This is a genomic window from Phreatobacter sp., from assembly GCF_022843985.1.
GTDB lineage: Bacteria > Pseudomonadota > Alphaproteobacteria > Rhizobiales > Phreatobacteraceae > Phreatobacter.
This window is the reverse complement of the sequence record NZ_JALHMP010000007.1, coordinates 1-189,960: the sequence shown is the minus strand read 5'-3', so window position 1 is coordinate 189,960 and position 189,960 is coordinate 1. Positions and strand designations below refer to the sequence as shown.

The 189,960-nt window shown below is 67.7% G+C and carries 168 protein-coding genes, 1 tRNA gene and 2 pseudogenes; 88 read left to right on the top strand and 83 right to left on the bottom strand.

The annotated features are described in order from the left end of the window. Positions 1 to 345 precede the first annotated feature (345 nt). The gene (locus tag Q0C57_RS07335; protein ID WP_296574255.1) at positions 346 to 2,970 is read left to right on the top strand and encodes an HAD-IC family P-type ATPase; all 2,625 of its coding nucleotides are present in this window, start codon (positions 346 to 348) and stop codon (positions 2,968 to 2,970) included. A gap of 59 nt (positions 2,971 to 3,029) precedes the next feature. On the opposite strand, the gene bchJ is transcribed toward Q0C57_RS07335, so the two are convergent. From bchJ to Q0C57_RS07305, 6 genes are all read right to left on the bottom strand, one after another. Beyond that, complete coding sequence (gene bchJ / locus Q0C57_RS07330) at positions 3,030 to 3,626, bottom strand: bacteriochlorophyll 4-vinyl reductase (protein WP_296574253.1); 597 nt, start codon at positions 3,624 to 3,626, stop codon at positions 3,030 to 3,032. Positions 3,627 to 3,643: 17 nt separating this feature from the next. Beyond that, positions 3,644 to 5,266, bottom strand: a complete 1,623-nt coding sequence (gene bchE, locus Q0C57_RS07325; protein ID WP_296574248.1) for a magnesium-protoporphyrin IX monomethyl ester anaerobic oxidative cyclase — start codon at positions 5,264 to 5,266, stop codon at positions 3,644 to 3,646. A 103-nt stretch (positions 5,267 to 5,369) separates the two neighbouring features. Further along, positions 5,370 to 5,954, bottom strand: a complete 585-nt coding sequence (locus tag Q0C57_RS07320; protein ID WP_296574245.1) for a sarcosine oxidase subunit gamma — start codon at positions 5,952 to 5,954, stop codon at positions 5,370 to 5,372. Next, positions 5,947 to 8,907, bottom strand: a complete 2,961-nt coding sequence (locus Q0C57_RS07315) for a sarcosine oxidase subunit alpha family protein (protein WP_296574242.1) — start codon at positions 8,905 to 8,907, stop codon at positions 5,947 to 5,949. Before Q0C57_RS07315 ends, Q0C57_RS07320 begins: the two co-directional genes overlap by 8 nt. After that, entirely contained in the window at positions 8,904 to 9,167 is a 264-nt protein-coding gene (locus Q0C57_RS07310) for a sarcosine oxidase subunit delta (protein WP_296574239.1), read from the bottom strand. Before Q0C57_RS07310 ends, Q0C57_RS07315 begins: the two co-directional genes overlap by 4 nt. A gap of 6 nt (positions 9,168 to 9,173) precedes the next feature. Further along, the gene (locus tag Q0C57_RS07305) at positions 9,174 to 10,424 is read right to left on the bottom strand and encodes a sarcosine oxidase subunit beta family protein (protein ID WP_296574236.1); all 1,251 of its coding nucleotides are present in this window, start codon (positions 10,422 to 10,424) and stop codon (positions 9,174 to 9,176) included. Between the two features lie 230 nt (positions 10,425 to 10,654). Between Q0C57_RS07305 and Q0C57_RS07300 the strand changes: the two genes are divergently transcribed. From Q0C57_RS07300 to Q0C57_RS07265, 8 genes are all read left to right on the top strand, one after another. Then, positions 10,655 to 11,878 carry a cytochrome P450 gene (locus tag Q0C57_RS07300; RefSeq protein WP_296574233.1) on the top strand — a complete coding sequence of 408 codons (1,224 nt, stop codon included), beginning with the start codon at positions 10,655 to 10,657 and terminating at the stop codon, positions 11,876 to 11,878. A 174-nt stretch (positions 11,879 to 12,052) separates the two neighbouring features. Beyond that, a complete protein-coding gene (locus Q0C57_RS07295; RefSeq protein WP_296574230.1) occupies positions 12,053 to 13,309 on the top strand; it encodes an FAD-dependent oxidoreductase in 1,257 nt (418 codons plus the stop codon). 193 nt (positions 13,310 to 13,502) lie between these two features. After that, entirely contained in the window at positions 13,503 to 14,279 is a 777-nt protein-coding gene (locus Q0C57_RS07290; RefSeq protein WP_296574227.1) for an IclR family transcriptional regulator, read from the top strand. Positions 14,280 to 14,531: 252 nt separating this feature from the next. Then, entirely contained in the window at positions 14,532 to 15,308 is a 777-nt protein-coding gene (locus Q0C57_RS07285; protein ID WP_296574224.1) for a glucose 1-dehydrogenase, read from the top strand. Next, positions 15,301 to 16,056, top strand: coding sequence for an SDR family NAD(P)-dependent oxidoreductase (locus tag Q0C57_RS07280; protein WP_296574222.1), 756 nt, complete (start codon positions 15,301 to 15,303; stop codon positions 16,054 to 16,056). Before Q0C57_RS07285 ends, Q0C57_RS07280 begins: the two co-directional genes overlap by 8 nt. Before the next feature lie 33 nt (positions 16,057 to 16,089). Next, complete coding sequence (locus Q0C57_RS07275; RefSeq protein ID WP_296574219.1) at positions 16,090 to 16,908, top strand: polysaccharide deacetylase; 819 nt, start codon at positions 16,090 to 16,092, stop codon at positions 16,906 to 16,908. 242 nt (positions 16,909 to 17,150) lie between these two features. After that, positions 17,151 to 18,881 (top strand): thiamine pyrophosphate-binding protein, encoded by a 1,731-nt coding sequence (locus Q0C57_RS07270; protein ID WP_296574216.1) that lies wholly within the window; start codon positions 17,151 to 17,153, stop codon positions 18,879 to 18,881. A gap of 87 nt (positions 18,882 to 18,968) precedes the next feature. After that, positions 18,969 to 20,030, top strand: a complete 1,062-nt coding sequence (locus Q0C57_RS07265; RefSeq protein ID WP_296574213.1) for a DUF808 domain-containing protein — start codon at positions 18,969 to 18,971, stop codon at positions 20,028 to 20,030. A gap of 100 nt (positions 20,031 to 20,130) precedes the next feature. Here Q0C57_RS07265 and Q0C57_RS07260 read toward each other — a convergent pair whose 3' ends face one another. Next, positions 20,131 to 21,261, bottom strand: a complete 1,131-nt coding sequence (locus Q0C57_RS07260) for an S-(hydroxymethyl)glutathione dehydrogenase/class III alcohol dehydrogenase (protein ID WP_296574211.1) — start codon at positions 21,259 to 21,261, stop codon at positions 20,131 to 20,133. A 166-nt stretch (positions 21,262 to 21,427) separates the two neighbouring features. Between Q0C57_RS07260 and Q0C57_RS07255 the strand changes: the two genes are divergently transcribed. The 4 genes from Q0C57_RS07255 (at position 21,428) to Q0C57_RS07240 (ending at position 24,822) form a co-directional block, all read left to right on the top strand. After that, positions 21,428 to 22,240: an SDR family NAD(P)-dependent oxidoreductase gene (locus Q0C57_RS07255; RefSeq protein ID WP_296574208.1), complete on the top strand. Its 813-nt coding sequence runs from the start codon at positions 21,428 to 21,430 to the stop codon at positions 22,238 to 22,240. 4 nt (positions 22,241 to 22,244) lie between these two features. After that, positions 22,245 to 22,880, top strand: a complete 636-nt coding sequence (locus Q0C57_RS07250) for a TetR/AcrR family transcriptional regulator (protein ID WP_296574204.1) — start codon at positions 22,245 to 22,247, stop codon at positions 22,878 to 22,880. Next, positions 22,877 to 23,677: a hypothetical protein gene (locus Q0C57_RS07245; protein WP_296574201.1), complete on the top strand. Its 801-nt coding sequence runs from the start codon at positions 22,877 to 22,879 to the stop codon at positions 23,675 to 23,677. The genes Q0C57_RS07250 and Q0C57_RS07245 overlap by 4 nt, the downstream gene beginning before the upstream one ends. 110 nt (positions 23,678 to 23,787) lie before the next feature. Then, on the top strand, positions 23,788 to 24,822 hold the full coding sequence (locus Q0C57_RS07240; RefSeq protein WP_296574198.1) for an L-idonate 5-dehydrogenase: 1,035 nt from the start codon (positions 23,788 to 23,790) through the stop codon (positions 24,820 to 24,822). 63 nt (positions 24,823 to 24,885) lie between these two features. On the opposite strand, the gene Q0C57_RS07235 is transcribed toward Q0C57_RS07240, so the two are convergent. Then, a complete protein-coding gene (locus Q0C57_RS07235) occupies positions 24,886 to 26,262 on the bottom strand; it encodes an aspartate aminotransferase family protein (RefSeq protein WP_296574195.1) in 1,377 nt (458 codons plus the stop codon). A 249-nt stretch (positions 26,263 to 26,511) separates the two neighbouring features. Then, positions 26,512 to 27,285, bottom strand: coding sequence for a L,D-transpeptidase (locus Q0C57_RS07230; RefSeq protein WP_296574192.1), 774 nt, complete (start codon positions 27,283 to 27,285; stop codon positions 26,512 to 26,514). A gap of 353 nt (positions 27,286 to 27,638) precedes the next feature. Here Q0C57_RS07230 and Q0C57_RS07225 point away from each other — a divergent pair, with 353 nt between their 5' ends. Further along, a complete protein-coding gene (locus Q0C57_RS07225; RefSeq protein WP_296574189.1) occupies positions 27,639 to 28,358 on the top strand; it encodes a protein phosphatase CheZ in 720 nt (239 codons plus the stop codon). A gap of 28 nt (positions 28,359 to 28,386) precedes the next feature. Here Q0C57_RS07225 and Q0C57_RS07220 read toward each other — a convergent pair whose 3' ends face one another. The 6 genes from Q0C57_RS07220 to tsaD form a co-directional block, all read right to left on the bottom strand. Next, the gene (locus tag Q0C57_RS07220; protein ID WP_296574186.1) at positions 28,387 to 29,598 is read right to left on the bottom strand and encodes a CaiB/BaiF CoA-transferase family protein; all 1,212 of its coding nucleotides are present in this window, start codon (positions 29,596 to 29,598) and stop codon (positions 28,387 to 28,389) included. Positions 29,599 to 29,714: 116 nt separating this feature from the next. Then, positions 29,715 to 30,332 carry a trans-aconitate 2-methyltransferase gene (locus Q0C57_RS07215; RefSeq protein ID WP_296574183.1) on the bottom strand — a complete coding sequence of 206 codons (618 nt, stop codon included), beginning with the start codon at positions 30,330 to 30,332 and terminating at the stop codon, positions 29,715 to 29,717. Between the two features lie 24 nt (positions 30,333 to 30,356). Then, on the bottom strand, positions 30,357 to 30,779 hold the full coding sequence (locus Q0C57_RS07210; RefSeq protein WP_296574181.1) for an EVE domain-containing protein: 423 nt from the start codon (positions 30,777 to 30,779) through the stop codon (positions 30,357 to 30,359). Next, the gene (locus tag Q0C57_RS07205) at positions 30,780 to 31,070 is read right to left on the bottom strand and encodes a hypothetical protein (protein WP_296574177.1); all 291 of its coding nucleotides are present in this window, start codon (positions 31,068 to 31,070) and stop codon (positions 30,780 to 30,782) included. It lies immediately after the preceding gene. A gap of 37 nt (positions 31,071 to 31,107) precedes the next feature. After that, positions 31,108 to 32,100, bottom strand: a complete 993-nt coding sequence (locus tag Q0C57_RS07200) for an NAD(P)H-dependent glycerol-3-phosphate dehydrogenase (RefSeq protein ID WP_296574172.1) — start codon at positions 32,098 to 32,100, stop codon at positions 31,108 to 31,110. A 22-nt stretch (positions 32,101 to 32,122) separates the two neighbouring features. Continuing rightward, positions 32,123 to 33,205: a tRNA (adenosine(37)-N6)-threonylcarbamoyltransferase complex transferase subunit TsaD gene (gene tsaD, locus Q0C57_RS07195; RefSeq protein ID WP_296574169.1), complete on the bottom strand. Its 1,083-nt coding sequence runs from the start codon at positions 33,203 to 33,205 to the stop codon at positions 32,123 to 32,125. A gap of 94 nt (positions 33,206 to 33,299) precedes the next feature. On the opposite strand from tsaD, the gene hemC reads away from it, so the two are divergent. From hemC to Q0C57_RS07090, 21 genes are all read left to right on the top strand, one after another. Next, positions 33,300 to 34,229 carry a hydroxymethylbilane synthase gene (gene hemC, locus Q0C57_RS07190; protein WP_296574166.1) on the top strand — a complete coding sequence of 310 codons (930 nt, stop codon included), beginning with the start codon at positions 33,300 to 33,302 and terminating at the stop codon, positions 34,227 to 34,229. Beyond that, complete coding sequence (locus Q0C57_RS07185; protein WP_296574163.1) at positions 34,229 to 34,927, top strand: uroporphyrinogen-III synthase; 699 nt, start codon at positions 34,229 to 34,231, stop codon at positions 34,925 to 34,927. The genes hemC and Q0C57_RS07185 overlap by 1 nt, the downstream gene beginning before the upstream one ends. Positions 34,928 to 34,996: 69 nt before the next feature. Beyond that, positions 34,997 to 36,586, top strand: coding sequence for a mitofilin family membrane protein (locus tag Q0C57_RS07180; protein ID WP_296574160.1), 1,590 nt, complete (start codon positions 34,997 to 34,999; stop codon positions 36,584 to 36,586). Positions 36,587 to 36,595: 9 nt separating this feature from the next. Then, complete coding sequence (locus tag Q0C57_RS07175; RefSeq protein WP_296574157.1) at positions 36,596 to 38,293, top strand: heme biosynthesis HemY N-terminal domain-containing protein; 1,698 nt, start codon at positions 36,596 to 36,598, stop codon at positions 38,291 to 38,293. 65 nt (positions 38,294 to 38,358) lie between these two features. Next, positions 38,359 to 38,435, top strand: a tRNA-Arg gene (locus tag Q0C57_RS07170). A gap of 340 nt (positions 38,436 to 38,775) precedes the next feature. Then, positions 38,776 to 39,684, top strand: coding sequence for a LysR family transcriptional regulator (locus tag Q0C57_RS07165; protein WP_296574155.1), 909 nt, complete (start codon positions 38,776 to 38,778; stop codon positions 39,682 to 39,684). 105 nt (positions 39,685 to 39,789) lie between these two features. After that, positions 39,790 to 40,596: a carbon-nitrogen hydrolase family protein gene (locus Q0C57_RS07160; RefSeq protein ID WP_296574152.1), complete on the top strand. Its 807-nt coding sequence runs from the start codon at positions 39,790 to 39,792 to the stop codon at positions 40,594 to 40,596. A gap of 43 nt (positions 40,597 to 40,639) precedes the next feature. Then, positions 40,640 to 41,305: an RraA family protein gene (locus Q0C57_RS07155; RefSeq protein ID WP_296574149.1), complete on the top strand. Its 666-nt coding sequence runs from the start codon at positions 40,640 to 40,642 to the stop codon at positions 41,303 to 41,305. Between the two features lie 60 nt (positions 41,306 to 41,365). Continuing rightward, entirely contained in the window at positions 41,366 to 42,418 is a 1,053-nt protein-coding gene (locus Q0C57_RS07150) for an extracellular solute-binding protein (protein ID WP_296574147.1), read from the top strand. A 39-nt stretch (positions 42,419 to 42,457) separates the two neighbouring features. Next, positions 42,458 to 43,546, top strand: coding sequence for an ABC transporter ATP-binding protein (locus Q0C57_RS07145; protein ID WP_296574145.1), 1,089 nt, complete (start codon positions 42,458 to 42,460; stop codon positions 43,544 to 43,546). After that, positions 43,543 to 44,421, top strand: coding sequence for an ABC transporter permease (locus Q0C57_RS07140; protein WP_296574143.1), 879 nt, complete (start codon positions 43,543 to 43,545; stop codon positions 44,419 to 44,421). Before Q0C57_RS07145 ends, Q0C57_RS07140 begins: the two co-directional genes overlap by 4 nt. A gap of 6 nt (positions 44,422 to 44,427) precedes the next feature. Continuing rightward, positions 44,428 to 45,222, top strand: coding sequence for an ABC transporter permease (locus Q0C57_RS07135; RefSeq protein WP_296574141.1), 795 nt, complete (start codon positions 44,428 to 44,430; stop codon positions 45,220 to 45,222). Positions 45,223 to 45,268: 46 nt separating this feature from the next. Continuing rightward, the gene (locus Q0C57_RS07130; protein WP_296574140.1) at positions 45,269 to 47,308 is read left to right on the top strand and encodes a hydantoinase/oxoprolinase family protein; all 2,040 of its coding nucleotides are present in this window, start codon (positions 45,269 to 45,271) and stop codon (positions 47,306 to 47,308) included. Beyond that, positions 47,305 to 48,966 carry a hydantoinase B/oxoprolinase family protein gene (locus tag Q0C57_RS07125; protein WP_366937810.1) on the top strand — a complete coding sequence of 554 codons (1,662 nt, stop codon included), beginning with the start codon at positions 47,305 to 47,307 and terminating at the stop codon, positions 48,964 to 48,966. The genes Q0C57_RS07130 and Q0C57_RS07125 overlap by 4 nt, the downstream gene beginning before the upstream one ends. Before the next feature lie 26 nt (positions 48,967 to 48,992). Continuing rightward, a complete protein-coding gene (locus Q0C57_RS07120; RefSeq protein WP_366937812.1) occupies positions 48,993 to 49,691 on the top strand; it encodes a tyrosine-type recombinase/integrase in 699 nt (232 codons plus the stop codon). Positions 49,692 to 50,062: 371 nt separating this feature from the next. Next, positions 50,063 to 50,152 carry a K(+)-transporting ATPase subunit F gene (gene kdpF / locus Q0C57_RS07115; RefSeq protein WP_296574136.1) on the top strand — a complete coding sequence of 30 codons (90 nt, stop codon included), beginning with the start codon at positions 50,063 to 50,065 and terminating at the stop codon, positions 50,150 to 50,152. Positions 50,153 to 50,162: 10 nt separating this feature from the next. Further along, a complete protein-coding gene (gene kdpA, locus Q0C57_RS07110) occupies positions 50,163 to 51,854 on the top strand; it encodes a potassium-transporting ATPase subunit KdpA (protein WP_296574133.1) in 1,692 nt (563 codons plus the stop codon). Between the two features lie 11 nt (positions 51,855 to 51,865). Further along, complete coding sequence (gene kdpB, locus Q0C57_RS07105) at positions 51,866 to 53,908, top strand: potassium-transporting ATPase subunit KdpB (RefSeq protein ID WP_296574131.1); 2,043 nt, start codon at positions 51,866 to 51,868, stop codon at positions 53,906 to 53,908. Positions 53,909 to 53,920: 12 nt separating this feature from the next. Beyond that, entirely contained in the window at positions 53,921 to 54,511 is a 591-nt protein-coding gene (gene kdpC, locus Q0C57_RS07100) for a potassium-transporting ATPase subunit KdpC (RefSeq protein ID WP_296574129.1), read from the top strand. 4 nt (positions 54,512 to 54,515) lie between these two features. Further along, positions 54,516 to 57,218, top strand: a complete 2,703-nt coding sequence (locus tag Q0C57_RS07095) for a sensor histidine kinase KdpD (RefSeq protein ID WP_296574127.1) — start codon at positions 54,516 to 54,518, stop codon at positions 57,216 to 57,218. Further along, a complete protein-coding gene (locus Q0C57_RS07090) occupies positions 57,215 to 57,907 on the top strand; it encodes a response regulator (protein WP_296574124.1) in 693 nt (230 codons plus the stop codon). Before Q0C57_RS07095 ends, Q0C57_RS07090 begins: the two co-directional genes overlap by 4 nt. 245 nt (positions 57,908 to 58,152) lie before the next feature. Here the strand turns inward: Q0C57_RS07090 and Q0C57_RS07085 are convergent, their stop codons facing one another. Next, positions 58,153 to 59,472: a S8 family serine peptidase gene (locus tag Q0C57_RS07085; RefSeq protein WP_296574120.1), complete on the bottom strand. Its 1,320-nt coding sequence runs from the start codon at positions 59,470 to 59,472 to the stop codon at positions 58,153 to 58,155. A gap of 125 nt (positions 59,473 to 59,597) precedes the next feature. Here Q0C57_RS07085 and Q0C57_RS07080 point away from each other — a divergent pair, with 125 nt between their 5' ends. Then, positions 59,598 to 60,119 (top strand): RNA polymerase sigma factor, encoded by a 522-nt coding sequence (locus Q0C57_RS07080; RefSeq protein ID WP_296574117.1) that lies wholly within the window; start codon positions 59,598 to 59,600, stop codon positions 60,117 to 60,119. Between the two features lie 73 nt (positions 60,120 to 60,192). Beyond that, positions 60,193 to 60,852, top strand: coding sequence for a hypothetical protein (locus Q0C57_RS07075; RefSeq protein ID WP_296574115.1), 660 nt, complete (start codon positions 60,193 to 60,195; stop codon positions 60,850 to 60,852). Here Q0C57_RS07075 and Q0C57_RS07070 read toward each other — a convergent pair whose 3' ends face one another. After that, positions 60,853 to 62,217, bottom strand: a complete 1,365-nt coding sequence (locus tag Q0C57_RS07070) for an SLC13 family permease (RefSeq protein ID WP_296574112.1) — start codon at positions 62,215 to 62,217, stop codon at positions 60,853 to 60,855. Then, on the bottom strand, positions 62,214 to 63,416 hold the full coding sequence (locus Q0C57_RS07065; RefSeq protein WP_296574109.1) for a glycerate kinase: 1,203 nt from the start codon (positions 63,414 to 63,416) through the stop codon (positions 62,214 to 62,216). Before Q0C57_RS07065 ends, Q0C57_RS07070 begins: the two co-directional genes overlap by 4 nt. Positions 63,417 to 63,655: 239 nt before the next feature. On the opposite strand from Q0C57_RS07065, the pseudogene Q0C57_RS07060 reads away from it, so the two are divergent. Continuing rightward, positions 63,656 to 63,880: pseudogene (locus Q0C57_RS07060) on the top strand (FAD-dependent oxidoreductase); the annotation flags it as partial. Between the two features lie 757 nt (positions 63,881 to 64,637). On the opposite strand, the gene Q0C57_RS07055 reads toward Q0C57_RS07060, so the two are convergent. Next, the gene (locus Q0C57_RS07055) at positions 64,638 to 65,627 is read right to left on the bottom strand and encodes a tripartite tricarboxylate transporter substrate binding protein (protein ID WP_296574106.1); all 990 of its coding nucleotides are present in this window, start codon (positions 65,625 to 65,627) and stop codon (positions 64,638 to 64,640) included. An 83-nt stretch (positions 65,628 to 65,710) separates the two neighbouring features. Here Q0C57_RS07055 and Q0C57_RS21120 point away from each other — a divergent pair, with 83 nt between their 5' ends. After that, entirely contained in the window at positions 65,711 to 66,241 is a 531-nt protein-coding gene (locus tag Q0C57_RS21120; protein WP_366937809.1) for a tripartite tricarboxylate transporter TctB family protein, read from the top strand. 1 nt (position 66,242) lies between these two features. After that, on the top strand, positions 66,243 to 67,700 hold the full coding sequence (locus Q0C57_RS07050; RefSeq protein ID WP_296574103.1) for a tripartite tricarboxylate transporter permease: 1,458 nt from the start codon (positions 66,243 to 66,245) through the stop codon (positions 67,698 to 67,700). Here the strand turns inward: Q0C57_RS07050 and Q0C57_RS07045 are convergent. Continuing rightward, positions 67,669 to 67,959, bottom strand: a complete 291-nt coding sequence (locus Q0C57_RS07045; protein ID WP_296574101.1) for a hypothetical protein — start codon at positions 67,957 to 67,959, stop codon at positions 67,669 to 67,671. The two genes, Q0C57_RS07050 and Q0C57_RS07045, sit on opposite strands and share 32 nt — an antisense overlap. Before the next feature lie 165 nt (positions 67,960 to 68,124). After that, positions 68,125 to 69,075: an AraC family transcriptional regulator gene (locus tag Q0C57_RS07040; protein ID WP_296574098.1), complete on the bottom strand. Its 951-nt coding sequence runs from the start codon at positions 69,073 to 69,075 to the stop codon at positions 68,125 to 68,127. Positions 69,076 to 69,235: 160 nt separating this feature from the next. On the opposite strand from Q0C57_RS07040, the gene Q0C57_RS07035 reads away from it, so the two are divergent. The 3 genes from Q0C57_RS07035 to Q0C57_RS07025 all read left to right on the top strand — a co-directional run bounded on the left by Q0C57_RS07035 (position 69,236) and on the right by Q0C57_RS07025 (position 71,430). Beyond that, positions 69,236 to 69,478 (top strand): hypothetical protein, encoded by a 243-nt coding sequence (locus Q0C57_RS07035; protein ID WP_296574095.1) that lies wholly within the window; start codon positions 69,236 to 69,238, stop codon positions 69,476 to 69,478. Positions 69,479 to 69,504: 26 nt separating this feature from the next. Further along, positions 69,505 to 70,380, top strand: a complete 876-nt coding sequence (locus Q0C57_RS07030; protein ID WP_296574092.1) for a MerR family transcriptional regulator — start codon at positions 69,505 to 69,507, stop codon at positions 70,378 to 70,380. A 684-nt stretch (positions 70,381 to 71,064) separates the two neighbouring features. Then, positions 71,065 to 71,430: a hypothetical protein gene (locus Q0C57_RS07025; protein WP_296574089.1), complete on the top strand. Its 366-nt coding sequence runs from the start codon at positions 71,065 to 71,067 to the stop codon at positions 71,428 to 71,430. 83 nt (positions 71,431 to 71,513) lie between these two features. Here Q0C57_RS07025 and Q0C57_RS07020 read toward each other — a convergent pair whose 3' ends face one another. The 13 genes from Q0C57_RS07020 to otsB form a co-directional block, all read right to left on the bottom strand. Continuing rightward, entirely contained in the window at positions 71,514 to 72,311 is a 798-nt protein-coding gene (locus Q0C57_RS07020; protein ID WP_296574084.1) for a response regulator, read from the bottom strand. Positions 72,312 to 72,415: 104 nt separating this feature from the next. Beyond that, entirely contained in the window at positions 72,416 to 73,306 is an 891-nt protein-coding gene (locus Q0C57_RS07015; protein WP_296574081.1) for a PhoH family protein, read from the bottom strand. A 106-nt stretch (positions 73,307 to 73,412) separates the two neighbouring features. After that, positions 73,413 to 75,122: a Cache 3/Cache 2 fusion domain-containing protein gene (locus tag Q0C57_RS07010; RefSeq protein ID WP_296574078.1), complete on the bottom strand. Its 1,710-nt coding sequence runs from the start codon at positions 75,120 to 75,122 to the stop codon at positions 73,413 to 73,415. An 85-nt stretch (positions 75,123 to 75,207) separates the two neighbouring features. Beyond that, on the bottom strand, positions 75,208 to 76,419 hold the full coding sequence (locus Q0C57_RS07005; protein WP_296574076.1) for a Tad domain-containing protein: 1,212 nt from the start codon (positions 76,417 to 76,419) through the stop codon (positions 75,208 to 75,210). 456 nt (positions 76,420 to 76,875) lie between these two features. Continuing rightward, entirely contained in the window at positions 76,876 to 77,559 is a 684-nt protein-coding gene (locus Q0C57_RS07000) for an ABC transporter ATP-binding protein (RefSeq protein WP_296574073.1), read from the bottom strand. A 1-nt stretch (position 77,560) separates the two neighbouring features. After that, entirely contained in the window at positions 77,561 to 78,694 is a 1,134-nt protein-coding gene (locus Q0C57_RS06995; RefSeq protein WP_296574071.1) for an FtsX-like permease family protein, read from the bottom strand. Continuing rightward, positions 78,691 to 79,845, bottom strand: coding sequence for an efflux RND transporter periplasmic adaptor subunit (locus tag Q0C57_RS06990; RefSeq protein ID WP_296574068.1), 1,155 nt, complete (start codon positions 79,843 to 79,845; stop codon positions 78,691 to 78,693). Before Q0C57_RS06990 ends, Q0C57_RS06995 begins: the two co-directional genes overlap by 4 nt. A 429-nt stretch (positions 79,846 to 80,274) precedes the next feature. After that, positions 80,275 to 81,372, bottom strand: coding sequence for an alkene reductase (locus Q0C57_RS06985; RefSeq protein ID WP_296574065.1), 1,098 nt, complete (start codon positions 81,370 to 81,372; stop codon positions 80,275 to 80,277). Between the two features lie 121 nt (positions 81,373 to 81,493). Next, positions 81,494 to 82,309: an IclR family transcriptional regulator gene (locus Q0C57_RS06980; protein ID WP_296574062.1), complete on the bottom strand. Its 816-nt coding sequence runs from the start codon at positions 82,307 to 82,309 to the stop codon at positions 81,494 to 81,496. A gap of 119 nt (positions 82,310 to 82,428) precedes the next feature. After that, on the bottom strand, positions 82,429 to 83,883 hold the full coding sequence (locus tag Q0C57_RS06975; protein WP_296574058.1) for an MFS transporter: 1,455 nt from the start codon (positions 83,881 to 83,883) through the stop codon (positions 82,429 to 82,431). Positions 83,884 to 83,941: 58 nt separating this feature from the next. Continuing rightward, a complete protein-coding gene (locus tag Q0C57_RS06970) occupies positions 83,942 to 86,179 on the bottom strand; it encodes a trehalose-6-phosphate synthase (protein WP_296574055.1) in 2,238 nt (745 codons plus the stop codon). A gap of 130 nt (positions 86,180 to 86,309) precedes the next feature. Next, entirely contained in the window at positions 86,310 to 88,115 is a 1,806-nt protein-coding gene (locus Q0C57_RS06965; protein WP_296574052.1) for a glycoside hydrolase family 15 protein, read from the bottom strand. Positions 88,116 to 88,131: 16 nt separating this feature from the next. Then, positions 88,132 to 88,911, bottom strand: a complete 780-nt coding sequence (gene otsB, locus Q0C57_RS06960) for a trehalose-phosphatase (RefSeq protein WP_296574049.1) — start codon at positions 88,909 to 88,911, stop codon at positions 88,132 to 88,134. Positions 88,912 to 89,132: 221 nt separating this feature from the next. On the opposite strand from otsB, the gene Q0C57_RS06955 reads away from it, so the two are divergent. Continuing rightward, positions 89,133 to 90,221 (top strand): ROK family protein, encoded by a 1,089-nt coding sequence (locus tag Q0C57_RS06955; protein ID WP_296574046.1) that lies wholly within the window; start codon positions 89,133 to 89,135, stop codon positions 90,219 to 90,221. Positions 90,222 to 90,233: 12 nt separating this feature from the next. Here Q0C57_RS06955 and Q0C57_RS06950 read toward each other — a convergent pair whose 3' ends face one another. Beyond that, positions 90,234 to 90,911: a YggS family pyridoxal phosphate-dependent enzyme gene (locus Q0C57_RS06950; protein ID WP_296574042.1), complete on the bottom strand. Its 678-nt coding sequence runs from the start codon at positions 90,909 to 90,911 to the stop codon at positions 90,234 to 90,236. A 151-nt stretch (positions 90,912 to 91,062) separates the two neighbouring features. On the opposite strand from Q0C57_RS06950, the gene leuS reads away from it, so the two are divergent. The 3 genes from leuS to holA are packed head-to-tail and all read left to right on the top strand — an operon-like array spanning position 91,063 to position 95,252. After that, positions 91,063 to 93,684 (top strand): leucine--tRNA ligase, encoded by a 2,622-nt coding sequence (gene leuS / locus Q0C57_RS06945; RefSeq protein WP_296574040.1) that lies wholly within the window; start codon positions 91,063 to 91,065, stop codon positions 93,682 to 93,684. Further along, positions 93,671 to 94,213 (top strand): hypothetical protein, encoded by a 543-nt coding sequence (locus tag Q0C57_RS06940; RefSeq protein ID WP_296574037.1) that lies wholly within the window; start codon positions 93,671 to 93,673, stop codon positions 94,211 to 94,213. The genes leuS and Q0C57_RS06940 overlap by 14 nt, the downstream gene beginning before the upstream one ends. A gap of 4 nt (positions 94,214 to 94,217) precedes the next feature. Further along, entirely contained in the window at positions 94,218 to 95,252 is a 1,035-nt protein-coding gene (holA, locus tag Q0C57_RS06935; protein ID WP_296574034.1) for a DNA polymerase III subunit delta, read from the top strand. Positions 95,253 to 95,270: 18 nt separating this feature from the next. Here holA and Q0C57_RS06930 read toward each other — a convergent pair whose 3' ends face one another. The 8 genes from Q0C57_RS06930 to hemE all read right to left on the bottom strand — a co-directional run bounded on the left by Q0C57_RS06930 (position 95,271) and on the right by hemE (position 104,175). Next, entirely contained in the window at positions 95,271 to 96,146 is an 876-nt protein-coding gene (locus Q0C57_RS06930; protein ID WP_296574031.1) for a ParB/RepB/Spo0J family partition protein, read from the bottom strand. Positions 96,147 to 96,220: 74 nt separating this feature from the next. Next, the gene (locus tag Q0C57_RS06925) at positions 96,221 to 97,033 is read right to left on the bottom strand and encodes a ParA family protein (protein WP_296574028.1); all 813 of its coding nucleotides are present in this window, start codon (positions 97,031 to 97,033) and stop codon (positions 96,221 to 96,223) included. Positions 97,034 to 97,056: 23 nt separating this feature from the next. Continuing rightward, entirely contained in the window at positions 97,057 to 97,695 is a 639-nt protein-coding gene (gene rsmG / locus Q0C57_RS06920; RefSeq protein WP_296574267.1) for a 16S rRNA (guanine(527)-N(7))-methyltransferase RsmG, read from the bottom strand. Between the two features lie 5 nt (positions 97,696 to 97,700). Then, complete coding sequence (mnmG, locus tag Q0C57_RS06915) at positions 97,701 to 99,566, bottom strand: tRNA uridine-5-carboxymethylaminomethyl(34) synthesis enzyme MnmG (RefSeq protein WP_296574025.1); 1,866 nt, start codon at positions 99,564 to 99,566, stop codon at positions 97,701 to 97,703. 120 nt (positions 99,567 to 99,686) lie between these two features. Continuing rightward, entirely contained in the window at positions 99,687 to 101,000 is a 1,314-nt protein-coding gene (mnmE, locus tag Q0C57_RS06910; RefSeq protein WP_296574021.1) for a tRNA uridine-5-carboxymethylaminomethyl(34) synthesis GTPase MnmE, read from the bottom strand. Between the two features lie 64 nt (positions 101,001 to 101,064). Beyond that, on the bottom strand, positions 101,065 to 102,330 hold the full coding sequence (gene rho, locus Q0C57_RS06905) for a transcription termination factor Rho (protein WP_296574018.1): 1,266 nt from the start codon (positions 102,328 to 102,330) through the stop codon (positions 101,065 to 101,067). 259 nt (positions 102,331 to 102,589) lie between these two features. Continuing rightward, positions 102,590 to 103,105 carry a protoporphyrinogen oxidase HemJ gene (gene hemJ, locus Q0C57_RS06900; RefSeq protein WP_296574015.1) on the bottom strand — a complete coding sequence of 172 codons (516 nt, stop codon included), beginning with the start codon at positions 103,103 to 103,105 and terminating at the stop codon, positions 102,590 to 102,592. Between the two features lie 32 nt (positions 103,106 to 103,137). Further along, positions 103,138 to 104,175 (bottom strand): uroporphyrinogen decarboxylase, encoded by a 1,038-nt coding sequence (gene hemE / locus Q0C57_RS06895; RefSeq protein WP_296574012.1) that lies wholly within the window; start codon positions 104,173 to 104,175, stop codon positions 103,138 to 103,140. 378 nt (positions 104,176 to 104,553) lie between these two features. Between hemE and Q0C57_RS06890 the strand changes: the two genes are divergently transcribed. The 6 genes from Q0C57_RS06890 to Q0C57_RS06865 all read left to right on the top strand — a co-directional run bounded on the left by Q0C57_RS06890 (position 104,554) and on the right by Q0C57_RS06865 (position 108,831). Continuing rightward, on the top strand, positions 104,554 to 105,405 hold the full coding sequence (locus Q0C57_RS06890; RefSeq protein WP_296574009.1) for a pyruvate, water dikinase regulatory protein: 852 nt from the start codon (positions 104,554 to 104,556) through the stop codon (positions 105,403 to 105,405). After that, positions 105,402 to 105,998, top strand: a complete 597-nt coding sequence (locus Q0C57_RS06885; protein WP_296574006.1) for a Maf family protein — start codon at positions 105,402 to 105,404, stop codon at positions 105,996 to 105,998. The genes Q0C57_RS06890 and Q0C57_RS06885 overlap by 4 nt, the downstream gene beginning before the upstream one ends. After that, positions 105,995 to 106,825 carry a shikimate dehydrogenase gene (locus Q0C57_RS06880; RefSeq protein ID WP_296574003.1) on the top strand — a complete coding sequence of 277 codons (831 nt, stop codon included), beginning with the start codon at positions 105,995 to 105,997 and terminating at the stop codon, positions 106,823 to 106,825. The genes Q0C57_RS06885 and Q0C57_RS06880 overlap by 4 nt, the downstream gene beginning before the upstream one ends. Before the next feature lies 1 nt (position 106,826). After that, positions 106,827 to 107,423, top strand: coding sequence for a dephospho-CoA kinase (gene coaE, locus Q0C57_RS06875; protein WP_296574000.1), 597 nt, complete (start codon positions 106,827 to 106,829; stop codon positions 107,421 to 107,423). Beyond that, positions 107,423 to 108,139, top strand: coding sequence for a DNA polymerase III subunit epsilon (gene dnaQ, locus Q0C57_RS06870; RefSeq protein ID WP_296573998.1), 717 nt, complete (start codon positions 107,423 to 107,425; stop codon positions 108,137 to 108,139). The genes coaE and dnaQ overlap by 1 nt, the downstream gene beginning before the upstream one ends. A 95-nt stretch (positions 108,140 to 108,234) precedes the next feature. Next, the gene (locus Q0C57_RS06865) at positions 108,235 to 108,831 is read left to right on the top strand and encodes a methyltransferase domain-containing protein (protein ID WP_296573996.1); all 597 of its coding nucleotides are present in this window, start codon (positions 108,235 to 108,237) and stop codon (positions 108,829 to 108,831) included. Positions 108,832 to 108,835: 4 nt separating this feature from the next. Here Q0C57_RS06865 and pdeM read toward each other — a convergent pair whose 3' ends face one another. Genes pdeM through radC form a run of 4 tightly spaced genes read right to left on the bottom strand, consistent with a single transcriptional unit; the run spans position 108,836 to position 113,291 of the window. After that, positions 108,836 to 109,519, bottom strand: a complete 684-nt coding sequence (gene pdeM, locus Q0C57_RS06860) for a ligase-associated DNA damage response endonuclease PdeM (RefSeq protein WP_296573994.1) — start codon at positions 109,517 to 109,519, stop codon at positions 108,836 to 108,838. Between the two features lie 22 nt (positions 109,520 to 109,541). Next, on the bottom strand, positions 109,542 to 112,124 hold the full coding sequence (locus Q0C57_RS06855; protein ID WP_296573991.1) for a ligase-associated DNA damage response DEXH box helicase: 2,583 nt from the start codon (positions 112,122 to 112,124) through the stop codon (positions 109,542 to 109,544). A 51-nt stretch (positions 112,125 to 112,175) separates the two neighbouring features. Beyond that, complete coding sequence (locus tag Q0C57_RS06850) at positions 112,176 to 112,514, bottom strand: hypothetical protein (protein WP_296573989.1); 339 nt, start codon at positions 112,512 to 112,514, stop codon at positions 112,176 to 112,178. A gap of 48 nt (positions 112,515 to 112,562) precedes the next feature. Further along, positions 112,563 to 113,291 (bottom strand): DNA repair protein RadC, encoded by a 729-nt coding sequence (gene radC, locus Q0C57_RS06845; RefSeq protein WP_296573986.1) that lies wholly within the window; start codon positions 113,289 to 113,291, stop codon positions 112,563 to 112,565. Between the two features lie 157 nt (positions 113,292 to 113,448). Here radC and Q0C57_RS06840 point away from each other — a divergent pair, with 157 nt between their 5' ends. The 5 genes from Q0C57_RS06840 to Q0C57_RS06820 all read left to right on the top strand — a co-directional run bounded on the left by Q0C57_RS06840 (position 113,449) and on the right by Q0C57_RS06820 (position 117,762). Next, a complete protein-coding gene (locus tag Q0C57_RS06840) occupies positions 113,449 to 114,435 on the top strand; it encodes an MDR family oxidoreductase (RefSeq protein WP_296573983.1) in 987 nt (328 codons plus the stop codon). 59 nt (positions 114,436 to 114,494) lie between these two features. Next, entirely contained in the window at positions 114,495 to 114,962 is a 468-nt protein-coding gene (locus Q0C57_RS06835; RefSeq protein ID WP_296573981.1) for a hypothetical protein, read from the top strand. Positions 114,963 to 115,058: 96 nt separating this feature from the next. Beyond that, positions 115,059 to 116,417, top strand: a complete 1,359-nt coding sequence (locus Q0C57_RS06830) for a TAXI family TRAP transporter solute-binding subunit (RefSeq protein WP_296573978.1) — start codon at positions 115,059 to 115,061, stop codon at positions 116,415 to 116,417. Positions 116,418 to 116,483: 66 nt separating this feature from the next. Beyond that, entirely contained in the window at positions 116,484 to 116,909 is a 426-nt protein-coding gene (locus Q0C57_RS06825; protein ID WP_296574264.1) for a Fur family transcriptional regulator, read from the top strand. Next, positions 116,896 to 117,762 carry a 1-acyl-sn-glycerol-3-phosphate acyltransferase gene (locus Q0C57_RS06820; RefSeq protein WP_296573975.1) on the top strand — a complete coding sequence of 289 codons (867 nt, stop codon included), beginning with the start codon at positions 116,896 to 116,898 and terminating at the stop codon, positions 117,760 to 117,762. Before Q0C57_RS06825 ends, Q0C57_RS06820 begins: the two co-directional genes overlap by 14 nt. Positions 117,763 to 117,777: 15 nt before the next feature. Here the strand turns inward: Q0C57_RS06820 and addA are convergent, their stop codons facing one another. The 3 genes from addA to Q0C57_RS06805 are packed head-to-tail and all read right to left on the bottom strand — an operon-like array spanning position 117,778 to position 125,242. Further along, positions 117,778 to 121,212: a double-strand break repair helicase AddA gene (addA, locus tag Q0C57_RS06815; RefSeq protein ID WP_296573971.1), complete on the bottom strand. Its 3,435-nt coding sequence runs from the start codon at positions 121,210 to 121,212 to the stop codon at positions 117,778 to 117,780. After that, on the bottom strand, positions 121,209 to 124,274 hold the full coding sequence (gene addB / locus Q0C57_RS06810) for a double-strand break repair protein AddB (RefSeq protein ID WP_296573968.1): 3,066 nt from the start codon (positions 124,272 to 124,274) through the stop codon (positions 121,209 to 121,211). Before addB ends, addA begins: the two co-directional genes overlap by 4 nt. A 56-nt stretch (positions 124,275 to 124,330) precedes the next feature. Then, positions 124,331 to 125,242: an NAD(P)-dependent oxidoreductase gene (locus Q0C57_RS06805; protein ID WP_296573963.1), complete on the bottom strand. Its 912-nt coding sequence runs from the start codon at positions 125,240 to 125,242 to the stop codon at positions 124,331 to 124,333. A gap of 88 nt (positions 125,243 to 125,330) precedes the next feature. Here Q0C57_RS06805 and Q0C57_RS06800 point away from each other — a divergent pair, with 88 nt between their 5' ends. The 3 genes from Q0C57_RS06800 to moeB are packed head-to-tail and all read left to right on the top strand — an operon-like array spanning position 125,331 to position 127,239. Further along, entirely contained in the window at positions 125,331 to 125,879 is a 549-nt protein-coding gene (locus Q0C57_RS06800; RefSeq protein ID WP_296573960.1) for a phosphonopyruvate decarboxylase, read from the top strand. Further along, complete coding sequence (locus Q0C57_RS06795; protein ID WP_296573957.1) at positions 125,876 to 126,466, top strand: thiamine pyrophosphate-dependent enzyme; 591 nt, start codon at positions 125,876 to 125,878, stop codon at positions 126,464 to 126,466. Before Q0C57_RS06800 ends, Q0C57_RS06795 begins: the two co-directional genes overlap by 4 nt. Beyond that, entirely contained in the window at positions 126,466 to 127,239 is a 774-nt protein-coding gene (gene moeB, locus Q0C57_RS06790) for a molybdopterin-synthase adenylyltransferase MoeB (protein WP_296573953.1), read from the top strand. The genes Q0C57_RS06795 and moeB overlap by 1 nt, the downstream gene beginning before the upstream one ends. A 24-nt stretch (positions 127,240 to 127,263) precedes the next feature. On the opposite strand, the gene Q0C57_RS06785 is transcribed toward moeB, so the two are convergent. Then, the gene (locus tag Q0C57_RS06785; protein ID WP_296573950.1) at positions 127,264 to 127,656 is read right to left on the bottom strand and encodes a VOC family protein; all 393 of its coding nucleotides are present in this window, start codon (positions 127,654 to 127,656) and stop codon (positions 127,264 to 127,266) included. Between the two features lie 6 nt (positions 127,657 to 127,662). Beyond that, a complete protein-coding gene (locus Q0C57_RS06780; protein WP_296573947.1) occupies positions 127,663 to 128,661 on the bottom strand; it encodes a D-glycerate dehydrogenase in 999 nt (332 codons plus the stop codon). A gap of 240 nt (positions 128,662 to 128,901) precedes the next feature. Here Q0C57_RS06780 and Q0C57_RS06775 point away from each other — a divergent pair, with 240 nt between their 5' ends. Both Q0C57_RS06775 and uraD read left to right on the top strand, forming a co-directional pair. Beyond that, the gene (locus Q0C57_RS06775) at positions 128,902 to 129,414 is read left to right on the top strand and encodes an SH3 domain-containing protein (protein WP_296573944.1); all 513 of its coding nucleotides are present in this window, start codon (positions 128,902 to 128,904) and stop codon (positions 129,412 to 129,414) included. A 59-nt stretch (positions 129,415 to 129,473) separates the two neighbouring features. Beyond that, positions 129,474 to 129,974 (top strand): annotated as a pseudogene (uraD, locus tag Q0C57_RS06770) (2-oxo-4-hydroxy-4-carboxy-5-ureidoimidazoline decarboxylase); the annotation flags it as partial. Between the two features lie 48 nt (positions 129,975 to 130,022). Here the strand turns inward: uraD and Q0C57_RS06765 are convergent. Then, on the bottom strand, positions 130,023 to 131,384 hold the full coding sequence (locus Q0C57_RS06765; protein WP_296573941.1) for a formimidoylglutamate deiminase: 1,362 nt from the start codon (positions 131,382 to 131,384) through the stop codon (positions 130,023 to 130,025). Between the two features lie 70 nt (positions 131,385 to 131,454). Here Q0C57_RS06765 and hutI point away from each other — a divergent pair, with 70 nt between their 5' ends. From hutI to hutU, 4 genes are read left to right on the top strand one after another with little or no spacing between them, the layout of a single operon-like run. Beyond that, positions 131,455 to 132,660, top strand: a complete 1,206-nt coding sequence (gene hutI, locus Q0C57_RS06760) for an imidazolonepropionase (RefSeq protein WP_296573938.1) — start codon at positions 131,455 to 131,457, stop codon at positions 132,658 to 132,660. Next, positions 132,660 to 134,198, top strand: a complete 1,539-nt coding sequence (gene hutH, locus Q0C57_RS06755) for a histidine ammonia-lyase (protein WP_296573935.1) — start codon at positions 132,660 to 132,662, stop codon at positions 134,196 to 134,198. The genes hutI and hutH overlap by 1 nt, the downstream gene beginning before the upstream one ends. Continuing rightward, positions 134,195 to 135,001, top strand: coding sequence for an N-formylglutamate deformylase (gene hutG / locus Q0C57_RS06750; RefSeq protein ID WP_296573933.1), 807 nt, complete (start codon positions 134,195 to 134,197; stop codon positions 134,999 to 135,001). Before hutH ends, hutG begins: the two co-directional genes overlap by 4 nt. Then, positions 134,998 to 136,671, top strand: coding sequence for a urocanate hydratase (gene hutU / locus Q0C57_RS06745; protein WP_296573932.1), 1,674 nt, complete (start codon positions 134,998 to 135,000; stop codon positions 136,669 to 136,671). Before hutG ends, hutU begins: the two co-directional genes overlap by 4 nt. A 188-nt stretch (positions 136,672 to 136,859) precedes the next feature. Here hutU and Q0C57_RS06740 read toward each other — a convergent pair whose 3' ends face one another. The 3 genes from Q0C57_RS06740 to Q0C57_RS06730 all read right to left on the bottom strand — a co-directional run bounded on the left by Q0C57_RS06740 (position 136,860) and on the right by Q0C57_RS06730 (position 140,533). Then, positions 136,860 to 138,065, bottom strand: a complete 1,206-nt coding sequence (locus tag Q0C57_RS06740) for an acetyl-CoA acetyltransferase (RefSeq protein ID WP_296573929.1) — start codon at positions 138,063 to 138,065, stop codon at positions 136,860 to 136,862. A gap of 3 nt (positions 138,066 to 138,068) precedes the next feature. After that, positions 138,069 to 139,529 (bottom strand): 3-oxoacyl-[acyl-carrier-protein] synthase III C-terminal domain-containing protein, encoded by a 1,461-nt coding sequence (locus Q0C57_RS06735; RefSeq protein WP_296573926.1) that lies wholly within the window; start codon positions 139,527 to 139,529, stop codon positions 138,069 to 138,071. An 83-nt stretch (positions 139,530 to 139,612) separates the two neighbouring features. After that, positions 139,613 to 140,533 carry an SDR family NAD(P)-dependent oxidoreductase gene (locus Q0C57_RS06730; protein WP_296573923.1) on the bottom strand — a complete coding sequence of 307 codons (921 nt, stop codon included), beginning with the start codon at positions 140,531 to 140,533 and terminating at the stop codon, positions 139,613 to 139,615. A 170-nt stretch (positions 140,534 to 140,703) separates the two neighbouring features. Here Q0C57_RS06730 and Q0C57_RS06725 point away from each other — a divergent pair, with 170 nt between their 5' ends. Both Q0C57_RS06725 and Q0C57_RS06720 read left to right on the top strand, forming a co-directional pair. Beyond that, positions 140,704 to 141,843: an acyl-CoA dehydrogenase family protein gene (locus tag Q0C57_RS06725; protein ID WP_296573919.1), complete on the top strand. Its 1,140-nt coding sequence runs from the start codon at positions 140,704 to 140,706 to the stop codon at positions 141,841 to 141,843. 59 nt (positions 141,844 to 141,902) lie between these two features. Then, positions 141,903 to 142,760: a MaoC/PaaZ C-terminal domain-containing protein gene (locus Q0C57_RS06720; protein ID WP_296573916.1), complete on the top strand. Its 858-nt coding sequence runs from the start codon at positions 141,903 to 141,905 to the stop codon at positions 142,758 to 142,760. A 32-nt stretch (positions 142,761 to 142,792) separates the two neighbouring features. Here Q0C57_RS06720 and Q0C57_RS06715 read toward each other — a convergent pair whose 3' ends face one another. From Q0C57_RS06715 to Q0C57_RS06685, 7 genes are all read right to left on the bottom strand, one after another. Next, on the bottom strand, positions 142,793 to 143,782 hold the full coding sequence (locus Q0C57_RS06715; RefSeq protein ID WP_296573913.1) for a tripartite tricarboxylate transporter substrate binding protein: 990 nt from the start codon (positions 143,780 to 143,782) through the stop codon (positions 142,793 to 142,795). Between the two features lie 116 nt (positions 143,783 to 143,898). Then, positions 143,899 to 144,888: a tripartite tricarboxylate transporter substrate binding protein gene (locus Q0C57_RS06710; protein WP_296573911.1), complete on the bottom strand. Its 990-nt coding sequence runs from the start codon at positions 144,886 to 144,888 to the stop codon at positions 143,899 to 143,901. A 194-nt stretch (positions 144,889 to 145,082) separates the two neighbouring features. Next, positions 145,083 to 145,904 (bottom strand): IclR family transcriptional regulator C-terminal domain-containing protein, encoded by an 822-nt coding sequence (locus tag Q0C57_RS06705; protein WP_296573909.1) that lies wholly within the window; start codon positions 145,902 to 145,904, stop codon positions 145,083 to 145,085. A gap of 112 nt (positions 145,905 to 146,016) precedes the next feature. Then, a complete protein-coding gene (locus tag Q0C57_RS06700) occupies positions 146,017 to 146,895 on the bottom strand; it encodes an SDR family oxidoreductase (protein ID WP_296574261.1) in 879 nt (292 codons plus the stop codon). Between the two features lie 29 nt (positions 146,896 to 146,924). After that, positions 146,925 to 147,716, bottom strand: a complete 792-nt coding sequence (locus tag Q0C57_RS06695) for an enoyl-CoA hydratase-related protein (protein WP_296573905.1) — start codon at positions 147,714 to 147,716, stop codon at positions 146,925 to 146,927. Between the two features lie 108 nt (positions 147,717 to 147,824). Beyond that, on the bottom strand, positions 147,825 to 148,538 hold the full coding sequence (locus tag Q0C57_RS06690; RefSeq protein ID WP_296573902.1) for an AprI/Inh family metalloprotease inhibitor: 714 nt from the start codon (positions 148,536 to 148,538) through the stop codon (positions 147,825 to 147,827). 50 nt (positions 148,539 to 148,588) lie between these two features. Continuing rightward, entirely contained in the window at positions 148,589 to 149,269 is a 681-nt protein-coding gene (locus Q0C57_RS06685; RefSeq protein ID WP_296573899.1) for a transglycosylase domain-containing protein, read from the bottom strand. Between Q0C57_RS06685 and Q0C57_RS06680 the strand changes: the two genes are divergently transcribed. From Q0C57_RS06680 to Q0C57_RS06670, 3 genes are all read left to right on the top strand, one after another. Next, on the top strand, positions 149,268 to 150,014 hold the full coding sequence (locus Q0C57_RS06680) for a DUF429 domain-containing protein (protein ID WP_296573896.1): 747 nt from the start codon (positions 149,268 to 149,270) through the stop codon (positions 150,012 to 150,014). The two genes, Q0C57_RS06685 and Q0C57_RS06680, sit on opposite strands and share 2 nt — an antisense overlap. 48 nt (positions 150,015 to 150,062) lie before the next feature. Next, complete coding sequence (locus Q0C57_RS06675; protein WP_296573893.1) at positions 150,063 to 151,007, top strand: threonine/serine dehydratase; 945 nt, start codon at positions 150,063 to 150,065, stop codon at positions 151,005 to 151,007. 114 nt (positions 151,008 to 151,121) lie between these two features. Further along, entirely contained in the window at positions 151,122 to 153,830 is a 2,709-nt protein-coding gene (locus Q0C57_RS06670) for a TIGR02302 family protein (RefSeq protein WP_296573890.1), read from the top strand. A gap of 3 nt (positions 153,831 to 153,833) precedes the next feature. Here the strand turns inward: Q0C57_RS06670 and Q0C57_RS06665 are convergent, their stop codons facing one another. Genes Q0C57_RS06665 through pgsA form a run of 3 tightly spaced genes read right to left on the bottom strand, consistent with a single transcriptional unit; the run spans position 153,834 to position 155,820 of the window. Next, entirely contained in the window at positions 153,834 to 154,940 is a 1,107-nt protein-coding gene (locus tag Q0C57_RS06665) for an MBL fold metallo-hydrolase (RefSeq protein WP_296573887.1), read from the bottom strand. 8 nt (positions 154,941 to 154,948) lie between these two features. Further along, positions 154,949 to 155,200: a molybdopterin converting factor subunit 1 gene (gene moaD, locus Q0C57_RS06660; protein ID WP_296573884.1), complete on the bottom strand. Its 252-nt coding sequence runs from the start codon at positions 155,198 to 155,200 to the stop codon at positions 154,949 to 154,951. Then, positions 155,197 to 155,820, bottom strand: coding sequence for a CDP-diacylglycerol--glycerol-3-phosphate 3-phosphatidyltransferase (gene pgsA, locus Q0C57_RS06655; protein ID WP_296573882.1), 624 nt, complete (start codon positions 155,818 to 155,820; stop codon positions 155,197 to 155,199). The genes moaD and pgsA overlap by 4 nt, the downstream gene beginning before the upstream one ends. Before the next feature lie 99 nt (positions 155,821 to 155,919). Between pgsA and Q0C57_RS06650 the strand changes: the two genes are divergently transcribed. After that, complete coding sequence (locus tag Q0C57_RS06650) at positions 155,920 to 156,456, top strand: disulfide bond formation protein B (RefSeq protein ID WP_296573879.1); 537 nt, start codon at positions 155,920 to 155,922, stop codon at positions 156,454 to 156,456. Between the two features lie 4 nt (positions 156,457 to 156,460). On the opposite strand, the gene Q0C57_RS06645 is transcribed toward Q0C57_RS06650, so the two are convergent. After that, positions 156,461 to 157,024 carry an HNH endonuclease gene (locus tag Q0C57_RS06645; RefSeq protein WP_296574258.1) on the bottom strand — a complete coding sequence of 188 codons (564 nt, stop codon included), beginning with the start codon at positions 157,022 to 157,024 and terminating at the stop codon, positions 156,461 to 156,463. A gap of 136 nt (positions 157,025 to 157,160) precedes the next feature. Further along, complete coding sequence (locus tag Q0C57_RS06640; RefSeq protein ID WP_296573876.1) at positions 157,161 to 157,817, bottom strand: DNA-3-methyladenine glycosylase 2 family protein; 657 nt, start codon at positions 157,815 to 157,817, stop codon at positions 157,161 to 157,163. 38 nt (positions 157,818 to 157,855) lie between these two features. On the opposite strand from Q0C57_RS06640, the gene gluQRS reads away from it, so the two are divergent. Then, complete coding sequence (gene gluQRS / locus Q0C57_RS06635) at positions 157,856 to 158,755, top strand: tRNA glutamyl-Q(34) synthetase GluQRS (protein WP_296573873.1); 900 nt, start codon at positions 157,856 to 157,858, stop codon at positions 158,753 to 158,755. Between the two features lie 18 nt (positions 158,756 to 158,773). Here the strand turns inward: gluQRS and Q0C57_RS06630 are convergent, their stop codons facing one another. The 8 genes from Q0C57_RS06630 to Q0C57_RS06595 form a co-directional block, all read right to left on the bottom strand. Beyond that, complete coding sequence (locus Q0C57_RS06630; protein ID WP_296573870.1) at positions 158,774 to 160,321, bottom strand: acyl-CoA synthetase; 1,548 nt, start codon at positions 160,319 to 160,321, stop codon at positions 158,774 to 158,776. A 29-nt stretch (positions 160,322 to 160,350) separates the two neighbouring features. After that, complete coding sequence (locus tag Q0C57_RS06625; RefSeq protein WP_296573867.1) at positions 160,351 to 161,913, bottom strand: long-chain-fatty-acid--CoA ligase; 1,563 nt, start codon at positions 161,911 to 161,913, stop codon at positions 160,351 to 160,353. 173 nt (positions 161,914 to 162,086) lie between these two features. Next, the gene (gene cysE, locus Q0C57_RS06620) at positions 162,087 to 162,941 is read right to left on the bottom strand and encodes a serine O-acetyltransferase (RefSeq protein ID WP_296573864.1); all 855 of its coding nucleotides are present in this window, start codon (positions 162,939 to 162,941) and stop codon (positions 162,087 to 162,089) included. Positions 162,942 to 163,142: 201 nt separating this feature from the next. Further along, positions 163,143 to 164,675, bottom strand: a complete 1,533-nt coding sequence (rpoN, locus tag Q0C57_RS06615; RefSeq protein WP_296573862.1) for an RNA polymerase factor sigma-54 — start codon at positions 164,673 to 164,675, stop codon at positions 163,143 to 163,145. Positions 164,676 to 164,803: 128 nt separating this feature from the next. After that, positions 164,804 to 165,694 carry an LPS export ABC transporter ATP-binding protein gene (gene lptB, locus Q0C57_RS06610; RefSeq protein ID WP_296573860.1) on the bottom strand — a complete coding sequence of 297 codons (891 nt, stop codon included), beginning with the start codon at positions 165,692 to 165,694 and terminating at the stop codon, positions 164,804 to 164,806. Between the two features lie 7 nt (positions 165,695 to 165,701). Then, a complete protein-coding gene (locus Q0C57_RS06605) occupies positions 165,702 to 166,376 on the bottom strand; it encodes an LptA/OstA family protein (RefSeq protein ID WP_296573857.1) in 675 nt (224 codons plus the stop codon). A gap of 2 nt (positions 166,377 to 166,378) precedes the next feature. Beyond that, positions 166,379 to 167,110, bottom strand: a complete 732-nt coding sequence (gene lptC / locus Q0C57_RS06600; RefSeq protein ID WP_296573853.1) for an LPS export ABC transporter periplasmic protein LptC — start codon at positions 167,108 to 167,110, stop codon at positions 166,379 to 166,381. Between the two features lie 126 nt (positions 167,111 to 167,236). Beyond that, the gene (locus Q0C57_RS06595) at positions 167,237 to 167,854 is read right to left on the bottom strand and encodes a ribonuclease H-like domain-containing protein (RefSeq protein ID WP_296573850.1); all 618 of its coding nucleotides are present in this window, start codon (positions 167,852 to 167,854) and stop codon (positions 167,237 to 167,239) included. 113 nt (positions 167,855 to 167,967) lie between these two features. Here Q0C57_RS06595 and Q0C57_RS06590 point away from each other — a divergent pair, with 113 nt between their 5' ends. Beyond that, positions 167,968 to 168,399 (top strand): DUF2948 family protein, encoded by a 432-nt coding sequence (locus Q0C57_RS06590; protein WP_296573847.1) that lies wholly within the window; start codon positions 167,968 to 167,970, stop codon positions 168,397 to 168,399. A 7-nt stretch (positions 168,400 to 168,406) separates the two neighbouring features. On the opposite strand, the gene Q0C57_RS06585 is transcribed toward Q0C57_RS06590, so the two are convergent. Beyond that, positions 168,407 to 169,297: a LysR family transcriptional regulator gene (locus Q0C57_RS06585; protein WP_296573844.1), complete on the bottom strand. Its 891-nt coding sequence runs from the start codon at positions 169,295 to 169,297 to the stop codon at positions 168,407 to 168,409. Positions 169,298 to 169,414: 117 nt separating this feature from the next. Between Q0C57_RS06585 and Q0C57_RS06580 the strand changes: the two genes are divergently transcribed. The 7 genes from Q0C57_RS06580 to Q0C57_RS06550 all read left to right on the top strand — a co-directional run bounded on the left by Q0C57_RS06580 (position 169,415) and on the right by Q0C57_RS06550 (position 178,378). Continuing rightward, complete coding sequence (locus tag Q0C57_RS06580; protein WP_296573842.1) at positions 169,415 to 170,230, top strand: putative hydro-lyase; 816 nt, start codon at positions 169,415 to 169,417, stop codon at positions 170,228 to 170,230. Further along, the gene (locus Q0C57_RS06575) at positions 170,227 to 170,643 is read left to right on the top strand and encodes a cupin domain-containing protein (protein WP_296573840.1); all 417 of its coding nucleotides are present in this window, start codon (positions 170,227 to 170,229) and stop codon (positions 170,641 to 170,643) included. The genes Q0C57_RS06580 and Q0C57_RS06575 overlap by 4 nt, the downstream gene beginning before the upstream one ends. Positions 170,644 to 170,714: 71 nt before the next feature. Beyond that, the gene (locus Q0C57_RS06570) at positions 170,715 to 171,791 is read left to right on the top strand and encodes a TRAP transporter substrate-binding protein (RefSeq protein ID WP_296573837.1); all 1,077 of its coding nucleotides are present in this window, start codon (positions 170,715 to 170,717) and stop codon (positions 171,789 to 171,791) included. Positions 171,792 to 171,914: 123 nt separating this feature from the next. Continuing rightward, the gene (locus Q0C57_RS06565) at positions 171,915 to 172,568 is read left to right on the top strand and encodes a TRAP transporter small permease subunit (RefSeq protein ID WP_296573834.1); all 654 of its coding nucleotides are present in this window, start codon (positions 171,915 to 171,917) and stop codon (positions 172,566 to 172,568) included. Next, complete coding sequence (locus Q0C57_RS06560) at positions 172,565 to 173,941, top strand: TRAP transporter large permease (RefSeq protein ID WP_296573831.1); 1,377 nt, start codon at positions 172,565 to 172,567, stop codon at positions 173,939 to 173,941. Before Q0C57_RS06565 ends, Q0C57_RS06560 begins: the two co-directional genes overlap by 4 nt. A 244-nt stretch (positions 173,942 to 174,185) precedes the next feature. Continuing rightward, a complete protein-coding gene (locus tag Q0C57_RS06555; RefSeq protein WP_296573828.1) occupies positions 174,186 to 176,348 on the top strand; it encodes an FAD-dependent oxidoreductase in 2,163 nt (720 codons plus the stop codon). A 188-nt stretch (positions 176,349 to 176,536) separates the two neighbouring features. Beyond that, on the top strand, positions 176,537 to 178,378 hold the full coding sequence (locus Q0C57_RS06550; protein ID WP_296573825.1) for an ABC transporter ATP-binding protein: 1,842 nt from the start codon (positions 176,537 to 176,539) through the stop codon (positions 178,376 to 178,378). A 38-nt stretch (positions 178,379 to 178,416) separates the two neighbouring features. On the opposite strand, the gene fabI is transcribed toward Q0C57_RS06550, so the two are convergent. The 3 genes from fabI to Q0C57_RS06535 form a co-directional block, all read right to left on the bottom strand. Beyond that, positions 178,417 to 179,220 (bottom strand): enoyl-ACP reductase FabI, encoded by an 804-nt coding sequence (gene fabI / locus Q0C57_RS06545; RefSeq protein WP_296573822.1) that lies wholly within the window; start codon positions 179,218 to 179,220, stop codon positions 178,417 to 178,419. A gap of 83 nt (positions 179,221 to 179,303) precedes the next feature. After that, positions 179,304 to 180,326 carry a DnaJ C-terminal domain-containing protein gene (locus tag Q0C57_RS06540; protein WP_296573819.1) on the bottom strand — a complete coding sequence of 341 codons (1,023 nt, stop codon included), beginning with the start codon at positions 180,324 to 180,326 and terminating at the stop codon, positions 179,304 to 179,306. 106 nt (positions 180,327 to 180,432) lie between these two features. Continuing rightward, complete coding sequence (locus Q0C57_RS06535) at positions 180,433 to 180,906, bottom strand: RT0821/Lpp0805 family surface protein (protein ID WP_296573816.1); 474 nt, start codon at positions 180,904 to 180,906, stop codon at positions 180,433 to 180,435. 166 nt (positions 180,907 to 181,072) lie between these two features. Here Q0C57_RS06535 and pdxH point away from each other — a divergent pair, with 166 nt between their 5' ends. Both pdxH and Q0C57_RS06525 read left to right on the top strand, forming a co-directional pair. Further along, positions 181,073 to 181,690, top strand: a complete 618-nt coding sequence (gene pdxH, locus Q0C57_RS06530) for a pyridoxamine 5'-phosphate oxidase (protein ID WP_296573813.1) — start codon at positions 181,073 to 181,075, stop codon at positions 181,688 to 181,690. Between the two features lie 90 nt (positions 181,691 to 181,780). Next, on the top strand, positions 181,781 to 182,518 hold the full coding sequence (locus Q0C57_RS06525; protein WP_296573810.1) for an SDR family oxidoreductase: 738 nt from the start codon (positions 181,781 to 181,783) through the stop codon (positions 182,516 to 182,518). 57 nt (positions 182,519 to 182,575) lie between these two features. Here Q0C57_RS06525 and Q0C57_RS06520 read toward each other — a convergent pair whose 3' ends face one another. Further along, complete coding sequence (locus Q0C57_RS06520; protein WP_296573806.1) at positions 182,576 to 183,397, bottom strand: helix-turn-helix transcriptional regulator; 822 nt, start codon at positions 183,395 to 183,397, stop codon at positions 182,576 to 182,578. Positions 183,398 to 183,531: 134 nt separating this feature from the next. On the opposite strand from Q0C57_RS06520, the gene Q0C57_RS06515 reads away from it, so the two are divergent. Then, positions 183,532 to 183,948 carry a hypothetical protein gene (locus Q0C57_RS06515; protein WP_296573801.1) on the top strand — a complete coding sequence of 139 codons (417 nt, stop codon included), beginning with the start codon at positions 183,532 to 183,534 and terminating at the stop codon, positions 183,946 to 183,948. A 25-nt stretch (positions 183,949 to 183,973) separates the two neighbouring features. Here the strand turns inward: Q0C57_RS06515 and corA are convergent, their stop codons facing one another. Continuing rightward, the gene (corA, locus tag Q0C57_RS06510; protein ID WP_296573798.1) at positions 183,974 to 184,942 is read right to left on the bottom strand and encodes a magnesium/cobalt transporter CorA; all 969 of its coding nucleotides are present in this window, start codon (positions 184,940 to 184,942) and stop codon (positions 183,974 to 183,976) included. A 158-nt stretch (positions 184,943 to 185,100) separates the two neighbouring features. Between corA and Q0C57_RS06505 the strand changes: the two genes are divergently transcribed. Beyond that, positions 185,101 to 185,730: a LysE/ArgO family amino acid transporter gene (locus Q0C57_RS06505; protein ID WP_296573795.1), complete on the top strand. Its 630-nt coding sequence runs from the start codon at positions 185,101 to 185,103 to the stop codon at positions 185,728 to 185,730. 582 nt (positions 185,731 to 186,312) lie between these two features. After that, positions 186,313 to 186,897: a L,D-transpeptidase gene (locus Q0C57_RS06500; RefSeq protein ID WP_296573792.1), complete on the top strand. Its 585-nt coding sequence runs from the start codon at positions 186,313 to 186,315 to the stop codon at positions 186,895 to 186,897. Between the two features lie 105 nt (positions 186,898 to 187,002). Here Q0C57_RS06500 and Q0C57_RS06495 read toward each other — a convergent pair whose 3' ends face one another. Further along, positions 187,003 to 187,125: a hypothetical protein gene (locus Q0C57_RS06495; protein WP_296573789.1), complete on the bottom strand. Its 123-nt coding sequence runs from the start codon at positions 187,123 to 187,125 to the stop codon at positions 187,003 to 187,005. 277 nt (positions 187,126 to 187,402) lie between these two features. Between Q0C57_RS06495 and Q0C57_RS06490 the strand changes: the two genes are divergently transcribed. Then, the coding region (locus Q0C57_RS06490) for a chromosome segregation SMC family protein (protein WP_296573786.1) at positions 187,403 to 189,960 on the top strand (2,558 nt) is incomplete at its 3' end.

Genomic DNA, 189,960 nt, shown 5'->3' with positions numbered 1-189,960 from the left:
CTTCGAGAGAACCATCGAAAGCGCCACCGCCTGGCTCTTCATCGCCTCCGTCCAGCTCCTCGCCAGGCGCATCGCAAGCCATTGATCCCAAAGCAGATATTTATGAGTCAGACTCTCAGATCTGGCTGGGGGAAAATTGACGTGGAACAAGCGCCCTCCGCGACATTTCACCGCGAGCGCCCTCTCTCGGGCCGTCGCAGCCGGCTCTTTGACGCGGAACAAGGACGCGGGGCTGCGGGCCCTTGAGGGTCGCCGCCGACAGACAACCCGCGGTCGTGGTCCGGATCGCATGTCGGCGGGCATGGAGCCGGACGCGTGGCATCAGTGCAGGGAGAACAGGTTGCGATGGCCAAGCGGGACAACGACAGGGCTGCGACCGGTCCTCACGCCCGTTCGGTCGCCGACTGCCTCGCAGCGCTGCGAACGGCGCCGGGCGGCCTTGCCATGGCCGAGGCCGCCCGGCGGCTCGCGACCCATGGTCCCAACCGCCTGCCCGAGGCCGCGCATCACGGCCCGCTGTGGCGTCTGCTGGCCCAGTTCAACAATGTGCTGATCTACGTCCTGCTGGGCGCTGCCGTGGTGACCGCGGGCCTCCAGCACTGGGTCGATACGGCGGTGATCCTCGCGGTGGTGGTGGCCAATGCGCTGATCGGCTTCGTCCAGGAGGGCAAGGCCGAGCAGGCCATGGCAGCCATCCGCCAGATGCTCGCCCCCCGGGCCGCGGTGCTGCGGGAGGGGGCGCGGATCACCATTGATGGCGCCGACCTCGTGCCCGGCGACATCGTCCTCCTCGAGGCTGGCGACAAGGTACCCGCTGACCTCCGGGTGATCGAGGCCAGGGGCCTCGCGGCGCAGGAGGCGATCCTGACGGGTGAATCCGTGCCCGTGGAGAAGACCGACGAACCCGTCGCCGCCGATGCCGCGCTCGGGGACCGGCGGTCGATGCTGTGGTCGGGCACCCTGGTGACCCAGGGCACGGCGCGCGCGGTGGTGGTGGCGACAGGAGCCGGCACCGAGATCGGCCGGATCGGCGGATTGCTGGCCGGTGTCGAGCCGTTGAAGACCCCGCTCGTCGCGCAGATGGATCATTTCGCCCGCTGGCTCTCGGCGCTGATCCTGCTGGTTTCGGCGCTGCTGCTCGCCTATGGCCACTTCGTCGGGCACCGGGATTTTGCGGAGATGTTCATGGCCGTCGTGGGCATGGCGGTCGCCGCCATCCCCGAGGGCCTGCCTGCGGTCATGACCATCACGCTGGCGATCGGCGTCCAGGCCATGGCGCGGCGCCATGCCATCGTCCGCCGCCTGCCCGCGATCGAGGCGATCGGTTCGGTCTCGGTGATCTGCACCGACAAGACCGGCACGCTCACCCGCAACGAGATGGTGGTCGCAGCCGCCGAAACACCTGTGGGGGCCTTCACGGTTGCCGGTGAGGGCTACGCCCCGGACGGAGCCGTGACGCCGGCGGGTGACCTGTCGTCGCTCGCGCGCGCCGCGGCTGCGTGCAACGACGCGGCGCTCTACGCGAGAGATGGCGACTGGGTGGTCGAGGGTGATCCCATGGAGGGCGCCTTGCTGGCCTTTGCCGGCAAGGCTGGCGGGAACCGCCCTGAGCGACGGCTGGATGCCATCCCCTTCGACAGCCGCCACCGCTTCATGGCCGTGCTGACCGAAGACGCCGCCGGACGCTTCGTGCATGTCAAGGGCGCACCGGAACGGGTCCTGCGCATGTGCCGCGGCATCGATCAGCAGCACTGGCACGACCGGGCCGAGGCACTGGCGCGGCGCGGCCTGCGGGTTCTGGCACTGGGCGAGCGGGCCGAAACGGCGGATCGTATCGAGACCGGTGCGCTTGAGGGGAGCCTGACCTTTCTCGGGCTGGTCGGCCTGATCGATCCGCCGCGCCCGGAAGCCGTGGCCGCCGTGGCCGAATGCCGCGCGGCCGGCATCCGCGTGAAGATGATCACCGGCGACCATGCCGGCACCGCCGGCGCCATCGCCCGCCAGATCGGTCTCGAGAATCCCGACCGTGTGCTGACAGGTGCCGATCTGGATGCCCTCGACGACGGCCGGCTTGCCGAAGAGGTCAAAGGCGTCGATGTCTTTGCCCGCACCTCACCCGAACACAAGCTGCGGCTCGTGACCGCCCTGCAGGCCAATGGCCTGTCGGTGGCGATGACCGGCGACGGCGTGAACGATGCCCCCGCCCTGAAGCGCGCCGATGCCGGCATCGCCATGGGCCTGAAGGGCTCGGAGGCGGCCAAGGAAGCGGCGGACCTCGTGTTGGCCGACGACAATTTTGCCTCCATCGCCGCTGCGGTGCGCGAGGGCCGCACGGTTTGGGACAACCTGAAGAAGGTTGTCAGCTGGACGCTGCCCACCAATGCCGGCGAGTCGATGACCGTCATCCTCGCCTTGTTGCTGGGTCTGGCCCTGCCGGTCACGGCCGTACAGATCCTCTGGGTCAACCTGATCACCGGCATCACCCTCGGGATCGCGCTGGCCTTCGAGCCGACGGAGGCGGGTACCATGGCGCGTCCGCCGCGTCCGCGCGCGGCACCGATCCTGTCGGGCGCACTCGTCTGGCATGTCGTGCTGGTGGCGGCGCTTTTCGTGGCCGCGGTCTTCGGCATGTTCACCTATGCCATCGACCGCGGCTATTCCCTTGCGCTGGCCCAGACCATGGCGATGAACATGCTGGTCGTGCTGGAGATCTTCCACCTCTTCTTCATCCGCAACATCCACGGCGCCTCGCTCACCTGGTCCGCAGTCCGGGGAACGAAAGTCGTCTGGACAGTGGTCATCGTGATCACCGGGGCGCAGTTCGCGGTGACCTATGCGCCGCCGCTGCAGGCGGTGCTCGGCACCGAGGCTGTGCCCTTCGCCGAGGGACTGTTGATCGTCGCCATCGGCGCCGCCTTTTTCGCTATCATCGAGATCGAGAAGCAGATCAGGCTCGGCCTGAGGCGCTGACGCCTAGGCAGACAGCACGCTTGGCCGGGCTTGCGGAAGCCATGCCGGCCGGGCTCTGCTCAGGCCTCTCCGCGGCGGATGACGAAGCGACAGGTGCCAGAACCCTGGGCGGCGCAGGTCTCCTCCGCGCAGCGGCAATCGCGTGCGACCAGCGTCGCATAGAGCCGCTCGAACACCGCCGCATGCCAGATGCAGAGCGGCACCGGGCTGTGCTCGCCGCGGATCAGCGGATTGTCGGTGATCTCGAAGGTCCAGGAATCCCGGCAGCGGAACCGGCCCGAGCCGACGAAGGTCCACGCGTGCCGCGTGATGGCGCGGGCGAGCAGCGGCGCGGCCAGCCCTGCAGGGAGGGCCTTGAGCACCTGCTGCACGATTCGCGGAATCCGGTGGGCGAGGATGTAGTCCGCCGTCGCCCGGCCGGCGTCACGCGCCATCCGGACGGCGGCGTCCGGCTCCTCCCTGCGCAAGGTCCGGTGCAGGCGCGCGGCGTCCTCCTCGGCGATCATCCGGCTGCCGTCCGGGAGGACGGCAAGGCCGGCGCGCTCGAGAATGACGGCAAGGCGCCGGGGTCCGAACTCCCGCGAGATCACCGGCAGCAGCTGGAGCACGGCATTGGGACCGATCAGCGCCGCCCGACCTTGATGGCCCTCGGCCATGGCGCCGCTCCCTCTGCTCAGGCGTGGGTATGCGAGGGGCCGCCGCCGCAGGCCCGGACCTCGGCGCGCTCCTTCATCTGGGCGCGCACCGCATCGCGCCTTTCCGCCGCCTTGGCGGCCCGATCGGCGGAGGCTTCCCAGTCCTCGAGCTGCGCCTCGGCGATGGTGCGGGTCTCGTCAAAATGGAAATCGACCGTCTTCTTGGTCTGCGGACCCCAGTAACCGGCCTTGCCGAGGTCGTAGAAGGTGCGCTTGAAGCCGGCGCGCAGGAAGGCGTAGAGGCAGCCGAGCAGGTAGCGGCGACGGAAGCCGGTGCCGCGCCAGGGATAGTGGAACAGCGCCTTCTGCATGTAGAAGCGCCGGTAATTGTTCATCACGCCGTCGAGCAGCTCGCCGCGCTCCATCGCCGCCGGTTTCATGATCGGTGTGACGAAATTGTATTTGGAGAAGTCGAAGATCTCGACCTGGTCCCGGATCTCCTGGTAGAGCGGCGTGAAGGGCCAGGGGGTGTACATGCACCAGTTGGCGAGGTCGGGCTGCCAGTCCCAGGCCATCCGGTAGGTCTCTTCCAGGGTCTCCGGCGTCTCGTTATCGAGACCGACGATGAACTGTGCCTCGACGAAGATGTCGGCCTCGCGCAGGAGGCGGATCGCCGTCTTGTTCTCCTCGACCCTGGTCTCCTTGTTGAACTGGTCGAGCTTCAGCTGCGCCGCCGCCTCGGTGCCAAGGCTGACATGGACGAGGCCGGCCTTGCGGTAGAAGGCGAGATCGTCACGGTCGCGATAGATGTCGGTCACGCGGGTGTTGATGCCCCATTTGACCTTGTCCGGCAGGCCGCGGGCGATGAGCTCCTCGCAGAAGGCGACGAACTTCTTCTTGTTGATGGTGGGTTCCTCGTCGGCGAGGATGAAGAATCCGACGCCGTGATTGACCACGAGATCCTCGATCTCGTCGACGACGTCTTTCGGGTCGCGCACCCGGTAGTCACGCCAGAATTTCCACTGCGAACAAAAGGAGCAGGTAAAGGGGCAACCACGTGCGAGGTTCGGAATGGCGACGCGGGTGCCGAGCGGAAGGTAGATGTATTTGCGCCAGTCCAGGATCGACCAGTCGGGCTTGATAGTCGACATGTCCTTGACGGTCGGCGCGGCCGCCGTGGCGACGATCTCGTCGCCGTCGCGGAAGGCGAGGCCCTTGATGCTGCGGCGGGTGGCGGGCCAAAGCCTGTCGCGGATGGCGCTCATCAGGGCGGTGCAGATCTCCTCGCCTTCGCCGCGCACGATCACGTCGACCCAGGGCGCCTCGCTCAGCACCTGCTTGTACATGAAGGTGGCGTGGACTCCGCCGAGGACGCGCACCGCTTCGGGCACGACCTCGGAGGCGATCTTCAGCACCTCCTCCGCCTTGTAGATCGACGGGGTGATCGCCGTGACGCCCACGGCGTCGGGTTTCAGCTCCGCCATGCGACGGGCGAGATCCGCGTCGGAGACATCCTCCGTCATGGCGTCGATGAAATGGATGTCGTCGAAGCCGGCGCGGCGCAGGTGGCCGGTGAGATAGGCGACCCAGGAGGGCGACCACGTGCCGGCGATCTCGGCGCCGCCGGAATGATAGTTCGGGTGGACGAACAGGATCCGCATGGCTTGCCTCCTTGTGTCAATCAAAATTGACACAAGATTCCGTCATCTCCAATTGACGCACATCAAGCGCGGTGCGGCACCTGGCCGGGCCCGACGGCCCCTCTCAGTCCGACACCACCGCGAGGCCGGCAGGTCCCGCCGAGGCCTCGAGCCAATGCCGGAAGCTGCCCGCGTAGCTGCGCGGAAGGGCGACCGCGAAGGTCGGCGCCGCGTCGATCTTCCACAGCGTGACGCCGATATGGGCGATAGAGGTGACGGCGACGTCCTCGGGCGTGAAGCGCGCGGGATCGAGGTCGATCCTGACGCCCTTTTCCAGGGCCTCCGGCAGCCGCGCCCCGCTCAGGTGAAGCACGGCCTGGCCATCGGACTGGTCGATGACTGCGGCAAGGCCCGCCAGCGCGGCAGCGAGACCTGCGACGAACCCCGGATCCTCCCCGCCGAAGACGAGCCAGGTGCCGGGCCCGGTACCGAGGACGGTCGCGGCCGGGGAAACCGCGCGCTTGGCCGCATCCGCCACGGCGAGACCGAGATGGCCACCGAGCCGGGCCGCGGCAGCCTCCGCCTTGCCGCGGCGGGCGATGACCGTGGCGGCGGCAAGCCCCGCCTGCTCGACGGCGACAACGCCGTCGCCTGATCCGACCCGCCGGCCGAGGCCGGCATAGCCGCCGCGATGGACGAGATCAGCCATGGACGCGGTTTCCTTCCGGGTCGATGAAGACGGGGTTCACCACCTCGACGACGGCGTCGCCGCCGCGGATCGGGTCATAGGCGCGGATCTGCTCGCCGATACGTTCCGGCCCGCGCGCCAGCAGCCCGAGGCCGATCCAGTGGCCGAGGGAGGGGCTGAAGGCCGTCGAGGTCATGTAGCCCTGGTCATTCTCGGCGCTGGCCGCCGCCCCGATGGGCAGGAAATGCGCACCGGCGCGCAGACGCACGCCCGGGACGGTCGGCTTCAGCCCGACCAGTGTCGGCCGGTCGGGGTCGTTCAGCGCCGCGCGCTCGGCCATCAGGCGGCCGATATAGTCCTTCTTTGTCGACATCATCCGGCCGAGCCCCAGGTCGCGCGCCACGGTCTGGCCGTTCAGTTCGGCCCCGGCGACATGCCCCTTCTCGATCCGCATGACGGCGAGGGCCTCGGTGCCGTAGGGAGTGACGCCAAGGTCGCGCCCTCCCGCCATCAGGGCGCGGACCAGGGCGTCGCCATAGCCGGCGGGAACAGCGATCTCATAGGCGCGCTCACCCGAGAAGGAGATGCGGAAGAGCCGCGCCATGGTCGGCCCGAGCGGGAAGGCGCCGCAGGCGAGATAGGGGAAAGCCGCGTCGGAGAGGTCGACAGCGGAACCGAACACCTGCTGCAGCAGCGCGCGGGACTGCGGGCCAGCCACGGCGAACTGCGCCCATTGCTCGGTGACCGACACCATCTGCACGTCGAGCTCGGGCCACAGAACCTGATGGCAGAAGGCGAGATGCTGCATGACCTTGCCGGCATTCACCGTGGTCGTGGAGAGGAGATAGTCCTCCGCGCCGAACCGCGCCGTCGTGCCGTCGTCCATGACAAAGCCGTCCTCGCGCAGCATCAGCCCGTAGCGTGCCTTGCCGACAGGCAGGGTCGAGAAGGTGTTGCAATAGACCCGGTCGAGGAAGACGCCGACATCCGGTCCCGCCAGGGCGATCTTGCCGAGGGTCGACACATCGCAGATGCCGACGCCGGAGCGCACGGCCTGAACCTCGCGCGTGACGCTCTCCAGCCAGTCCGTCTCGCCCGGGCGCGGGAACCACTGGGCCCGGAGCCATTGCCCCGTCTCGACGAAGACGGCGCCCTGCTCCTCCGCCCAGCCATGCCCGGCGGTCAGCCGGGTCGGCTTGAAATGCGGCCCCGTGTGAAGGCCGGCAAAGGCGCCGATGGCGACCGGGCCGTGCGGCGGCCGCGCCCGCGTCGAGCCGGTTTCGGGAATGGTCCGGCCGGTGAGGCGCGCGAGGATGGCGAGGCCGTTGACGTTCGACGTCCGGCCCTGATCGGTGGCCATGCCGAGCGTGGTGTAGCGCTTGAGATGCTCGACCGAGACGAAACCCTCGTGCACCGACTGGGCGACGTCCTTGTCGGTGACGTCGTTCTGCAGGTCGACGAAGGCCTTGCCGCGTCCGCCCTCGACATGGAACAGCGGCCCGACGGCGAAGGTCTCGTCGCTGGCCCGCCAGGCCGGCGGCGCGGCCGCGGGCTTGCCGGCCATGCCGGCCGCCGCGGCGCCGAGACGGGCACCGTCCGCCAGGGCCTCGGCCAGGGTGAAGCGGCCGGCAGCCGCGCCCGCCACAACGAGATGGGCCGGCAGCGCATCAGGCAGGAAGGCGAGACTGGTCTCCGACCAGCGCGGCTTGTGACCGAGATGGGTCGTCATCGCCAGATCGGGGTTGAAGCCGCCGGAGACGGCGAGGCCGTCAACGGCGATGCGGCGGCGACCGTGATCTCCGATCACCTCGATCGCCGACAGGGATTGCCCGCCGATGGCATCGAGCACCCGGGCGCCGAGGAAGACCGGTACGTCGCCGGCGAGCGCCCTGACCGATGCGACGATATCGCGCCGCGAATCGATCACCGCGGCGACCGGCGCGCCGGCCCTCGCGAAGGCTTCGGCCGTTCGCCAGCCGTCATCTGTGGCGGTGAAGACCGCGACGCTCCGGCCCGGCAGGGCAGCAAAGCGTTGGATGTAGCTGCGCATGGCCGAGGCCAGCATGATCCCGGGCCGATCATTGCCGCCGAAGACGATCGGCCTTTCGACGGCACCGGCGGCGAGCACCGTCTGCGCCGCGACCAGCGTCCACAGACGTTGGCGCGGCATGCACGCCGGCGTCACAGCGAGATGGTCGGTGAGGCGCTCGACCGCGCCGACCTCGCCGTCATAGAGGCCGAAGGCGGCGGTGCGGCTGAGAATGCGCACATTGGCGAGCGTCGCCAACTCGGCCTCCACCTCGCGGGCCCAGACCGCGCCCGGCATGCCGTCGATCTCGCACCTCTCCGCCAGCAGCCGGCCGCCGAGGGCGAAGTCCTGCTCCAGCAGGATGACCCGTGCCCCGGCCCTACCCGCCGTCAGGGCGGCAGCGAGGCCAGCGGGACCTGCACCGATCACCAGGAGGTCGCAGAAGGCATAGGCTTTCTCGTAAAAGTCCGGGTCAGGCGCGCCCGACAGGCTGCCGAGACCGGCAGCGCGGCGGATGGCCGGCTCGTATAGGCGCTCCCAGAGGGCGGCCGGCCACATGAAGGTCTTGTAGTAGAAGCCGGCAGCGAGCAGCGGCGAGGCCAGCTGGCCGATCGCCTGGACGTCGAACCTGAGTGAGGGCCAGCGGTTCTGGCTGGCGACGTCGAGGCCGGGATAGAGCTCGACCGTGGTCGCGCGCGTGTTGGGCTCGCGATAGGCGCCGCGGCCCTTCTCCACCAGGGCGTTGGGCTCCTCCGGGCCGGCCGAGACGATGCCGCGGGGGCGGTGATATTTGAACGAGCGGCCAACGAGCCGGATGCCGTTGGCGACGAGCGCCGAGGCTAGCGTATCCCCGGCCAGCCCCGTCAGGGGACGGCCGTCGAAGCTGAAGCCGATAGGTGTTTGCCGATCGACGAGGCCACCGGTGCCGAGACGATGGCTGCTCATGCCGAGGCCTCGCGGCCGGCGGCGAGCCGCGCGCCGGTGACGGCGTGGTCGCGGGTGTCGCGGCGCACGACCAGCCAGGCGCGGCAGCCATAGGCGTGGTACCAGAGTTCCTCCATCGGGCCGGCCGGGTTGTCCCTGAGATAGACATAGGTCGCCATGGCGGCGGCATCGCCATCAGCCGGCCGGCGCGGCGCGGCATCGCCGAGATAGGCGAATTCCGAACTGTCGCGCGGGCCGCAATAGGGGCAGGGAATGCGCATCGGTCCTCAGTGCAGGTTCGGTTGGGCGCCCTGGCCCTTTTCGTCGATGACACGGCCCTGGGCGAAACGGTCCAGGGTCAGGGCCGTCGCCGCCGGATGAGGCTCCTCGCGGGCGAGGAGATGGGCAAAGACGGCGCCGGAGCCCGGTGTCGCCTTGAAGCCGCCGTAGCACCAGCCGGCATTGAGATAGAGGCCGTCGAGCGGCGTGCGGTCGATGATCGGCGAACCGTCCATCGACATGTCCATGATGCCGCCCCAGCTGCGCAGCAGGCGGGCCCGGCCGATGGCCGGCATCAGCGCCATCCCGCCTTCGCAGACATCCTCGACGACCGGGAGATTGCCGCGCTGGGCATAGGAATTGTAGCCGTCGATATCGCCGCCGAAGACCAGGCCGCCCTTGTCGGACTGACTGATGTAAAAATGGCCGGCGCCGAAGGTGATGACGCCGGGAATGATCGGCTTCAGCCCCTCCGACACGAAGGCCTGCAGAACATGGCTCTCGATCGGCAGACGCAGGCCCGCCATGGCGGCCACCTCGGACGAATGACCGGCCACCGCCATCGCCACCTTCTTCGCCCGGATCGTGCCGCGGGTCGTCTCCACGCCCGTGATGCGATCGCCCTCGCGCAGGAAGCCGGTCACGGCGCAGTTCTGGACAATGTCGACACCGCGGTCGCTGGCAGCGCGGGCATAGCCCCAGGCGACGGCATCGTGGCGCACCGTGCCGCCGCGACGCTGCAGGAGGCCGCCCTGGATGGGAAAGCGCGCCTGGTCGAAATTGAGGAACGGATAGAGCCGGCGCACGCCCTCCCTGTCGAGCAGTTCCGCGTCGATCCCGTGCAGGCGCATGGCGTTGCCGCGGCGGGCATAGGCGTCGCGCTGGCCGTCGGAATGGTAGAGATTCAGAACGCCGCGCTGGCTGACCATGGCGTTGTAGTTGATGTCCCGCTCGAGACCCTCCCAGAGCTGCATGGAGAGCTCGTAGAGCGGGATATTGCCCGGCAGCAGGTAGTTCGAGCGCACGATCGTCGTGTTGCGGCCGACATTGCCGCCGCCGATCCAGCCGCGCTCCAGCACAGCGACATTGGCGATGCCGTAATCGCGCGCGAGGTAATAGGCTGTCGCCAGCCCGTGGCCGCCACCGCCGATGACGATGACGTCGTAGCGCGGCTGTGGCGCCGCGTCCCGCCAGGCGGGCTTCCAGTCCCTGTTGCCGCCCAGGGCGTGGCTGACGAGCGAGAGCAGGGAATAGCGCATGGGCGGCGGGCGATCCGGCGGGAATCCTGACCCATTGTCGCCGCTCTGCCGCGGGCGCGCCAGTCTTCCGCGCGCGGATCGCGCGCCCATCGCCGGGAAAGAGCCATGCATGCCGGGAAGACCGGGATGATTGACAGGCGCCCCTTCGGCTCGACAGACTTCGTCGATACTGCCGTATTTTCTGGCAATACGCATCGGGTCCCGGCCCGGCCGCCCGACGGAGACTTGCCATGTCCGATATCGCCCCCGATCCGCAGCATGGCCGGTCAGCGCCCGTTCTCGACCTCGACCCCTATGCGGACGCCGTGCTGGCCGACCCAAGGGCCATGCATGCCGCCGTGAGGGATGCAGGTCCCGTGGTTTTCCTGCAGCGCTACGGCGTCCATGCCATGGGCCGGCACCGCGACATCCTGCCATTGCTGAAGGACTGGGAGACCTTCTCATCCACCGGCGGCTCGGGGCTCGGCGACATCCGCAAGCCCGGGGCCTGGCGGCCGGCGAGCCCCATCGTCGAGGTGGATCCGCCGCAGCACACCCATGTCCGGACGGTGCTTCAGCGAATTCTCTCGCCGGCCGTCATCCGCCGCTGGCGCACGGATTTCGAGACGGCAGCCGAGCGCCTGGTGGCCGAACTCGTGGAGCAGGGTACCTTCTGCGGCGTCCATGACCTGGCCGAGACCTATGTCGCCAACACCTTCCCGGAGGCGCTCGGCTTGCGCGACTCGCCGCAGCGGCGCGACAATCTGTTTCTGCTCGGCGCCCTCAATTTCGACGGCCAGGGGCCGAAGAACGCGCGTTACGAGGCGACCCAGCGCAGGGCCGACGTCATCTGGGACTGGTTTCTGGACAGCATGAAGCGCGAGGCCATGGTGCCCGGCGGCTTCGGCGAGGCGATCTTCGCAGCCGCCGATCGCGGCGAGATCGATCACGCGACGGCACCGCTTCTGGTGCGCTCCTTCCTGCGCGGCGGGCTCGACACCACGTCGAGCATGATCTCGGCGGCGCTCTGGTACCTGGCGATGGATGCTGGGCAATGGGCGCTGCTGCGCGAGGATCCCGCCCGCATCCGCCCGGCCCTTGACGAAGCCATGCGGCTGGAAACGCCGATCCAGAATGTCTGCCGGCAGACCATGCGGGAGGTGGTCATCGACGGCGTGACGGTGCCGCATGACAGCAAGATCCTGGTCATGCTGGGCGCCGCCAACCGGGATCCCGACCAGTGGGAGCATCCCGACGCCTTCGATGTCAGGCGCCAGACCCTGGGCCATCTCGCCCTGGGCACCGGCGTCCACATGTGCATTGGCCAGATGATCGCCCGGCTCGAGGGCGAAGCGGTGTTAAAGGCCATGGTGGCGCAGGTGAGGAGCCTCGACCTCGCCGGCGCCCCGACCCGCACCCTCAACAACAACCTGCGCAGCCTGAAGACGCTGCCGCTGCGCGTCACGGCAGCCTGACCGGCCGCAGCCGACCCTGCGCCTTCCAGGAGGGATGTGGTGACGATCGATGCGATGTCGCCGGCTGTCCTGCCCGTTTCTGCTGACTGACGCGCTGGACGGCCGCGTGGTATCGGTGTCGGGCGCGCCGATCTGACGCCGCTGGGGCGTCCGCGTACAGACCTTGTGGCCTTGATGACGCAGCCATTTTCTACCCATGCCGACGTCGTCATCCTCGGCGCGGGACAGGCTGGCCTCCAGGCCGCCCTGTCGCTGCGCGAGGATGGCTTCGCCGGAACCATCCAGATGATCGGCGACGAGCCGGTCCTGCCCTACCAGCGTCCACCGCTGTCGAAGGGCTATCTCCTCGGCTCCATCAGCGAGGATGGACTGGCGCTGCGGCCCCAGGCCATGCTCGACAAGCTCGACATCCGGATGCTCATGGGCACACGGGCAACCCGGATCGATCGTCCGTCCCATCGGCTCGAACTCGCCGATGGCGGGTCCTGCACCTATGGCCATCTGGTGATCGCCACCGGCTCGCGCGTGCGGAGCTGGAGCGGCGCTGGCGCCGATCTCGACGGCGTCGCCTCTCTGCGCACCCTCGCCGATGCCCGGGCGCTCGGCACGCGGATGGAGGCGGCGGCCGACGTCGTGGTGATCGGGGCCGGCTTCATCGGTCTGGAATTCGCCGCGGTCGCGGCGAAGCGCGGCAGGTCGGTCCGTGTGGTGGAAGCCGCCGACCGGGCCATGGCGCGGGCGGTGACCCCGGCGATCTCCGCCTTCTTCCGCGAGCGGCACGAAATCGCCGGCGTTCAGTTCCGCTTCGGTGCGGGGGTCGAGGCGATCCTCGGGACAGGCGGCAAGGTCACGGGTGTCGGGCTCGTCGGCGGCGAGAGGCTCGCAGCCGACCTCGTTCTGGTCGGTATCGGCGGCATCGCCAATGCCGAGATCGCGGCGGAGGCCGGCCTCGCGGTCCAGAACGGCATCGTCGTCGACGACCACCTGCTGACAGCCGACCCCGCTGTTTCGGCCATCGGCGACTGTTGCAACCACCCCAATCCCTTCGCAGGCGGTCCGATGCGGCTGGAATCGGTGCAGAACGCCATCGACCAGGGGCGCGTCGTCGCAGCCCGTCTCGCGGGCAGGCCGCAGCCCTATCGCGCCGTCCCGTGGTTCTGGTCCGACCAGGGCGATCTCAAGCTGCAGATGGCCGGCCTGACGACCGGTTTCGACAGACAGGTGACCATCGGAGATCCGGCCGAGGGGCGATTCTCCCTGGTTGCGTTCCGAGCCGGCATCCTGATCGGGGTCGAATCGGTCAACCGCCCGGGCGACAACATGCTGGCCCGCCGGATCCTGGCGCTGCCCGCGCCCGTCACACTGGCGGCGGCGGAGGCCGTCGGCTATGATCTGAAGGCCCTGGCGACGGGCGGACCCGCCAAGTCCTGAGGCCGGTCGTACGGGAGGTCCGGCGAGCCGGTATTGGCGCCCGATACGATCGTGTTGCATTTCCGCGCCTGCGACGGCATAGCAATCGCCAAGGTTGAACATGCAGCCCCTGACAGACCGGGCAAGTTGCACGGTCTGGCGAGGATGGCCTGCGCCAGGGAGGATGGGCCAAACGCTCGTCCCGCGGACTTCGATGACCAAGACTGCCGGCGTCAACGCCGTCGACGAGCGCCTTTTCCTGCAATCGGTCGCACGCGCCCTTGATGTACTTGAGGCCTTCGCGCAGAGCCCGCGGCCGAAATCGCTCGGCGAGATCGCCGCCGCCACCGGCATCAACAAGAGCGCCGCCCAGCGGATCGGGCAGACCCTCTTGGCCCGCGGCTATCTGGAGCGGGCCGACAGCGGCGGGCTGATGCTCGGCCGCAAGCTGCTCGACCGTTCGTTCGACTACCTGCGCTCCAATCCGCTGATCGAGCGGGCGACGCCGGTGCTGATGGAGTTGCGCAAGCTCGCCGGCGAGCGCGTCGACCTCAGCCTCTTCGACGACACGTCAACGATCTATGCCATTCGCCTGCAGAGCAAGCGCGAGACGTTCTACGCGACCTTGCCAGGGCGCCGGATTCCGACCTTCCTCTCGTCCGGTGGCCGGGCCTGCATGGCCCACATGGCGGATGACGCGGTCGGCGATCTGCTGATGCGGTCGAACCGCCGCGCCCTGACGCCGAAGTCGCGGACCGACCTTGAGCAGATCTGGGACAAGGTCAACGAAGCGCGCATCGAAGGTTATTCCTGGGCGGCGGAAGAGGCGCTGATCGGCGAGGTCGTGCTCGCCGCAGCCGTGCTCGACAGCGACCGCCGGCCGATCGGGGCGGTCCATATCGCGGGTTCCCTCAGCGAATGGGGGATCCCCGACTTCCGCCGGAGGTTCTCGCCCCTGGCCATCGAGGCTGCCCGCGCCCTCAGCGTCTGAACCGCTCCGGTCCCGCTCGCCAGTAATCGCCCCGGCGCCGGACACCGCGTCCTGCGTTTCGAACAGGCCACCCATGCCGGCGATTCGCCCCGTTCAGACCCTTGCCGGGGTTTGACAGCGCGCAACCCCGCGTACCAAGCTAACAATATAGACGTATTGCATAACGATACGATGTGATGGGGCCCGCGCCGTGACGCGGCTTTCCCCGGTCATCGGCCGGCGGCGACAGGAACAGCGCAAGGGAGGTCGGGCATGAGCGCGGCGAGGCCAGCACGTTTCGAGGGCCGGGTGGCAGCGGTGACGGGAGCTGCGGGCGCGCTCGGGCGGGCGAGCGCCGTGGCCCTCGCGCGCGAGGGCGCGCGCCTGGCGCTGTTCGATCGCGATCCCACCGGCCTTGCCGAGACTGCCGCGCTCTGCCCCGGCGCGGCCACCGTGACCGGCGACGCCCGCTCCGCCGCCGATATGCAACGCTTCGCTGACACGGCCAAAGGCACTTTCGGCCCGGTGGAACTGCTGGTCGCCGCCGCCGGAATCATCGGCCCCTCCAAGATGGCCGTCGACGTGACCGAGGATGAGTTCGACCTCGTCTTCGCCATCAATGTGAAGGGTTCCTGGCTCGCCGCGAAATGCTTCATCCCCCAGATGCGCACCCTCGGCCGCGGCTCCGTCGTTCTGTTCTCGTCAACCGCCGGACTGCAGGGCTCACCGGTCTATTCGGTCTATTCGGCATCCAAGGGCGCGGTGACGCTGCTGACCAAGAGCCTCGCCCTCAACCACGCCACCGAGAACATCCGGGTCAACTGCGTCTGCCCCGGCACGATCGACAGCCCCATGCACCGCCAGGGCATGGCGGCCATCGCCGATCCCGTGCTGCGCGCCGAGCGCGAGGCCTTCCAGAAGACGAAACATCCGATGAACCGCTTCGGCCAGCCGGAGGAAGTGGCGGCCGGCGTGCTCTACCTGCTCAGCGACGATGCCTCTTACGTCACCGGTCATGCGCTGCCCGTCGACGGAGGCCGTCTTGCCTGATCCGACGCGCTTCGCCGGCAAGGTCGTCATCGTCACCGGCGCCGCCCGCGGCATCGGCGAGGGGATCGCCGGGCGGTTTGCGGCGGAGGGCGCGCAGGTTCTCCTGGTCGACGTGATCCCGGAGGTCGGCGAGACCGCCGCCCGCCTCGGCCAGAGCGCGCTCATCCAGGACGTCACCGACCGCAACGCCGGCGAGGCCATGGCGAAGGCTGCGCTCGCCGCCTTCGGCCGCATCGACATCCTCGTCAACAATGCCGGCATCGGTGGCTCGAAGCGGCTGATGGAGAGCGATGACGCCCTCATCGATCGATTCCTCGACACCAACCTCGCCGCCGTCCTGCGCGTCACCCGTGCGGTGGTTCCGCATCTGCCGCGGCCGGGCGGCCGCATCGTCAACATCTCCTCGATCTTCGGCATCACCGGCTATCCCGGCACCACAGCCTATGCGGTGGCCAAGGCCGGCGTCGCGCAATTCACCCGCCAACTCGCCGGCGAACTCGCGCCGGAAGGCATTCTCGTCAACGCCGTGGCGCCGGGCCTCATCGCGACGCCGATGACCACGGGCCACCGGCAGAACCCGCTCTACACCAGGCTCATCGTCGAGGGGACGCCGGTGGAGCGGATGGGAACCCCCGCTGACATCGCCGGACCGGTGGCCTTCCTCTGTTCGGAGGATGCCGCCTTCGTCACCGGCGCGGTCTTGCCGGTCGACGGCGGCTTCCTCGCCGCGCGGCACGGAAAAATCTGAGTCCAGACCAAGGGAGACGAGACGATGCACGACATGAGCGTCAAATGGCCGAACGGCGCCCGCTGCGCCGTGATGCTGACCTTCGACTTCGACGCAGAGACCCTCTGGACCTCGCGCGACCCGGACAATGTCCGCCGCCCGGGCGTACTCAGCCAGGGCCGTTACGGGGCCAAGGTCGGTGTCCCGAAAATCCTCGATACGCTGCGCGACGAGGGCATCAGGTCGACCTTCTTCGTGCCCGGATGGACGGCGGAGAACCACACCGACCGGGTCGAGATGATCCTGAAGGACGGCCACGAGGTCGCCCACCACTCCTATTCCCATAAATGGGTCAGCGACGATCCCCAGGCCGAGGTGGAAGAGATGGAGAAGGGCCTCGAGGCCCTGAAGCGCACCGTCGGCGTCGTCCCCAAGGGCTATCGGTCACCAGCCGGCGAGGTCTCGGAAGGGCTGTTCAAGCTGCTGAAACAGCACAACTTTCTCTACGATTCCTCGCTGATGGACGACATCAACCCCTATCGGCACATCATGCCGGACGGCTCCAAGGGCGTCATCGAACTGCCCTGGCACTGGTCGCTGGACGATGCACCCTTCGCCCTGTTCTCGGTGAAGACGCCGCGCCCGATCTTCACCAACGAGCACATGCTCTCGGTCTACAAGGAGGAGTTCCGCGAGATCTACAAGTGGGGCGGCCTGTTCGACATGATCTTCCATCCGCAGGTCGGCGGTCGCCCCAGCCGCATCGCCCTGATCCGTGAACTCATCGCCTTCATCCGCACCTTCCCCGGCGTCTGGTTCGCCACCGGCGCAGAGGTGGCCGAGGCCTGGTCGCAGGCCCACGAGACGGCCTGACCCCGATAGGCGGGCCGGCGACATTGCTGGCCTGCCCATCGCCTGCGTTGACAGGTCCCGGGGGCCTCCCTAACCGTTGCGGCCAAGTTGCAAGGCGCCGGTCAACGGCGCGGGACAGGGCGGGGAGGGTGCCCGGAAGGCAGGACCTGAGCGCCGGCGAGATCCGCCGCGGCGCGCAGCGTCGGTTTCCGACCTTCGCCGACCCGATTGATGCGGCCGACGCCGCGGGTGGAGACAGGTCGATGAGCGACAATGAAATGACCGGCGGCGAAGCCCTGGCGCGGATGATCCTCGCCTTCGACGGCGGCCCCATGTTCGGGATGGGGGGCTTCCAGCTGCTGCCCTTCTATGACGCCGCACGCCGCCTCGGCCTCAAGCACCACCTGATCAACGACGAGCGCGCCGGTGTCTTCGCCGCCGACGCCTATGCCAAGATCACCGGCCGCGTCGGGCTCGTCGACGCGACGCTCGGACCCGGCGCCACCAACCTCGTCACCGGCCTGGTCGAGGCGCTGAATGCCGGCACGCCGATGGTCGCCATCGTCGGTGACACCCACCGCGACCATTCCTGGAAGAACATGACCCAGGAGAGCCGACAGCTCGACATCCTCAGGCCCTGCGCCAAGGAGGTGATCCGGGTCGAGGCGATCCATCGCATCCCCGAGCTGATGCGTCGCGCCTTCGCCGTCGCCACCACCGGCCGGCCGGGCCCCGTCATCGTCGACGTCCCCGAGGACATCTGCCACGGCACCCACGGCTTCACCGACGACGATTTCCGCGTCGATCCCGCCCATGGCGGCGCCCCCGCCCTGCGCTGCCGCCCCGATGGCGCGGCTCTGGCGAAGGCCGCCGGCCTGCTGGCCGACGCCAGCCGGCCGATCGTGCTCGCCGGCGGCGGCGTGCACCTGTCCGGTGCGGCCGAGACGTTGCAGCGCTTCGCCGAGACCTTCTCCATCCCCGTCGCCCACACCATGACGGGCAAGGGCGCCATCGCCTGCACAAGCCCGCTCTCGGCCGGCCTGTTCGGCCGCTACGACCGCATCGCCAACACGCTGATCGAGGAGAGCGACCTCATCCTCGTCATCGGCTGCAAGCTCGGCGAGATTGCCACCAAGCGCTTCACCGTACCGCCACGGGGAAAACGCATCATCCACCTCGACATCGTCGCCGAGGAGTTCGGCCGCACGGTGCAGCCGGAGGTGACGCTCTGGGGCGACGCGAAACTCGGCATCGAGGACCTCGCAAGCGCCCTCGCCCCGGAGGCCGAAGCGATCCGCGCGCGGCTCTCCGCCTATGCGGCCGACGTTCCGAAGCGGATGGCCGCCTGGCGTGCCGACGTCAACGAGAAGCTGACCTCCGACGAGGTGCCCGTGAGCATGGGTCGGCTGATGACCGAGATCAACCATGTGCTGCCCGCCGACGGCTATCTCGTCGCCGACGGCGGCTTTGCCGCCCATTGGGGCGGCCTGCTGTTCGACACCAAGAAGCCGGGCCGCTGCTTCGTCCCCGACCGCGGTTTCGCCTCCATCGGCTACGGCCTGCCGGGCGCCATGGGCTGCGCCATGGGCGCGCCGGGCAAGGCCGTGATCGGGCTGACCGGCGATGGCGGTTTCAACATGATGCTGGGCGAGATCGAGACCGCCCGACGCATGGGCCTCGACATCACCATCGTCGTCGTCAACAACGCCGCCTCGGGCTATGTGAAGGCGCTGCAGCATCTGGTCTATGGCCCCGGCGCCTATCATGCCTCGGACCTCGCCGAGACCAACTATGCCGATGCGGCGAAGGCGCTGGGTTGCCATGGCATCCGCGTCGAGCACCCCTCGACCCTTCGGGCCGCGCTCGCAGAGGCGCTCGCCACGAAGGGGCCTTCCGTCGTCGACGTCGTCGTCACCCGCGATCCCGCCAAGATGCTGCCGGGCGTCGACAACCGCGCTGCCGCCAAGCTGAAGAAGGGCGACCGGCCGGCCTGACGACGACCGCTCGACAATCGGCGGGTGCTTGTCATCCTCCAGCAGGCATGCCCGGCTATCGGTCGAGGCTCTGCTGGAGGATCCCCCGTGAGCACTGGTCTGATCGCGCTTCTCGACGACATTGCCGCCCTGGCGAAAGTGGCCGCCGTCACGCTGGACGACGCGGCCGCCCAGGCAACCAAGGCGGGCGCCAAGGCCGCCGGCATCGTCATCGACGACGCGGCGGTGACACCGCGCTACGCGGTGGGCTTCGCGGCGGCCCGCGAATTGCCGATCGTGGCCAAGATCGCCTGGGGCTCGCTGAAGAACAAGATGCTGTTCCTGCTGCCCGGCGCCCTGCTGTTCAGCGCCTTCGCCCCCTGGGCGATCACGCCGCTGCTCATGATCGGCGGCCTTTATCTCTGCTACGAGGGCTTCGAGAAGGTGCTCGAAATGGTGGTGCCCCACGGCGACGACGCGCCGGCGCCCGACCCCCTTGCCGCCTCTCCCGCCGATGCCGCGGCGCTGGAGAGCCTGCGCGTCGCTGGGGCCATCCGGACCGACTTCATCCTCTCGGCCGAGATCATGGCCATCGCCCTCTCGACCATTACGGCGCCGAGCATCTGGACCCAGGCCCTGATCCTGGCCGTCGTCGGGATCGGTATCACGGCTCTGGTCTACGGCGCCGTCGCTCTCATCGTGAAAGCGGATGATGTCGGCCTCGCCCTTGCCCAGAGCAGCCGGCCGGTGACCGGTTTGGGGCATGTCATGCGCGGCCGTCCGACGGAACTGGAACTTCGCGAACCTGCCGCCATCGACCGTGTGGTCAGCCGGCTGACCCAACCGATCGGGCGCGGCCTGGTGTTCGGCATGCCCTATTTCCTCAAGGTCCTTAGCCTCGTCGGCACCCTCGCCATGCTATGGGTCGGCGGCGGCATCGTCGTCCACGGTCTCGCCGGCTACGGCCTTGCCGGCATCGAGCACGCGATTCATGCCGCAGCGGTCGCGATCGCGGCCCTGGTCCCACCGGTCAAGGCCGCGACCGAATGGCTCGCGACGGCCCTCGCCTCGGGCGTGGTCGGCCTGGCGCTGGGCGGCGCCGTGTTCCTTGTCATGCACTATGGCGTGGAGCCGATCCTGAACCGCGGCGGCGCGGCCAGGGGTCACTGACCCCCGAAAAGGATACCCGACCAAGGGGCCAGGGAAGGCCGCGCAGGACGACGGCGGCATTCCCCGGCGACCCGCGTCGGCTGCAGGCCAGAACCGCTGGTCAGAACGTCACGACGGAACGGATCGACTTGCCCTCGTGCATGAGATCGAAGGCGGTGTTGATCTCGTCGAGCGGCATGGTGTGGGTGATCAGGCTGTCGATATCGATCTTGCCGTCCATGTACCAGTCGACGATCTTCGGCACGTCGGTGCGGCCACGGGCGCCGCCGAAGGCGGAGCCCTTCCAGACGCGGCCGGTGACCAGCTGGAACGGGCGGGTGGTGATTTCGGTGCCCGAGGGCGCCACCCCGATGATGATGCTTTCGCCCCAGCCACGATGGCAGCATTCCAGCGCCTGACGCATGGTATGGATGTTGCCGATGCATTCGAATGAGAAGTCGGCACCGCCGCCGGTCAGATCGACGATGGCCTGAACCACCTTGTCGCGGCCGACCTCGTCCGGGTTGACGAAATGGGTCATGCCGAATTTCTTCGCCATCTCAACCTTGGCCGGGTTGAGATCGACGCCGATGATCTTGTCGGCGCCGACCATGCGGGCGCCCTGGATGACGTTGAGGCCGATGCCGCCGAGACCGAAGACGACGACATTGGCGCCGGGCCAGACCTTCGCCGTGTAGATCACGGCGCCGATGCCGGTGGTGACGCCGCAGCCGATGTAGCAGATCTTGTCGAAGGGCGCGTCCTCGCGCACTTTCGCCAGGGCGATCTCCGGCAGGACCGTGAAGTTCGAGAAGGTCGAACAGCCCATATAATGGAACACCTCGTTGCGGCCGCGGCCGCCGACCGGTTCGCAGGAGAAGCGCGAGGTGGCGTCCGGCATCAGGCCCTGACCCTGGGTGCCGCGGATGGCGGTGCACAGGTTCGAGCGCTGCGACAGGCAGGTTTTGCAGGCGCGGCATTCCGGCGTGTAGAGCGGGATGACGTGATCGCCGACCTTCACCGAGTTCACCCCGGCGCCGATCTCGCGGACGATTCCCGCGCCCTCATGGCCGAGGATCGCCGGGAACTTTCCCTCGGAGTCGAGGCCGGACAGCGTGTAGGCGTCGGTATGGCAGACGCCGGTCGCCATGATCTCGACCAGGACCTCACCTGCCTTCGGCCCCTCGATGTCGATGGTCTCGATCGTCAGGGGTTTGTTGGCTTCCCAGGCGACGGCGGCACGCGATTTCATGAAGGGCTCCGGAGGATCCGTGGCAGCACGTGGCCGCCGATGTGATGAAGGCGTGGGAATGAACCACGCCGCGTCACGCACCGCAATCACGGAAATCCCCTGAAGTTGACGCTGTCAACATGGCCTGGTAGACACCGTCAACGTCCCGCTAAGTCGAGGTTGTCCCATGTCCGTCTTCGACCACCCCCCTTCACCCCAGCCGCGCGGTCGCCTCGCCCCCTACGGCCCCTGGGCCGTTGTGACCGGAGCCTCCGACGGGATCGGCCGCGCCTTCGCTCTGGAGCTCGCCGCCAGCGGCTTCGGCGTGGTTCTGGCGGCCAGGCGCAAGGGCAGGCTGGAGGCCCTCGCCGCGCAGATCGCCGCGGACGGCTGTTTCGCGCCACTGGTGGTCGCCGGCGATCTCGCCACCGACGACGGCATCGCCGCCCTCTGCGCCGCGACGGCGGATCTGGATGTCGGCCTGCTCGTCTGCGCCGCCGGGTTCGGGACGTCGGGCCCCTTTGCCGAGGCCGACGAGGCGAACGAACGCGACATGCTCCGCCTCAACTGCGAGAGCCTCATGCTGACCACCCATCGCTTCGCCGGCCGGCTTGCGGCGCGCGGCAAGGGCGGCATCGTCCTGATGAGCTCTCTGGTAGCGTTCCAGGGGGTTCCGCGGACCGCCCACTATGCCGCCACCAAGGCCTATGTGCAGACCCTTGCAGAGGGGCTCCAGCGCGAACTCGTGCCCCGCGGCGTCGATGTCGTCGCCTCCGCCCCGGGACCAGTCTCCTCGGGCTTCGCCGCCCGGGCCGCTATGACCATGGGCAAGGCCGAGAAGCCGGAGGTCGTCGCCCGCCAGACCCTCGCCGCGCTGGGTCGGAAAACGACTGTGCGGCCTGGACTTCTCGCCAAGGTTCTCGAAGCCTCGCTCGCGCCATTGCCGCGCCGTGGGCGGGTCCGCATCATGGAACTGGTGATGCGAGGGATGACGGGATAGGGACATGGCCAAGAGACCAGCCGGCGCGGCTGACCTGCGCGAGGCCTGCCTGCGGGAAGCCCTGGCGGTGATCGAACGCGCGGGCGTCGAGTCCCTCAGCCTGCGCGAGGTCGCCCGCGGCCTCGGCGTCTCGCACCAGGCGCCCTACAAGCACTTCGCCAGCCGCGACCACCTTCTCGCCGAGGTCATCAGGCGGATCTATGACGGCTTTGCCCGCCACCTCGACGATCGGCCCCGGCACGACGACCCCCATGCCGATCTCGGCGCCATCGGCGAGGCCTATCTCGCCTATGCCGCAGCCCATCCCCTGCAGTACCGGCTGATGTTCGCGACACCGCTCCCCGATCCCGCCGCCCATCCCGCCATGATGGCGAGCGCCCGCCACGCCTTCGCCATCCTCAACATGGCCATCGACCGGGTGCATGGGCGGCCCGCTGCCGCGAGCCCGGCCGGCCGGGCGGTACCGCTCGACGCGCTCTATGTCTGGGCGACCGTCCATGGCCTCGCCAGCATCATGCAGGCAAGCGCCATGCGGACGCTGGCCCTGCCGGCCTCGGTCCTCGATGCCATGAAGCCCCATGCCATGGGGCGCCTCCATGCGGCGATGACCGCGCCATTGCCGAAGGACGAACAGCCATGATCGACGGACGCCCCGGCACAGCCGAGATGATCCTGTGGACCGCCACTCTCGTCATGGTCCTCATGCTGGCCCTCGCCGCCGTCATATGGACGGTCGACAAGCGGCTGATCAACGAGGTCAGCGTCTGGGCCAAGCCGATGAAATTCGCCGTGTCGCTGGCCATCCACATGGCGACGCTGGCTCTGATCGTCGGCCTGCTCGGCGCCGGCTGGCGGACGGGCACCCTGCTCGCCATCGTCGCCGCCGCCTGCGCCCTGGCCTCGCTTGGGGAGATGATCTACATCATCGTCCAGGCCGCACGGCAACAGGCCTCGCATTTCAACCTGGCGACCCCCTTCACCCGCGCCATGTACAACGCGATGGCGACGGGCGCGGTCGTCATCACGCTCAGCGCCGCGGTGGTGGGAACCGCCGCCTTTGCGGACCGCGATGCGGCCATCGCGCCGGCGCTGCGCCTCGCGCTCCTGCTCGGTCTGGTCGGCGGCGCCGTGCTGACCCTCGTCACCGCCTTCACCATCGGCAGCCGCCTCAGCCCGCATGTCGGCCTTCACCCGGCCGGCGGGGCGCGCATGGCGGTGACGGGCTGGTCTCTGGTGGTCGGGGATCTGCGCGTCGCTCATTTCCTCGCCACCCACATGATCCAGGCGGTGCCTCTTGTCGGGCTCATCGCCGCCCGCCGCCTGCCGCCGGCCGTGGCCATGACGACGGTCTGGCTTGCGGCGATCGCCTGGACCGGCCTTGTCCTGGCAAGCTACCAGCAGGCGCTGACCGGCCGTCCGCTGCCACGGCTGTTCTGAGGCCAGATTGCCAGCCTTCCACCGGCGCTGCGGCCTGCTAGGCTGCGGCGAAGCCTGCCGCCGCCCTCGGCAATGAGTGCGGCCCAAGATCAGGCGACCGGGAGGATCCCATGAAGGCACTCGTCATCCACGCTCCTCACGACCTCCGGCTGGAGGAGCATGCCGTCGCGCCGCTCGGGCCGCGCGAGATTGCGGTGAAGATCGGGGCCGGCGGCATCTGCGGATCGGACCTGCACTACTTCCATCATGGCGGCTTCGGCGCCGTCAGGCTGAAAGAGCCGATGATCCTCGGCCACGAGATCGCCGGGACGGTGGAGCGTGTCGGGGCCGATGTTGCGTCCCTTGTCCCCGGCGACCGGGTGGCGGTGAGCCCCTCCAGACCCTGCGGCCAGTGCCGCTATTGTCTCGACGGCATGCCCAACCATTGCCTCAACATGCGCTTCTACGGCTCAGCCATGCCCTTCCCGCATATCCAGGGGGCCTTTCGCGAGGTGCTCGTCTGCGACGTGGTCCAGGCCCACAAGGTGGCGGACGGGATCAGCCTCGGGGAGGCCGCCTTCTGCGAGCCGCTGGCGGTGTGTCTCCACGCGGCGCGGCGGGCAGGACCCCTGCTCGGCAAGCGCGTGCTCGTCACCGGCTGCGGCCCGATCGGTGCGCTGTGCATCCTCGCGGCACGGGCAGCGGGGGCGGCCGAGATCGTCGCCACCGACGTCGCCGAGGCGACGCTGGCGGTGGTGAGGGGCATGGGCATCGCCACGACGCTGAACACCGCCACAGACCCGGAGGCCTTGCGGCCCTATGAGGCGGACAAGGGAGCCTTCGACGTGCTGTTCGAGGCCTCCGGCGCCATGAAGGCGCTGACGGGGGCCTTCGCCGCCCTGAAGCCCGGTGCCGTCATCGTCCAGGTCGGCACGGGCGGCGACTTCACCCTGCCGATCTCGGTCCTGGTGGCGAAGGAGCTGGAGCTGCGCGGGACGTTCCGCTTCCATCACGAGTTCGCCACCGCCGTGGCGATGATCGGGGAGCGGCGCATCGACGTGCGCCCACTGCTCACCGCCACGCTGCCGATGGAGCGGGCGGTGGAGGCCTTTCACCTCGCCTCGGACCGGTCGAAGGCGATGAAGGTGCAGATCGCTTTCGGATGAGGCCCCGGACAGCAAAAGGCCCGGCGCGGGCCGGGCCTTTCGCTTCGTACGGGGTCAGGCGCGTCAGGACGGATTGACCGTCGCGTCGATGACGTTCGACAGCTTGTCGGCGATCTGGGCGATGTCGTCCTCGGTGACGATGAAGGGCGGGGTCACCACCAGGCAGTCGCCGGAGGTGCGGACCATCATGCCCTCGTCGTGGAAGGCCTTGTCCATGGCGACGAAGGCGCGCTTGCCCGGCGCGTCCTTCCAGCCCTCGAAATCGACGGCGGCGGTGAGGCCGACCTGGCGGATGTCGAGGACGCCCGGCTTGCCCTTCAGCTTCGAGAAGATGGCGTCGGCCCAGACCGGCTCCAGCGCCTTGGAGCGCTCGAACAGGCCCTCATCGCGGTAGAGGTCGAGCGTGGCGAGGCCGGCGGCGCAGGCCAAAGGATGGGCCGAGTAGGTGTAGCCGTGGAACAGTTCCACCACATGCTCGGGACCGGTCATGAAGGCGTCGTGGACGTGCTTGCGGGCGACGACGCCGCCCATCGGAGCGGCAGCGTTGGTGACGCCCTTGGCGAAGGTCATGAGATCGGGGATGACGCCGTAGCGCTCCGAGGCGAAGGGCGCGCCGAGACGGCCGAAGCCGGTGATGACCTCGTCGAAGATGAGCAGGATGTCGTGCTTGTCGCAGAGTTCGCGCAGGCGCTTCAGATAGCCTTGCGGCGGCGGCAGCACGCCGGTGGAACCGGCCATCGGCTCGACCATGACGGCGGCGATGGTGGAGGCGTCGTGCAGGGCGACGATGCGCTCCAGCTCGTCGGCAAGGTGGGCGCCCCACTCGGGCTCGCCCTTGGAGAAGGCCTGCTTCTCGCGGTTATAGGTGTGCGGCAGGTGGTCGGCACCCGCCAGCATGGAGCCGTAGACGCGGCGGTTGGCGACGATGCCGCCGACCGTGATGCCGCCGAAACCGACGCCGTGATACCCGCGCTCGCGGCCGATGAGGCGGGTCTTCGAGGCCTTGCCGCGGGCATGCCAATAGGCGATCGCCATCTTCAGCGCGGTGTCGGCGGCTTCCGAGCCGGAATTGCAGAAGAAGACATGGTCGAGGTCGCCGGGGGCCAGCGCCGCGATGCGGCTCGCCAGTTCGAAGGCCTTGGGATGACCGAACTGGAAGGTCGGGGCGAAGTCGAGCTCCGCCGCCTGCTTCTGGATCGCCTCGACGATGGGCTCGCGCGAATGGCCGGCGCTGGAGCACCACAGGCCCGCCGTGGCGTCGATCACCTGCTTGCCCTCGGGGGTGTAGTAGTAGAGCCCCTTGGCGCGGGCGACCATGCGCGGGCGCGCCTTGAACGAGCGGTTGGCCGTGAACGGCATCCAGAAGGCCTGGAGGTCGTTCGGGATGGCGGTGGCAGAGGCATCGTCGCCGACCACACGCAGCGCGCTCGTCTTGGACATGGAAAAAATCTCCGGAAGGGGCTGGATCGCGAACGATCCTATCAGCGGGCCGCGGTCCCGCAAGGCACGGCGGCGAAGGGGAGGGATGCGGGGCGCGCGTCAAGCGGCCTGAAGCCCCAACAGAAAGGCCGCCCCGTCGTGAGACGGAGCGGCCCCTCCTGTCCGCTCGTTCGAGCGCCGCGGCGGGACGCTGTTGCGCTTGCCCGCCGCAAGGACAGCCGCAGGGCCCGTGAGGCCCGGCGGCGAAGCTCACATCACCACCACCCGGGTGCCGACACGCACGCGGTTGTAGAGGTCGATGACATCCTCGTTGCGCATGCGGAAACAGCCCGAGGAGACCGCCTGGCCGATGGTCCAGGGCTCGTTGGAGCCGTGGATGCGGTAAAGCGAGGAGCCGAGATAGAGGGCCCGGGCACCGAGCGGATTGGCCGGTCCGCCCGCCATGAAGCGCGGCAGGTCCGGACGGCGGCGCAGCATCTGGGCCGGCGGGCGCCAGTCCGGCCACTCGGCCTTGCGGGTGATGGTCTTGGTCCCGGTCCAGCCGAAGCCCGGGCGGCCGATGCCGATGCCGTAGCGCATGGCGGTGCCACCGGCCTGGACAAGATAGAGGTGCCGCTCGGCGGTGTTGATCACGATCGTGCCGGGGCGATGGCTGCTCTGGAAGGTCACCTGCTGCGGCAGGAACCGCGGATCGATGCCGCGGGCCGGGGCGGAACGCGGCGCGGCCTCGCGCTGCAGCCGCGGCTCCGCCGGCCGGGGCAGCAGCGGGCGCACCGGCTCGAGATCGGGAGCGACCGTGTGCGAGGCCCTGAGATGGGCCGGCGAGGTCGGCATGCTGCGCGGCGGCGCGCCGGCGCGGTGGGCGCCGGCGATGGGACCTGTCGGCTGGCCGCCATGATAGAGGAACTCGATGAAACCGCCGCCGAGATCGCGGCGGACCCCCGCGATCTGCGCGGAGGCCTGGAAGGTCGTGCCGAAGAGGCAGAGGGCCGCAAGGGCGGCCGTCAGACGGGAAAGGGACATCGCCGAACTCTGATACGCAACACAGGGCGAGGGGTGGAACAGCCCATCATCTCGGGAGGCTTCAGCAAAGCGCCCAAAGCCGCCAGCGAATGGTAAACGCCGCGGCCGGAAACATCCTTTTCGAAGCGTCAACAGCGACAGCGTTTCATTACGGTTAAGCCCACGTAAATGAGTGCTGGATACTTGATTAAGACACCAGTTTTTTGAATAAACATATTATTAACATTAATTGTTTTTGCAGTGGACCTTGATTTTTTGGGTGAATGCGGCGGAACCGCCTCTTAACTCCCTGCCGGTACCTTTATGCAAACCGGTCGCTTTCGGCCGGAGGTTACGTCTTGCCCGGATCGTCCATGCGCGCCCAGAAAAGAGCCTTTCGCATCGAAGTGATCTCCCAGCCGGAGACTTCACCGCATTCCAAGGGAGCGCCCGCCAGCGGCGGCCATCAGGAGATCCTCTCCGAGATCAAGCAGCTGCGCGCCCTGATCCGCCCGCCGGAAGAGGTCTCGAAGCAGATGATCGAGGCCTATCGGGCGGAGATGCAGGAGGCGATGAAACTGAAGGCCGAGCTCGACCAGATCTGGCAGGCCATCGACCAGACCAAGCACGAGATCGCGACGCTGCACGTCACCGGCTTCAAGGGCAAGCAGATGACCCGCGTGACGCATGAGCTCGACGCCATCGTCACCGGCACGCAGGAGGCGACCGAGGGCATCCTTACCGCCGCCGAGGGCATTGACCAGATCGCCAGCCAGCTCGCCGCCAAGCTCAAGAGCACCCAGGATCAGGCGGCGATCGACGACATCCAGCAGAAGATCATCACCGTCTTCGAGCACTGCAACTTCCAGGACCTCACGGGACAGCGCATCACCAAGGTGGTCAATACGCTGAAGTTCATCGAGGACCGGATCGTGCGGATGATGGAGATCTGGGGAGGTCTCGACAGCTTCAAGGACATCGCGGTGGAGGGCATCAGCGAGGCGACTGGCGACGCCGCCCTGCTCAACGGTCCCAAGCTCTCCGAGGATGCCGGCCACGCCAGCCAGGACGACATCGACGCGCTCTTCAACTGAGCGCAGCGGGGCGCCGGGGCACCGACGCCTATTCCGCCGCCTTCGGCAGCGAGACACCCGCCTCGCGCAGCACCTCGGCCGTGTCCTGCCCGAGCCTGGGCGGCGCCATCCGCGTCGAGGCCGGGGTCGTCGCATAGTTCACCGGGTGCTTCATGTCGACCCAGACATAGCCGTCGGGATGGGCGTGCTTGCGGAAGAAGCCCACCGCCTTGAGATGCGGGTCCTCCATCAGATCGCCGAACCGGTTGATCGGCGCGAAGGGGATCGCCTTCTCGGTCAGGACCTTGGCCCAGTCGGCATTGGTCCGCGTCGAGACCATGGCATCCATCATGGAATAGAGTTCCTTGATGTTCACCATCCGCGCCCGGTAGGTCGAGAATTTCGGGTCGCTGTTGAGTTCCGGCCGCCCGGCCAGCACGAAGAAGTCGGTCCAGTTTCGGTCGGTATAGGGCAGGATCCCGATCCAGCCATCCTGCGACTTGTAGGGCCGCCGGTCGGGATTGTGGATGCGCCCGTAGCCGAAGCCGGTTCCCGGCGGCGGCGGATCGTAGACATGGCCGTAGAGGTTCTCGTGCATGACGTAATGTGTGTAGCACTCGAACATCGGCACCTCGACGAACTGCCCTTCACCGGTCCGCTGCTTGTGGAACAGGGCGGCCAGCACCGCCTGCACCATGAACAGCCCAACCGTCTTGTCCGCGGCCAGAGTCGGCAGGTAGCGCGGTGCCGGATTGCCGTCGACGCGGGGGAGAATGTCGGCCCCACCTGAAATCCCCTGGATGAGGTCGTCATAGGCCGGCCGGCCGGCATAGGGCCCATCCGCGCCGAAACCCGCAGCATGGATGTAGATCATGTTGGGCATGTGCGCCCTGAGGCTGTCATAGTCCATGGTCAGGCGGGCGGCCGTGTCCATCCGCATGTTGGAACAGACGACGTCGCAGGTCCGCGCCAGCGCGACGCAGGCGTCCTGGTCCTCGCGGCGCTTCAGGTCGAGCGCCACCGACTTCTTGTTCTTGTTGTACATCATGAAGAGCGGGCCCATCCCGGGGCCGGCCTCCTCCGGTCCGGCGCCCGGCCAGCGCATGATGTCCCCGCCGCCCTCGCCCGGGCTCTCCACCTTGATGATCTCGGCGCCCATGTCGCCAAGCAGCATGGTCGCATAGGGACCGAGAATGACCGAGGTGAGGTCGAGGATGCGGATGCCGGCAAGTGGTCCGCGCGGCGCGGGGGATTCGGTCATGGACAAAGCCTTCGGGAAAAGCCTTCAACGAAACGACGTTTCGACCATGATAGCTGGCAAGTCCGGTCTTGCGAAGCCGGCGTGGCAGAGACCGTGATCGGCGGCGGCAGCAGGCCTCAGATGCGGCGGAACAGGCTGAACTGGAACGATTGCGGCGCGCCCCAGGGAGTCACGTGGCCATGCGCCAGCGTCTCCAGCCGCTCGAAATCATCCCCAAGGACCGCGCCGAGGCGCGCGCCGTCATAGCGCATCACAGGCAGGCCGCTACAGCGCGCGGGGCCATCCAGGGCGAACGTCGCGATGACCGCATGGCCGCCGGGCGGCAAGGCCGCCTTCAGCGCCGCGACATAGGCCGCCCGGTCGGCGGCCTCGGTGAGGAAATGAAAGGCGGCGCGGTCATGCCAGACATCGTAGCGACGGCGCGGCTGCCAGGTCGTGACATCCGCCACCATGCCCTGGAACCCGCCGCTGGCCGGCCCCAGGCGCCGGCGCACGGTCGCCAGGGCGGCGGCCGAGAGGTCGAGAACCGACAGGTCGCGATGGCCCCGCGCCAGCAGCGCGTCGACCAGCCGCGAGGCACCACCACCGATGTCGATGATCGGCGAGGCCGCCGTCGCGCCGGCCGATGCGATCAAGGCGAGCGAGGTGGCAGGATCCTCCTGGTACCAGCTGACGTCAGATTCGCCCTTGGTCGAATAAACGGCCTCCCAGTGGCCGCCGCGGTCCCCGTCCATGCCGGCTTCCCTATCCGTAATGCTTCAGGGATCGATCCCGCCCATCGCGCAGACGATAGCCCATTCCCTGTCCGTCACCGGCTGGACCGAGAGCCGCGACAGCCTGAGGAGCGCCATGTCGGCAAGGTCGGGCGCATGTTTCACCGCTTCGAGGCTGACCGGGACCTGCAGCGGTTTCACCGCCTTGATATCGACCACCACCCAGGGCTCACCCGCCGCAGCGGTCGGGTCCGGATAGGCCTCGCGGATCACCTCGACGACGCCGACGATCTCCTTGCCCTCGTTGGAATGGTAGAAGAAGCCGCGGTCACCGGCTTTCATGCGCATCAGGTTGAGCTTGGCGGCATGATTGCGCACGCCGTCCCAGAACGTGCCCTTGTCGGCCGCCGCAACCTGCTGGTCCCAAGACCACTTGAAGGGCTCGGACTTGTAGAGCCAGTACGCCATTCACGCGCCCTCGATCTTCGGGCCGGTGGCGACGGAGGGGATGAGCTTACGGAAGGCGTCGAGCTCGGTGACGAACCGGTCGAACTCCGCCAGCGTCATGGTCGTCTTGCCGTCGGAGAGCTCGATCACCACGATCGGCTCGCCGCCCGTGCGCCGCTTCATCAACTTGGCGACGGGGAAGACCACCGAATGGCTAAGGTCGAAGGGATGGGTCTCGGCCACCAGATCGGAGCCCATGGCCTTGGTCGCGGCCTCGACCCCGCGGGCCAGCTTGTCGAAGAAATTGGTCATCGGCTGCTCCATCGCCTCCCGTTGGTCACCTGAACACTCACTCGGCCCGCTGCGGCCGCGCCATCAGCTGCACGATCGCCTGGTCGACGTCGATGATGCCGCCGAGCACGGCATCGACGGCTTCGGCGATCGGCATGTCGATGCCGGCCTCGCGGGCCTTCTCCACCAATATCTCTGCGGTGAGCGCGCCTTCCGCAAGCGCCCCCTTGCCGGAAAGAAGATCGAGTCCCTTGCCTTCGCCCAGCGCGTGGCCAAGGGCGAAGTTGCGCGACTGGACGCTTGCACAGCTGAGGATCAGGTCGCCGAGACCCGAGAGGCCCATCATTGTCTGGGCCTTGGCGCCGAAATGCGTGCCGAACCGCGTCATTTCGGCGAAGCCCCGGGCGGTGATCGCCGCCGTCGCGCTGGCACCGAGCCGGCGGCCGGCGACAATACCGGCGGCGATGGCGAGGACGTTCTTGGTTGCACCGCCGATCTCGACGCCGCGCACATCGGTGGAGTGATAGAGGCGGAAGGCCGGCGAACCGAGCGCGGCGGCGAGGCGGCGGGCGACCGCCCCCTCGGCGGCGGCGACGGTCACGGCCGTCGGCAGGCCGCGGTCGATATCGGCGGCGAAACTCGGTCCGGACAGCACGGCGGGCACGCAGGCCGGGGCGACCTCGCCGACGATGTCCGACAGGAAGCGGCCCGTGGTGCGCTCAATACCTTTGGCGCAGACGACCAGCGGCGTGCCGGGCGGGACATGCGGCACGCAGGCTGAAAGAACCGCCCGCAGCGCCTGGGCGGGGACGACCATCAGAACGATATCGGCGGCGAGCGCTTGCTCGAGCGCCGCCGTCGCGGTCACCTGGTCATGGATCTGCGCGCCCGGCAGCCGGGAAAGATTGGTGCGGCGGCCGTTGATCTCGGCCACCGTCGCCGCTTCCCGGGCCCAGAGCGAGACACGGCAGCCGGCCCGCGCCGCCACATTGGCCAGCGCCGTTCCGAAGGCTCCGGCGCCGAGAACCGCAACCCGCGTCCTGTCCGTCATCCCACCGCTCCCTTTCCGCCGCTCATGCCTTGGCCCCCAGCCGGCCCGACCCGATGGTGGTGGCGCCGGCATCGAGCGGCCAGCGCGCCCGCGGCGCCACGCCGAGCGGATCGCTGAGGCCGAGCCTCAGCCTCTCGGCGCCGGCCCAGGCGATCATCGCGCCATTGTCGGTGCACAGCTTCGGCGGCGGGACCACCAGCTGCAAGCGGGCCTCGTCCGCGGTCTTCTGCAGGACGGCCTTGAGGGTCTGGTTGGCGCCGACACCCCCGGCGACCACCAGGGCCGTGGGTTCGCCATGGCGCGCCCGGAACAGCCGGATCGCTTGCCTGCAGCGGTCGGCCACCATGTCGGCGACCGCCGCCTGGAACGAGGCGCAGAGATCGGCAACGTCCTGTGCGCAGAGCGTCCCCGACGCCGCGCGCAGGTCCTCCGCCGCCATGCGGACGGCGGTTTTCAGGCCCGACAGCGAGAAGTCCGGTTCGGGGCGGCCGTGAAGCGGCCGCGGGAAGGCGAAGCGGCGGGGATCGCCGGTCGTCGCCCGGCGCTCCACCTCAGGCCCCCCCGGATAGGGCAGGCCGAGAAGCTTGGCGACCTTGTCGAAGGCCTCGCCGATGGCGTCGTCGATCGTCGTGCCGAGCTTGGCATAGTCGCCGACACCCCTGACCGCGAGAAGCTGGGTATGGCCGCCAGAGACGAGCAGCAGCAGGAAGGGGAAGGCGACATCGTCGGTGAGCCGCGCCGTCAGGGCATGGGCCTCCAGGTGGTTGACCGCCACCAGTTGCTTGCCCAGCACCAGGGCCATGGCCTTGGCGGTGGTGAGCCCGACGAGGACGCCGCCGACGAGGCCAGGTCCCCCCGCCGCCGCCACGGCGTCGAGGTCGCCGGCGCTCACCCCGGCCACCCGCAGCGCCTCGGCCGTCACACGGTCGGCGATTTCCACATGGGCGCGCGCGGCGATCTCCGGCACCACGCCGCCATAGGGCGCATGATCCGCGATCTGGGTCCGCACGATATTCGACAGGATCGTGCCGCGCCCATCGGCGCCCACGCGCACGACCGCCGCCGCCGTCTCGTCGCAGGTGGTCTCGATTCCGAGAACCAGCATGAAGCCTCAACCTCCGCCACAGGCGGTTCGACGGGTCTTCCTGTCCGCCGATCCCTCGCTATGATCTGGGTCCCGCGTATCACCGGACCTTCCCATGGCGCAATCGCCCTTCCTCCGCATCGGCACCCGAGGCTCCGCCCTGGCGCTCGCCCAGGCCCACCTGGTCCGACGCCTCCTGTCGCAAGCCCACGGCGTTGCGGAAGACGAGATCGCCGTCGAGATCATCAAGACCACCGGTGACGCCATCCTCGACCGGCCCCTGTCGGAAGCCGGCGGCAAGGGGCTCTTCACCAAGGAGATCGAGGAGCAGCTGCTCGATGGCCGCATCGATCTCGCCGTCCATTCCTCCAAGGACATGCCGACCACCCTGCCCGAGGGCCTCGGCCTCGTCTGCTTCCTCGCGCGCGAGGATGTGCGCGACGGATTCATCGGCCGCGCCGCGACCACGCTCGCCGGCCTGCCGAAGGGCGCGGTGGTGGGCTCCTCCTCGCTGCGCCGGCAGGCGCAGATACGGCGGGAGCGGCCGGACCTTGAGGTGATCACCTTCCGCGGCAACGTCCAGACCAGGCTCGCCAAGCTCAATGCCGGCGACGTCGCGGGCACCATGCTCGCCATGGCCGGTCTGAACCGCCTCGGGATCGCCCACGAGGTCACCGAAATCGTCGCGACGGAGCGCTTCCTGCCCGCCGTCGGCCAGGGCGCCATCGGCATCGAGACCCGGCTCGACGACACCCGGACGCGCGACCTGCTCGCCCCGCTCGACCATCCGCCGACCGCCCTCGCCCTCGCTGCCGAGCGGGCCTTCCTCGCCATTCTCGACGGCTCCTGCCGCACGCCCATCGCAGGCCTTGCGCGCCTCGAAGGGGACGCCCTGTCCTTTACCGGCGAGATCCTCCGGCCCGACGGCAGCGAGAGCCACGTGGCGGCGCGCTCCGGAACCTCGGGCGACGCCGTCGCCCTCGGGCGCGACGCTGGCGCCGAACTCAAGGGGCGCGCCGGCGCCGGATTCTTCGGAACCCACTGATGCGCGTCCTCGTGACGCGGCCCGAACCGGAGGCCTCCCGGACGGCCGGGGCCCTGGCGAGGCGCGGCCACGAGGCGGTGGTGGCGCCGCTCTTCGTCGCCGAGCCGGTCGCGGCGGAGATCGATGGGCCCTTTGCCGCGCTGGCCGTCACCAGCCCCCGCACGATCGCCATGATGCCCGCGGACAGGCGCGGCGCGCTGGCAGGGCTTCCCGCCTTTGCCGTTGGTGACCGCACGGCCGGGGCGCTGGCCGCGGCCGGCTTCAGCGACATCCGCTCCGCGGCGGGGGACCTGCGTGCCCTGGCGACGCTCATTGCGGCTGCCGGTCTTCCCCGCGGCGCCCGAGTTCTCCATCCTGGCGGCGAGGACCGGGCCGGCGACCTCGCCAAGGCCCTTGCTCCGTCCGGGCTCGCCGTCGTCGCTGCCGTCATCTACCGGATGACGCCGGCAGCCGCGTGGCCGGAGGCTGCGGCGGAAAACCTGGCGGGTGGAACCCTCGACGCCGTGCTACACTTTTCGCCGCGCGCCTCAGAGGTCTTCTGCGACCTGTGCCTTACCCGGGGATGGGCTGCCGAGGCCCGCCGCCTCCGTCATCTCTGCCTGTCACCGGCAGTGGCGGCGATGCTGGAACCTCTCGCCGCCTCATGCGTCATGAGCGCTCAGCGGCCCGACGAGACCGCCCTCCTCGACGCCCTTTGACCTGACTCGGGTTGCGGCGGGGTCCGCCAGCGCGCTAAACCATCCCGAGGGGCAAGCGGGAGACAGCGGATGGCCAGTAACGACCGCCCGAGCGACGATCCGAAGCTCAAGCGTCGCGGCAAGGCCCCGACGATCACTCTTGAGGCGCAGGAAGTGGTGCCGGCGGCGACCGTCGCGCCGGCTCACGCCGCGACGGCCGAGACAGCCCCCGAAGCGGCTCCGGACAGCATGCCGGTGCCTGAAGCGGTGGCCGCAGACGTCGCGGTGAGCAACGCTCCTGCCGCAACGGCAACGCCAGCCGACGCCCCGGTCGCGACCCAGGAGCCGGCCACGGCACCGACCGCTGCGGGTGCCGTCCCGGAGGAACCTACGCCCCAATCCGCTGGGCAAGCCGATCGCGCTCCGTCGATGGCCTCTGACCGGGATGCGCCGCGCGAGCCATCGCCGCCCGACCATCACGCGGCGGTCGCCCCACCGGAAGCGCCGGCCCCGGCTGGTCCCGGTTTCGGCCAGCTCGCCGCCGCCGGCCTGATCGGAGCCCTTCTGACCGGCGGCCTCGCCGTCGGCGCCCAGATGGCCGGCTACTGGCCAGCCGGTGCCGCCCGCCAGGACAACGCGGCCCTCGAACAGCGCCTCGCCGCGCTTGACGGCCAGGTCCGCCAGATCGTGGCGCGCCCGGCGGCACCCGCTTCCGGCCCTGCCGCCGCACCAGTCGACCTCGCGCCTGTCACCCGCCGCATCGAGGCCCTCGACACGGCGCGCGCCAGTCTGGACTCCCGCCTCGCCGCACTCGAACAGCGGCAGGCCCCAACAGGCGGCGGATCGGCCGCAACCGCCGCGGCGCCGGTCGTCGATCTGGCGCCCCTGAGGACCGAGATCGACGCCCTCAAGACCGCCGTCGAGGCTGTTGCCGCGGCCCAGCGCGCCACGCCGCCCGCGCCGTCGACCGCCCCTTCCATCGACATGGCGCGCGTTGAGGCGCGGATCGCCGCGCTGACCGCGCCGCAGTCCGGCCGTATCGCCGAGATCGGCAGCGCCCTCCAGCTGCTCGAGGCCGAGGTGAAGGCGACAGCGGCCTCTGGCGCCGCCCTCACGGAGAAGGTCGCGGCACTCGAAGCGGGACGGGCGCAGGCGGGCGATTCCAGCCGGCGTGCCGCCCTTGTCGTGGGGCTTGGCGCGCTGCGTGCCGCCGTCGACCGCGGCCAGCCCTTTGTCGCGGAACTGCGGATGGCGGGCGCCCTCGGCCTGCCCGCCGAGGCCGTGGGCGCCCTGCAACCCCATGCGGAACGCGGCCTCGCTGCGACGGGCGCCCTTGCCCAGCGCTTCGCTGCACTGGCGCCGGCACTGCTGCGCGCCGCACCCGGCCCCGCAGCCGACGGCACGATGCTCGAACGCCTGACGGCAAGCGCGCAGAACCTCGTCCGTATCCGCCCGGTGGGCGAGGCGGCCGGCGACGACGTGCCGTCTGCGGTCGCCCGCATCGAGGCGAAACTCCGCCGCGCCGACCTTGCCGGAGCGTTGGCCGATTTCGACCGGCTGCCGGAACCGGTCCGGGCTCTGGGGGCCGACTGGGCCGCCGAAGCCCGCGCCCGTGCCGCCGCCGAATCCGCTCTGCGCCGCCTGTCGACCGATGCCGCCAGCGCCCTGAGCGGAGGCTGAGGAGAGATCATGATCCGCCTAGTCCTCTTCCTCGTCCTTCTCGGCGCGCTTGGCTTCGGCGCCGCCTGGATGGCCGATCAGCCCGGCACCGTCTCCATCCTCTGGCTCGGCCGCCAGATCGAATTCGAGGTTCTCACAGGCTTGATCGCCCTGGTGGTGGCCGCCGCCCTGGTGATGGCCGTGATCGGCCTCACCCGCTGGCTGATCGCCAGCCCGGCGCTCGCCGCCCGCGCACTGCGCCGCAGGCGCCGACGCAAGGGCACCGAGGCGATCAGCCGGGGCATCATCGCCATCGGCGCCGGCGACCGGCGCAGTGCCGAGCGCCACGCCGCCGAGGCCGCAAAATATGCGCCCGACCAGCCGCTGACCCTGCTGCTCAAGGCGCAGACGGCCCAACTCGCCGGCGACCGCGGTGGCGCCGAACAGGCGTTCCGCGCCATGCTCGGCGCGCCCGAGACCAGGCTTCTTGGGCTGCGCGGGCTCTATGTGGAAGCGCAGCGCCGATCCGACACGGTCGCCGCGCGCGCCATCGCCGACGAGGCAATCCGGGAATCGGCCTCGGCCGGATGGGCCGCCCAGGCGATCCTGGAGAGCCAGACGCTGAGCGGCGACTGGGACGGCGCACTGACCAGCATCGAGAAGCACTATGCGGCCCGGGTCATCGACAAGGACCAGGCCAGGCGTCGCCGCGCCGTTCTGCTCACCGCCAAGGCCATCGCCCTTGAGGACCGCGACCCCGTCGCCGCCAAGGCCCTGGCGATCGAGGCGCACGGGCTGGCGCCGACCCTCGTCCCGGCAGCCGTGGTGGCCGGCCGCCTTCTCGCCGCCGACGGCGATGCGCGCAAAGCCTCACGGGTGATCGAGGCGGCCTGGAAGGCAACGCCGCATCCGGACCTCGCCGAGGTCTATTGCCATGCCCGACGGGGCGATGCGCGCCTCGACGAACTGAAGCGCGTCGAATATCTCGCCCGCCTCGTCCCCTCCCATCCCGAGGGCCTGATGGCCATCGCCCGCGCCGCCATCGATGCGGGCGAGTTCGCCGTCGCCCGGCGCGCCCTTGACGACATCGCCGCCACGGCGACACCGACCCAGCGGGCTTGCCTGCTGCAGGCCGAGATCAGCGCCAAGGAACACGGCGATCACGGGCGCGCCCGCGAATGGATGGCCCGGGCGCTGCGCGCCGCGCGCGATCCGGTCTGGACCGCCGACGGCCAGGCGAGCGACGTCTGGCTGCCGGCCTCGCTGGTGACCGGCCGCCTCGACGCCTTTGAGTGGAAGGTTCCCGTCGCCGAGATCGGTGGACCAGTGCTGCAGGTCGACGATGTCCTCGCCGATCATCACGAGGCGGAACAGCCGGCACCGCCGGTCCTGGCGCCCGTCATCGAGCTGGCCCCGGTGGCGGTCGAACCGGTGACGGCGCCTAAGGCGGCGAATGAGCCGGAGGTTCAGCCTGCACCGGTCGCACTGCCGCCTGAGCCGGTGGTGACGGCCGAGGAGGAGAGGCAGGCCGCGCCCGCATCGAAGAGGGTGGAGGCGGCCGCCCAGCCTCCGGCCGAGCCGGCCAACGACCCGGCGCCTGCGGCCGCGAGCCGCCCGAAGATCGTTCCAACCGAAACCGTCTTCCCGATGGCCCGCCCGCCGGATGATCCAGGTCCCGAGCAGCCGGCGCCCGCGCCGCCAAAGCGGAGCTCCTTCTTCGGCGCCTGATCGGGGCTGTCAGGTGCTTTCACGGCTTGCCGCCCGGCCGGCCGGCGTGAGATAGAAGGCGCGCCGGTCCCGTAGCTCAGCAGGATAGAGCAGCGGTTTCCTAAACCGAAGGTCAGGGGTTCGAATCCCTTCGGGACCGCCAATGCCTATTGATCTTGCTGAGAAAAATCGGCTGTATCGCGACTTGCTCTAACGCTTACCCCAATTGCGTTTCGGCATGGGTTTCGGCTCGCCGTCGCAAAGCCGGCCCCCCGTGCGGGCGTTGGCCTGCCTCAGCGGGCCATCGCGCGCAGACCAGGCCTGATGGTAAGTCGGCTTTCGGGCTCATTGCGAACATCCGGAATGTCCGTTTTCGGCTCCGGCAGATTATTGGAGAATTTTGCACGTGTAGCGCGGCCTCGGGGGTAGAGGCACAGCGCCTTCGGGGCGCTGCTGACGGGCGCGCATTGCAAGGCGAGCGAATGTGACGGACAGTTCGCGCCATGAACCTGCGTTTTCTCGAGACCTTCCTGATGGTCGCCCGCCTCAAGAGTTTTTCCGCGGCAGGCGAACGGATGAATACGACGCAAGCGGCCGTCTCCAGCCGCATCGCCACCCTGGAGCGCCAATTGGGCGTACGCCTGTTCGAACGCGACATGCGGTCGGTGGTCCTGACGCCTCACGGATTGAGTGCGCTCGCGCGGGCCGAGGAGATCGTCAAACTGGTGGCCGAATTCCGCACCGGGATCGGATCGCCGGCGACCCTCAGCGGGACCATCGCGATCGGCACGGTCGACACGATCGTCTACACGTGGCTTCCCCGCTTGCTCGACCAGATGAAGGCGACATACCCCCATGTCAGCCTCGACCTGACGGTCGACACGAGCCGCAACATAGCCGAACTCATCCGCGACGGGAGCGTCGACCTCGGGATCCTGATGGGCCCCGTCATGGATGAAACCTTGCAGAGCATCGAAGTCTGCAGCTTCGAATGCGCTTGGTTTGCGTCAGCCAAGCTCGGCCTGCCAGCGCGGCTCGAACTGTCCGATGTCATCCTTCATCCCCTGTTCGCCTATTCGAAGGGATCGCAGCCGCATCAGGCCATCCTGCGCCTTCTGGAACAGCATGGCGTCCCGTCAAACCAGGCGCGCATCTACAATTCCAACTCGATCGCCACGATGATCCGGCTCCTCTGCGACAGCGGCGGCATCGCCGCCCTGCCCGCGCCCATGGTCGAGGATCATCCCGACGTGGCGCGACTTGCACGCATCAACGTCAATGTTGTCCTGCCGCCGATGCGGTTCCATGTGGTCTATGGAGAGAGCGCGGCGAACCCCATCCCGGCGACGATCGCGCGAATGGCCCAGCGCATCGCCGCCGAATTCGACGCGCAACGATGTGCAGGTCCCTGACGCTTGGGCAGCTATCGATTTTTCTTGTAGCTCCGGACAAGTTTTTCAGTGTTGCCGACCCTCGGACCCCATGGTTAGCTTCATGACGCACCCGGGGGATCGGCCATGAAAGTTGGCGTCGTTCAGATGAATTCGCAGGATGACAAGGCGGAAAATATCGCCGTGGCATCCAGTTTGGTGGCAAAATGCGCCGAAGACGGCGCGCGGCTCATCGTGCTGCCGGAGTACTTCGCCTATTTGGGATCGAGCCCCGACAGTGCGCGGGCGAGCGCCGAGACGCCGCCGCATGGCGATGCTTATGCGGCGATGAAAGCGCTGGCGGCCAAGCACAAGGTGACCTTGCATGCCGGCTCGATCGTCGAGCAGGACGGCAACCAGTTCTACAACACCTCGCTGGTCTTCGGCCCTGACGGCGAGGAGAAGGCGCGCTATCGCAAGATCCATCTCTTTGATGTCGACGTCCCCGGCGGCGCCCGATACCGGGAGTCGGACATGGTCGGCCGGGGCGACAAGATCGTTACCTATGACGCGGACGATGTCACGGTGGGCTGCACGATCTGCTACGATCTGCGCTTCGCCGAGCTCTTCCGCGCCCTACGGGACAAGGGTGCCAAGGTGATTGTGCTGCCGGCTGCCTTCACCTTGATGACCGGCAAGGACCATTGGGAAGTGCTGCTGCGCGCCCGTGCCATCGAGACGCAGTGCTGGATCATCGCCTCGGCCCAGATCTTCAACCACGCTGATGGCAAGAAGGCCTGCTACGGTCATTCCATGATCATCGACCCCTGGGGCCATGTCACCGCGATGGTTCCCGACCAGGTCGGCGCGACGACAGCCGTACTCGACTTCGACCGTCAGGATTCGATCCGCGCCAATCTGCCGGTCGCCCACCACCACGTGCTGCCGCTCTGAATCCGCGACTTCCGCAACCCGCACCGACACAGGGCTGGCCTTCATGTTCGTGATCAAACCGATGCCGGACCAGATTCCGGACGATCTCGTCACCCTGCTGGAGCAGGTCGAGACGGCAACGGTCGGCCACGTGCTTCACTCCGGCTTCGTCGACCGCCAGATTCGGGCGGTGCTGCCGAACAAGCGTGTTGCCGGAACGGCTGTCACCATCCGAATTCCGCATGCGGACTCGGCGCTGCTCCATTGGCTGACGGCCCATGTTCGCCCCGGTGACATCGTCCTCGTCGACCGCTGTGGAGATGATCGTCATGCGTGCTGGGGTGGCGTGATCACCAATTGCATGAAGATGGCGGGCGTCAAGGCCGGCGTGGTCGACGGGCCGGCAACCGATTTTTCCGAGTTCACGCGTGTCGACATGCCGATGTGGTGCCGCGGACCGTCTGCGATCACCACGAAGCTTCTGGGGTCGGAGGGGGCGGTCAATGTGCCGATCAGTGTCGGCGGTCAGGTGGTCAACCCCGGTGATGCGATCCTCTGCGACGAGAGCGGGGTGATCGTGCTCGATCCCCTGCAGGCACGGGCCATCGCCGAAAAGGCGATCGCCATGCAGAAGAATGAACTGGTTCTGCTTGAGAGGTTGCGGAAGGGCGAAAAGCTTCCCGATATTTCCGGCGCACGAGCCATGGTCGAAGCGAAACTCGCACCCTGATTCAGCCGAACGCCACTTCACCCGGGGTCATCACCCGATCATCGCACGAGGGGACTGAACATGAAACGCAGAACATTCGTCGCCGCCACGACATCGCTGATCGTTGCCCCTTGGATCAACCGGGCATCGGCACAACAGCCGGTCACCATCAACGTCATGGCCTATACGGGCCTGTTCCAGGATCGCTACACCGCGGCGGTCGTCGAGCCTTTCATGCGGGCCAATCCGGGCATCCGGGTCAACTATTCGCCGCTGCCGAACTCGGCGGCCATGATCGGCCAGTTGCGCGCCCAGCGCGCGGCGCCGCAGGTCGATGTGGTCATCCTCGACGTCACGGTGGCCAAGGTCGGCACGGACGAGGGCATTTTCTCCCGTCTTGACGCCACGGCGATCCCGGAGATCAACGAGCTCTATCCCAATGCCCGGTTTCCGAATGTCGGCGGCGTTGCCGTGACATTTGATAATCTCGTCATGATCTACAACACCGACGCCGTGAAGCCGCCGCCGACCTCGCTCCTCGACATGGCGACCGCGGCCATGCGTGGCCGTGTGGCGATCCCCGGTCTTCCCGACATTCAGGGCATGTCGCTGGTCATGATCCTCGACAAGCTCAATGGCGGCCCGGGCGTGGAAGGGCGTTTCGCCAAGGGCATCGAAGCCATGGCGCCGATCGCCCCCAATGTGCAGACCTGGGAACCGCGCCCGGATGTCTATGCGCCGATCATCAACGGCCAGGCAGCGATCGGCATCGGCTGGAATGCCCGCGCCCAGGTCAATGCCGACACGTCGAACGGCAAGCTCGCCGCGCTGATCCCGAAAGAGGGAACCGTCTTCCAGATCAACGTGATCAACCAGGTCCAGGGAGCCCCGCAGGCACAGGCTGCACAGCGGTTCATCTCCTATGCCCTGTCCGCACCGGCACAGAAGGCCTTCACCGAATCGATGTTCTACGCGCCGACCAATGCCAAGGCGGAGATTGCGCCGAGCGCGATCGACCGGACGGCCGTCAAATTCCTCGACCGCGTCGTTCCCGTCGATTGGATCGCGGTCGCAGGTGTGCGCGACCAGATCATGGACCAGTGGCGCAGGCGGGTGATCCCGCTCTCGCGCTGATCCTCGCCCAGCATGCCCGTAAAGGATCTTGGAAATCTCGTGACGATACAGAATGGGGACGAAGCGGCGGCACCCGACCGCTTCCTGTCGCTCCAGGCACTGACCAAGCGTTACGGCGATACTGCCGCCGTTGACGCCGTCGACCTCGATGTGCGGAAGGGCGAGTTTCTTGCCATGCTCGGCCCCTCGGGCTGTGGCAAGACAACGACGCTGCGGATGATCGCCGGGCTGGTGCCGACGACGGCCGGTCAGATCGTCGTCGCCGGGCGCGATCTGACCAACGTGCCCCCCTACCAACGGGACATGGGGCTGGTGTTCCAGAGCTATGCCCTGTTTCCGCACATGAGTGTCGCCGCCAACGTCGCCTTCGGGCTGGAGATGCGCGGGATGGCCAAGGCCGATATCCGCGCGCGGGTGGCTGAAGCGCTCCAGCTGGTCCGGCTGACCGGCTACGAGGACCGTCGGCCGGGTCAGTTGTCGGGTGGCCAGCAACAGCGCGTCGCCCTGGCAAGGGCGCTGGTCATTCGTCCCTTGATCCTCTTGCTCGACGAACCTCTATCGAACCTCGACGCGAAGCTGCGCGAGGAAATGCGCAATGAGATCCGGGACATCCAGCGGCGGCTCGGCACGACGGCGCTGTTCGTGACCCACGACCAGGACGAGGCCCTGACCATGGCGGACCGGGTGGTCGTCATGAACAAGGGGCGTATCGAGCAGACCGGGACGCCCGAAGATCTTTACGAGCGGCCGCGCACCGCCTTTGTCGCGGCGTTCGTCGGACGGACCAACCGGTTCCCCGGAACCGGGGCAGGCGACGTCGTGCATGTCGGGGGTGTCACGATGCGCTGCGCGCGCCCTGTGACCGGCCCCGTCGAAGTCATGATCCGTCCGCATCGAATCCATCTCGATGGTGCCGGCGACAGGCGCGCCGACGACAACCATGCGGCAGGAACCATCATCCGGACGACCTATGCCGGCAATGTCGTGCAGTATGACGTCCAGGCAGGCGATACCGTCTTCAATGTCGAGCAGTCGACAGATGCGACCGGAGCGATCGTCGGCGTCGGCACGGCCGTGACATTGTCCTGGTCGGTCGCCAACACCCTGGTGTTCGAGGCCGCCCCATGAGCGCGGCGGCAACCGCCCAGGGCCCTGATCAAAGCCGGCGCGGCACGACCTTCGCCGCTACGACCTTGCTGGTGCCGATCCTCCTGATCAATGCGATCGGCTTCATGCTGCCGGTCGCCAACCTCGCGGTCATCTCCGTCTCCGAAATCCGTTCGAGCGGCGCGATGACCGGCGGATGGTCGATCGCCAAATGGACGACGGTGGCCACGGACCCCTTTTACTGGGAGCTTCTGGCCAACACGGTCAGAACCAGCCTGATTGTCACCATCCTGACCCTGATCGTCTCCTATCCGATCGCACTGTGCCTCCACCGGATGAGCGGGGCCTGGAAAAGCATTCTGCTGGTTTTGGTAATCTCGCCGCTGCTGTTGTCGTCGGTCGTGCGCACTTACGGATGGATCGCCATCCTGTCCGACCGAGGACTGGTGAATTCGGCGCTCGCCGCACTGGGGGCGCAGGAGCCGCTGCGGCTGATGTTCAACCAGAACGGCGTGATCATCGGTCTGACCGAGATCCTCATGCCCTATATGATCCTTGCCCTGCTGGCCGGCTTCGGCCGCCTCGATCCGCGGGTGGAAGAAGCGGCCGCGACGCTCGGCGCCCCGCCCTACCGCGTGTTCTGGCGGGTCGTGCTGCCCCTGTCGCTTCCAGGTGTGGCCCTCGGCTCGCTCCTGACCTTCGTCCTGGCGATTTCCTCCTTCATCACACCGAAGCTTCTGGGAGGGGGCCGCGTTTTTCTCCTGGCGACCGAGGTCTATGATCAGGCGATCGTCACACTCGACTGGCCGCTCGCAGCGACCTTGTCGATCATCGTACTGGTGGTGTTCGGCCTCGCCCTGGCCGTGTACACCCGCATTCTCCGTCAGATCGGGTGAGCTGCCGTGGATGAACGCCCGATATCCCGTGTCCTGATCTGGCTGGCGAGCGCGTCGTTCCTGTTTCTGCTCGCGCCGGTCCTGATCGTCATTCCCCTGTCGTTCTCCGGCGACGTGTTCATGTCGTTCCCGCCGAGCAGCTGGAGCCTGCGCTGGTATGCGTCGATCGGCCAGCACCCGAAGATGATCGATGCCTTCTTCTTCAGCCTCCAGCTCGCCGGCGCCGTCACGGCTGTGAACCTGGTTATCGCTGTGCCGGCGGCCTATGCGCTGGTACGGCTGGCGCCCCCCGGTGCTGCGACGCTGATGAGCGTGCTGACGGCGCCATTACTCCTGCCGACCATCGTGCTGGCGTTGGCCATGCTCATCGTCGCGGCGCGGGCCGGCCTGCTCGCGACCCCCCAGGGCCTGTTCCTTGCCCACCTGGTGGTGACCCTGCCCTATGCCCTTAGGATCATCTCAACCGCGCTGGCAACGGTGCCGGTTGCCGTTGAGGAGGCCGCAGCTACCCTCGGCGCGACGCCCCTGACCGTGTTTCGCCGGGTGACGCTGCCGCTGATCATCCCCGGCCTCGTCGCCGCCGGTGCCCTGTCGTTCCTCGTATCGTTCGACGAGGTGGTGTTGTCGCTGTTCATGTCCGGGCCGCGCCTGTCGACGCTGCCGGTCGAGATGTATCACCACGTCGAGTCGCGCGCCGATCCGCTTGTCGCGGCGATATCGGTGCTGCTCGTCCTGTTCACGCTCCTGATCGTGATCGTCGTCGATCGTTCGCTCGGGCTTGCCAGAACCTTCGTCCGATAGGTCCGAAAAGCCACCACGCCTGTCGTGCCCGAAATGAGTGGGTTCAATGACCACATCTGTTCGCATAGCCGTCGATATCGGCGGCACGTTCACTGACATCGAAGTCCTCGATGGCGCGACCGGTCTCGTGCATCAGTTCAAGACGCCGAGCACCCCGCGCGATCCCTCGGTCGGCCTGATCGAAGGCATCCGGCAGGCCTCACGCAAGTTCGGGTTCGACACGGCCCATATTGAACAGATCCTGCATGGCACGACCATCGCCACCAACGCCGTGCTCGAACGCAAGCTGCCGGATGGCGCCGTTCTGACCACCGCGGGTTTCGAGGATGTCCTGGCGATCGGACGTCATGGCCGCCGCGATGTCTATGCCATCACGCTGTCTCCGCCGCCGCCGCTGGTCCCGCGGCGCCATGCATTCGGCGTCATCGAACGGATGCGGGCGGATGGCAGCGTCGAAACCGCACTGGACGAGGCAAGCGTCCGCGCGGCGGCAGTCCGCATCAGGCAGGCGGGAGCTTCCGCGGTTGCCGTCTGTTTCCTCCATGCCTACGCGAACCCGGCGCACGAACGACGCGCCGGCGCGATTCTGGCAGAGGAACTTCCCGGCGTGGCGATCTCCCTGTCATCCGACATCAGTCTCGAAATCCGGGAATATGAGCGACTGTCGACCACCGTGCTGAACGCGCTGCTGATGCCGGTCGTCTCGGTCTATGCGGCGAGCCTGGAAAGCCGGCTGCGCGAGGCGAGCCTGACCCGGCAGATCTATCTGGTCCAGTCGAATGGTGGCGTCAGCGGGCTGGCCAAGGCGGCCCGGGAGCCGGCGCGCCTCCTCCTGTCGGGTCCGAGCGGCGGCGCCGCCGCCGCCCGGCGCCTGGCGGCCGCCCTCAACGAACCCAACCTGATCGCCGTCGACATGGGCGGCACCTCCTTCGACATTTCGGTCGTCCATCAGGGGGCTGTGGCAACCGTGAATGAGGGAGAGATCGACGGCTTGCCGGTCCGCTTGCCCATGGTCGAGATGCGGACCATCGGAGCCGGGGGTGGTTCGATCGCCTGGGTCGACAACGGCGGGCGGCTGCGGATCGGTCCTCATTCGGCAGGAGCCGTGCCTGGGCCGGCCTGCTACGGGCGGGGCGGTCTTGAGCTGACCGTGACGGATGCCAACCTCATTCTCGGCCGGCTGGACGCACAGGCCTTCATGGGGGGCGCCATGACCCTCGACCGCGACAAGGCGGTCACGGCGGCCACTCCCCTCGCGCAAGCACTCGGCCTGTCCGTCGAGGAGATCGCGGCGGGCGTCATTGCCGTCATCAATTCCAACCTGTCGACGGCGATCCGGCTGTCACTCTTCGAAAAAGGCCTCGACCCCGATGATTTCGCCCTCCTCTCCTTCGGCGGCGCCGGAGGCGTTCACGCCTGCGAAGTCGCGGAAGATCTGGGCGTCAATCGGGTCATTTTCCCTGAACACGCCTCGACGTTGTCGGCCTGGGGCATCCTGTGGTCGGACATCACCCACGATCTCACGACGACCGATATCGGCCCGCTCGAAGGGGCCGGCGAAAAGCTTGCCCGCCATGCCGCCCGGATGACGGTGGAAGCCGAACGTCTGTTTGCCGAGGATGGCACGCCGGAGGCTGCACGCGAGCTGCGCTTCAGTCTCGACCTGCGCTATGCTGGTCAGGCTTTCGACCTGCCGGTACCGGTCGAGGGTGCGGACTTCTCGCCGCTGGCGCTGGCCGAAATCGCGCGCCGTTTCCATGCCGTGCATCATCAGCGCTTCTCCTATGACGAACCGCAAATCGCTGTCGAAATGGTCGCGCTTCGGCTTGCGGCGATCGGCAGACTGCCGAAGCCCGTCCCGCCGCAGGGCACCGATCGCCCGGCACGGACGGCGCCTGGGATGAGGCCGGTCCATGTCGACGGACGGATTCAGGATGTCGCCGTCTTCGAGCGAGGCGGGATGGCCGACCAGGTGGCCCGCGGCCCAGCCATCGTGTCGGAAACCTACACCTCGTCCTACATTCCGCCCGGTTGGAGTGCCGCTATTGGAAGCAGCGGCGCCTTGATCGCGCGGCGCCTCGCATGATCGTTCCGGGAGAGCCTTTCATGGAAACCATCGGTCCCGTTCGTGTCGAGGTCATCCGCAATGCGCTTGTCGCCGCTGCCGAGGAAATGAGCCTGACCATCTGGCGAACCAGTCGCTCGACGGTCGTCCGAGAAATCCTTGACTACTCGACCGCCGTCTTCGACTCCAGGGGGCAGAACATTGCTCAATCCGCCCGGATTCCGGTCCATCTCAATTCGATGTCCGCATGTCTCGAGACGCTGCTCTCCGCTCATTTTCCGCTCGACGGCTGGCAGGACGGCGACATCGTCATCACCAATGACCCCTATTCCGGTGGGCAGCACTTGCCGGATATCATGACCTTCCGGCCGGTTTTCGCTGGCGAGACGCGGATCGGCTTCGTCGGCACGCTTTGTCACCATGTTGACGTCGGTGGTGGCGCCGCCGGGAGCTACTATGCCGGCGCCCGCGAAATCTTCCAGGAAGGCATTCGCATTCCGCCCCTGAAGCTTGCCGAGCGCGGGGTGGTCAACGAAGCCATCCTCAAGATGGTGCTGGCCAACGTACGCCAGCCCGATGAAACCGGCGGAGACCTGCAGGCCCAGATCGCCGCGCTGGGGATCGGCGTCGCGGCCGTGCAGCGGATCATCCACCGCTACGGTACCGCTGACCTCATGCAGGCCATGCAGGCCATCCTCGAGGGTTCCGAGCGCATGATGCGGGCCGCAATTGCGACCTTGCCGGACCAGACCGCCCATTTCGTGGAACTCGTCGATGATGACGGACAGACCGAGGGTCCGATCAGACTGTCGGTCCAGATCGCGCGGCAAGGCGACGGCATCGTCATCAATTTCGACGGGTCGAGCCCGCAGGTGCAGGGGCCGGTGAACAACACCCGGGCGATGACCTGCTCGGCCGTCTATTATGCGGTTCTGGCAGCACTTGGCGCGGAAATTCCAGCCAATTCCGGATGTTACAGACCGATCACTGTGCGGGTTCCACCCGGCAGCGTGGTCGATGCGCAGTTCCCGGCGCCGGTCACCGGTCGCATGGTCGTTAATCACCGGATCGCCACGGCCGTTTTCGGCGCGCTGGCGCAGCTCATCCCGGCGCGCATCCCGGCCGCCTACTATGCGATCTCCTATGTCTATGCCCTGGCGACGGTCGAAGCGAGCGGACGACGCCGGGTCTATTTCGACATCGAGGTCGGCGGCTGGGGCGGTCACGCCGGCGGCGATGGCGCAAGTGCCCTCTCCTGCGGCCTCCACAACAATACGAATGCCCCCATCGAGATGGTGGAGGCCCGCTATCCCGTGACCTTCACCCATTACGGGCTCATTCCGGATTCCGGCGGGGACGGACAGCACCGCGGTGGCCTCGGTCTTACGCGCGCCTTCCGTCTCGATGCGGACAACGGTTCGCTGAGCACGAATTTCGAACGGTTCCGCCATCCGCCCTATGGGCTCGCTGGCGGAAAGCCCGGCTCCCTCAGCAGGACCACCATCACGCGAGTCGACGGCACCTGCGTATCGCTCGCCTCGAAGGTCTCGGGGATCGCGATGCAACGCGGCGACGTGCTCACCATTGAAACATCCGGCGGAGGCGGTTGGGGGGATCCGGCGGAACGCGCGGAAGCAGCCCGCTCACGCGACTTGGCCGAGGGATATGTCACGCGCTGACGGCCGAATGACCGTCGACCAGGAGCATCGAGCAGGTCGATCGCAGGAGCCTCGATCTCGGCATCGTCGCCGCGCCGGCCAGCGACCTGCGGATGGTGCAGACGGCCCTGGTGACAGACCCGTTCCGGATGATCGCCTCACGTCACCACCGCCATGCCGCGATGCCCCGCCGATCGCTGGACTTGCTCGATGCGGAGCCCCTTGTCACCTTTCCACGGGTTTTCGCGCTCCGCGACGCGCTGTTCAACCTCGCTGTCGACAGCAAGCTGCGCGGTTGCGATTTGGTGCATCTCGCCGTCACCGACGTGGTTCTGGCGGGCAACGTCCGCCCGCGGGCGTCCGTCATGCAAAGCAAGACCGGCCGACCGGTCGTCTTCGAGCTGACCGATGCGTCGCGCGAGTCTGTGTTGGGGTGGCTGCGGCTTCGCCCTCACCGGAATGGCGATTGGCTCTTCCCTAGCCGAAACAGGTCGGGACAGCCCATGACCACCCGACAATACGCGCGGCTGTTGAACGATTGGCTGGGTCTCGCCGGGCTTGATCACTCGCTCTACGGCACGCACAGCCTGCGCCGGACCAAAGTCGCACTGATCTACAAGAGGACCGGCAATCTTCGCCCCTGCCAGCTCCTACTCGGGTACACCACGCCAGGGGACACGACCGTTCGCTACCCGGGAGTGGAGCTCGACGACGCCCTGGAACTGTCTGAACAGGTCGACCTCTGAGGGTCCAACGGCGCGGCCTTACAATGCAGCGCTACAATCGAGCATAGGGGGCCCGAAACCAAATTGCGGAGGTCCGCTTTCGGGCAGTCACTATCAGCGCAGTTGCGAAGGGTGGATCCGGGTCGCTACGGGTCTTTTGCCGGAGGGCTTCGGCCAACCTCTAATGCCACCCGGGTACACGGTTTTACGCTCCCGTTACGCGCTCGCAGTGTATTTCGCCTCGTCCCTTTATGCTTGCCAAGCCTAGCCTCCGGTCGATCGTCAACCGGAGGCTCCCATGTGGGTCGATCTTGTCTATCTGGCCGGCGGCCTTGCCGCCTTTGCCCTGATCGCAGCCGCCGTCACCGGCGCCGAGCGCGTGTGAGGCCGCGATGACCATCGACCTCATCCTCGGCCTCGCCTTCGCGCTCTTCGCCCTCGGCTATCTCCTGGTCGCCCTCCTGCGGCCCGAGCGCTTCTGAAGGCACTTCGATGACCACCGATCTGATCCAGGCCGCCGTCTATGCGGCCCTTCTCATCGCCCTGGCGGTCCCGCTGGGCCTCTATATGGCGCGGGTCTTTGCCGGTGAGGTGACCTTCCTCGCGCCCGTCGAACGCGCGGTTCTGGCGACCGCCGGCATCAGGCAAGACGAGGGGCAGCATTGGACACGCTATGCCCTCTCGCTGATCGCCTTCAACGCGGCGGGCTTCGCGCTCCTGTTTCTCATCCTGCGCTTTCAGCACCTGCTGCCGCTCAACCCGCAGGGTTTCGACGGCGTGCCGGCGCATCTTGCCTTCAACACAGCCATCTCCTTCGTAACCAACACGAACTGGCAATCCTATGGCGGTGAGACGACGCTCTCCCACTTCAGCCAGATGCTGGGCCTGACCACGCAGAACTTCGTCTCGGCAGCTTCGGGCATGGCCGTCGCGGCGGCGGTGGCGCGGGGTTTCGCCGGTCGGCAGACCCGTACGATCGGCAATTTCTGGAACGACCTCGTTCGTGCCGTCCTCTACATCCTGCTTCCGATCGCGATCCTGCTCGCCGTCGTCTTCGTCATGCTCGGCATGCCGCAGACGCTCGCCGCCTCGATCACGGCGACGACGCTGGAGGGCGGCCAGCAGACCCTCGCCCTCGGCCCCGTCGCCAGCCAGGCCGCCATCAAGCAACTCGGCACCAATGGCGGCGGGTTCTTCAACGTCAATTCGGCCCATCCTTTCGAGAACCCGACGGCCATTTCCAATCTTCTCTCCATGCTGGCGATCCTCGCCATTCCTGTCGGCTTCTGCTTCGCTTATGGGCGCATGGTGGGCGACCGGCGGCAGGGCACCGCACTGTTCGCCGCGATGGGCGTGATGCTCGTCATCGCCTTCATCGCCCTCTATGCGGCGGAGCGCGCCGGCAATCCGCTCCATGCCGGGCTCGTCAGTCCCACGGCGGGCAATATGGAGGGCAAGGAGGTCCGTTTCGGCCTCGTCGGTTCGGTGCTCTGGGCCGTCACCACGACCGCCGCGTCCAACGGCTCGGTCAATGCCATGCATGACAGCCTCACACCGCTCGGCGGCCTCGTCGCCATGCTCAACATCCAGCTCGGCGAGATCGTCTACGGCGGCGTCGGCGTCGGCCTCACCGGCATGCTGCTCTTCGTCGTGCTGACCGTCTTCCTCGCCGGGCTCATGGTCGGCCGCACCCCGGAATATCTTGGCAAGAAGATCGAGGCCCGCGAGGTCAAGCTCGCCGCCCTGACATTGCTGGTGATGCCGATCGGCGTCCTGGCGTTCTCCGCGCTCGCCGTCGCCTTCGGCGCCGCGCAGGCCTCGGTCCAGGACGCCGGTCCGCACGGCCTGTCGGAGCTCCTCTACGCCTATTCCTCTGCGACCGGGAACAACGGTTCGGCCTTTGCCGGTTTCAACGCCAATGTGCCGTACCACAACACGTTTCTCGGCATCGCCATGCTGCTGGGACGCTTCGGCTACATCATTCCGATCCTCGCCATCGCCGGGTCGCTGGCGACGAAACGGGCGGCGCCGCCTTCGGCCGGCACCTTCCCGACCCACGGCACGGTCTTCGTGGTGCTGCTGGTCGTCACGATCCTCATCGTCGGCGCCCTCACCTTCCTGCCCGTCCTCGCCCTGGGGCCGATCGCCGAGCAGGTCTCCGCGCTGGCCGGCCGGACTTTCTGAAAGCTGATCCCATGAGCAAATCGTCGACCGCCGAGATGTCTCTGTTCGAGCCGAAGATCCTGCAGGCCGCGATCCTGCAGGCCTTCGCCAAGCTCGACCCCCGCAGCCTCGTGCGCAATCCTGTGATGTTCGTCACGGCACTGGTATCGGTGCTCGCCACCATTCTCGCTGCGCGCGAGAGCGCGACCGGCGGCCCCAATGCCTTCATCGCCATCCAGATCGCGCTGTGGCTGTGGTTCACCGTGCTTTTCGCCAATTTCGCAGAAGCGGTGGCCGAGGGTCGCGGCAAGGCCCGCGCCGACGCCTTCCGAGCCACCAAAACGAGTGCCCGCGCCAAGCTCCTCGTCGAGGCGGCGCGCCGCGACCTCTGGCAGTACAAGGACATCAACGGGGTCGCCGTCGACGACCTGATCCTTGTCGAGGCCGGCGACACCATCCCGATCGACGGCGAGGTGATCGAGGGCGTTGCCTCGGTCGACGAGAGCGCCATCACCGGCGAGAGCGCGCCGGTCATCCGCGAATCCGGCGGTGACCGCTCCTCCGTCACCGGCGGCACGCGCCTCGTCTCCGACTGGCTGGTGCTGCGCGTGACGGCAAGCCAGGGCGAGACCTTCCTCGACCGCATGATTGCCCTCGTCGAAGGCGCCAAGCGGCAGAAGACCCCCAACGAAATCGCCCTCGACATCCTGCTCGCCGGCCTGACGCTGGTCTTCCTCGTGGTCGTCGTGACCCTGCCAGCCTTCGCCTCCTGGTCGGGCACGGAAATCCCGGTCATCTATCTCGCCGCGCTCTTCGTCACGCTGATCCCGACCACCATCGGCGGGCTCCTCTCCGCCATCGGCATCGCCGGCATGGACCGTCTGGTGAAGGCCAATGTGGTGGCAAAATCCGGCCGTGCGGTGGAGGCCGCCGGCGACATCGACGTGCTGCTGCTCGACAAGACCGGGACCATCACCTTCGGCAACCGCATGGCCGATGCCTTCGAGCCCGTTCCCGGGGTCGGGGAGCGCGCACTGGCCGAAGCCGCACTCCTGGCATCCCTCGCCGACGACACCCCGGAAGGCAAATCGATCGTCGATCTCGCCGGTCGCAAGTTCGGCCTGGCGCAGACGGACCGCGACGGCATGACCTTCGTGCCGTTCACGGCGCAGACCCGCATGTCGGGTGTCGATCTCGCGGATGGGACGTCGATCCGCAAGGGTGCCTCTGACGCCATCATCCGCCTCGCCGGCGCGGGTGCTGATCCAGCGCTGGACGCCATCATCCGCAAGATCGCCATGTCTGGCGGCACCCCGCTGGTCGTGGCGCGCGACGGGAGCATTCTCGGCGTCGTCCACCTGAAGGACATCATCAAGCCGGGCATCCGCGAGCGCTTCGCCGAATTGCGCCGCATGGGCATCCGCACGGTGATGATTACCGGCGACAATCCGCTCACCGCCGCCGCCATCGCCGCGGAAGCCGGCGTGGACGATTTCCTCGCCGAGGCCACCCCCGAAAGAAAGCTCGAACTGATCCGCAAGGAGCAGGCGGAGGGCCGCCTCGTCGCCATGTGCGGCGATGGCTCCAACGATGCGCCGGCCCTCGCCCAGGCCGATGTCGGTGTCGCGATGAACTCGGGAACCGCGGCCGCCAAGGAGGCGGGGAACCTCATCGACCTCGACAGTGACCCGACCAAGCTCATCGAGATCGTCCTTGTCGGCAAGCAGCTCCTCATCTCGCGCGGCGCGCTGACCACCTTCTCCATCGCCAATGACGTCGCCAAGTACTTCGCCATCCTGCCGGCCCTCTTCGTCACCGCCTATCCCGGTCTCGCCGTGCTCGACATCATGGGACTCGGCACTCCGCAATCGGCCATTCTGTCCGCCATCATCTTCAACGCACTCGTCATCGTTGCGCTGATCCCCATCGCGCTGAAAGGCGTCGCTTACATTCCGACATCGGCATCGGCCCTCTTATCGCGCAACCTCGCGATCTATGGCCTCGGCGGCCTCATCGTACCCTTCATCGGCATCAAGGTGATCGACCTCGTCGTCGATCTCCTGCGCCTCGCCTGAGGAGGCAAGCCCATGCTCGTACTCCTGCGTCCCGCACTCGTCCTCACCGTCATCTTCATGCTGCTGACGGGCCTCGCCTACCCGCTGGCGATCACCGGGTTCGCCCAGGGGCTCCTGCCGCATCAGGCCAATGGATCCCTGGTGATCCGCAACGGCCGTCTTCTCGGATCGGAACTGGTCGGCCAGGCCTTTACCGGTCCACGTTATTTCCACGGTCGCCCCTCGGCGACATCCGCGCCGGACCCGTCCGATCCCGCGAAGACGGTTGGTGTGCCCTACAATGCGGCGTCATCGTCGGGCTCCAATCTCGGTCCGACGTCGAAGGTGCTGGCGGAAGCCGTCCTCACCCGCGCCGCCGCGCTCGGCGACCGACCTGCCCCTGCCGATCTCGTGACGGCATCTGGCTCCGGCCTCGACCCGCATGTGTCACCGGCCGGGGCCCTCGCCCAGGTGGCTCGCATCGCGGCAGCGCGTGGGGTGGCTCCGGCGCGTGTCGAAGGTCTGGTGCAACGACTCATGGAAGGGCGTAGTTTCGGATTTCTCGGCGAGCCCCGCGTCAATGTCCTGGCGCTGAACCTCGCGCTCGACGCTGAAATACCCTGAACGGATGCCGACCGCCGACGCCGATCGTCCCGTCCCCGAAGCCCTGCTCGGCGAGCATCGCCGGGCGGGGCGCGGACGCCTCAAGGTCTTCCTCGGCGCCTCTCCGGGGGTCGGGAAGACCTTCGCGATGCTGGAGGAAGCCCGCCAGCGTCAGCGCGCCGGCCGCGACGTGGTGGCGGCGCTGGTTGAAACCCACGGCCGGGCCGAGACGGCGGGGCTCCTGACGACCCTCGAAATCCTCCCACGCCACGCCGTTGTTTATCGTGGCCAGATGCTGGAGGAACTCGACCTCGACGGACTGCTCGCCCGCCGCCCGCAACTCGCACTGATCGACGAGCTCGCCCATACAAACGTTCCCGGATCACGCCATCCCAAGCGCTGGCAGGATGTGCTCGAGGTGCTCGACGCGGGGATCGACGTCACCACCACCCTCAACGTTCAGCACATCGAGAGCCTGAACGACGTGGTCGCCAGCATCACCGGCGTCCGCGTGCAGGAGACCGTACCGGACGAGGTGCTGCGCCAGGCGGACGAGATCGAACTCATCGATCTGCCGCCGGAGGAACTGATCAACCGTTTGCGCGAGGGCAAGGTCTATGTGCCCCAGCAGGTCGGTAGGGCGCTGGAGAACTTCTTCACCAAGGGCAATCTGACGGCCCTGCGCGAACTCGCCCTGCGCACGGCGGCAAGCCGTGTCGACGCCGACATGCTCACCTTCATGCAGGCCAATGCGGTCAAGGGGCCCTGGCCGACTCAGGAACGCATCCTCGTCTGTGTCAACGAAGCGCCGATCGCCAAGGCCCTGGTCCGCGCGGGCAAGCGTATGGCGGACCGCGGGCGGCTGCCGTGGCTCGTTGTCACGGTCGTGACTCCGCGGCACGAGGCGCTTGGACAGGAAGCACGCAGCGCCACCGCCGATGCACTTCGCCTGGCGGAGACACTCGGCGCCGAGATCGTGACGCTGCGGACGGAATCCGACGTCGGCTCCGAACTGCTGGCCTTCGCGCGCGCGCGAAACGCCTCGCGCCTTGTCCTCGGTCGCCCACGCCGGCGCTGGCCGTTCGGTTACCTGCGTGAGCCGGTCGTCGATCGCATCCTTGATCGCGCTACGGATTTCGAGGTCACCATCGTTGCTCAGCACGCGCGGATCGCCCGCCGCCGGATCATGGCGGCCGAACGCCTGCCTCGCTGGCGCGAATGGGGACCGATCATCGGTGAAACGCTCGCGGCGATGGCGACGGCGACAGTTTTCGCCTTGCCCATCTCGGCGCACGTCCCGGTCGCCTCGATCGCCGTCGTCTATCTGCTCGCCGTCTCGTTCGTCGCTTTCCGGCGAGGCCTCGCTGCCGCCCTGCTGGCGAGCGGAATCGGCTTCACGACATACAATTTCTTCTACACGACGCCCTACTACTCCCTTGCCGTCGAGCAATACGAATCCATCGTCGCGCTCTTTGTCTTCCTCATCAGCGCCATCTTCACAGGCACGCTGGCAAGCCGGCTGAAGGCGCAGGTGGAGTCGATGCGCGCGGCGCAGAAGCGGACGGAGACGCTCTACGAATTCGCGCGCAAGATCGCCTCGGCGACCAAGGCCGACGACGTCATGTGGGCCGGCGCCGCCCATATCGCCGCGACGCTCAACTGCCGGTCGCTGATCCTCATGCCTGATGCCGGAGGCGTCCTGCAGCAGGTCCAAGGCCACCCAGCCATCGACGAACTCGACGCCCGCGCCGAGGGGGCGGCCCGCTGGGCTTTCGAGAAGAACCAGCCGGCCGGAGCCGGCACGACGACGCTGCCGATATCGCAATGGCTCTTCGTGCCGCTGGCGACGGCCCGCACCACCCTCGGTGTCATCGGTGTACAGTTCCGCGAGGGCACGAGCGGGCTCGACCCCGAGACCAAGAGGCTGCTGTTTGCGGTGGAGGATCAGGTTGCGGTCGCGCTGGAGCGTTTCACTATGGCGGCCGATCTTGAGAACGCGCGTGTGACGGCTGAGGGGGAAAAGCTTCGGGCCGCCTTGCTCAACTCGGTCAGCCACGATCTCAGAACACCGCTGGTGACCGTGATAGGGGCGATAACGGTGCTGGCAGGATCCGAAAGTCGCCTCAGTGCCGAACATCGCGCGGAACTGATCGGTACGGCACTCGACGAGGCGCGCCGGCTCGACCGCTACGTGCAGAACCTTCTCGACATGACGCGCCTCGGGCATGGCGCGCTGGCGCCGAAGCGGGCAAGCGTCGACCTGCGCGAGATCGTCGGGCGGGTGCGCGCCGATCTGGCCCGGATCGTGGACGGACATGTCGTCATGGTGGACATGCCGCGCGACCTGCCGCGCGTCCTCGTCGATCCGGTGCTCATCGGCCAGGCCCTCTCCAACGTGGTCGAGAACGCGGCGAAATATGCCCCGCCCGGCAGCCCGATCACTATCGCCGCCACCGCCGATGCGACGATGGTGCGCCTGACGGTCTCGGACGAGGGTCCGGGTATCGACCCGGCCGAACGCGAGAAGGTCTTTGACCTGTTTTACCGTGCATCGCGAGGTGACGGCGCTCCCGTCGGAACGGGCCTAGGCCTTGCCATTGTACGCGGCTTCGTCGAAGCCCATGGCGGCACGGTCACCATCGGCGCCGGACCGTCCGGGAAAGGGACATCTGTTGCGATGACCCTGCCGCGCGCTGCCGATGCCGATGTTCCGGACGATGCCCTATGACCGAGACCTTGCCCGACACGCGCATCCTGGTCATCGAGGACGAAGCCGCAATCCGCCGTTTCCTGACGATCATCCTCGGCAGCGCAGGCTTTGCGGTCGAGGAGGCGGCGCGCGGGCGCGAGGGCATCGCGCGGGCGGCGACCTCAGCCCCAGACGTCATCGTTCTGGACCTCGGCCTTCCGGATCTGGATGGCAAGGCCGTTGTCGCGGCTATCCGCGAATGGTCACAGGTGCCCATCCTGATCCTCTCGGTCCGCGATGCCGAGGCCGAGAAGATCGAGTCGCTCGACGCCGGCGCCGACGACTATGTCACCAAGCCCTTTTCCTCCGGCGAACTCCTCGCCCGCCTGCGCGCCCTGCTGCGCAGCCGCCGGCCAAGCGAGACGGAGAAGCCCGTTACGGCGGTCGGACCGCTGGTCATCGACCTCGCCCGGCGGCTGGTCACGCTGGACGGGGCCGAGGTCAAGCTGACGCGGAAGGAATATGACGTTCTTGCCCTGTTGTCGCGCCACCAGGGGCGTCTCGTCACCCATCGACAGCTTCTGACGACCGTCTGGGGACCTGCCCATATCGAGGACACCCACTACCTGCGCATCGCCATCGGCCATGTTCGCGACAAGCTCGGCGACGACGCCGCCGACCCGCGCTTCATCCTCACCGAGCCGGGAGTGGGTTACCGGCTGAAGTGAAGCATCCGCCCGCCGGGGAAATAGTAGCCTTTGTTTTTTCGGTGATTGAGTTCAATCGAATGCCCGCTTCCGGGCCTGGGTTGAAGATCCGCAATGGCAGCGCGGAGCTGGTGTGGGCCCGTATCTGCCACTACGCTTCCTTCCATGCCGTCGAAGAGCCGCATCAACAAACCGTGGGAGCAAACACCTGGTCGACCCTCGACATCCCCTGGACATCGCAAAGCGCCTGTGGCGTTTACGACAATTCAGGACGTGCACGCCGCCGGTCGCCTGATCAACCCCCAGCCCGTGAGGGGATCCCGGCCAGGTGCGCCGATATCCGTGGCAGCTTTCCGCAGGGCATCAACGACCGCATCGACACCGGCAGCGCCGGACCTGGTGACGAGCGAGGCCGCCGCGGTGACGAAGGGCGCAGCGAACGACGTTCCCGACTGGGGACGCGCACGCCCGCGCGTCTCTGCCAGCACGAGATTCACGCCAGGGGCCGCAAAGGCGATATGATTGCCGCGATTGGCACGGCGGAAGACCCGGCCGTCGCGGTCGACGGCGGTCACTGCAATGACGCCGGCATAGGCGGCAGGGTAGAGAGGGCGGGCCGCCGGACCCTCGTTTCCGGCTGCGGCAACGAGCACCATTCCCCTGCCGATCGCCGCCTCGACCGCTTCCCGCAGCAGCGGACTGTCCGGTCCGGAGAGGCTGAGATTGGCAATGCGGATGCCGCGGGCCATCAGGGCGTCGAGGCCGCCGACGAGATCGAAGGTATCAGTCACGTCGCGACCGTCGCCACCACGGTGGAAAACATCCACGGATACCAGGCGTGCCCGTGGCAGGAGGCCGGGATGCTCGCTATCGGCCTGGCCCACCAGCAGCGCAGCTACGGCAGTCCCATGGCGGTCCGAAGACGGCCCGCGATCGGGCGCCCTGACAGTGAGCACCTCGACGGCGCCTTGACGGAAAGCCGGATGCGCGGCGTCGACGGCCGTATCGATCATGCCAATGGTCGCTTCGACCGGACAGGTTGTCGGCGGGTTCGGCCAGTCGATCATGGCGAAGGCGCCACATCCGGCTGCCGAACAATCGAAGCGTGACGGGCGATAGATGCGGTTGCGGTCGGCCAGTCCGACCGGCGTTATCGCGCGCAGCCGCCGCAAGGCCGCCTCGGTGCTCTCCCGGCGGATGCTGCGGAGCCTCACCAGGTCGCGCCCCAGTGCCCCGACGGCGCGGCGCCCGGTAATGACGAAACCCGCCTGTTGAAGGATGACAGGGCTGGTGCCGGTCGGCAGATAGGCGACGAATTCCAAGGCGGTCCTTGCGGGCCGGCGCGCCTCGCGGCGGGGCGTGACAGGCTGCTGGCGTTGTTCGATGATCACGCGGCGACGCGGCCGATCATCGTCATCGTCATCGTCATCGTCGGCCCAGGCCTGGTGGGACCCGGTGGCGAGGATCGCGACCGGCAGCGCGATCTGGACGAAGGCGAGGGCGACAACCATGGCCGGCACCCTGAAGGGCGCGGCAGCCGCCGACAGAAGGCGCGGGAAGACGGATCGCAGCATGGTGACAAGCATCGCATTTCCCGCCAGATGGACAAATGACAACGACAACGTGACACAGCGGGAATAATTCCCGCGATACGCCGTTGTCGACGATATAGGGCGCGGCGCCGCGCGGACAGGTCGCCTCAGGGACGATGATGAACGTCGACATAAGGCTGCAGGTGGTCACGATGCTGCCCAGACTGAGGCGCTTCGCCCTGTCGCTGACAGGATCCCGCGACAGGGCCGACGACCTGGTTCAGGCCACATGCGAGCGAGCGCTGAGATCAGCAGGCAACTGGGAACCTGGGACACGACTGGACTCGTGGCTCTATCGCATCATGCAGAACCTCTGGATCGACGAAATTCGGAAGGCCAAGCCGCGGGGAACCGAAGTGCCGGTCGACGAGGTCCACGATCTCGCCGGCGAGGACGGAGAACGGTCCGCGCTCGCCCGATTGTCGATGCAGCAAATCCTGCGGGCGCTGGAGCAACTCCCATCAGAGCAGCGCAGCGTGGTCTCACTCGTCTGCATCGAGGACATGAGCTACCGCGAGGTCGCCGACATCTTGGCGATCCCGATGGGAACAGTGATGAGCCGCCTGTCGCGGGCGCGGACGGCTCTCGGAGCGCTGCTACAGCCGGCAGGCGGCGCAGCAGACGGCAGATTGGGAGGTTGAGATGGCGACCCTTCACCCTTCGGACGAAGAGCTTGTCGCCTATGTCGATGGCGAGCTGGATCTGGCCAAGGCCATGTCGATCACCGAGGCCCTCGCCGATGATCCGCATCTCGCGGCCCGTGTGGATTTGTTCAGGACGACGCGCGCCCGGCTCAAGGATGCGTTCTCACCGGTCATGGCGGAACCCGTGCCGCCATCATTGACGCGCTTTGTCATGTCTGGCGGCGGCCTGGAACCGGCGCCGTCGATCACGGCCACCGCGGTCGCACGGCCTGGGCGTCGGACCGTTCCCATGGCCGCGGCCCTGGGCGGCCTCATCCTGGGTGCTTCGGCCACATGGTTGGCACTGCGGCCGATGTCGCCTCCGTCGTGGACGCCGACGTCGCTCGCAGCAGCCCTCGAGACGCCCCTCGCCACGCTCGCCGATGGCAGCAGCGGAGCCCCTGCCCCGGCAGCCACCGTCGCCCTTCGCCACACGGTGAGGACGCGGGCGGGCCTTTGCCGCAGCTTCACCCTGACAACGAGCGGCGCCCGCCCTTATGACGGCCTCGCCTGCCGCATCGCCGGGGCGTGGCAGGTCCAGGTGATGGCGGCCGCGCCGGAAGGCGACACCTTTGTGCCCGCAGGTGCGATCCGGCCCGTGGACGCCTTTCTCGACGCCGCCGAGGCCAGCGACCCGCTGCCTGCCGATGAGGTGAAGCGGTTGATCGAACGGCGCTGGGCCGGCGACTGATCACCCCTGGATCAGTCCGGTCCAACGCCACCAGGTCGCCGAGAAGGCAAGGATCAGCCCGAGGTGCACCATCGCGAGCACGAGGCTCGCGCGCAGGAGAAGCCCGCGGTCGAAGCCGCCCGGGCCGGTATGATAGATCATCAGGGCCTTGGAACTGACGGGAAGGGTCATGCAGAAATTCATGCCGACCGTGGCGATGAACACGGCCGCAGTCGGGTGAAGTCCAAGCGCCGGCGCTGTGACGATCACCGCCGGCACAAGGATGGCGGCGCGCGCGGTATGGGAGGTGATCAGCAGGTGCGAGCCGAGCGTGACCAGCGCCAAGCCACCGATGGCAGCCGGTAGCCCCAGGGTCCCGAGGCCTTCCAGCCAGGGACGGATACCCGCCGTCAGGCCCGCCGCCGCGCCGGTCTCGATCAGCGCCGTCGCCAGCAGCAGCGCAGCCGCCATGAAGGCAACGAGGTCCCAAGCGATCGCGGCCATTGCCCGTCGCCAGGCAAGGATGCGCAGCGGCCAGACGATGAGAACCGCGCCCGCCGTGGCGCCGAGCCCCATCGGCAGGTGATGCCAGGGCGATGTGAACCAGAAGGCGAGGATCATGAGCCAAACTGCCGCCACGCGACGCTCGGCGGCTGTCCAGGGCAAGGGAACGCTGCGGTCCTCAGCGAGGGGAGCCTTTCGCTCTGGCCGGGTCAGGCCGAGCTGCATGACCACGAAACATGTCGCAGCGCCGGCCATTGCCGCAAAGGGCAGCCCATGAACGATCCAGGCGCCATAGCCGACAGGTGCGAAGCCCATCGTGGTCAGAAGATCATTGGCGACAAGATGGGATGCCGCACCGGTCAGGGCCGCGATGGTGGTCGCCAGAACGACGCAAGGTATCAGCAGGCCCAGGGCGCGCGCCGCCGCCGGGTCCAGCCGTGCCGACAGGTTGCGGTGGAGAGGCAAAGCCACGGCGGCGCGTGCCGAGGTCGATGGAATCAGAAAGGTGACCGGCAGCAGGACGAGGGTGACGAGCCAGAACAGCTGGTCGGCGCGGCGCGTTCTGCGGCTGCCCCAGGCGGCGATGCGCCCCGCGAGCCCGACGGCAACGGCCGCTTCGCCCATGACGAAGGCGCCGATCACCAGCCACAGCGCGTCGGATCGCAGGACCGCAAGCGCGGCGGCCTCCGGCAAGACGCCCTTGACGACGAGGACCATCGTCGCCGCGAGGCCGACGCCCCAGGCTGGCAGGGCTGTACCGGCCCAGAACAGGGACGCCGTTCCGAAGACGAGCACCGCCATCATGGCGGGGGACAGGGGTACGGCGAGGAGTCCCGCCAGCACGGCAGCGCCGGTGGAAGCCGCCAGGACGCCTGGTGTCATGGTGACCCGATGGAGGTCAGCGCGGATCGGCGCGCCATGGCGGCCATGGCCACCTGCATGGACATGACGAAGGTGCGCATGATGTTCTCGGCACAACGCGCGAGATCGCCATCGGCGGCGGCCATGGCCTCGGCGAGGTCGCAGGGGGCCGGAACGGTGGAGAAATAGGCGCCGATGCCATGGTTGCGCAGTATGTCGGCCTCCTCACCGATCGTGCCGGCCAGCGCCACAACCGGGATACCGAGGCGTTGGGCACGCCGGCCGACCTCGGCCGGAATCTTGCCGCGCAGGCTCTGACCATCAAGACCACCTTCGGCGGTGAAGATCAGGTCGGCCTCGGCCAGATGAGCGTCAAGATCAATGAACCGCGCGAGCACATCGTAGCGCGGGCACAGACGGGCACCGAGAAGGGCAGCCAGCCCCGCGCCGAGCCCGCCCGAGGCCCCGGCCCCGGGCAGGAGACTGACATCGATACCCGTCGCCTGCTCCACCCGGGCTGCGAAGTTGTGCAGACCTTCTTCGAGGAAGCGGACGGCCGCGGGCGATGCGCCCTTTTGCGGGCCGAACACGCGTGCGACCCCACCCGGCCCGAGCAACAGGTTCTCGATGTTGCAGGCCACCTCGATCGTCGTCGATGCGAGGCGCGGGTCGGCCCCCGCCATGTCGATATCGACGAGGTCGAGAAGCCCGGCGCCCCCGGGTCGGATCACGCGGCGGTTGCGGTCGAGAAGCCTGATGCCGAGCGCCTCCGCCATGCCACTGCCCGCGTCGTTGGTTCCGGAATCGCCGCAGCCGATCAGGATGGTGCGCGCGCCGGCATCAAGCGCAGCACGGATGAGCTGGCCGACGCCATAGGTGCTCGTCGCCAGCGGATCGCGGCGGTTCCTCGGCACAAGGCGGAGACCGGCAGCCGACGCCATGTCGATGACGGCGGTGGCCGTGTTCGGCGCCCCCAGGAACCCCCAAGCGGCCTCGACCGGCTCGCCGAGGGGGCCCCGAACGGAGGACAGGCGATGAACGCCGCCGGTGAGCGTCACGAGAGCACTGGCAAATCCCTCGCCGCCGTCAACGAGCGGCAGTTCGACAACCCGGGCATCTGGCGCGGCGGCACGGACACCCCGCGCGATCGCCCGTGCGACGGCCTCGGCCGGCAGACATTCCTTGAAGCCCGAGGGGGCCACGACGATACGGAGCGGCATCACGGTGCAAGTCCTCGCTTGAGCGAACTGCACCGACAACGAAGGGCGCAGGTGGTCTATTCCGCGGGCGACCAGAAATGTTTGTCGACAGGCGGCGCAACGACAGACGACCGGCGGTCGGTCCTTGTTCGGCTGACGGGCCGCCGCGTGCGGGAGGAGACCCGTGTTGCCCACTTCAGACACGATCAACGTCGCCGTCATCGGCGGCGGCAGGACCGGTGTGACCACCGCCTACAGCCCCGCTCATCACCTGGTGCCGGCGCCACTTTCCCGGCATGAGCACGCGGCAGGCGGTGCCTTGGGCCGGCCTGCGCCCGATGATGCCGGATATGATGCCGCGGGTAACGAGAGGGCGAGATCCGCGCGTCCTCTACAATACGGGCCACGGGCATCCGGGGTGGACATTGTCGACCGCAACGGCGGAGGCCGTCAGCGCGCTGGCGACGGCCAGGCCCAACGCCTGATCCATGGCACCGGTACTGAGGAGCCGGCCGCTGGTGTGGCAGCTGGCCCTCGACATCGTTCCCCTGGACCGATGCAGCGGCGGGGGAAATCAGGGCCGGTCATGCGCCATGGGGGCTGACTGCGGTGGTCGCGCGGCATGGTGGTAGCCGGGTTGCAGTTTCCAGGGTAGCAAGCGTGCCGGCTGCCCCGGACTATCTCACTACATCGCTTCGATGACGATTTCCTCAGCCAACGGAGGTCAGAGCCTCGAAGTCACGTTGGGAGCGGAACGCATAGATCTCACGATCTTCGCGGACGAATTCGAAGCCGTCCTTGATCGTTCAAGTCCCGCGGACGGCACAGAGGAGATCCGCCCCTTCGCCAATAGCGCGCGCTTGCCGCTCTCCAAGCATGCGCGGCGGCCGACCTCGGAAGTGCCAGGCGCGCAGTAAGCTGAGCTTCGAACGCGGCGGCAGGCCATGTTTCGCAATCTGCCCTCACACTGACCGCAACGGCGTCTTGTCATAGGCACGTGGGCGAATCCTCGGGGAGCATTCATCCTGCGCGGGCTTTATGGCGTCTGAGGGGGCCCGAAGCGCGGAGGCCCAGCTACGCCGGGCTTCCGGTTGCGTGCAGGTCCCAGAGGCTCGCAGGGTCTGCTCTCGGACGGGCTTTGCGCCTCGAACGATGTCTCCGGGGAGAACGCGGTCCCAGGACGTTCGGCCGCGACTTCGCGGTGCGGACAAAATCGCCCGCGCCGCGAATGGCCGCTGTCCGTTACCTCCTGCCGATCGCCTCCCGGACGACGGGAATCCACTTGGTCCGCTCGCTTGCATAAAATGCGTCGACCTCGGAGGGCTTCCAGGCGGGGAAATAGGTCGACGCCAGGGCATCAAGCCGCTGGCGAACAACCGGCATCGCCAGCACTGAGGCGACCTCGGCATTGATGCGCTCGGCAACGGCCTGGGGCAAACCAGCCGGAGCAGCGATCGAATTCCACGTTTGAGCCTCGAAACCGGGCAGTCCAGCCTCGGCGACCGTGGGGATATCGGGCGCAGCTGCGCTGCGTTCCCTGGATGTGATCGCAAGGCCGCGCACCGCGCCGGACTTCAGCTGCGGAATCGCGGTGACGGCCACGTCGAACATGTGGCCGAGGCGGCCGGCAATGACGTCCTTCATAGCATCCGAGCCAGCATTATAAGGGACATGCTCGACCACGATTCCGGCCGCGCGAGCCCAGAGCATGCCGGTGACATGCGTGGTGGTACCAAGCGGACCGGAGCCATACTGCACTTTGCCGGGGTTGGCCTTCAGATAGGCAATGTAGTCCTGCATGGTTCTGGCCGGATGGTCCGCCTTGACGGTCAGGATCATCGGCACCGCGTTCATCATGGCAATGCCGCGCAGCGTTCGCGGCAGGTCGACCGGCATCGGATCGAACGTCGCCATGTTGAAGACGAGCTGCGATGACGTGCCGACAAGTAGGGTATAGCCGTCCGGTGCCGCGCCGGAGACCATTTCCGTGGCGCGCATGCCCGAATTCTGCGGAACAGCCTCCAGGAGGATTCGCTGGCCGAGCCGCTTCTCGAGTTCGGCGGCAATGACCTGCGCAACGATATAGGCATTGCCGGACGCAGCCGAGGCTGTAATCAGCCGGAGTGGTTTGTCTGGCCAGGCCGCCTGCGCGCGCGTGGGGAGCATGGCGAGCGAAGCCATGCCGGCCATGATAAAATTACGACGGTCCAGATACGGCCTGATCGACGCCATTCGCTTCCCCTTTGTTGGACAATATGATCTGAAGAACAACAAAGACGAGAACGTCAAGCGAAAAGCGCACTCTAGAATGAGGTTTGAATTTGATAAATTCTAAAGAAGGCGCAAAGACAGTCGTTCGCTCTGCGCAAGACCGCGGTGTTTTGGTTGTTGTTGTTGTAACCTGCGCAGTCTTCTCTGCGATCATCCTTGCAAGCGCGGTTCATTTGCCGGCGCCGCTATCGGGTCGTCTGCATCCCGCGCTGGTACCAACCGCTCTCGCCGTGCTTGTTCTTGCTAGTGCCGCTGCTGTGGCCGCGGCTGTTGCGACCAGGGGTCGACGGGCCCCTGTTCTCCACGAAGCTGCGTCCCATGCGCCCACTTCGTTCCGTTCGATCGCTTCAGCGCTCCTGTCGCTCGCCATCCTCGCTTTGGGTGTGCGCGCGGCAGGGCTTGTCCCGTCGGTGATCGCGGCCGGGACGGTGGCGGCGCTCGGCGTGTCCGGGGTCGGCGTCGTGCGGGCGTTGGCCATCGGGGCCGGGCTGTCGGTCGTCACGGCACTGATCTTCGTTGTCGCACTGCGACAGCCGCTGCCGCTTTGGCCGGCGCATTCCGCGTTTGGTTTCTGACATGGAAGCGATGCTTGCCGGTGTGGCCGCCAGCTTTGCCCCCGTCAATCTTTTCTATGCCGCCCTCGGCGCGCTGATCGGCACGATCGTCGGCGTGCTGCCGGGGCTCGGACCCGTCGCGACCATTGCACTGCTTTTGCCGGTCAGTTTCCAGATGAGCCCTGCGGGGGCGATGATCCTGCTCGCGGGCGTTTATTACGGGGCGCAGTACGGCTCCTCGACCACGGCGATCCTGATCAATGTACCCGGAGAGGCTTCTGGGGCGATTACGGCGCTGGAAGGACATCGCCTCTCCCGCGCCGGCAAGGCCCCCGAGGCCCTTGCAGTGGCAGCCCTTGCCTCCCTCGTGGCCGGCTTGCTGTCGGCGCTCGTGCTGGCAATCGCGACTCCGCCTCTTGCCGCGCTTGCCCTGGGCATCGGACCTGCCGACACAGCCGCCCTGCTGATGGGCGGAGCCGTGCTGGCGGTGCTGGTCGGAGGCGCCAGCGCCGCCAAGGGACTGTTGATGCTGGGGGTCGGGGGATTGCTCGGACTCATAGGGACGGCGGGGGGCGACGGGCAGCCGCGCTTCACCATGGGCCTTGCTGACCTGCGCGACGGGATCGACTTCACGCCCTTGGTGGTCGGCTTGTTCGGCTTCTCTGAGATTCTCGCCCTAATGGCCCGCGGGCGAGATGTGCAGCCGGTGCATCCGACCCGGTGGTGGCCCGGCTGGTCCGCCATTCGCGGGTGGTTTGCCCCTTCCATCCGCGGGGCGGGCATCGGTTCTCTGGTCGGTTTGTTGCCTGGCGCCACCACCCTGTTCGCGGCTTTTTGTGCCTATGCACTGGAACTCCGGCTGAAAAACGTTGGACGAGAGATTCCAACGCTCCATGGTGTCGCCGCCCCGGAAGCCGCCAACAATGCGGCCGCCCAATCCAGTTTTGTCATGCTGTTCGGACTGGGCCTTCCCGCCAACGCGGCGACAGCCGTTCTGATCGGCGCCATGATGATCCACGGGCTGCCGCCGGGCCCAGCACTGTTCACGACGCATCCGTCCCTATTCTGGACATTTATCGGCAGCCTGATCGTCGCGAACATTGTGCTGGTCGCGCTCAATCTGCCGCTGATTGGTCTGTGGGCACGGTTGGTCACGATCCCGCCGGCGGTGCTTGCGCCCGCCATTCTCGTCGTGTCCGGCCTCGGGGTGCTGGCATCGACTGGCAAGCCCTTCGATGTTCTCTCTCTGGGCGTGTTCGGGTTGTTTGGCTATGCAGCGCGGCGCGCCGGTTTTCCGCTATTGCCTTTGCTGATGGGCTACGTCATCGCTGCGCCCTTCGAGGATCACCTTCGTCGGGCCATCACCCATGCGCGTGGCGATTGGCTGGCACTGGCCGCACAGCCCGGCGTCATCGGTCTTGTTGTCGCCATCGGGACGGCGATGATTTTCATCGGGTGGCGGCTGAAGCGTGGTCGCTAGATCGTGCGGCCAAACCCGATCCGGCATGGATCATTGTGGGTTGCACAAGCCAGAGCAGGCTGGACGCGCTCTTGTCGTAGCCGGTCGCCACGCGGCGTGAGTTGTCGATCTTGCTGAAGAAGCGCTCGCTGGGGTCGCGCATCGCGTAGGCCGTCCTCTCGATCGTGAGCCGGACCTTTCGGTCGGGCCTTGTCGGGATCCCCGGATCGATGGCGCGCCGTTCGAGATCGGGGCCGATGGAGTCGCTGGAGGCAGACATCGGCGGATTTGGGAATCCTGTTTGCCCCATCCCGCGGGTCGTGGGCGTTCAGCAGGTGCTGCCGCCCGTCGCGGACCCTTCAGATGTCGGTCGGCGACCGGCCACGTCCACCAGAGACGGGGAAGGGCCGCCGGAGAGAACGGCCTGACCGGCAAAGGGGCACAGTCACGGATCACGGCCGAATTCGTTCCGAAAATAGATCTTGAACAGGCGCCAATGCGCGAAGCCCCACCGCATGGCGATGCGTTTCACATTGGCCTGCGGACCGATCGCCGCCAATTCGTCCTGCACTTTCCGCAGTCTCAACCGCCGCAGATACTGCATCGGGGTGCAATCGAACCTGTCCCTGAACGCCAACTGGAGGGAACGGACGCTGACCCCGACCGCATTTGCGATATCTTCGACAACGATAGGGTCCTGCAGATGGGCGGCGATGAAGTCGGTTGCCCGCATCAGTTTCGAGGCTTCGGCGGACGAGGCGGCGGAGTGCATGCTGTCGGAGTAGTTGTGCTGCAGGAAGTTCACGACGTACTGCATGATGGCATCGGCCGTGCTCGATAGAGCCAGCGGACTGGCGCCGAAGTCCGGCGACCGCATGGTCGTCTCGAAAAGGCTTAGCAGGTATGACGCGAAGAAGCTGTGACGCGGGTCCGCCAGTGAGAAAACGGGTTCGAAAGCGATGCGCTTCTTGGGCTGATAGCCTAGGTTCCGCGCCACTGCGCGTTCGACATTAGGATACGGCATGGAGAGCTGGATATCCGACCAGCCGCCGCTCGTATGACCCCGCGTCACCTGACGCATGTCGACCACCGTTCCGAAGCCGAGGCGACAATGGTAAGTGTCGTGCCCCGCACGCGTCAGGGAATGGCAGTCCGAACGGGGAATAATGATCTGCATGTTCTGGGACGGTACCTGGGCCGTGAACCCGTATCCTCCATCGGATCGAGCACTAAGGAGCGTCAGGTCGGCGAAGTGATAGAAATCCGCGTGCCAGAATGACAGGTTCTCCTGGCTGGTCAGGCGATAGACCTGCCCCCATTGGTGAGCGAAGAAATCTTCCACTGCGCTGACCGAATCGCAGCGCGCGCTGTAGGCGACAACAGGGATATCGATCATTCTTTCCGATCCCAGATCCCGACAGGAGCCACGGTAAGTGGCGGACCCTTCGCATTCAACAGAATAAATGCGAATTTCTACGAATATTAGCGCATCGCCGCATCCGCGATAAATTTACGATGTCAACAGATAATAACGTCAATGTATATGAGGGCATCCAATGATCGTACCCTTTCGCGACGCGCGCCAATTGAAATCTTATCCAGCTCGTCATCTCATCAATGCTGCAAGTGAATTGCTTAATTTTGCACAGCAGATGGAAAGGGACTGCGAGGAAGAAGAGGACCGCGTTCAATTTCTGCTGAAAAGCCAAGACATCATCAAACGAATCGAGATCATGGCGACCGACCTCTTGTCCTACAAGGCCGCGCGAACCTTCGAAAACCTGGGCCGCAGGCGGTAGCCGACTCTCCGGCAGGAGACACCGCAATGGCTTATGACATCTCTGCCATGGCCCGGCAGGCGAGCGTTTCCGTCTCGACGATCCGTGCCTGGGAACAGAGATATGAATTGGTTCGCCCGGCAAGATCCGCCAGCGGCCATCGCCTCTACAGCGACAGCGATGCCGAGCGCGTCGTCCTGTTCAAGGAACTCACCGACCTTGGTCACCGTCCCCGGGACCTTGCTTGTCTCCCCACCCACGAGCTCGCGCGAATGCGCGTGGCGGCTCCGGCCGAGTCGCTGATTTTCGGGCAGTTGGTCTCCGCCCTGGAAACGGCCATGCGGCAGCGGGATCGTGCCAGTTTCCAGCGGCACCTGGTCGCCGCTTTCACACTCCTGACACCGGTCGAGGCGACCGGCCTCTATTCCCTGTGCCTGCAACGAATCGGCACGCTTTGGGAGGACGGCACGTTTTCTGTCGCCGACGAGCACATCTTCTCCTTCACGGCCCGGAACGTGATCATCGCGGCCACCCAGACCCGGCCGACGTTCATCGATGCGGCCCCCATTGGCTTTGCCACTCTCGAGGGGGAGCAGCACGAGCACGGTCTGCTCGCGGGTGCCTTCCTCGCCTCGTGTGCCGGCATGCAGACTGTCTATTTCGGCACGTCCGTTCCCCTCGGCGACCTCGCCGAGGCCGTCCGCCGGAACGCGTTGAAGGCCCTCCTGATCAGCGTGGTTCACGTCGACGACATCGATGGCCTTGGCAGCAAGGTCGTTGAACTCGCCCGGTTGCTTGCCGATGGGACGCAACTGTGGCTGGCCTGCGCGACACGCTTCAGAGCAAACTTCACGGACATCAAGGGCATCGCGTTGCTCCACAGCCATGCCGAACTGCGGGCGAAGCTCGCCCCGATCCGCTAAGTGCCCTCGGCCCATCGGCGCGGCCTGCCTTCCGGTCCCTGCCCGGCAACCGCAGGAGACGAACGGCCCGTTGTCGCCAGAAGCAGGATCGTGACGGTCGCTCCGCCGCGCAGCGGATGCTTCAACCTTCCGGTTCAGCGGCCAGGCCGGGCTGCAACGATTGCGGGACGGGGATCCGCATCACCCAGATCTTTGTAAAGCCACTGTAAAAGCCGCAGCTCTACACGACTTATACAACAAACAATGACCGCTACGATTCACAACACACACTATAAAAACGTCATATGACGAAGACGTGTGAATTAATGTCTCGTCAATGCATGGCCCTCACAATCATGAAAGCACTACTTACTCTACGTCACACTAAGGATAAACACGATGCTCCCCGCTGGTCCCGCGTCCAGAATGGCCGCCCTGGAACAATCGCAGGCGTTCATCGGGTCTCGCTCCGACGGGACGATCCTCACGGCGACGGCCCTGGTTATGCCAACGCTCGCCTCTGACCTGAAGAAGAGCGTCGGAAAGAATCTGGTGAAGTTCCCGACCTCCACCGGTCGTGGATCCGACGCCACCTTGCGCTTCCGGAACGAACTGCGCGCTGGGCGATCTCATGTCGCCGCGTTCAGGCGGATCCCGTGCGTCCGCGCAGCCTCCATTGATCTTGCCTAAGAGGGAAATGAACCGATGTCGGTCAAACAAAAAATGCGGACTGCCGCGCTCATTGATCAGTCGAAGACCAACCTTCACGCCTTTGCAACTCTCATCGAACGTGTGAATGACCTGAGGAAGTCGACGCTGCATGACGACATGCCGGACGACGAGCTGGTGGCGCTCGCAGCCAATTTCACCGCCGCGATGGAACATCTCCTTTTGGCCAATCTGCAATATGCGACATGGACGATCCGCGAGGTCAGGGATTCCGGCGATCTGGTCGCGGTAGGGCCCACCCAGCAGATCGAACTGGGGCCATGCTTCTCGGACGCCAACAGTCCATGCAGGACCATCAGCTTCACCGCCGCTCTGGCACGGCGGCAAAAGCCTCTCAACTGAGTTCGGTATCGCGCCCTGCTGCGCGAAGGTCCGGTCTCGGCAACACTGCCCCTGGTTCGACTGGCAAGCCGGACCAGGGCCGTCTACATGAGGGCCGGATGGGGCAGACCCTTGAGGTCATGCAGCATAGCATCGAGCTGCCGCGCGTAGAAGGGCTTCTTGAGAGTCGCGAACCGACTGTCCTCGGCAAGACCCGACAGAGCCGCCGAAACGATCACGATCTTCGTGTCCGGGTTCACAGCCCGGATGATCCGGGCCGTCGCCAGACCGTCCAGTCCGCCCATATGCAGGTCGATGAAGACGAAGTCGGTGGGAGCCCGGGCAAAAAGCTCTATGCCTTCGACACCATCGGCGGCCTCGACCACGTCCACCCGGAAGATCGAGCGGTCGAAGATCCGCTTCATCAGCCGGCGGGCGGTGCCGCTATCATCGATGAGCAAAGCGGTCGAACGTGCCCTCACCTTCTGAAAGGCATCAAGCGCGCGATGGACGTCCAGCGTCGAGACGGGCTTGCCGATGAAATCATAGGCACCGAGGGCGCGCGCCTCGCTGCGATCGAGCGCAGTCCGGCTGCCGGACACCACGACGACAAAGGTTCCCATGCCCTGCTCGCGGGCCGCTCGCACCGCGTCGAGACCTGACGACGTCCCGAGCGCGATGTCGACAAAGGCGAGATCGTAAGCGTTCGTCGCCAGCTCCCGCAGGAGATCCTCGCCACGGGCGACGATCCGGACCTCGGTGGGATAGGAATAATCCGCCAGGGCCGCCTCGAGACGGGCCCGGCACCCCGGATTGTCCTCGGCGATCAAGATCGACCAGGAACCGTCGACGAAGACAATGTCCGACGCCTCGGTAGGGACCGCTTGTTCATCCGGTGTCATGGTCAATCCGAGCTTCCTGTGGCAGTCCGACCAGGGCTGCCGCCGATGACATTGGGTGCCCGAAACAGCTCGCGTCCCATCCGGGTCGCCGGCGGGATCGGGGGCTAGAGGGTGCGGGGGAACGCCTTGGTATAGAGCTGTTCGAGGCGGGCGACTGTCGCGTTGCGGACGATGTGGCCAGCCGCGATGCTGACGACATCGGCAATGTCGGTGCCGCTCACCAGACCGATCAGGTGTTGGAAGCCCGAAGCCTCGCCATCGGGAAGCGCGGCGTGCAGCGGATCACCCAGAATGACCATCCGGGATCGCCGGCCGAGCCGTGCGACGACCATCCTCATCGTCTGGACCGTGAGATTCTGTGCGTCGTCGACAACGATGAAGGCATCGTTGAAGGTTCTTCCGCGCATCTGGCCAATCGGGACGATCTCTATCAGTCCAGCGTCGCGCCGGTGTTGGAATTCGCCTGCCCCCAAGAGCTCCTTCAGCTCATCCTCCAGTGGAACGAGCTGAAAATCACCGACGAGCTCAGCCCTTGCGACAGCAGGGATCCTATCGCCCGACTCGAAGGCGTGAGGCCGCGACAGAACAAGCTTCTTCCGTGCATGGGACGCCACGGCGCTGATGCCCGCAGCGACCGCAATATGGGTCTTGCCGCTGCCGGTCGGCCCGGTCGCAAGGACCAGATCGCGATCACCATCCAGAAGGGTCTGCATGAACAGGACCTGGCTCAGGGAGAGAGGTCGCAGGGGATGGGGCAGTCCAACGAGACGGAAGGCGAGATCATTGCGAAGAGCGATCCCCACCACATCGGCCGCAACCGATGGCAGTCCATCCATCGTCGGTTGCCGGTCGCAGCGCTCGAACATCTGCGCGACCAGCCCAACCCCGATGGGATGCCCCGTCAGAGTGACTTTACGGTCCAGAATGGATGTCTCGATCGCGAAGGGACGCACGGCCTCTGCGAAGACCTGGAACGGTGAAGAACGAGGGCTCACGGGCCAGAGGCCCGCAAGCTTGTCGCCAACCTCAAGGGTCAAGACCTGAGGAATGGGAGGCCGGCTTCCCGACACGCTGGCGCAACCTGGGAGCATGGCACGGCACTCAGGCGTGCCGCACGGTGGCGAGGAACGAGTCCACCTGCCGCTTGAGGCGCTCGGCCTGGGAAGAGAGTTCACCCGATGCATCGAGGACCTGGCCCGCCGATTGTCCGGTCGCCACCGCCCCCTCGTTGACGGCAACGATCGACGAAGACACTTCCACCGTGCCGCGGGCAGCCTCCTGGACGTTTCGCGCGATCTCGCGCGTCGCGGCCCCCTGCTCTTCCACGGCAGCGGCGATGGCGGTCGCGATGTCCGCGACATCGACAATGGTCGCGCCGATGGCCTGGATCGAGGCGGCCGCCTCGCGCGTGGCGCCCTGCATCGCCTGGATCTGGGTGCCGATGGCCTCGGTGGCCCGGGCGGTCTGACCGGCGAGAGCCTTGACCTCGCTGGCGACCACCGCAAAGCCCTTGCCGGCCTCACCTGCCCGCGCCGCTTCGATCGTGGCATTGAGGGCCAACAGGTTGGTTTGCTCGGCGACCGCGGTGATGAGTTTCACGACCTCGCCGATCTTCGACGCTGCGTCCAGCAGTTCCGTAACCTTGAGGTCGGTGGTCTTGGCTTCGGCGACAGCGGCATTGGCCTTCTGCATCGAATGCTGGACCTGCCGGGATATCTCTTCCACTGAGGACGTCATCTCGTCGGTGGCGGCCGCCACCGCCTGGACGTTGCCAGAGGCCTGCTCGGATGCGGCCGCGACCGTGCCCGACCTCCCCTGGGTCGCCTCTGCCGTGGTGGCCAACGTCTGGGCCGCCGCTTCGAGCTGGGTGGACGCCGACGTCACCGCAGAGACGACGTCGACGACCGTCCGGTCGAACTCCTCGACGGCCGAGGCGAGAACGATGGCACGGTTCTCCTTGGCGGTGCGGTCTTCGGCCTGTTCCGCCGCGATCCGCCTCGCCTGAAGGGCGTTGTCGCGGAAGACCGCGAGAGCACGGCTGAGATCGCCGATCTCGTCCGCCCTGTCGGAAACGACGACGGGCGTGTCGAGGTCGCCGTCTGCGACGCGGTTCAGGGAAGCCGTCGCGGCGGACAGCGGCCTGGTCGCTCGCTGGACGATAACCGCGGCAGCAAGGCCGAAGACGGTGGCGATGCCGAGGAGCGCGACGATCAGGGCGAAGAGCGTCTGTCGAGCGGCGGCCGCCAGCTCTTCGGTCGGAATGCCAATGAAGAGAACGCCGATCACCGAGCCCTCTGTATTGAGCACGGGCTGATAGGCCGTGAGATAAGGCCTGCCGAACAGGTTTGCCGGCCCGTAATAGGGCTTTGCTTGCCGCAGGGACGCCTGGGCAGGATGGTCAGCCGCCAGCGACGTTCCGATGGCGCGCTCGCCGTTCTCCTTTTTGAGATTGGTCGACCGCCGGATGAACGCGCCCCTGTCGTCGGTCACGAAGATTGTCGCGACGCCACCGCCGGCCTGTACATTGAGATCGACCAGCGCGTGTTCCGCGAAGGTCGGCATCGCAGCCGCCCTGACGGTGGCGAGACGATCGGCCTCAATCGTGAAGTCGATGCCCTCCGCCGAGCGGGACAACAGGACGGCAAGGGTGCGCAGGCTTGTCCGGGCCTGGCTCATCGCCGTTTTGTCATTCTGCTGCTGCATCTGCACCCAGGCGAGAGAGGTCAGAGCCAGCGAGGTCATGGCGATGAGCATCACGGCCAGGACGACGGCCTTGCCTCGGATCTTGAGCTTGGGCATGAGCGACGGCATTGAACATCCTCGATAAAATCAATGGTCTTGTCAGTTCTGTGGGGCGGACCAGCGTCGCGTCGGGGAGCGCGGGGCGGGTCTGGGATCATTGCACCAGTCTGACCATATCCACGGCCGGGCTGCCGCGACCGGGCAGCGTCGGTGTGGACAGCCGCCAGTCCAGCGCGTTGAAGATGATCGTGTTGCCGACGATCTGGACCTTCGATCCGATGACGGTCGACGTGGAGTTCCAGGTGAGATTCCGGCGCGGCAGGTAGATCAGTCCGGATATCTCTTCGCTGACCGACGAGTTGAAGACATATTGTACTGTCGACGTCCCCGTTGTCGGTCCGGGGCTGGGCTCGAACATCAGGATATTCGCGTAGGGACCGGTCGTCGGTGCGGTCAGGCGCGAGGTCAATCGACCATTGAAGCGGATTTCGGAACCGGTGTCGGGAAAGAAGAAGGTGACGCCGGCGCCCTCCACCACGGCACCCGCGTTGATGATCATCCTGCCCTTGATGATGTGCAGACCGGGCTGGAACACGACCCTCGGCGACCCGTTGAACGTCAGGTTGCACCAGACGGAGCCCGCCGGCATCACATGGGGGGCGCCGCGCGGGGGCGGATCAAAGACGCTTCTGGTGTTGCTGCAGGCGCCCACCACCGGATTCGGCAGGGCATCCACATAGGGGTCGGTGGCCGCAGGGCAGCCGAGCTCGATGGGCATCGGGTTCGACGTGTTCTTGATGATGTTCGTTCCCTGAAGGCAGAACCTCTTGAGTTTCAGGGTCGTACCGGCATTGAAGATGGCGGCCGGCGACGCCGTGGAGCGGACATGCACCTCGCAGTCGGGGGCGTCGATCCTGGCATTGGAGTTGACCAGCAGAGCCTGCCTGGCTGTCGGTGCAAGCGCGATGATGCAAGGCTGGCCGGCAGAAGCGGCATTCGACGTCGTACGCAAGGATCTTGCGGTCACTTCGACCTGCACTGTGGAAATGCCGACGAGTTTCATGAAGGTGGTGGGGACCTGCGTCCGAGCCACAGCCTCCAGCGTGTCGCCCCTCAAGATGAAGGAGCGCTCGACATTCCCGATCGTGCTCTGGGAATCGAAGATGTTTTCGGCCGCCAGGGCTTCGGACCCCCGGCTCCGCAAGCCGCCGAGGGCAGCGGCATCAACAATCGCCTGGAGTTTCGTCTTGGTATTCTGCGCCACTGTGAAGTCGACCGCCGATCCGACAGCGAGAAGGACGGGCATCAGAGAAATAGCAAACAAAATAGCCACAGAGGCCTTGTTATCAGACGTGAAAAGACGCATCCGTTGCATCAAGGTGATCCGTGTGAAGTGAACCTCCTCGAAAGTGCGTGCAAATTTAAAACATAAACATAAATTGCAATATCGTTGTTATTTAGGATTTTCGTTTTTGTACAAACGAGCAAGGCTTAGCGTCGGACGATCGCCTCTCGAAGGACGCGTATCAGCGTACATTCAAGACCGAGGTCCTGATAAGCACGACTGGGGATGGCCCCAGACACTATCGTTCAAGGCATTTCGGGCAAACGACGACCACGGATAGCGGGGGTATCCGGGGTTCACCCGTATAGCTCGGCTCATGCGGTAGTCATCGGGTGTCGGGCCCATCACCGCGTTTGCGAGGCAAAGCTGCTGAACCGCGATCGATTCGAACCAGGCCCGGAATCCGATGGAGGATGCACCACCGTCAGCGGTTGGCACGATAGCCTTGAAAGGACTCAAGCCTCTGGTCGGGCTGCTCTAAGCGTCGATACGTCCGTCCCTGAGCGATACCAGCCTGTCGAAGCGCGAGAAGATCTTTTCGTCATGCGTCACGGTGATGATGGATGCCTCATTCTCGACGGCGACGCGGCGGAGCAGGTCCATGACGATGCGGGCCCGTTCGGAATCGAGGGCGGCGGTGGGCTCATCGGCCAGAATGACCCTTGGCTGGTTGGCAAGGGCGCGGGCAATCGCCACCCGCTGCGCCTCGCCGCCCGAGAGCTGGGCCGGCATGGCTTTGCGCCGGTGGGAGACCTCCAGATAGGTGAGGAGTTCGTCGGCCCGCGCTGTCGCCGCCTGCTCGCTCTGACCGGCCAGCCGCAGCACCAGAGCGACATTCTCCACCACCGACAGGAAAGGCAGGAGATTGTGCGCCTGGAAAATGAAGCCGATGCGCTCAAGCCGCATGCGGCGAAGGTCGCGCGTCAGCCATTTCCTGTCGAAGACAACCTCGTCATTGAGCACCAACTGCCCGGCGGAAGGCTCCAGGATACAGCCGATGACGTTGAGCAATGTGGTCTTCCCCGAACCGCTCGGCCCCTTGAGGCCGACGACCTCGCCGGCCATGACGTCGAGGGAGACGTCGACGAGTGCGTCAACCCGGGCCTCGCCCTCGCCAAAATGCTTGGAGACATTGCGGACGCTCACCAGCGGCTTTGGCATGTCAGCCTCCCAGCGCCTTGGCCGGATCGACCTTGAGCGCGAGCCTGACGCCGAGGCCGCTGGCCAGAATGCAGACCGCGAGGATGACCAGCGCCAGAACGCCAACGTCGGAGGGCTCGATCACCACCCGGCGGGGAAACCGGTCCTTGATGGTGAGGATCAGCGCGAGCCCGAAGCCGAAACCGATCACGCCCATGGCCAGGGCCTGCTGGACAATGAGCCCGATAATGACTCTGTCCGGCGCCCCGATGAGCTTGAGCGTGGCGATCTCGCGCAGCTTGTCGATGGTCAATGTATAGATGATCAGGGCGATGATGACGGCCGAGACGGCGAGCAGCAGGGATGTGAAGAGCCCGATCTGGCGGCGCGCCATTTCCACGACGGAGCGGGTCAGGATCGTCTCCTGCTCCTCCTGGCTGAGGGCATTCAGGTGCTTCCAGCGCCTGATCGTGTCGGCGACGAGCCCGGTCGAAGCATTGGGTATGAGAGTCGCCACCACGGCATTGACGATGTCGGAGGAGCCGCCGGACGCGCCGCGTGCCTGCTCCCGGCGCTGGGCGGACGGGGTGAGATCGAACTGCAGGCGCTGCGAGTCCTTGAGCGTCACATAGACGACGGGATCACCGCCGGAGGCGACCTGGCCGGTCGTGGTTCCGACCACGTGGAAGCGGCTGCGTCCCATCGTCACCACATCGCCGATGGACAGGCCGCCGCGCGCATCGGCGATCATCTCGAAACGAGCCTGCGTGATGGGGCGGCCTTCGGTCAGCAGGCGCGGCCCGCCCGGCCGCCCGGGCTCGAAACCGATCACATAGAGACGCAAGGGGCGATCGCGGAAGCTGGCCTCGACCGACTGGTAGGTAACGGACCCGGAATCCGCGACCCCGGCGATGCGGGCGATCGCCTCGCGCGTGTCGCCCGGGATGCGGGAGGCTTCGGCGAAGGGGCCGCGGCTCTTGGCCTCCACCACCCAGATCTGGGCGGCCGGCGCGCGCGCAATGCCGAGCGCATCGGCGACCAGCCCGCGATAGATGCCGATCATCGACATGACGACGCCGAGGAGAAGGCTGAGCCCGAGGCAGGTCAGCAGGAAGCGTCCGAGATTGTGCCGGATGTCGCGCAGGGCGAGGTTCATGGCACCGTCCGCGCCGTGGCGGTCCGGCCCTCATAGGCGCGCGCATGGCGCTCGATGACAATGGCCTCGCCGGGGAGCACCCCCGTCGCCTCGTGGCGACCGTCCAGTGTCCTTTGGCCGAAGGTCAGGGTGCGGCGGGCGAGGCGCCCGTCGCGGATTACCCATACCGTTCCCTGGCTTTGGCGGAGGCCGTCGATCATGGCTTCCGGAACCAGCACGGTCCGTGGCAGATAGCCGGTCCGGATGGTCACCTCCGCCTGCTCGCCGAGCACGTAGCCATCGGCGGGACAGTCCTGGCAGGTCACATAGACCCGCCGTTCCTCATTCACCCGATCGGCCTCCAGGCCCATTCGGACGACCCGGCCGGAAAAGCTCTGACCAGGCCGCGACCTCAGTCGGATGGTTGCCCGCTGCCCGAGAGCGATGGCGCCTGTCCTGGCCTCGTCAAAATAGGCAAGCACCCAGTAAGTCGCCGGATCGACCAGCGTGAAGATGGTTTCTCCCGCCCCCGCCACAGCCCCGAGTTCCTTGGCTCGGGCGATCACCACGCCCGAGAAAGGTGACCGCAGGGCGTGCTGACTGAGAATGGCCTCCTCGAAAGCGGACTGCGCCCGCGCATCCTCGAGACGCGCCCGCGCCGCGACCACCTCGGCCTGGGCGACGGTCATGTCGGCCCGGGCCGTGGTCTCCGCGAGTTGCGCCTCTTCCGCCTGTTCGATGGAGATCGTGCCGCGCGACAGCAGAGCCTGCCGGCGCTGGTTGGTCTGCTGGCGCTGCGCGTAGACAACGCTGCTACGGTTCGACACCGCTTCCGTCACCATGATTGCCGCTTCGGCATTGGCGACACCGGAACGGGCCTTGGCGGCGCGAGCATCCTGTTCCCGGCTGTCAATGCGCGCCAGAAGCCGTCCGGCCGGGACCACGTCGCCATGGTCGGCTGCCAGCTCCACCAGCGTTCCCGCTTGCTTGAAGCCGACCCGGGCGACCACCTGCGCCTCGACCGTGCCAAGTCCAAAAACCTCGATCGGCACCCCTTCCTCGAGCCCTGCAACCGCCAAGCCCAGCGACTGATAGCGCAGGGACCAGACGACGGCGCCGATGGAACATCCCAGCAGGAGAACCAGGGCAAGCCATTTGCCGCTGCGGAGCATGAGGTCAGTTCCCTTCCGGATGCATTCGTCTTGTCGAATGTCATCCTTCCCACCATGGGAAGGTCAAGGCTTTAGAATGCGTCCCGTCGGTGCCGGGCTTTCCGGGTCCCCCATTCGGCCCGGCACGGGCACAGTGGCGCCATCAGCAACACCCCCCCGACCGCGCCGATGAACGGCTCTCCGGCACCCCCCGTCGGCAAGAGCCTTAGACCCGGGCCATTGCAGCTCCGGCAGGCGCGGAAACGGTTAGCGCTTCGGTTGAGTGGTCCATCTGGCCTGCGGATCGCGGCCACGGCCCGCGCGATCGGCCTGCAGCCCGCAGCAAGGGGGCAGCCGGGCGAGGCCCGCCAATGCCGATGACCCCATCGCGATCGCCGTTTGCCTCAGACCGAATTGGGAAGCGGCGTAACGGCTCCCCATCGTGCCCCGTCACTCCGCTGCGTCGGCCAGGGCGGGATAGTCGGTATAGCCCTTGGTGTCGCCGCCATAGAGCGTCGTCCGGTCGAGTTCGTTCAGTGGTGCGTCGCGGCGCAGACGCTCGACCAGGTCAGGATTGGCGATGAAGGCCTTGCCGAAGGCGACGAGATCGGCCTTGCCGTCGCGGACGGCGTCGATGGCGAGGTCGCGCGTATAGCCGTTATTGGCGATATAGGCACCCGAGAAGGACTTGCGCAGCGCCACCCAGTCAAAGGGCACGTTGTCGCGCGGGCCACCGGTGGCACCCTCGACGACATGGATGAAGGCGATGCCGCGCTTCGACAATTCCGCCACGAACAGGCCGAAGACCTCGGCCGGATCGGAGGTGACAGTGTCGTTGGCCGGGCTGACCGGCGACAGCCGGATGCCGAGGCGGGTCTTCGGAAAGACTTTCAGAATCGCATCGACCACGTCGAGGCCGAACCGCACCCGGTTCTCCGCCGAACCCCCATAGGCATCCTGGCGCTGGTTGGCGCCGTCCTTCAGGAACTGGTCGATGAGATAACCATTGGCGCCGTGAATCTCGATACCGTCGAATCCGGCCTTCTGGGCATTGAGGGCAGCATCGGCATATTCGCCGACGACACCGGGGATTTCGGCGAGCGTCAGGGCGCGGGGAGGCGTGACGTCGGCAAAGCCGCCGGCAATATAGGTTTTGGATTTCGCGGGAATGGCCGATGGCGCCACCGGCACGCCGCCGTTGAGCAGCGATTCGTGCGAGATTCGGCCGACATGCCAGATCTGGGCGAACATCCGCCCGCCGGCGGCATGGACCGTGTCGGTGACTGTCTTCCAGCCGGCGATCTGCGCCTCGCTGTAGAGGCCGGGTGTCTGCAGATAGCCCTGGCCCTGCGGCGAGACCTGGGTCCCCTCGGAGATGATGAGGCCAGCCGTGGCACGTTGCCGGTAATAGGTGGCGGTCATGGCATTGGCCGCGTCGGTTCCCGGGGCCGCGCGGTTGCGCGTCAGGGGCGCCATGACGATGCGGTTGGGCAGCACCAGATCGCCGAGGGTGAAAGGTTGGAACAGAGGAGTGGGATCCTGGCTCATGGTCATCTCCTGATGAGGCGGGCGGCTCTGGCAACCGCGGAAAGGGACTGGACCGGCTGGGAGGCTCCGCTGCATCGCAGCAAGACGAGCCATCCGGAACGGTGATCACGTCGGGGTGGTTTCACCCTGACAGGGCGCGGGCCGCCTCGATGGCAAGCGGGGCGAAACGCTTGCGGAAATCCTCCGCGGACCAGTCGGCCAGCGACCCAGCGATATGGATGGCGCCGACGGGCATGTTGCGCTCCTTGACCACCGCCGCCGCGACGACGATCTCGCCCATCAGGCTTTCCTCCAGCACAGAGGCATAGCCGTCCCGACGGGCCTCCTCGATCCGCTGGCGGATCAGGACCGGGTCGACGAGGGTCTTCGGAGTGAGCGGCGCAAGTTTCGATCGCCTGACGATGTCGTCGGCATGGCGATCGTCGAGAAAGGCCAGCATTGCCCGGCCGCCGGCCGTGGCGAAGGTCGGCATGCGGCGGCCCGACAGCGTGGCGTAGAAGGTCTCGCGCTTGCTCTGCAGGCGGATGGCATAGAGGATCGTCACGTCGTCGAAGAGGCTCAGGTCCACCCGCTCGCCGCAAGTCTTGCGCAACTCGGTGAGGATCGGCGTCGCCCGTTCGATGAGGGGATTCGACCGGAGGTAGTCGAAGGACCGGTCGAGGATACGCCGGCCGGGAACGACACCCGTCCCTGTCGGCGAGCGCTCAAGATAGCCGAGGACGAGCAACGTCTGGACGACACGCTGGGCAGCGCTCTTCGAAATCTTGGCGGCCTTGGCGACCTCCGCCAGCGACAACGGGCGCGGGCTGCGGGCAAAGGCCTCCAGCACATAGAAGGATCGCGCCGCGGATTTGAGGAACAGCCGCTCGTCGACCTCGATGATCGGTTCGCGCTCTGGCGCCTGATAGCGGCGCTCGAAACCCTGCTGCGTCGACACGGTAGTGGACCCCTCGATAGCTTCCGAAAGCGTAATTCGGAACGGTTGTATCGACCATCGATACCGATGCAAAGACCTGCCGGCCGATTGCGGAGCGGCCATGCAGCCATTGCAGGCCGTCAGTCGACATGGGAGAGCGGGCGGCTGATGTCTTCCAGCGACCGCCGCTCTGCTGCGGTGCCATAGCGCCACATCACGCCAGCGGCGATCACCATGAGCACCGCCCCGACCATGTAGCCGCCGAACAGCGACCACCGCGACCCCGTCTCGATCAGCGCACCAAATAACCAGGGACCAAAAATGCCACCGATCCCGGTTCCGATCGCATAAAAGATGGCGATGGCCAGCGCCCTGAGCTCCAGCGGGAAGGTCTCGCTGACGGTCAGGTAGGCGGAACTCGCGGCGGCCGAGGCGAAGAAGAAAATCATCATCCAGGCGAAGGTCTGCATCTGGGCCGTCAGGAGCCCTTGCGCGAACAGCCAACCTGTCGCCGCCAGCAGCACACCGGACATCGTATAGGTCAGGGCGATCATCGGGCGGCGCCCCCAGGTGTCGAAGAAACGACCGAGCATGACCGGCCCGAGCACGTTGCCCAGCGCGAAGGGGAGGATATACCAGCCGACCTGGTTGGCAGCGATGCCGTAGAAGTCGGTCAGGACGAGGGCATAGGTAAAGAAGATGGCGTTGTAGAAGAAGGCCTGCGCCGCCATCAGCACGAAACCGACCGCGGACCTGCGGCGGTGGCGGCGGAACAGTGTGTGGAAGACCTCGGCGAAGGGCGTCGAGGTCCGTGCCTTCAGGCGGACCTTCCGCAGTGGCGTGTCGGGGATTAGGTGACCCGCGGCCCGCAGCCGTCCCTCGATGCCGGCAACGATGGCCTCGGCCTCTGCGGTCCGGCCGTGGGTCATCAGCCAGCGCGGACTCTCCGGCAGCCACATCCGCATGAAAAAGATGACGAGCGCGAGAAGCGCTCCGATGAGGAAAGCGGCGCGCCACCCGAGATCAGGGTTCAGGACGCGGGGGTCGAGGAGCACAATAGCCCCGACCGCGCCGAGGGCGGCGCCGATCCAGAAGGACCCGTTGATGACAAGATCGGTCCAGCCTCGCACCCGCGCCGGGACCAGCTCCTGGATGGTGGAGTTGATGGCCGCGTATTCGCCGCCGATCCCGGCCCCGGTGACGAAACGGCACAGCATGAAGGTCCACAGGTTCCAGCTGAAGGCGGTCGCGGCGGTGGCCACGATATAAACCGAAAGGGTGATGAAGAAGAGCCTCTTGCGCCCGAGGCGATCCGTCAGCCAGCCGAAAAGCAGCGCGCCCAGCACTGCACCGGCGAGATAGGCGCTGCCCGCGAGCCCGACATCGAGATTGGAGAATTGCAGCACGGAACTGGCCTTCAACGCTCCAGCCACGGTGCCGGCCAGTGTCACCTCCAGACCGTCAAGGATCCAGGTTATGCCAAGCGCCGCCACGACCAGCGTGTGGAAGCGTCCCCAAGGCAGGCGATCGAGGCGCGCCGGGATGTCTGTTTCGATGATCGGACCGTCGCCCGCCGCAGTCGCCTTTGTCGTCACGCGCGCCTCCCCGGCCCTTCTGGCAACGCGGCGGAGGCGCCCGGGTTTCGCCCCCCGGTTACTCGCCGATCTGGAATTCCTGCACCCGCCGGCGTTTACGCAGACGCGACGCGTCGAGGAGGATCTGGCCGGCCCAGCGATAAACGTTGCGCTCGCGTACATGGCTGCGCATCAGGCGCATGCGCTCGCGCTGCTCGGGCTCGCCCATGACAAGGGCACGGCCGATGGCCTCCGCCATGCCCTGCACATCATAGGGATTGATGATCAACGCCTCTGACAGTTCGCTCGAGGCCCCCGCGAAACGGGACAGGACGAGCGTGCCCAGCTCGTCGTCGCGCGCCGCGACAAATTCCTTGGCCACGAGGTTCATCCCGTCATGCAGGCTGGAGACCACACAGAGATCGGCCGCACGGAACAGTTCATAGACCTCTTCCGGCTCGTGGTGGCGGATGACGAGGTGGATCGGCTGGTAGCCCTCGCTGCCGTGGCGCGCGTTCACCTCTGCGGTGATGCGCAAGGCGTGCTTCTGCAGCGCCGTATAGCTCGTCAGTTTCGAGCGGGTCGGCGCGACGATCTGGATGAACGTGAAGCGCCCCTTCCATTCGGGCCGGCGGATGAGCAGCTCGTCGATGGCCTGGAGCCGGTCGAGAATGCCCTTGGTATAGTCGAAACGCTCGATGCCGACGCCAATCTTCATGTCGGGGCCGAGACCGTAGCGTTCGCGCACCACCTGACGGCAGGTGGCGACCGGCTGCTGCGACAGAAGGGCCGCTGGCGGCCATTCGATCGAGATCGGATAGGGCCGCACCATGGTCTCCTCGCCGCCGAAAACCACGGAACGGTGCTCGCGATCGATGCGACTTTCCATGAAGCGGTCGACGGTCTCGAAGAAATTGTTGCAGTAGGCTTGGGTGTGGAAACCGAGCACGGTTGAGCCAAGCAGGCCCGCGATGATCTCCTCCTTCCATGGACAGATGCCGAAAGCCTCGGCGTTCGGCCAGGGGATATGCCAGAAGGTCAGGATGGTCGCTTTCGGCAGCAGTTCGCGGATCATCCGTGGCAGCAGGGCGAAATGGTAGTCCTGGACCAGGATGATCGGGTCCGGCCGCGTCGCCTCGCGCGCCACCGCGTCGGCGAATCGCTGGTTGATCGCCACATATTGCTGCCAGTCGCCATCGCGGAAGATCGGGCGGACATAGGCCAGGTGGCAGAGCGGCCACAGACCTTCGTTGGACAGGCCGTAGTAATAGCCCTCCTGCTCCTCCTCCGTGATCCAGACACGGCGGAGGCGATAGGCCGGTTTGGCGGGTGGCACGGCGACATGATCACTGGCGTCGACGGTATCGCGATCGGCGGAGCCCGACCCGTGCGCCACCCAGATGCCGCCACAGGCGCGCATGACGGGTTCCAGCGCCGAGACGAGCCCGCTGGCTGGCCGCTGCACCACGATTCTGTCACCGTCGCGGTTATGGATATAGGGCTCTCGGTTGGAGACGACGAAGACCTCGGCGTCGGGCAGTTCCTTCTCCAGCAGATCCTGCAGCGTCGCGGGAGACCATTCAATCGGCGTGCCGTCCTCCTGGCGGATCTTCTCGCGGAAATCGCGCAGCAGGCCGCGGATCTCGCGGCTTTCCTCCTGGACGCCGGGATCCATGACGCCGCGCGGGCGGGACGCCCTGCCCGCCTTCAGGTCCTGGATGCTGGCGAGGACCGCGCTCATGTAGCGGCGCTGCAGCAGGCCGACGATCAGGGAGGCGACCGCACCGACCAGCAGCAGCAAGGCGAGACCGACGATGACGAGATACCACCGCGCCTCGCCAATGCGGTCGGCGACGAAGCCAAGTTCGTGCAGGATGATCAGACTGGCCGGCTGGCCGGCAACGGCAAGGGGGAAGACGCCGATCAGCAAGCGCTCGCCAGCGACGCGGGTGCGGATGAAACGCGCCTGGAACGGCGCCTCTTCGATGGCTGCGGGGATGCGGCAATCGAGACCACTCGGCATCCTCGATGTGGCGACGGTGATGCGGCCGCCCCCATCGCAGAGGCCGAGCGCCATGATCCGCTCATCGGCCGTCAGTCGCTCGAAGAAGGGCACGAGCTGCTGGGTCTGCCCGGCGATCTCCCGCTCGACCCGATCCCGGATCGAGTTGAATACCAGCTCTGATCTCAGTTCCAGGTCGCGCCGAGCCCATTGCTCGATCAGGGAATTCGACAGAGGCACGAGAGCGGCAAGAAAACCGACCAGAACCAGGGTGGCCAAGACCATGACCACTGCGCCTCGGGTGAGTTGCTTCATCGGATCCGATCCGGGCACCGGGACGCCCTGTCAGCAGCCCGGCTTACCCCCTCCTTTGGTTGGTTGGACCACCCGAAGCGGGCAGTCCGGTGAGCAGATCAGGCCGCAGCCGCCCGGCTGCGGCACAGGCCTAGTGAACCCAGTCGCGCGACAGCCGCATGGCCGTGACGATGATGCCGACCATCGAATAGGTCTGCGGAAAATTGCCCCAGAGATCACCGTTCTCAGGGTCGATGTCCTCCGACAGGAGCCCGACATGGTTGCGGCGAGCCAGAAGCGCCTCGAAGATCGCCCGCGCCTCGTCGACGCGGCCGATGGCATAGAGCGCGTCGGCCAGCCAGAAGGTGCAGATGGTGAAGGAGGTTGACGGCGTTCCGAAGTCGTCACGGTCGTCGTAGCGCAGCAAGTAACCCTGCCGTGTCAGTCGCTTCTGCAGCGCCTCCACGGTTCGCACGAAGCGTGGGTCGCTCGCCTCGACGATGCCCAGTTCGTGGAGAAGCAGCGTGCTTGCATCGGCGCCTGAACCATCGAAACTAGCTGCGAAGAAGCCCTGGGCCTCGTTCCAGGACCGCTCCAGGATCGCGGCTCGGATCCGCTCGGCATGGGTCTGCCAGTAATCCTGCCGGATCCTGAGCTCGAGCCGCTCGGCAATCTTGGCCAGCCTGTCGCAGGCGGCGAAGCACATGGCCGCAGAATGGGTGTGGATCGCCCGGCGACCGCGATATTCCCAGATGCCGGCATCAGGCTCGAAGGCCATGGTGGCCGCCGTCTCGCCAAGGACCTCCAACTCATGGAACAGCGCGGCGTCGCCGAGCTTCGGCAGGCGGTGATCGTAGAACATCTGCGACGCCGCCAGGATCATGCTGCCGGTAACGTCATGCTGGACCTGCTCGGCCGCGGCATTGCCGATCCGCACCGGTCCGTCGCCGTCGAAGCCTGGGAGAGATTCGGATATCCACTCGTGCAGCGATTGTTCCGGCACGATCGCGTAGACGGGCTTGAGGTAGGGCCCCTTCTCCGCCGCGATGACCGAGCGCATGTAGTCGAGGAAGCGCTCCATCGTCAGCGTCGCGCCGAGCTTGTTCAATGCGTGGACGGTGAAATACGCGTCCCTCAGCCAGCAGAACCGGTAATCCCAGTTCCGCCCGGTGCCTGGCGCTTCGGGAATGGACGTCGTGAGCGCAGCGACGATGGCACCTGTCTCCTCGCAGGAGCACAGTTTCAGCGTCACTGCGGCGCGGATCACCGCGTCCTGCCACTCATAGGGAATGGAGAGGTAGCGCACCCAGTCGAGCCAGTATTGCCGGGTCGAGCGCAGGAAGGCGAACCAGACGTCCTCGATCGAATTGGGGAAAGTCTCGTCGGCATGGATGATCATGGTCATCGGCCGGGTGACCACGAACTGCGCCTCGGATGACAGGTAGGCCACCGGTATGTCCGAGGTGAGGCGGACAGCGCCGGCTTCGGAGACGTAGCGGATATGGTTGGAGCCGGGAATCGGCCGGCCGTCATGGCGGCCATAGGCCATGGTCGGCCGCATCTTCACCCTGACACGCGGCGTCCCGGCGATCGGCTCGATCCGTCGGAGAATCATCGGCGGTCGGAAGATGCGGTCATGTTGTTTGAAACGCGGCGCAAAGTCGGTGACCCGGATCGCTGATCCGTCAGCCGCCGTCATCACCGTGACGAGGATGGCGGTGTTGCGTTCGTATGACTGGGTGGACGCGGTCATACCCTCCAGCTCTACCGCCAGGAAACCGCGCTGCGGATCGGCGCCGCCGACGAGCGCCGAGAACAGCGGATCACCGTCGATCCGCGGCCAGCAGGTCCATAGGATCCGCGCCTTCTGATCGATCAGGGCCGCCATCGTGCTGTTGCCGATGATCGCCATGGACGGCGGGGCGAGGCGCTTGTGAGGTGGCTGGGGTTCTGTCATCGGCTGCGCCTCGCTGTCATCGGCTGTGAGCGGCAAGGGCAGCAATGAAGGCTCGCACCTCGCCGGCATGGCGGAAGGGCTCGTCGCCCACCCTGAAATGTTCGCCGGCGACCTTCAGGCCGAGACCTCCAGCCTCGTGGGCGACGGCGAAGGCATCCTCGTCAGCCTTGTCGTCGCCCATCATCACGGGAATGCGGCTGGCATAGGGGGTGCGGCGCAGGAACTCGGCGAGCGCCGTACCCTTGGACGTGCCGTTGGGGATGATCTCGATGACGGCGCGGCCTTCCTTAAGGTGATGGTCGAGCTTCAGGCGCTCGATGATGGCCTCGAGCGCAGCCTTGAGCCGCCCGCCAGCCGCCGGAACCTGGCGAAAATGCACGGTCAGGATCGCGCCCTTGTTCTCAAGGCGAAAACCGGGCTCCGCGGCCACGACCTTCACCACTTCGCTCACCAGCGCGCGGGGCGCCTGCGGCGCCGGTGGGGAGCCGCCTGCCGTCAGGGGAAAGTTGAACTCGATGCCGTGGAGGCCGGAGGCCTCCAGCCCGGCAGCGCCGATATAGGCCTCCACCTGCCGCAACGGACGCCCGGTGATAATGGCCAGCGCACCACCCAACATCTGCCACACGCGTCGCAGATTGATTGCAAGATCGGCGGGAACCACCACCTGATCCGGCCGGTCGGCGATCTCGACGAGCGTCCCGTCGAAATCGGAAAACAGGGCGTAGCGATCGGGCCGTGCGGTGATCTGTGCCACAAGCTCGGCGAGGACCGGATGCGCACTTGGTCTCACGCGCATGCGCCGGACCCATGGATGCGGGACACGGCCCGGACCGTGTTCAACCCAGAACCGGACAGCAGAAACCACACGGAAATACCGCACCTTTAATTCGACCCAATGACCTAACAATGCCCGGGTCGCCGTTTGGTTCCCGCGGCCGTCGAGACGGTGGCGCCCAGCCCGCGGAACGCGGGACCGGGACGCACGTTATGGCTTCCGGTGCAAAGCGGGGGCGAATGATGGCCAAGGCGACAACGAAGCGATCAGGCAAGGTGCATGGAACGCGGGAACCGATCGCCAGCCACGGCGCCGAGCAACTGCCGTCGGTTACCATCTCCAGCTACAATCTCGAGTTGCGCGACAAGGAGGGCTTCATCGGCGACCGCGCTAGCAAGCGCGCCTTTTCCGCGAAGCTTGACGACTGGCGCGAGAGGCTCGGCAAATGCGATGCCGATCCCTTCGGCGACGTCGAGACGGCGGAGCTGACCAAGAAGCGGCTCGACAAGGCCATGCACGGTAAGGACAAGGAGGCAGCCGCCGTCGTCCTCGGTGCCATCGAGGATTTCGCCCAGGAACTTGCCGGCGTCATCCGCCGCTTTCGCCGCACCAAGCCGTGGCAGAACGTCAAGCGAATTGCCGTCGGCGGCGGATTCCGTGGCGGCCGCATCGGCGAGCTTGCCATCGCCCGAACCGACATTCTGCTCAAGGCGGACGGCATCGACGTGGACCTGAAACCCATCCGCCATCATCCCGACGAGGCCGGCCTCATCGGCGCGGCCCACCTCATGCCCGCCTGGACGCTGGCGGGCCATGACGCCATCCTCGCCGTTGATATTGGTGGCACCAACATCCGCGCCGGGTTGGTGGACCTCCACATGAAAAAGGCCAGGGACCTGTCGAAGGCCGAGGTGCGGACGTCGGAGCTTTGGCGCCATGCCGATGACGAGCCCTCGCGGACCGCCGCCATCGAGAAGCTGGCGGCCATGCTCAACGACCTGATCAGCAAGGCGGGTCAAGAGGGCCTGACGCTTGCCCCGATCATCGGCATCGGCTGCCCGGGCCTGATCAGGACGGACGGGTCCATCGACCGCGGCGGCCAGAACCTGCCCGGCGGCACCTGGGAGAGTGAGCATTTCAACCTGCCGGCTGCCCTCGCCAAGGCAATTCCCGAAATCGGGGGCCACGAGACCGTCATCGTCGTGCACAACGACGCCGTGGTTCAGGGCCTCAGCGAGGTTCCGGACATGCAGGACGCGAAGGAATGGGGCGTCGTCACCATCGGCACCGGCCTTGGCAACGCGACCTACGTCAATCGTGGCAAGGACTGACCGGAGAGGCCGTCAGCCCCGCGCGCCGAAAATGGCGCTGCCGACCCGCACATGAGTAGCCCCCATGGCGACGGCGGTCGGATAGTCCGCGCTCATACCCATCGAGACGATCTTCAGCCCGTTGCGCCGCGCGATGGTGGTGAGCAGGGCGAAATGCGGCGCCGGCGGCTCGTCCGCCGGCGGAATGCACATGACGCCCTCGACGGTGAGGCCATGCTCTTCACGGCAGGCGCGGATGAAAGCGTCGGCCGCCTCCGGCAGCACGCCGCCCTTCTGCGGCTCGGCGCCGGTGTTCACCTGGACGAGGAAGCGTGGGACGCGCACCCCGGCAGCCTTCGCCCGGGCAACTTCCTTCGCCAGTTCTTTCGCCAGGGACGGGCGGTCCAGCGTCTCGATCACGTCGAAGAGGGCCACCGCCTCCTTGGCCTTGTTCGACTGCAGCGGCCCGATCATGTGGACCTCTGCATCGGGATAGCGCGCGCGCAGCTCCGGCCACTTGCCCTTCGCGTCTTGCACGTAGTTCTCGCCGAAGACGCGTTGGCCCGCTGCCAGAACCGGCTCGATGGCTTCAATGGGGAAGGTCTTCGACACCGCCACCAGCGTTACCGACCCCTCCGGGCGTTTCGCAGCGGCCGCCGCAGCGGCAATGGCGGATCTCACGTTGGCGAGACGGGACACGGCATTGGTCATCGGTCAGACTCCTCGAACGGCGTCGGAGCTACCATGCGCGGCAGGGGACGACCAGCACGCGCCCCGCATGCGCCAAATCCTTGACCGGCCGGGCCCTTTCGTGTGTTGTCCGCGCTCGCTTTTGCCCTGCTGTCCGGACCTGCCGCCCATCATGTCGACCGAACGCTACAATGCCCGCACCGCCGAGCCGAAATGGCGCGCGGTCTGGGACGAGAAGGCCATCTTCGAGACGAAGAACGACGATCCGCGGCCGAAATACTACGTCCTCGAGATGTTCCCCTACCCGTCCGGGCGCATCCATATGGGCCATGTCCGCAACTACACGATGGGTGACGTCGTCGCCCGCTACAAGCGCGCCCGCGGCTTCAACGTGCTCCACCCCATGGGCTGGGATGCCTTCGGCCTGCCGGCCGAGAACGCTGCCATGGCCTCCAAGGTCCATCCGAAGGAATGGACCTATGCCAATATCGCCACGATGAAGGCGCAGCTGAAGAGCATGGGCCTGTCGCTCGACTGGTCGCGCGAACTGGCCACCTGCGACCCCTCCTATTACCGCCACCAGCAGAAGCTCTTCGCCGATTTCATGCGCGCCGGCCTGGTCGAGCGCCGCTCGGCCAAGGTGAACTGGGACCCGGTCGACCAGACCGTGCTCGCCAACGAGCAGGTCATCGACGGCCGCGGCTGGCGTTCCGGGGCACTAGTGGAGCAGCGCGACCTCACCCAGTGGTTCCTGAAGATCACCGACTATTCCGACGACCTCCTCACCGCCCTCGACGGCCTCGACCGCTGGCCGGACAAGGTCCGGCTGATGCAGAAGAACTGGATCGGCCGCTCCGAGGGCCTGATGATCCGCTGGGCCCTGAAGGACGGTACGGCGCCCGCCGGCCATGCCGAGCTCGAGATCTACACGACGCGCCCTGACACCCTGTTCGGCGCCGCCTTCATGGCGATCGCGCCCGACCACCCGCTGGCACGGGCCGCCGCGGAGGCCAATCCGGAACTTGCCGCCTTCTCCGACGAGTGCCGCCGCATGGGGACCTCGGTCGCGACTCTGGAGACGGCGGAAAAGCTCGGCTTCGACACCGGCATCAAGGCGATCCACCCCTTCGATCCGGCATGGGAAGTGCCGGTCTATGTCGCCAATTTCATTCTGATGGACTACGGCACCGGCGCCATCTTCGGCTGCCCCTCGGGCGACCAGCGCGACATCGAATTCGCCAACAAATACGGCCTGGCCTTCCAGACGGTGGTGAAACCCGCCGATGCCGGTTCCGATTTCACCGTGACCGACACCGCCTATGACGGCGACGGCCTCATGGTCAATTCGCGCTTCCTCGACGGAATGACGACGGACGCCGCCTTCGCGGAAGTCGCCGGACGGCTGGAAAAGACGGCGTTGCACGGCAAGCCCGTTGCCGCCCGGAAGGTCAATTTCCGCCTGCGCGACTGGCTGATCTCGCGCCAGCGCTACTGGGGCTGCCCGATCCCTGTTGTCCATTGTGACGATTGCGGCGCGGTGCCGGTACCGGACGACCAGCTGCCCGTCGTCCTGCCCGACGATGCCGACTTCTCCAAGCCCGGCAACCCGCTCGACCGCCATCCGACCTGGAAACACGTCGCCTGCCCGTCCTGCGGCAAGCCCGCCCGGCGCGAGACCGACACGATGGACACTTTCGTCGATTCGTCCTGGTACTTCGCCCGTTTCACCGATCCCTGGCGCACCAGCAGCCCGACCGATCCGGGGGTGGCCGACGCATGGCTGCCCGTGGACCAGTATATCGGCGGTATCGAGCACGCGATCCTGCACCTGCTCTATTCGCGCTTCTTCACCCGCGCCATGAAGGCGACGGGCCATGCCGGCCTCGACGAGCCGTTCCGCGGCCTGTTCACACAGGGCATGGTGGTCCACGAGACCTATCGCGTCCCGGACGGAACCTATGTGACGCCGGCGGAGATCACGATCTCCGGTGAGGGCGACCAGCGCATGGCCGTCCTCAAGGGCTCGAACCAGCCGGTGGAGATCGGCTCCATCGAGAAGATGTCGAAGTCGAAGAAGAACGTCGTCGATCCCGACGACATCATCGACACCTATGGCGCCGACACAGCTCGCTGGTTCATGCTGTCGGACTCGCCCCCCGAGCGCGACGTGATCTGGACCGAGGCCGGCGTCGAGGGCGCCAGCCGGTTCGTCCAGCGGCTCTGGCGCATCGTCGGCGAGATCGCCGCGCAGACTGCTTCCGCGGCCACGACGGCCTCTTTTGGCGGGGAGGCCACGGCCATCCGCCGCGCGGCGCACCAGGCCCTGGCCGCAGTCGAGGCCGACGTCGAACGTCTCGCCTTCAACCGCTGCGTCGCCCACATCTACACCCTCGCCAATGCCCTTGCGAAGACGCTCGACGGGCTGCGCGGGGGCGCCGCGGCGCCGGACATGGCCGCCGCCCTCGCCGAGGCGGGCAGCATCCTCGTGCGCCTGGTCGCCCCGATGATGCCGCATCTGGCCGAGGAGTGCTGGACGGCGCTCGGCCAGAAGGGCCTGGTGGCGGAAGAACCATGGCCAGTGGTCGACCGGGCCATTCTCGTCGAGGACACGATCACTTTGCCGGTTCAGGTCAACGGCAAGAAGCGAGCGGACTTGACGATCCCTCGCGAGGCGGCCCAAAAGGATATCGAGACCGCTGCGATCGCCCTCGACGCCGTGCGCAAGGCGCTGGAAGGGCGGCCCGTGAAGAAGATCATCGTCGTGCCGCAGAGGATCGTGAATGTCGTGGGTTGACACCTCGTTCGCTCGCCTTGGCCGCGTCGTCGCGGTCTGCGTCTGTTCCGCCGCCCTGGCCGGGTGTTTCGCACCGCTTTACGGCGATCCGACCGTGGTCACCGGCGGACGCAACGCCCAGGCGGCGCTGCGCGATCTCGACATCCCGGAGATCCCCGGCCGCAGCGGCGTTATCCTGCGCAACGAGCTCATCTATCTGACCCAGGGCGGCGGCGGCCGCGCCGCCTCTCCGACCCATGTTCTGCGTGTCGCCCTCGGCGTCGACACCGTCCCCCTGGCGCTCAACACCGCCGCCGGCCGGCCTTCGGCCCAGTCCGTCACCATGTTCGGCTTCTATACGATCACCGCGGTCGGCGACACGCAGGTGATCCATCGCGGCTCCGCCTTTGCCTCCGCCTCTTTTGACCGAACGGCGCAGCGCCTCGCCTCCGACCGGGCTGTCATTGAGGCGCAGGAGCGCGCGACCAAGGCGCTGGCCGAGAACATCGTCACCCAGGTCGCCGGCTGGTACGCGACCCGCCCGAGATGACGGCGTGACGATCCTCAAGGGCTCCGACATCGATCGGTTCATCGCCGGACCGGACCCGCGGCGCCCCATCATCCTGGTCTACGGACCCGATGTCGGCCTCGTCTCCGAACGCGCCCGCGCCATCGCTGGCAAGATCGCCGCCGACCTCGACGATCCCTTCAACGTCACGCGGCTCGACGGCGATAGCCTCGCCAGCGATCCGGCGCGGCTGGCCGACGAGGCAGGCACCCTGTCGATGTTCGGCGGAAGGCGGCTGATCTGGGTCCGGGCCGGCGAAAAGCCCATCGCGGCCGCCGTCGCGCCGCTGCTCGCCTCGCCTCCGGAAGGCGCCGCCATCCTGATCGAGGCCGGCGATCTGAAGAAGACGGCACCGCTGCGGACCGACGCGGAACGCTCTGCCACCGCCGCCGTCATTCCCTGCTATGCCGATGGCGAGGCCGAGCTCAAGCGCCTGGTCGCCGACGAGGCCCGCCAGGCCGGTCTGCAGATCGAACCGGCGGCGGTGACCCTCCTCACCCAGATTCTCGGCGGCGACCGCGCCGCCTCGCGCGCCGAAATCCGCAAGATCTGCCTCTACTGCCACGGCCAGGGCGCGATCACCGTCGCCGATATCGAGGCTGTCGCCGGCGAAAGCCTGGCGCTGGGGGTCGACGCCATCGTCGATGCCGCCCTCGGCGGACAGCCCGAAGAGCTTGATCGCCTTCTGCTGCGTGCCGACGGGGCCGGCATCGCGGTGGCTCAGATCATTGCGGCGACGACCCGCCATGCCCTAGGGCTTCACAAGGCCCGCCTCGCGGTGGAGAGCGGCACACCGGCGCGCAATGCCGTGGAACGGTTCGAACCGCCGGTCTTCTTCCGGCGCAAGCCCGCCGTGGAACGGCAAATAGGCCTGTGGACGGCCGAGAAGCTGCAGCGGATCGTGGTCAGACTTGCCGAAGCCGGTTTCGAGACACGCGCCCGCGCCCCGATCGCCCCGACACTGGCCGGACGTCTGCTGATGTCCATCGCGACAGCAGCGCGCCAGGGCGGGCGCGGCTGACGCGCAGACCGCCGACCATCAGCCCTGCAGCCGCCGGCAGATGTCCTCAAGCTGCTCGAGGGAGCGATAGCGGACCCGCAATTCGCCACCGGAACCGCGGTGGTCGATGCTGACGCTCATCCCCAGCGCATCGGACAGTGTCTTTTCAAGCGCCCTAGTGTCGGCGTCCTTCTCCAGGCGCTCGCGCTGCTTCGGCGGCCGGCCGGCCTTTTCCGACTGCTCCTGGGTCAGGGCCTCGACCTGGCGCACATTGAGCCCCTGGTCGATGATCTGCGAGGCAACCTTGCCGGGATCGTCCACCGCCAGCAGCGCCCGGGCATGGCCGGCGGTCAGCTGACCCTCGCGGAGCATGCCTTGCACATTCTCGGGCAGCTTCATCAGACGCAGGGTATTGGCGACATGGCTGCGGCTCTTGCCGATGATCCTGGCCAGATCGGTCTGGCTGTAGCCGAACTGCTCGATCAGCTCGTTATAGCCGAGCGCTTCCTCCAGCGGATTGAGGTCGGCGCGCTGCACGTTCTCGATGATGGCGAGTTCCAGCGCCTCCCGGTCGCCGACCTCGACCAGATGGATCGGCACCTCATGCAGCTCGGCCCGCTGCGCTGCCCGCCAGCGTCGCTCGCCGGCAACGATCTCATAGGCATCAACCGCCCCCGCCACCGTCCGCACGACAATCGGCTGGATGATGCCGCGTTCCCGGATGGAATCCGCCAGCTCCTGCAGATCCTCCTCCCGGAACATCCGGCGCGGATTGCGTGGATTGGGGCGGATGAAGGCGATCGGCACCTTGCGCGCCGCGCGGATGCGGTCCACCGCCGCAGTCTCCTCGCCGACATCGCCGATCAGGGCCGCAAGACCCCGTCCCAGCCGCGAGCGGTTGGCATCCTCAGCCATGTCTTGTCTCCTTCGGGACGCCAGCGTAACGACGTCAGCAGGCAAATCGGAACGTGGACGAATCGAATCCATGGTCAAGCCGCCCGCAACACGCGCTCGCGCTGGATGATCTCGGAAGCGAGGCGCAGATAGGCCTGGCTGCCGACGCACTTGAGATCATAAAGCAGCACCGGCTTGCCGTAGCTCGGCGCCTCGGAAACCCGGACATTGCGGGGGATGATGGTCTGGTAGACCTTGTCGCCCATGAACTGACGCACATCATCGACAACCTGGGCCGAGAGGTTGTTGCGCGCGTCATACATGGTCAGCACGATACCGTGGATCGTCAGGCCCGGATTAAGCGTGGCCTTCACCTGCTCGACGGTCTTGATCAGCTGCGAAAGGCCCTCGAGGGCAAAGAACTCGCACTGCAAAGGCACCAGGATGGCATCGGCGGCCGTCATCGCATTGATGGTCAGCAGGTTGAGCGACGGCGGGCAGTCGATCAGCACATAAGTGTAATCAGCCCCCAGGCTCTCGACGGCGCGGCGCAGGCGATAGGCCCGGTCCTTCGCGCTGGCGATTTCCAGCTCGACTCCGGAGAGGTCCATGGTGGAGGGCGAAATTGAGAGGCGGGGGACCGAGGTCTCCTGGATCGTTTCGGAAAGAGAATGATCTCCGACGAGAACGCTGTAGGTCGATCTGGCGCGGGCCCGGCGATCGATTCCCAGTCCGGTAGAGGCGTTGCCCTGCGGATCCAGATCGAGGATGAGCACGCGCTCACCGATCGCCGCCAGCGCCGTTCCCAGATTGATGGCGGTGGTGGTCTTGCCGACCCCGCCCTTCTGGTTGGCAAGGGCCAGCACCCGGGGGCCCATATTCGGTGAGGCGGAGGGCAGGAGCGACATGGGTCACGTCCGATTTCTGGAGGTCATCCGGTGACTTCGGAGACGTCCCTGACCACCAGGATGCGGCCGCGGGACTCTGTCTCACTCGGTGTCGATGTGTACATGAACCTCCAACATTTAGAGGCCTCCGTCAATTCAGACACTACATCTTGCCCCTTCGGAAAGATTCCAACCGCCCCGGTTTTCAACAGGGGATTGGCCAGACGCAGCAGATCGCCGAGGGGCGCCAGAGCGCGGGCCGTCACGACATCGACGTCCAGCACCTCACGACCGACGACATCCTCGATCCGCCGCGCCCAGACCTGAACCGGAACCTGCATCTGCCGGGCGGCCTCCTGCAGGAAGGCCGCCTTGCCGAGCTTGCTCTCGATACAGTGGACAACCGCCCCGTCGCGTCCCTTCAGGGCCGCCGCGATCACCAGCGCCGGCAGACCGCCGCCGGAGCCGAGATCAGCCCAGCGTCGGGCGCCCGGGGCAAGGCGCAGCAGCTGGAGGCTATCGGCGACATGGCGGGACCAAACGGCCTCCAGCGTTGCCGCCGAGACCAGGTTCTTCGTCGGGTTCCAGCGTCTGAGGAGGGCGACATAGAGGGCGAGCGCCTCGGCCGTTTCACGTGAAACAGGCACCCTCGCCAGATCGGCAGCCGCCAGCGCCGAGTCAATCTCGGTCACGCGGCCGTCCTCGCCCGGGCACGCCTCGCCCAAACCGCGATCAGCGTGAGCGCCGCAGGCGTCATCCCATCCATCCTGGCGGCCTGACCCAGGGTCCGCGGCTTATGGGTTTGGATCTTGGCGCGGATCTCGTTGGAAAGGCCCGGCAGGTCCGCGACGTCGAAGTCCGATGGCAGCACAAGGTTCTCGTCGCGCCGATGGGCATCAATCTCCGCCTGCTGCCGATCGAGATAGACCGCATAATGGGCGTCGATCTCGATCTGTTCGGCGATGGCGGGGGGCACATCGGATAGCTCGGGCCAGACCCTACAGAGTGTCATCCAGTCGATGTCCGGCCGCGACAGAAGCTCGAAGGCCGAGCGACGGATGCCATCCTGGTTGATCGCCAGTCCGGCAACCGCCCCCTGGCTAGGGGTCAGGGTCAGTCCTGCGAGCCGCCCGCGAACATCGGACAGACCCGCGATCTTGTCACGGAAGCGAATCGACCGCCTTTCCCCGATGCAACCTAGCGCGAGGCCCAGCGGCGTCAACCGCTGGTCGGCATTATCCGCCCGCAGGGCGAGCCGGAACTCCGCCCGGGACGTGAACATCCGGTAGGGCTCGGAAATACCGCGGCTGGTCAGGTCGTCGATCATCACCCCGGTATAGCCTTCGTGCCGGCCGATCGTGATCCCGGCACTACCTCCGGCCCGCAGGCCCGCATTCAGCCCGGCGAGCAGGCCCTGCGCAGCCGCCTCCTCATAGCCGGTCGTTCCGTTGATCTGACCGGCGAGGAACAGTCCGCTGACGCGCCGTGTCTCCAGGGTGGGTTCCAGCTCGCGCGGATCGACATGGTCATACTCAATGGCATAGCCGAAGCGTTTGATGGCGACCGCTTCCAGCCCCGGGATCGAGCGCAGGAACGCCTCCTGCACATCCTCCGGCAGGGACGTCGACAGCCCGTTCGGATAGACCGTGCTGTCGTTCAGACCTTCGGGCTCGAGGAAGATCTGATGGCCATCGCGATCCCCAAAACGGACGATCTTGTCCTCGATGGACGGGCAGTAACGCGGCCCTGCCCCCGCAATCTGCCCCGAATACATGGCGGAGCGGGCGAGATTGTCACGGACGAGCGCATGGGTCTTCGCAGTCGTACGGGTGATGCCACAGGCTATCTGGGGCACGGTGATGCGATCCGTCAGGGTCGAAAAAGGTTCCGGATCCGAATCAGCCTGCTGCATCTCCACTGCAGCCCAGTCGATGGTCGTCCCGTCAAGCCGCGCCGGAGTGCCGGTCTTCAGGCGCCCCATGGAGAAGCCGACTGCGGCGAGACTGCTAGCAAGACCGAGGCTGGCCGCGTCGCCGTCCCGGCCGGCGGACCATTGCCGCTCGCCAAGGTGAATGACGCCGCGCAGGAAGGTGCCGGTGGTGATGACCACCGCCCCGGCAGAAATCCGCTCTCCCGAGGCCAGGACCAGACCGTTGGCCCGCCCTTGCATGACCAGGAGTTCGCTTGCCTCGCCAAGCAGGATCGTGAGGCCTGACTGCGCCTTCAACTCGCGCTGCATAGCAGCCGCATAGAGCTGGCGGTCAGCCTGCGTGCGTGGCCCGCGGACAGCGGGCCCCTTGCGTCGGTTGAGAACCCGAAACTGGATGCCGGATGCATCGGCGACGCGTCCCATCAAACCGTCGAGCGCATCGATCTCGCGGACCAGATGGCCTTTGCCCAATCCGCCGATGGCCGGATTGCAGGACATGGCGCCAATCGTCTCGAAGCGCTGGGTGACCAGGGCCGTTACCGCACCGAGACGCGCGGCCGCTGCCGCCGCTTCGCAACCGGCATGTCCGCCACCAATCACAACCACATCGAAGCGCTGGGTCATCGTTCTCGTTCCTGCCTCGCTTTTACCGGTCCACCGCTGCCGCAGCAATGATTCTCGCGGACGCAACATGTTCCGGACACGAATCAACCGTTTCACGTGAAACACCAGAAGCGGCGGGACCTACTTCCCGATGCAGAAGGCTGAGAACAGCCGGTCCAACATAGCTTCCGTTCCGACCCGCCCGCGGCTGCGCCCAAGCGCGGCAAGCCCCTGCCGCAGTCTCTCGGCCACCAGTTCAGGATGATCGTCCCACGTCGGCAACGCTAGTGCGGAAGCCATCGCCGAGACGGCATCCTCAAAGATCAGCCGGTGGCGCTGATGGACGACCACAGCGGGCTCGCCGCCCGCCCTTGCTGCGGCGAAGGCGGCGATCGCATCGATCAGCCCAGCCATCCCCTCCCCGGTCAGCGCCGAGATCCGATAATCGGCCCCCGCGAAGATCGGCCCTTCCCGGTCGATCTGGGTCGCGATGCGCCAGACGTCTCCACGCGAATCGTCGAAGAATTCAGCGGAATCGTCAGCACAGAGCCACAACGTCAGGTCCGCTCCGGCCATTCTCTCGCGAGTCCGGCGAATGCCCTCTGCCTCGACCGGATCGGCCGTCTCCCGCAGGCCTGCCGTGTCAACGAGAACTACGGCCACCCCACCGAGATCGAGATGAACCTCGAGACTGTCGCGGGTGGTACCGGCCAACGGCGACACGATGGCGACGTCCCGCCGCGCCAGGGCGTTGAGCAGGGTGGACTTGCCGGCATTGGGTGGCCCGGCAATGGCCACGATGACGCCATCGCGGACCTTCTCGCCGCGGGCCGCGCCGGCCAGCAGTGCACCAACCTCCGCAGCCAGCTCCGCCAGGTCGTGGCGCGCGCCGGCCAGTGCCGCCCCGGTGACGTCGCCCTCATCGGGAAAATCAATCGTCGCCTCGACACCTGCAAGGATCGGCAGAAGCCGTGCCTGCAGCCTGTCGGCCTCAGAGGTCAGCCGCCCCGAGAAAAGGCCATAGGCCTGGCGTCGCTGTGCTTCTGTTTCGGCCTGCAGCAGGTCACCGAGGCCTTCGACCTCGCTGAGGTCGAGGCGGCCATTCTCAAAAGCCCGCCGCGTGAATTCGCCGGGCTCCGCCGGACGCGCTCCGGGCACGGCCAGAACCGCCTTCAGGACGGCGGCGACCACCGCCCGCCCACCATGAACCTGAAGCTCGAGGACATCCTCGCCGGTGAAGCTGCTGGGCCCCTGGAACCAGAGCGCCAGCGCCCGGTCGAGAGGCTCGCCGTGGTTAGGGTCCCTAAGGGTGACGAGACTGGCGCGTCGGGGTTCGGGCAAAGTACCGGCCAGCGCCACCGCGACATTCGCGGCATCCGGTCCGGAGACCCGGATCACGGCCACGCCGGAGGTTCCCGGGGGAGTTGAGACGGATGCGATGGTCCGGGCGATCATGGGCCTCGCCGTTTCGCAGGCGAATCGGCTGGTCTTCTCCGATTCATTTCGCTCGTGAATCGAATCAGGTGTTCATCGAGTCGAAGAAGTCGCTGTTCATTTTGGTCTGGCGCAGCTTGTCGAGCAGGAACTCGATGGCGTCCACCGTTCCCATCGGATTGAGAATGCGGCGCAGCACATACATCTTCTTGAGGATGTCCGGCGCCACCAGCAACTCTTCCTTGCGGGTGCCGGAGCGGGTGATGTCGATGGCCGGGAAGGTGCGCTTATCCGCCACCTTGCGGTCAAGGATGATCTCGGAATTGCCCGTGCCCTTGAACTCTTCGAAAATGACCTCGTCCATGCGGCTGCCGGTATCGATCAGGGCTGTCGCGATGATGGTCAGCGACCCGCCTTCCTCGATGTTGCGGGCGGCACCAAAGAACCGCTTCGGGCGCTGCAGCGCATTGGCGTCGACGCCGCCGGTCAGCACCTTGCCGGAGGACGGCACCACGGTGTTGTAGGCGCGGCCGAGGCGGGTGATCGAATCGAGCAGGATGACGACGTCGCGGCCATGCTCGACGAGGCGCTTGGCCTTCTCGATGACCATCTCGGCGACCTGGACGTGGCGCGTCGCCGGCTCGTCGAAGGTCGAGGAGATGACCTCGCCGTTGACCGAGCGCTGCATGTCGGTGACCTCCTCGGGCCGCTCGTCGATGAGCAGAACGATGAGGTAGCATTCCGGGTGATTCCGGGTGATCGACTGGGCGATATTCTGCAGCAACACGGTCTTGCCGGTTCGCGGCGGCGCCACGATGAGAGCTCGCTGGCCTTTGCCCAGCGGAACCACGACGTCCATGATGCGGGCCGAGAAGTCCTTCTTGGTCGGATCCTCGGCTTCCATCTTCAGCCGCTGGTTCGGATAGAGCGGCGTCAGATTGTCGAAATTGACCTTGTGGCGGGCCTTTTCGGGCTCCTCGAAATTGATTCGGTTCACCTTGAGAAGGGCGAAATAGCGTTCGCCTTCCTTCGGCGAGCGGATCTGGCCCTCTACCGTGTCGCCGGTGCGCAGGCCGAAGCGCCGGATCTGCGAGGGCGAGACGTAGATGTCGTCCGGGCCGGCGAGATAATTGGCATCGGGTGAGCGCAGATAGCCAAACCCGTCCTGGAGAACCTCGACCACACCCTCGCCGATAATGTCGGTTTCCTGTGACGCCAGTTGCTTGAGGCAGGCGAACATCAGTTCCTGCTTGCGCAGCGTTGACGCATTCTCGACCTGCAACTCCTCGGCAAAGGCGAGAAGCTCCGTCGGAGACTTCGACTTGATGTCCTGAAGTTTGATCTGCTGCATCGGAACCACAAATGGTCGGAACGGCCGGAGGCGGGAATCACGGTACGAGAGCCACGCCGGATCAGGGAAGGCGATGAATTGCAGGTCTGAAGCCGGACCTTCGGTCAAGGCCACCGGCTGGGCGCGGGTCATGCTCTGCGTGAGAGCCGCCTCAAGACACCCGGTCTGCGTAAGGAGGGACCTTCCGAATAAGGCCTGAATCGGCCGATGGCAAGCCCCACCCGTGCGGGGCCGCAGCAGGCGCCGGACGGCGGGCCCATCAGAACGGCTTGACGATGACCAGGATAACCACGAGGACCATGATCGCGGTCGGAACTTCGTTCATCACGCGCCAGAACACATGGCTCCGCGTGTTGCGGTCATCGCCGAACCGGCGCACCGCCCCTGCGAAAAAGCCATGGACTCCCGACAGCAGCAGCACCAGCGCGATCTTGCCATGCAGCCATCCGCCCTGGAACCCATAGACCTGCCAGGCCAGCCAAAGCCCGGCAATCCAGCTCACGATCATGGCGGGATTGATGATATATTCAAGGAGCTTGCGCTCCATCACCTTGAATGTCTCGGAGGTTTCCGACCCCGCCGCGACCTGGCTGTGATAGACGAAGAGGCGAGGCAGGTAGAGAAGTCCAGCCATCCACGAGATGACAGCGAGGACATGCAGGACCTTGATCCAGGCGACGGCGGCGACAGGCGCCAGAAGCCCCAGGGCGATAACGCCGACCACGGTGATGACGAGTGACATGACGGCGCGAATCATCCGCCGGCGGGGCGTCATGGCAGGATCACTGCCGGCTTTTGCGGCGATCGTCACTGTGCCGCCCTCCACGACCTGACCCGTCGAACCATCTGCTCGACATGGGCGATCGGCGTCGGAGGCAAGATCCCGTGACCGAGATTGAAGATGAGGCGCCCGCCGCCATAGGAACGCAACACGGTGTCGACAGCGTGGTCGAGCGCATGCCCGCCTGCCAGCAGCGCGATCGGATCGACATTGCCCTGCACGGCCACGTGCGGCAGGACTGCGTGAGTGATGAAACCGGGATCAGCGGTCCAGTCGAGACCGACGGCATCGGCACCGGTGTCGGCAACGATGGCTGAGAGCCGGTGTCCGGCGCCTTTCGGGAAGACGATGACCGGTATCTGGGGAGCAACGGCCTTGACGCCGGCGGCAATACGCCCGATGGGCTCGACCGTCCATTTGGCAAATTGCGCATTCGGCAGCACACCCGCCCAGGTATCGAAGATCTGCACGACCTCGACGCCCGCCCGGATCTGTCCGAGGAGATAGGAAATGGAAGCCTCGACGATCAGATCGATCAGCCGGGAAAAGCCTTCGGGGTCGCGATAGGCAAAAAGCCGCGCGGCGACCTGATCATCGCCGCCCCGACCGGCGACCATATAGGTGGCAACCGTCCAGGGAGCCCCGCAGAAGCCGATCAGCGTCGTCGTCTCAGGAAGCTGTTCCTTGATGCGCGCAACCGCCTCATAGACCTTGCCGACGACCGACGGTTCCAGCGCATCGGAAAGCCGCGACAACCCGGCTGCATCGCCGAGCGGATCGAGCCGGGGTCCTTCACCGACCTCGAAGCTGACGGTCTGCCCGAGGGCATGGGGAACGACAAGGATATCGGAAAAGAGAATGGCGCCATCGAAGCCGAAACGACGCAGTGGCTGCAAAGTCACCTCCGCGGCCAGTTCCGGATTGAAGCACAGATCAAGGAAAGATCCCGCCTTCTCGCGGACCTCCCGATATTCCGGCAGATAGCGTCCCGCCTGGCGCATCATCCAGATCGGGGGAGAGGCCGCATGGTCGCCCTTGAGGACGGCGAGAAGAGGTTTGTGCACGGTCGCTCCCTGACGCTCCCTTTCCCTTCATACTTGATGAAAGAGAGTCTTCTTTGATTCCTTGGCACTGGATTAGGAGAAGACATTTTCCTTCACAAGTTGTCCACCGGGTGTCGCCGCGCACCGTCTCCGTCCCGCCGGCCAAAACCATCCTTGTCAGCGATACAAGCGATTGATTTAGCGGCCGAACGCCTCGCCGCAGATATGGCGCGCCGCGACGGTCCCGCACTTATCCCCGGGGCACGTCGAATGACCCCCTCAGGCCGACGCCTGGGGACGAGTATGGGACAGTGAACTCTGTGCCTCTTGCAGAGTGCCGCCTTCCGTGTCCTTTTCCCTCATCGTCCACAGAACCGATCGCCTTCATACAGAGTGCTGATGCCGCATCGTCGCGAGAGCTATTTCCACCTTCATCTCGTTTCCGACGCCACCGGCGAGACGCTGATGACGGTCGGTCGCGCCGCTGCCGTCCAATACTCCACTGTCTCGGCCATCGAACATGTCTATCCGCTGGTGCGCTCGCAGAAGCAGCTCGACCGTGTGCTCAGCGAGATCGAAACGAGCCCAGGTATTGTCCTCTACACCCTTGTCGACCAGGAGCTGACCGACCGCCTCAATGCCAAGTGCAAGGAGTTCGGCTGCCCCTGCCTGTCCGTTCTCGCCCCGGTTCTCTCCATGTTCCAGAACTATCTCGGCGCCGCATCAACCCCCCGGGTTGGTGCACAGCATGTCCTCAATGCCGAATATTTTCAGCGGATCGACGCGCTCAATTACACGATGATGCACGACGACGGCCAGTTGCCGGAAAACTGGGAGGAAGCTGATGTGCTGCTCGTCGGCGTCTCCCGCACCTCGAAGACGCCGACATCGATCTATCTGGCCAATCGGGGGGTCAAGGCGGCCAATATTCCCCTCGTCCCGGGCATTCCGCTGCCGGAAATCATCTGGTCGCTGAAGAAACCGCTGATCGTCGGTCTCTTCGCCAGCCCCGAGCGCATCGTCCAGATCCGCGAGAATCGCATTCTCACCCTCAATGCCCCTCAGGACCGCTCGAGCTATGTCGACCGCGTCGCCGTTGCCGAGGAGATCGCCCAGTCTCGCCGCCTGTTCGGCACGAACAACTGGCCGATCATCGACGTCAGCCGCCGATCGATCGAGGAAACGGCGGCCGGCATCATTTCCCTGTTGAAGGACCATCGCCGCGCTCTCGACGACAGGGCCCGCGCATGACCCGGCTGGTCCTCGCGTCGAAATCGGCAGCCCGCGCCGCCATGCTGCGCGGTGCAGGTCTCACCATCGATCTTGCCGCCGCTCCCGTCGACGAGCGGGCGCTCGACGAGGCCTGGACGCGCGAAGGACGCGACCCCGCCGCCGTCGCGCGCGGCCTCGGCGAGGCCAAGGCCCTGGCGGTCAGCCGCACCGACCCCGAGGCGACGGTCATCGGTGCCGACCAGACCCTGGCGCTCGGGACGCGGCGGCTTTCCAAGCCGGCAAGCCTTGCCGAAGCGCGAGACAATCTTCTGGCGTTGCGCGGGCAGTCCCACCACCTCCATTCCGGCGTCGCCCTGGCACGCGGCGGCGCGATCGTCTTCTCCACCGTGGCATCGGCGGCGATGACGATGCGCCCCTTCTCCGAGGACTTCCTCGACGCCTATCTCGCCGGTGCCGGAGAGCGGGTTCTGGCATCCGTCGGCTGCTATCAGCTCGAATCCGATGGCATCCAGCTGTTCGAGCGGATCAGCGGTGACTATTTCACCATTCTCGGCATGCCGCTCCTGCCCCTTCTCGCCGCCCTGCGCGCCCAAGGTGTGATCGCCACATGATCCGCGCCTGCTGTATCGGGTGGCCCGTCACCCATATCCGCTCGCCTTTGATCCACGGCTTCTGGCTGACGCAATACGGCATCGCCGGCACCTATACGCGCGAGGCCGTCGAGCCCGGTGACGTCGCGCGTTTCCTCCGCAGCCTCGCCGATCAGGGCCTTGCCGGCTGCAACGTCACGATCCCGCACAAGGAGGCCGCCTTTGCCGCCATGGACGAGGTCGATCCCGGCGCCGTGGCAGTCGGTGCGGTCAATACCGTCTGGCACGAGGATGGCCGCCTCATCGGCATGAACTCCGACGTTGTCGGCTTCCTGAAGAACCTCGACGACCACGTCCCGGGGTGGGAGGGCGAGGTCGCCCATGCGCTGGTCCTCGGGGCCGGCGGCGCCGCCCGCGGCATCGTCCACGGCCTCGTGTCGCGCGGTGTTCCGCTCGTCACGCTGGCGAATCGATCCCTCGCCAAGGCCGAGGCCATCGCCGCGGCCCATCCCCGGGCGATCCGCACGCAGGACTGGCAGAGCCTGCCGGCCGCCCTCGCGGATGTCGACCTCCTCATCAACACCACCTCCCTCGGCATGAGCGGCCAGCCGCCGCTCGACCTGCCGCTGCGGACGCTGAAGCCCTCCGCTATCGTGTCCGACATCGTCTATGTGCCGCTGGAGACCGATCTTCTCGCGCGCGCAGCGGCGCGCGGCCATCGCACCGTCGAGGGTCTCGGGATGCTGCTTCACCAGGCTGTCCCGGGTTTTGCCCGCTGGTTCGGCGTCACGCCGCAGGTGACTCCGGCGCTCTACGAACACCTCGCCGCTGATGTGCGAGGCCACTGACATGTTCGTTGTCGGACTGACCGGCTCGATCGGCATGGGCAAGTCGACCACTTCGGGCGTTTTCCGGGGCCTTGGCATTCCCGTCCATGACGCCGATGCCACGGTGCATCGGCTCTATGCCGGCGCGGCCGTGGGCCCCATCGGCGCGGCATTCCCCGGGGTCGTTGTCGATGGTCAGGTCGACAGGACCCGGCTCGGCGCCGTTGTGCTCAAGGACGGCGTGGCAATGAAACGCCTCGAGGCCATCGTCCACCCCCTGGTCGGCGCCGCCGAGCGTGCCTTCCGCGACCGGATGCGGGCCGGGGGCCACGCTCTTGCGGTCCTCGACATTCCGCTGCTGCTGGAGAACGGCGCTGAACGCCGCGTCGATGCGGTGGCGGTCGTGTCCGCTCCGGCGGACGTCCAGCGGCAGCGGGTTCTGGGGCGTCCCGGCATGACCGAGGAAAAGCTCGCGGCGATCCTCGCCCGACAGATGCCCGATGCCGACAAGCGCGCCCGGGCTCATTTCGTGATCGAATCGGGTTATGGTCTGGAGGCGGCGCGCCGGCAGGTCGCGGCCATCATCCGGGCCCTCGCCGGCAGCCGCAGGAGCCATTGATGCGCGAGATCATTCTCGACACCGAAACGACCGGCCTCGACCCGCTGCGCGGCGATCGCCTGGTTGAGATCGGCGGCATCGAGCTTATCAACCATTTTCCGACCGGCCGCACTTACCATGTCTACATCAATCCCGAGCGCGACATGCCGGACGAGGCCTTTCGCGTCCACGGACTGTCCGCCGACTTCCTCGCGGACAAGCCGCGTTTCGCCGAACTGGTCGATGACTTCTGGTCCTTCGTCGAGGACGCCCGGCTCGTCATCCACAATGCCTCGTTCGACATGGGCTTCATCAACGCCGAGCTGAAGCGCGCCGGACGGCCGCTCTTCCCGATGGACCGGGTGGTCGACACCCTCGCCATGGCACGCCGCCGCTTCCCTGGCTCGCCGGCAAGCCTCGACGCGCTCTGCTCGCGTTTCGGTATCGACAATTCACGGCGCACCCGGCACGGCGCTCTTCTCGACGCCGAGCTGCTGGCGGACGTCTATATCGAGCTGATCGGCGGCCGGCAGGCCTCTTTCGGCCTCGCGGATGCCGGCCGCGCCACCCAGCGGGCGGCGCGCGGGCAGAACGTCCTGCGGCAGCGGCCGGTCCCCCTGACGCCACGTCTGACAGCCGAAGCCATCGAGGCCCACGCCGCTTTCCTCCAGGAAATCGGCGACAAGGCGATCTGGTATGACCAGCTGCCGCGACCGGCCGCCGCACCTCTGCCTTGACCCCTAGCTGACATCCCGATAGGAATGACGGCCTTGTGACAGGGCTCGTGGGGAGCTCGTCTTCATCGGGCCGATGAATGGTCGACCAGACACCCATGAGTCGCGTTGCCGTGCTGCGCCGGCCGGAAAAACGGCGGGAGTACGATGGCAAGTTCCTGAAAAGCTGGCTGAAAAATCCGCTTCGGATGGGCGCTGTCGCGCCCTCCGGTCCGGTCCTGGCGCGCCGTATGGCCAGCTATGTCGACCCGGACGGGACCGGGCCCGTCATCGAATTGGGCCCCGGAACCGGGGCCATCACCGCGGCTCTGGTCGCCCATGGTGTCGACCCCAGGCGACTTGTCCTGGTCGAGTATTCCATGGACTTCTGCCGCCTGCTGCGCGAGCGCTTCCCGGCGGCGACCATCGTCCACGGTGACGCCTACGCGTTGAACCGGACTTTGACCGGCCGCCTCGCCGAACCCGCCGACGCACTCGTTTCCGGGCTGCCGCTGATGACGCGCCCCGAGCCGATCCGGTTGAAGCTGCTGAACGAGGCCCTGGGCCTGATGAAGCCGGGCGCCCCCTTCGTCCAGTTCACCTATTCGGTGACGTCGCCGGTTCCGATCAAGGGATCGGGGCTGACCGTGACGCCGTCCGAGCGCATCTGGCGGAACATTCCCCCGGCGCGGGTCTGGGTCTACCAGCGCCACTGATCGCTCAGGCCGCCACCTGGTAGGCGCGCTGTTGACCGAGCGCGAACACCGCCATCCCCTGCGGGAACAGCGAGCGGATCGCTGGCGCGCGGATGTCGAGGCCACCGGTGAAGGCGCCGAAGGCCGGCATCACGATCCGCGTTTCACATGAAACAAAGGCCTTGCGGCGGACGCTGCCGCCCCGCCCGGTGACTCTCACGCAGGGATGCAGGTGGCCGGCGATCTCGCCGCCCTGCGGCGTCGAGGTCGGTTCGTGGGCGAATCGAATCCCGCCCTCGCTGACCGAGTCGCAGCACAGACCTGGAAGCGCGCCGTCGAGCGAGGGATCGTGGTTGCCGGCGACCCAGATCCAGTCGCGGCCCGCCTGCAGCCCGCGCAACGTCGCGACATCGGCCTCGGCCATCCGGCCTGGCCCTGTCCTGTCATGAAAGCTGTCGCCCAGCGAGATGACTGTCTGCGGCCGGTAGCGGGCGATGACGGCGGAGAGCATCGCCAGGGTCTGCGCCGTGTCGTAGGGCGGCAAGAGCATCCGCCGTGCCGCGAGCGCGGAGCCCTTCTCCAGATGGAGATCGGACACGACGACCAGCCGCGACGCCGGACACCACAAGGCACCCGACGGATCCGCGACGAAGCCGCGGCCGAGAAGGCTGATCGTGGTTTCCGAGCTGGGTCTGGGTCGCACAGTCATTCCTGATCCGAATCGATTGCCGTCACGCCTGTCCCGAAAGGCCGGCCTCGGCCAGCAGCGAAGCCTCGGCCTCGGCCAGCAGGGTCTCACCGGCGTCGCCATAGATCGGCTCACGGCCGATCTCCAGCATCACCGGCACCGCCAGAGGCGAGACACGCATGAGGTCACTGTGCACGATTCGTCCGCGAATGCGTGACAGCATCTGGCCAAGCCGGGCGATGTCGAGCAGGCCGGTTGCCGCATCCGCCCGCGCCGCCCGCAGCAGAAGGTGCCCCGGCTCGTGCCGGCGCAGCACGTCATAGATCAGGTCGGTGGAGATCGTCACCTGCCGCCCGGACTTCTCCTTGCCGGGATGGCGCCGCTCGATCAGGCCGGCAATGACGGCACAGGTGCGGAAGGTCCGCTTCATCAGCTGGCTTTCATGCAGCCAGGCCTCGAGGTCATCGCCCAGCATGTCTTCGTCGAACAGAGCCGCGGTCGACAGCTCCCCCGCGCGGATGGCTGCACCGAGGTCGGACAGGCCCCAGACCGAGAGCGAATAGTCGTTGGCGACGAAGCCCAAGGGTTTCAGGCCGCGCCGCTCCAGTCGCCGGGTCAGCAACATGCCGAGCGTCTGGTGGGCGAGCCGGCCTTCGAAGGGATAGGCGACGAGGTGGAAGCGATCGCCGCGCGGGAAGGTCTCGACCAGCAGCTGATCGGGACCGGGGATGACCGACACGGCGCGTTGCAGCTCCAGCCATTCGGCGACCTGAGGGGGCAGCTTCCGCCATTCCGCCGGATCGGACAGCATCCGCCTGACGCCCGCGGCCAGAAAGGTCGACAGCGGAAACTTGCCGCCGGCATAGGCCGGCACCTTCGGTTCGCGCGCCGTCGAGCGCGAGACATAGACCTCATTCTCGACCAGCGCCTCGTAGCGCAGGATCTCGCCAGCGAAGAGGAAGGTATCGCCCGGGACGAGGCCCTCGATGAAGTATTCCTCCACCTCGCCCAGCACCCGGCCGCCGCGCATGAGCGGCCCGGATGGGCCCCGGCTTGGCGATCGGGCGCTGCGCACCATCCGCACCTTGAGCATCGGTGATTCGACGATCGTGCCGATATTCATCCGGTAGCGCTGGGCGACGGAGGGGTGGGCGACACGCCAGAGGCCCTTCTTGTCCTTGCGGATCTTGGCGAAGCGCTCGTATGACTTCAGGGCATAGCCGCCGGTGGCGACGAAGGCGATGACGTCCTGGAATGTCGTCTGATCGAGCGCCGCATAGGGGGCCGCCGCCGTCACTTCGGCGAAGAGCGCGGCTTCGTCGAGGGGACCGGCGCAGGCCATGCCGAGAACATGCTGGCAGAGCACGTCGAGCGCGCCCATGCGCAGCGGCTCGGTGTCCTGTGCGCCGCGATCGATCGCCTCCAGCGCGGCGCGGCACTCCATCACCTCGAAACGGTTGGCCGGAACCAGGACGGCGCGCGACGGCTCCTCGAGGCGATGGTTGGCCCGGCCGATGCGCTGCATCAGCCGGCTCGAGCCCTTCGGCGCACCGACATTGAGGACGAGGTCGACATCGCCCCAGTCGATGCCGAGGTCGAGCGACGAGGTGCAGACGACCGCCTTCAGCCGCCCCGCTGCCATGGCGTCCTCGACCTTGCGCCGCTGTGCGACATCGAGCGAGCCGTGATGCAGGGCGATCGGCAGGTCTTCCTCGTTGATGGTCCACAACAGCTGAAACAGCAGTTCGGCCTGACTGCGGGTGTTGACGAAGACCAGTGTCGTCCGGTGGGCCTTGATCGCCGCGTAGAGCTCTCCCGCCGCGTGGCGGGCCGAGTGTCCCGCCCAGGGCAGGCGCTCGGCCGTCTCCAGGATCGTCACCGCGGGCCTTGCGCCCGCCGCCGCGATGACCACCGCAGCCTCTGCCGCCCCCGGCCGCTGCGGCGCCAGAAACCTTGCGAGATCGGCGGGGTCTTTGACCGTCGCCGACAGGCCGACGGTCACGAGGTCCGGCGCCAGGGTGAAGAGGCGGGCGAGGCCGAGGGCGAGAAGGTCGCCGCGCTTGGAGGTGACCAGCGCATGCAATTCGTCGAGCACCACGCGCTTCAGCGACCCGAACAGATAGGGCGCATCGGCAGAGGCCAGCAGCAGGGCGAGCTGTTCCGGGGTCGTCAAAAGAATGTCCGGCGGGTCGGCGCGCTGGCGCTGCCGTTTCGAAGCCGGGGTGTCACCGGTGCGGGTCTCGATCCGGATGGAGAGGCCCATCTCCTCGGTCGGGCGGTAGAGGTTGCGCGCCACGTCGACGGCGAGCGCCTTCAGCGGTGAGATGTAGAGGGTATGCAGGCCCCGCCGGCGCGGCGGCGGCCGGCGTCCGACGGGCTCTTGCGGCGCCTGCGATGGTGTGCGCACCGGCTTGTCGGCGAGTTCGACCAGCGAGGGCAGGAAGCCCGCGAGGGTCTTGCCGGCACCCGTCGGTGCCACGAGCAGGGCCGAGCGTCCTTCCCGCGCCAGGCGCAGGAGGTCGAGCTGATGGGACCGCGGCGCCCAGCCCCGCCCGGCGAACCAGGCGCCAAACCGCTCGGGCAGCAGCAGAGCGTCGGTCAGTTCGGCATCATGACGGGCGGACATGGCTGACAGAACTAAACAAGAACGCTGGCAAGGGGAAGGGCGCGCTGCGCCTCAGGGGCAGCCCCAGGGCAGGAACGTGCTCGCCATCCCGGCATTGAGCGCGCGGACGGTCATGATGTTGGCGAGATCCGTCTCCCGTGGTGAGCGCGGACAGACCCGCAGGGCCCCGTCGCACCCGCCGGCGACGAACCGGCCATGGGCCGAGAGAAACTCCTGCGACAGCCCCGTCAGCCCCTGGCGCTTCAGGGCATCGTCCCAGGCCTGACGGTATCGATGGCATTTTTCTTCGGTCCAGCTGCGGGCCGGCGCTGTCTGGGCGATGGCCGAAGCGACAGCGAACATCATCAGGACAGCGGCGAGGCCGCCTTGCAGGCGGGAAGGAGCGATCATCCCCGATCCCTGACCGGCGAGCCGGGCGAAATCAAGGCCCGGCCCGGATCAGGTAATCAGCTTCAGTGCCCTGAAGCTGGCATGGCCGTCGCGGCCGACGATGATGTGGTCATGCACGGTGATTCCCAGTGGCCGGGCGATCTCGACGATCTGCTGGGTCATCAGGATATCGGGCCGCGACGGCGTCGGATCGCCGGAGGGGTGGTTGTGCACCAGGATAACGGCGGTCGACGACAGCTCCAGTGCCCGCTTCACCACCTCGCGTGGATAGACCGGCGTATGGTCGACCGTGCCCTCGCCCTGCACCTCGTCGGCGATCAGCGCGTTCTTCCTGTCGAGATAGAGGACGCGGAACTGCTCACGCTCGGCAAAGGCCATGGCGGTGCGGCAATAGTCGATCAGCGCTGCCCATGACGACAGGACCGGGCGACGGGTGATCTCGGCGCGGCCCATGCGCCGCGCCGCGGCATGGACGAGCTTGAGCTCGGTGGTGACGGTCGCCGTGACGCCATCCACCTCCGCGAGCCGCGCCTCCGGTGCGGCGAGGGCGTCCGCAAAGGAGCCGAAACGCTTCAGCAGCGCCTTGGCCAGGGGTTTGACGTCGCGCCGTGGAATGGCGCGGAACAGGATCAGCTCGAGGAGTTCGTAATCGGCCAGCGCTTCCGCCCCCGCCTCGCGGAACCGGCTGCGCAACCTCTCGCGATGGCCGTGGAAATGCGGCGCCTCTGCGAAACCCGGAGCGTCATCGGCCGGTGGTGATGTGGTGTCGGTGACCATGGCTCCATCCCCGTCGCGACGGTAGCCGACAATCGGCGCCGGCAGCCCTCCGGTTGTTTGCGGATGCTGGCCCATCGGTCCTTCGGCGGAGCATCGCCGGCTTGCCCTCGGCATCAGGGCGGGAGACTGTCGCCGGCGCAAAAGGGAGGCGACGACCATGGGAACATTCAGGGCGGTGGTGGTCACCAAGACCGAAACCGGCACACAGGCGGCTCTGACGCGCTTCGACGAGGCCGACCTCATGGACGGCGACGTTACCGTGCGGGTCTCCCATTCGACCCTCAACTACAAGGACGGTCTCGCCCTGACCGGCAAGGCCCCGGTGGTGCGGCGGTTCCCGATGATCCCCGGCATCGATTTCGCCGGCATTGTCGAGACTTCGGCCCATGCCGATTTCCGGCCGGGCGACGCCGTTATCCTCAACGGCTGGGGCACCGGCGAGACCCACCTCGGCGCCTATGCCGAGAAGACCCGCGTCAAGGGCGACTGGCTGGTGCCGCTGCCCGACGGCCTGACCGCCGCCGAGGCCATGGCCATCGGCACGGCGGGCTATACCGCCATGCTCTGTGTCATGGCGCTGGAGCGCCACGGCATCACGCCCGAGCGCGGCCCGCTGGTGGTGACGGGCGCAGCCGGCGGCGTCGGTTCGGTGGCGACCGCCCTTCTCGCCCGCCGCGGCTATCACGTCATCGCCTCAACCGGCCGGCCGCAGGAGGCAGATTATCTGAAGTCCCTCGGCGCCGCCGAGATCATCGACCGTGCCGAACTCTCGTCTCCCGGCCGGGCGCTCGCCAAGGAGCGCTGGGCCGGCGGCATCGATTCCGTCGGGTCGCACACCCTCGCCAACGTGCTGTCCATGACGCGCTATGGCGGTGCCGTGGCCGCCTGCGGCCTTGCCCAGGGCATGGACCTGCCGACGACCGTCGCCCCCTTCATCCTGCGCGGCGTTTCGCTGCTCGGTGTCGATTCGGTAATGGCACCCAAGACGCTGCGGCTGGAAGCCTGGTCGCGGCTGGCGACCGAGCTCGATCGTGACAGTCTTGCCCGCCTCACCTCCGCGATTCCGCTGGAAGCGGTGATCGAGGCGGGTTCGGCCATTCTCGAGGGGCGCATCCGCGGCCGCGTCGTCGTCACGATCGACTGACAGACTGGCCGGAGCGCGCGGCTTCGCCGCGCAGACGCCCGAAGGAACAGGACCCGTCCATGTCGACGACGCGCACCACCCTGATGGCTGTTCTCCTTGCACTCGCCGGTCTGGCCGGTGGTTCCGACCACGTTGCAGCCCAGGCCGGCTATCCGCCGCCGGCGCCGGGCATGGCCCCGCCCTCCTTCGGCAATCCGACCCAGCAGCATTTCGACATCCTGCGTCAGCGGGATAGCGAGCGGCGGGCCTTCGACGGTTTCCAGCATAGCCAGCAGCGTGAAGCCGACCGCAGTCTCGAAACGCTGCGCCGGCAGCAGCGCGACCAGCAGCGCCTGCGCGATGCCGATCGCCGTCGCGGACGCGAGGCCGACGAGGCCCGCACTGCTCCTGGCCTTGCGGTGCAGGGACACAGCCGACGCGGCCCTCTGACTGCGGCCGAGCGGGATCGGATCAACCGAGCGGCGACGCGGTCGCGGTCGGCTGGAACGCCCTCGATCATGATCGAGGACAGGCCGCGCCGCCGCTGAACCCCTCTGCCGCCGCAATCCGTCAAGCTCCGGCCACGCGAGGCCATGGTCTTTGCATCGCAAAAGAGCCATGATCTCTGCGGAACCTGATCATCAATGTCCCGCACGCGTCTTATCATCGTCGCTGTCATCTGCGCGCTCATTGGTTGCGCCGCTCTCGCGACCTTTTCGTATAACCGTCCGACCACGGTCACCATCGCGGTGGGGCCATCCGGGTCGGAGGCGGCACGCCTGATCGACGCGTTCCGCGTGGCACTCCAACGTGAGCGCTCCACCGTGCGGCTGCGCCTCGTCTCCTCCGATTCGCCCTCCGACAGCGCTGCCAAGCTGGAGCGCGAGGACGTCGATTTCGCCATCGTCAGGGCTGATATCTCGTTTCCGCCCAGCGCCATGACCGTGGCGACCTGGCAGCGCAACCCCGTCGTCCTCGCCGCGCCGGCATCCGCCGGCATCGAGCGCTGGACGGATCTCGGCGGCAAGACGATCGGTGTCATGGGCCGCGGCGTCGGCTACAACATCCGCCTGATCCAGACCATCCTGCGCGAGCACGGCGTCCAGCCCTCGTCGGTCCGGATGGTCGAGGTCCTGCCCTGGGAGACGGCGGAAGTCTTCCGCAAGAAGCAGATCGAGGCGCTGGTGACCGTCGGCCCGCCCTCGTCCAAGCCGGTGGCCGACGCCATTGCCGGGCTGGTGCGCGAAACACCCGATGGCAAGGTGACCCTTGTGCCCGTGCGCGAGGCCGAGGCCGTGGCTGACCGGGTTGCCTTTCTCGAATCCATGGAAATCGTCGCCGGCTCCTTCGGGTCGAACCCGCCCCGGCCGACGGATACCTTCCCGACGCTCGGCGTCGTCCATTATCTCGTGGCGCGCCGCGGCGTTGACGATGCGGTGGCCGCCGAATTCACCCAGCAGCTCTTCACGCTGCGTCCCTCTTTCGCCGCCCAGCACCCCATCGCGAACCGTCTGGAGGTTCCGGACACGGAAAAGGGCTCCGCCATCCAGGTCCATCCCGGCGCGCTGGCCTATCTGACCGGCGAACAGAAGACATTCCTCGAAAAATATAGCGACTTTCTGTATTTAGCGATTTTCGGCCTGTCCCTCGGCGGCTCGGCCTTGGCTGGCGCGGCCAGCTATTTCGGCATCGGCCGCCGCGAAAAGGACCCGGGCTTCCTGCCCGAGGTGTTGCTCCTGCTGCGCAACGCCCGCGCCACCGACGATAACGACGTGCTCGACGAGATCGCGAGGCGCGCCGACGACATCTTCGTCGAATCCATCGAGGCCTCGAAAAAGCCCGGGTTCGATTCGAGCCAGTTTGCCACCCTCACCCTCGCCCTCGACCGCCTCAACGCCTCGATCGCCGACCGCCGCCGCGCCATCGCCATGATGTACGACGACGACGAGGAGGACGAGGCGGTCGTGCCGCCGCCCGTGGCCGTGTCCGTTGCGCGGGGGTGACGGAGCGGACGTGCAAAGCTATAGGATCGGGCGCTGTTGAGGAGGACCGTGGTGATAACGCCCCGGATGGAGAACCGGACCAGTTCGATTGAGGAAGCCTGCATCGCCAAGGGCATGCGGATGACCGATCAGCGCCGCGTCATCGCCCGCGTCATCGAGGCGGCGGCCGATCATCCCGACGTCGAGGAGCTGCACCGGCGGGCCAATGCCGTCGATTCGAACATTTCGCTGTCGACGGTCTACCGGACCGTCAAGCTGTTCGAGGATTCCGGCATCATCACCCGTCATGCCTTCGGTGACGGGCGTGCCCGCTACGAGACGATCCCGGAGGCCCATCACGACCACCTGATCGATCTTCGGTCGGGCCGGGTCGTCGAGTTCCAGTCAGAAGAGATCGAGCGGTTGCAGGCCGAGATCGCCCGCAAGCTTGGCTACCGGCTGGTCGACCATCGCCTTGAACTCTATTGCGTGCCGCTCGATGAAGAATCCTGACAGGCCGGGCACCGAGTTCGGTCGTGGCGGCCCGAGCATCTTCGATTCGATCCGCGCCCTCGTCTGGCTGATGCTGCTGATCATCGCGGCGCTGGTACTGCTGCCGGCCCAGATGATCGCCCATGGCTTCGGCCTCAATGCCCGCCGCACCATCCCCATGCTGTTCCATCGCATGGTGCTCAGGGCGCTGGGCGCGCGGATCACCGTGCGCGGTGAGGCGACCACCCACCGCCCGGCGCTTTTCGTGCCCAACCACGTCACCTGGATGGACATCATGGTGCTCGGCGCTTTCGCGCCGGTCTCCTTCGTCGCCAAGGCGGAAATCGCAGGCTGGCCGCTCTTCGGCTATCTCGCCAAGCTCCAGCGCTCGATCTTCGTCGATCGCGACCGCCGCCACACCACCTCGCGGACTGCGCATGAGATGATCGCGCGCATGCGCGAGGGCGAGCCGGTCGTGCTCTTCGCCGAGGGCACCTCCTCCGATGGCAACCGCGTCATGCGCTTCCGCCCCGCCCTGGTCGGGGCCGCCGAAAGCCTGGCCAGGGCCACCGGCGAAACCGTCTGGATCCAGCCCATCGCCCTGGCCTATCGCCGCATCAACGGCCTGCCGGCCGGCCGCCAGCATCGTCCGCGCATCTCCTGGATCGGCGACATCGAGCTCGTGCCCCATGCCTGGGCCTTGCTGAAGGACGGAGCCGTCGATGTCGACCTCATCTTCGGCAACCCGGTGCCCTTCGATCCGAGCGCCGACCGCAAGGCCATCGCCCATTTTCTCGAGCAGCGGGTGCGCGGCCTGCATGCCTCGGCGCTCACCGGCAAGGACGAGAACCTGCCTCCCCTCGCGGCCCTTTAGCGAGGCGCCTCGCTCTCACGCCAGCCCGAGTGTGGCGAGCATGGCGTCGAGGCGCTGCGCTTCGACCGGCATCACCGATGGCACCGCAGTCCAGACCAGCCAGGCCTCCAACCGCCGTCCCGGAACGATCTGCGCCAGCAGCGCGCGGTAGATCGCGAGCTGCGCCACATAGCTTTCCGGCACCTCCTCGGGGCCGGTCGGGGCCGGATCATTGGTCTTGAAGTCGGCAATGATGATCGCCTCCGGCGTCACCACCAGCCGGTCGATCTGGCCCGAGACCGGCTGGCCGGCGAGTTGGCCGGCCACCGGCACCTCGGCGCGGCTGCCCGGACCGAAGAGCGGGGCGACCCGCGGATCTGCCATCAGCCTCAGCGCCTCGTCCGCCAGCCCTGCCGCGACCGCCGCGTCGATGTCACTCTGGGCTGCGAGGAAGCGTTGCGCCGCCTCGGCCTGCCTGTCCGGCGGAAGGTCCGGCAGGGACTGCAGCAGCCGATGCATGATCGTGCCGCGGCGGATCGCCGCTTCCCGACTCTTTGCCGCTGCCGCTGCGGGTCGCGGACCGGTCTCATGGCCGAAGCCCGAGGGCGTCAGCGTCCGCGCCGGCGCCGCCACCGCCGGCGCCGCCGTCTCGAGCCAGTCAGGCAGGGGAACGGTGGCCGGCATACTGCGCGTCCCCGGTGCCCGTTCGGCCGCGACCGCAGGCCCCTTGCGCCAGCGCTTGACGCTGCCCTCGCCGTCATCGGCCGGTTCCTCGACCGCCTCGCTGCCGATGGTCCGGTCGATGATGTCGTACCAGACGTCGGCAACGGCGCGCCTCGGCCGCGCGCCGCAGACGATGAGCCGGTCTGCGGCCCGCGTCATCGCCACATAGAGCAGGCGGCGATATTCTTCCGCCTGCGCCTCGCGGCTGGCCTGGCGCGCCTCCGCGACCAGACCGATATCGCCCTTCGACGAGGGCGACCAGACCAGCCGCGGTGGCGTACCGACCACTGCGTTGGGCGGCTTGATCGCGAAGATCTTGGGGTCGTGGTTGCCGGCGGGCTTGCCCATCGTATCGGCGAGAAAGACGATGTCGGCTTCCAGCCCCTTGGCGCCATGCACGGTCATGACGCGCACCTCGTCGCGGCCGAGCTCCATGTCGCGCTTCACGTTGAGTTCGCTTGTCCGCATTGACTCCAGGAACCCGCGCAGCGTCGGGATTTCCGTCGCCTCGAAGGACAGCGCCATGGACATGAACTCGTCCAGCGCGTCGGCGGCCTCGGAGCCGAGGCGGGCCAGCATGGCGCGCCGGCCGCGGTCGCGCGCCAGCACCCGGCCATAGAAGGCGGCAGGGGACAGCGCCAGCGCCTCCTCCCGCCATCCGGCCAGGCGGGCTGCGGCCGGATGCGCATCGGCAGCGAGGGCGTCCCACAGCGATTCCGTGCGTTCCGCGGCCAGTTCCAGGAGTTCGTCCTCGCTCATGCCGATCAGCGGGCTCTTCAGCACGGCGGCGAGCGACAGGTCGTCCTCCGGCGTCAGCAGGCAGTCACCGAGCGCCAGCAGGTCCATCACGGCAATATGCTCGCCCAGCACCAGGCGGTCGGCGCCGGCCACCGGCACCCCGGCATTTTTCAGGGCCCGGATGATGCTTTCGAAGATCGGCCCGCGCCGCCGCACCAGGATGAGAATGTCACCGGCCCGGATCGGCCGGTTACGGTCGGGCAGACGATGCCCCTCGTGGAGCCACAGACGGATATGGCGGGCGATGCGGGCCGCGAGCCGTTCCGCGGGATCGCCGAGGCCGGGTGCATCCACCGGAGCGGTCCAGGGCGCGGGCTCCTCGGTGGGCTCCGGCAGGGCGGCCGGCCAGAGTTCCACCAGGCCCGGTGCCGCCTGACGCGCCGCCTCGTGCGGTGACAGCGGTCCCGGTGCGAAGGACAGGCCCCTGCGTGCATCGTCGTCGGCGAAAACACGGTCGACGGCGCTGAGGACGGCCCTGGTCGAGCGGAACGAGAAGTTCAGGCTGATATGGCGTTCGAAGGGCCGCTCGGCGGCGGCGAACTTGCGGGCAAAGGCATCGCGCAGGGCGCTGAAATTCTGTGGCACCGCGCCCTGGAACGAATAGATCGACTGTTTCTCGTCGCCGACCACGAAGAGGGTGCGCGGCATGCCGCGCGCCCCCTTTCCCGCGGTGAACTCCTCGATCAGGGCGCTGACGATTTCCCACTGGTCCGGGCTGGTATCCTGCGCCTCGTCCACCAGCACGTGGTCGATGCCCTGGTCGAGCTTGTAGAGGATCCAGGGCGCCGCGCCGTTGCGGAAAAGATCGCGCGTGCGGACGATGAGATCGGCGAAATCCAGTGCCCCCCGCGCCGCCTTGTCGGACTCCACCTGCTGCGCGATCGCCTGTGCCAGCGTCAGCAGGGCGGCGGTGCCGTCACGCAGGACAGCCGCCTTGCGCTTGGACCGCAGCGCCGCGATCCGCTCCTTCTCCCGCTCGAGGAGCGCGCAGAGGGCCGGCTCGCGGGTGACGACCGCCTTGGTGACGAGCCTCTGCCGCGGATCTCCGTCGGCCTTCAGGAAGATCCGCTCGTAGAGCTCGCCGCGCCGTGTCGCATCGCCGGCCGCCTGCCGCATCGCCGCGGCGACATCCTTGTCGGTCTTTGCATCGGAATGGTGCAGCAACGTGTCGGCCACCCCGAGCCATTCTGCCGGCGGCAGTTCCGCCTCGTCGACGATGGCCGCCGCCAGCGCCGCCTCGGTCTCGCCGGGCAGGAGGCCCAGCGTGTCGCCAAGTGTCGCGATCGCCCGCGCCAGGCCGCCCCGCGCGGCGATGTCCTGCTCCATGGCATGGCGGGCGGCCAGGGCCTCGCCGAGAAGGTCGTCCACCGTCGTATCGGCGGCGACCGTGGACAGATAGGCGAGCGCCCGTCCGGTCTCGCCGTCGGGGTCGGCGGCGGCCTCCAGGAGGATGCCGAGCTTGGCGCGGCGCACGAGTTCCGCGTGGACACGCTCGTCGAGCACGGTGAACTGCGAGGCGACATTGGCCTCGAAGGGGAACTGGTGCAGCACCCTTTCGCAGAAGGCGTGGATCGTCTGAACCTTCAGCCCGCCCGGCGTCTCCAGCGCCTCGGCGAAGAGCCGTCGCGCCCGGCGCAGCGTCGCGGCGTCGTGATCCTGGCCGTCAAGGGCGTGGAGAGCCCGCCGCAATGCCGCATCGTCCATGAGTGCCCATTGGCCGAGCAGTTCGAAGACGCGGTTCGCCATCGTCGCTGCCGCCGCCTTGGTGAAGGTCAGGCACAGGATGGCGCCTGGCGGTGTGCCGGCCAGCATCAGGCGGACGACGCGGCGCGCCAGAACATAGGTCTTGCCCGAACCGGCATTGGCCGAAACCCAGGCCGAATGGGCGGGATCGGAGGCCTTGCGCTGGGCGATGACCGCTTCCGGCGGGGCGTCGAGGCTGCGGCTCATTCGCTCTCCCCCGTGCCCGTCGACCATTCCTTGACCCGGGCGAGATGCGCATAGGCGTTCGAACGGCCGCCGACATATTGCGGCATGGCCCAGGAGAGATAGCCGCGGCCCTCGTCCTCATAGGCGCCGATGAGTTGCTGCAGCCCGGCGAGGGTCCTGGCCACCAGGGCCTCGGCGTCGCCGCCCTCGACCTTGACGGGAGAGAACTCGCCGACCGGGTCGCGGCCACCGAGCTTGGCATAGACGAGGGCGGAGATCGCAAGGTCGGGGGGGAGTTCGGCGAATCCGCCGGCCTGGAGCACGGCGGCCTCCAGGGCCAGCTGCGGGGCGAGCCCTGAATTGACCTGCTTGTCGCTCGGAACATTGCCGGTCTTGTAGTCGACGATCTCGGCCTGCCCGTCGGCGGTGACGTCGATCCGGTCGGCCTTGGTGGTCAGCCGGAAGAGGCGGCCCGCCGGCGTCTCGAAAGCGAGATGGCCCGACCGCTCCGCATGGGCGGCGGCGAAGAGCGCTCGCCGGTCGGCATCGGCCCCGGCGAACCAGGCGGCGATCCGCAGGTAGCGCGGCCACCAGACGGCACGTACCGACGGATCGTCCCAGTAGGGCGCGAAGGCCTCGCGACCCAGCGCGACGAGACGGCCGACGGGATCGGCGACCGGGCCCGCCGAGGCCTCGCGCGTGTAGGCGTCCAGCGCGCCGTGGATGACGATGCCACGCTCGACGGCACCGGGAACCTGGTCGAGCGCCTCCAGCGCCCGCAGTTTCAGCACGTGCCGGGCATAGACCGCATAGGGATCGCGCTGCAGTGTCTCGATCTCGGTGACCGAGAGCTGTGTCGGCCGCAAGGCCAGCGGCGGCGCCGGACGGGGCCGGGCGATGGGGCGCGAGATCTCCTCCGCATCGAGCTTCCGGGCGAGGGCGGCGACCTGTTCGCCGCGCCCGCGGAGCCCCGCCCAGGCCTCTGCGCCGAGCACGACGGCGAGGCGCTGCATCCAGCGCGACGGCACGGTCGGCACGCCTCCCGCCTTGGTCGCGCGTGTCAGCACCACCTGCCGCTGTCCGAGGAGCTGGCAGAAGTCATGGGCGGCGAGACCCACCCGCCGTTCCGGCGGATCGATGCCGAAGCTCGCCCGCATGGCACGGTTGAGCCAGGGGTCGAGCCGGGTCTCGCCGGGCCAGGAGCCCTCCACCAGCCCCGCCATCACCACGCAGTCGACATGAAGAAGCCGCGCCTCCACCAGGCCGAGAATGCGGATGCGCGCCCCCGGATCGGCCGGCAGGCGGATCGTTTCGGGCTGCAGGAGCGCGTCGAGGGCAGCGGGATAGTCGTCGCGCGCCAGCGGAAAGGTCGCGGCCGGCGGCGAGGCCGCGAGCCGGTCGAGGAGGTCCGAGACGGCCTCGGCGCCGATGGCGCCGGGATCGAGGCCGAGGCGCCGGATCACCTCGCGGTGCGCCGCGGCGTAAGCGGCGATCGGCGCCTCCCGGTCCAGCCCCGCCAGCGGTGCGAGGGCGGCGATGGTCGCCGCGAGCAGCGCGCGGCCGGCTTCCAGCGCCTCCCCGTTCACCCGGCTTGCCGCGTCTTCGGGCCGTGGGCGTCCGCTCGGCGCGGCTTCGGCGAGCAGGCGGGCGAAACCAGCGAGGCCGCCGGAGGGCCTGAGACCCCGCAGCGCCTTCAGTTCGATGGCGGCGATCGCCGCGTCCCGCACCGCCGGATCGTCGCAGGACAGCGCCGGATGGGCGAGAAGCGCGAGCAGATCCGAAGGCGATGGCTCGCCGAGCGCTAGCGCCGCCGAGAGCCGCGCCACCGTCGCCGCCGGCGTGCCGGCCAGCGGCTGGCCGCCGGAATCGTCGACCGCCACGTTCCAGCGGGCGAGTTCGGCCACCACGCGCCGGGCCAGCGCGCGGTCAGGCGTCACCAGGGCCGCATCGCGGCTGGGATCCTCAGCCACCTGGCGCAGGACGACGGCCACAGCCAAGGCCTCCTCGCGTTCATTGGCGGCCTCGATGACCGTCAGTCCATCCAGCGCCGCGTCGGCGGGCCTCGCCGGCGCCTCCACCCAGCGATCGGTCGTCGCCGCCGGGCGCATGGCGCCCGAGACCAGGACCTCGCGTCCGAAGGGGGCGGGCGGCGTCAGGATCACCACCGAGTCACGATCGATCCCGACATGGTCGATGAGGCGCTTCAGGCCATATTGCGGATGGGCATGGGCCGCCGAACCCGCCGCGCCGCCGATCACTTGCCACGAGGCACCGTCGAGATCGGTATCGAGGCCGGGCAGGATCAGCGCGCCGCGCGGATGCAGCGCCACCATGCGCAGGAGGTCGCGCGTCGCCGGAATCGATCCCGTCGATCCCGCCGCGACCAGCGGCCCGGGCGTCGCCGCGAGCCGGATCGTCTCGGCGGCGATGATGCGGTCGCGGCGGATCGCCGGCTCCTCCTGGCCGAGGGTTTCGAGATGGGCCGGCCAGTGGTCGCGGGCGATGGCGAGGAAAGCGCGGGTGATCTGCCAGAACTCGTCGAGCCCGGCATCGACGATGCCGTCAAGGTTCGACCAGGGCACCCGCTCGGTCGCCACCTGGTCCATCAGCCGCATCAGATCGGCGGCCAGCGACAGGGCGTCGGCGGTCGCCGTCGAGACGATCAGCGGATCATCGCCCTTGAGGCGCATCACCGCCCTGTCGACGCTTTCGGCCCAGCGGCGCACAAGCGTCGCGAGGGTCAGCCGGCGGTCGAGCGCGGGCATGGCCGGACCGATGGCGGCGAGGCCGAGGACATCCAGCGGCATCGGATCGGCGAAGGCCCATTCGTCCTCGTCGACATCGCCTATCGGCGTGATGCGCGGCAGCAGGACGGCGCCCGCCGGCGTCAGAATGGCGAAGATATCGCGCAAGGTGCGACAGGCCCGCCGGTTCGGCAGCAGGATCGTCCCCGCCGCCAGCGACAGGGGATCGGCCGGATCAGGCCAGCCGGGGATGACCCGGCCGGCCAGGATGGCCTCCGCCAGCGTCCGCAGATGCGGTCGCGAGGCGGGAATCGTCAGGACGCGCGGAGGGATCGCCATGGCCTAGTGGTGGCCTGTCAGGCCCCTTTCGACAAGGGCGTCCCTGTCAGCAGGCCTCATGCCGGCGGGGTGTAGCCCTTCGGCAGGCGGGCGCGCTCGATCTGCGAGAGGTCGCAGGCCACATCGACCATCGCCGAGAAATCGTTCTGTCCGTAGCCGCGGGCGCGGGCCTGGGAGAAGGCCTCCCGGGCCGCCGCGGCGACGGGCAGGGGAACGCGCGCGCTGTTTGCCGCCTGGATGATCAGCGTCAGGTCCTTGTGGGCGAGGTCGATGGAGAAACCTGGCTCGGTGTCGCCGGCCAGCACCTTGTTCGGCCAGTTGACCTTGAGCTGGCCGTTGGTCGCCGTCGTGCCGTAGAGCACGTCGAGCGTCTTGGTGAGGTCGAGGCCGAAGCGCTGCGACAGCGCCAGGGCCTCGGCATTGAGCTGGCAGAGGATGATGGCCAGGTAATTGTTGACCAGTTTCATCCGCGTGCCGGCGCCGGGACCGCCGGAATGGTGGATCGTCGTTCCCATCGCCTGGAGCAAAGGCAGGGCCCGCTGATAATCCGCCTCGTCGGCGCCGACCATGAACAGGCTCTGGCCGCGATCGGCATGCCAGGCGAGACGCCCGACCGGCGCATCCACCGCCGTCATGCCGCGACGGCGCGTCTCGTCGTGCAGCTTGTCGGTCGTCTCGGGGTCGATGGTCGACATGTCGATGATGAGGGTGCCGGGCCGGGCATGGTCAAGCACACCGCCGGGTGCGAGCACGACCTCGCCCACCTCCTTGCCCGTCGGCAGCATGGTGACGACGATGTCGCAGGACGCGGCGATCTCGGCGGGTGAGCCGCGCTTCGCGCCGAGGGCCTCCAGCGCTGCCACCGGCGCCGCGACCACGTCATGCACCATCAGCGCAAAGCCCTTGGTCTGCAGGTTCGAGGCCATGCCCCGCCCCATCTTGCCCAGTCCGATGAATCCGACCGTCATGCCTGTCCTCCCGATTGTCCGTCTTGTGTCTGTGCGGGCGCGGCGTCATGGTCCGCCCCTCGCAAGGGAAGGGGAGCCTATCCAGCCCATGAACGCCGCGCATCCTCACGCTTTGCATGCCTCGCCCGCCGGATGGCCGGGCGACATCTTTTCCGCCCTGAAGACGGCCCGTGTGCGCCAGGTCGCCTATGTGCCCGATGGCGGCCATGCCGAGTTGATTCGCGCCATCCATGCGGATCCCGCCATGATCGGCATTCCGCTGACCACCGAGGAGGAGGGCGTCGCGCTGGTCTCCGGCGCCTGGCTGGGGGGCGACCGCGCCTGCCTGCTGATGCAGTCCTCCGGCGTCGGCAACTGCATCAACATGCTGTCGCTGGTCCGCAACATGGGCGGGCCCTTCCTCACCTTCGTGACGATGCGCGGCGAGTGGGGCGAGTTCAATCCGTGGCAGGTGCCCATGGGTACCGGCACGCCCGACGCCTTCCGGCTGATGGGTGTGCATGTGCTCCGCGCCGACAGGCCCGAGGAGGTCGGACCCGCTACCGCCGCCGGCATCCGCATGGCCTATGAGGGCGGCAGCGCCGTCGCCGTCCTCCTTGCCCAGCAGCTCATCGGTGCCAAGGTCTTCGTGAAATGAGCACAGCCGTGAACCGCCTCGACCGCCGCGCCGTCGTCGCCCGCCTGCTCAAGGATCGCGGCGAGGCCATCGTCGTTACCGGCCTCGGATCGCCCACCTATGACGTCGCCGCCTGCGGCGACCACGACCGCAACGTCTATCTCTGGGGCGCCATGGGCGGCTGCGCCGTGATGGCTCTCGGGATCGCGCTCGCCCGACCGGAAACCCCGGTCATCGCCGTAACCGGCGACGGCGAGATGCTGATGGGTGTCGGCTCCTTCGCCACCATCGCCATGCAGGCGCCGAAGAACCTCACCGTCGTCATCCTGGATAACGGCCTCTACGGCGAGACTGGCGGACAGGCGAGCCACACCGTGGTCGCCGACCTCGCCGGCATGGCCCGCGCCTCCGGCATCGCCGATGCCCGGGCCATCGACGCCATGGGCGATGTCGAGGGGCTGGCGACCCGCGCGACCGCGCTTGGCAACGGCCCCTGCGTCGCGGTGGTCAGGATCGGCCAGGCCGAACTCGAGCGTGTCCTGCCGACCCGCGACGGACACGCCGTCCGCGCCCGCGTGCGCCAATCCCTGGGGCTGTCGATCGACTGATGTTCTCCGCCGAGGAACTCGAGCGCTACGCCCGCCACATCGTCCTGCGCGAGGTCGGGGGGCCGGGCCAGCAGAAGCTGAAGGCGGCGCGGGTCCTGGTGATCGGCGCCGGCGGCCTCGGTGCGCCGCTGCTGCTCTATCTTGCCGCCGCCGGCGTCGGGACCATCGGCATTGTCGACGATGACGGCGTGGCGCTGTCGAACCTCCAGCGCCAGGTGATTCACCGCACCGACGACGTCGACATCCTCAAGACGGAGAGCGCGGCCAATGCCATCCGCCGGCTCAACCCCCATGTCGAGGTGGTCTCCCACGTCACCCGGCTGACGGTGGCCAATGCCCGCGACCTCGTTTCCGGCTACGACATCGTCGCCGACGGTTCCGACAATTTCGCCACCCGCTATGCGGTCTCCGACGCCTGTTTCCATGAGGGCAAGCCGCTGGTGACGGCGGCAGTCGGCACCTTCGACGCCACATTGACGACGCTCCGTCCGCATGAAAAGGCGGCCGACGGCAGGCCCAACCCGACCTATCGTTGTCTCTTCCCCGATGCGCCGCCGCCGGGCACTGTGCCCTCCTGCCAGGAGGCCGGAATCCTCGGCGCGCTGACCGGCATCGTCGGGTCCATGATGGCGCTGGAGGTCATCCGCGAGATCGTGGGCTTCGGCGAGGGCCTCGTCGGCCGCCTCCTGATGGTCGATACACGCGCCATGCGCTTCGAGACCGTGCGTTACCGGTGGGACCCCGAAAACCCGCTGAACGGGCGGGGCGCCTGAGGCCGGGGGCAGCCCGCCAAGGCCTCAATACTCGGCGTAGATCTCGATGATATTGTCTTCCGGGTCGCGGAAGAACAGCGTCCGGTGGCGCCAGGCCGGAAGGTCGGTCGGCACCCGCAGGATCGTCACGCCCCTGGCGACCAGCTCGGCATGGCAGGCATCGACCGCCGGCGGCGGCACGCGGAAGGCGAGCTGGACGGCCGCCGAACCAGCGATGGCAGGGCCGTCGTCGCAGACCGACCAGGGGCCGCGCGGCCGCAGCGACAAAAGCGCCGATCCGACGCGGAAACTCACCCAGGTCGGATGGTCCGTCTCGATGGGAAAGCCCATGACCTCGCGGTAGAAGGCGCGCGTTTCAGTGAGCTTGGCGCAGACCAGGACCGTGTGGTCGAGGTTGCGGATGGCGGAAAGGCTCATGGCGCCTCACAGCATCGACGGCAGCACGCGGTCCGGCGGCTTGTGGCCGTCCATGAAGGCCTTGATGTTGACGATGACCTTGTCGCCCATGTCGATGCGGCCCTCGATGGTGGCCGAGCCCATATGCGGCAGCAGCACGACCTTGCCCGCCTTGGCGAGCTTGATCAGCCGCGGATTGACCGCCGGCTCGCTCTCGAACACATCGAGCCCGGCGCCGGCGAGATCGCCCGCCTCGATCATCCGGGTGAGCGCCACCTCGTCGATGATCTCGCCGCGCGCCGTGTTGACGACGAAAGCCTCCTTCTTGAGGAGCTTCAGCCGCCGCGCCGACAGCAGGTGATAGGTGGCCGGGGTGTGCGGGCAATTGACCGAGACGATGTCCATGCGGGCGAGCATCTGGTCGAGGCTTTCCCAATAGGTGGCGTCCAGCGCCTGCTCGACCTTCTCGGGCAACCGGCGGCGGTTGTGATAGTGGATCTGCATGCCGAAGGCGGCGGCGCGGCGGGCCAGCGCCTGGCCGATCCGGCCCATGCCGACAATGCCGAGGCGCTTGCCGTGGATGCGCTTGCCGAGCATCCAGGTCGGGGTCCACCCCATCCATTCGCCGTGTTCTAGCACTTCGAGCCCTTCGGCGAGGCGGCGCGGCACGGCGAGGATCAGCGCCATGGTCATGTCGGCCGTGTCCTCGGTGAGGACGCCCGGCGTATTCGTGACGGTGATGCCGCGCTGGATGGCGGTGGCCACGTCGATATTGTCCACGCCGTTGCCGAACTGGGCGATGAGGCGCAATTGCGGGCCCGCCTGTGACAGCAGGGCCGCGTCGATCCGGTCTGTGACGGTCGGCACCAGGACCTCCGCCGTCTTCAAGGCGGCGACCAGATCCGCCTGGCTCATCGGCTTGTCCTCGACGTTGAGGCGCGTCTCGAAGAGCTCGCGCATCCGCGTCTCGATGCTGTCCGGCAGTTTCCTCGTCACGACGACGAGCGGCTTCTTGCGGTTCGGCATGCCCCAACCTCTGGAATCCCTGCGGTCCGCCCTGACGAACCACCCGGCCGGTTGATTCCGACCGGCCATCAAGCCTGTCTTAACCCTGAACGGCGACACTGGCTTCCGGCGGGACCTGTCTACCAGAAGGGTCGCGCCAGACAAAGCCGTCGGTCCCCCCTCGAGACCTGTCTTTCGAAGGGGCCGGCGTCGGTGCGGTGCGTTTCGGATGCCGGTGGGTAGCGTATGAGTGCTTTTCGCGTGAGCGCGGCTCTGGTCGCCGTGATGGCCGCCTTCACCGGTGCGCCGGTTTCCGCCGCCGAGATCACCGGCTCGCTGGGGTCGCAGACCCGTCTCCCGGTCCCCCGTTTCGTCAGCCTGAAATCCGAACGCGTCAACGCGCGGATGGGTCCGACGCGCGAGCACCAGGTCGTCTGGATCTACCAGCGCGCCGGCCTGCCCGTGGAGGTTACCGCTGAATTCGACAATTGGCGTCGCATCCGCGACCATGACGGCACCGAGACCTGGGTCTTCCATTCCATGCTGTCGGGGCGGCGCACCGGCATCGTCATGCCGCGCGGCAATTCCTCCGAACTCGTTTCGCTGATGAATCGTCCCGGCGGTGACCGGGTCGTCGCGCGCCTGGAACCCAAGGTCCAGGGAATGGTTAGGGCCTGTAACGGCAACTGGTGCCGCATCACCGGCCAGGGTTTTGACGGCTGGATTGAACAGACGCGACTCTGGGGCGTCTACCCGAACGAAAAGGTCGAGTGACGCGGCGCGCCGCCCTCGCTAGGGTCCGGCCCTCACCCGCCGCCGGAGCGCCGATGTCCCTGCCGTCCCGTCTCGACCGCGCCGCCTTCCTTGCCCGCTTCGCCGCCGTCTGGGAACATTCGCCCTGGATCGCCGAGGGGGCTTTCGACCGCGGCCTCGGGGCGACCGAGGACACCGCCGAAGGCCTCCATGCCGCGATGGTCGCGGTGATGCGTGCGGCCGCCGACCCGGCGAAGCTCGCCCTCATCCGCGCCCATCCCGATCTCGCCGGCAAGCTCGCGGCGGCCGGTCGTCTCACCGCCGAATCGACCGGCGAACAGGCCTCGGCGGGGCTCGACCGGCTGACCGATGCCGAGAGGGCCGAGTTCATGCGGCTGAACGAGGCCTATCAGGCGCGCTTCGGCTTTCCCTTCATCCTGGCGGTGAAGGGTCGCAGCAAGGACGAGATCCGGGACGCGTTCATCGCCCGGTTGCGGAACGATCCGGCCGCCGAGTTCGCCGAGGCGCTCCGCCAGATCGAGCGCATTGCGCTGCTGCGGCTGAAGGACCTGCTGCCCTAAGGGTAGGCCGCACTTCCGAAGTCTCGCGTTCCGTCACGCCCGGGCCGCTCAGCCCGCGATGACTCGTTCGAGCACCGCCCGCGCCCGCGCCTCGACGGAGGAGCGCGCCACGTGCCGGCCGCCATCCACCACCCGCCGGCCCGAGATCCAGACCTCGCGGACGGCGCCGGCCGAGGGCCCGAAGATCCAGGAATCCAGCACCGCATCCCCCTCGCGGCCCGCGAAGGCCATGTGGTTGCCATCAAGCACGACAAAGTCAGCCGGCGCGCCGACCGTGATCCCCGCAGCGCCAAGCCCCAGCGCCTGCGCGCCTCCGGCGAGGCAGTCGCCGATGAGCGTCCGGCCGGTGGAGCGGCCACGATCCGCCATCGCCGTGCGCCGCTGGGTGGCGAAGCGCTGGGCATAATCCAGCATCGCCAGTTCGCCGGCGGCGGATATCGCCACGTTGGAATCCGTGCCGACGCCGAACCGGCCGCCGCGCCCGCGGAAATCAACCCCGCCGAACAGGCCGTCGCCGAGATTGGCCTCGGTGACCGGGCAGAGTCCGACCACGGCGCCCGCTTCCGCCATGATCCGCCGCTCGGCCGCGTCGGCATGGGTGGCGTGGATCAGGCACCAGCGCTCCGACAGCGCGACCGTGTCGGCGAGCAGCGCGATGGGGCGCGTCCCATGCGCGGCGAGGCAGTCCTCGACTTCCCTGACCTGTTCGGAGACGTGGATGTGGAGGGGACCTTCCGGGAAGGCATCCGCCAGGGCCGTCAGTTCGTCCCGCGTTACCGCCCTGAGCGAGTGCGGCGCGATGCCGAAATGGCCGCGGGCATAGGCGCGCGCGGCCGACCGGCCGCCTTCAGCCACGCGGGCAAAGAGGTCGCGGTCGCAGATGAAGCGCCGCTGCCCCTCGCCCGGCGGCAGGCCGCCGAAGCCGGAATGGGCGTAGAAGACCGGCAGCAACGTAATGGCCAGGCCGGTCGCTTCCGCAGCCGCGATGCAGCGCCGCCCGAGTTCGGCCGGATCGGCATAAGGCTGCCCATCGCGGCCATGATGCAGGTAGTGAAACTCGCCGACCGTCGTGAATCCCGCCTCCAGCATCTCGACATAGGCGAGTGCCGCGATCGCCTCGACGTCTTCCGGCTCCAGCGCCAGGGCGAATCGATACATCCAGTCGCGCCAGGTCCAGAACGAATCCTCGCCCGTGCCGGCCACTTCGGTCAGTCCCGCCATGCCGCGCTGGAAGGCATGGGAATGGAGATTCGGCAGGCCTGGCAGGACGATGCCGGTAAGCCGCGCCGCGCCTGCAGCGGCGGGCCCTTCGATGATCGCGGCGATGCGTCCATCGGGCCCGACCGCCACGGTCACGTTGTCGCGCCAGCCCGTCGGGGTCAGCGCCCTGTCCAGATGGAGCTTGTCCATCGCCATCTCCATGCTACGGTTTTTCGCCTAGCATTGTTGGGCGGGGAATACGACGTGCCGAGAGAATCCCATGCGCGTTGATCGTCTCTATCGCGACGCGCGGCTGGCCACGATGGCCGGAACCGGCGCGGACCAGGGCCTCGGCCTGATCGAGGACGGGATCCTCGCCACCGTCAGCGGCCGCATCGTCTATGTCGGCCCCCGCGCCGATGCGCCGCGGCTCGATCCGCAGGAGACGATTCGCTGCGAGGGCCGCTGGATGACCCCGGGCCTCATCGATTGCCACACGCATCTCGTCTATGCCGGCAGCCGCGCCCATGAATTCGAGCTGCGGCTGCAGGGCGCCAGCTACGAGGAGATCGCCCGCTCCGGCGGCGGCATCGTTTCCACGGTGAAAGCGACCCGCGCGGCGAAACCCCGCGATCTCACCGACGAGAGCCTGCCGCGCCTCGATGCGCTCATCGCCGAGGGTGTGACGACCGCCGAGATCAAGTCCGGCTATGGCCTCGACCTCGAGACCGAGGAGAAGCAGCTCCGGGTCGCCCGGTCCCTCGCCGAGAAGCGCGACGTCGGCATTGTCACCACCTTCCTCGGCGCGCACGCCCTGCCCCCCGAGGCGAACGGCGACAAGGGGTCTTACCTCGACCTCGTCTGCCACGAGATGATCCCCGCCATCGCCCATCACGGGCTCGCCGACGCGGTGGACGCCTTCTGCGAGGGCATCGCCTTCTCTCGCGAAGAGACGGCGCGGGTCTTCGCCGCCGCCGAGAAGCACGGCCTGCCGGTGAAGCTCCATGCCGACCAGCTCTCCAACCTGCACGGGGCGAAGCTTGCCGCCGATCATGGCGCGCTCTCGGCGGACCATCTCGAATATACCGACGAGGAGGGGGCCGCCTCCATGGCCAAGGCCGGCACGGTGGCCGTGCTGCTGCCGGGCGCCTTCTACTTCATCCGCGAGACCCGCGTGCCGCCCGTGGAAGCCTTCCGCCGCCACGGCACGATGATGGCGCTCGCCACCGACTGCAATCCCGGCTCCGCGCCGCTGACCTCGCCGCTCCTGACCATGAACATGGGCGCGACCCTGTTCCGCATGACCGTGGCGGAATGCCTCCTCGGCTTCACCCGCAACGCGGCGAAGGCGCTCGGGCGCGATGATATCGGGGTTCTGGAACCCGGTCGGCGCGCCGATCTCTGCCTGTGGTCGGTGGAGCGCCTCGCCGAACTGGTCTACCGGATCGGTTTCAATCCGCTCTTCGCCCGTTACAGAGGCGCCTGATGACCGCTTTCATCCGCGCCGGGGGGAATTCCCTCGGCTTTTGGCGTCAGATTGCCGCCGGTGCCACGCCGGGCCTCGACCCCGCGACGCAGGGCGCCATCGCCCAAGGCCACGCCCTGCTCCTCGCCAAGGCGCGCGGCAACGATGCCGTCTATGGCGTCAATACCGGCTTCGGCAAGCTCGCCAGCGTCCGGATTCCGGCGGAAAAACTGGCGCAGCTGCAGGTCAACATCGTCCGCTCGCACCAGGCCGGCATGGGCGAGCCGCTGGAAGAACCGATCGTCCGGCTGGTTCTGGCGCTGAAGGCGGCGAGCCTCGCCCATGGTGCCTCCGGCGTGCAGCCGGCCACCGTCGCGTTGCTGGTGGCGATGCTGCGCGAGGGCGTGCTGCCGGTCATCCCGGCCCAGGGGTCGGTCGGTGCCTCCGGCGACCTCGCGCCGCTCGCCCATATGGCGGCCGTGCTGATCGGCGAGGGCGAGGCGGTCTGGCGCGGCACGCGCATGTCCGCTGGCGAGGCGCTGGCCAAGGCTGGCCTGTCCGCCGTCGTCCTCGGCCCCAAGGAAGGCCTCGCCCTCCTCAACGGCACCCAGGTCTCCACCGCCCTGGCGCTGCACGGCCTCTTCCTCATCGAGAACGCCTTCGCCGCCGCCCTCGTCACGGGGGCGCTTTCCACCGACGCCATTGCCGGCTCGGACACGCCCTTCGACGCGCGCATCCACACGCTGCGCGGCCAGCCCGGCCAGATGGCGGTCGCCGCCGTGCTGCGCGCCCTGATGGAGGGCAGCATCATCCGCCGCTCGCATCTGGCCGATGATCCGCGCGTCCAGGACCCCTATTCGATCCGCTGCCAGCCGCAGGTCATGGGCGCCGCCCTCGATGTCATCCGCTCGGCGCAGGCCATGCTCGTCCACGAGGCCAATGGCGTCACCGACAATCCCCTGGTGATGGCCGACGATGGCGATGTGCTGTCGGGCGGCAATTTCCACGCCGAGCCGGTGGCCTTCGCCGCCGACATGCTGGCGCTTGCCGTCTGCGAGGTCGGCAATCTCGCCCAGCGCCGCTGCGCCATGCTGGTCGACCCGGTCCTGTCCGGCCTGCCGGCCTTCCTCGTCCGCGAGCCCGGGCTCAATTCCGGCTTCATGATCGCCGAGGTTGCGAGCGCGGCGCTGGCCTCGGAAAACCGCCAGAAGGCGGCGCCCGCCGTCACCGACACGATCCCCACCTCGGCGAACCAGGAAGACCACGTCTCCATGGCGACCCACGGCGCCCGCCGCCTCGGACCCATGGCCGAGAACCTCTGCCGCATCATCGGCATCGAGGCGCTGATGGCCGCCCAGGGGATCGACATGCGGGCGCCGCTGACCACCAGCCCCCTGCTGAAGAAGGCCCATGCGGCCATCCGCGCCGTGGCGCCGGTCCTCGACGGCGACCGGCCACTCTCGGCCGAGATGGAGCGCGCCGCCCGCCTCGTCGCCACCGGCGGGCTGACAACCCCCTTCGGGCATGTTGTCGAGCGCCTGTTCGGAGATAGGGCATGACCCCCGTCACCGTCATTCCGGGCGATGGCCCGCTCGTTCTCGGTCAGCCCCATGTCGGGACCATGATCCCGCCGGAGGTCTCGGTGGCGCTGAACGACTGCGGCCGGTCGGTTCCGGATACCGACTGGTGGCTCGACCGGCTCTATGCCGGCATCGCCGCACGCACCGGTGCCACCGTCATCCGCCAGGAGATATCGCGCTTCGTCATCGACGTGAACCGCGACCCTTCCGGCGTCTCGCTCTATCCGGGGCAGAACACCACGACGCTCTGCCCCACCACGACCTTCGACGCCGAGCCCATCTATCGCGAGGGCCGCGACCCCGACGCGGCGGAGATCGACCGCCGCAGGCGGCTCTATTTCGCGCCCTTCCATGCCGCCATGGCCGCCGCCATCGAGACGACGCGCATCCGCCACGGCTATTGTGTGCTCTACGACTGCCACTCCATCCGCTCGGTGGTGCCGAATCTCTTCCCCGGCACGCTGCCGGTCTTCAACATCGGCACCAATGGCGGCGCCTCCTGCGCCCCCGCGCTGCGCGACGCCGCCATCCGTGCGGCCGAGGCCTCCGGCCGGACCTTCGTCGCCGATGGCCGCTTCAAGGGCGGCTGGATCACCCGCCACTACGGCGCCCCGGAACGGCGCGTCCACGCCGTGCAGATGGAGCTGGCGCAATCCGCTTACATGCTGGAGGCGCCACCCTGGACCTATGAGGAGACCGTCGCGGCGAAGACGGAAGCCGTCCTCGACCGGATCGTCGCCGCGATCCTCGCCGCTGCTGCCCATCTGGAGGCCCGCCCATGACGACCCGTCTCGACAATTCGCGTCTCATCCGGGCACCGCGCGGCCTGGACATGTCGACCAAGACCTGGGGTGCCGAGGCGGCGCTCCGCATGCTGATGAACAATCTCGACCCCGAGGTCGCCGAGCGTCCCAACGAGCTGGTCGTCTATGGCGGCATCGGCCGCGCCGCGCGCGACTGGGAGAGCTTCGACCGGATCGTCGCCTCGCTGCGCTCGCTTGAGCCCGACGAGACCCTGCTCATCCAGTCCGGCAAGCCCGTCGGCATCTTCCGCACCCACGTGGATGCCCCGCGCGTCCTCCTCGCCAATTCCAACCTCGTCCCGGGCTGGGCAACCTGGGACCATTTCCACCACCTCGATAAGCTCGGGCTGATGATGTACGGCCAGATGACGGCCGGGTCCTGGATCTATATCGGCAGCCAGGGCATCGTTCAGGGCACCTACGAGACCTTCGCCGAGGTCGCCCGCCGGCACTTCGGTGGGTCCCTGAAGGGCAGGTGGATCCTCACCGGCGGCCTCGGCGGCATGGGTGGCGCCCAGCCGCTCGCCGCCACCATGGCGGGCGCCTCGATGATCGCGGTGGAGTGCCAGCCGAGCCGTATCGAAATGCGGCTGAAGACGCGCTATCTCGACGCCGAGGCGCGGACCATCGACGAGGCGCTGGAGATCGTCGACCGTTCCCACAAGGCGGGCAAGCCGATCTCGGTCGGCCTCCTCGGCAATGCCGCCGAGATCTTCCCCGAGATGGTCGCCCGCGGCATCCGCCCTGATGTCGTGACCGACCAGACCTCGGCCCATGACCCGCTGAACGGCTACCTGCCGGCCGGCTGGAGCCTCGCCCGGTGGGAGGAGGCGCGGGAGCGCGATCCGAAAGCGGTGGAGGTCGCCGCCAAGCAGTCCATGGCGACCCACGTGAAGGCCATGCTCGACTTCCACCGCATGGGCGTGCCGACGCTCGACTACGGCAACAACATCCGCCAGATGGCGAAGGACATGGGCGTCACTGATGCCTTCGACTTCCCCGGCTTCGTGCCGGCCTATATCCGCCCGCTGTTCTGCCGTGGCATCGGCCCGTTCCGCTGGGCCTCGTTGACCGGCGACCCCGAGGACATTGCGAAGACCGACGCGAAGGTGAAGGCGCTGGTCCCGAACGATCCGCACCTCCACAACTGGCTCGACATGGCAAAGGAGCGCATCCAGTTCCAGGGCCTGCCGGCCCGCATCTGCTGGGTCGGCCTCGGCGACCGCCACCGCCTCGGGCTCGCCTTCAACGAGATGGTGGCGAGGGGGGAGATAGGGCCCATCGTCATCGGCCGTGACCATCTCGATTCCGGCTCCGTCGCCTCGCCCAACCGCGAGACCGAGGCGATGAAGGACGGGTCCGATGCCGTGTCGGACTGGCCGCTGCTGAACGCGCTGCTCAACACCGCCTCGGGTGCCACCTGGGTGTCGCTGCACCATGGCGGCGGCGTCGGCATGGGCTATTCGCAACATTCCGGCGTCGTCATCGTTGCCGACGGCACGCCCGAGGCGGCCGCGCGCCTCGGCCGGGTGCTGTGGAACGATCCCGGCACCGGCGTCATGCGCCATGCCGATGCCGGCTACGACATCGCGGTGGATTGCGCTCGGGAGAAGGGATTGAAGCTGCCGGCGCTGGGGATCGGGGTGTGAGGCGAGGGCGCTGAAGAGATGGCCCCACCCTGACCCTCCCCCTCAAGGGGAGGGGGGCTACCGCGTCGCGGAAACGCGGCGCCGGCTGGGCCTGGCCCCGCCCTCTCGGTACGGGCGGGACGTCGAAGTCCCCCTCTCCGCGCGCAGCGCGGGGAGGGTGCGGGTGGGGCCTGTTCGAACCGACGCGCCTACCCCTCGTAGCGTCCCACGATCGAGATCGAGCAGACGTTCTGGTGCGGGAAGCCGCCGAGATTGTGGGTCAGGCCCAGCCGCGGCATGTCCTTGCGCTGGCGCTCGCCGGCGCGGCCCTGCATCTGCAGATACATCTCGTAGATCATCCTGAGGCCCGAGGCGCCGATTGGATGGCCGAAGCACTTGAGGCCGCCGTCGATCTGGCAGGGGATGGTACCGTCGGCATCATAGAAGCCGTCGAGGATGTCGTGGATCGCCCGGCCTTCGGCAGAGATGTGCAGGTCCTCCATGGTGACGAGCTCGGTCACCGAGAAGCAGTCATGCACCTCGATCAGGCTGATCTCCTCGCGCGGCTTCGCGATGCCCGCCTCCTGATAGGCGCGTGTGGCGGCGATGCGGGTGGTGGCGAAATAACTGCCGTCCCAGGAATTGTGCTGGGCCTCCGTGCCGTTTGACACCGAGACCTGCAACGCCTTGACCGAGACGAGGTCCCTCTTGCCGAGGCTGCGGGCGATCTCCGGCGTCGTCACGATGGCACAGGCCGCCCCGTCCGACACGCCGCAGCAATCGTAGAGCCCCAGCGGTTCGGCGATCATCGGCGAATTCAGCACCGTGTCGATGGTGATCTTGTTCCGCAGGTGCGCCTTGGCGTTGCGGCCGCCATTGTCGTGGCTCTTGACCGAGACATGGGCCATGGCGCGCTTCAGGTCCTCCGGCGCCGAGCCGTGCTTGGCCCGGTAGGCGGCGGCGAGCTGGGCGAAATAGCCCGGGGCCGAGGCGTTGGGCCAGGTCATGTTCGGCAGGGTGCCGCGGCCGCGCTGGGGCAGACCGCCATAGCCGGTGTCCTTGAGCTTCTCGACGCCGAGGGCCAGTGCGATATCGGCGGCCCCCGAGGCGACCGCATAGACCGCGCCGCGGAAGGCCTCGGTGCCGGTGGCGCAGAAATTCTCCACCCGGGTCACCGGGATATAGGGCAGGCGCAGCGCCACCGCGAGCGGCACGGCCGACTTGCCGACATGCTGCTCCTCGATGGCGGTGCCGAGCCAGGCGGCGTCGATCTGCTTGGTCTCGATGCCGGCATCGCCGAGGGCCTCGACATAGGCCTCGACCATCAGGTCCTCGGCGTTCATGTCCCAGCGCTCGCCGAATTTCGAGCAGCCCATGCCGAGAATGGCGACCTTGTCGCGAATGCCCTTGGCCATGGCTCAGGCCCTCCCAGAGGTTTCGGTCACGGCGGCCGGCGCCGCCTTCCAGAAATAGCGGCGGAAGCCGCGCTGGCTGTCCATGTCCTTGACGCGGAACATCATCCGCATGGGCTGGCCGACGGCGAGATCCTTCTCGTCCACATCGGTGAAGTCCATCATCCAGCGTCCGCCCTCCTCGAACTGGATCATGCCGTAGCAGGCCGGCGGATCGGGCGAATAGGTCAGGCGGTCGGCAGTGTAGGAGTTGATCGTGCCGGTCTTGGCCGCGAAGGGCTCCGGCACCTGGGTGTCAATGGCGGTACAGTTGGGATTGACGCAGACCCGCGTCTTCGGGAACTGCAGCGTGCCGCACTGGGTGCATCTGCCGCCGACGAAGGCGGTCACTGTCGCCCGGTTGCGCCACAGGGCCGAGAGCGCGGTCTGCTTGTCGGCCTCGGCGCGCATGCCGCGCTCCATCGCGATCGTGTCGTTGAAGGCGAGGAATTTCGAATAGTTCGCCTCCTCCTTGCGGCGGGCGAGATGGCCCTTCACGCCAAGCCGTGCGGGAAGGTCGGCGATGGCGTCGGTGACTTCGAACAGCAGGACGTCGGCGCCCTGGCCGAAGCCGACGACCATGATCGTCTCGCCGGGCTTGGCCTCCTCCAGCGCCGCCACCAGCATGACCAGGGGATGGGCGGCGCCCGTCTCGCCGCAGACAGCGTGGAGATTGTCGGCCACCGCCGCATCCGGGATGCCGGCAGCCTTGGCAACGGAGTTGGCGACCTTCGCGAGCACGGCCGGCATGCAGAAGCGCGTCACCGCTTCCGGGCCGAGGCCGGCCTTGGCGAGGCAGGCCTTCACCACCGGCGGCACCAGCGGCATGTAGCCGGCATCGCGGATCCAGCGCTCCTCCCACTGGTAGTCGAATTCCGATTCCGGCGTGCGGTAATGGTCGACGAAATCGGCGGTGCGGGTGGCTGACGCAAGGAGCGTCGCGACCGGCCGGCCCGCGCCGACCAGAAGCGCCGCGGCGCCGTCGCCGGCGGTCATCTCCAGCGGGCTCGCCGCCTTGACCGGTCGCTTGTCGCTGGCCAGGACCAGGGTCGCGGGTCCGCCACGCAGCGCCGTCATCAGCACCGAGGTCGCGGCGCGCTGGGTCTGGCCGGCATCGGCGGTCGCGAGGTCCTGGCCGAGATTGAGGGCCTCGGCCACGACGCCGGAATTCAGCCGGTCGAGGAAGGGGAAGGTGGTCGAGGCCATCTGCACGGCCTCGACGCGGCTCGCGTCCTGTCCCGTGAGACAGTCGCGCGCCGCCTCCACCGCCATGGTGACGGCGTCCTCGTCCCAGTTGGCGATGGCGCGCTCGCCCTTCCCCTGGCCCTTGAGGGCGGCGTTGAACCAGCCATGGGCATCGGCGATGGCTTTGCGCTGCAGGCGCAGGCGCGGGATATAGGCACCGAAGGCGAGAATTCCGAAGGTCATCAGATCAGGTTCCGATCAACAGGATAGGGCGGGCCTCGACGGATGCACGCCCGTCGTGCGGCCCCTGCCTTGGTGTCCGTCCATCACACCGGATCCCACGAGAAGATATCGGCCGAGCGGTCCAGCGGATAGAAGGACGACTTCAGCGCCGGCATGGCGTGGGTGGCGAGACTGTCGCAGGTCCAGCCGCCGTCGCGATGGACCGAGCGGATCGGTCGTGACTGGCCCATCAGCACGATCTCGTTCATGCGCACCGCGAAGATCTGGCCGGTGACGTCCTTCGCCCGGTCGGAGGCGAGGAAAGCCGTGAGCGGCGCCACCTTTTCGGGCCCCATGGCCTGCAGACGGGCGACCCGCGCCTTCTCGGCCTCGGTCTCGGTCGGGATCGTGCCGATGAGGCGGCTCCAGGCGAAGGGGGAAACGCAGTTGGAGCGCACATTGAAGCGCGCCATGTCCAGGGCGATGGATTTCGACAGGCCGACGATGCCGAGCTTGGCCGCGGCGTAGTTGGCCTGGCCGTAATTGCCGACAAGGCCGGAGGTCGAGGTGAAATGGACGAAGGCGCCGCTCTGCTGCTCGCGGAAGATGCGGGCCGCGGCATGGGAGACGTAGAAGGTGCCCATCAGGTGCACCTTGATGACCAGCTCGAAGTCCGCGACGCTCATCTTGTGGAAGATCGCGTCGCGCAGGATGCCGGCATTGTTGATGACCGCGTCGAGGCCGCCGAAGGCATCCATCGCCGTCTTGACGATGGCATTGGCCGAGGCCGGCTCCGCCACGCTGTCGAAATTGGCGACGGCCTGGCCCCCCGCCTTGCGGATCTCGGCGACCACCTCTTCCGCCGGGGCGGCACTGGCGCCCGAGCCGTCGGCGGCGCCTCCGAGATCATTGACCACCACCTTGGCCCCTTCTGCAGCGGCGGTCAGTGCGATCTCGCGGCCGATGCCCCGACCCGCGCCCGTGACGATGACGACCTTGCCGTCCAATGCGCCCGTGCCCGCCATGCTGATCCTCTTGGCCAAGTCCCGTTCTCGCCTGATCGGCGACCGAGGCGGCACCATAGTCCGATCGTCAATTGAACGAAATCCCGTTTCATTCGCCGAAACGCCTGTCTTAGGATAGAGGCTCGCCGCGGGGCTTCGAGTCGCCGCGCCCGGATCAGGAGACGCGCGCCATGACCGCCACCGCCGCCTATTACAGGGAAGAGCATCACCTCTTCCGCGACGCCTGCCGCCGCTTCATCGCCGAGGAGATCGCCCCCCACCACGCGCGCTGGGAGAAGGAAGGCGTCGTCGACCGCGAGGCCTGGCGAAAGGCCGGCGCGGCCGGCATGCTGCTCACCAACATTCCCGAGGCCTATGGCGGCGGCGGGGCGGATTTCCTCACCAGCGCCATCATGATCGAGGAGATGATGGGCCATGTCTTCACCGGCCCGGGCTTCCGGCTGCATTCCGACATCGTCGCCCCCTATATCCTCAACAATGCCTCCGAGGACCTGAAACGCCACTGGCTGCCGAAGATGGCCTCGGGCGAGGCCATCGGCGCGCTGGCCATGACCGAGCCGGGGGCGGGCTCAGACGTCCAGGCCATCCGCACCACGGCGATCCGCGACGGCAACCACTATGTCGTCAACGGCCAGAAGACCTTCATCACCAACGGCCAGCTTGCCGATTTCATCCTCGTCGCCGCCAAGACGGACCCCAAGGAGGGCGCCAAGGGAGTCAGCCTCATTCTGGTCGAGGCCGACCGCGAGGGGTTCAAGCGTGGCCGCAATCTCGAGAAGATCGGGCTGAAGGCGCAGGACACCTCCGAGCTCTTCTTCGACAATGTCCGCGTCCCGCTGACCAACATTATCGGCGAGGAGGGGCGCGGCTTCGCCTATATGATGACCGAGCTGCCGCGCGAGCGCCTGCTGGTCGCCATCTCCGCCGTCGCGGTGATGGAATCGGCGCTGAAATGGACCGTCGACTACACCCGCGAGCGCAAGGCCTTCGGCAAGTCCATCGCCGATTTCCAGAACACCCGCTTCAAGCTGGCAGAGGTGAAAACGGAGGTCACGGTCGCCCGCGTCTTCCTCGACGACTGCATCGCCAAATTCCTGCGCGGCGACCTCGACGTCACCACCGCGGCCATGGCCAAATGGTGGCTGACCGAACTGCAGGGCCGCGTCGTTGACACCTGCCTGCAGCTCCATGGCGGCTACGGCTTCATGTGGGAATACCCGATCGCCCGTGCCTATGCCGACAGCCGCATCCAGCGCATCTATGCCGGCACCACCGAGATCATGAAGGAGATCGTCGCGCGGTCTCTTTGAAAAGGACCCGCTTTCCTGATGCAGGCGGAAGACCTGCGATTGGTTTCGAGGATACGCCCATGCCCATCGACTACGACACGCTGAAGAACTGGCACTTCCCCGATCTCGAGCACCGCTATCAGGCGAAGGACACGATCCTCTACGCCCTGGGGGTGGGCTGCGGCGCCGACCCCATGGACCGCACGGAGCTGCCCTTCGTCTACGAGGACGGCCTCAAGGCCCTGCCGACCATGGCCGTCGTGCTCGGCTATCCCGGCTTCTGGCTGAAAAATCCGGCCACCGGCGTCGACTGGCGCAAGGTCCTGCACGGCGAACAGGGCGTCGTCATCCACCGGCCGCTGCCTGCCACCGGCACGGTGATCGGCCGCACCCGTGTTACCGAGATCGTCGACAAGGGCGCCGGCAAGGGCGCCCTGCTCTTCTCCACGCGCGACGTGATCGACAAGGCTTCGGGCGACCTCCTCGCGACGCTCACCTCCACCACCTTCATCCGCGGCGAGGGCGGCTTCGGCGGTCCCTCGGGGCCGACGCCCGAGCCGCACCCGCTCCCCGACAGGGTGGCCGACGAGGCCGTCGATCTGAAGACCCTGCCGCAGGCGGCGCTGATCTACCGTCTCTCGGGGGACGACAACCCGCTCCATGCCGATCCCGACATCGCCCGCGGCGCCGGCTTCGAGCGGCCGATCCTGCACGGCCTGTGCACCTATGCGGTGGCTGGCCGCGCCATCCTCAAGGCCTGCTGCGGCAATGATCCGGCCCGGCTCCGGCGTCTCGATGTCCGGTTCTCGGCGCCGGTCCTGCCCGGCGAGACCATCCGCACCGAGATCTGGCGCGACGGCGGGGTCGTCTCCTTCCGCGCCCGGGTGGTCGAGCGCGACATCGTCGTGCTGACAAACGGCCGCGCCGAGGTCGCCTGACCCCGGCGGGCCGCAGCGCCGTCAGGCCGGCGTCAGGCCGGCGTCAGGCCGAGCTTGCGCACGTTCTCGATCCAGATGGGCCCTTCCGAAGCGTAGATCCGCTTGAAGTCGGCATGGCCGAGGACAGGGTCCTCGATGCCGAAGGTCTCGTTCAGCTTGCGGATCCGCTCGGTCTGCGCGGCTTCCAGCATCAGCGCCGACACGGTCTCGACCAGAGGCTGCGGCATGGAGGACTGGCCGAGGAAACCGACCCAACTGAGCAGCCGGAAGACCGGATTATCGAGCCCCTGCTCGGCAAAGGTCGGGGTGTTTGGCAGCGCCCTCATCCGCCGGGTCGAGGGGATGGCGATGGCGGTCCCGGCATTGGCGTCGAGAACCGCCTTGGCGGCGGTGAAGCTGCCGAGCGCGATCTGGCTGTTGCCGGTGAGCACATCCTGCCACATCGGCGCCTCACCCCGATAATTGACCACGGTCATGTCGAGGTTGAACTGCTGGTTCAGCGCATTGCAGACGATATGGGCCATCGAGCCGGCGGCATAGGAACCGAAGCTTATCCGGTTCTTGCGGGCATGCTCGACGAATTGCGCGATATTCGACGCGCCCGTCGCCTTGGCGGCGACCAGCGGCAGGCTGCCGGTGGGCAGCAGCGCCAGCAGGGAGAAGTCCTTGTCCGGGTCATAGGCCAGGTTCTTGAACATGACGCGGTTGCCGAACAGCGTCGTCGAAATGGTGATCATCAGGGTGTGGCCGTCATCCGGCGCGGTCTTCAGCGCCTGGGCAGCAATGCCGCCGCCGGCCCCCGGGCGGTTCTCGACCACGACGGTCTGGCCGCTCTTGGTGCCGATATACTCGCCATAGGCGCGGGCGAAGGCATCGGTGATGCCACCGGCCGGGAAGGCGCAGATGATGCGCAGCTGCTTGTTGGGCCAAGCCGCGCCCTGCGCACGGGCAATCAGCGGGGTCGCGAGGGGAGCAAGAAGACCGGTGGCGACGAGGCCCCGGCGGGTCATTGAAAAAGACATGGTTGTTTCCTCAATCGATGAACGGGCTTCTGCGTCCCGTATGTTTGCGACGAAAGCCTAGCCGCAGGGACCGTCCCGCGGCCTGCGACCGATTGTCAGCCCCCTGGGAGGCCCCGTCAGCTCGGCGTAATGCCGAGCCGGTTGACATGGTCGAGCCAGATCGGTCCCTGGGTGTCGTAGATGTGGCGGAAGGTGCGATGATCCTGGGCGGTATCATCGATCCCGAACGTGGCGGTGAGCCGCTGGATGCGCTCGGTCTTTCCGGCCTCGACCATGAGATCGGAAATTTGCTGCACCATCTCGCCCGGCATGGAGGCCTTGCCGAAGAAGCCGGCCCAGCTCACCAGGTCGAAGACCTTGTCGGTCAGCCCCTGTTCGGCATAGGTCGCAACCTCCGGCAGCGTCTTCATCCGTCGCGATGTCGGCACCGCTATGGCCGTCCCCGCGCCGCTGTCGAGCGTGCCCTTCGCTGCCGTGTAGCTGCCCATCGCCACCTGGCTGCTGCCGGTGAGCAGGTCCTGCCACATCGGCGCCTCGCCCCGGTAATGGACGATGGTCATGTCGAGGTTGAACCGGCGGTTCAGTTCGGCGCCGACAATATGGGCGAAGGAGCCGGCGGCATAGGAGCCGAAGCTGGTGCGGTTCTTCCGCGCGAAGTCGACGAACTCGGCGATGGATTTCGCACCGGTCGCCCTGTGCGCCACCAGCGGCAGGTGCCCCGTCGACATCATGGCGAGGAAGGCGAAATCCTTGTCCGGATCATAGGGCAGGTTCTTGAACATGACCCGGTTGCCAAGCATGGTCGAGGAGATGGTGATCATCAGCGTGTGGCCATCGTCCGGCGCACCCTTCAGGGCCTGGGCCGCGATGCCGCCGCCGGCACCGAGGCGGTTCTCGACCACGACGGTTTGGCCGCTCTTCTGCTGGATGTAGTCGCCATAGGCCCGGGCATAGGCGTCGGTGATGCCGCCCGCCGGGAAGGCGCAGAGGATCCTGACCGGCTTGCTGGGCCAGGCCGAAGCCTGGGCCTGGCCGATACGGGGTGCAGCCAATGTGGCGACGGCGCCGGCGGCGATGAGGCCGCGGCGCGATAGCAGGTGGGGCATGGTCGTTTCCTCTGGACGCGATCTCTCTCGTGGGGGTCGATCCTCCCGCGCCGCCGTTTCTCTGGTGGCAAGGCGCGAACGTTACGGCGCGGTGCTCGCGACCCGCCGGAATGCTCTCACGCGGCCCCCGATGCGTCAAATGTATGAAACCCCGTTTCATCCCCTGAAACCGGACTGATGCATCCCTCCTTCGGCTAGTCGCCCTTGGTGTCGCCCGGCGCCCAGAGCGTGGCGCGGAACCTGTCGGTGAGCGCTCCGGCGATCAGCGCGGCCGTATCCTGCAGGGGACCAAGGAAGTTCCTGACGGCATCCTCCACCGAGATGGCGCCGTGCAGCATCATGATGTTGATGCTGGCGAAGACCTCGTCGCCGTCGCGCACCGGCACCCCCATGGCCCAGACCCGGCCGTCGAAGACGTCCTGGCTATAGGCCTCGTCCATCAGCGCATAGCCCCGCTCGCGCACCTCGGCGAGCAGGGAGGCGAGCTTTTTCGGCTGGCGGGCGAGTTCGGTCGATCCGCCTGGGATGGCGGCGAGCAGGGCGATGATCCGCTGCTGCTGCTCCTCCGGGCAGAAGGCGAGATAGGCCCGGCCCATGGATGTGGCGAGCAGCGGAAAGCGGAAGCCCGGACGGCGCGAGAACAGCATCGATCCCGGCTCGCGGGTCGTCTGGGCGACGATCATCGCGTCGCGGTCGAGAATGGCGATGTCCGAGGGCCAGCCGATCTGCTTGCGGAACTCGTGCATGATGGGCTCGGCGACGCCGCCGATCCACAGGTGCTGGTCATAGCCCTGGGCGAGCAGCAGGCAGCGGCCGGTCGGCAGATATTCGGTCCGCTCCGCATCCCGCATCACATAGCCTTCATGCTCCAGCGTCTCGAGCATGCGCACGATGGTCGCCTTGTTCAGACCCGTCGCCTTGTGCAGTGAACCCACCGTCGAGCGCCGCTCGGCGTTCAGGACGCGGAGGATTTCGAGGCCGCGCGAAAGCGCGATGACGGGTTCGAACGACGGCATGACGGGTTCCTGATCATCCCCCGGCGCAGTGGCCCCGCGGGATTCGTCGAGCCTAGCATAAGTGGACCGGCCCATGACCCGCGACACGGGTCGCGGGCCGGGACCGTGGAGCTCAAGCCGTGCGGCTGGCCCGGTCCTTCTCGTTGGCTGCGCGGATCATCTCGCTCATGGCCTGCCATTCGCCGTCCGAGAGCTTCGACAGGTCATAGAAATTGCCGCCGGTGGCGTTGTAGCGCGCGCCGTCGATGGCGATGGTCTGGCCGGTGAGGTACTCGCAGCCATCGGCCATCAGGAAGGTCGCGAGGTTCTTCAGCTCCTGCATCTCGCCGTTGCGGCCCATGGGGCTGCCGGCGCGGCCCTTGTCCTGCTCGGCGGCAAGGCCCGGATTGAGCCGCTCCCAGGCACCCTTGGTGGGGAAGGGGCCTGGCGCGATGGCGTTGAGGCGGATGCCGTAGCGCCCCCACTCAGCGGCCAGCGACTGGGTCATGACGGCGATGCCGGCCTTCGACATGGCGGAGGGCACGGTGAAGGGTCCGCCGTTCCAAATCCAGGTGGTGAGGATGGAGATGACGGAGGCCTTGTGGCCGCCGGTGATCCAGCGTTTGCCGCAGGCCAGGGTCACGTAGAACGAGCCGTGGAAGACGATGCCGGCGATGGCGTCGAAGCCCCGCGGCGACAGGTCCTTGGTCGGGCTGATGAAATTGCCGGCCGCATTGTTGACGAGGCCGGTCAGCGGCCCGGCCGTGAAGATCTCCTCGATCATCTCCTCCACCGCCTGGGCGACGCGGATATCGACCGCATGGGTGATGACCTTGCCCCCATGGCGGTCCATCAGCTCCGCCGCGGTCTCGTCGAGCACGCCCTTGCGCCGCCCGCAGATATGCACCGTCGCGCCGAGCCGGAGATAATCCTCCGCCATCTCCCGGCCGAGGCCGGTGCCGCCGCCGGTGACGAGAATGCGCTTGCCTGCGAGCAGGCCGTCCTTGAACATCGTCTGCATGCGAAATCCTCCCGTCGGGCTCAGCGGCCCTTGAAGTCCGGCTTGCGCTTGCCCTTGAAGGCCGCAACGCCCTCGTCGAAATCGGCGCTGCCGAAGGCCACGACCTGCGACAGCGCCTCGGCCTCGAGGAACCCCTCGATCGGCAGCTCATAGGCGCGGCGCATCAGCCGCTTGGTCAGGGCGAGCGACACCGTGGGGCCGCGGGCGAGGGTCTCGGCGAGTTCCATCGCCGTCGCCATCAGCGCCTCCGGCGCTGTCAGCCGTGCGACCAGCCCCATGGCATGGGCCTCCTCGGCGGAAACCTCGCGGTTGGTCAGCAGTATGTCGCTCGCCCGCTGGTAGCCGACGGCCCGCGGCAGCGTATAGGCGAGGCCGAGATCCGCCGCCGCGCCGAGGCCGGGGAAGCCCGCCTTGAAGCGGGCGTCGCGCGAGGCGACGATCAGATCGGCGGTCAGGGCCAGTGACAGGCCGGCGCCCGCCGCCGCCCCGTTCACCGCGCAGATGATCGGCTTGTCGGCGGTGAGCAGCGGCACCAGCCACCGGTAGGTCCGTGTCATCCGGGCCTTGACCACGAGCGGCCCGCGGTCGTCCATGGACCGGATGTCGCCGCCAGCGCAGAAGGCGCGGCCGGTGCCGGTGATGACGATGGCGCGGACCTCGGGATCGGCGAGCAGCGCCGGCAGATGCTCCTCGATCCCGGCCTTGATCCCGGCGGACATGGCGTTCATCGACTTCGGCTCGTTGAGCACCAGGGTCGCGACGGCCCCCTCCCGTTCGACACGCACCGAGGGTTCGACGGTGGTCGCAGTCATGGTCAGTCCTTCTGGTCGCGGCGGTCCGGGCCCATGCCGCGGACGAAGCGTCATTTCAGTGGACGAAATCGGCCGGCGAAACGCCAGTCCCCAATTCGGGCGGTGCTGTCAGGGCCGGGACAGGACCAGGGGGCGATTATCGGGCGGCGTCTTGGTCCAGCGGCCGTCCTCCTCCCGCCTGAAGGACAGCGTGCCCGTCCGGCCGCCGAAGACCAGCAGCTCGCGCTCAAGCCGCCAGTGGGAGAGGCCGAGGGCGGCGATGGAGCGCTCGCAGCCGGCGGCGATCTCCACCGCGAACCGCTGTTCCAGCGCTCCCGCACCGGCCGCCAGCTCCTGCTTCAGAAGCAGCGCGCAGAGGCTGCGCCCCGAAGGCTGGCCGAGGCTCCAGGCCCCGGCGATCTCGTCGGCGGTCGGCAGTGCCTTGCCGGCAAGGGCGAGGCTCGTCAGGAAATAGACATTGGGATCGCCAGGGCGCAGCGCTTCGAAGATGCCGACCTCGGTCTCCTCGAAATCGAAGGCCGGCTGGCCGGCCCTGTCGATCCAGCGGATCGATCCGGTCGGCCCCACCAACCAGGCGACGATCGCAGTCACTGCCGGAAAGGTCGCGGCGCAACCCTCGCCAAAGGTCAGGGCCCTGGCGGTCCCCGCCCGTTCCGCCCGCAGGGTGACGGCGCATTTGCGGCTGCCCGCCGGATTGGAGAGTTCCCAGGTGCCCACCGCCCTTTCGATCAGCGCGCCATCGGGCTGGGCCGCCGGCGCCTGAGCGCGGGCAGCCTCGGCCGGGGCTAAGAGGATTACCAGGAGAGCAAGCGCTTGCAGCATGTCGGGATTAGAAGCGTGATTTTCCGGGCGCGTCCACCGGATGGATGCGGTCATGACGCCGCCAGTCCGAGGCAGGCCGTGTCGGCGGCCCCCGCCCGGCGGGAGATGATGGCCGCCTTGCGCCGGACGCCGGTCGACGGCGCCCGTGCGTCGCGGCGGATCGGGTTCGGCAGGATCGATACCAGCAGCGCCGCCTCGCCCATGGTCAGGCGCGATGCCGGCTTGCCGAAGGCGCGCCTGGCGCCGGCCTCGATGCCGAACTCGCCGCCCGGGCCCCATTCCGCAATGTTGAGGTAAATCTCCATCATCCGCCGTTTCGACCAGACGAGGTCGATCATCAGCGCCAGCGGAATCTCCAGACCCTTGCGGATGATCGCCGTGAACCCGGTGTCGCCCTGCCAGAGAAACAGATTGCGGGCGACCTGCATCGGCAGGGTCGAGGCGCCGCGCGAGGGGCCGTCCTCGTCCTCGATCACCGCCATGAGTTCGCGCCAGTCGACGCCGCGGTGGCGGCAGAACCGGGCGTCCTCCGAGGCGATGAGCACCGCCGGCAGCGGCCGCGCCACCGCCTCCAGCGGCACGACGCTGCGCTCATAGCCCTGCAGCGTCACAAGGCGCCAGATCATGCGGGTCGAGACCGGCGTCACCACCGTATAGAGGAGCGTCAGCACCAGCGGCGTCAGGGCCAGCAGGACGGCAGCGAACACGAAACGGCGCAGGAGGCGGATCATGGCCATCCGGAACGAGGTAACGCCCATCCCCGGCGGGGAGCGGCCGATGGTGCGCGGCGTCGACGGCTGTCCCGCCGGCTGGATCGCGGTGACCATCGCAGCCGGGGGGCGCCTGATGCCAAACGTTACGATAGCGCGAAACTTTGCCGAACTGGCGATGGGTGTGGAAAAAATCGCCGTCGACATGCCCATCGGCCTGCCCGGGCGCGCCGGGCCAGGCGGCCGGGGTCCCGAAGCCGCGGTCCGGCGGCTGCTGGGCCGGCGCCGGTCCTCGGTCTTCTCGGTGCCCTCACGCGCCGCCGTCTTCGCCGCCGACTATGGGGAGGCCTGCCGGATGGCCCTCGCAACGTCTGATCCGCCGCGAAAGATCTCGAAACAGGCCTTCTTCCTGTTCCCCAAGATCCGCGAGATCGACATGCTTCTGCGCGACGGCCCGGCCATGCGCGATGTCGTCTTCGAGACCCATCCGGAGGTCGCCTTCTGGCACGCCAACGGCGAGGCGCCGCTGCAATACCCGAAATCGAAGCCCGAGGGCCTGCGGGAACGGCGCGATCTGCTGGAACGCCAGGGCTTTCCGCCCGCCTTTCTCGATGCTCCCGTCGGCCGCGGTGCCAAGCGCGATGACTTTCTCGACGCCTGTGTCAATGCCCTCGTCGCCCGGCGCCTGCTCGCCGGCACCGCCCGGCCCTTCCCCGACCCGCCGGGCCGTGACGGGCATGGGCTGCCCGTCGCCATCTGGGCTTGACCCCGCCGGCCGAACCGGGTCCCGTGCCTCTCCCATCAGGACCCGACCATGCTGACCACCGACGACATCCGCGCCGCCCATGCCCGTATCGCGGGGCGGGTCCGCCGTACGCCGACCATGACCCTCGGTGCGGACACGTTCGGCACGCCCGTCCCCGTCGTCATGAAGCTCGAATTCCTCCAGGTGACCGGCACGTTCAAGGCCCGCGGCGCCTTCAACACCCTCCTTGCCGGACCCATGCCGGTGGCCGGCGTCTGTGCGGCGTCCGGTGGCAATCACGGCATCGCCGTCGCCCATGCGGCTGCGGTGCTCGGCATGCCCGCCCGCATCTTCGTGCCGGAGATCTCCTCGGCGGCGAAGATCGCCCGAATCCGCGAGACAGGTGCCACTCTCGTCGTCGGCGGCGCCCGCTATTCCGACGCCCTGGCCGCCTGCGAGGCCTATGCCGCCGAGACCGGCGCCCTCTCCGTCCATGCCTATGACGCCTGGCCGACCATGGCCGGTCAGGGCACGGTCGGTATCGAATGGGAGGAGGATGCCGGCGGCCTCGATACGGTCCTGGTGGCGGTCGGTGGCGGCGGCCTGATCGGCGGCGTCGCCCGCTGGTTCGACCGGCGGGTGAAGGTGGTCGGTGTCGAGCCGGAAGGCTCGCGGGCGCTCCATGCCGCGCTCGCTGCCGGCGGTCCGGTCGATGTCGACGTGCAGTCGATCGCCGCCGATTCGCTCGGCGCCCGCAATGTCTTTGCCCGCGTCCACGCGACGGCGGCGGCCTATGTCGACCATGTCGTCCTCGTCCCCGACGCCGCCATTCGCGATGCCCAGAAGCGGCTCTGGCTCGGCCTGCGGGCGGCGAGCGAACCGGGCGGCGCGGCGGCACTCGCCGCTCTCGTCTGCGGCGCCTATGTGCCGGCTGCGGGGGAAAGGGTCGGCGTTCTCGCCTGCGGCGCCAATGTCGACCTTGCCGCCCTCTCCGATGTCGTCACCACGGCCTGAGAGGTGACCGATCCGTGATCGGCGGGCCGCCATGAAAAGGTGGTTTTTGCGACCCACCATGATAGCCTGAAATTTGCAGGAGACCTCGAACCGGAGCGGATCTTGAGCGACGGCATGAACAGGGATCGGCCCCGGGCCCCCAACGAACATCAGCTCGCTCTCGGTCACGCGATCGATCGCGCCAAACTCGTCATCCTCTGGGAGCGGGTCTGGCCGCGTCTCGTCCTCTTCCTCGCCATTTTCGGCGGCGTCCTTGCCGTGTCCTGGCTCGGCTTCTGGCAGGTCGTGCCCTACTGGGCGCGTTTCGGCGGCGTCCTCTTTGTTCTCGGCCTCCTGCTGCTCGCCGCCCTGCCGCTGGTGACGATCCGCCGGCCCTCCGACCAGGAGGCGCTGCGCCGCATCGACCGTGCCACCGAAGGCGGCCACCGGCCGGCGACCGCCCTGGCCGACGATCTCGCGACCTCCGACGATCCCTTCGCCAAGGCGCTGTGGGAAGAACATCGCGCCCGCGTCGCGGCCGCCGCCGGCCAGCTGCGCACCGGCATTCCGACGCCACGCATGCCCAGTCTCGACCGCTATGCCATCCGCGCCCTGGCGCTGCTTCTCATCGTCCCTGCCTATTTCCTGGCCGGCGACGAGCGCACACAGCGGCTGATGACGGCCTTCGACTGGCGGGCGCCGCCCGTGCCGGTCAACTACCGCATCGACGCCTGGGTCACGCCGCCCGCCTATACGGCGCGCCCGCCGGTGATCCTGCCGACCCGACGCATGGCTGAAGCCGGCGCGGCGCAGGCCGCCCATGCCGCGGCCGAGCCCGACATGTTCCGTGTCCCCGTCGGTTCCGTCATCACCCTGCGCGTCGCCGGTCTCGCCGATGTCGCAGTGAAGCCCGAGGGCGGCGTCGCCCCGGCGCCGGTGCCCGAGCGTGCCGCCGAAGCGACGGCCCAAGCGACGGCCCAAGCGACGGCCCAAGCGACCCAGCCTCAGGCCGATCTCGCCGAAACCCGCTGGACGATCACCCAGAACGGCACGCTCCAGGTGACCGGGACCGGAGCCCAGCCCCTTACCTGGCGGTTCGAGGCCATTGCCGACACGGCGCCGTCCATCGCCTTCGAGCGTGCGCCGCAGACCGACCAGCGCAACCAGTTCGTCCTCTCCTACAAGGTCGAGGACGATTACGGTGTGAAGGAAGCCGAGGCGACCCTGTCGCTGGCGCCGTCCGCCCTCGCTCTGCAGCGCGAGGGGGCAAGGCCGCTCGCCGATCTGCCGCCCCTGCCGTTGACCTTGCCGCAGGCGCGCACCCGCTCGGGAAGCGGCCAGACGTCACGCGATTTCGTTGCACATCCCTTTGCCGGCCTGCAGGTCGCGGTGAAGCTCAGGGCAAAGGACGATGCCGGCAACGAGGGCTTCTCCGAAACCGTCTACGGCACGCTGCCCGCCCGCGTCTTCTCCAAGCCCGTGCCGCGGGTCCTCGTCGAGCAGCGCCGTATCCTCGCCCTCGACGCCCATGCCGCGCCGCGCGTCGCCCGCGCCCTTGAGGCCCTGACCACGGCGCCCGACCGCTTTGGCATCGAGACCCCGGTCTATCTCGGTCTGCGCACCGCCTATTTCCGCCTCGTCCGCGCCCGCGACGATGCGGCCCTGAGAGATGTCATGGACTATCTCTGGGACATCGCCGTGCGGATGGAGGACGGCGACGTCTCGGAGGCCGAGCGCTCGGTCGCGCAGGCGGCGGAAAGGCTGCGCCAGGCCATCGAGCGCGGGGCATCCGAGGAGGAAATCCGCCGGCTGTCACAGGACCTGCGCCAGGCCATGGACCGGCTGATGCGCGAACTGACGGAACAGGCCCTGCGCAACCGCCAGGACGGCAACCAGCAGCAGCAGGCCCAGCGCGATCCCAATGCCCGCCAGGTTCGCCCGCAGGACCTGCGCGACATGCTCAACCGCATCGAGAATCTGGCGCGGAGCGGCGCCCGCGAACAGGCCCAGCGGCTGATGCAGGAATTGCAGCAGATGCTGCAGGGCCTGCAGGCCGGACGGCAGCAACAGCAGCAGCAGGGCCAGAACGGCGAACAGGGTGAGCAGGGCGAGGGTCCGCTCGACCGGCTCGCCGACATGATCCGCCGCCAGCAGCAGCTGCGCGACGACACGTTCCGCCGCAACCAGGAACAGCGCCGCGCCCAGCGGGGCCAGCAGCGCCCCGGCCAGCGCGGCCAGCAGGGGCAACAGGGCCAGCCGCAGCCCGGCCAGCAGGGTGAACAGGGGCAGCAGGGCGAGCAGGGCTACGGCCAGCTCGGCGACGCCCAGCGCGAGCTCCGCGAACTCCTCGACCAGCTGCGCGAGCAGCTGGGGCAGCAGGGCGAAGGCCAGGGACAGTCGGAATCAGGCCGCCAGGCGCAGGAAGGCATGGGCAATGCCGGCCGCGCCATGCGCGAGGCGGAAGAGGCGCTCGGCCGCGGCAATGGCCAGGGCGCCACCGACGCCCAGGGCCGCGCCCTGCGCAGCCTGCAGCAGGGTGCCCAGGGCCTCGCCCAGCAGATGCAGGAGGGCCAGGGCCAGGGGCAAGGACCGGGTCAGCCCGGCCAGCCGGGCGGCCGCCAGGGACAGGCCGGCAACCAGGATTACGATCCCCTGGGACGCCCCACCCGCGGCCGCGAGGCCAACGAGAATTCGGATGTGCGCGTTCCCAATGCCGGAGAGGGAGCCGCCCAGCGCGCCCAGCGCGTGCTCGAGGAGCTGCGCCGCCGCCTGTCCGAGCAGGACCGCCCGCAGATCGAGATGGATTATATCGAGCGGCTGTTGCGCGGCCTGCAGATCCAGTAGCGGTCAGGCTTCCGCGGCGGGCAGGTCCCAGGCCTCGCCGGGGCGGATGGCGCGGAACAGGTCGGGCGCGATCCCCCGTTCCGCCAGCGCGGCGCCCAGCGCCAGGCGCGGCTCCTCGATCGCCTCGTTGGTCAGCTGGACCGTGCCCCAGTGATGGGCGAGGGCACGCCGCGCCCCGCAATCAATCATCACCTGCACGGCCTCGGCCGGGTTCATGTGCTGGTCGCGCATGAACCAGCGCGGCTCGTAGGCGCCGATCGGCAGGATGGCGAGGCGGAAGCCGCCGAAGCGACGTTTCGCCTCGCGGAAATGGTGTCCGTCGCCATAGCCGGTATCACCGATGTGATAGACGAGGCCGCCCGGTGCCTCGACGATGAAGGCCGCCCACAGCGCCTTGTTGCGGTCGAACAGGCCGCGCGCCGTCCAGTGCCGCATCGGTGCCAGATGCACCGCCATGTCGTTGCCGATCGCGACGCGGTCGCCCCAGTCATGCGCCTCCGCCCGGATCGCGGGGTCGAAGGCCTTCATGATGGCGTCCTGACCGAGGGGGGTGATGACCCGCGGCTGGTGGACCGCATGGAGACGGGAGAGCGTCTCCACGTCGAGATGGTCGTAATGGCCGTGGCTGACCAGGACGAGGTCGATCTTGGGCAGGGCCTCGAAGGCGACGCCCGGGGCATTGACCCGCTTCGGCCCGGCGAAGGAGACCGGCGAGACCCGCTCCGACCAGACCGGATCGAACAGGATGTTGAGCCCGCGCGTCTGCATCAGGATCGTCGCATGGCCGACATAGGAGAGGCGGATCGCGTCCCCCTCCACCCGCGGCGGCGGCACGTCGGTGCGATCGAGCGGCCAGCTCTCCGGCCAGCGGGCCCGCTCATCGCCGCCGAACTGCCAGCGCAGCAGCTCGGTGAAGGGCTTGGGCGGCACGCCATGGGGATCGAAGAAGCGGGTGCCGTCGAAATGGTCGCTCACCGGTCCGGTATAGTAGGGCTGGCTGCGATAGGCGGCGGCGCCGGTCGCGCCGCCGATCACGGGGATGGCGGCGAGCACGCCGAGAAGGCGGCGGCGGGTGAGCTTGCGGTGGGCGGGATCTTTCGGGGGGCGCATCCCGCCAGCTAGCCGCCGGTCATGGGCGGAAAGAAGGCGATCTCGCGGGCGCCGGCCAGCGGCGCATCCGGCTTCACATGGACCTGATCGATGGCCGCGCGGATCACCGTGCGATTCTCGAAGGCATGGGCATAGTCCTCGCCCCGGCCGATCAGGTGGGTGACCAGGTCGGCGACAGTGACGACCCCGGCCGGCACCTCGATCTCCTCGGAGGGTTTGCCGATCCGCTCGCGCACCCAGGCGAAATAGAGGACCCTCATGGCTCGTCCTCCTCGATGAGATGGCCGGCCCCGGCGCGGAAATAGTCATAGCCGGTGTAGAGCGTCAGGATGGCCGCGCACCAGAGCAGCCCGATGCCGATCATCGTCACGCCCGAGACGATCTTGTCGCCGGCGGGTCCGGCGATGAGGAAGCCGACGGCGATGAGCTGCAGCGCCGTCTTCCATTTCGCCAGCCGCGTCACCGGCACCGAGACGCGCAGCTCGGCGAGGAATTCGCGCAATCCCGACACGAGGATCTCGCGCGCCAGGATGACCATGGCGGCCCAGAGCGACCAGCCGAGGATCGTCCCGTCCGCCGCCAGCATCATCAGCACGATGCCGACCAGCAGCTTGTCGGCGATCGGGTCGAGCATCCGGCCGATCGCCGAGTGCTGCGACCAGGCCCGGGCGAGGTAGCCGTCGAAATAGTCGGTGATGGCGGCGATGATGAAAATCGCCAGCGCGACCCAGCGCAGCCAGATCCCGCCTTCATAGATGACCTGTGCGAAGAGACAGGCGGCCACCAGCGGCACGGCGAGGACGCGGCCGTAGGTGAGAAGGTTCGGGACGCTGTAGGTGCCGCCGCCGCGAGGGCGGGCGATCGGATCGGCCGAGCTCATGATGTTGTGATGAACGAGGGGGCCGGCCGGGTCAATGGAAACCCATGTCGCGGGGCACTCCCACTGGACAGAACGTCGTGAGCGGCTAGAACCGGCGCCATGACAAAGACCACAGCGATCGTCGCGCATGCCGTCGGCCGTCCATGGCTTTCCGGCGCCCTTGTCGTCGCTGCCGCCGCGATCGGCACGATTCTCGGCGCCCTTTTCTTCGAATTCGTCGTCGGACTGCCGCCCTGCCCGCTCTGCCTGGAGCAGCGCGTCCCCTATTATGCGGTCATCCCCGCGGCGGCCCTGGTCGCCTTCATGGCCTGGCGTCGCTGGCCTGCCCCCTTCGTCCGGCTCGGCTTGGTCGGTCTCGCCGCCCTGATGATCTGGGGCGCCGGTCTCGGCATCTACCACGCCGGGGCCGAATGGGGCTTCTGGCAGGGACCGACCACCTGCGCCCAGCCCACCGTCATCGCCCGCAACCCGGCGGAGCTTATGCGCCAGTTACAGGCCGCCAAGCCGCTGGCCGACTGCACGGTTGCCGCCTGGCGGTTTCTCGGCCTGTCGCTGGCGGGCTGGAACGCCCTGATCGCCGCGGCCCTGGCGCTGGTGGCGCTGGCCGCGGCCAGCCGGCCGCGGGAACGCGGGTGAAGCCTCACGGCTCCAGTTCGGTGTCCCAGTAGAGATAGTCCATCCAGCTCTGGTGCAGATAGTTGGGCGGGAACAGCCGGCCGTTGGCGTGCAGGTCCTGGACCGTGGGCGCAAACGGCAGGTGGGACAGCTGCAGGCCCGATTCCCTCAGCGACTTCGACCCCTTGCGCAGGTTGCACGGCGAACAGGCGGTCAGCACATTGTCCCAGGTCGTCTGCCCCCCCTTGGAGCGGGGCACGAGATGGTCGAAGGTCAGGTCTTCGGTATGGCCGCAATACTGGCAGCGGAAACGGTCGCGCAGGAAGACGTTGAACCGGGTGAAGGCGGGGTTGCGCGACGGCTTCACATAGGTCTTGAGCGACACCACGCTCGGCAGCCTCATCTCGAAGCTGGGCGAGTGAATCGCCTTCTCGTAGGTCGAGACGACGGTGACGCGGTCGAGAAAGACGGCCTTGATCGTATCCTGCCACGACCACAGCGACAGGGGATAGTAGCTCAGCGGGCGGTAATCCGCGTTGAGCACCAGGGCCGGCCATGAACCGGGGGAGATGGCGGCCGAAACCGGCATGTCCCCAGGTGATACGGCGACCGTCAAGATGAACTCCTTGCGATCGGGCGGCTCGGCGATTCGCGAGCCGCGAATTCAGGCACTGAGCGATACTATGGGGATCGTGTCGCTCTTGTGAAGCCCAAAGGACCGGCGATCACGCCGTCGTGGCGGGAACGGCCGCCCGCTGCTTCAGGGCGGCATAATGCGCCCAGAGCAGCCGCGCCGCCACCGCCCGGTGCGGCCGCCAGCGCTCGGCGATGGCGATCATCTGCCGGGCATCCGGCCGCGCGGCGAGGCCCACGGCATCCTGTACCGCCGTCTGCAGGGCGATGTCGCCGGCCGGCCAGGCATCGCCATGGCCGAGGCAGGTGAGGAGATAGACGTCGGCGGTCCAAGGCCCGATGCCCTTGACCCGTGTCAGGGCGGCATGGGCGGCCTCGGCCTCCATTGCCGGCAGGGCGTCGAGGCCCAGCGTGCCGTCCAGCACCGCCGCGGCCAGGGATCGCAGTGTCCGGATCTTCGGCCTCGACTGGCCGGCGGCGCGGAAGTCCTCGTCGCTCGCCGCGGCCAGCCGTTCCGGCGTGATCGCGCCGAAGACGGCGACAGTCCGCTCCCAGATGACAGCTGCCGCCGCGATCGAGATCTGCTGGAATACCACGACATGGACCAGCCCTTCGAAGCCGGCCGGCCGCCGCCGCAGGGGCGGCTGACCATGGCGGGAATGGAGGCGCGCCATGACCGCGCAGCGGCCCGCTAGGGCCGCCAGCCGTGCGTTCAGGTCGTTCTCCGTCGCGATGAGGTCCTCGGCCATCTTGCTCCCCGTGCCCACCTCGACCATAGGCTGACGCCATGACGGTCGCCCACCCCCCGCCCGCGCGCCAGCCGGTCCTGCGCTTCGCGCCGAGCCCCAACGGTCTGCTCCATCTCGGCCACGCCCGTAGCGCGCTGGAGAACGAGAGGATGGCGGCAGCCCTCGGCGGGCGGCTGCTGCTGCGCGTCGAGGATATCGACCGGGCGCGCTGCCGGCCGGAACACGAGGCGGCCATGATCGCCGACCTTGCCTGGCTCGGCCTCGCCTTCGAGACGCCCTATCGCCGCCAGTCGGACCACCTCGCCGATCACAGGGCCCTGCTCGCCAGGCTTGCCGCCATGGGCCTCGTCTATCCCGCCTTCGAGAGCCGCGGCGACGTCAAGGCCCTGGCGGCTGCCGCCGCGGCGGCGACGGGAAAGCCCGTCGCGACCGATCCCGACGGCGCGCCGCTCTATGCCGGCCGGGGGCGTGAGATGCCGGCGGAGGAAGCGGCGGCCCGGATCGCGGCGGGCGAGCCCCATGCCCTGCGTCTTGCCATGGACGCGGCGCTGGCGCGGCTCGACCGGCCGCTGACCTGGACCGAGGTTGACGTGGCGGGCCTTCCCCTGCGCACCGTCACAGCCCATCCGCAGCGCTGGGGCGACGTCGTCCTCGCGCGCAAGGACCTCGGCACCAGCTATCATCTCGCCGTCGTTGCCGACGACGCGCTGCAGGGAGTGACCCATGTGGTGCGGGGTGCGGACCTGTTCGAGGCCACCGCCGTCCACCGCCTGCTGCAGGAACTCCTCGGGCTGCCGGCGCCGCTCTATCGCCATCACCCGCTCGTTCTCGGTGCGGACGGGAAGAAACTGTCGAAGAGCGATCAGGCCGAGGGTTTCCGGGCCCTGCGCGCCGCCGGAATCAGCGCCGAAGAGGTCCGCGCGAGGCTGGGGTTCTGAGGCGGCCTACCCTCGCCCTCAGATCGTCCGGCCCGCCGCCGCCCAATAGGGGTCGCGCAGCCGGCGCTTGAAGATCTTGCCCGAATCCTCCCGCGGCAGGTCGTCGCGAAACTCGATGTGCCGCGGCAGCTTGTAGTCGGCGATCCGGGTGGCGAGCGCGGCCCTCAGAGCCTCCGGGTCGATCTCCACTCCTGGCTGCGGCGCGATCACCGCCATGATGCTCTCGCCGAATTCGGCATGGGGAATGCCGAACACGGCGCAGTCGCGCACCTGCGGCAGCGCCAGCAGCGCCGCCTCGATCTCCGCCGGATAGATGTTGACGCCGCCGGCGATGATCATGTCGCGCTTGCGGTCGCAGAGGAACACGTAGCCGTCCGCATCCACGAACCCGACATCGCCGCAGGTGATGAAGCCGGAATGATCCACCTCGCGGCGCTTCTCCGGCGCCTTGTGATAGGTGAAGTCGGGATAGCCGGCGATGCGGCAGAAGAGTTCGCCGACGGCGCCCTGCGGCAGGGCCTTGCCGGCATCGTCCAGCACCCGGATCTCCGCCCCGGGCGACAGCCGGCCGACGGTCCCCGGTTTCTTCAGGGCGTCCTCCGACGTGGCGAAGGTGACGGGACCGGTCTCCGTGCCGCCGTAGAATTCGTGGATCACCGGGCCCCACCAGGCGATCATCGCGCTCTTCACCTCGGCCGGACAGGGCGCCGCGGCATGGATGACGAAGCGCAGCGAGGACAGGTCGTAGCGCTGGCGGACCTCTTCGGGCAGCTTCAGCAGCCGCACGAACATGGTCGGCACCATGAATACCGTGTCGATGCGGTGGGTTTCGATCAGCCTCAGCATGTCCTCGGCGTCGAAGCGTGGCATCAGCACCAGCACGCCGCCGAGCCGGCCCGCGCGGATGCCGAAGGAATTGGGGGCGGAATGGTAGAGCGGCCCCGGCAGCAGCGCGCGCACGCCGGGCCTGAGGCCGTAGACGAGGGCGCGCAGCGCCTCCGTCGCCTTCGCCTCCTCCGGCGTCGGCGCCAGGCGCTTGACCCCTTTCGGCTTTCCGGTGGTGCCGGAGGTGTAGATCATGCTCATCGGCGCCGGGCGGGCCGGCCCGTCGAAGGGCGCTTCACCGCCGAGCCAGGCATCGAGATCGCGGCTGCCTGCCGGGGGCTCGCACGGCCCGGGCGACGGGAAATGCCGTGCCACTTCGGGCGGCACCGGCGCGGTGAAGACGGCGAGGCCGCCGGGCCGGTCGCCGGCCATCGGTGCCAGCAGGTCCGCATGGCCGATCAGCACCTTGGCCTCGCAATCCGCGAGGATGTAGCGGACCTCGTCGGGCTTGAGGTGCCAGTTCACCGGCACCGCATAGGCCCCCAGCATGGCCGCGGCATAGGTCGCCTCCAGAAAGGCGATGTCATTGCGCATCAGGATGGCGACGCAGTCGCCGGGTCCGACGCCGAGCCGGTCGAGGCCGCCGGCGATCCGCCGGGCGCGCGCCTCGACGGCTTCGGGATCGCGCTGGCGCCCGCCGCTGACGATGCCGCGCGACAAGCCGTCCGCACCTTCCGCCATCGCCGCCACTCCCTTGCCGGCCCGAACCGTCAGTTGACTGCCCGCGCCCGTCCCTCCCAATGGGGACGCCTCAGTTCCGTCTTCAGGATCTTGTTGGCCTGCGACAGCGGCATGGCCTCGCGCACCTCGATGGTCTGCGGGCATTTGAAGCCGGCGATCCGCGTCTTGCAGTGGGCGATGATGGCCTCCGCCGTGGCGCTCTGCCCGGCCTTGAAGGTCACGACGGCATGCACCGCCTCGCCCCAGAGGGCATGCGGTACGCCGATCACCGCGCATTCGCGGATGGCGGGATGGGTCAGGACGGCATTCTCGACCTCGATCGAATAGACGTTCTCGCCGCCGGTGACGATCATGTCCTTGATCCGGTCGGAGACATAGACATAGCCGTCAGCGTCGAGATAGCCAGCGTCGCCGGTGTGCATGTAACCTCCGCGCAGGGCCTCCGCGGTCATGTCCGGCTGGTTCCAGTAGCCCTTCATCACCGTTGCTCCGGCGACGATGATCTCGCCGATCGTGCCCACTGGCACGTCGCGATCGTCCGAATCGACGACGCGCAGGTCGCAGCCGACGATGACGCGCCCGCCGGAGGCGAGGCGGTGGGTCCTGGCGGGATCGAGCGTGTGGTCGTCGGGCTCTAGGTAGGTGCAGGCCGGCGACAGCTCCGTCATCCCGTAGGCCTGGGCGAAGCGCACCTTCGGCAGCCGCTTCATCAGCGCCTCAAGCGTCGCCACCGGCATGGGCGCGCCGCCATAGCCGATCATCTCCAGCGAGGAGAGATCATAGGCATCGAGGTCGGGCTCGTTGAGGATCATCGTCATCATGGTCGGCACCATGGAGGTGAAGGTGATCCGGTGGTGCTGGATGGCCTCCAGCACGCCCTTTACCGTGAAGCGCGGGATGACCACGTGGGTGGCGCCGAGAAGGGTGTTGGTGAAGACGCGCGAGCCGGCAGCGGCGTGATAGAGCGGGCCTGCATGCAGGCCGACGAGGCTGCTGCCGAGCCTGGTGTGCACCATGCCGCCGAACGAATTGGCCATGCAGTTGATGTGGGTGAGCATGACGCCCTTGGAGCGCCCCGTCGTCCCGCCCGTATAGAAGAGCACGGCGATGTCCTCGCCGCTGCGGCGGGCATCGGCGACCGGCGCCTGGGCCGCCAGCCCCGCCTCATAGCCGATCATGCCGGCGGGCAGGGCGCCCTCGCCGGCGAAGACCACATGGCGGAGATCCGGGCATTGCGGCCGCAGCGCCTCGGCCATGGCGGTGAACTCGTCGCCGACAAGCAGGACCTTGGCGCCGCAATCCTGCATCAGGAAGGCGGTCTCCGGCTCGGCATAGCGGGTCGAGACCGGCACGGCGATGCCGCCGGCCCAGAAGGCGGCGAAGAAAAACTCGAGATAGCGGTCGGAGGAATGCGACAGCATGGCGACCCGGTCGCCGGGTCCGATCCCGAGACTCTGCAAGAGGCCGGCGAGGCGCGCCACCCGGTCGGCGAACTGATCCCAGGTCCAGCGCCGCGCGTCGAAGACGACGGCGGTCTTGTCGGGAAAGAGCCGCCGGGCGCGGTGGATGGCGAGGGTGAGCTGCATCGTCATGGCGCGCATCCCCGCGCATCCCCACGATGCCATGCCTTTCGCGTCATGCTGCCTGCCCTGGTCCGCGCCGGTCTTGTCGCCGGTTGCCCTCACCTCATGAAGCGATGTTTCTCACAATGAAACAGCACTTCGCAAGCAAGCCGGATGGCCGAGGGCTGAAGGACTCCGCGGGTTCAGATGTTGTAGCTGAAGCCGTCGGTCGATTCGCGCGCCAGGATCTGGTCCATCGACCGGGAGGGCTCCGCACAGCCGGCCGTGCCGACAGGCTTGGCGGGAACCCCGGCCACGGTTGTATTCGGCGCGACGTCGTGCAGGACCACCGAGCCGGCCGCCACCCGGGCGCAGCGGCCGATCTCGATATTGCCGAGGATCTTGGCGCCGGCGCCGAGCAGCACGCCACGGCGCACCTTGGGATGGCGGTCGCCGGCCTCCTTGCCGGTGCCGCCGAGCGTGACGCCCTGCAGGATCGACACGTCATCCTCGATCACCGCGGTCTCGCCGACGACGAGGCCGGTGGCATGGTCGAGGAAGACGCCCCGGCCCATGGGCACGGCCGGATTGATGTCGGTCTGGAAGACCTCGGAGGAGCGGCTCTGGAGATAGAGGGCGAAATCCCCGCGGCCTTGCCCGAGCAGCCAGTGCGCCAGGCGGTGCGTCTCGATGGCGTGGAAGCCCTTGAAGAACAGGACCGGCTCGATGAGGCGGTCGGCGGCCGGGTCGCGGTCGATGACCGCCGCGGCATCGGCCCGCATGGCCGTGGAAATCGCGGGCGCCGCGGCCAAGGCCTCGGTAAAGGCGTCGTGCAGCACATCGGCTGGCACGTCGCCGGTGGCCAGACGGGCGGAGATGCGCCGTGCCACCGCATCCTCGAAGGACGAGGCACGGCCGATCGTGCGCAGCACCAGGGTCGCCAGTTCCGGATTGGCCCGGGCCATGGCATCGCCCTCGCTGCGCAGGCGATGCCAGGCGAGATCGGCCGTGTCGGCTGGCAGGGGGATGATGGTTCCCGTCGCCTGGGTCTTCGCCATGGAACGAACCTCCGCAGCATGGTTGAAGGGGAATAAGGGCACTGTCCGGCCCCGATTCAAGTCAATTTGGCGGGATAGAACGGCTGTCTCCGTTCGCCGTTAGCGATGGGATGCGCGTTCTGTGAGGACAGGTCTCCAGAGGAGAATGATCTCATCCGGCAATGCCTGGCATGGAGCAACCATCGCCGGAGGCGACACGCCTCACACCGCCATGGCCTGTTTCTCGCGCCGGCGCTGCACCGAGGAGGGGATGCGCAGGGCCTCGCGGTACTTGGCGACGGTGCGGCGGGCGATGTCGATGCCCGAGGCCTTGAGCTTGTCCATGATGGCGTCGTCGGAGAGCACGTCGTCGGGCGTCTCGGCGTCGATCATCTGCTTGATGCGGTAGCGCACCGCCTCCGCCGAGTGGCTCTCGCCGCCCACTTCCGAATTGGCGATCGAGGAGGTGAAGAAATACTTCATCTCGAAGATGCCGCGGCTGGTGGCGATCGACTTGTTGGACGTCACCCGCGACACGGTCGATTCATGCATGCTGATGGCGTCGGCGATGGTCTTCAGGTTCAACGGCCGCAGATACTGGACGCCGAGGGCGAAGAAGGCATCCTGCTGGCGGACGATCTCGGTCGCCACCTTCAGGATGGTGCGGGCGCGCTGGTCGAGGGCACGGGCGAGCCAGGTCGCAGTCTGCAGCGCGTCGGCGAGAAAGGTCTTTTCCGTGTCCTTCTTGGCGGTCTTCGACACCCGGGCATAGTAGCTCTGGTTGACCAGGACCTTAGGCAGGGTCTCGCTGTTCAGCTCGACGATCCAGCCGCCGTCGGGACCTGCGCGCACCAGGACGTCCGGCACCAGCGGCTGCACCGGGGCGAAGCCGAAGGCGAGGCCCGGCTTGGGATTGAGGCGGCGGATCTCCGCCACCATGTCGGCGAGATCCTCGTCGTCGACGGCGCAAAGCTTCTTCAGCGCCGCATAGTCGCGCTTGCCGAGCAGGTCGAGATGGCCGACCAGCGCCTGCATGGCGGGGTCGAAGCGATTCTTGTCCCTGAGCTGGATGGCCAGGCATTCCGCGAGGTTACGCGCCGCCACGCCCGAGGGCTCGAAGCTCTGGATCACCTCGAGGACGCTGGTGACGTCCTCGACCTCGGCGCCGAGCCTGTCGGCGACCTCCTCGATGGTAACGGTGAGATAGCCGGCATCGTCCACGGCATCGATCAGCATCTGGCCGATGAGACGGTCGGCTTGGGTCTCGACGGCCAGCGTCAGCTGGTTCGACAGGTGGTCGGCGAGTGACAGGTCGGCGGAGACGAAGGCCTCAAGATTGTAGTCCTCGTTATCGCTGCCGCCCGAGCCGACATTCGACCAGGACGAAGTCATCGGGTCGGAGGCTGCGTCGGCATGCCGGGTCTCCGGACCCTTGTCGTCGGGGAAGACGTTTTCAAGGTCCGTGCCCAGCCGCCCCTCGATCTCGGTGCGGCTGTTCCCCATGTCGTCGCCGAGCCAGTCGCCGGCCTGGGCGTCGCCGGGATCGGCAGCGGGCGGCGCATCGGGCATCTCGCCCTCGACGGCGGGGTCAGGTGCCTCGGCGCGTTCGAGCAGCGGATTCTTCTCCAGCTCCTGCTCGACATAGGCGACGAGGTCGAGATTGGACAGCTGCAGGAGCTTGATGGCCTGCATGAGCTGGGGCGTCATGACCAGCGACTGGCCGACGCGGAGCTCTAGTCGGGCTGACAGGGCCATCGTCTGGGGCGCATCCCTCGGGTTTCTTGCACCGCATCATAGAGGGCAGGCGGCGCGAACAGCAAGGTTCATGCCATGGTTCCGGTGACTGAGGCGTTAAGAGCGTCCGTCGGGCCGCGGCCGCGCCGTCACAGCCGGAATTCCTCGCCGAGATAGAGGCGGCGGACGTCGGGGTTGGAGACGATCTCGTTCGGCGTGCCTTCCATCAGCACCTGTCCCGAATGGATGATATAGGCGCGGTCGATGAGGCCGAGCGTCTCACGCACGTTGTGGTCGGTGATGAGCACGCCGATGCCGCGCTCCTTCAGGTGGCGGACGAGGTTCTGGATGTCCCCCACGGCGATGGGGTCGATGCCGGCGAAGGGCTCGTCCAGCAGCATGAAGGAGGGTCGCGTCGCCAGGGCGCGGGCGATCTCGAGGCGGCGGCGCTCGCCGCCCGACAGGGCGATGGCCGGGCTCTTGCGCAGACGGGTGATGGTGAATTCCTCGAGCAGTTCGTCGAGGTCGCGCTCGCGCTTGGCCTTGTCCTTTTCGGTGACCTCAAGCACGGCGCGGATATTGTCCTCGACATTGAGGCCGCGGAAGATCGAGGCCTCCTGCGGCAGATAGCCGATGCCGAGCCGTGCCCGCCGGTACATCGGCAGCGCCGTGATGTCGTGGCCGTCGAGCTCGATATGGCCCCTGTCCGCCTCGACGAGGCCGGTGATCATGTAGAAGACGGTGGTCTTGCCGGCGCCGTTGGGCCCCAGCAGGCCGACGGCCTCGCCGCGCCTGAGGTCGAGGCTGACGCCGCGCACCACGGCGCGGCCCTTGTAGCTCTTCCACACCCCGTGGACCGACATCACGCCTTCGCCGGAGCGCGGCTCGTCCTGGCTGCGCGCCACCGCGGCCGGCGCGGGCTTGTCGAGTTCGGCCACCTGGGCGGCCATTTCCTTCACCAGCCAATCGCCGTCGACGGCGGCGGCCTCGTGAGCCGGCCTCCGTCCCAGAAAACCGGAGACGCGCGTGATGAAGGACACGGCAGGCCTATCCGCGCGGGCTGCGCGCCTGCGGCCGGGCCGGCGCGCAATCGGGATTGTTGGCACCGCCCCCGCCGCCGCCGGTCCCCTGGAGGATGCCGGAGACCCGCCCGCCCGAGGGCGCGGCGTCGATCCGGACGCGGTTCGCCGTGAGATCGGCATGGAGCCGCGCGCCGCGCAGGATGTTCTCGCACTGGGTCAGCGTGACATTGCCTTCCATGATCGCCTCATTGCGGCGGGCATCAAAGGAGCCGCGCTCGGCGGTGGCAGTCTGGTTCTTCGAGCGGACGATGACACCGCCCTGCATCTCGAAGCGCCGCACGTTCTGCTGCTCGGCGGGGGCGCCGGCCGCGCCGCCCTGGCGCGGCGTGGTGGTCGCCGGCCGGCCGGCGGCGCCATTGGCATTGTCCTCGTAGAAGATCACGAGACGGGCCGTCTGCAGCGTCGATTCGCCCTGCTGGATGCGGACATTGCCGGTGAGCACGGCACGCTTCTCGGTATCGAAGACTTCCGCCCGGTCGGCCTCGAAATTGATCGGGTCGCTGCGGTTCTGGGTGAACCCGACGAACGGACTGCCGGCCTGCTGGGCGGAGGCGGCCGGCGCGAAGAGCGCGGCGGCGATCAGCGCGGCGACCAGTGGCCGCCGGTCGAAAAAGAGCGCGGCGGTGCCGGCCAGCGTCATGGTCAGTCTCCGGAACGGCTTGGCGCAGGCGTGGGCTGCGACAGATCGGTAATGGTCGGGTCGGGCGGTTCGGGCATGAAGTTACCACGCACCGTGCCTTCAAGCACGATCACCTTGCCGTTGTCACTAATTTGCATGCGCTCGGAGGTGATCTCGCCGCGCGGTGACGTCAGCTTCACCGGACCGTTGGAACCGATCGTTCCCGCCCGGGTGTCGATCATCGCATGGCCGAGTTGTCCGGTCTGTCCGTTCGACGTCGTCACGGTGACGTCCTGGTTGAGCTCGACCCGGCCCGTCTTGGTGTCGAGCATGCCGGCCGCCGAGGTCACGCGGGCCGTACCGCCGCCCTCCAGCTGCATCTCGGAATCGATCGCCGTCAGGGCGACAACATTGGCCTGGGTGATGTCGTGCTCGGCCCGGGTCGCGGTGACGCGGTAGAAGCGGTTGTCGGTCGTATAACCGGTCAGCCGCGGCGCCTCCATCGTCACCTTGGAGCCGGACAGGGAGACGGCGGCGACGGAGACCGGCAGGTTCAGCGCCTTCAGCGGATCCCACCAGGACACGAAGCCGACGGCGCCGATGATGAAGACGGCGAGGATCGGCACCAGGACGCGCATCCGCCGCACCCGCCGGGAGTGACGGAAGGCGACGCCGAACGCCGCCTCGCGCGCGGCGTGGCTGCCCTTGCCGCCGGTGGCGGCGCCGTTCCATTCATCCGTACGGCGTCCAGCCATCATCTGCGTCCGTCTTCACGCCGTGCTTCCACGGCTCGCCGCCGCCCGCGCCGCGGCACAGACCATGACTCTATGGCCCCACCATGGCGAGTGCAAAGGCGGACCTGTCCGGAAGGGCGGCGCTGCTCAGGAATGCGCGAAAATGTCGATCTCCGGCCAGCCCGCGAGGTCGAGATCGGCGCGCGTCGGCAGGAAGGCGAAACAGGCATCCGCCAGGGCGGTGCGGTTCTCGCGCGCCAGCATCGCGTCGAGCCTGTCCTTCAGCGCATGCAGATGCAGGACGTCGGAGGCCGCATAGTCGAGCTGGGCCGCAGTGAGCGTGTCGGCGGCCCAGTCGGAGCTCTGCTGCACCTTCGACATGTCGAGGCCGAGCAGCTCGCGCGACAGGTCCTTGAGGCCGTGGCGATCGGTATAGGTCCGCACCAGCCTTGAGGCAATCTTGGTGCAGTAGACAGGCCGCGTCGTTACACCGAAGGCGTGTTTCAGCACTGCAACGTCGAAACGGGCGAAATGGAAGAGCTTGGTGACCTTCGGATCGGCGAGCAAGGCACACAGGTTTGCCGGCGCCGCCTGCCCGGGACGGATCTGCACCACGTCGGCGCTGCCGTCGCCCGGCGAGAGCTGCACGACGCAGAGGCGGTCGCGCTGGGGAACGAGGCCGAGCGTCTCGGTGTCAATGGCAACGGTGTCGACCTGATAATGGCTGAGGTCGGGAAGGTCGCCGACATGCGCGCGGATGGTCATGGTGATCCTCGGGCGGAAGGGGTCCGCGGCAGGCCAGGCTCCGTGCGCCTTGCGCTGGCGCATGGACTTGGGGCCGCATCAGGTCCTATAGGGCGATAGACCCGAGAAATCCAATGACCGCCACACCGCTGAAGCTCTACGCCTTCGACGCCGAGGATCTGGCCGTCCTGTCTGCCCATCTGCAGGACGCCGTCCTCAAGCCCACCGACATCGCCTATCTGGCGCGCGAGGGCCGGTTCGCCCTCGTCTGCAACCGGTTCGACTGGACCGCCGCCGAGGGCGGCGAATGCCAGCGCCGCCGCACCGGCCTGCATTTCGAGCGGGTCACCGCCGTCAAGGCGCGCGCCGTTCCCAAGGGTGAGGACGCTGTCCTGGAACTGCTGACCATCCATTTCGAGCCCGAGGGCGAAGAGTCCCCCGGCGGCACGGTCGAGCTGGTCTTCGCCGGCGGCGGCGGCATCCGCCTGGTGGTGGAATGTATCGAGGCGGCGATGGACGACCTCGGCCCCATGTGGGCGGGCCTGGCGACCCCGAAGCACGACTAGACGCCCGTTAAGGCCTGCGCGGTCCGGCGACCTCGGCGGCGATTGTCGCCACCGCCTCCACCGTGGCGGCCTCCGGCGTGATCCGCCAGGAGGCGAAGAAGTCGAGATCCGGCAATTGCACCGTGGTGCGCAGCGACCGCAGGCGCCCCGCGGCCAGTTCGCCCCCGGCGATCGCCTCCGGCACCGCGGCGATGCCGAGCCCGTCCTCGGCCATGCGCAGGATCGTCGCCATGGACGAGGAGGCATGGATGCGCACCGGCGGCAGGTCCGGGGCCGAGAACATCTCGCGCAGGATCAGATAGGGGCGGGTATTGCGCGAGAAGGTGAGTATCGGATGGGCGGCGAGGGCCGCGAGCCCGATCGGCGTGTTGGGCACGTCGAGGCCGGGGCCCGCCAGGAAGGCGAGGCGATAGGTCGACAGCGGCAGGTTCTTCAGCTGCGGCGCCGCCAGCGCCCCCAGCACGAAGACGAGGTCGAGTTCCTGCGCCACGAGCCGGTCGCGCAGGTGCGGCGTGATATCCACCTCGATCTCCAGCGCCAGACCCGGATAGGCCTTGGCCATCCGTTCGACGAAGCGCGGCAGCCAGGTGTGGACGATGGTTTCGGCGACGCCGAGCCGCAACGTGCCGCGGATCGCCGCCCGGTCGGCGACGGCATGCAGCATCTCGGCCCGCAGCTTCAGGAGGCGCTCGGCATAGTCGATCACCCGCCGCCCGGCATCGGTCGCCACCACCGTGCGCTTCTCGCGCACCAGCAGGCGCTGGCCGATCTCGGCCTCCAGCTGGGCGATGCGCTGCGACACCGCCGGCTGCGTCGTCCGCAGCTTCACCGCCGCGCGGTTGAAGCTCCTGAGGCTGGCGACCCAGACCAGTGTTTCGAGGGCCTTGAAATCCACCATGCCACCCTCGATCGATAAGTGGAGTTAATCGTAATCGATCCAAACTTCGGATTGGACCCGATGCAAGCGGAATGATGCACTGTCCTCACGGGGACGTTCTCCCGGGGGGGGAAATTCATGGCTGTCGCCCAGTTCCGCGCACCCGCTGTCCGCGACGTCAGCGATCCCGCCGAGGTCCGCCGCGCCATCCGCCGGGGCGACATCAGTGGCCATACCGCCGGTCTGGCGCCCGGCCGGGTCCAGGGAAATCTCGCCATCCTGCCGAAGGATCTCGCCGGCGATTTCCTGCGATTCTGCACGCTCAACCCCAAGCCCTGCCCGGTGATCGGCCTGTCAGAGCCTGGCGATCCCACGGTCCCGGCCCTCGGCATGGACCTCGACCTCCGCACCGATATTCCGCGCTACCGCGTCTGGAAGGACGGCGTGCTGGTCGACGAGCCGACCGACATCCGTTCCTGGTGGCGCGATGACCTCGTCGCCTTCGTCATCGGCTGCTCCTTCTCCTTCGAGGAGGCGCTGATCCAGGACAGCATCCCGATGCGCCATATCGGGTGCAACACGACGGTCCCGATGTGGCGGACCAACATCGCCTGCGCCCCGGCCGGACCTTTCGCCGGCCCGATGGTTGTGTCGATGCGGCCGCTGAAGCCGGCGGATGCCATCCGCGCCGTGCAGATCACCTCGCGCTTCCCCGCCGTCCACGGCGCGCCGGTCCATATCGGCCTGCCCGAAGCCATCGGCATCCGCGACCTCGGGGCGCCCGATTACGGCGACCCCGTCGAGGTCAAGGCCGACGAATTGCCGGTCTTCTGGGCCTGCGGCGTCACCCCGCAATCGGTCATCGCCGCGGCGAAGCCACCCTTCGCCATCACCCACGCGCCGGGCTCCATGCTCGTCACCGACCTCACCAACAGCCGGATCGCCGCCCTGTGACCAAGCCCGCCCCGCCGCCGCACCCCGGCTTCGGGGCTTTCGGCAAGATCCACCGCGAGTTCTTCGATGCCTTCGACGACGGCAGCTGGCAGCCGGTCGCCGGCTATACCGGCGTCGAGGAGAAGATTCTGTCCGGCAGCCTCGACCCGGTGACGCGCCGGGGGGCCGTGACGCGGCTCGGCCGCTGGGCCCCCGGCGCCGCGGTGGACCATCCCGTGTCGCACGACTGGTGTGAGGAGGTCTTCATCGTCTCCGGCTCCCTCAAGCTTGGCACGCTTGCTGCAAAGGCCGAGGCCGTGCGGTTGCCCTTCGGAACCTATGCCGTCCGGCCGCCGCACATCATTCATGGTCCCTTCTTCAGCGACGAGGGCTGTCTGCTGATCGAGTTCCTCTACTACCCGCCGGCTCCATAAGAAAAGTCCAGAGACCACGCCGACCGACCACCGCCGCCGCCGTGCGGCCCATCGACGAAGGAGAGACCACGATGATGCGCTTGCGAACCGCCGCCACGGCGGTGGCCCTGTCCCTGTCCGGCGCCCTGCCGGTCCTCGCCCAGGCCGTTCCGGCCGGCCCGCCGGTCAATGTCCAGATCGTGACCCAGCCCGGTCCGGCCATGCCGCAGTTTACCCGCGTCGACCAGCCGCTGATCCGCGACGGGCTCGCCGCCAAATCCAACGGCCGCATCCGCGTGACGCTGGCCTCCTGGCCCGAGCGCAACCTCAACGGCCCGGAAATCCTGCGTCTTGTCCGCTCCGGCCAGGTGGATATCGGTGCCGTGCCGCTGAACACTGTGGCGGGCGACGTTCCGCTCCTGGATGTGATCGATCTCGCCGGCCTCAATCCGAGCCTCGACCAGGCGCGCAAGGTGGCTGCTGCCATGCTGCCGGAGGTCAACAAGGAGCTCGAGCGCTTCGGCGTCCGCATCCTCGTCATGTATCCCTTTGCCGCCCAGCAGTTCTTCTGCCGCGGCCAGGTGACCAGCCTCGCCGACCTGCGCGGCAAGCGCATCCGCACCGGTGGCGGGTCCTCGAACGACTTCGTCACCCAGATCGGCGGCCAGCCCACCGGTATCGGTTTTCCCGAAGTCTATTCGGCGCTGGAGCGCGGCGTTGTCGACTGCGCCATCACCGGCACCGGCTCGGGCAACTCGGCCCGCTGGTATGAAGTCACGCAGAGCCTCTACGCCCTGCCGCTCTTCTGGTCGGTGTCCGCCTATGTCGTGAACATCCAGTGGTGGAACCGCCTCGATCCCGCCGTGCGCGCCGCCATGGAAGCAACCATGAGCGAGGTCGAGGAGGCCCAGTGGAAGCTCGGCCTCGAACAGACCGAGGACGGCATTTCCTGCAACATCGGCGACCGCGCCGCCTGCAAGCTCGGCCGCGTGCCGGATGCCAATCCGATGCGCGTCTACCGCCCGGTGGCGGCCGATACCGACGTGATGCGCACGACCCTGACCTCGACCATCCTGCCGAACTGGGTAAAGCGTTGCGGCGCCCGCTGCGGCGAGATCTACAACCGTATCGTGGCGCCGATCACCGGCGTCGCCTATGCCGGCAACTGATCGCCGCCATCACCAGCGTCACGCGGGCGCAGAGCCTGCCCGCGTGACCCGGACGCAGGAACGAGGGCGCGCCCCGTCGGGAGCGCCGCCGGTGAGGCCCGACCGGGCTTCGGGGGAGCCGCGATGCTGAACACGATGATCGACGTCGCCAGCCTCGGCCGGCGTTCCCTGGCCCGGCTCGGCACGATCATGGGCTATGTGGCCGGCTGGGGCTTCATCGCCACGGCGGGCCTCATCACCTTCGATGTGCTGGCGCGCCGCTTCCTTGGCTTTTCCTCCCAGGCGACGACGGAACTGTCCGGCTATGCGCTGGCCTTCGGCATCGCCTGGGGCCTGTCCCATACCCTTGCCATGCGCGCCCATGTCCGCATCGACGTTGTCGTGAACATGTTCCCCGCCCGCATCCGCTACTGGCTGCACCTGACCAGCCTCGCCTTTCTCGCCGTGCTGGTCGGCTACCTCTTCTACGGCGCCTGGACGCTGGTGGAGGAATCCCTCCTCTTCAACGCCACCGATATCAGCGTCATCCGCACTCCACTGGCGATCCCGCAGGGACTCTGGGCCTTCGGCATCGGCGCGTTCTTCCTGCTGATCCTCGCCATGCTGCTGGAAGGGTTCCTGCTCATCGTCGCCGGCCGCGGCCACGAGGCGGAACAGATGCTGCACAGCCGCTCCTACCAGGAGGAGGTCGCCGAAGCGCTCGAGGCCGTGGGCGAACCCGTCCCCGATGACCCCCGATCGCCGGCCGCGCCCGCGAAACCCGAGGTGAAGCCGTGATCGCCGTCGTCTTCCTTCTCATTCTCGTCGCCATCATGTTCGGCATGAGCTTCACCGGCCACGCGCCGTCCGGTGAGCTGATGGGCGAGATCATGTTGCTGGTCGGCCTGTTCATGCTGTTCTTCGGCATGGGCATCTATGTCGGCGCGGCGCTCGGCGTGCTCGGCCTCATCGTCGGCTATGCCTTTTCCGACCGCCCCTTCTGGCTTTTCATCGGCCAGACCATCTGGAACCCGTCCTCCTCCTTCGTGCTGGTGGCCGTGCCGCTCTTCCTGCTGATGGGCGAGATCCTGTTGCGCGCCGGCCTTTCTGACCGGCTCTACAAGACGCTCAACATCTGGCTGAACCGCATGCCGGGTGGCCTCCTGCACACCAATATCGCGGCGTCCGGCGTCTTCTCGGCGATCTCCGGCTCGTCCGTCGCCACTGCCGCCACCATGGGCTCGGTGGCGCTGCCCTTCTTCAAGGACAAGCCCTACGACCCGAAGATGGTGCTCGGCTCGCTCGCCGCCGGCGGCGCGCTCGGCAATCTCATCCCGCCGGGCATCACCTTCATCATCTACGGCCTGATCACCGAGACCTCGGTCGGCGCGCTCTATGTCGCGGCCATCGGGCCGAGCATCCTGGTCGTCGCGCTCTTCATCGCCATCATCCTGTTGAAGGCGAAGACGGCCGCACCGCGCGATCCCGACGGCCCCCGCTACAGCTGGGGCGAGAAGATGCGCAGCCTGGTCGACCTCGCGCCCACCGCCGTGCTCATCCTCATCGTGCTGGGCACCATCTATGGCGGCCTGGCCACGGCGACCGAATCGGCCGCCCTCGGGGTCGTCGCGGCCATCGTGCTGGCCGCCCTCGACGGCAAGCTCTCCTTCAAGATGCTCAATGATTCGGCCGAGGCCACGGCGCGCAACACGGCACTGATCGGCCTCATCCTGTTCGGCGCCTATCTGCTCAACTATGTCTTCACCGCCCTCGGCGTGCCGCAGGCCCTCGCCCAGCTCGTCTCCCAGATGCCGCTGCCGCCCTGGGCCATCATGCTGCTGATCATCGGCTTCTATCTGGCGCTCGGCACCTTCATGGAGGGCTTCTCCATGATGATCACGACGATCCCGGTCATCTTCCCCGTCGTCGTGGCGCTCGGCTACGACCCGATCTGGTTCGGCGTCATCGTCGTCATGCTGGTGGAGATCGCGCTGATCTCGCCGCCCGACGGCACCGTGCTCTATGTCCTGCAGGGCATGCGCAAGGATGGCGGGCCGATCACCGACGTCTTTTCCGGCGTGCTGCCCTTCATGCTCGTCTACATCCTGGCGGTCGGCGTGCTCATGGTCTTCCCCGCCATCGCCACCTGGCTGCCGAGCGTGATGCGCTGAGACAACGCCGCCGCCGCCAACCGGTTCAGATTGCGTTCAGTCGCGCCCGCGCATGGATGGGGTCCTCACAACCCTCCGGGGCGTGCGGGCGCGGCTCGCCGGATTCATCCTGCGCGACAATATCGCGTGGCCGATGGCTTTATTCGGAAACGAACCGTCGCTATAGCTCGGCCCCGGATTTTTCAGCGGATGAAGGCTGGAATGCGCCGTTCGGCGCGGCCGGCCCAGGAATGAAAGCTCGGATATGACGCGTGTCGCGATTGTGGGTGGCGGGCCGGGTGGGCTCTTCACCAATTACCTGCTCGACCGGTTCTGCGACGGTCTCTTCACCGCCACCCTGTTCGAGGCCTCCGACCGCCTCGGCGGCAAGATCGCCACCGACAGCTTCGAAAAGGGCCCCTCGCTCTTCGAGCGCGGTGTCGCCGAATATTACGACTATTCCCATTTCGGCCCCGACCCGCTGAAGCGGATCATCACCGAGGTGATGGGCCTCGACGTCGTGCCGATGGACGGCAAGGGCGTCATCCTCGAGGGCAAGATCCTCAACAACCGCCGCGACATCAAGAAGCATTTCGGTGACAAGACGCTGAAGGCCATCGACGCCTTCCACGCCACCTGCCACGAGCTCTGCTCGCCCGACGAGTATTACGAAGGCTATTCGGGCGACGACAACAAGCACCCCTGGGGCGGCAAGACCTTCCGCGAGGTCCTCGACACGGTCGAGGACGAGATGGCGCGCAAATATATCGAGATCGCCTCGCGCTCCGACGTCGCCACCGAGGCCCAGCTGACCAATGCGCTGAACGGCCTGAAGAACGTCCTTATGGACGATCCGAAATACCTGCGCCTCTATTCCGTCGTCGGCGGCAACGAGAAGCTGATCGAGGGGCTCGCCGCCCGCGTCTCCGCCAAGATCATGCTGGAGAGCCGCGTGGCGAAGATCGCCCGCAACGACAGCGGCACCTACACGCTCACCGTCCGCCGCAAGGGCCGCGACGAGACGCATGAGTTCGACCATGTCGTCGTCGCCGTCCCCAACTACTGGGTCAGCCAGATCGAGTTCGCCGGCCGCGAGGAGCGCATGGCGATCCAGAAGCACCAGGCCCGCTACGACAATCCGGCCCATTACCTGCGCGTCACGATCCAGTTCAAGAAGCCGTTCTGGAACGAGCACTTCCAGGGCCATTACATCATGACGGACGCCTTCGGCGGCGCCTGCATCTATGACGAGACGGCGCGCCACCCCTCCAAGCACGGCGTTCTCGGCTGGCTCATTCCCGCGACCCATGCCCTCGCCCTGTCGAACCTCGACGACGAGCGCCTCGTTCAGCTCGCCCTTGATTCGCTCCCCGCCGAGCTCATCGCCACGGCAAAGAAGCAGATGATGGACGCCAAGGTGCAGCGCTGGGTCGGCACCATCTCCGGCCTGCCCGGCGGCCATCCTGCCCCCGAGCTGCGCGAGCGCCACCAGCCCGACGGCAAGGTGCTGCCGAACCTCTATCTGGTCGGCGACTATCTCTTCGATTCGACCGTCAACGGTGCCTATGACTCGGCCAATTTCGTCGTCGACATGATGATGGGCAAGCTGCGTGGCGCCGCCTATTCCGGCGCCCGCAAGAAGGCCGCCCTGGAGAAGCAGAAGGGCGTCATCGAGGAGGGCTTCGTCGAGTCGACTCTTACCGACGACTATCACGACGAATATGCCGAGGGCCTCTCCTACGAAGAGAGCTTCCGCGAATATTTCGACGAGCAGTACAATGCCGACCTCTACGAGTGCATCTTCGGCATCAAGCCGCCCTACACGCTGCTCGACGTCGGCTCGGCCTCGGGGCTGACGCTGAAGTGCTTCGCTGATATCGGTATCGACGCCTGGGGCATCGAGAATTCGCGCCATGTCCATGCCCAGACGCCGAAGGACTGGCTGCACCGCAACCTGCTCGGTGATGTCACCAAACTGCCCTTCGAGGACCAGTCTTTCGACGTCATCTACGACACCTGCCTTTGCTACGTGCCGGAAGAACTGATCGACAAGGCGATCCAGGAACTCTACCGCGTCACCCGCATCGGCATCTTCTTCGGCGGCATCACCGCCGACATGACCCGCGAGGTCATCGAGTATCACGACGTTTTCGACGGCGTCCTGACGCTGGAATCGACCTGGCAATGGTCCGAGCGCTTCCAGCGCCATGGCTGGCGCCCGGCCGTGCACGACCAGAAGATCCTCAAGAAGGCCTGGAAGATCGAGTGCGACGCCAACGAGGGCGACTTCCCCTGGTATCCTGACATGGAGACCATGCGCTACTGCTTCTATGCCAAGCCGGATGCCGGCAAATGGGTCGAGAAGCTGATGGCCGGTCGCCAGAAGGGCCCGACCTCGAAGGTGCGGGCGGTGGCCGGCGGTCGCTGACCGCCCGCCCGCGCGACCGACCACCGGAAGGCCGGACCCATCGGGTCTGGCCTCACCGCCGCCATTCAAGGTTTCGGCGCCCCGCGCGATTTCGGGTGCATCTGGCTGCGGAATGATGCATGACCTGCGGGGTGCGGGCCGGCACGCCAGGCCCTCGTCCCCGACCTGCAAATGATCCAAGATCCGTCATGAGCCAGGACAAGAACTACGTCGAGCCCGACGACGAGGAGGACGAGGAGGAGGAGGACGTCAGTGCCGACGACCTCCGGCTCATGGCCCGCTTCCTGGCGCCCTTCGCCGCGCCCTACAAGACCACCATCGCCCTTCTCGTCGTCCTGATCCTGACCGAGGCGGCCCTCAACTTCTCCTTCCCGCTGGTCACGCAATACCTCATCGACGAGGGCCTGATCAAAAAGGAATGGCGCGCCCTCCTCAATTCGCTCCTTTTCATGGGCGCCGCCGCCATCGCCGTCTCGGTCGTCGCCCTGATCGCCGACTTCGTCTATACCCGTCTCTTCGCCGACATCACGCGCGACATCCGCCAGCGCCTCTTCGACCATGTCCAGTCGATGTCGATGCCCTACTTCCACACCACGCCGACCGGCACCGTGCTGTCGCGCTTCTCCGGCGATCTCGTGGCGCTCGAAGGCGCCCTTGTCGCCTTCGTGCCCGGCTTCGTCATGCCCTTCATGGAGGTCATCTACGCCACGATCCTGATGTTCATGTTCGACATCTGGCTCGGGCTGATCGCCTCACTCGTCTTCCCGATGATCCTGTGGTGGCCGCGCATCTTCGCCCGCAGGGCCTTCCTCTTCGCCTATGACAAGCGCCAGACCGAGGGGCGGCTGATCAGCGCCGTCCAGGAGAATGTCTCGGCCCAGCCGGTGATCAAGGCCTTCGGCATGGTGGGGCGCGCCCGGCTGCACTTCGCGGGACTGAACGGCACCTGGGTCGGCATTGCCCGGCGCACCAACTTCTCGTCCGCCCTGGTCGAGCGGACGGCGCAGACCGGGCTCTACGTCATCCACATCGCCGTCTTCGCCCTCGGCGCCTACTGGGCCTTCACCGACCGCATCACCGTCGGCACGATCATCGCCTTCGAGGGCGTCTTCCTGTCCATGGGCTATGCCCTGACCAACGTCACCCAATATGTGCCCACCATGGCGCAGGCGGCCGGCTCCATCCGCCACCTCAACGATCTCCTCGCCCAGAAGCCCACCATGGTCGATGCGCCGGACGCCGGCAGCCTCGCGCCCTTCCGGCGCGAGATCGTTTTCGACAAGGTCGCCTTCTCCTATCCCGGATCGTCCTTCCGCACCGAGAACCTCTCGGTCACCGTGCCGAAGGGCTCCTTCCTCGGCATTGTCGGGCCCTCGGGCTCGGGCAAGAGCACCTTCCTCAACCTGCTGATGCGCTTCTACGACCCGCTCGAGGGCCGCGTCACCATCGACGGCACCGATATCCGCACCGTCACCCAGGCCTCGCTCCGCGCCCAGATGGCCGTGGTCTTCCAGGAGAGCTTCCTCTTCAACACCTCCATCGCCGAGAACATCCGCATGGCCCATCCCGAGGCCACGATGGAGGAGATCATCGCCGCCGCCCGCCAGGCCGAGGTCCACGACTTCATTTCAGCCCTGCCGCAGGGCTATGAGACGACCGTAGGCGAGCGCGGCGGCCAGCTCTCCGGCGGCCAGCGCCAGCGCGTCGCCATCGCCCGCGCCCTCGTCCGCAACCCCGCCGTCCTCATCCTGGACGAGGCGACCAGCGCGCTCGATGCCGAGACCGAGTCGAAGCTCAACGAGACCCTGCGCCGCATCGCCGAGACGCGCACCGTCGTCTCGGTCACCCACCGCCTCGGCTCGGTGGTCACCGCCGACCGCATCATCGTCCTCGACCACGGCCATATCGTCGAGACCGGCACCCACGGCGAGCTGATCCGCGAGGGCGGGCTCTATGCCACCATGTGGTCGCGCCAGCAGTCGGCGCGCCAGGCCGTGGCGGCGGTCGACGATGATGAAGAGGAAGAATGAGCCAGGACCGGGCGCCGTTTCGGCGCGCCGGCCGCTTCTTACAGCGCGCCGATATCCGGGGCGTGCGGGTTCTTCATGCCGACGACATGGTAGCCGGCATCGACGTGGTGGATCTCGCCGGTGACGCCACGGGAGAGGTCTGACAGGAGATACATGCCGGAATCGCCCACCTCGTCGATGGTGACGGTGCGGCGCAGCGGCGAGTTGTATTCGTTCCACTTGAGGATGTAGCGGAAGTCGCCGATGCCGGAGGCCGCCAGCGTCTTGATCGGGCCGGCCGAGATGGCGTTGACGCGGATCTTTTTCTCGCCGAGGTCGGCGGCCATGTAGCGCACGCTCGCCTCCAGCGCGGCCTTGGCGACGCCCATGACGTTGTAGTGCGGCATCCACTTCTCGGCGCCGTAATAAGTCAGGGTGAGCAGCGAGCCGCCGTCCACCATCAGCTTCTCGGCCCGCTGAGCGATGGCCGTGAAGGAATAGCAGGAGATCAGCAGCGACTTGGTGAAATTGCCCTCGGTCGTGTCGACATAACGGCCGGTGAGCTCGTCCTTGTCGGAGAAAGCGATGGCGTGGAGCAGGAAGTCGAGCTTGCCGAAGACCTTCTCGGTCTCGGCGAAAACGGCGTCGATGCTGGCGCTGTCGGTGACGTCGCAATGGCCGACGACATGGCCGCCGACCTCGGCCGCCAGCGGCCGCACGCGCTTTTCCAGCGCCTCGCCCTGGAAGGTGAAAGCCAGCTCGGCGCCCTGGTCGGCGCAGGCCTTGGCGATGCCCCAGGCGATGGACCGGTTGTTCGCCACCCCCATGATGAGGCCGCGCTTGCCCTGCATGATGCCTGCCATGTCATTCCTCATCCGGCATGCTGCCGCAAAATCAGCCCGGACCTATGCCATTGCCGCGCCGGGCGTGCAAGGCGGACGGAAATTCACAGGCTTTCGCGCGGATCGCCCTTGCGACGGTCCTTCAGGACGCGGGCGAAGCCCTCGAGGTCGGCGCTGGCCTCGGGCAGCACGATGCGCACGGTGACATAGAGGTCGCCCGGGCCGCTGTCGGCCGGCAGGCCCTTCCCCCGCAGGCGGAAGGTCTTGCCGGAGGAGGTCATGGCCGGAAGGGTCAGCTCGACTTCACCATCAAGGGTCGGCGCCCGCACCTTCGCCCCGAGGATCGCCTCGTCGAGGGCGATGGGGAGGTCGAGCCTGAGATCCTTGCCCTCCGTCTTGAAGGCCGGATGCGGCTCGACCGCAACGACGACATAGGCATCGCCCGTCGGGCGGCCGAGACTGCCGGGCCTGCCCTTGCCGCGCAGGCGCATGCGATGGCCCTCACGCGTGCCGGCCGGGATCTTGAGGTCGACGGATTCGCCCGATGGCAGCACGACGCGCTGGGTCGAGCCGCGGGCGGCGTCGAGGAAGGGCACCTTGATGGTCAGCGTCACGTCTTCGCCCGAGGGCGGCGGGCCGAAATCCTCGCCGAAGGGGGAATGGGCACGGCCGCCCCGCGCCCCGCCGGACATGCCGGACAGGATGTCGAAGAAGTCGTCCATCGGCGGCGGCCCACCGGCCTGTCCGCCCGGGCGCCCGCCCTGATGGCCGCGCCCCGGCCCGCTGCCGCGCTTGAAGCCGTCGCGGCCGAAGGAGAAGGTCTCGAAGATCGTGTCGCCCTGCGGCCCGGCACCGGGCCCGGGGCGGCCGCCGCCAAAGCCCTCGAAACCGGCGAAGCGCGGCTTGCCCTCGGCATCGATCTCGCCGCGGTCGAACTGGCGCTTCTTGTCGGCGTCCGACAGCAGTTCATAGGCGTTGTTCAGTTCCGCGAAGCGGTCCTGCGCCTTGGGGTCGTTGGGATTGGCATCCGGATGCAGCGCCTTGGCCTTCTTGCGGAAGCCGCGCTTGATCTCGTCGGCGCTCGCCGAGCGCGCGACGCCGATGACGTCGTAGGGATCGCGAGCCATGGTCGTCCTTGGGGTGGGCGCCTGGATCAGACACCCGACGGTGTTGCGGTTCGCCCGTCAATGTGGGGGCGGCAGCCCCCGTTCACAAGTTCGCGACCGGACGGGTTCAGCCGCGCCGCCAGGGCCTGAGTTCGACCACGGCCCAGGGGCCGGTCGTGCGGCAGGCGCGGCCGTCGAACCACACCTCCTTGCCGTCCTTGATGGCGCTGCCGAGGAAGTCGCGGCAGGTCTGCCCGACGCTGCCGTTGCCGCGCTGCAGGGCGGTGATGGTGCCGCTCATGCCGCTCGGCGCGTGGGACCAGGGCAGGCTCGGCGTGTCGGCGCGGTCGGCGAGGGCCTCCATGAGCACCGCCTTGGCGGCCTCCCAGTCGGCCTGGGGAATGGGAAGCGGTCCGGCCGGGGTCACGGCGGGGGCGGTGGCCGGCTCCGCCGGGCGGCGCACCGATCCGGTCGTCACCGCATCGTCGTCGGCGGCGGGCTGGCGCATCTGGGCCGTGCCGGGCGGCGCGACATTGGTGCGCTCCCACAGCGAGGGGAGCGCCACGGTGCAGCCCTGGAATGCGAGGACGGCCAGGGTCATGACGAGGATCGTCCGTCGGTTCCGGCATGGCCGATCGCGCAGCGGAAGGCATGGGCGCGCCACCCCGCTTTCGCTATAGACATGGCGAACGCCACCCGTAACGCCCATACGCCTGCAACTCCGGAGCTGACCCGCTCTGGCCCGCAGTCAACATCGGAGTTCGTTAATGTCCGGTTCGGATCAGGACGATTTCACCACGACCGACGAGCCTTTCCTTCTTTTCGACCAATGGCTGGCCGATGCCGGCCGTTCGGAGCCCAACGACCCCAATGCCATGGCGCTCGCCACCGTCGATGCCGAGGGACTCCCCAATGTCCGGATGGTGCTCCTGAAAGGCGTCGATCCCCGGGGTTTCGTCTTCTACACCAACACCGAGAGCCAGAAGGGCACCGAGCTCGACGGCCAGAAGAAGGCGGCGGTGGTCTTCCACTGGAAGTCGCTGCGCCGCCAGGTCCGCGTGCGCGGACCCATCGAGCGGGTCGCGGACGCCGAGGCGGACGAATATTTCGCCTCGCGCCCGCGCGGCAGCCGCATCGGCGCCTGGGCGAGCCAGCAGTCGCGGCCGCTCGAGAGCCGCTTCGCGTTGGAAAAGGCCGTCGCCGGTTATACGGCCCGCTATGCCGTCGGCGAGGTGCCGCGCCCACCGCACTGGACCGGCTACCGCATCCTTCCCGTCTCGATGGAGTTCTGGCACGACCGGCCCTTCCGGCTGCACGACCGGGTGCAGTTCACCCGCCCCGACGCGGCCGGTCCCTGGGCACGCAAGGCCAGACTCTATCCCTGATTGAGCAGCGGCCATAGGCAGACCGGCCCGATGGCTCTATGAAAGGCGCCGGCCCCCGCGCGGGGGCCGGCATGGACCAAGGAAGCCCCCGTGAACCAGATCCGCAGAACATTGCTCCTCACCGGTGCGAGCCGCGGCATCGGCCACGCCACCGTCAAGCGCTTCTCCTCTGCCGGCTGGCGGGTCATCACCTGCTCGCGCCAGCCTTTCCCCGAGAACTGTCCGTGGGAGATGGGTCCCGAGGACCATATCCAGGTCGACCTCGCCGATGCCGACGACACCGAGCGGGCGATCGACGAGATCCGCGGCCGCCTCGTCGGCGGCAGGCTGGAGGCCCTGGTCAACAATGCCGGCATCTCGCCCAAGGGCGAGGGCGGCGCCCGGCTCAACTCGCTGCACACGCCGCTGAAGGTCTGGCAACAGGTCTTCCAGGTGAATTTCTTCTCCTCGATCCTGCTGGCGCGCGGCCTCTTGAAGGAACTCGCCGAGGCCAAGGGCTCGGTGGTTAATGTCACCTCGATCGCCGGCTCCCGCGTCCATCCCTTCGCCGGCGCGGCCTATGCCACCTCCAAGGCGGCGCTCGCCGGCCTCACCCGCGAGATGGCGGCCGATTTTGCCCCCCATGGCATCCGCGTCAACGCCATCGCCCCCGGCGAGATCGACACCTCGATCCTGTCGCCCGGCACCGAGAAGATCGTCGAGCAGATCCCCATGCGCCGCCTCGGCACGCCCGACGAGGTCGCCAAGATCATCTATGTGCTCTGCACCGAGACCTCGAGCTATCTCAACGGCGCCGAGATCCACATCAACGGCGGCCAGCACGTCTGACGGCATGGCGGCTGGCTGCGACGGACGCAGGTCCGGCGTGCAGCGCAGGACGAGCCTTTACCCTGCCATCGCCCGCAGACGCTCCGCCGTTTCCGCATCCGCCGGCAGGAAGGCCTCGATGGCGAGTTCCGCCAGGGTCACGTCCACCGGCGTGCCGAACACCGTTGTCGTGGTGATCAGCGTCAGCAGGCCCGATTCTGTCTGCAGCCGCACCGGAATGAACAGCTCCCCCGCCTCCTGGCCCTTTTTCGGATGCGGCTGGGAGAAGGGTACCGGATAGGCCGAGACCTCCGCCAGCAGCGCCTCCAGCACCGGATCGGCGGTGAGCTCGATCTGGCGTCTGAGCCGCGCCAGGACATGGGCGCGGACCTCCCCCAGATTGACGATGCGCGGAGCGATCCCCTGCGGATGCAGCGAAAGCCGGATCATGTTGATCGGGCCTGTGAGAAGCTCCGGCGCCGAGCCCTCGAGGAAGGGGCCGATGGCCCGGTTGTGGGCGACGATGGTCCAGTGGCGGTCGAGCGCCACCGCCGGATAGGGTTCGTGGCCGGCCAGCACCAGGTCGACGGCCCGGCGGGCCGCGGCAATGTCGGGATCATCGAGCCGCCGCTCGGGAAAGACCGGCGCGAAGCCGCCCGCCACCAGCAGCAGGTTGCGCTCGCGCAGGGGGATCTCCAGCCGCTCGGCGAGTTTCAGGATCATCTCCCGGCTCGGCGCTGCCCGCCCGGTCTCGAGGAAGCTCAGATGGCGGGTGGAGACCCCGGCATCGAGGGCGAGGTCCATCTGGCTCAGGCGGCGGCGCTGGCGCCAGTCGCGCAGGTATTCGCCGACGGCGCGGGGGGCGGGCGAGGGGGATTGCGGGGCGTTGCCTGGGGTCATGATACGAGCCTAGCCGCGGCCGGCGCCGCCGGCCAATGACCTCGGAGGTAATCGACCCGCTGCTGCGGCAAGGCGATCGTGGCCACCGACGCGGACCGGATCCCCCCGCCGCGATGCGCCTCGAGGAGCCCGCCATGTCCTATGCCTTCGCCCTTTTCCGTGCCGCCGATGCCCCGACCTTCCTGCGCCGGGTGCTCACCCTCGATGCCGTCGCCTCCGGCGCCGCGGGCCTGATGCTGATCGTCGGTGCCGACGCGCTCGCTCCCTTGCTGAACCTGCCCGTGCCGCTGCTCAGGGGCGTCGGCCTCTCCTTCATCCCCTTCGTCGCCCTCGTCGTCTATGCCGCGACGCGCCAGCCGGCGAGCCGCCCCCTCGCCCTGACGGTTGCAGCCCTCAATGCGATCTGGGTCGTCCTCTGCCTCGGCCTGCTGCTGTCCGGCCTCGTCGCGCCGAACCTCTATGGCACGATCTTCATCGCCGCCCAGGCCGTCTTCGTCGGCGTCCTCGCCGAACTGCAGGTGATCGGGGCCCGCCGCCTCGCCGCTTCATGAATGCGCAACCCCGCGGGGCTGGTGACTAGAGCCAGCCCTTCTTGCGGAAATAGAGATAGGGCAGCACGCCCGACAGGATCATCAGCGAGATGGCCATGGGATAGCCGAAGTCCCAGCCGAGCTCGGGCATCTGCTTGAAGTTCATGCCATAGATCGTGCCGACCAGCGTCGGCGGCATGAACACGACCGAGAGCACCGCGAAGATCTTGACGATGTTGTTCTGCTCGATGCCGATCAGCCCGAGAGTCGCATCGAGCAGGAAGGTGATCTTGTTCGACAGGGAATCGCAGTGCTGGGTCAGCGATTCGCTGTCCCGGCTCTGGCTCTTCAGCAGGGTGCGCAAGTCCTTCGAAACCTTGCTGCCTTCCACCTCTGTCGACAGGAAGAGCAGCAGGCGGTGCAGCGAGACGAGGCTTTCGCGGGCCTTGGAGACGAGTTCGCCCTTGGTGCCCAGCGTCTGCAACACGTCCTGGAAGGCCTTGTCGCGGCGCCCGGCGCCCTTGCGGAAAATGTCCGCCGAGACCTGTTCGATTTCCTCGCTCACCTTCTCCAATATGTCCGCGACCCGGTCGATGATGCTGTCGAGAAGGCCGGTGAGGATCGATTCAGGCGTCGGCTGCACCGCGCCCGGCTTCTGTGCCCGGTTTAGGAAGAGGTTGATCGGCTTCGGCGTGTCGTAGCGCACGGTGATCAGCCGGCCCGGCGCGAGGACAAAGGAGATCTGCGTCAGCTTCGGGGTGCCGAGCTCGGTGTTGCAGAGCGTCGTCGCCGTCATGTAGCGCACGCCGTGATCGACATAGAGACGGCTCGACGGCTCGATTTCCTGCATCTCCTCGCGCGTCGGGATCTCGATGCCGAGGCAGCGCTCCAGCGCCTTGTCCTCGCTGAGGGTCGGCTGGAACATGTCAACCCAGACGACCTCCGCCGGCACCGCTGCGGCGGTCGTTTCGACGCGGACCAGCGCCTCGTTCACCACGGCATAGGCATTCAGCATCCGGCGTCGCTCCGCAATCGGCCCGCCCCGTCGGCTTAACCGCTCCGGTCGCGGTTGGAAAGGCGAGCCGGCGTGACGCCCTTGGGTGACGCCGGCATGACGGTCCCGGCCGGCGGGCGGGATTGCCGGCACCATCCGCGCTGCTCTATCGAGGCCGGATGGATCTGTCCGCTGCCTCCCAAGCCGCCGCCACCGGCTTTTTGCTCGGTCTTGGCCTCATCGTCGCCATCGGCGCGCAGAATGCCTTCGTGCTCCGCCAGGGGCTGATGCGCCGCCACGTCCTGGTGGTGACGACGCTCTGCGCCGTCTCCGACGCATTGCTGATCGCGGCCGGTGTCGCAGGCCTCGGCGCCCTGGTCGCCCGGTCGCCGGCCCTTCTCACCGTCGCGACCCTGGGTGGCGCGGCTTTTCTGCTCGCCTATGGGGCCCTTGCGGCGCGGCGCGCCCTGCGTCCGGCCCGGCTCACCGCCGCCGCCACGGGGGAGGCCAGCCTCGGCCGTGTCGTGGCGGCGACGCTGGCTTTCACCTTCCTCAATCCGCATGTCTATCTCGACACCGTGGTGCTCGTCGGCTCCCTCTCGGCCCGCTACGAGGCGGACGCCCGCATCGCCTTCGCCGGCGGCGCCATGACCGCCTCGTTCCTGTGGTTCTATGCGCTCGGTTTCGGGGCGAGGCTGCTCGCACCGGTTTTCGCGCGGCCTTCGGCCTGGCGGGTTCTGGACGGGCTCATCGCCGTCATCATGGTGGCGATCGCCGTCTCGCTCCTCAACGCCTGGCGCGCCGGCTGACAAAAAAGGGCCGGTCACGAGGACCGGCCCGAAGTCGTTCAGGAGAGGCATGCGGGAGGTCTGAAAGAGGCCGGCAGGGCCGGCAAATCCGTCAGTCCATGGAGGGCGGGTACCGGTCGGTCCGGGGACCTGCGGCAGGCTTGCGGGCCTTGATGAAGGGCGCGGCAGCGGCGACCGCCGATATGCCGATGGTCCGGTAACGATCCTCCAGTGGTTCGCGGGCCGGTCTCGGGGTGGCATTCGGGGCCGCCATGGCGGTTTTCATCATCGTCTCCATTCGTCGCGGGCGGGTTGCATGGGCCGGCCCCGACGAGGACGCAGGCTAGAGGCCGGTTGCGGCGGCTCTGGGTTGCGATCATGGAGCGATCGTGGCGGCGCGGCGCCGGCTTCACGGCGGACCCTGCGGTGCTGACGCGGCGCGTCATGGCAGAATTGCAACAGTTTCAGGGCTTTCGGTCCGTTCCACAGCCCCTTTTCGTTGACCTCAGGTCAAGCCTTCGCCACAACCGTGAACGCGGCGGATTTTACCATTGGCACTGCGTCGGCGGTGCCGGTGACGCCATGTCGTGAGAGGGACGAAACATGCGGTGGGGCGTTCTCGCAATCGTGGCGCTGGCTCTGGCCGGCTGCAACAACCAGACGGTCAGCTCGAACCAGCCGATCACCGAACGTGACCGCACGCTGATGGCGCAGGGTCCGCAGGTCGAGATGGACTATTGGCGCATGCCCCTGCGCGTGCCCTATCGCACCAGCGAGCGCCCCGGCACGATCATCGTCGAGACCTCCAGCAAGCACCTCTTCCTCGTCGAGGAGGGTGGCACGGCGATTCGCTATCAGGTGGCCGTCGGCAACGAGGCTTTCGGCTGGACCGGCACCGCCACTATCAAGCGCAAGGCCGAATGGCCGACCTGGACGCCGCCGGCCGAAATGCGCCGCCGTACGCCCGGCCTGCCGGTCTTCATGGAGGGCGGCCCGCAGAACCCGATGGGCTCCCGCGCGCTCTATCTCTACCAGAACGGCCGCGACACGCTCTACCGGATCCATGGCACCAACTCGCCGCTGCAGATCGGCGAGGCCGTCTCTTCGGGCTGCATCCGCATGCACAACGAGCACGCCATCGACCTCTATAACCGCGTCGGCGTCGGCACGAAGGTCATCGTCCGCTGAGCGGCTGTCCCGGCGTGAGCCGCGTGGAAGGGATCACGGCGACCGCGAGGTCGCCGTTTTCATGCGGGAGGGTCGGGTTCGCGACGGCTGACCGGCCTCGGCTCGTCAGCCGCCCTTGGCCGGCTTCGGCGTCTTGATGGCGCCGGCCACCGCCTTCAGGCCGACCTGGCCATAGCGGTCTTCGAGCTTGACGCCCTTGGGCGGGGTCGGTTGGGGCTTGAAGCCCATGGTTTCCTCCTCGGATGGATTGACTCCATCCCCTTTGCTTCCCTGATTCCTTCTACACGATGCCGGCGAAGGACCGTAGAGGGTTGCTGTGCGCTGCAGCAGCGACAATGCAGCGCGGCAGAGAGGGTCGGTGGCTGACCCGACCACCCCTGAGCCGGGCCTGTGAACAGCAAGATGTTGAGGTCGGCCCTGTTGTCCAACGCTAGATGTGGCGTCCGCCACCGATCCGTGGCAGGCTGATCCCTCAATCCGGCAGCCCCTTGGACAGACAGGCGCGATGAAATTCTCCCGTCTGCGCATTCACGGTTTCAAGACCTTCGTCGAGCCGATCGATTTCCTGATCGAGCCGGGACTGACCGGCGTTGTCGGTCCGAACGGCTGTGGCAAGTCGAACCTGGTCGAGGCCCTGCGCTGGGTCATGGGCGAGAACTCGTTCAAGAACATGCGCGCCTCGGGCATGGACGACGTCATCTTCTCCGGCTCGGGCAACCGTCCGGCGCGCAACACCGCCGAGGTGATGCTCACCGTCGACAATTCCCGCCGTCTCGCCCCCGCCCAGTTCAACGATCATGATGTGCTGGAGGTCTCCCGCCGGATCGAGCGCGAGGCCGGCTCGCTCTACAAGATCAACGGCCGCGAGGTCCGGGCCCGCGACGTCCAGATCCTCTTCGCCGACGCCTCGACGGGGGCGAGGTCCCCGGCCCTCGTCCGCCAGGGGCAGATCGGCGAGATCATCAGCGCCAAGCCGCAGTCGCGCCGCCGCATCCTCGAGGAGGCCGCCGGCATTGCCGGGCTGCACGCCCGCCGCCACGAGGCCGAGACCCGGCTGAAGGCCGCCGAGACCAATCTCGACCGGCTGGAGACCATTCTCTCCCAGATCGAGAGCCAGCTCGACGGGCTCAAGCGCCAGGCCCGCCAGGCGGTGCGCTATCGCGGGCTCTCCGCCGAGATCCGCAAGGCGGAAGCGACCCTCGCCTATCTGAAATTCCGCGAGGCCGGCGACCTCGTCCGCGAGGCGGAGCGGCTGGTCGAGCTCGAGACCCGCACCGTCGCCGAGCGAACCACCGGCCAGGCGGCTGCAGCCAGGGACCAGGCGGTCGCCGCGCACCAGCTCCCCGCCCTGCGCGACGAAGCGGCCAGGTCCGGCGCGGCGCTGCATCGGCTCGTCACCGCGCGGGACCAGCTCGACGGCGAGGAAAAGCGCGCCCGGGAGCGCATGGCCGAACTCGACCGCCGCATCACCCAGCTCGACGGCGATCTGGCGCGTGAAAAAGCCCTCGGCGCCGATGCCGAGGGCGTCATGGCGCGCCTCGCCGCCGAGGAGGCCGCGCTCCGCACGGCGGGCGAGGGCGCGAAATCCGCGGAAGCTGCGGCTGCAGCGCAGGTCGCCGCCGCCGAGACGGCGCTCGCCGTCGCCGAAAAGGCCTTTGCCGAGGCCACCTCGGCCCTGGCCGAGATCGTCGCCCGCCGCAACCAGCTCGAACGTGCGATCCGCGATGCCGGCGAGCGGCTGATGCGCCTCGAGGGCCAGCTCGCCGAGATCGATGTCGAGACGGCGAAGCTCGAGGCCGGCTCCGACCATGCCGCCCGCCTCGCCGCGCTGCGGGAGGATCTGGCCGCCGCCACCGCCGCCCTCGCCGCCGCCGAGGCCGAGGCTGTCGCCGCCGAACAGGCCCATGGCGCGGCGCGGGCCCAGGAGGGCGAGGCCCGCCGGCCGCTCGCCGATGCCGAGCGCGTGGTGCAGCGGATCGACACCGAGGTGCGCACCCTCGCCAAGGTCCTCAACGTCGCCAATGGCGCCAAATGGCCTCCGGTGCTTGAGGCGATCACGGTGGCCCGCGGCTATGAGACGGCGCTCGGCGCGGCGCTGGGCGACGATCTCGACGCGCCGACGGCTGCCGACTCGCCGCAGCGCTGGGGCGGTGCCGATCGCCATGGCGATCCGGCGCTGCCGGCCGGCGCCGCCCCGCTCTCCGACCATGTGAAGGCCCCGCCCGAACTCGCCCGCCGCTTGGCCCAGATCGGCCTCGTTGCTCGCGACGACGGCGCGCGGCTCGCGGTGCTGCTCAAGCCCGGCCAGCGCCTCGTCTCCCGGGAGGGCGACCTGTGGCGCTGGGACGGCTTCGTCGTCGCCGCCCATGCGCCAACCGCCGCCGCCCGCCGGCTCGCCGAACGCAACCGCCTCGGCGATCTGGAAAAGGACCTGGTGAAGGCCAGGGACAAAGCCGCCGACCTGCGCCGGCTGGCGGAGGTCGCTGTCGGCCTGGTCAAGGCCTCGGCCGAGCGGGAACAGGCCGCCCGCGACGGCTGGCGCGCCGCCCAGCGCCGCGCCGATGCCCTGCGTGACCAGCTCGCCGGCGCCGAACGGGCCGCTTCCGCCGTCGTCACCCGGCTCGCCGCCCTGGTCGAGGCCCGGTCGCGGCTGAAGGCGAGCATCGACGAGGCCGTGGCCGTCAAGGCCGATGCCATCACCGCCCTGCAGGGCCTCGGGCAGACGGCGCAGCTGGAAGCGGCCCTTGCCGAGATCCGCGCCGAGGTCGCCCTGAACCGGGCGGCGCTGGCCGAGGCGCGGGCCCATGCCCAGGGCCTGGCCCGCGACGCGGAGATGCGCATCCGCCGGCTGGAAGAGATCGGCCGCGACCGCGCCGCCTGGACCGAGCGCCAGGCCGATGCCGGCCGCCAGGTCGCCGCCCTCGACCAGCGCCTCGCCGAGGCGCGCACCGAGGCGAAGACCCTGGCGGAGGCCCCCGACACCTTCGCTGTCCAGCGTCGCGAGATCATCGCCCGCATCCAGGAGGGTGAGGCCGCCCGGCGCGCCGCCGCCGATGCCCTCGC

Excerpts from the sequence above, each read along its gene's own strand:
- rho (WP_296574018.1), bottom strand. The coding sequence starts at position 102,330 with ATGCAGCAGATCAAACTTCAGGACATCAAGTCGAAGTCTCCGACGGAG.
- Q0C57_RS06710 (WP_296573911.1), bottom strand. The coding sequence starts at position 144,888 with ATGCCCCACCTGCTATCGCGCCGCGGCCTCATCGCCGCCGGCGCCGTC.
- Q0C57_RS06720 (WP_296573916.1), top strand. The coding sequence starts at position 141,903 with ATGCCCATCGACTACGACACGCTGAAGAACTGGCACTTCCCCGATCTC.
- Q0C57_RS06985 (WP_296574065.1), bottom strand. The coding sequence starts at position 81,372 with ATGAGCCAGGATCCCACTCCTCTGTTCCAACCTTTCACCCTCGGCGAT.
- rpoN (WP_296573862.1), bottom strand. The coding sequence starts at position 164,675 with ATGGCCCTGTCAGCCCGACTAGAGCTCCGCGTCGGCCAGTCGCTGGTC.
- Q0C57_RS06680 (WP_296573896.1), top strand. The coding sequence starts at position 149,268 with ATGGCCATCCGGAACGAGGTAACGCCCATCCCCGGCGGGGAGCGGCCG.
- Q0C57_RS07215 (WP_296574183.1), bottom strand. The coding sequence starts at position 30,332 with ATGGACGGGGACCGCGGCGGCCACTGGGAGGCCGTTTATTCGACCAAG.
- corA (WP_296573798.1), bottom strand. The coding sequence starts at position 184,942 with ATGCTGAATGCCTATGCCGTGGTGAACGAGGCGCTGGTCCGCGTCGAA.
- Q0C57_RS06625 (WP_296573867.1), bottom strand. The coding sequence starts at position 161,913 with ATGACGATGCAGCTCACCCTCGCCATCCACCGCGCCCGGCGGCTCTTT.
- Q0C57_RS06795 (WP_296573957.1), top strand. The coding sequence starts at position 125,876 with ATGAGCACAGCCGTGAACCGCCTCGACCGCCGCGCCGTCGTCGCCCGC.
- Q0C57_RS07020 (WP_296574084.1), bottom strand. The coding sequence starts at position 72,311 with ATGACACCGGATGAACAAGCGGTCCCTACCGAGGCGTCGGACATTGTC.
- Q0C57_RS07235 (WP_296574195.1), bottom strand. The coding sequence starts at position 26,262 with ATGTCCAAGACGAGCGCGCTGCGTGTGGTCGGCGACGATGCCTCTGCC.
- pdeM (WP_296573994.1), bottom strand. The coding sequence starts at position 109,519 with ATGACTGTGCGACCCAGACCCAGCTCGGAAACCACGATCAGCCTTCTC.
- Q0C57_RS06605 (WP_296573857.1), bottom strand. The coding sequence starts at position 166,376 with ATGACGCTGGCCGGCACCGCCGCGCTCTTTTTCGACCGGCGGCCACTG.
- Q0C57_RS06855 (WP_296573991.1), bottom strand. The coding sequence starts at position 112,124 with ATGTCCGCCCGTCATGATGCCGAACTGACCGACGCTCTGCTGCTGCCC.
- Q0C57_RS07245 (WP_296574201.1), top strand. The coding sequence starts at position 22,877 with ATGATCGACGGACGCCCCGGCACAGCCGAGATGATCCTGTGGACCGCC.
- Q0C57_RS07320 (WP_296574245.1), bottom strand. The coding sequence starts at position 5,954 with ATGGCTGATCTCGTCCATCGCGGCGGCTATGCCGGCCTCGGCCGGCGG.
- Q0C57_RS06850 (WP_296573989.1), bottom strand. The coding sequence starts at position 112,514 with ATGATCGCTCCTTCCCGCCTGCAAGGCGGCCTCGCCGCTGTCCTGATG.
- Q0C57_RS06535 (WP_296573816.1), bottom strand. The coding sequence starts at position 180,906 with ATGACCCTGGCCGTCCTCGCATTCCAGGGCTGCACCGTGGCGCTCCCC.
- Q0C57_RS06840 (WP_296573983.1), top strand. The coding sequence starts at position 113,449 with ATGGGAACATTCAGGGCGGTGGTGGTCACCAAGACCGAAACCGGCACA.
- Q0C57_RS06695 (WP_296573905.1), bottom strand. The coding sequence starts at position 147,716 with ATGACTGCGACCACCGTCGAACCCTCGGTGCGTGTCGAACGGGAGGGG.
- Q0C57_RS07080 (WP_296574117.1), top strand. The coding sequence starts at position 59,598 with ATGAACGTCGACATAAGGCTGCAGGTGGTCACGATGCTGCCCAGACTG.
- Q0C57_RS06565 (WP_296573834.1), top strand. The coding sequence starts at position 171,915 with ATGCTGAACACGATGATCGACGTCGCCAGCCTCGGCCGGCGTTCCCTG.
- Q0C57_RS06820 (WP_296573975.1), top strand. The coding sequence starts at position 116,896 with ATGAAGAATCCTGACAGGCCGGGCACCGAGTTCGGTCGTGGCGGCCCG.
- Q0C57_RS06640 (WP_296573876.1), bottom strand. The coding sequence starts at position 157,817 with ATGGCCGAGGACCTCATCGCGACGGAGAACGACCTGAACGCACGGCTG.
- fabI (WP_296573822.1), bottom strand. The coding sequence starts at position 179,220 with ATGGCAGGCATCATGCAGGGCAAGCGCGGCCTCATCATGGGGGTGGCG.
- Q0C57_RS06880 (WP_296574003.1), top strand. The coding sequence starts at position 105,995 with ATGATCCGCGCCTGCTGTATCGGGTGGCCCGTCACCCATATCCGCTCG.
- Q0C57_RS06520 (WP_296573806.1), bottom strand. The coding sequence starts at position 183,397 with ATGACCCCAGGCAACGCCCCGCAATCCCCCTCGCCCGCCCCCCGCGCC.
- Q0C57_RS07285 (WP_296574224.1), top strand. The coding sequence starts at position 14,532 with ATGAGCGCGGCGAGGCCAGCACGTTTCGAGGGCCGGGTGGCAGCGGTG.
- hemJ (WP_296574015.1), bottom strand. The coding sequence starts at position 103,105 with ATGACGCCCCGCCGGCGGATGATTCGCGCCGTCATGTCACTCGTCATC.
- addB (WP_296573968.1), bottom strand. The coding sequence starts at position 124,274 with ATGGCGATCCCTCCGCGCGTCCTGACGATTCCCGCCTCGCGACCGCAT.
- Q0C57_RS06830 (WP_296573978.1), top strand. The coding sequence starts at position 115,059 with ATGTCCCGCACGCGTCTTATCATCGTCGCTGTCATCTGCGCGCTCATT.
- Q0C57_RS06675 (WP_296573893.1), top strand. The coding sequence starts at position 150,063 with ATGCTGACCACCGACGACATCCGCGCCGCCCATGCCCGTATCGCGGGG.
- Q0C57_RS06885 (WP_296574006.1), top strand. The coding sequence starts at position 105,402 with ATGACCCGGCTGGTCCTCGCGTCGAAATCGGCAGCCCGCGCCGCCATG.
- Q0C57_RS06765 (WP_296573941.1), bottom strand. The coding sequence starts at position 131,384 with ATGGACAAGCTCCATCTGGACAGGGCGCTGACCCCGACGGGCTGGCGC.
- Q0C57_RS06725 (WP_296573919.1), top strand. The coding sequence starts at position 140,704 with ATGACCGCCACCGCCGCCTATTACAGGGAAGAGCATCACCTCTTCCGC.
- hutH (WP_296573935.1), top strand. The coding sequence starts at position 132,660 with ATGACCGCTTTCATCCGCGCCGGGGGGAATTCCCTCGGCTTTTGGCGT.
- Q0C57_RS06740 (WP_296573929.1), bottom strand. The coding sequence starts at position 138,065 with ATGGCCAAGGGCATTCGCGACAAGGTCGCCATTCTCGGCATGGGCTGC.
- Q0C57_RS07040 (WP_296574098.1), bottom strand. The coding sequence starts at position 69,075 with ATGATCGATATCCCTGTTGTCGCCTACAGCGCGCGCTGCGATTCGGTC.
- kdpC (WP_296574129.1), top strand. The coding sequence starts at position 53,921 with ATGCTCGTACTCCTGCGTCCCGCACTCGTCCTCACCGTCATCTTCATG.
- Q0C57_RS07065 (WP_296574109.1), bottom strand. The coding sequence starts at position 63,416 with ATGCCGCTCCGTATCGTCGTGGCCCCCTCGGGCTTCAAGGAATGTCTG.
- gluQRS (WP_296573873.1), top strand. The coding sequence starts at position 157,856 with ATGACGGTCGCCCACCCCCCGCCCGCGCGCCAGCCGGTCCTGCGCTTC.
- Q0C57_RS07220 (WP_296574186.1), bottom strand. The coding sequence starts at position 29,598 with ATGACCGAATCCCCCGCGCCGCGCGGACCACTTGCCGGCATCCGCATC.
- Q0C57_RS07035 (WP_296574095.1), top strand. The coding sequence starts at position 69,236 with ATGATCGTACCCTTTCGCGACGCGCGCCAATTGAAATCTTATCCAGCT.
- Q0C57_RS06690 (WP_296573902.1), bottom strand. The coding sequence starts at position 148,538 with ATGCTGCAAGCGCTTGCTCTCCTGGTAATCCTCTTAGCCCCGGCCGAG.
- Q0C57_RS07095 (WP_296574127.1), top strand. The coding sequence starts at position 54,516 with ATGCCGACCGCCGACGCCGATCGTCCCGTCCCCGAAGCCCTGCTCGGC.
- Q0C57_RS06630 (WP_296573870.1), bottom strand. The coding sequence starts at position 160,321 with ATGGCGGAAGGTGCGGACGGCTTGTCGCGCGGCATCGTCAGCGGCGGG.
- Q0C57_RS07205 (WP_296574177.1), bottom strand. The coding sequence starts at position 31,070 with ATGACCAATTTCTTCGACAAGCTGGCCCGCGGGGTCGAGGCCGCGACC.
- Q0C57_RS06970 (WP_296574055.1), bottom strand. The coding sequence starts at position 86,179 with ATGAAGCAACTCACCCGAGGCGCAGTGGTCATGGTCTTGGCCACCCTG.
- pdxH (WP_296573813.1), top strand. The coding sequence starts at position 181,073 with ATGTCCGGTTCGGATCAGGACGATTTCACCACGACCGACGAGCCTTTC.
- Q0C57_RS07090 (WP_296574124.1), top strand. The coding sequence starts at position 57,215 with ATGACCGAGACCTTGCCCGACACGCGCATCCTGGTCATCGAGGACGAA.
- Q0C57_RS06715 (WP_296573913.1), bottom strand. The coding sequence starts at position 143,782 with ATGTCTTTTTCAATGACCCGCCGGGGCCTCGTCGCCACCGGTCTTCTT.
- Q0C57_RS07085 (WP_296574120.1), bottom strand. The coding sequence starts at position 59,472 with ATGCTTGTCACCATGCTGCGATCCGTCTTCCCGCGCCTTCTGTCGGCG.
- Q0C57_RS07010 (WP_296574078.1), bottom strand. The coding sequence starts at position 75,122 with ATGCCGTCGCTCATGCCCAAGCTCAAGATCCGAGGCAAGGCCGTCGTC.
- Q0C57_RS07275 (WP_296574219.1), top strand. The coding sequence starts at position 16,090 with ATGAGCGTCAAATGGCCGAACGGCGCCCGCTGCGCCGTGATGCTGACC.
- Q0C57_RS06835 (WP_296573981.1), top strand. The coding sequence starts at position 114,495 with ATGTCGACGACGCGCACCACCCTGATGGCTGTTCTCCTTGCACTCGCC.
- Q0C57_RS06890 (WP_296574009.1), top strand. The coding sequence starts at position 104,554 with ATGCCGCATCGTCGCGAGAGCTATTTCCACCTTCATCTCGTTTCCGAC.
- Q0C57_RS06505 (WP_296573795.1), top strand. The coding sequence starts at position 185,101 with ATGGATCTGTCCGCTGCCTCCCAAGCCGCCGCCACCGGCTTTTTGCTC.
- Q0C57_RS06585 (WP_296573844.1), bottom strand. The coding sequence starts at position 169,297 with ATGGTGGATTTCAAGGCCCTCGAAACACTGGTCTGGGTCGCCAGCCTC.
- moeB (WP_296573953.1), top strand. The coding sequence starts at position 126,466 with ATGTTCTCCGCCGAGGAACTCGAGCGCTACGCCCGCCACATCGTCCTG.
- Q0C57_RS07225 (WP_296574189.1), top strand. The coding sequence starts at position 27,639 with ATGCGCGCCCAGAAAAGAGCCTTTCGCATCGAAGTGATCTCCCAGCCG.
- Q0C57_RS07030 (WP_296574092.1), top strand. The coding sequence starts at position 69,505 with ATGGCTTATGACATCTCTGCCATGGCCCGGCAGGCGAGCGTTTCCGTC.
- Q0C57_RS06965 (WP_296574052.1), bottom strand. The coding sequence starts at position 88,115 with ATGACAGAACCCCAGCCACCTCACAAGCGCCTCGCCCCGCCGTCCATG.
- Q0C57_RS07295 (WP_296574230.1), top strand. The coding sequence starts at position 12,053 with ATGACGCAGCCATTTTCTACCCATGCCGACGTCGTCATCCTCGGCGCG.
- Q0C57_RS06735 (WP_296573926.1), bottom strand. The coding sequence starts at position 139,529 with ATGACCTTCGGAATTCTCGCCTTCGGTGCCTATATCCCGCGCCTGCGC.
- Q0C57_RS06665 (WP_296573887.1), bottom strand. The coding sequence starts at position 154,940 with ATGCGCCCCCCGAAAGATCCCGCCCACCGCAAGCTCACCCGCCGCCGC.
- hutI (WP_296573938.1), top strand. The coding sequence starts at position 131,455 with ATGCGCGTTGATCGTCTCTATCGCGACGCGCGGCTGGCCACGATGGCC.
- Q0C57_RS07025 (WP_296574089.1), top strand. The coding sequence starts at position 71,065 with ATGTCGGTCAAACAAAAAATGCGGACTGCCGCGCTCATTGATCAGTCG.
- Q0C57_RS07055 (WP_296574106.1), bottom strand. The coding sequence starts at position 65,627 with ATGGCGTCGATCAGGCCGTATCTGGACCGTCGTAATTTTATCATGGCC.
- pgsA (WP_296573882.1), bottom strand. The coding sequence starts at position 155,820 with ATGAGCTCGGCCGATCCGATCGCCCGCCCTCGCGGCGGCGGCACCTAC.
- Q0C57_RS06685 (WP_296573899.1), bottom strand. The coding sequence starts at position 149,269 with ATGATCCGCCTCCTGCGCCGTTTCGTGTTCGCTGCCGTCCTGCTGGCC.
- hemC (WP_296574166.1), top strand. The coding sequence starts at position 33,300 with ATGGCGCAATCGCCCTTCCTCCGCATCGGCACCCGAGGCTCCGCCCTG.
- Q0C57_RS07200 (WP_296574172.1), bottom strand. The coding sequence starts at position 32,100 with ATGACGGACAGGACGCGGGTTGCGGTTCTCGGCGCCGGAGCCTTCGGA.
- Q0C57_RS07290 (WP_296574227.1), top strand. The coding sequence starts at position 13,503 with ATGACCAAGACTGCCGGCGTCAACGCCGTCGACGAGCGCCTTTTCCTG.
- radC (WP_296573986.1), bottom strand. The coding sequence starts at position 113,291 with ATGGTCACCGACACCACATCACCACCGGCCGATGACGCTCCGGGTTTC.
- Q0C57_RS06785 (WP_296573950.1), bottom strand. The coding sequence starts at position 127,656 with ATGAGCCTTTCCGCCATCCGCAACCTCGACCACACGGTCCTGGTCTGC.
- Q0C57_RS06995 (WP_296574071.1), bottom strand. The coding sequence starts at position 78,694 with ATGAACCTCGCCCTGCGCGACATCCGGCACAATCTCGGACGCTTCCTG.
- Q0C57_RS06955 (WP_296574046.1), top strand. The coding sequence starts at position 89,133 with ATGGCCAAGGCGACAACGAAGCGATCAGGCAAGGTGCATGGAACGCGG.
- Q0C57_RS07125 (WP_366937810.1), top strand. The coding sequence starts at position 47,305 with ATGATCGTTCCGGGAGAGCCTTTCATGGAAACCATCGGTCCCGTTCGT.
- Q0C57_RS06555 (WP_296573828.1), top strand. The coding sequence starts at position 174,186 with ATGACGCGTGTCGCGATTGTGGGTGGCGGGCCGGGTGGGCTCTTCACC.
- Q0C57_RS07230 (WP_296574192.1), bottom strand. The coding sequence starts at position 27,285 with ATGTCCCTTTCCCGTCTGACGGCCGCCCTTGCGGCCCTCTGCCTCTTC.
- cysE (WP_296573864.1), bottom strand. The coding sequence starts at position 162,941 with ATGGCGAAGACCCAGGCGACGGGAACCATCATCCCCCTGCCAGCCGAC.
- Q0C57_RS06580 (WP_296573842.1), top strand. The coding sequence starts at position 169,415 with ATGGCTGTCGCCCAGTTCCGCGCACCCGCTGTCCGCGACGTCAGCGAT.
- kdpA (WP_296574133.1), top strand. The coding sequence starts at position 50,163 with ATGACCACCGATCTGATCCAGGCCGCCGTCTATGCGGCCCTTCTCATC.
- Q0C57_RS07155 (WP_296574149.1), top strand. The coding sequence starts at position 40,640 with ATGTTCGTGATCAAACCGATGCCGGACCAGATTCCGGACGATCTCGTC.
- Q0C57_RS07250 (WP_296574204.1), top strand. The coding sequence starts at position 22,245 with ATGGCCAAGAGACCAGCCGGCGCGGCTGACCTGCGCGAGGCCTGCCTG.
- Q0C57_RS06990 (WP_296574068.1), bottom strand. The coding sequence starts at position 79,845 with ATGCTCCGCAGCGGCAAATGGCTTGCCCTGGTTCTCCTGCTGGGATGT.
- mnmG (WP_296574025.1), bottom strand. The coding sequence starts at position 99,566 with ATGACCCAGCGCTTCGATGTGGTTGTGATTGGTGGCGGACATGCCGGT.
- Q0C57_RS06595 (WP_296573850.1), bottom strand. The coding sequence starts at position 167,854 with ATGACCATCCGCGCGCATGTCGGCGACCTTCCCGACCTCAGCCATTAT.
- Q0C57_RS07270 (WP_296574216.1), top strand. The coding sequence starts at position 17,151 with ATGAGCGACAATGAAATGACCGGCGGCGAAGCCCTGGCGCGGATGATC.
- tsaD (WP_296574169.1), bottom strand. The coding sequence starts at position 33,205 with ATGCTGGTTCTCGGAATCGAGACCACCTGCGACGAGACGGCGGCGGCG.
- coaE (WP_296574000.1), top strand. The coding sequence starts at position 106,827 with ATGTTCGTTGTCGGACTGACCGGCTCGATCGGCATGGGCAAGTCGACC.
- Q0C57_RS06670 (WP_296573890.1), top strand. The coding sequence starts at position 151,122 with ATGAACAGGGATCGGCCCCGGGCCCCCAACGAACATCAGCTCGCTCTC.
- otsB (WP_296574049.1), bottom strand. The coding sequence starts at position 88,911 with ATGCGCGTGAGACCAAGTGCGCATCCGGTCCTCGCCGAGCTTGTGGCA.
- Q0C57_RS06800 (WP_296573960.1), top strand. The coding sequence starts at position 125,331 with ATGAACGCCGCGCATCCTCACGCTTTGCATGCCTCGCCCGCCGGATGG.
- Q0C57_RS06645 (WP_296574258.1), bottom strand. The coding sequence starts at position 157,024 with ATGCCGGTTTCGGCCGCCATCTCCCCCGGTTCATGGCCGGCCCTGGTG.
- Q0C57_RS07045 (WP_296574101.1), bottom strand. The coding sequence starts at position 67,959 with ATGTCTGCCTCCAGCGACTCCATCGGCCCCGATCTCGAACGGCGCGCC.
- Q0C57_RS07160 (WP_296574152.1), top strand. The coding sequence starts at position 39,790 with ATGAAAGTTGGCGTCGTTCAGATGAATTCGCAGGATGACAAGGCGGAA.
- Q0C57_RS06650 (WP_296573879.1), top strand. The coding sequence starts at position 155,920 with ATGACAAAGACCACAGCGATCGTCGCGCATGCCGTCGGCCGTCCATGG.
- bchJ (WP_296574253.1), bottom strand. The coding sequence starts at position 3,626 with ATGGCCGAGGGCCATCAAGGTCGGGCGGCGCTGATCGGTCCCAATGCC.
- Q0C57_RS06705 (WP_296573909.1), bottom strand. The coding sequence starts at position 145,904 with ATGCCGTCGTTCGAACCCGTCATCGCGCTTTCGCGCGGCCTCGAAATC.
- Q0C57_RS07000 (WP_296574073.1), bottom strand. The coding sequence starts at position 77,559 with ATGCCAAAGCCGCTGGTGAGCGTCCGCAATGTCTCCAAGCATTTTGGC.
- Q0C57_RS07310 (WP_296574239.1), bottom strand. The coding sequence starts at position 9,167 with ATGCGCATTCCCTGCCCCTATTGCGGCCCGCGCGACAGTTCGGAATTC.
- dnaQ (WP_296573998.1), top strand. The coding sequence starts at position 107,423 with ATGCGCGAGATCATTCTCGACACCGAAACGACCGGCCTCGACCCGCTG.
- leuS (WP_296574040.1), top strand. The coding sequence starts at position 91,063 with ATGTCGACCGAACGCTACAATGCCCGCACCGCCGAGCCGAAATGGCGC.
- addA (WP_296573971.1), bottom strand. The coding sequence starts at position 121,212 with ATGAGCCGCAGCCTCGACGCCCCGCCGGAAGCGGTCATCGCCCAGCGC.
- Q0C57_RS06550 (WP_296573825.1), top strand. The coding sequence starts at position 176,537 with ATGAGCCAGGACAAGAACTACGTCGAGCCCGACGACGAGGAGGACGAG.
- Q0C57_RS06865 (WP_296573996.1), top strand. The coding sequence starts at position 108,235 with ATGAGTCGCGTTGCCGTGCTGCGCCGGCCGGAAAAACGGCGGGAGTAC.
- Q0C57_RS06730 (WP_296573923.1), bottom strand. The coding sequence starts at position 140,533 with ATGGCGGGCACGGGCGCATTGGACGGCAAGGTCGTCATCGTCACGGGC.
- Q0C57_RS07140 (WP_296574143.1), top strand. The coding sequence starts at position 43,543 with ATGAGCGCGGCGGCAACCGCCCAGGGCCCTGATCAAAGCCGGCGCGGC.
- mnmE (WP_296574021.1), bottom strand. The coding sequence starts at position 101,000 with ATGATCGCCCGGACCATCGCATCCGTCTCAACTCCCCCGGGAACCTCC.
- Q0C57_RS07130 (WP_296574140.1), top strand. The coding sequence starts at position 45,269 with ATGACCACATCTGTTCGCATAGCCGTCGATATCGGCGGCACGTTCACT.
- bchE (WP_296574248.1), bottom strand. The coding sequence starts at position 5,266 with ATGCGGATCCTGTTCGTCCACCCGAACTATCATTCCGGCGGCGCCGAG.
- Q0C57_RS07335 (WP_296574255.1), top strand. The coding sequence starts at position 346 with ATGGCCAAGCGGGACAACGACAGGGCTGCGACCGGTCCTCACGCCCGT.
- Q0C57_RS07050 (WP_296574103.1), top strand. The coding sequence starts at position 66,243 with ATGGAAGCGATGCTTGCCGGTGTGGCCGCCAGCTTTGCCCCCGTCAAT.
- Q0C57_RS07315 (WP_296574242.1), bottom strand. The coding sequence starts at position 8,907 with ATGAGCAGCCATCGTCTCGGCACCGGTGGCCTCGTCGATCGGCAAACA.
- Q0C57_RS07260 (WP_296574211.1), bottom strand. The coding sequence starts at position 21,261 with ATGAAATCGCGTGCCGCCGTCGCCTGGGAAGCCAACAAACCCCTGACG.
- Q0C57_RS06825 (WP_296574264.1), top strand. The coding sequence starts at position 116,484 with ATGGAGAACCGGACCAGTTCGATTGAGGAAGCCTGCATCGCCAAGGGC.
- Q0C57_RS07305 (WP_296574236.1), bottom strand. The coding sequence starts at position 10,424 with ATGCGCTATTCCCTGCTCTCGCTCGTCAGCCACGCCCTGGGCGGCAAC.
- Q0C57_RS07240 (WP_296574198.1), top strand. The coding sequence starts at position 23,788 with ATGAAGGCACTCGTCATCCACGCTCCTCACGACCTCCGGCTGGAGGAG.
- Q0C57_RS07175 (WP_296574157.1), top strand. The coding sequence starts at position 36,596 with ATGATCCGCCTAGTCCTCTTCCTCGTCCTTCTCGGCGCGCTTGGCTTC.
- hutG (WP_296573933.1), top strand. The coding sequence starts at position 134,195 with ATGACCCCCGTCACCGTCATTCCGGGCGATGGCCCGCTCGTTCTCGGT.
- Q0C57_RS06780 (WP_296573947.1), bottom strand. The coding sequence starts at position 128,661 with ATGCCGAACCGCAAGAAGCCGCTCGTCGTCGTGACGAGGAAACTGCCG.
- kdpF (WP_296574136.1), top strand. The coding sequence starts at position 50,063 with ATGACCATCGACCTCATCCTCGGCCTCGCCTTCGCGCTCTTCGCCCTC.
- Q0C57_RS06515 (WP_296573801.1), top strand. The coding sequence starts at position 183,532 with ATGTCCTATGCCTTCGCCCTTTTCCGTGCCGCCGATGCCCCGACCTTC.
- Q0C57_RS07255 (WP_296574208.1), top strand. The coding sequence starts at position 21,428 with ATGTCCGTCTTCGACCACCCCCCTTCACCCCAGCCGCGCGGTCGCCTC.
- lptC (WP_296573853.1), bottom strand. The coding sequence starts at position 167,110 with ATGGCTGGACGCCGTACGGATGAATGGAACGGCGCCGCCACCGGCGGC.
- Q0C57_RS06500 (WP_296573792.1), top strand. The coding sequence starts at position 186,313 with ATGCGGTGGGGCGTTCTCGCAATCGTGGCGCTGGCTCTGGCCGGCTGC.
- kdpB (WP_296574131.1), top strand. The coding sequence starts at position 51,866 with ATGAGCAAATCGTCGACCGCCGAGATGTCTCTGTTCGAGCCGAAGATC.
- Q0C57_RS06590 (WP_296573847.1), top strand. The coding sequence starts at position 167,968 with ATGACCGCCACACCGCTGAAGCTCTACGCCTTCGACGCCGAGGATCTG.
- Q0C57_RS06925 (WP_296574028.1), bottom strand. The coding sequence starts at position 97,033 with ATGTCGCTCCTGCCCTCCGCCTCACCGAATATGGGCCCCCGGGTGCTG.
- Q0C57_RS07180 (WP_296574160.1), top strand. The coding sequence starts at position 34,997 with ATGGCCAGTAACGACCGCCCGAGCGACGATCCGAAGCTCAAGCGTCGC.
- Q0C57_RS07165 (WP_296574155.1), top strand. The coding sequence starts at position 38,776 with ATGAACCTGCGTTTTCTCGAGACCTTCCTGATGGTCGCCCGCCTCAAG.
- Q0C57_RS06930 (WP_296574031.1), bottom strand. The coding sequence starts at position 96,146 with ATGGCTGAGGATGCCAACCGCTCGCGGCTGGGACGGGGTCTTGCGGCC.
- hutU (WP_296573932.1), top strand. The coding sequence starts at position 134,998 with ATGACGACCCGTCTCGACAATTCGCGTCTCATCCGGGCACCGCGCGGC.
- Q0C57_RS06700 (WP_296574261.1), bottom strand. The coding sequence starts at position 146,895 with ATGTTCAAGGACGGCCTGCTCGCAGGCAAGCGCATTCTCGTCACCGGC.
- Q0C57_RS07075 (WP_296574115.1), top strand. The coding sequence starts at position 60,193 with ATGTCGATCACCGAGGCCCTCGCCGATGATCCGCATCTCGCGGCCCGT.
- Q0C57_RS07300 (WP_296574233.1), top strand. The coding sequence starts at position 10,655 with ATGTCCGATATCGCCCCCGATCCGCAGCATGGCCGGTCAGCGCCCGTT.
- moaD (WP_296573884.1), bottom strand. The coding sequence starts at position 155,200 with ATGAGGGTCCTCTATTTCGCCTGGGTGCGCGAGCGGATCGGCAAACCC.
- Q0C57_RS06540 (WP_296573819.1), bottom strand. The coding sequence starts at position 180,326 with ATGGCTCGCGATCCCTACGACGTCATCGGCGTCGCGCGCTCGGCGAGC.
- Q0C57_RS06940 (WP_296574037.1), top strand. The coding sequence starts at position 93,671 with ATGTCGTGGGTTGACACCTCGTTCGCTCGCCTTGGCCGCGTCGTCGCG.
- Q0C57_RS07210 (WP_296574181.1), bottom strand. The coding sequence starts at position 30,779 with ATGGCGTACTGGCTCTACAAGTCCGAGCCCTTCAAGTGGTCTTGGGAC.
- Q0C57_RS07185 (WP_296574163.1), top strand. The coding sequence starts at position 34,229 with ATGCGCGTCCTCGTGACGCGGCCCGAACCGGAGGCCTCCCGGACGGCC.
- Q0C57_RS07070 (WP_296574112.1), bottom strand. The coding sequence starts at position 62,217 with ATGACACCAGGCGTCCTGGCGGCTTCCACCGGCGCTGCCGTGCTGGCG.
- Q0C57_RS06570 (WP_296573837.1), top strand. The coding sequence starts at position 170,715 with ATGATGCGCTTGCGAACCGCCGCCACGGCGGTGGCCCTGTCCCTGTCC.
- Q0C57_RS06495 (WP_296573789.1), bottom strand. The coding sequence starts at position 187,125 with ATGGGCTTCAAGCCCCAACCGACCCCGCCCAAGGGCGTCAAGCTCGAA.
- Q0C57_RS07150 (WP_296574147.1), top strand. The coding sequence starts at position 41,366 with ATGAAACGCAGAACATTCGTCGCCGCCACGACATCGCTGATCGTTGCC.
- Q0C57_RS07005 (WP_296574076.1), bottom strand. The coding sequence starts at position 76,419 with ATGCGTCTTTTCACGTCTGATAACAAGGCCTCTGTGGCTATTTTGTTT.
- Q0C57_RS06950 (WP_296574042.1), bottom strand. The coding sequence starts at position 90,911 with ATGACCAATGCCGTGTCCCGTCTCGCCAACGTGAGATCCGCCATTGCC.
- Q0C57_RS06805 (WP_296573963.1), bottom strand. The coding sequence starts at position 125,242 with ATGACGGTCGGATTCATCGGACTGGGCAAGATGGGGCGGGGCATGGCC.